Source organism: Mesorhizobium sp. WSM4849, from assembly GCF_055811385.1.
In genome coordinates, this window is the sequence record NZ_JBVVPW010000002.1 from 114,115 (window position 1) to 335,142 (window position 221,028).

The following is a 221,028-nucleotide window of genomic DNA, read 5'->3' on the forward strand; positions in this document are numbered from 1 at the left end:
ATCGATGTCGGCGCCAAGGCCGACGTCTTCCGCACCATGCGCAAACTGTCCCGCGACGGACTGGGCATACTTTTCGCCACCTCGGATCTCGACGAGGTGATGGCGCTGTCAGACCGGATCGCGGTGATGAGCAATGGAAAACTGACCGGCATGTTCGATCGCGCCGAGGCGACGGAGGCGGCACTCGTCGCCGCATCGGCGCTTGGTCACGGGCCGGTCCCGCACACGGAGAGCCACGCCCATGACTGATATCCCGGCCAAGGCTTCTGTTGCCTCCGCCTCGAACGGCTCCGTGCTGCTGACGCTGATGAAGGCGAGGACGTTCATCGCGCTGATCGCCGTCCTGATCTTCTTCTCGATCGCAGCGCCGAATTTCCTGTCGGCCGCCAATCTGATCCTGATGTCGAAGCACGTGGCGCTGAACGCCTTCCTGGCCATGGGCATGACCTTCGTCATCATCACCGGAGGCATCGACCTGTCGGTTGGTTCGATCGTCGGCCTGTGCGGTATGGTCGCCGGCTATCTCGTGCTCAACGGCATCGACCTGCAGATCGGCTACACGATCTATTTCAACGTCTTCGAGATCGCACTGATCACACTTGCGGTCGGCATACTGATCGGCGCCGTCAATGGATTGCTGATCACCAGGCTGAATGTCGCGCCGTTCATCGCCACGCTCGGCGTGCTCTACGTCGCGCGCGGCCTGGCGCTCCTCTCGTCCGATGGCCGCACCTTCCCGAACCTCGTCGGCAGGCCCGATCTGGGCACGACAGGATTCGGCTTTCTCGGCGCCGGCCGGCTGCTCGGCCTGCCGGTCTCGATATGGATTCTTGTCGTCGTAGCACTTGGGGCGGCTTATCTGGCCAAATACACCCCGCTCGGCCGCCACATCTTCGCCGTCGGCGGCAACGAACGGGCGGCGCGGATTTCGGGCGTCCGGGTCAACATGGTGAAGATGTTCGTCTACATGTTCTCCGGCTTTTGCGCGGCGATCGTCGGCCTGATCATCTCGTCCGAGCTGATGGCCTCGCATCCGGCGACCGGCGAAAGCTTCGAGCTCAACGCCATCGCAGCGGCGGTGCTCGGCGGCACCTCGATGTCGGGTGGCCGCGGCACGATCGGCGGCACCATCGTCGGCGCCTTCGTCATCGGCATTCTCTCCGACGGGCTGGTGATGATGGGCGTTAGCTCGTTCTGGCAGATGGTGATCAAGGGCCTCGTCATCATCGTCGCCGTCGTCGTCGACCAGGCGCAGCGCCGGCTGCAGAGCCGCGTGACGCTGATGCAGATGGCAAAGGCAGGCTGATGGTGGCGGAACTGCGTGGAGCGCTGATCGGCTGCGGCTTCTTTGCCGTCAACCAGATGCACGCCTGGCGCGACATCGCCGATGTCTCGATCGTCGCCGTCTGCGACCGTGACCCGGAACGGCTCACGGTTGTCGGCGACCAGTTCGGTATCGCGCGACGCTACACCGACGCGGCAGCACTTTTTGCCGGCGAAAGCCTGGATTTCGTCGATATCGCCACCACCGCGCCGAGCCACCGTTCGCTCGTCGAGATGGCAGCACGGCACGGCGTTCCGGCGATCTGCCAAAAACCATTCGCGCCGTCGCTTGCCGATGCCAAGGCCATGGTGAAGGCATGCACTGACGCCGGCGTGCCGTTGATGGTGCATGAGAATTTTCGCTGGCAGTCGCCGATCCAGGCGGTGCGTGCCGTGCTCGACAGCGGCGACATCGGCACGCCCTTCTTCGGACGGGTCTCGTTCCGCTCGGCCTATGACGTGTTTTCCGGCCAGCCCTATCTGGCGACGGGAAAGCGTTTCATTATCGAAGACCTCGGCATCCATAGTCTCGACATTGCCCGCTTTTTGCTGGGCGACGTGGCGACGATCACGACACGAACTGCTCGCATTAATCCCAACATTGCCGGCGAGGACGTCGCTACCATGCTGATGGACCACAAGAGCGGCGCAACGTCTGTGGTCGATTGCAGCTATGCGACCAAGCTCGCTACTGAGCCGTTCCCGCAGACGCTGGTCGAGATCGACGGCAGCGATGGCACGATCCGGCTTGCACAAGATTACCAGCTTACCGTCACCGGCAGAAACGGAACGATGGTCAGCGACGTCTCGCCGCCGCTGCTGCCCTGGGCATCGCGCCCATGGCACAACATCCAGGAAAGCGTCGTCGCCATTCAAAAGCACTGGGTCGACTGCCTGGCGAACGGGACCGAGCCGGCAACCTCGGGAGCGGACAATCTTAGGACTTTGGCGCTGGTGGAGGCCGCCTATGCGGGTGCTGCGAGCCGGGAACCGGTGCAGGTCGACGCTTTGCTGAGATGATCGCCGACGCCTTCCTCCTCTATGGCACGCATGCGGTCGAGGCCGAGCCGGTCGGGCTGCGCGCCGGCGCGCTCACCGCCGACTTCGTCAACGGCAATCTGCGCACCATCCGCCATGGCGGCATCGAAGTGCTGCGCGCCATAGCCTACATCGTCCGGGATCGCGACTGGGGCACCTACGAGCCGGCGCTCACGGATTTAGTCATCGACCAGGGCCCCGAGAGCTTCTCCGTCAGCTATTCGGCAAGTTGCGTCGGACCGGAGGGAATCCGGCTCGGCTTTCGCGCAACGATCGAGGGTTGCGCTGACGGCCAGCTGGTTTTCGACGTGAGCGCCCTCCCCGAAAGCGCTTTCGAGACCAATCGCTGCGGCTTCTGCATCCTGCATCCGATCGCCGGCCTGGCCGGCAGCCCTGTCACAGTCGAGCACACCGACGGCAGCGTGGTGGAAACAAAGCTTCCCGACCTGATCGACCCCTGGCAGCCTTTCAAGGATCTGCGGGCGATCACCCATGAGGTCCGGCCCGGCGTCATCGCCGAATGCCGGATGGAAGGCGATGCGTTCGAGATGGAGGACCAGCGCAATTGGTCGGATGCCTCCTACAAGACCTATGTCCGGCCGCTTGCGCTGCCATGGCCCTATGTGCTGCCTGCCGGCGAGACTGTGCGCCAGACGATCAGTCTGCGTGTGACCGGCGACGGGAAAGTGCCGGCTGCCGCAGCAACCGACGAACCTATCCGCGTCGTGCTCGGCGAAGCCGGACCGCTACTGCCGGACGTCGGCGTGATCATCTACCCGGGCGACGTCGATGCCGCGCTTGCGAACCTGCCGGCACTGTCCGCGCTTGGCCCGCAACAGCTGATGTTCCACTATGATCCGACGCGCGGACACGGCCTCGACGCCTTGCAGTCCTATGCCCGGCTCGCCGCAGCCTGCCCGGCCAATACGACGCTCGAATGCGTCGTTTCCTGTGAGGGTGACCTCGATGCCGAGCTTTCAGGCGTCGCCGACGCGGTGCGACAGGCCGGGCTGAAGCTCTCGGCCATCGCCGTTTCACCTTCGGTCGACCGGCAATCGACGCCGCCGGGCAGCGTCTGGCCTGAATGTCCGCCGCTTGAAAATGTCTATACAGCGGCGCGGCGGGCCTTCCCTGACATCCGCCTCGGCGGTGGCATGTTCAGCTATTTCACCGAACTCAACCGCAAGCGGGTTCCGGCCGACTTGATCGATTTCGTCACCCACTGCACCTGCCCGATCGTGCACGCCGCCGACGATCTCAGCGTCATGCAATCGCTGGAGGCGCTGCCGTTCATCACCGCATCGGTGCGGGCGATCTTCGAGCCAAAACCCTACCGGATCGGCCCGTCGACGATCGCCATGCGGCAGAACCCCTATGGCGGAGCGACCAAGGCCAACCCGCACAATCAGCGCATCGCCATGGCCGATCGGGATCCCCGCCATGCCGGCCTGTTCGCGGCAGCATGGACGATCGGCTATGCCGCGCGCGTCGCGCCGGCCGGACTGGAGATGCTCACGCTTTCCAGCTTCACCGGACCGTTCGGCGTGCTGGCTGAATCCGGGGACCCCGTCGGCGAAGGTGAACCCCGGCCGATTTTCCATGCCGTGAAAGGCCTTTGCGAACTGGCCGGCTTCAGGCAAGTGGCGGCGAGGACGAGCGATGAGACGCGGGTGCTCACGCTGGCCGCCCGTTCTGCCGCGGGCAAGACGGTCATGTGGCTAGCGAACCTGACGGCGAGCGACGTGACGGTTGATATTTCCGGGTTCGAACGACGCCACCTTGTGATGACGCCTTACGCGATCACCCGGATCGGGTGAATCAGCTGCCGGAATTCATCACATAGAGCGCGCGTGAGCGCTCGAGGTGCTTGATCATCGCCTTTTCGGCGCCGTCCGCATCCTTCTGCTCGATGCGCCCGATGATCTCTTCATGCTCGGTCAGCGTGAACTTTTCCTTGCCGGTCCAGATCAGCATCTCGGTGTGATATTCCTTCAGCCAGCCAAGCATCGCTTCGCTGACCGCGACATAAATCGGGTTGCCGGATATTGCCGCGATCTGGGTATGAAACTTCATATCGGCGGATATGAAGGCCTCGGAATCGCCGCGAAAGCTCCGCTGTTCGGCAACGGTCGCCCGCAGCCGCTGCACGTCCTCGGCGGTGGCCTTTTCGGCGGCCTCCCTGACCATGCCGCGCTCGAAGAAGATGCGGGCGTTCTTGAGGTGCTCCAGCGTGTCCTTCGATGACGACAGGATGATCTTGGCCGCGCCGTCGACCTGTTTGATGATCGACTTGGCGGTCAGCTGCAGCACTTTCGCCCGCTCGCCATGCGAGATCGCGACGAGACCCATATTGCTCAACGCCTGCATCGCCTCACGGATCGCCGGCCTGCCGACCTCGAAACGCTCCATCAGTTCGCGCTCCGACGGCATGTCATCGCCCGGCTGCAATTCGCCGCTGGTGATCAAGCGCTTCAGTCTCAAAAATACTTCGTCGGAAAGTTTGCGCCGGACGATCGGCTCCGAACGGTTCATCGTCGCGAATCACTCCCTTGACCGGTCTCTGTTTAGCATTGCCATCACGAATCCCAGAATGCCTGCCGAGCAGGATATCGCTTGCAATACTTATGTACTCATTATACCAGATTTCCAGGATCAGGGAATTTTTTTCGAACTATGATCACCCTCACCTACCGCATCGAAACCTCAGGCAGCATCGAGGCGCTGGCGGCAAAGATCGCCAGCGACCAGTCGACCGGAACCTTCGTCGCGTTGGCCGGCGAGACCGAAGAGCTCAAGGCGCGGGTGGCGGCGCGTGTTCTTGCGATTAGGCATCTGCCGGACGCCGATCGCCCGTCGCTTCCCGAAGCCGGGGACGGGCCCTTCAAGCGCGCGGATGTCGACATCGCGTTTCCGTTTGATGCCATCGGCACCGATCTTTCGGCATTGATGACCATCGCCATTGGCGGCGCCTTTTCGATCAAGGGCCTGTCCGGCATCCGAGTCGTCGACATGAAGTTGCCGGACGAATACCGGGGAGCGCATCCGGGCCCGCAATTCGGCGTCGCCGGCAGCCGCCGGCTGACCGGCGTCGAGGGCCGCCCGATCATCGGAACGATCGTCAAGCCGGCGCTGGGGCTTCGACCGCACGAAACGGCCGCAATTGTCGGTGAGCTGATCGCCGCCGGCGTCGATTTCATCAAGGACGACGAGAAGCTGATGAGCCCGGCCTATTCGCCGCTGTCGGAACGGGTCAAAGCAATCATGCCGCTCGTCCTCGACCGTGAGCAGAAGACCGGCAAAAAGGTGATGTATGCCTTTGGCATCTCGCATGCCGATCCGGACGAGATGATGCGCAACCACGATCTGGTGGCGAAGGCCGGCGGCAATTGCGCCGTGGTCAACATCAATTCCGTCGGCTTCGGCGGCATGGCCTTCCTGAGAAAGCGCTCCAGCCTGGTGCTGCATGCCCACCGCAACGGCTGGGACATTCTCACCCGTCACCCCGGCCTCGGGATGGATTTCAAGGTCTGGCAGCAGTTCTGGCGGCTGCTCGGCGTCGACCAGTTCCAGATCAACGGCATCGCCTCGAAATACTGGGAGCCGGACTGGTCCTTCATCAGTTCCTTCGAGGCGGTGACCACGCCGATCTTTTCGCCTGATGATTGCGCGCTGCCGGTCGCCGGCTCCGGTCAGTGGGGTGGACAAGCCCCCGAAACCTACCGGCGAACCGGCCGAACGGTCGATCTCCTCTATCTCTGCGGCGGCGGCATCGTCAGCCACCCTGACGGACTGGGTGCCGGCGTGCGCGCCGTGCAGCAAGCCTGGCAGGCGGCCGTCGATGGCATACCATTGGCGGACTTCGCCCTGAGCCACCCCGAACTGGCGCGGTCGATCGAGAAATTCGGCGACGGCAAAGCGGCATGACGCCATGCAAAACCTGCTTCTGAGCTACTATGGCGACGACCTCACCGGCTCGACCGACGTCATGGAGGCGCTCGAGCTCGGCGGCGTGCCGACCGCGCTGTTCATGCGTCAGCCGGACGAGGCTCTGCTTTCGCAGTTCAGCCATTGCCGTGCCATCGGCCTGGCCGGCACCAGCCGAAGCGAGACGCCGCAATGGATGGACACGCATCTGCGCGGCGCCTTCGCCTGGCTAAGGACGCTGAACGCCGAGATCTGCCACTACAAGGTCTGCTCGACCTTCGATTCCAGTCCAACGATCGGCAGCATCGGCCGGGCCATCGAGATCTGCCGCTCGGTGTTCAGCCAGGACAGCGTGCCGCTGGTGGTCGGCGCGCCGCAGCTCAAGCGCTATACCGCCTTCGGCCATCTGTTTGCGGCTTACCGCGAAAGATATTACCGCATTGATCGCCATCCCGTGATGAGCCGCCACCCGACCACGCCGATGGATGAATCCGATTTGCTGATCCATCTGTCGCGGCAGACGGATCTCGCCTCAGGGCTGATCGATCTCGCGACGCTGCAGTCGGCGTCCCGCTCGGCAGCGTTCGATCGCTTGCTCGCCGACGGCACCAACATCGTGCTCTTGGATATCGCCAGCCTGGAAACCCAGGCGCTTGCCGGCAAGGAGATATGGCGGGTTCGCGGGCCGGGCGGCACTTTCGTCGTCGGCTCTTCGGGCATCGAATATGCGCTGCTGGCCGAATGGGCCTCTAACGGGACCGTCCGTGTCAAGCCCGGCTTTTCGCCGCCGGGTGCGGCCGACCGGATCGCGGTGGTCTCGGGCAGCTGCTCGCCGACAACGGAACGACAGATCCGCCATGCTTTGACGGACGGTTTCGACGGGATCGAAGTCGACCCTGTCGAACTCGTTTCCGAGCTTTCTGATGAAGCGATCGCGCGTGCGGCAGCAAGCGGTCGCGCCAGCCTGGAAGCCGGGCGCAGCGTCGTCCTCTACACGGCGCTTGGACCAGCAGCCGACCGGGGCGCCGAAATCGACCGGCAGGAAGGTGCCCGCCACAAGCTTGGCCGCGGCCTCGGCGAACTTCTTCGCAAGCTGACGATCGAGCAGAAATTGCAGCGCGTTGTCATCGCCGGCGGCGACACGTCTAGCCATGCACTCGGCCAGATGGGCGTCGATGCGCTGACGGTCAGGATGCCGCTTCCCGCCTCGCCGGGCTCTCCGCTCTGCGTCGCCCACTCGCGCGTCAAGGCAATCGACGGGCTGGAAGTTGCGCTCAAGGGTGGCCAGGTCGGAACCGATCGCTATTTCTGCGCCATCCGCGATGGGCTCGGCGGCTGACAGAAGGCGCGCTGGATTTGCCTGATCTCACGACTTCTTGAACACGGAGCGGTTACCAACGCACGATGCCTGTCCCACATAAACCGCCGTATGCGTAGCGGCGGGGCGGCGCACAACGCTCAAGCCGGGGCTGGCGATGGCTCCGCGAGTGAACCAGCGGGATGCCGCGATGTCATTCAGACCGTTGCTTGGTAACGGACGGGTTCGGAGCCAGAAGGAGAAGTCGGAGCCCCTGCAAACCGCCTCATGGGGCAGCTCCTCGATCGTTTTCGACAATCGGCGGTGGGCGTGCCGGGAGGCGGAGCTCCGCTGGACAGCCCCTCATCATCTGATCGTGCTGACCGACGAAGGCGGAACGTCCCATACATCTATCCGGCACGAGGCAAGGTTCCTCTACGACGGAATGGATCGTCCCGGGGCCCTCACCTTCGTCCCCGCAGGCGCGGAGCGGCAGGGCTTCTATCGCGATGTAAACCTCTCCTACTCAGCCTTGTGGATCGATCCTGATATCAGGCTTCCCGGCTGCGAGCGCCTGAGAGACCTGCCGATCCTGGTGAACAAGAAAGACGTGGTCGTCGCCACACTGCTGAGTTCGCTTCGCGACGAGATGGCACTCGGCCACAAGCCGGACACTGCCTATGTCGAGCATCTGGTCGCCCTGGTCAGCCTCCGTGTGGCCAACCTGAACCGGGAGCAACAGCCGTCTGTACGTCACGGCCGTCTCAGCCGTCGGGCGCTTGGTCGGGTTCGGGCTTACATCGATGCCCATATGAATTCCGACGTTTCGCTAAGCGAGCTGGCAGCTGTCGCGGACATGGCCGTCGACAGTTTTGCACGCCGATTTAAGGCAACGACCGGGCTTGCACCCTATGCCTATGTGATCGAGGAACGCGTGCGGCGAGCGGAGACGCTGCTGCGCGAAACGGGTTTGTCGATCGGTAGCATTGCCTTTCGGCTCGGTTTTTCAAGCCAGAGCCACTTCACCACGACGTTCCGGCGTCTCAGGGGCATGACGCCTCGGGCCTATCGGGTGAATTCTTCTCCGGAATCCTGATATTGCCGCCGGTTTCCTGAAAGAAAGCCGCCGCGCGCGTTCCCACCTCCAGGGTCGATGAGTGACAGAACCCGACGGTACGCCATCGGGTTAAGTCGCCGTCTTCCGTTCTTGTCATTGCGACTGGGAGAATCATGCATGGCCGAAACAGACATCAGAAACGGGCCGACTCGTCGAACGGTGCTGGAGGGCGGGGTGGCGACCAGCGTGCTCCTGGCTACCGGTATACCAGTATACCCGGAGCCGGCCGGCGCCGTCACCGCGGCCGCCTCGCAGACGCCAGCGCCGACGATGCCGATATCCCTGCGGATCAACGCGAAGGATTTTGCCGTCGAGCTCGACCCGCGGACGACGCTGCTCGACGCGCTGCGCAACCATCTCGGCCTCACCGGCTCGAAGAAAGGCTGCGACCACGGCCAGTGCGGCGCATGCACGGTGCTGGTTGATGGGCGCCGGATCAATTCCTGCCTGACGCTTGCCGCAATGCATGAAGGCGACGAGATCACCACGGTCGAGGGCCTTGCCGAGGGCGACCGGCTGCATCCGGTGCAGGCCGCCTTCGTCACCCGCGATGGTTTCCAGTGCGGCTACTGCACGCCGGGCCAGATCTGCTCCGCCGTCGGTATGCTGGGCGAGGCCAGGGCCGGCTGGGCGAGCCATGCGAGCGCCGACGTGGCGGCGACTTCCGTCGCCCTCACCGATGCCGAGATCCGCGAGCGGATGAGCGGCAACATCTGCCGTTGTGCCGCTTATCCGAACATTGTCGCTGCAATCCGCGACGCGGCAGAGGGGGCGTGAGCAATGCAGTCCTTCACTTATGAACGTGCGGCAAGTGCTGAGCAGGCAGCTGCCGCGGTCGCGGCCCGGCCGGACGCCAAGTTCATCAGCGGCGGCACCAATCTGCTCGACCTGATGAAGCTCGAGATCGAGCGCCCAGCGCATCTCGTCGACATCAGCCGGCTGCCGCTCGATCGAATCGAGGAAACGGCGGCAGGCGGGCTTCGGGTCGGCGCCCAGGTCCGCAACAGTGATCTTGCCGCCGATCCGCGGGTGAGATCGCGCTATCCGATGCTCACTCAAGCGCTGCTGGCGGGAGCATCCGGCCAGATACGCAACAAGGCCTCGACCAGCGGCAATCTCCTGCAGCGCACGCGCTGCCCCTATTTCTACGACCGCAACATGCCTTGCAACAAGCGCGAGCAAGGTTCGGGCTGCGCGGCGCTGCAGGGCTTCAATCGCATGCACGCCGTACTCGGCGCGAGCGAAGCCTGCATCGCGGTCCATCCCTCCGACATGGCCGTCGCCATGGCCGGGCTCGACGCCAGGATTGAGACCATATCGCCCGGCGGCGAGACCCGCACGATCCCGATCGGCGATCTCCATCGATTGCCCGAGGCGACGCCGCATGTGGAGACCGCGCTCGGCCACGGCGAGATGATCGCCGCGGTCACCCTGCCGCCGCCGCCGCCCGGCCGGCAGGTTTACCGCAAGGTGCGCGACCGTGCTTCCTACGCCTTCGCGCTGCTGTCGGTGGCGGCAATCGTCGAGAAAAGCGGCGATCGTATCCGAAGCGCTCGGATCGCCATGGGCGGCGTGGCAGCGAAGCCATGGCGCGCAACGGAGGCGGAGCGGATGCTCGCAGGAGCCGCGGCGTCCGACGGCGCCTTTACCGATGCGGCCGAAGCCGCGCTCGCCGGAGCCGTCGGGCATGGCGGCAATGATTTCAAGATCCCGCTGGCGAAACGGACGATGCGGCACACGCTCGCTGCTGCCGTCGAAAGTGCGTGAGGTGAAACGATGACAGAGACGAAGACCAGCGAGAACCGTCCTTCCGAAACACGCAGCGGCGTGATCGGGCGCCCATTCGACCGCATCGACGGTCCGCTCAAGGTGACAGGCGGTGCCACCTACGCCTACGAGAATGCACTGGATGGTACAGCCTATGGCTATATTCTCGGCGCCGCCGTCGCCAAGGGGCGCATTGCCGAGATCGACACGGCCGAAGCCGAACGGGCGCCGGCAGTCCTGCTCGTCATGACGCACCGGAATGCGCCGGCCCAGCCGGATTTCGGCCCGGCGGTCACGCCGACCGTGCCGGAGGTCTTCACCCGCGCCCGGCCCGCGCTCAACAGCGAGCGGGTGCGGTATTATGACGAACCCGTCGCGCTGGTCGTTGCGGAGACGTTCGAGGCGGCACGCGCTGCCGCCGGCCTCATCAAAGTGCGTTACGACGAGGAGCCGGGCCTCTACGATTTTCCGGGACATATGGCCGACGCCTACGCACCAAAACGGACCAATGCCGGCTTCGAGACCGACAGCGTGGTCGGCGACTTCGAGAGCGCCTTTGCCGCGGCTCCGGTCAAGGTCGATGTTACTTACCGGACGCCCTTCGAACATCACAATCCGATGGAACCCCATGCGACGCTCGCCGCCTGGTCAGGCAACGAGCTGACGATCCATACATCGGCGCAGACCTTGGCGAATTTCCGGGCGGGGGTCGCCAGCACGCTTCGCATTCCGCCCGAGCGTGTGCGCATCATCAGCCCCTTCATCGGCGGAGGCTTCGGCTCCAAGCTGATTGCCCATTCCGATACAATCCTGGCCGCGCTTGCAGCGCAGGTCCTGCAGCGTCCCGTCAAGATCGCGCTGACGCGACAACAGATGTTTGCCAATGCCGGTCACCGCGCAGAGATGATCCAACAGGTACGTCTCGGTACGGACACCGACGGACGGCTCACCGGGATCGCGCACGACGTCTGGTCGGCAACGTCCAGCTTCGAGGAGTACTGCGAGCAAACGGCAGTTTTTGCCCGCTCGCTTTATGCGGCGCCGAACCGTGTCACCCGCCATCGCCTGGTTCCGCTGGATATCAACCGTGGCGAATGGATGCGCTCGCCCGGCGAAGCGCCCGGCATGCTGGCTTTCGAATGCGCCATGGATGAGCTCGCCGAGCGGCTCGGCCTGGACCCGATCGAACTCAGGATCCGTAACGAACCGGCACAGGATCCCGAGCGCGGCGTGCCGTTCTCCACCCGCAACCTCGTCGCCTGCATGGAGGAAGGCGCCCGCCGTTTCGGTTGGCAGCGGAGAAACCCGACGCCGGGCAGCACCCGAGAGGGCCGCAAGCTCATCGGCTACGGCATGGCGGCGGCGATCCGTCCGAACTACATCGGCGCGGCGACGGCGCGGGTTGCGATCGACCGGGACGGCAGGGTGACGGCGCGGCTCGACATGACCGATATCGGGACCGGCACTTATACGATCCTGACCCAGATCGCTGCGGACAGCCTCGGCCTGCCGATCTCGTCCATCAAAGTGGAGCTTGGCGACAGCCGCTTCCCGCGGACCGCCGGCTCCGGCGGGTCCTGGGGCGCCGCGAGCGCGGGGTCGGCGCTGCACAACGCCTGCAACGCCCTCAAGGAACGGATCCTGAAGGCGGCGCAGTCGAGCGAGGCCTCACCGTTGCGTGGTGCGAACGCCACCGAGGCAAGCTTTGCTAACAGCGAGGTGAGGGTCGGCCAGAGGTCGGCAAGTCTGGCCGATCTCATCCGGCGGGTCGCTCCCGACGGGTTCGAGGCCGAAGGCTCGATAGCCGCAGGCGCTACCACCCAGTCATACAAGGCTTACTCGCAGCATTCCTATGGCGCGCATTTCGCCGAGATCGCAGTCGATTGCGACACCGGTGAGATCCGCATGCGCCGGATGCTGGCGGTGATGGGCGCGGGCCGTATCCTCAACGCCAAGACTGCGCGCTCGCAAATCATCGGCGGCATGACCTGGGGGATCGGTGCGGCGCTGATGGAACAGACGGTGCTCGATCCGCGCTATGGCCACTTCGTCAATCACGACCTTGCCGAGTATCACGTCCCGATCAACGGCGACGTCCCCGAGATGGAGGTCGTCTTCCTCGAGGAGCATGACGACAAGGCCAATCCACTTGGCGCGAAGGGTCTCGGCGAACTCGGCGTCTGCGGTGCAGGGGCTGCAGTCGCCAACGCCATTTACAACGCAACCGGCGTGCGGGTGCGTGAATTTCCCATCACCTTGGACAAGCTGCTGCCTGCCTTGCCGGTGATCGCCATTTGACGGGGCAAGTTATCAGCTCTTCCCACCGCTTCTTCTTCGAGCACTTCAGGGGCAAAAGAGGCAGCCCACGCCTGCATGCAGATCCTGGCCGCGCGGGAACATATTGCCGCGTGAAATGTCCGTCCCTGGGTGGAAATTCCGGTAACACGCTGTACTATCTGCGAAAATACCGAAATCGGGAGGCTGCCGGTGCAGACCAAGAAGATCATCAACGACGGCAACCGCACTGTCGACGAGATGCTGGAGGGCATTCTGGCCGCGCATCCCCGCCATCTCAAAAGCATGGAGGGCAGCCCACGCTCGATTGTTGCCCGCGATGGACCTCGCCAGGGCAAGGTTGGCCTTGTCATCGGCGGCGGCTCCGGCCACGAGCCGACCTTCCTCGGTTTCGTCGGCAAGGGGCTGGCCGACGCGGCGGCGATCGGCAACGTCTTCGCGTCGCCGCCGCCGGATCCGATCCTCGAATGCGCCAAGGCGGCCAGCGGCGGCGCCGGCGTGCTGTTCATGTACGGCAACTACGCCGGCGACGTGATGAATTTCGACATGGCCGCAGAGATGGCGGCGATGGATGACATCGAGGTGCGCACCGTGTTGACCACTGACGACGTCGCCTCGGCGCCGCGAGACCAGAGGAACAGAAGGCGTGGTGTCGCCGGCAATTTCTTCATCTTCAAGGCCGCTGGTGCAGCCTGCGAGCGGATGCTGTCATTCGACGAATGCGAGCGTATCGCCCGGAAAGCCAACGATCACACCTTCACCATGGGCGTGGCGCTGTCGCCCTGTTCGCTGCCGCAGACCCGCCGGCCGAATTTCGAGATCGGACCGGACGAGATGGAGATCGGCATGGGCATTCATGGTGAGCCGGGCATTTCGCGCGGAAAACTGAAAACCGCCGACGAGATCACCGATGAGATGCTGGACAAGATCCTCGACGAAATGGCGCCGGCACGTGGCGACAAAGTCGCCGTACTCGTCAATTCGCTCGGCTCGACGCCGCTGATGGAGCTCTACATCATGAACCGGCGCGTCAAGCAGAGGCTCGATGACATCGGCATGTCAGTTCACGCGACCTGGGTCGGCAATTATTGCACCTCGCTCGAAATGGCCGGCGCCTCGGTGACGCTGATGCATCTCGACGCCGAATTGCAGACCATGCTCGACCATCCCTGCGACTGCGCCATGTTCCGCGCCGGCTGAAAGGTGCATCCATGACATCCATCGATGCAGCCGATCTGAAAAGAATGTTCGATGCGATCGCGGTGGCGATCGAAGCCGACAAGGACAGGCTCTGCCAGCTCGACGGCGTCATCGGCGACGCCGATCATGGCATCGCCATGGCGCTCGGTTTCAATGCTGCGCGCGATGCGCTGGCGCCGCTCGACCTTTCGGCGACCGAGCCGACAGCTCTCCTCAACACTGCGGCGAAGTCGTTCCTCAACGCCGTCGGCGCCTCGTCAGGCCCGCTTTACGCAACGGCCTTCATGCGAGGCGCGGCCGCCGTCAAGGGCAAGGCGACTTTGGCGGGCGCCGACATCGTCGCCCTGTTCCAGGCGATGGCGCAAGGCATCCAGGATCGCGGCAAGGCCGAGATTGGCGAAAAGACGATGATCGACGCCTGGCTGCCGGCTGCACAAGCCGCCACCGCCGCGCATGCCTCAGGCAAAACCGTGTCCGAAAGCCTCGCAGCCGCCCTTGAAGCAGCCGAACGGGGCGCCGAGGCGACCAAGGACATGATTGCCGCGAAGGGTCGCTCATCGCGGCTCGGCGAGCGGTCGCTCGGACACGTGGATCCTGGCGCCGCGTCGGCGGTCACCGTCATTGGCGCGATGCGGAAGAGCTTGGGTTAGCCCAGCTTCGCCGCGTCGAGTCTGTCGATCGCCTGGACATTGCCGGCCGATGGCCCCTTTTCGTCGAACTCCGATGCGAGCCAGGCATCGACGATCGACTTGGCCAGTTCCGGGCCGATGACGCGGGCGCCCATGGTGATGATCTGGGCATTGTTGGATTTGGCCGCGCGCTCCGCCGAATAGGTGTCGTGGGTGAGTGCGGCGCGAATGCCGGGCACCTTGTTGGCCGAGATGGAAACGCCGATGCCGGTGCCGCAAAACAGGATTCCGCGATCGTTCTCGCCGTCGAGGATGGTCTGGGCGAGCTTCTGCGACAGGTCGGCATAGTAGCCCACCTGGCTGAGGTCGCTGACGGCGAGGCCGGGTTTGGTGGCGAGATGCGCGGCAATGACGTCGAGCAGCGGTTTGCCGGCACTGTCGGCTCCAATGGCTATTTTCATTTTTTCTGTCCTTTCCTATTCGATAGATTCAGATCGCCGCCGAGGCGCGTTGAAGGATGTCGATGTAACCATCCGCCTGCCAGGCGGAGCGGCCAATGAACAGCCCGTCGATATGAGGCTGGCCGATCAGCTCGGCGGCATTTTGCGGATTGACGCTGCCGCCATAAAGCACTGGTGGTGCGGACGGCAGAAGATCGCCGGCGATCTTCTTGATCAGCGCCTGCTGCCTGTCGGCATAGTCGGCACTTGCCGGAATGCCCTTGTCGCCGATCGCCCAGACCGGCTCATAAGCAAACACGATCGTCGCCGCCTTTGCCTGGCCTTCGAGATATTGCAGCGCGCCATGCACCTGCAAGGCCAGCACCGCATCGGCCTGGCCGCTGTTGCGTTGCGCCAATGTCTCGCCGACGCAGATGAGCGGCACAAGCCCGTGCTTCACCGCCGCTGCGGTTTTAAGGCCGACCGCGTTGTCGGTCTCGCCGAAATGCTCGCGCCGTTCGCTATGGCCGAGCTCGACGAGGTCGAGCCCGCAATCCGTCAGCATCACCGGCGAGATCTCCCCGGTCCAGGCTCCGGCGTCGGCCCAATGCATGTTCTGGGCACCGACCTTGACCCGCGTCATCGCCAACGCCTTCTTGACCTCGCGAACCGCCGTGAAGGGTGGGATGACGAAGGGCTGGATACGGTCGTCGAAACCGGGAACGAATCCCGCCAGCGCCTTGGCGAATTCAGTCGCCTCGGCAAGCGTCTTGTTCATTTTCCAGCTTGTGCCGACCCAGTAGACCATGCGTCCTCCTTCTAGAGCCTGTTCCATCCCGCGAAGCGGGATGGAACTCTATCTCCTTCTTTGACCATGATCTTTTCCGAAAACCGGTTCCCACTTTTCGGGATCATGGTCTAGTCCTTCTCGACCAGCGTTAGCGAAACACCGGCGCCATCCAGCGCCTCGCGCATCTGGGTTTCCAGTTCGCGACCGGTGAAGACGGCCTCGAACGCCTTGAGATCGGTCAGGAAATGCAGGGCCGTGCGGCCGAATTTGCCGTGATCGACCAGCAGATATTTGCGGGCGGCCGCAGCCATCATCAGCCGCTTGGTATGGACCACTTCCTGGTCCTGGTGAAAGGCGGAAGCGCCGTGGATGGCCGACGACGACAGGAAGGCGACATCGGCGCGCAACGATCGCAGCGTGTCCTCGGCAAGCAGGCCGAAGAAACCGTGGAATTTCTTGCTGTACTGGCCGCCGAGCGCGATCAAGGTGATCCCGCCAACGCCTGCCAGATCCTGGATGACGGCTAGATTGTTGGAGATCACCGTCAGCGGGCGGAGATCCGCAAGGTGGCGCGCAATGCCGCCGGCCGTCGAGCCGTCGTCGATGATCACCGTCTGGCCCGGTTCGATCATCGCCACGGCAGCAGCGGCCAAACGCTGCTTCTCCTCACCGGCCTGCTTCTGACGGTAGCGGAAATCGCTCTCAAAAAGGCCGCTCGGCTGGATCGAAGCACCGCCGCGCACCTTGCGCAGGAAGCCGCTTTCCTCAAGCTCGTCGAGATCACGATGCACGGTCATCTTCGACACGCCGAAGCGCGTGGCAAGCTCATCGACACTGGCCGTGCCAGTGTCCATCAGAAAATCCATGATGCCTTGCCGCCGGCCGTCGCTCTTCATTGCCCAGCCTGTTTCCTGAATTCCGGTCCGCTGCGAATCCGCGGTGGCGGATACGGCGAGCGAAAGCTATTATAACAGAGGAAATCGCATAGGCATCTAAATTTTTGTGATGATGTTACATTTCTTTGGGATATTATTTGCTTTTGATTGCTGTCTTGTAACAAGAATTGCTCCCGGCGCCTTGGCCAACGGTTGCGGTTCTCCGGAAATCCGGCCAGAAGCATCAGTGGGCTGAACGACGACCGGACAGCTCACAACCATAGGCTTGAAACCAAATACGGGAGACTATTGGGTGGCTCGCATCACATTGAGACAATTGCTCGACCATGCCGCCGAACACGGCTATGGCGTGCCTGCGTTCAACATGAACAATATGGAACAGGGCCTCGCCATCATGGAGGCCGCCGAGGAGACCAAATCGCCAGTTATCCTGCAGGCGAGCCGCGGCGCTCGCGCCTATGCCAACGACGTCGTGCTGGCCAAGCTGATCGACGCGCTGGTCGAAATCCATCCCGATATCCCGGTCTGCATGCATCTCGACCACGGCAACAACGAAGCCACATGCGTGACCGCGATCCAGTATGGCTTCACCTCGGTGATGATGGACGGATCGCTGAAGGAAGACGGCAAGACGCCGGCCGATTACGATTATAATTCCGGCATCACGCGGCGCGTCGTCGATATGGCGCATTGGGGCGGCGTGTCGGTGGAAGGAGAGATCGGCGTTCTCGGCTCTCTGGAGATGGGCGGCGGCGAACAGGAAGACGGCCACGGCGTCGAAGGCGCCGTCAGCCACGACCAGTTGCTGACCGATCCGGAGCAGGCGGTGCAGTTCGTCAAGGACACGCATGTCGATGCGCTGGCTGTCGCCATGGGCACCAGCCACGGTGCCTACAAGTTTTCGCGCAAGCCGGACGGCGCGGTTCTCGCCATGAACGTGATCGAGGAGATCCATCGCCGCCTGCCGAACATGCACCTCGTCATGCACGGCTCGTCCTCGGTGCCGGAAGAGCTGCAGGAGATCATCAACAAATATGGCGGCCAGATGAAGCCGACATGGGGCGTGCCGGTCGAGGAGATCCAGCGCGGCATCAAGCACGGCGTGCGCAAGATCAACATCGACACCGATAACCGCATGGCGCTGACCGGCGCGATCCGCAAGGTGCTGACCGAAAACCCCAGCGAGTTCGACCCGCGCAAGTATCTGACGCCGGCAATGGCCGCGATGAGGAAGCTCTGCAAGGAGCGCTTCGAGCAGTTCGGCACCGCCGGCAACGCCCCCAAGATCAAGCCGCTGCCGGTCTCGGAAATGGCCAAGCGTTACAAGTCGGGCAGTCTCGACCCGAAATTCGGCTGAGTAAGGCTCCCCCTCATCCGGCCGCGGAGCCTGTCCTCGGGCTTGCCGGAGGCAAGACCCGTGGGCGGCCACCTTTTCCCCGCTGGGGAGAAGAGGCTGGCGGCAACGCTGGCGATCTCCTCTCCCCTCGGGGAGAGGTCGGATTGCCCCGAATTGCCCTTCGCAATTCGGTTGGCAATCCGGGTGAGGGGGATTCGTCCAATTGCCCCGCCGGTTCTACTCGGTTCGCGGCAAAATCGCCGCCCTGCCGGTCTCGATAAACGGCGCCCAGTAGTCGACCGACTCGCGGATCATGGCGACGACCTGGTGGTCGACCGGCTCGCGTTCGCGAAACGACAGTTCGAGGCAGATCTCGTTGTCGACGCCGCCGCCGCGGCGAACCGTCTCCAGAAGCTTTTCCGGCGTGATGCGGCCGTCCTTGTTGTAGGCGGCGATGAACGGCCAATGGCCGCCCTTGTTCATCGACGACTGTTTGATGTGGATGATCGGCGATACCCTGGGAAAGGCTTCGGCCCAGGCATAGGGATCGATGTCGGCCGGGTTGCTCGAGGTCACGTCGCCATGGTCAATATCGACCATCATCTCCATCGGGATGGCCATGCCGGCTGCTTCGATCTGGTTGTGCAGTGCCCAGCAACTCTCGATCGTATGGCCGAATTCGCGGCCGACCGACATCGGCTCCCAAAACAGATAGGTCAATCCGGCCGCCTTGGCGTGCTCGGCAACCTCGCGCCAGCATTCCAGTGCGATATCGAAAAGCCGCGCGCGACGGTCCGGATCGTCGAAATCCCTATGCGTGAAGATCGCGAATTGCGTGCCCATGCCGCTGGCGCCGAGTTCGGCCGAAATGTCGGCAAAGGTCTTGAACCAATCAACGTAGTAGCGGCGCACGTCGGCGTCCGGATGGCCGAAATGGTTGAGCCGCCCATAGGGACCGGTCATCCCCGATGTTACGCGCACAGCGGTGCGGTCGAGCGCGGTGCGGAACAGGCGGACGAATTTCGAGATCGTCGCCGCCGGCCAGCCGGGATTGACGAATTCGTGCGTGAGCTGCACGTCCCTGATGCCGATGTCATAGGCGATCGCGTCGATCAGATCGTCCGGTTCGGCGAAACGGTTGACCAGCGGATTGGTGTTGAGGGAAAGCGTAAACGCCATCAGCTTGCTTTCACCAGTCGGCTCGCGCACCAGTTCTCGAAGGCGGCTCTTTCTGCGGCGGACAGATGCAGGCCGTGCTTGGTGCGCCGTTCGAGAATATCGGCAGCGGTCAGCGCCCATTCATGCTCGAACAAATAATTGGCCTCGCGTTCGAAAAAATCCTTGCCGAAGCACCGCCCAAGATCGGTGAGCGACCTAGCCGCACCAATCAGAACGCGTGTCCTGGTGCCGTAGAGCCGGCCATAGTGCTTGACCAGCGATGCCGGCATCCAGGGATATTCGCGGCCGAGATCGCCGAGAAACTGCTCAAAGTCAGCATTGGCGATATCGCCGCCCGGCAGATAGCCTTTCGACGTCCATGGCTTGCCCATTTTCGGAAAGAACGGGGCGATCCGGTCCAGCGCGTGCTCGGCCAGTTTGCGGAAGGTGGTGATCTTGCCGCCGAAGACGGAGAGCAGCGGCGCCTGCCCGGCCGACGCGTCGAGCTCGAAAATATAGTCGCGCGTCACCGCGCTCGGATTGTCGGCGTTGTCGTCATAGAGCGGCCTGACGCCCGAGAACGAGTAGATGACATCGCTCCGCGCAAGCTCACGCTTAAAGTAGCGGTTGACCACCCTGATCAGATAGTCGACCTCGCTGGTATCAGCCTTCACATCTTCCGGCCGCCCGTCATAGGGAATGTCGGTGGTGCCGATCAGGGCCAGATCGTTCTGGTAGGGATTGATGAAGATCACGCGCTTATCGCTGTTCTGGACGAGATAGGCCTGCCGCCCTTCCCAGAATTTCGGCACGACGATGTGACTGCCCTTGACCAGGCGCACGTTCCGCTTGGAGTTCTGGCCGGCCACGCGGTTGATGATGTCGTTGACCCAGGGACCGGCAGCGTTGATCAGTGCCCGTGCCCGAACCGTGGTCCTGACGCCGGTTCGGCTGTCGCGCATCTCGACCGACCACAGGTCGTTTTCACGGTGGGCGGCAGTGCAGGCAGTCCGGGTGAAGATCCTTGCTCCCCGTTCCGCGGCGTCGAGCGCATTGATGACGACAAGACGAGCGTCGTCGACCCAGCAATCGGAATATTCGAAACCGCGCTTGAACGCATCCTTGATCGGGGCGCCTTCGGGCGCGGTGCGCAGGTTAAGCGTGCGGGTGGCCGGCAGCCGCTTGCGGCCGCCGAGATGGTCGTAGAGGAACAGGCCGAGCCGGACCAGCCAGGCAGGCCGGTCGTCCGGGCTGTGCGGCAGCACGAAGCGCATCGGCCAGATGATGTGCGGAGCCGATTCAAGCAGCACTTCGCGCTCGATCAGTGCCTCGCGCACCAGCCGGAACTCGTAATATTCGAGATAGCGCAGGCCGCCATGGACGAGCTTTCCCGATCGCGAACTGGTGCCTTCGGCCAGATCGTCTTTTTCGCACAGAATGACGGAAAGCCCGCGGCCAGCTGCGTCGCGCGCGATGCCAGCGCCGTTGACGCCGCCGCCGATGACGAAGAGATCGACGATTTCAGTGGCGCCGCTCATCTCGCCGGATCCTCAATGCCTGGACTGTGTTTCATGGCTGCCGCGACCTTCAGCATCGATTGACCGGTGGGAGCCCGGCGATAAAGCGGCGCACCTCTTCGGCCGCCTGCTCGGCCGCATAGGTCACCGTGCGCACCGACGCGCCGGCGATATGCGGCGTCAGCGTGACATTCGGCAGCTGCAGCAGCGGCCAGTCGGCAGGCACCGGCTCGACCGCAAACGTCTCCAGCATGGCGCTGCCGATATGGCCTGAGACCAGCGCATCGTAAAGCGCGTCGTAGTCGACCAGCGGCCCGCGCGCGGTGTTGACGAAGATCACCCCCGGCTTCATCCGAGCGATGGTGTCCTTGTTGATCAAGCCGCGGGTTTCCTCAGTCACCCGGGGATGAAGCGTGATCACATCGGAGCGGGACAGGAGATCGTCGAGCGCGACCAGTTCGACGCCGTCATTGCGGTCTTCGGCGCTCAGTTGCACATAGGGATCGGTGACCAGGATGCGGCAGCCGAACGCGCGCAGCAGGCGGACAACCTTGGTGCCGATGTTGCCGTAGCCGATGACGCCGACGGTCATTTCGTTGAGCTCGCGGCCGGTGCGGTCGGCGCGGTAGAGATCGCCGCGCCATTCCCCCTTGCGCAATGCTTCGTGCCCGACCCGGATCAGCCGCGTCTCGGCAAGGATGGCACCGATGGTGAACTCGGCCACAGCACTGGCATTGCGGCCGGGCACATTGACGACGGTGATGCCGTGGGCCTTGGCGGCAACCATGTCGATGTTGATCGGGCCGCCGCGCGAGACCGCAACCAGCTTCAGCGTAGGCAGACGCTGCATCATCGTCTCGGAGAGCGGCGCAAGCTGGGTGACGAAGATCTCGGCGTCGCCAATGAAATCGACCACCTCGTCCGGATCGCCAAAATACTCCTTCACCTTGTCGAGGCCGAGCGCCGCATTGCCGAATTCCATCGGCTCGTCGGGCCAGGCCGCCTCAAGCGTGCGAATGTCGAGATTACCGCCGCAGGCCTTCTCGATTTTCTCGCAAAAGACCTCGGGAAGCATGAAGCGGTCGCCAATGATTGCAATCTTCTTGCGCATGCTCGACTTCTCAGTTTGTCCTGGATGCGGCCATCGAACGCCAGACCGGCCGCAGCGCCTCATGCGCCAGTGTGTAGGACGGAACCGCCCGCTCATAGATCGCGGCAAGTTTTGGGTCGCTCGGCTCCGCCGCGCCAAGGAGCGGCGTGACCCATTCGCTGACGCACTCGTCCATCGACGCGTATTGGCCGACGCAGACCGCAGCGATCATGGCGGCGCCGGCAGCACCGGCTTCCTCGCGCTGGCTGGTGCGGATGGCGGCGCCGACGACAGCACCCAGGATCTTGCGCAGGGCTGGGCTTCGGGCGGCGCCGCCGGTTAACCGGATTTCGCTCGGTAGCGGCCCCATGGCCGCATAGCAATCGCGCGACGCGAATGCCAGTCCCTCAAAAACAGCGCGGACCATATCGGCATAACCGTGCCGCGACGAGATGCCGACGAAACCGGCCCTGGCATTGGCATCGACGAACGGCCCGCGCTCGCCGGCCTCCGACACATAGGGCTGATAGAGCAGCGAGGCCGGTTCAGATGACGATATCCATTCGTCGACCAGCGCGATCATCTCGCCATTGCTGCGGGTGATGCCTTGCGAGGCGAGAATGCCGGAGGCGAGACCCAGGACCCAATCGATGTTGAGTGTCGCCGCCATGTTCGACTGCATCTGCGCAAAGACGCCGGGGGCCGGCATCGTCATCGTATAGCCGGTCCTGGCCTCGTTGAGCAGCACCTCGTCCGGCGTCTGCGCAAGCCGCATATGCATGCCGGTGGAGCCGATGATAGAGCAGCCGGGCTTGCGCTCGCGGTCGAGCAGGCCGGCGCCGAGCGCGGTGCAGGCCACGTCGACATAGGCCAGCACCACCGGCGTACCGGAAAGCAGCCCGGTCACTTCGGCAGCCGCCGCCGACAGGCCGGCGCTATGCCTGGTGCCGTCGACGATCGGCGGCAGCAGATGCCTGAGATCGGCGACGCCGAGCACCTCAAGCACCTCGTCGCAATAGCCACGGGTGCGGAAGTCGCCAAAGGTGAAGGTGCCCTCGGACGGATCGGTGGCGCGTTCGCCGGTCAGCTTGAAATAGAGCCAGTCCTTGCAATGGAATGCCGTCGCGGCGCCGGCAAGCCCATCGGGCGCGCTGCGCTTCATGAAGGCAAGCTGCGGCCCCTGCTGACAGGCGGCGAGCCCGCTGCCGGTCTTTTCGAAACGAAGCCGGTCATCGGGCCGCGCACGGATCTCCTCGACGATCGCGGCAGCGCGCGCATCGAGCCACAGCCAGCCCTTCGCGACCGGCTCACCCTTCTTGTCGATCAGCCAGGTGCCATCGCCCTGCCCGGTCACGGCGATGGCAATGGTGCGGCTGGCGAGGTCCGGCACCTTGTCGGCAAGCTGGCGCAAGGTGGTCACAGTATCGGCCAAGGTGCGTGCCAGATCCTGCTCGGCGCCGCCGCCCGGCAAGGTCTCATACCGGTTCGGCACCGCCGCGGCCGCGAGCTGCCGGCCCGCCGTGTCGAAGGCGACGGATTTGATGACAGACGTGCCGGCGTCGATGCCGATCAGCACATCCCGCATCAGGCGAGCTCCATGCCGTGCGAAATGGCCATGCCGCTGGACTGATCGAAGACGTGCAGGTTTTTCGGATCGATGCTGATATTGATCGGCGCGCCAAGCTCCAGGCGGGTTCGGTCGTGTTCGACCAGGACCAGCGAACCGCCGGCGAAATCCGCGGCTATATGCGTCTGGTCGCCGAGCCATTGGTTGGCCGAAACCGTGGCCGGCACGCCGTCCTTCGAGCGGCGAACAGCATAGGGCCTGATGCCGATGACGACCCGCTGCCGTTTGAGCAATTCGTCGCGAACCGAGCCGCTGAACGCGTCCTTGTCATAATCGAGCGAAAGTCCGTCGGGCAGTCGCAGATTGATCTTGTCGGCGGCCGTGCCGACATAGGCTTCGAAGACATTCATCGGCGGCTCGCCGACAAAGGTGCCGGTGAACAGGTTGGCCGGCCGCTGCTTGAGCATGTCGGGCGTGTCGAACTGCTGCAACACGCCGCCTTCCATCACCGCGATCCGGTCGGCAAGCGCGTTGGCCTCGGTCTGGTCGTGGGTGACCAGGATCGCGGTCAGGCCGCGCTCCTTGATGAAGTGCTTGATACGGCCGCGCAGCACGGCGCGAAGCTGCGGTTCGAGCTGGCCCATCGGTTCGTCCAGCAGATGCAGGTCGGCCTCGCGGATCAGCGCCCGGCCGAGGCTGGCGCGCTGCTGCTGGCCGCCGGAGATGGAACTCGGATAGCGCTCAAGAACGTCCTCGATTTCGAGCAGCTTGGCGATGCTGGCAACTTTCGCATCGACGTCACTTTTCCGCAGCTTGGCCGCCTTCAGCGCAAACGCCATGTTCTCGCGCACGGTCAGCGGCGGATAGAGCGAATAGCCCTCGAACGCCATCGCCACATTGCGCTTGACCGGCGGCAGCGCATGCACCTTGCGGCCGGCGACCGAGATGGTGCCGCGCGAGACCTCCTCGAAGCCGGCGATCATGCGCAATGTCGAGGTCTTGCCGCAGCCGGACGAGCCGAGCAGTGCGACGATCTCGCCTTTGTCAATTTCGATCGTCAGGTTCTGGACGGCGTGCACGCCCCTGTCGATCGGGCCGTAGAACTTGTCGACGCCTGAGATGGCGAGTGCGCTCTGGCTCATGCCGCTTCTCCGCTGCGCAGATTGACCACGTTGCTGGCGCCGATGCGGTCGCCGCTGGCATGATCGAACAGCAGCGCACTTTTGCCGTCGACGGCAATGTGGGCTCTGCCCTCGGTTTGACCCGGTGTTCCGGCCGGCCGGGAGACGAGGATTTCGCGGCCGCGCACGGTGCGCACCAGTGTGACGATCTTTTCATTGAGCGGCGTCTCCGCCTCGACGGTCACCGGTATGGCAGCCGGCGCGCCTTCGTCGACGAAGCGCAGCGCTTCGGGCCGCAAGCCGATCACGCAATCGCGGCCGACCGTCGCGTCATAGGCGCCCGTCAGATGGACCTGAACATTCGACAGGCCGACATAGATGCCCTTGGCATCGCGCGACGGCTTGACGTCGAGCAGGTTGATCGTCGGATCGCCGAACAGCCGCGCGATCTCGATGTTGGCCGGCTCGCGATAGATCTGCTCGGGCGTGCCGAGCTGCTTGATGACACCTTGCGACATCACCGCGATGCGGTCGCCGAGCGCCATGGCCTCCTTGTAGTCCTGGGTGACGTAGACGACAGTCGCGCCACGGTCGGCCAGCAGCCTCGGTAGTTCGAGCCGCATCTCGAAGCGCAGCTTGGCATCGACGTTGCGCAAGGGGTCGTCGAGCAGGAGCACCGGCGGCGCGCCGACCAGAGCGCGGGCGAGTGCGGTGCGCTGCTTCTGGCCGTTGGACAGCGCCCGTGGCTTATGGCTGAGCACGTGGCCGATCTTCAGCAGCTTGGCAACGCTCTCGACGCCCGACTTCATCGCACTTTGCGACGATCGCTTGGCCTGAAGCGGTGTCGCAATGTTGTCGAAGGCGGTCATGTGCGGAAACAGCGCGAAATTCTGGAACGCCATGCCGACGCCGCGGAACTCGGCGTCAAGGTCGGTCATGTCCTCGCCGCCGATAAGTATCTTTCCTTCATCGGGGTCGATGACGCCGGCTATGAGCCGCAGCAGCACCGTCTTGCCGGCGCCGGACGGTCCGAACAGGACCAGGGTTTCGCCATCGGCGACGCTAAGCGACAGATTGTCGAGCACAGTCTGGCTCTTGTAGCGTTTGACGACATTTCGCAATTCAAGGCTGGCCATCGGAGCTATCCTTTCACCGCGCCGAGCGACAGGCCTTCGACGAGATAGCGCTGCGCGTAAAGCGCAAGCGCCAGCGTCGGGGTGATCGACAGCACGATCGCTGCCGAGATCTGGCCGTACTGGATGCCGGAGGAGGTGATGAAGGCGAGCGCGCCGACTGTCACCGGCTGCTTGTCGGCCGAGGCGAGCACGAGGGCGAAAACGAAATTGTTCCAGGCGAAGATGAAGGCGAGCAGGCCGGCCGCCGCAATGCCGGGGCCGGCGAGCGGTAGCGCGATCTTGCGGAAGGTGGCGAACCAGGAATGGCCGGCAATGCGATAGGCATATTCGATATCGGCCGGGATGTCCTCGAAATAGCCGCGCACGATCCACAGGATCAGCGGCAGGCAGATCAGCTGATAGACCCAGATCAGCCCGATATAGGTGTTGGCCAGTCCAAGTTTCTGGAAATAGAGGGTCAGCGGCAGCAGCACCAGCAGCGCCGGCGCGAACCGGAACGACAGCAGCGTGAAGGCAATGTCCTCCGAGCCGCGGAACTTGTGCCGGGCAAAGGCGTAAGCGGCGGGAACGCCGAGCAGCAGCGCGACGGCGACCGAGGTGACCGACAGGAACACCGAATTCCAGAGGTTGCGCATGAAGGCGATGTCGAGCGTGCCGGCTGCCGTCGTCAGCTTTCCGGTGATCAGTGCGGTGTAGTTGGCCAGCGTCGGCTTGAAGACAAGCTGCGGCGGAATCCGCAGGATGGTCTCGTTGGTCTGGAACGACATCATGAGGATCCAGACGATGGGGAACATGAAGAAGATCACGACCAGCGTCAGCGCTATGCCGCGCAGGATGCGTTCGAGAAGCGAGGTGTGTTCCATCTCAGCCTCCTATGCCTGGCCGCGAGCGCGTTCGCGCAGCCGCAGCCAGTTCTTGATGAAGATGTTCGAGAGGAAATAGGTGATCGCCCACAGGATGATCATCAGCGCCGCCGAGCGGCCGACATTGGTCGACTGGAAGAAGTTGAGGTAGGCCTCGACCTGGAAGACAGTCAGCGTATCGCCCGGACCGCCCTGGGTCATGGCATAGATGATGTCGAACTGCTGGATGGAATCCAGCAGACGGAACAGCGTCGCCGTCAGGATGTAGGGTGTCAGCATCGGCAAGGTGATGCGGAAGAACACGAAACTCCGCGGCACGCCGTCAAGTGCTGCCGCCTCGAAGGGCTGCGTCGGCAGGCTGCGCAGGCCGGCAAGCAGCAGGATCATGATGAAGGGCGTGTAGACCCAGATATCAACAAGGACCACCGTGAAAAGCGCGGTCGACGGCGACGAGGCCCAGCGGAAATCCTGCAGTCCGATCAGGCTGGCGAGATAGCTCAGCACGCCAAAGCCGGGATTGGTCATCAGCTTCCACATCAGCGCGGCAAGCGCCGGCGCCGTCATCAGCGGCATCAACAGCATGATCGAGATGAAGTTGTTTAGCGTCGAGCGCTTCTGCAGCAGCATGGCGATGCCGAGACCGAGAAGCAGTTCGAGCAGCACGGTGATGCCGGCATAGAGCAGCGATATCTCCAGCGTGTTCCAGAACCTCGGGTCCGTGAAAAACGAGATATAGTTGTCGCCCCAGTTGAACTGCCGCGCCCAGGGCTGGCTCAGCCGGTAGCGCTGGAACGAATAGACGACCGATGTGAAGAACGGGATCAGGATGCCGATGCAGACGAGCAAGGCCGGCAGGCTGAGGACATAGGGCAGCACTTTCTTGCTGATCCTGAAGCCGGAAGGCCTGTTTCTTTGCATTGTCGCCGCAGTCATCGTTGCTCACCCGTCATCTCTGTTGCTTCGCCCTGCCGGCCGCCCAGGGAGCTAGGCGGCCGGTTGGGCGAGTGGCGGCACCGCCAGTGTTTGAGCATCGGATTTTCCCAAAACCGGTCTCCACTTTTGGGTCTGATGCTCCAGGCGCCGCTTCGCAGTGGAATGGCCGGCTGGCCCGCAGAAGCGGGTCAGCCGGCCGCCAGGACTCAGCCGAGCCCGGCTTCCTTGAGCTGGCCGTCGACGCTGGTGGCCAGCATGTCGAGGCCTTCGTCGACCGGCACTTCCTTGGCCACCATCTTCTGCAGCGTCGCCGCCCATTCGGTGGTGAGATCGAAGAACAGCGGCTGCGGGGTGAACTTGATGCTGGCGCCGGGCGCCGAAACGTCGAACATCTCGACATAGCCCGGATAGCTCTTGTTCAGCCTCTCGCGGAACATCTGGTCGTTCCAGACCGACTGACGGACCGGATTGACGAAGTCCATCTTGGTCGCACCGAACAGTGCATGCTCGGGCCCGGATGCCCATTGCATGAAGTACCAGGTGGCGTCCTTGTCCTTCGAGAAATTGGACATCGACAGCGACCAGATCCAGATGTTGGGCGTCGGAGCCTTGGCGGCGGGATTGGCCTTGAAGGCCGAAAAGGCGAGCTTGCCGGCCATCTTGTTGTCGCCGCCATTCATGAAGTAGCCGAGGATGTCGGCGTCGTAGATCATCGCCGAGGCGCCGGCGCCGAGATCGGTGCCGACCTGATACCAGGTGTAGGTCGACCAGTCCTTGGGGCCGCTCTCCTGGATCATCTGGACCCACTGCTTGTGGAATGCCTTGGATTCGGCGGTGTTCATCGCGGCCGACAATTTGCCGTCGGCCGAGACATTCAGGTCCTTCTGGTCAAAATTGGCGTAGGCCGACAGGAAGCCGGGATGGATCGTCGCCCAGGAGCGCGAGCCGCGCACGCCGATGCCGTAGACGCCGCCACCGACATCCTTGGTGAGCTTGGCCGCCGTAGCGACCATCTCGTCCATATTGCCGGGAACGCTGACGCCGACCTTGTCGAACATACCTTTATTGTAGGTGATGTTGTTCTGTTCGAAGCCCCACGGAATGCACCACTGCTTGGCGTCGTCGGAACCGAGCGCTCCGCCCGGCTGGCCGTTCCAGGCGCAGGACTTCCAGACGCCGGGCAGGAAGTCGTCCCAGGCATAGTTCACGTTGGTCTTGGCCGGATCCTTGATCCATTCGTTGAGGTCGGTGATCCAGCCGGCCGGGCCGTAGGTCCAGGTCATGTAGGCGCCGGTCATGAAGGCATCGTATTCAGGCGAGCTGGCCGACAGCGCTGCGGTGACCTTGTCGAAATAGACGTCTTCCGGAAACACGTCGTAGACGACTTCCATGCCGGTCAACTTCTTGAAGTTTTCAAGGTTGGCGATCATCGCATCCGCGTAAGGATGCTTGTTGAGCAAGAGCTTGATGGTCTTGCCCTTGTGCGCCTGCCAGTCGAAGTCGGCCGCCAGCGCACGGGTCTGTCCCAGATTGAGCAGCGTGCCGGCCGTGCCAGCGGCAAGGCCCATCGCGCCAAGACCCTTGATCAGCCCACGACGATCAACTTGTCCGCGCAGGAACGCATCGATCAGGTCTTTTTCTTTCTCATGCATGTGTTTTCTCCTCCACAGGGTAGTTTCAATCGAATGGCTGCCGGCTACCCGACCGGCGTCTGCTCCACGAGTGATCGCGCCGTCCGCTCATCGGTGACCAGGCCCTTGAGATAGCGGCCCTCCAACACCGATTTGATGGCACGAACCTTCACCTTGCCGCCGGCGACGGCGACAATCCTGCGATTGCTGATGTCTTCGCGCGCCAGCGCCAGCGCCCGGTTGGAAAGGGTCGTCTCGACCGCCTTTCCAGCATCGTCGAAGAAATGGCCGAGCAGTTCGCCGACGCCGCCATTGCGGCGAATCTCTTCCATTTCGCCCTTTTCGATCATGCCGGTGGCGACCAGCGACGCCTCGCGCTCGGCGGTGCCGATGCCGGCAATGAGCAGGTCGGCGGCCTTGCCGAGATCGAAAACCTCACTGATGCCCTTCTGCCCGAGCAGCACGGTGCGATCCTCGACCGTGTTGGCGAACATCGGCACCGGCATCACATAGGCTTCCGCGCCGGTCCGTTCGGCCAGGCGGTGAATGACGTCGTGCGGATTGGCCGAGAACTTGCGCGTCAGGCCGCCAAGCAGTGAGACGAAGCGGGTCTTTTCGGCAGATATGCGCGGCAGATACTCCACGCAGGCGGCTAGCGTGCGGCCATGACCGACGCCAATCAGCGTGTCCTCGCCGCGTTCGATCTCACGCTTGAGGAACTGCGCGCCGGCAATGCCGAGCGCCTTGAGCGGCAGGTCTTCGCCATCGAAGTCAGGAACGACCTCGCAATAGTCGAGACCGTAGCGACTGGACAAATCGTCTTCAAGCGCGACGCATTCCGACACTTCGCCGTCGATATAGACTTTGACCAACCCCTCCTGATTGGCCTTGGTGATGAGGCGATGCGCCTTGAGGCTGGTCAGGCCAAGCCGCTTGGCGACCTCCGACTGGGTCAGGCCGCCAGCATAATGAAGCCAGGCGGCGCGCGTCGCCATACTGGTTTCATCGTCGCGCAGGAGGCCGTTTCCAAAACCAACCATTTCCGCCCTAAGATATTTTTATCAGTTGATGCAAAATTTTTCACAAGGTGTCGTCGGAGTCAAGCGCCACGTGGTTCAAATCACGCTAAGCGGGCCAAAAACAGGGTTCGGCCCGTTGTAGAGCCATCGACACCTCATTGGCTCGGCCGGGATTTAAAACGTTTGCAATCTGACCGAAACCCATTACAAACGCTTCAAACACTTTGTTCGGGAGGATCGGTGCCGGCCCGCGTCACCACGCTCAAGGAACTTGCCGCGCAGCTCGACCTGTCGATCACCACGGTGTCGCGGGCGCTTGCCGGCCATCAGCAGATCGCCTTGAAGACGCGCGAGCGCGTCACTGAAGCCGCGCGCCAGGCCGGTTACGTGCCCAACACGGCAGCCCGCACGCTGGTCTCAGGCCGCAGCGGCTTTGTCGGCATGGTGCTGCCGATCCGCGGCCCCAATCTGGTCGATTCCTTCCTTGGCGAATTCGTCACCGGGCTTGGCGAAGGGCTGGTTTCGCATGGCACCGACCTGATCCTCGCCGCCGCGGCGCAAGGCCAGTCGGAACTTTCCGTGCTTCGCCATGTTGTCGAATCCGGACGCGCCGATGGCGTCGTCGTCACCCGCATCGCCGAGGTCGACGAACGGCTCGCCTATCTGCGCCAGCGCAATTTCCCATTCGTCGCCCATGGCCGGCTGCTCGACACCGACTTCGCCTACAACTGGCTAGACACCGATGGCGCGCACGCCTTCGGTGAAGCCTTCGACATGCTCTACGATCTCGGGCACCGCCATTTCGGCCTGGTGACGATCGCCGAGCCGATGACGTTTCGCCATCTGCGGCAAGACGGGCTCGCCGCAGCGATCGCGCGCCGAGGCGATCCGTCGGCCAGGCTCGATGTAGCGACGGCGCCGCGCTTCGATCGCGGCGCCCGCATCCAGGCCATCAACCGGCTGCTGCATGCTGACGAGCGGCCGACGGCTATCGTCGCGCTGTTCGACGAGCTGGCGCTCAGCGTCATGGAAGAGGCCGCCCGCGCCGGCCTGGTCATCCCTCGCGACCTTTCCGTCATCGGCTTCGACAACATCGCCGCCTCGGCCTATGCGCCGCCGGGCCTCACCACATTCGATGCCTCGATCCGTCAATGCGCGCGCGAGATCGGCGAGATGCTGTTGACCGTCATCGGCGACAAGTCCGCCGCGCCGCTGACACGGCTGATCCGGCCGACATTGGTTTCGCGGGCAAGCCATGGCCCGGCACCCATAGGACAAAACTGACGCTGGGGCGGCGCATAACCAGGGAGGAAGACCACGATGAATGCGTTGAAGACACTGGCAGGCGCCGCACTCGCGCTGTCGATCGCGATCGGCGGCGCGCAGGCCCAGGTGCTGTTCTGGTCGACGCAGGCGCGGCCTGTGGAGGAGACGCAGAAAATGCGCAGCGAAGTGCTGAAGTCGTTTGACGGCCAGGTCGACTATCAAGTCGCCGAGGACGGGCCCTGGCTCACCCGCCTCCAGGCCGAGCTGCAGGCCGGCTCCGGCACCATCGGCGTGCTCGGCGGCCTGCACGGTGACTTCTCCACGGTCGGCGCGAACCTTGTCGATCTGTCCGGCGTCGATATCGGCGGCGTCAAGCTCAACGAGGCCTACAAGAAGCTCGGCATGCTCGGCACAGGCGACCAGAAATATCTGCCTTGGATGCAGGCCACCTTCCTGATGGCGGCCAACAAGCAGGCGCTGCAATATCTGCCGGCCGGCGTCGATCTCAACACCATCACCTATGACCAGCTGATCGAATGGTCGAAGAACATCGCCGAGAAGACCGGCTCGCCGAAATTCGGCTTCCCGGCCGGACCGAAGGGGCTGAAGCACCGTTTCTTCGAGGGTTTTCTCTATCCGTCCTACACCGGCTCGATGGTGACCAAGTTCCGCTCGGGGGAGGCCGAGACCGCGTGGAACAAGTTCAAGGAATTGTGGCAGTACACCAACCCGAATTCGACCAATTATGCCTTCATGCAGGAGCCACTGCTGACCGGCGAAGTGTGGGTGGCGTTCGACCACGTGGCGCGACTTGCCGATGCGTTCAACCAGAAGCCGGACGAGTTCGTCGCCTTCCCGGCGCCGGCCGGCCCTGCGGGTCGCGGCTACATGCCGGTGGTCGCCGGCGTCGCCATTCCGAAGACCTCGCCGGACATGGACAAGGCCAAGGCACTGGTTGCCTATATGCTGAAGCCGGAAACGCAGATCGCGACGCTCAAGGCCACCAACTTCTTCCCCGTGGTCGACGTAAATCTGCCCGACGACATGCCGGCCTCGGTGAAAGCCTTCGGCCCGGTGATCGCCACCATGACCGGCGCGCCGGATGCGCTGCCGGCATTGCTGCCGATGGGGCTCGGCGATCTCGGCGGCAAGTTCAACCAGGTCTATGTCGACAGTTTCGAGCGTATCGTGCTCGGTGGCCAGGATGTGCGTGGCGTGCTCGAGGAACAGGCGACGGCGCTCAAGGCCCTCATCGACCAGGCCAAGGCACCCTGCTGGGCACCCGACAAGCCGTCCGAAGGCGCCTGCCCGATCGACTAGAATCCTCCCGAGGGGCGTCCGGAACCTGTTGCGTTCCGGGCGCCAGCCGCACCACGCCAAAGGACATGCCATGCACGGCAAGGCCCTGCCCTATCTGCTGCTGATGCCGGCGACGCTGTTCCTTTGCGTCTTCTTCCTCTACCCGTTCGCGCTGGTCGCCTTTGAGGCTTTCACCCGTGACGGCGGCTTCACGCTCGACAATTTTCGCACCATGACCGGCAACTGGAAATTCCCGGTCGCCTTCTGGAACACCGTCCTGCTCGTAGCCATCGTCGTGCCGATCCAGCTGGTTATGGCGCTGTTGATGGCTACGGTCGTGTCCAGGCTCGAAACCGGGCGGGGTGCGGCGCTCTACATCTTCGCCATTCCGCTCGGCATCTCCGATCTCGCCGCCGGGCTGATCTGGCTCGCCATTTTCGACCAGTCCGGCTTCCTCAACACTCTGCTGTCGAACCTCGGCCTCGTCGACAGGCCCGTCATGTTCCTCGGCTACCAGAGCAAGCTGACCATCTTCGTCGCCGTGATACTGGCCGAGATCTGGCGCGCGACTGCGATCATGATGGTCATCCTGGTCGCTGGCATGGGGCTCATCCCCCGGGAGTATCACGAGGCGGCCGAGGTCTTTGGCGCGAGCCCGTGGAAGCGCTTCGTCAAGATCACGCTGCCCTTGCTGCGCCCCAGCCTGCAGACGGCGATCATCCTGCGCGTCATCCTCGCCTTCGAGGTTTTCGCCGTGGTGGCGGCGCTCGGCGGCACCAATTTGCCGGTATTGATGGGTGAGACCTACAACTGGCAGTTCTCGCTGCAGGACCGCAACGTTGCCGCCGCCTTCGCCCTGCTCATCCTCGCCATCTCGGTCGGGCTCACGCTGTTCTTCCTGCGGATGCTGCGGGTGCCGAAGGAAGCGCGCATATGAGCGCCGTCGCAGAGATGCCAATCGCCGCGCCCGCGACCCGCCAGGCCGGCAACTGGCTGCTGGTCGCCACCGTCATCCTGCTTTCGGTCTGGGTGCTGCTGCCGATCTATCTCCTGATAGTCAATGCCTTGTCGTCGCCGGAAGAGGTTACTGCCTTTCCGAAACGCTTCTTCCCTTCCTTCGATTTCGGCAGCCTGTCTTTCTTCATCAATTTCGCCGGCGTCGGCAGGGCGCTGTGGAACTCGGTCCTGGTAGCCACGCTGACGATGATCCTCTCGATCGGGTTCGGCGCGCCCGCCGGCTACGCGCTGTCGCGCTTCGATTTCCCGGGCAAGGGCACGTTCCGTTTCCTGGTGCTTATGACCCGCGCCTTTCCGCTGCCGCTGCTGGCGCTGCCGCTTGCGGTGATGTTCATTCGCACCGGCCTCGACGACACCGCCATCGGGCTGGCGCTGGTCCACACCACGCTGGCTCTGCCTTTCGCGGTGCTGATCACCTTCTCGCTGTTCTCAGGCATTCCGGTAGAACTCGAGGAAGCGGCGTGGACGCTCGGCTGCACCCGTTTGGAGGCGTTTCGCAAGGTCATCCTGCCGCTGGCACTGCCCGGCATCGCGGCCTCGGCGGTCTTTGCCTTCACCATCTCCTGGAACGAGGTGTTTGCCGCCGCCGTGCTGACCATAGAGAACCGGACGCTGACCGCCTTCCTGCTGCAGAGCCTCGGCGAGTCGCCGCTCTACCTCAAATTCGCCGGTGGGGCGGCACTGGTCATCCCGGCGCTGATCTTCATCTTCGCCGTCCGCAAATACCTGTTCGCCATGTGGGGGATCGCCAACCGATGACGCGCGATAGGGAGAAAGCCGATGGCTGAGATCGCCATAAAACAAGTGGCCAAACGCTTCGGCGGCTTCACCGCGCTGCATTCGATAGACCTCACCATCACCGACCAGGAGTTCATGGTGCTGCTCGGCGCCTCGGGCTGCGGCAAGACGACATTGCTCAGGATCGTCGCCGGATTGGAAACGCCGAGCCAGGGCGAGGTCTGGATCGGCGGCCGTCGCGTCGATCATCTGCCGCCGCGCGACCGCGGCATCGCCATGGTGTTCCAGAATTATGCGGTCTTTCCGCATTTGACAGTGTTCGAAAACATCGCTTTCGGCCTGCGCATGAAGAAATTGCCGCAGCAAGAGGTAGAACGCCGCGTCACCCGCACCGCCGAGCTCATGCATATCGAGCAATTGCTGAAACGCTATTCGGGCCAGCTTTCCGGCGGCCAGCGCCAGCGTGTGGCGGTGGCCCGCGCGCTCGCCATGGAGCCCGATGTCATCCTGATGGACGAGCCGCTGTCCAATCTCGACGCGCTGCTCAGGCTCGAAATGCGCGCCGAACTCAAGGGTGTGCTCGCCGCGTCCAAGACCACCACCATCTATGTCACGCACGATCAGGTCGAGGCGATGAGCCTCGCCGACCGCATTGCCGTCATGCATCAGGGCCATATCGTCCAGGCCGCCTCGCCGGTCGAGGTCTATCGCAACCCGGCCGCCCGCTTCGTCGGTTCCTTCATCGGCAATCCGCCGATGAATTTCATCCCCGCGACGAAGACTGCAAACGGAAGCTGGACCGTCGCCGGCCTGACGCTGCCCGGCCCCAAATCGGACAAGCACAAAATTGAATTCGCCATTCGCCCCGAAGATGTCGACGCAGGTGACGAGGGGCTGCATGCCACCGTGCGCGTCGTCGAGCCGCTCGGTCCGCACACGCTGGTCACCTGCGATGTCGAGGGTGGGCTGTTTCGCGCCATCCTCGAATCGAATGCCGCGATCGCCGTCGGCGACCACCTGCGACTTGCGCCCAAAGCCGATCGCATCCGCTGGTTCGATCCTGAAACCACCAACGCCCTTTGATCCCGCCAACGCCCTTCAATCGCGCCAACGCCCTTCAATCCTGAAAGTACGAACGCTTCAATGATCTCTCTTGCCGTCAACGAAACCATCGCCCGCGCCGTCGAGGTGCTCAGGGAAAACGACCACGGCGACTATACCATCCCGACCAAGGGCCTCTATCCGTTCCAGTGGAACTGGGATTCCTGCCTGACCGCGCTCGGTCTTGCCCACTATGACGAGGCGCGCGCCTGGACCGAGATCGAGACGCTGTTCGCCCATCAATGGCCGGACGGCATGGTGCCGCATATCGTCTTCCATGTCCTGAACGACAGCTATTTCCCCGGGCCGGAGGTCTGGAGAACCAACCGCCCGACTGCCACCTCCGGCATCACCCAGCCGGCGGTGGCGGGCTTTGCGGTTCGCCGCCTGTTCGACCGGGCCAGGGACAAGAAACTGGCCGCCGAGCGCGCCCGCGCGCTGCTGCCGAAGATCGACGCCTGGCATCGCTGGTTCTACGAAAACCGCGATCCAAGAGACGAAGGACTGGTCGCCATTATCCATCCATGGGAGTCCGGCCGCGACAATTCCATCGACTGGGACCATGCCTTCGAGCGCGTGCCGACCGAAGGCGTCGAGCCTTACACGCGCCGCGACACTTTGCATGCCGACCCAGCGCACCGGCCGACCAAGGCGCAATATGACCGCTACCTCTGGCTGCTGCAGCATTTTCGCGCACTTGGCTGGGACAATGCAAAGCTGCACGATGCCTCGCCCTTCCGGATCGTCGATCCCGGCTTCAACGCCATCCTGATCCGCTCAGCGGCCGACCTTGCCGATCTCGCCAAGACGCTTGGCGAAATGGGGATCGCCGACGCTAACCGCAGCCGCGCCCAAAAAGGGCTGTCGGCGATGGAGCGGCTGTGGAGCGATACCTACGGCCAATATCTCTGCCTCGACCGCGTCACCGGAACGCTCGTCGACAGCGCCTCCGTCGGAGGCATCCTGCCGGTCTTCTCGGCCATCCCGAAACCCCGTATCGCTGCAATCGCCGCCACCATCGAGCGTATCGCCGGCAAGGCAGGCTACATCGTCCCCTCGCACGATCTCGACGATCCCCGCTTCGACGCCAAGCGCTATTGGCGCGGGCCGGTCTGGCTGGTGGTCAACTACATGATCGCCGACGGCCTTGCTGCTGCCGGCTATGCTGATGTCGCCCGGCATATCACCCAGTCCAGCCTCGATCTCATCGCCGATAGCGGCTTTGCCGAATATTACGATCCGCTCAGCGGCGAACCGCTCGGCGGCGGCCGTTTCACCTGGACGGCGGCAATGGTGATCGAATTCCTGAAAGGCAGAGGCTGACGCCCCTCTTTGCTTCAGGCGACCTCAGTGGCATGGGCCGCCAAGGCCTGCTCCCGTCCACCTGAGCGCATAACTGGGCTGGCCGGCCCCAAAACGCCGCGCTTTGCTGGAAGTCCTCCGCCTGCCGAATGGCGGTGGACGTCGCTTGCGGATCAGGCGGATTCGGGCACATTAGGAGAATAGGGGCAGAGACGTCTCGATCTTCGCTTCACGAGAGCTACAATAATACTTCACAAACGGCTATCTATCCTGGCGACAGGCGTTTGGTTCGAGTCACGAGGGGCGCGGCTTGGAATTCGATTTGAAGACCATTGAGGCGCTTGCCCCCGATCAAGCGTCGCTGAGCGCTGCCTCCAAGCTGACCAAGCGATCGAACTGGCCGCGGCTGGAAAAGAATGAGCAGCAGGCGCTCATCTGGGGTGAATGTCAGGGCTCCGGTTCCAATCCTTATCGAGTGGTGGTCGACACTGGCGACCACGGCTACAAATGCACCTGCCCGTCGCGAAAATTCCCGTGCAAGCACACGCTGGCCCTGATGTGGATTGCCGCCACTGCGCCAGCCAGTTTTGCAGCCGCTGAATCGATACCGGAATGGGTGAATGACTGGCTTGGCCGGCGCAGGAAGACGACGCCAGCGCCAGGCCAACCGACATCCGGCGCGGCAGCCAAAAGCATCGATGAAGCCGCACGGACGGACGAGAGCGCCGCGGTCGAAGACGTAGCGTCGGTGGAGCGTCGCGAGGCAGCGCAGCGCAAGCGGGCGGGAGACACGCGAGAAGCAGTGTCGGCGGCGCTCGATGAGCTCGACCAATGGATCGCCGATCAGTTGCGGCTTGGACTTTCCGGGTTTGTCGACGGCAGCAGCGACCGTTGCCGCCGGATTGCCGCCCGGCTGGTCGACATGAAGGCAACCGCGCTTGCCGGTCGCATCGACGAGATCCCATCGCGGCTCATGGCGCTGCGCAGTGAGGAACGACCAGATGCTGCGATCCGCGAGCTTGGCAAGCTTGTGCTGCTGGCCAAGGCGTGGCGGTCGGCGCCCGACGATCCCGAGTTGAAGCGCCTTGTATCGACGTCTGAGACCCGCGAACAGGTTCTGGCCAATCCCGATGCAAGACAGGTCGAAAGCTTCTGGGAAGTTCTGGGCGAGAAGATCGAGAGCCGCCGCGACGGTCTCGTCAGCCATTCGACCTGGCTGCTCGATCTGAAGAGCACTACCCCGCAATTTGCCGTGCTGCTCGATTATTTTCCGGCTTCTGCCGGACGCCGGTCCAACGCTTTTGCTCCGGGTGATCGTTTCGATGCCCGGCTGGTCTTCTATCCAGCCCGCAAACCGCTGCGCGCACTGGTGGCGGAACGCATGGGTGAAGTGATGTCCGGCGCATGGCCTGATTTCAGCTTGAGCGCTACAAAGGACCCACTCGCCGGGCATGCTTCCTATCAGGATGCAGCGCCTTGGATTACCGATTGTCCTCTCTTGCTGCCGCCTGGTGCGATCCTGGTCGATGACCGCGGCACAGGCTGGTGGCAGGGTGCGGATGATCCGCAAGGGATAGCGTTGCCGATCGCTGGCGCTGTCAATCAAACATTGCTCGGCCTCGACCTTGCGGCCACGGCAGCGCTCTGGGATGGCGCCAGGCTTGACCTCCTGGCGGCGCAAAGCGGGTTCGGGAGGCTTGACCTGTCGTGAATGAGAGCGAGCAAACTGGCCTGGCGACAATGCGCGATTGCTGGATCACCGGCGGAGCCACCTTCGATCTGGCTCCGACCGCCTGGAAGACAATCGCCCGCGGTACAAGTCCCGACGAGCAGGAGCGCCGGCTCCTGGCAATCGCAGCACAGGCGCTCGACGTCGCCCTGCGGCCGGCGGCGCCGAAGACGCTCAAGCGCCGGCCGCCGCTGCCCAGACTTGCGCTCCCTATGCTGCCGGAGCGGTTGCGGCCGCTGTTGAGAGCCGCTCTGAAACACGCCGCCGACGCGAGACGCAAGACGCGCGTGGTGACGCTTGTCGCCAGCCGCGGCTTTGTCCTCCATCCGATGGACTGGATGCCCGTCGCGTCGGATCAGAACAGTCCGGACGTCTACGCTCCCTGGATCGACTGGCAAGCAAGCCTGGACGGGGAGAAACATGCCCCGCAAGAGAAACTGACGGCGAAAAATTGGGATGAGTTCTATCCTGCCGCGCGACGCATCGCGCTGGCAGACATGCGCCGCAGTGAACCGGCTTCGGCTCGAATACTGGTCGAGGCCAAGGCATCGGGCGAGCCCGCCGAGGTCAGGCTTGCGCTCATTGAGCTCATGCGCTTCGGCCTGAATCCTGAGGACGCGCCGTTCCTTAAAAGCCTCTCCGCCGACAGGTCCGGCAAGGTGCGTGAACTGGCTGGCCGGCTGCTGGCAAGGCTGGGGGAGCACGGCCGTTCAAACGATGGCGGACCGGATGATCCCGCAGCTGAACTCGCCGCTTTCATCAGCGAAGGCAAATCCGGCTTCATCCGCCGCCGCAGCATCTACACGCCGGCGAAGTTGAAATCGCCGGCGCAGGAAAAGCGTCGCGCCGAATTGTTCGAGACCTGCAATCTGGTCGACCTGGCCGCGCGGTTCAGTGCTACCGAACCTGAGTTCATAGGAGCCTGGCAATTCGGCGCCGACAACAACGCTGACATCCTGATCGCACGAATGGTCGCCGCTTCGGGGAGCGACGCCGCGGTGACGCATATGACGGACGCACTTGTCGCCGATGGCGGCAAGCCAGCGCTGTTCGTACTGCACCTCACGCCGCGCCTGGACAGTCGCAGAAAACGAGCCCTCGTCCGGCTGATCCTCAAGCAAACGAATTACCTCAACGCGATCAATCTGGCGGAAGGCATTGATGCTGGCTGGCTGGAATGGGACGATCTTTCGAATGGGTCGGCTCTTGCGGCGCTGCGTTCCGCCGTAGCGGGAAACGACGACGCCATGCGCCGGGGCGCCGACGATATACTGGAAACGATCGGCTTCCTTGCCACAGCGACCACAGCGGCAAAATTGATCGACGAGGTCGTCGCAGCCGGCATGCCGCCCGCAGCCCCATCACTCAGTGTCCTGCGTCTCAACGCGGCGCTGGCCGAACATCAATCTAAAACCGACACATGATCAATCCGGAGAATTCATATGAACGCTGCCATCCGTCTCCCGGTCGAGCAGGCCTATGCCTCTGAATTGCAGGCGCTAGCGCGCGGTGACGACAGGCAAAAGCCTGCCGGCTGGAGCCTCTCGCCACAAGCTGTGCTGACGTATCTGCTGGGCGGGAAGGCCGGTGACGGCACGCCGGTAACGCCAAAATATGTCGGTCGCCGCCGACTGATGGAGACCGCGGTGGCAACGCTCGCCACCGACCGCGCATTGTTGCTGCTCGGCGTTCCCGGAACAGCCAAATCCTGGGTGTCGGAACATCTGGCCGCCGCCATCATGGGCGACTCGACGCTGATCGTGCAGTGCACGGCCGGCACCGACGAGAACCAGATCCGCTATGGCTGGAACTATGCACAACTTCTGGCAAAGGGCCCGAGCCAGGAAGCATTGGTGCCGACGCCGCTCTACCGCGCCATGCAGACCGGCAAGCTCTGCCGACTCGAGGAACTGACGCGCATGGGCTCGGATGTGCAGGACACGCTGATCACCGTACTTTCCGAAAAGATGATGCCGATCCCGGAATTGAACACATCAATCTATGCCCAGCGCGGCTTCAACATCATCGCCACGGCAAACAACCGGGACAAAGGTGTGAATGAACTCTCCTCGGCACTCAAGCGTCGCTTCAATGTCGTGGTGCTGCCATTGCCGGAAGACATGGCTGAAGAGGTGGCGATCGTCTCCAAGCGAGTCGATGAGATGGCCGGCGGGCTCGACCTGCCGGTGCCGAAAAATGTCGGCGAGGAGATAGCCCGGGTATTGACCATCTTCCGTGAATTGCGGGCCGGTGCGACCGCCGACGGCAAGGTGACGCTGAAGACGCCCTCGGGCTCGCTGTCGACCGCCGAGGCGATCGCCACGATGGTTGGCGGGCTGAGCCAGGCGGCGTGGTTCGACAGCGGCAAGCTCTGCGCCGAAGGTCTCGCCGCCAGCCTTGTCGGCGCGATCGTGAAAGACCCGGTTCAGGACAAGGCAGTGCTTGAGGAATATCTGGAAACAGTGCTCAAGAAGCGGCCTGACTATGCCGGCTACTATGCGGCCTTGAACGCAGCGATCTGACGCGCCATGGGGCACAGCGACGTCGCCTATTTCGGCATACGCCATCACGGGCCGGGTTCCGCCGACAGCCTTGTGCAGGCATTGCAAGATTTGCAGCCGGTCGCCGTGCTGATCGAGGGGCCGATCGATGCCTCCGCGCTACTGCCGTTGCTGGCCCGCCCGGAGATGCAGCCGCCTGTAGCACTGCTTTGCTATCCGGAGGAGGAACCGGCTTCGACAAGCTTCTGGCCATTCGCCGAGTTCTCGCCGGAATATCAGGCGGTCCTTTGGGCCGTGGACAACAAGGCGGCGTTGCGCTTCATCGACCTGCCGTCGTCGGCGCGCTTCTCGGAAGCGGCGGTCGACGGCGCGGAAAAAGTCGATGCCGGCGAAGCGAAGGAATCAAGCGAGCGTGACGATGTGGATCCGCATCGGCGTGATCCGATAGGCACGCTGGCCCGCGCCGCCGGCTATGAGGATGGCGAAAGCTGGTGGTCGGACATCATCGAGCAGAATCCGGAACCAGGCCCGATATTCGCCGCCATCTCCGACGCGATGATGACGCTGAGGGATGGTGAAGCCTCGATCGCGCAGTTCGAGGCCCAGCGCGAAGCGCATATGCGGCTCGAAATCGCTGCGGCGCGCAAGGAATTCGACGGAACTATCGCCGTCGTCTGCGGGGCGTGGCATGTGCCGGCACTGCAGGCGACACACACGCAAAAAAACGATCAAGCCCTGCTTAAGGGGATTGCAAGGCGCAAGAGCACAATGACATGGGCGCCGTGGACGGGACCGCGTCTGGCGCTGGGTTACGGCTATGGCGCGGGCGTCGTCGCACCCGGCTGGTGCAAGCATCTCTGGCGCACGCGCGGCCGGCGCGATGCAGCAACCTTGTGGCTTGCAATGATTGCAGCGGTGCTGCGGGTGAAGGGTCACCTGGTCTCGACCGCTTCGCTGATCGAAGCGGAGCGGCTCGCCCGCACGCTCGCCGCGATTCGCGAGCGGCCGAAACCCGGGTTTGAGGAATTGCGCGACGCCGCAATTGCGGCTCTGTTCAATGGCGAAGCGTTGCTGTGGGCCCTGGTCGAGGCCGAGCTGCTTCTAGGTGCGGACGTCGGCGAAATTCCACCCGACACGCCGTTGGCGCCGTTGATCGAGGATCTGCAGCGCAACCAGAAGGCGGCGCGGCTGAAACCTGAAGCGCTGGAGCGGGAACTATCCGTCGACCTGCGAAGCGACAGCGGGCTGTTTCGTTCGACATTGCTGCATCGGCTGAACGTGCTTGGTGTGCATTGGGGCAAGTTGACGGACGCCGGTCGCAGCCGTGGCACCTTCCGCGAGCGGTGGACCCTGGCCTGGGAGCCGGAATATGCCGTTCGCCTGGTGGAGAACCTGATCTACGGGCCGACCATCGAAAAGGCTGCCAACGGCCGCCTGATCCAGATGATCAAAGCCGCAGCAACCCTCGATACTCTTGCGGCACTGGTCCAGGGCGCCATCACGGCAGGCCTGTCGGAAGCATCGACGGCCGGTCTCGCGGCCCTGGAGGCGCGCGCGGCGCGCAGCAGCGAATGCCTGGAGATTCTGGCCTCGGTGCCGCCGCTCGCCGACATCATCCGCTACGGCGAGGCCCGCAAAACGGAGACGAACCGGCTTTCCGGCCTCATGGAGCGGCTGATCATCGAAGGTGCGATCGCGCTTCCCTATGCGGCACGCGACCTGGATGAACAGGCCGCCGCGACGCTGGCTAGCGCGATGCGCAAGGCCGATGAGGCGATCAGGCTGGTCGAGCCAGAGGAAGACGTGCTGAACGGATGGCGCAACGGGCTGGCTGCCGTGCTGGAGGGGTCGCAGGCGACGGCGCTGCTGGCCGGATGCGCCGCGCACCTGCTCTACGAGGCCGGCCGCCTGTCCGCCGAAGCCGCAGCCGGGCTGCTCGGGCGACGCCTGTCGCCGGGCACGCCGGTCACTGAAGCGGCAGGGTTCTTCGAGGGCTTCTTCAGCACAGCCGGTCAACGGCTGATCTATGACGAAGGTCTGCGCGGCGCGGTCGATTCCTGGCTCAAATCTCTCGACGAAGATGCTTTCATCGCGCACCTGCCTTTGCTGCGCCGCGTCTTTTCCAATCTGGACAGTATGGAGCGCCGCCGGCTGATCGAGGCAGTTCTCGGCCGCGCCGCGCGCTTGCCTGCCGGCCTGACGCCGACGCCGGATGGCGGCGAGGCGTGGCGCCGACACTTGGAGCGGCTAGGACCATTGCTCATGGGAGGAAACAGCAGTGGATGAAGAAGGCGAAATGAACGAGCCCGTCCCATTCACTGCCGATGTCGGAAGGGAGCGCCGCTGGCGCCTGGCGATCGGTGCTGATGACGAGGCGTCGGTGGCACTTTCCAGCGACGACAAACGGCTTTCGGCGGCGCTCGACGCTCTCTACGGCGATGGCGACAGCGCTGCGGCCAGTGACCCGCGCAAGCGGCGCGGCGGGCTCGGCCGCTCGGCGCCGCGCGTTGCGCAATGGATGGGCGACATTCGCTCCTTCTTTCCCGCGCAGGTCGTTCAGATCGTCCAGAAGGACGCTTTTGAACGGCTGGACCTGAAGCAGATGCTGATGGAGCCGGAATTCCTCAAGGCGATCGAGGCCGACGTTAACCTCGTCGCCGACCTGATTTCGCTCCGCTCGGTCATGCCGGCCAAGACCAAGGACATCGCCCGCACGATCATCGCCGATATCGTCGCCAAGCTGATGCAAAGGCTGGAGCACAAGACAGCCGAGGCGATACGCGGCGCGCTCGACCGATCGAGGCGCACCAACCGCCCGCGTGCGCGCGATATCGACTGGCAGCGCACCATCTCGGCGAACCTTCGCCACTACCAGCCCGAGCACAAAACTATCGTGCCGGAGAAGCTGGTTGGTTTCATGCGCAAGCAGCGCCGGCTGGTCGATCTTGACGAAGTCGTTCTCTGCGTCGACCAGTCCGGCTCGATGGCAAGCTCGGTCGTCTACGCCTCGATCTTCGCGGCGGTGATGGCCTCGCTGCCGGTCGTGCGCACCAAGCTCGTCTGTTTCGACACGGCCATCGTCGACCTTACCGAAGAACTCAGCGATCCCGTCGAAGTGCTGTTCGGCGTGCAGCTTGGCGGTGGCACCGATATCAACCAGGCCGTCGCCTATTGCGCCGACCGTATCGAGCGGCCAACCAAGTCGCATCTGGTGCTGATCACCGACCTCTACGAAGGCGGCAATGGACAGGAGTTGCTGCGGCGGCTTGCGGCGCTGGTTCGATCCGGCGTCAATGTCGTCGTGCTTCTGGCACTGACCGACCAAGGCCGGCCCGGCTACGATCCGGCAATGGCAGGTTCGGTTGCCGCACTTGGCATTCCGGTCTTCGCCTGCACGCCGGATTTGTTTCCGGACATGATGGCGGCGGCATTGCGCCGGGAAGATATCGGCGCCTGGGCGGCGGGAGCCGACATCAAGCTGGTTCGCGCCGAGGCCGAAGCGCCTAGGGCGAACGAGTGAGCCCCATGTCACAGAAGGTTGCCGAGCTCCTGTCGCGGCTGGAAAAACGGCTGGACAGATCAGCGATCGTTTCGGCCGACGAGGCCGGACCGCGTTACAGGGAAGATCCCGACGGCAAGACCGGCGCACTGCCGGAGTTCGTGCTGCGTCCGCGCAAGACCGGCGAGGTGTCGGACATACTGCGCCTGTGCAACGAGGTGGGGCAGAGGCTTGTCGTCCAGGGTGGCCGAACCGGGCTTGCCGGTGCGGCTCGCATCCAGCCCGGCGAAGCGGTGCTGTCGCTGGAGCGCATGACGGCGATCGAGACCCCCGACCGCGAGGCGGCAACGATCGTCGCCGAGGCCGGCGCACCACTGCAGATGGTGCAGGACGCGGCCGATACGGCCGGCTTGCTGTTCGGCGTCGACATCGGCGCGCGCGGCACGGCCACGGTCGGCGGCAATGTCGCCACCAATGCCGGCGGTATCCGGGTGCTGCGCTACGGCATGTACCGCGCGCAGGTGCTCGGGCTGGAAGCGGTGCTTGCCGACGGCAGCATCCTGACGTCGCTCAAGGGCTTGCCCAAGGACAATTCCGGCTATGATCTCAACCAGCTCTTCATCGGCAGCGAAGGCACGCTCGGCGTCGTCACGCGCGCCTGCCTGCGGCTGCACCCGAAGCCGGCCACCGAGGTCAACGCCTTCTGCGCGCTTGCGTCGCTCGACGCCGCAATCGCGCTGCTCGGTCTGCTCAGGCAGAAGCTCGGACCCCTGCTCTCGGCCTATGAGGTCAATTTCGCACCGCTCTACGGCGCCATCATCGCCGGCATGGACGCGCCGGCGCCACTGCCCGTCGGCTCGCCCGTCTATGTGCTGGCCGAGATACAGGGCAGCGAGCCCGACCGCGACGGCGAACGTTTTGCCGATGTGCTGATGCAGGCGGTCGAGGACGGCGTGATCGACGACGTGGTGGTCTCGCAGTCGCCGCGCGAATTCCGCGCGCTGTGGGCGGTGCGAGAGGACGCCAATCGCTTCCTGTTTTCGATAAAAGGCCTGGTCGGCGTCGATGTCAGCGTCCCGCTGGCGCGGATGGGGACTTTCCTGCGGGAAACGGAAGCTGCGGTCCAGGCCGTTGACCGCAACGCCGACATCTACGTCTTCGGCCATCTCGGCGACGGCAATCTGCACTATCAGGTGCGCACCGTGGATCCGGCGGCGGCATATGACATCGTCTATCGCAGCGTGGCTGCGGCCGGCGGCGGCGTCTCGGCCGAGCATGGCATCGGCCTCGACAAGAAGGAATGGTTGCACCTCGTGCGCAGCGATGCCGAGATCGCGGCCATGCGGCGCTTGAAAGCGGCTTTCGATCCGAACAATATCCTCAATGCCGGGCGGGTCTTCGACCTCGCGCCGGCGGCTAGCATACGTGACGTGCCGCCCCAATGAGGCTGGAAATCGAAGGCCGGTAGCGCTGGCCGCGTGCTTGAGTCTATCTGCCCACGGGCTTCAATCCCGCATGCGCCACGGCAATACGGGCGGCAAGCGCGGCGTTGCTGCGGACCAGCGCGATATTGGCCTTCAGGCTGCGACCCTGCGAAAGCTCGTTGATGCGGGCGAGCAGGAACGGCGTCAGTTCCTTGCGTCCGATGCCGCGTTTCTCGGCCTCTGCCACCGCTGCCGTGATCGTGCCGTCGATGAAGGCCGGATCGAGCGCATCCACTTCCGGAATTGGATTGGCGACGAGGATGCCGGTGCCCGAGCCGATCTGCTCGTGCAGCAGCATGGCCTGCGCAATGTCCTCGGCCGTATCGAGGCGGTGATCGGCTTTCAATCCGCTGGAGCGCGTATAGAAGGCCGGAAAATCGTCGCTCTGATAGGCAATCACCGGCACGCGCTGGGTCTCCAGATATTCCAGGGTTTTTGCAATATCGAGGATCGATTTCACGCCGGCGCAGACGACGGTCGTGCCGGTCTGGCCGAGTTCGGTCAGGTCGGCCGAGATATCGAAAGTGGTCTCCGCGCCACGATGCACGCCGCCGACGCCGCCCGTCGCGAAAATGCCGATGCCGGCGAGTGCAGCGATCCGCATCGTCGCCGAGACCGTGGTTCCGGCCGAGCCGCCGCCCACCATGATGGCGGCGAGGTCGCGCCCGGAGGCCTTGACCACGTCTTTTGCCGCTGCCAGCTGCTCCAGCTCCCGGTCACCGAGCCCGACTTTGATCTTGCCGGCGACCACCGCGATCGTGGCGGGCACCGCACCATTCTCGCGCACCACGGTTTCGACGCCACGCGCAGTCTCCAGATTGGCAGGAAAAGGCATGCCATGGGTGATGATCGTCGATTCCAGCGCCACCACCGCGCGGCCTTCACGAAGTGCTGCCGCGACTTCGTCGTTCAGGTGGAGAAGGGAAGGTTTCATCGTCATTTCGCTTTCAGGGTTCGGCTCGCGTTCAGGCGGAAATGCGGTGCATGCCGGCGGTAAGGAAGCGCGGCGACAGATCAGGATGAACGCTGGATTCGCTCTCGGTGGTCAGTGTGGCGAGCAGCGCGCCGGTGCGCGCCGCGTCGAGCACGGGATCGCCCGAAAGCACCTTGTACATGGTGCCGGCAATCATTGCGTCGCCGGCGCCGGTGATGTCGACGGCGCGGGCCGGGACGGAACGCATCGTTGCCACCCCGCCTTCGGTCGCGACCGCAAATCCATGCGCGCCCATGGTCACGATCACCTCGCTGGCGCCGGCCGCGCGCAGCGCCGCGGCAGCCTCCTTCGGCTTAAGCCGCTTGTCGGCATCGGTGATGCCAAGCATCGTGTTGGCCTCGTCCCGATTGGTGAACAAAAGGTCGATGCCGGTCAGGTCCTTCGGCAGGCGTGCCGATTTCGGCGACGAGACCGTGTCGACGGCGAGCTTGAAGCGCGCGCCCTGCTTGCGTGACATCAGCGCTGCGATAGTCGCGGCCGGCAGGTTGCAGTCGATGAACACCCAAGTCGCCGAAGCCAGATGCGGCCAGAAGCGGTCGAGATAGGAGGGCGAAAACAGATCGAAGATCTCCATGTCGGCGATGCCGAGCACGAGATCGTTATCGAGGTCGAGGATCGCTGCATATTCCGCCGTTGGCCGCTCCATGGTGGTGATCACCTGGCTGACGTCGGCGCCGAGGTCGCGCAGATGCCGCACCAGCGAGCGGCCGGTCTCGTCGTCGCCGACAATCGAAACGAAGCTTACGTCGACGCCGAGGCGGACAAGGTTCTCGGCGACGTTGCGGGCGACGCCGCCGAAGCTGCGATAGCCGTCGACCGGGTTCGACGTCCCGAAGATCAGATCCTTCTTGGCGTGGTACTTGCGGTCCAGAACCGCGCCGCCGATGCAGATCATGCGCTTGGAGGCCGGCAACACATAGCCGCGACCAAGAATGTAGCCCTTGTTGACGAGCTGCACGATGTGGGCCGCGACGGTCGAGCGGGCAATGCCGAGCGCGGTCGCTATATCCTGCTGGCCGGCGAAAGGGTTCGCCGCGATGAGATCCAGCACTGCCTGTTCCTGTGCTCCAAGGTCGTCCATCGCCTCACCCGGCCCGCGCAATTCATGGCTGGACTTTGATCAACAACAGATGATGTTGTCAACATTTGTTTGGACCAAGAGAGGTCCGCCAGTGCCAGCCGCTGGTACTGGTCAACGCTTGGCGCCGCATCACATGACTTGTTGCCGATGGCAAGAAGTTTGAAAGTAGGCGGATGAATGAACAGGAGTTGATGTCGGAGCTGGAGCGGTTGGTTTCCGAGGATCGGAACCCGAGGACGATGGATATCGACCTGCTGCCGACCATCGAGATCCTGCGCGAGATCAATGACGAGGACAGCGGCGTTCCGGCCGCCGTCGAGAAGGTCATTCCGGAAATTGCTGCCGCGGTAGACCGGATCGTTAGTGCGTTTCAAAAAGGCGGGCGGCTTGTCTATATGGGCGCCGGCACGAGCGGCCGGTTGGGAGTTCTCGACGCCTCGGAGTGTCCGCCAACATTTGGCGTGCCCGAGGACATGGTGCTCGGCCTGATCGCGGGCGGCCCCAAAGCGCTGGTGCGGGCTGTGGAAGGCGCCGAGGATGATCCGCAACAAGGCATGAAGGCACTGCAGGACATCAAGTTGACCGCCGACGATGTGGTGGTCGGCATCGCGGTCAGCGGCCGCACACCCTACGTCATCGGCGGATTGACCTATGCAAGGCAGGTGGGAGCAACGACCGTGGCGCTTTCCTGCAATCCCAGGTCAGTCATTGCCGGCATTGCCGATATTGCCATCTCGCCGCTTGTCGGCCCCGAGGTTCTCGCCGGCTCGACCCGGTTGAAGTCGGGAACCGCGCAAAAGCTGGTTCTCAACATGCTGACGACAGCCAGCATGATCCGGATCGGCAAGAGCTATCAGAACCTAATGGTCGACCTTAATCCCAGCAACAAAAAGCTCGTCGCCAGGGCGGTTGGGATCGTGATGCAGACCACCGGCTGCACAGCGCAGCAGGCACGACGGGCGCTCGACCAGACCGGCAAGGACGTCAAGCTGGCGATACTGGTGACAATCACCGGGATGGGCATCAAAGATGCGCGCAAGGCGCTCGACAATGCGGGCGGGTTTCTGCGAAAGGCGATAGGCGAAAAGACACTGTGAAGCCGCCTGGATACCGGGATACTGGTATACAGGACGGATCGACTTCGACAAAGGCAAGGCATGGACCTTGCTCACCAACCGGATCCATCCGACACGTCAACAGCGGGATTATCGAGATTCGCCAGTCGGTCGGCGATCTCGTCAACGGAGCCTAACAAGTGATTGCGAAAAGTGGGGAACCAATCTGGGCCGTCGGCCTGATGACCGGCACCGTGCTGGACGGCAATATCGATGTTGCGCTGATCAAGACCGACGGCGAGCGGATCGCGGATTTCGGCACCTACACGCTGGCGCCCTACCCCAGATCAATCCAGACGCTGCTGGAGGAGACGCTGCGCCAGGCCAGGACCTGGAGTTTCACCGGGCCGGAGCCGGCAATCTTTCGCGAAGCCGAAGAAGCGCTGACGCGCGCCCAGTCGGCGGCCGTCAAGGATCTGGTCGAAAGCTACGGGCTGACGATGGCCGATATCGGGGTCGTCGGCTTCCATGGCCAGACCGTGCTGCATCGCGCCCCGCAAGTCGGCCGGCTCGGCCAGACCCGCCAGCTCGGCGATGGCGAGTTGATGCATTCTATTCTGGAAACCAAAGTGGCCTATGATTTCCGCTCGACCGACATGCGCGCCGGCGGGCAAGGCGCGCCGCTGTCGGCTGCCTATCACGCCGCGCTGCTGCGCGATGCCGATACCAGCGGCGACACGGCGGTTCTCAATCTCGGCGGCGTCGCCAACATCACCTGGTGGGACGGCAAGGACAATGTCGTCGCTTTCGACACCGGACCGGCCAATGCGCCGTTGAACGATTTCATCAAGTCGAAGGGTTTGGGTGAGATGGACCGCGACGGCGCGCTCGCGCGGACCGGCACCGTCGACGAAGCCAAGCTGGCCAAGCTCTTGCAGCATCCCTACCTGGCCAAGCCCTATCCAAAGTCGCTTGACCGGTTCGATTTCGGCGCAGCCATGGCGGATGGGATGAACGCTGAGGATGGCGCCGCACTGCTGACGGCCTTCACCGCCGCAGCCGTCGGCAAGGCGCTCGACCTCCTGCCGCACCGGCCGAAGCGGCTGGTGGTCAGCGGCGGCGGCCGCCACAACCCGACGATCATGGCCATGCTTGCCAGCCGCGCCGGCGTCGAAGCCGTGCCGGCAGAGGCGCTCGGCTGGAAGGGTGACGCGGTCGAGGCGGAGTGCTTTGCTTTCCTTGCGGTTCGCGTGCTCAGGGGCCTACCGATCAGCTTCCCGACCACCACCGGGGTGCCACAGCCGATGCGCGGCGGGCGCCTTGCCGGCTAGTCAAGCCAGCAATTTCTTCTGCAGGAAGACGCGGGCGCGGCCGACGGGAAAATCGGGAAGCACGCCGAACGGCCGATATCCCTGACGCTCATAGACCTTGGCCGCCTGGGGATTGAACGTGTCGATCAAGGCGCCATGACAGCCGCGTGCAACGGCTTCCTGTTCGGCTGCGTCCAGCATCCTGCCGGCCATGTGCCGGCCGCGCAGCCGCTCATCGACCCAGAGCCATTGCACATAGAGCCAGCCCCAGGCGGTATATCCCGAGATGCCGCCGACAACCGCACGGCGCTCATCGCGCACGAACACGGCGAGCGCCTGCCTGTTGGCCGTACCGACATCGCTGTCGTTGAACGCGCTGAGTCGCTCCCCGAGAAAAGCGAGCTCTTTCGGCGAAGGGTCGGCGGTGGTTTCAAGCGTCATGTTCATCGCATGTCCAGACAGGCTCACAACCGGATACCGGTATACAGCGTCGCGTCCTTCCGGATGCTATCGCACTTTCATTTGCATTTGTCGAAGGACAGGAGTGGAGCGCAAGCTCTGCCGCCGCGTGGCTCCGCGACTACACGGGCCGCGGCGAACGCCACGCCGCCGCCGAAGCGGCAACCAGCATGAGCAGCGCTGCGACCATTGCAGATGCCGCAAAACCAAAGCTGGAATAAAGCGGACCGAAGGCCGTGGTGCCGACAAACACCGCGAGATAGGTCACTGCGCTGTTCAGGCCCATGATCGTGCCGCGCCGCGCCGGATCGAGCGCCGAGAGGCGCATCACCAGGACGTTCAGCCCGAAATGATTGGCAAGGCCCCAGAGCGCGACCATCGCGATGGTCAGATGGAAACTACCGCCTGCCGCGGCGAGCGCGACATAGACGATCGCGACGAGCAGATAGGCGAACGGCATGACGCGTCGCGCGCCAAGCCGATCGATCACGCCGTCAAGAAGTGCCGCCATGCCGAAGCCGGCGCCATAGGCGAGCGCGGCCAAGCCGTTGGCGCTGACCGGCCGTCCCAGGCCGTTGTGAAGGTGATCGCCAAGATAGCCATAGACGCCGTAGAAGGCGGTCATGAAGGCGCCGCAGGCGACCAGAAGCGGCACTATGCCGGGAACGGCCAAGGCGCCGAGCGGCGTCGGCGCCGGGCCGCTTTTCCTGACATCGCTTAGCGACGTCAGCGTAAGACCGGTCAATGCAAGCGCCGCAAGCGCTGCGACCGCCGCGAAAACAGCGCGCCAGTGCAGCAGATCGGCCAGCACCGCCGACAGTGAGACGCCGGCGACCATGCTCAGGGTCCATCCGGTCAGCACGACGCCGATCGTCCCGCTTTCGCGGCCAGGCGGCGCGATCGCCGCGGCGCTGGCATAGATTGCCGGCATGGCGACGCCGGCGGCGATGCCTGCGACAAGCTGCGCCGCAACCAGCGCCGTTACCTTCGGCGCGGCGGCGCTGGCGAGGAGCGCTATCGCCAGCAGCAGCAACGCCCCTTGCAGCATGCGGCGAGCGCCAAGCCGATCGATATAGCGGGCCAGGAACAAGGCGCTTGCCGATGTCCCGAGACCGAACGCAGCGGACGCGATCATGACGGCCGGCACGCTTGTCGCAAACGACGCCGCCACCGCCGGTGCTATCGGACCGAGGACCAGCGAGTTCGAGCCGATCACGGCGATGCATCCGGTGAGCAGATAGGCGAGCGCCGGGATAGGCGGCCTTGCCGTCAATGTTGCGACTTGATCACTGTTCGTCATACGACGATAATCGCCGTATTAAATTCTGTATCAATAAGGAATTTCACCATGGATGAAGAAACAGATGGCATTCTGCAGAACAGGCCTGCTGCCCGCGATGTCGACGCAACCGACCGAAAAATATTAGGCGTTCTGGTCGACGACGCCACGATCAGCTATGCCGAGCTCGGTGATCGCGTCGGCCTGTCGCCGCCGGCAGCGCATGAACGGGTGAAGCGCCTTCGGCGCAGCGGCGCCATCCGCAACACCGCGGCAATCATCGATCCCAAGGCGGTGCGCAAGCCGTTGCTCGCCTTCGTGCACATCGACACCAAGGGCTGGGGAAAGACCCCCGAACTGATGGCGATCTCCGAGCACCCCGAAGTCGAGGAGATTCATTCGGTGGCCGGCGATACATGCATGCTGATCAAGGTCCGCACCGAGGATACTCGGGCGCTCGAAGGCCTGCTGTCGCGTCTCTACGAAACGCCCGGCGTCACCTCGACGCGAAGCTATGTGGTTCTGTCGACCTATCTGGAGCGGCCGGTGCAGCCCGGGATCACGACGGAATGGCCGGCGCCCCGGCACATGGCCAAACCGCTGTATTAGGCGGCCTGCGTCCAATCAACCAAGCTCCAGGGTCGTTATTGCAAAGACCCCGGATTGCGCTAACTGCGGCGCTTTTCCCTTGTACATTCGAGCTGTTTCGAAGCCCGGTTGAAGGCCGGCGGACGTCAGCCGAACTGCAAATTGCCCGCTGGTCTCGGGCACGTCGAGATGGACATTTCCGGGTCCGGAGATGCCGGCGAGCGCGGCGAAAAGGCGACTTGCCGCGTCCAGGCTGTTGGAAAAAAGCGGCCCGATCTTGCAACCGTCCCGGCAACGGCGCGCGACGCCATATCCCTCGATCGCGCCATCCCTAACGATCGCCAGCGCCATGTGCGGCGGGCGCAGCCAGTGCTCCAGGAAGGATCGCCTCGGAGCGGGAAAGAAGCGGCTGTCGTAGTCCAGGACATTGGGTATGAGTTCCGGGTCTATGGCGCGAATACCACTGTCGGCGGTTGCCGGAACATCCGGCGATCCGACGAACCGGATCGTCCGGTAGACCGGCGCAAAACCCATGCTGCGATAGTTGGCCTGCTGTTCGACGACGCCATCGAGGCCGATCGTGCGGTTGCCGAGCCGCGCCATGCCGGTGTCCCAGACTGCCTTGCCATGGCCCTCACCGCGCCGGTCCGGCCGACAGATGTAGAGGCCGATGAAACCGAAATCGTCGCCATAGGCCACAGCAGAAATACCGGCCACCATCTCGCCATCGACAAAGGCGCCGATGAAGCCCTCGGGATCCGCTGCCTGGAACGCCACGGCATCGCCAACACCGGGATTCCAGCCTTCCGCTGCCGCCCAGTCGACAAGGGTTTCCACTTCGTCAAGTGCGAGCGTTCTGATCGTTCGGCGCATTGCGGTCACTCGGCGGCAACAGATCCGGGGGCGAAGGATTTCAAGGCGCCACGATAAGGCTTTGCCAGTGGGCTTGCATAGGCGCCACGCTTGGAGGTCGACAGGCCAAGCGCGATCAAGGCCTCGGCCTGCTTGACCGCTGCGCCGACACCGTCGATGACCGGAACGCCGAATTCCCGCTGCAGCTCGGCTGCGAGATCGGCCATGCCGGCGCAGCCGAGCACGATGGCCTCGGCGCGATCCTCGTCGAGCGCGCGCGCGATCTCGCCCCGCAATTTCAGGAACGCGTCCGATGCCGGGTCTCCGAGAGCAAGAACCGGGATATCGGCGGCGCGCACGCGTGCCCGCCCCGCCATGCCATAGCGCTGCACCAGCCCTTCGACCGGTACGCGCGAGCGCTCGGTCGTGGTGACGACGGTGAAGCGCTGGGCGATGAACGAGGCCGTGCTGAGCGCTGCCTCGCAGATGCCGATGACCGGAATGTTGGCCATGGCGCGCGCGGCATCGAGGCCGGTATCGTCGAAACAAGCGATGATCGCGGCCTGCGCGCCCGAGCGCTCGCCGGCGGCGATCTCGACCAGCAGGCCCGGCACGGCAAGCGCCTCGTCATAGTAGCCTTCGATCGAAACCGGACCCATCGTCGAGGTCACGGCGACGATGTCCGTACCGGCGCCGGCGACCAACCGCGCCGCAGCTGCAATGGTTTCGGTCATGCTGGCGGTGGTGTTCGGATTGACAACGACGATTTGCACTGAAGGTCTCATGCACGCGCTCGGCGACGCCCGACATAGACGATTGCGCCAAGCGTCAGCAGGATCACCAGGAAGGAAAATACTGATGTCACGGTGCCCAGTGCATAGAGCACCGGCGTCGTCACATTCGTCGTCATGCCGTAAATTTCGAGCGGCAACGTGTTGAACGTGCCCGAGGTCATCAGCGTGCGGGCGAACTCGTCATAGGACAGGGTGAAACCGAACAGGCCGACGCCGATCAGGCTGGGCGCGATCATCGGCAGCACGACATGCGCGAAGGTCTGCCAGGAGGTCGCTCCGAGATCACGCGCGGCCTCCTCATAGGCCGGCGAAAACCGGTTGAAGACGGCGAACATGATCAGCACGCCGAAAGGCAAGGTCCACGTCAGATGCGCGCCGAAGGCAGACGTGTACCAGGCGGGGCGGAAGCCGATCTGCTGGAAGACGACGCCGATGCCGAGCGAGATGATGATCGACGGCACGACCAGGCTGGCGACCGCCAGATAGAATAGTGCGGTGGCGCCGCGAAATTTTTGCCGGAAGGCAAGACCGGCAAGCAGCGACACGCCGACGGTCACGATCATCACCATCAGGCCAAGGATGAAGGAGCGTTTGAAGCTGCCGCCGAAATCGCCGACCGCCTGGCGCTCGAACAGATTGGCGAACCAGTGCAGCGAAACGCCGTTCAATGGGAATGTCAGCCCGCCATTCTCGCCCTGGAAAGAGAGGATCAGGATCGCCGAGAGCGGGCCGTAGAGAAACAGCACGAAAAGGGCGAAGAAGGCCGCCAGCACGTAGAATTCGAGGGGGCGCTTGTCGTGGCTCATCGCCTCACAGCTCCTTGCGAATGTCGACGATGCGCAGGATGCCGGCGACCATCAGCAGCACCAGCACCAGGAGCACGACCGCATTGGCTGCGGCCGCCGGATATTGCAGCAGCGACATCTGGTTCTTCATCATCAGCGCGACGGAGGCGCTCTGTCCGCCGGACATCACCTGCACCGTCGAAAAGTCGGCCATCACCAGCGTCACGACGAAGATGGTGCCGATCGCCATGCCCGGCTTGGCAAGCGGAATGACGACGTTCCACAGGACCTGCCAGCCGGACGCGCCGGCATCGCGGGCGGCCTCGATCAGCGACTTGTCGATGCGCATCAGCGTGTTGAAGATCGGCGTCACCATGAACAGCGTGTAGAGATGCACCATGGCCAGCACCACGGCGAATTCGGAATAGAGCAGCCATTCGATCGGCTTCGGGATCAGCCCGATCTCAACCAGCGTCGAGTTGACCAGCCCGTTGCGGCCAAGCACCGGAATCCACGAGATCATGCGGATGATGTTGGAGGTCAGGAACGGCACCGTGCAGACCAGGAACAGCACCATTTGCATAGCTGTGGTCCTGATATGGAAGGCGAGGAAATAGGCGACCCAGAAGCCGATGAACAGCGTCAGCGCCCAGACGATGGCGGCGTATTTCAGCGTGTTCAGATAGGTTTTCCAGGTGACCCAGGAGCCGAGCGTGTCGGAATAGTTGGTGGTCAGGAAATCCGGGTACATCGCCGCGAAGTCGTAGTCCCAGAAGGAGACCACGGCGATCATCAGGATCGGCAGCAAAAGGAATGCGCCGAGGATCAGCGCCAGCGGTGTCGCCTGGAGGTAGGGGACGATCGCGCCGATCGAGAAACGGCCGCGCCTGGCAGGTTTGGCGGCGGCTAGAGGCTGGTCGAGAGCCACGGTCATCCGGAACAGCTCTGAAGTGTCGCGGAGGGCCGATAATGTGGCAAGCTGTGATCCTTCGCGCCCCCCTCTGTCCTGCCGGACATCTCCCCCTCAAGGGGGGAGATTGGCAGCTCCGCCGATTGGTCTCCCCTAGCAGCATTGGCAATTGGCGAAAGCAGAGATGGCGGCGCAATCTCCCCCCTTGAGGGGGAGATGTCCGGCAGGACAGAGGGGGGCGCGAAGGAATGCAACATCTCAGCTATTGCTGCCTTGCATCAAGCAGCGATGAACTCGTTCCAGCGCCTCACCATGTAGCGGTCCTCGTCCATGACCGAGTTCCAGCAGGCGACCTTGCCCATGCGCTCGACGAAGGAGCCGCCGTCGCGCACGGCGCCCGCCTTCTCCATGACCTTGCCGTCCGGCGCCATGATGTCGCCCTTGGCCGGCTTGCCGTCGACCCAGTAGCCCCATTCGTCCTCGGACATGAACTGCTTGGCCGTGTCCATGGCGGCCGAGTAATAGCCCTGGCGGTTGAGGTAGGCGCCGACCCAGCCGGACAGGTACCAGTTGATGTATTCGTAGGCGGCATCGAGTTGGGCACCCTTGAGATGCGCCGCCAGGCCAAGGCCGCCGCCCCACGAGCGATAGCCTTCCTTGAGCGGCTGGTACTTGCAGGCGATGCCCTTGGAGCGCACCGCCGCGACCGCCGGAGACCACATCGACTGGATGACCACTTCGCCTGAAGCCATCAAATTGACGCTCTCGTCGAACGATTTCCAGAACGCCCGGAACTGGCCGTCCTGCTTGGCCTTGATCAGGAAGTCGATCGTCTTGTCGATCTCCTCCTTGGTCATGTTGCCCTTGTCGGCATATTTGATGTTGCCCATGGCTTCCATGATCATCGCCGCATCCATGATGCCGATCGACGGGATGTTGAGAATGGCGGCCTTGCCCTTGAAGGCCGGATCCATGATGTCAGCCCAGGTGGTGATCTCGCGCCCGACAAGGTCGGGGCGGATGCCGAGCGTATCGGCATTGTAGATGGTCGGAACCATGGTCATCCACTGCGTCGGCTCCTTGGCGAAGGTCTTGGCGTCCTGCGCCTCGACGAAGCCGACCGTATGCGGCGCGGTGCCCTGGGCGATGACGCTGTCGGGCGTCAGCTTACCGGTGATGAACAGCGGTACGATCTTGTCGTAATATTTCAGCTTCTTGACATCCATCGGCTGCATCACGCCGGACGGATACACTTTCTTGGCGATCCAGTATTCGATGTCGGCGATGTCATAACTGTCCGGCTGGGTTACAGCACGCTGGGCGGCGGCGTCGGAATCGGTCGCCGTCATCTCCAGCGTGATGCCGAGATCAGCCTTGCACTTGTCGGCAATGGCGTTGAGGTTCGACACCCCGGTGCCGAACTGGCGCAGCGTGATCGGGTTCTGCGCCCAGATCGTCGGGAACCCTGATATGGCACCCGAGCCGGCGGCAAGACCGACGGCGGCAGCTCCGGTCTTGAGCAGCGAGCGGCGGGAAATTCCTGTCTTCTTGTCGGTGGTGTTGGTCATGTCAGTTCCCCTGTTTTGATTGGTGTTGGTTCAGGAATCGAGACGGCCAAGGACGATCGCGTCCTCGGCGTCCCAGGCGATCGGCACCGCGTCGCCGACGGCGACCGGCCTGGCGAAGAAGCTGGTGTCGTCGACGATCACCGTAAAATCCTCGATGCCGGCGCCATTGACCGAGAGCTTCACGGTCGAGCCTCGGTATTCGACGTTGGAGGCGATGCCGGTGAAGCCCAGCCCGGTGGCCGGCGGATCACCGATCCGCACGTGATCGGTGCGAATGGCGATATCGATCGGCTCGCCGATCGCCCTGCCCTGCCCGCTGGCCGCAAGCGAGGCGCCACCCGGCACATCGAAGACAACCATGCCGTCGCGGTTGCCGCTGACGCGGCCGGAGACGACGTTGTGATCGCCCATGAAACGGGCGACGAACGCGGTGGCCGGCCGCTCGAAGACGATGCGCGGATGCGCCGCCTGCTCGATGCGGCCGTCATTCATGACCACGATCAGGTCGGCGAGCGCCATCGCCTCCTCCTGGCTGTGGGTGACGTGGACGAAAGTGATGCCGAGCGAGGTCTGCAGCTTCTTCAGTTCCGCCCGCATGCGGATCTTCAGGAATGGATCGAGTGCCGATAGCGGCTCGTCGAGCAGCAGCGCTTCGGGGTCGGTGATCAGCGCGCGGGCCAGAGCGACGCGTTGCTGCTGTCCGCCCGAAAGCTGCGCCGGGCGGCGGCTGGCATAGCCCTCCATCTGCATCAGCTTCAGCATATCGAGCGCTTTGGCGCGGCGCTCCTCCTTGCCGACACCCTTCATCTTGAGGCTGAACGCAACATTGTCGACCAGGTCGAGATGCGGAAACAGCGCGTAGGACTGGAACATCATGGCGGTGCCGCGCCTGGCCGGCGGCAGGTCGGTGACCACTGTGTTGCCGAGACGCACGTCGCCGCTCGATATGCTCTCGTGCCCGGCAATCATGCGCAGCGTCGAGGTCTTGCCGCAGCCGGACGGCCCGAGCAGGCAGCAATAGGTTCCCGCGGGGATTTTCAAGCTGATGTCTTCGACGGCAGTCGTTGCGCCATAGATTTTCGAAACGGACACGATGTCGATTTCGGCGGCTTTGGACATCCGGCTTCCTCTCTAAATCAACTTAAGCAAAGCATCATGCATGCCAATTGCCCTACTTCGGCCGCAAGCGATTGAAACCTTGGGGAAATCGGGATTGCATCGGGCTGCCTGCCGAAACAGCATGCTTATGCAATGCACAAATTATAGGCGATAGCGGGCGATTCTCGCAAAAATCGTATGCAATCTTTTCTGACATCGTATTCACTTTGGCCCTCGTGCACGCGACCCGATTCAGGGTAGAAGAGGTGCAGGGACTACCATCATGAATATAGCCGACCAGACTTTCCCTGCTGTCGACAGTGCCAACGAGGATCGCGCCCAGGCAATCCGCGACCAGTTGCGAGACGCGATCGTCGATCGCCGGCTGGCGCCCGGAACCAAGCTGTCGGAAGGTGAGGTCGGCACTTTATTCGATGTCAGCCGCACCGTGGCGCGCGCAGCGCTGCAGATGCTCTCCTTCGAAGGCCTGGTGCGGACCGAGCGCAATCGTGGCGCCTTCGTCGCCAACCCGTCGCCGGAGGAAGCGCGTCAGGTCTTCGCTTCGCGCCGGCTGATCGAGCCCGGCATAGCGATTGCCGCAGCCGGGCGGATGACGCCGGCGCATGTCGCCGCCTTCAAGGCGCAGCTCGATGAAGAGGGCCGCTTCATTGCCGAACGCGGACCAAATGCAAGACGATCGGAGATCAAGGCTTCGGGCGATTTTCACCTGCTGCTGGCGTCGGTCGCCGGAAACATCATCCTCCAGCGCTTCATGGAAGAACTGGTCGCGCGTTCATCGCTGGTGATCGCGCTCTATGGCCGCTCGGGCGTCTCGAGCTGCGGCCATAGCGAGCACATGAATATCCTAGAGGCGCTGGAAAATGGCAATTCCGAACGCGCCAGCGCACTGATGCTGCACCACATCGACCATATCGAGGCCGACCTCGATCTGCGCATCAGGAGCGGTCCGGCGCTCAGGCAGGCGCTCGAGTTCTGACGCTCATTTCGACCGGAGGGACGCGATAACCGCGCCCTTCAAAGCCGCTCGGCACGGATCTTCAGGATCTGGTACAGCAAATCGCGGATGCGCCGCAGCCTCATCGACAATTTCTGGCTCATCTGCATTCCAGTTCTGTTTGCCGACTGCCTGCGCTTGATCGCCTCACTCAGAAACTTTGTGCCGCCATGGCCATTCCAACCAGCGAGGTGGCAAGCCCCGCGTTGCGGATCGTCGTCGGCCAACGAGCCAGCTTGACAGCGGACAGAATGCCGATCGCATGCAGCATCGACGAGCCGAGCATGAAACCAGCGGCGTAGGCGATGCCGCCGGCGCTCTCGGGAATCTCGAGGCCGTGGGCATTGCCGTGAAAGAGGCCGAACAGGGCGGTCAGCGCCGCGGCGGCGGCCAGCGGCAGCGGCCTGGCAAGACCGACCATGGCGCCGAAGACCACCAGCGACAGCGCGATGCCCGTTTCAAGCGAAGGCAGGCCGATGCCCGCCATGCCGAGCAAGGCTCCGGCGACCATGGCCGAGACAAAGACCAGCGGCACTAGCACAACACTGCGCCCGCCGGCGCGAGCGCCAATCATGCCGACCGTGACCATGGCCAGCAGATGATCCATGCCGAAGAGCGGGTGTTCGAGGCCGGCGAAAAAGCCGTGGACGTGAACGCCGCCGCTATGCGCAAACGCCAGCGACGGCGTGAGGGCAGCGAGAGCTGAAAGGGTGCCAAGTCTTGCTAATGTTTTCATGGTTGTACCTGTTCGATGAGAGTGACGGGTTCTGGTTTCAGTGCCCGGGAACGGCAAATTGCGAAGCGGCGGAACGGTCTGCAAGAGCGCGCGCCGCGGCGAAGCCGAGCGGCTTTTGCTCATTGCCATCGTGATAGATGAAAGCGATGCGGCGGCGGTGCGATGTCAGGCGCGCCGGCAACGGGTGATAGGCGACGCCGGTGCCGCCGACGAGCGGCATGACCGCGCCGACGTCGACCAGATCCTCGGTCTCGACGCGAAGCAGATGAAGCCGCACGCCGTCTGCCGTCTCGCCGACAAAGGGTATGCCGGCCAGGCGCAGAAAGCTGGATGGGTCCGGCGCCCGCGCAAAGCCTTCGAGGAAGGCGGTTTCAACAAGGTCGAGGTCGACCATCGCTGGATCGGCCGGCGGCTCGTGAGCCTGGTCCGGCAGATGCGGCGTCTGCCATTGCAGCGGCTTGCCCGCGGGCCCGTTGTGGCCGAGGACGTGCCGATGGTCGTGATGGCCGTTCGGCCCGTGATGATGATGGCCATCGCCATGATCGTGACTGTGGTGGTGATCATCGTGCATGGTTAAAAACTCGCCGGTTTGTCGATAATGGATTTGTGCTTGCCGAGATTACCGTGGGCGACCATCGAGCCGAGCGCCTCGACGACGACACGCACACCGAACAGCGCCGTGATGTCCGACGTGTCGTAAGGCGGCGAAACCTCGACCACTTCCAGTCCGCAAATGCCGGGTGCCGTCACCAATCCCAGAAGCTTGAGCGCCTCGCGCGGCAGGAAGCCGCCTGGCTCAGGCCAGCCCGTGCCGGGCACGAAGCCGCAATCGAGGCTGTCGACGTCGAAGGAGATGTAGACGGCGTCGGTGTCTTTCCATGCGAGTTCGAGCGCGATTTCCGCCGCCTTCTCGAGGCCCATCTGCTCGATGTCGGCAATGGTCAGCACGTTGGTGCCGCGTTTTCTCGCCTCGGCGACGCCGTAGCGGGGAACCTGCCAGCCGCCGATGCCGAGCTGCACGAGATTGGTCGCCGAGACGTTCGGCAGGTTGGTCGCCCAGTACCAGGGCGTGGTATGCATGCGCTCGTCGAGATCCTTTTCCTGGATGTCGATATGGCGATCGAAATGGATGATGCCGATGCGTTTCGAGGTCACGTCGGCGATGCCGCGCACGCAAGGGAAACCGATCGAATGGTCGCCGCCCAGCATGATCGGCAGCGCGCCGGACGAGGCGACATGGCTGACGCCCTTGGTGATCTGGTCGAAGCTCTTTTCGAGATTGGCGGGAATGGTGAAGACGTCGCCGGCGTCGCACAGCGTCATCTGCTCGCGCAAATCGACGCCGAGCTCGTAATTGTACGGCGTGTAGAGCGCCGAGATGCGACGAATGCCTTGCGGCCCGAAGCGGGTTCCCGGCCGGTAGGTGGTGCCGCTGTCGAAAGGGATGCCGATGACGGCAGCATCATATTTGCCGACATCGCGGACGTTCTCGACATAGGGCGCCTTGAGAAAGGTGTTGATGCCGGCGAAATGCGGCAGCTCGCCGCGCGCGAATGTCGGGATCGATTTGTCGACGATCGACTCCGACCCTGGCAGGCCCATGTCGAGCGCCCATTGCTGCTCCTTGCGCCAGCCGCTTTCCGGCAGCTTGCCCTCGGCCTCGATCGATTTCCAGCCCTGCGTGCCGCGCGCGTCGAAATCGGGGTGGTGAAAGCGTTCCCTGGCCCCCCGGGCGACGAGGCCTGCGCGGCGGTGATTGCGTTCGGGGATATTTCTGGACATTCACGGTCTCCGTTACGACGCCGTCGTCGCCATTGCTGTTTCCGGTCGGGTCGTCCCGACGATCGCGGCCACCTTGGCCAAGTGATGAGAGGAAGCCCGGGTCTTGCGATCGAGCTTCAGATCGTAGGTGATCGTCGCGCCGTAAGCCGACGGGAACTGCGGATCATGGCGCACCTTGTCGAAAACCAGCACGCGGGTGCCGAGCTTGAAGGCCTCACCGATATCGTGGGTGACCATCACCACCGTCATGCCGTGCTCGGTCCAGAGCTCGGTCAGCAGGTCGTGCATCTCGACACGGATGCCGGGATCGAGCGCCCCGAACGGTTCGTCGAGAAGCAGGATCTGCGGACGGCCGAGCAAGGTCTGCGCAATCGCCAGCCGCTGCTGCATGCCGCCGGAGAGCGATGCCGGATAAAGGTCGCGCGCATGGGCAAGGCCAACCCGCGCCAGCATGGCCTCGGCCTCTTGCCTGGCGCTTGCGCGCCTGGCGCCGAAGACGCGGCCAAACGGCCCGCCCGAGCGAAAGTCTTCGACCAGCAGCAGGTTCTGCATGGCGGTCAAATGCGGAAACACCGAATAGCGCTGAAAGACGATGCCGCGCTGCGGCGTCGGCTCGGGCACGATCGGGCCATCGCCGACGATGACGACGCCACTGCTCTGCTGCTCCTGGCCGAGCAGAATGCGCAGGAACGTCGATTTTCCGCAGCCGCTGGCGCCGACCAGCGACAGGAATTCGCCGGCCTCGGCGGTGACGTTGACCCGCTCGAGCACGCGGGCATCGCCATAACTCTTTTCCAGCCCGTGAACGACGATGCGGCTCATCTTGCCTCCACCGGGTGCGCCCAAGGGGAGGCCGCTTGGGAAAGCCGCACCAGCAGCCAATCGGTGATGACGGCAAGCAGCGTGATCCAGGCGACATAGGGCAGGATGACGTCCATCGAGAGATAGCGGCGGACGAGGAAGATGCGGTAACCCAGCCCTTCGGTCGAGGCGATGGCTTCGGCGGCGATCAGGAACAGCCAGGCCGGCCCGAGCGCCAGCCGCACGCAAGTGATGAGTCGCGGCATGACTTGCGGCAGCACCAGCCGCAAGATCATGGTCCAGCTGTTGCCGCCAAGTGTTTGTGCCTTGGCCACCAGTTCGGACGGCAATTCCAGCACCCGGTTGGCGATGTCGCGCACCATCACCGGCGCGACGCCAAGGGCGATCAGGGTGATCTTGGCCGTTTCGCCGAGGCCGAGCGCGATGAACAGGATCGGCAGCAGCGCCAGCGGTGGGATGACGCAGACGACGGTGACGAAGGGCAGCAGGAAGGCCCGCACCCTCGGGATAAAGCCGATGGCGATGCCAAGCGAAAGCGCGGCGAAGGTGGCAACGCCCACGCCCGCGAACAGCCTGAGGAGACTGGCATAGGTATCGACCCACAGGATAAGGTCGCCCGAGCGCTTGTCCGGAACCGTCGCCAGGTCAAGAAAGGCCGACCACATCTGTGCCGGCGAAGGCAGCAGCTTGTCGCTGGGGTTGACCGCCAGTCGTTGCGCCGAGGCGATCAGATAGGCGATCGCCACCAACAAGAACGGCAAGCCGCCGAGGAACAAGGCGCCGCCGCGCGAGACCTTCGCATTGATCATGCGAAGGCGCACCTTCGGCCGTGGCCGGGAAGGGCGCGTGGTGCCCTCCCCGCCCGTCTCGGAGGCTTCATCCCTGGCACTCATTCCCTTGGCCAGCATGTCGTGTCAGGGCGTTTCGGTTGCGGCCTCGGCCATGAAGGCTGGATCGAAACGCAGCTTGACGTTCTTGGCGTCGCCCAGCGTGGACCCGTCGGGAAAGCTCATGCCGACCATGTCGACACTCGTCGCGTTGGTCCCGAGAATGCCGTGGCTGAACAGGAAGTTGCGGACCAGATCCATCGTCTTCGGCAATTCGGTGCCGTTGGTGAACTCGACCGCCTTGGCGGGGTCGAAGAACATTGCCGTCGAAGCGAGCTGTGCGTCGAAGCCGGCGAGGTCGGTACCGGACGCCTTGGCCATCTCCTCCTTGGCTGCCTTGCCTTCCGGCGTGTCGGAGGTCATCAGGTCCATCGCTTCGTACCACGCGCCGACAAGCGCCTTGCCCAATGCAGGATTGTCCTTCAGGGTCTCGGTGTTGACGACCATCAAGTCGATGATCTCACCGGGAATCTGCGAGGAATCGAAAACCTTCTGCGCACCCGGCATGGCGACGATCTCGGAGACCAGCGGGTTCCAGGTAACGACCGAGGTGACGTCGCTGGTGCCGTAGGCGGCGACCATGTCGGCGTCGGACGTGTTGACGACGGTGATGTCCTTCTCGGCGAGCTTGACCGTGTCCAGTGCCCGCGCCAGCAGGTAATGCGAGACGGAGAGCTCGACGAGATTGACCTTCTGGCCGGCAATGTCGGCGAGCGCGGCCTTGTCCTTGAGGATCACGGCATCGTTGCCGTTGGAGAAGTCGCCGATGATCAAGGCGGTGGTGTCGACGCCGCCGCCTGCGGGGATCGACAGCGCGTCCATGTTGGTCATCGAACAGCCGTCGAAAGCGCCGGCCGTATACTGGTTGATGCTTTCGACATAGTCGTTGATGCGGGTGATCTCGACGTTGATGCCGTTTTTTTCAGCCCATTTCTTCATGATGCCGCTGTCGGAGAGATAGCCCCACGGCATCCAGCCGACATAGATCGACCAGCATATCTTGAAGTCTTTCTTGGGTGCCGCGTCGGCGGCGGAAATCATGGGAAGGCTGAGTGATGCGGCTAGGATGATTGCGGCCAGCTTGCGAAGCATTGCGTACCCCTGTTCGCGATCCGGATTGCGACCGGACCTTATGTTGGGGCTTGCGGAGCGCGCATCCGGGAGAGGTTCGCGCCAGCAAACCCATGCAGGGTTCTCCCGGGATTTTGGCCCGCCGTGTTCCGCCGGATGCCTCAGTGCATCCCTGGCGGTCGCATCTCTTGGACCAGCACCGCTTTGTTGCGGCCGGAACCCTAGACGCTCTGCACACCATCAACGAAGCAAGGAGCATGCCAAAGCCCAACTATGCCAAAAGGCCGGCATTTGTGGACCTGTGCGGCTTCGAGCGTTTCGCTTGAGTGACGCGAAAATCATCGCATCGCCGACGGATTGGGCAGTTTGCCTGATTGCTAGGAAGACATCCCGAACGAATCCGCCGCCGGTTTCATCGGGTCAACCGCAGCAAAGACGGCGCTCGCCTCGCTGACGATGGAAACGTGATCCTTGGCTGCATGTCCTGCGGCAGCGCTGTCGCCGCGCATGATTGCGGTAACGATGACGTCATGCTCCTGCCAGGATTTGGCCAGGCGGCCCGGCAGCATGAATTGCGCGCGCCGGAACGGCGCCAGCCGACTGCGTGTCATGACGGTCAGTTCATAGATGTGCTTGCTGTGCGCGCCGCGATAGAGCCGGGTGTGGAACTCGGTGTTGAAATACTCGTAGTCCTCCTCCGCACCCAGTTGCACAAGGCGCGCCGATGCCTGGTGCTCGATTTCGAGCGCGCGGCGTTCGGCGGCGGTCATGCGCTCGGCCGAGAACCGCGCGCAGATCGCTTCAAGCTCGGCCATGCTCTCGAACATCGACGCAAGATGCTCCTGCGTCACCACGGCGACGGTGGCGCCGCGGTTGGGCCGCCTTTCGACCAACCCCATGGCGCTCAGCCGGCCAAGCGCCTCCCTGACCGGGGTGCGCGACACATCGAAACGGGCAGCCAGCGAGGCCTCGTCGAGCTTTTCGCCGGGGCGCAGGAAGCCGGTGACGATCCGGTCGCCGATCGCCCTCACCATCTGATCGACGGTCGTGCCCGACCTGATCAAGCTGCGCTTCCCCGACAATTCTCCTCCGTCCAGTCTTTTGCAGAGTCGAGTGGCTCGCCGGAAGTTTCGACTCGGACGCGTCCTCTATGCCTCTATTTTAATCTACCTGTCAAACTGACTATTCGAACGGCAAAAAGTGTATGCAATTGCCTTTCACTTAAGCAGGGCTGGTCTGTGTATCGACTGATTTCATTTGATAAATTTTATCTTTTGAACTGGCACAGCGATTGCATGCACTTTTACAAGAAGGGAATCAATCGACCCGGAAAAGGGTCCAACAGGGAGCATTCACATGACCGAGAGATTCATGCTTAGCCGCCGCGAGTTGCTGAAGACCTCCGCCGTCGGAGCGGCGCTCGGTCTGGCCTCGGCGTCATTCCCGATCAGCAGGGCGTTCGCCGCTGCCGTCACCGTCGGCTTCATCTATGTCGGACCGAAGGACGACTACGGCTACAACCAGGCGCATGCCGAGGGTGCCGCCACATTGAAGGCCATCGAGGGCATCTCCGTGGTCGAGGAGGAGAACGTCCCCGAGACGGTCGATGTCCAGAAGACGATGGAATCGATGATCAACCTCGACGGCGCCTCGCTGATCTTCCCGACCTCGTTCGGCTATTTCGATCCGCACATGCTGGCCATGTGCGCGAAATTCCCCGACGTGCAGTTCCGCCATTGCGGCGGCATGTGGAACAAGGACAAGCATCCGATGAATGCCGGTTCCTATTTCGGCTATATTGGCATGGGCCAGTATCTCAACGGCGTCGCCGCCGGCCACGCCACCAAGACCAAGAAGATCGGCTTCGTCGCCGCAAAGCCCATTCCGCAGGTCCTGCTCAACATCAACTCCTTCCTGCTCGGCGCACGCTCGGTCGACCCGACCATCACCTGCCAGGTGATCTTCACCGGCGAATGGTCGCTGGCGGTCAAGGAGGCGGAAGCCACCAATGCACTGGTCGATCAGGGTGCCGACGTCATCACTTGCCATGTCGACAGCCCGAAAGTGGTGGTCGAAACGGCGGCGGGACGCGGCGCCTTCATCTGCGGCTACCATGCCAATCAGAGCCCGCTGGCGCCGGAAAAATATCTGACCGGCGCGGAATGGAACTGGGCGAAGGTCTACAAGATGTTCGTCGACGACCTCATGGCCGGCAAGCCGCTGCCCAATTTCACGCGCGGCGGACTGGCCGACGGCTTCGTCAAGATGAGCCCGCTCGGCCCCGCCGTCAGCGAGGCGGCGCGCGCCCAGTTCGACGGCACGCTCGCCGAAATGATGAAGGGCGGCTTTTCGGTAATCAAGGGGCCGTTGAAGAACAACAAGGGCGACGTCGTCGCAACCGAGGGCCAGACCTTCGTCGAAGCCGCGATCGAGTTGGAAAGCATGGACTATCTCGTCGAGGGTGTCGTCGGCTCGACCGCTTGAGCATGGATCGGAGACGGGGGCCATGGCAGACACCGTGAGCAGTGCGAGCGTGCCAGTGATGCTCGGCGCCCGGGGCTATCCCACGGCGCTCGAATGGATCGCCCGGCGGGCGGAGGCCTTCGTCATCCCGCTCGCGGCGCTGATCGTCGGCATGGCCCTGTTCAGCCTGTTCATCGCGCTGGTCGGCAAATCGCCGGCGCAGCTCTATGAAACGATGTGGCGCGGCGGCTTCGGCTCGTGGTTCTCGGTCCAGAACTCGCTGTCGCGGGCCGCACCCTTGCTGCTTGCGGCGCTCTGCGTGGCACTGCCGGCCCGGCTCGGCCTTGTCGTCATCGGCGGCGAAGGCGCGATCGTGCTGGGCGGCGTTGCCGCGGCCGCCATGGGCGTGGCCGCCAGCGGGACCCCCGCCTTTTTCGTTATTCTTGCCATGGGCGTGGCGGGCCTGGCCGCCGGCGGCATCTGGATCGGTGCCGTCGGCGCGCTACGCCACTACCGTGCCGTCAACGAAACCATATCGAGCCTTTTGATGGCCTATATCGCCATCGCCCTGATGAACCATCTGGTGGAAGGACCGCTGCGCGATCCCGCCTCGCTCAACAAACCGTCGACCGAGCCGCTGGCGGAGGTCTATCGCATCGGCAATATTCCGGGCATGGACGTGCATTGGGGCCTGGTCGTCGGCGTCATCGCCTGCGTTCTGTCCTGGCTGCTGATCGAAAAGACCCGGTGGGGCTTCGCCGCCCGCATCGCTGGCGGCAATGTCAGGGCAGCCCAGGTGCAGGGACTTGCCGTCGGGCCGCTGGTCGTCGGCTTCACCGCGCTGGCCGGCGGCTTCGCCGGCCTTGCCGGCATGCTGGAAGTCGCCGCCGTGCAAGGCAGCGCCAACGCCTCGCTCGCCGCCGGCTATGGGTATACCGGTATCCTGGTCGCCTTCCTCGCCCGCCACAATCCGCTCGCCATCATCCCGGTCGCCTTCCTGCTTGGCGGCATCGACGCCTCCGGCGGGCTGATCCAGCGCCGCATGGACCTGCCCGACGCCACCGTGCTGGTGCTGCAAGGCATGCTGTTCGTCGTCATCCTGTTCAGCGAAACCTTCTACGGCCGCTTCAAGGCCTTCAATCCCGATCTCTGGCAGAGAGGCGATCTCTTGAAGAAGCCCGATCTCCTGAAGGGAACTGCCTGATGGATGCAACCGCGATCGGCCTCTGGGGCGTTCCGCTCGCCATGCTCGGCGGCGCCATCCGCGTGTCGACGCCCTTCATCTTCGTGTCGCTGGGCGAAGCCATCACCGAGCGTTCGGGGCGCATCAATCTCGGTCTCGAAGGCACGCTAGTCTTCGGCGCGATGACCGCCTATGCCGTGGCGGTGATGACCGGCTCACCGTGGCTCGGCCTGCTGGCCGCCGCCGCTGCCGGTCTTTGTTTCGGCCTGTTCCACGGCTGGATCTGCAAATTCCGTGGGGTTAACGACATTGCCATCGGCATTGCGCTGATGCTGTTCGGCTCGGGTCTCGCCTTCTTCTTCGGCAAACCGTTCATCCAGCCCTCGGCGCCCGACCTGCCGGCCATCCCCTTTGGCGGCTGGTCCGACGTTCCGCAGGTGCAGGCGGCGCTCAACGTCAACGTGCTGTTCCTGATCGGCGCAGCATTTGCCGTATTCCTGTGGTGGGCTTTCCGCAACACCCGCGCCGGCCTGATCCTGCGCGTGGTCGGCGACAGTTCCGACGCCGCGCGCGCCATGGGCCTCAACCCGAATACGGTGCGCCTCATCGCCACCGGCATCGGCGGCGCGCTGGCCGGCATCGGCGGCGCCTATCTTTCGCTCTACTATCCCGGCAGCTGGACCGAAGGCATTTCGTCGGGACAGGGGCTGATGGCGGTGGCGCTGGTCATCTTCGCGCGCTGGAATCCGCTCGGCTGCTTTGCCGCCGCGCTGCTGTTCGGCGGCGCCGGCGCGCTCGGGCCGGCGCTGCAATCGGTCGGCGTCACGCAAGGCTACTATCTGTTCTACGCCGCACCCTACATCCTCACCCTCGTCATCATGATCGCCACCTCGTCGCCGAGCCGTTCGCTGGCCGGCGCGCCGGGCGAACTGTCGATCACCAAATGACGTTTCCAGACTGGAGTTTTTCTCAATGAACGCCAGAGCCGAGGTCACGCAGCGCTATATCGATGCCGATCCCTATCCATGGCCCTACAATGGCGAGCTTCGGCCCGACAACACGGCGCTGATCATCATCGACATGCAGACCGATTTCTGCGGGCCGGGCGGCTATGTCGACCATATGGGCTACGACCTGTCGCTGGTGCGGGCGCCGATCGAACCGATCAGATCGGTGCTGTCTGCCATGCGGGCGAAGGGCTACACCATCATTCATACGCGCGAGGGCCACCGGCCCGATCTCGCCGACCTGCCAGCCAACAAGCGCTGGCGCTCGCGCCGCATCAATGCCGGCATCGGCGACCCCGGACCCTGCGGGCGCATCCTGGTGCGCGGCGAGCCGGGCTGGGACATCATCCCCGACCTCTATCCGGCCGAAGGCGAGCCGATCATCGACAAGCCGGGAAAGGGCTCGTTCTGCGCCACCGACCTGGAGCTGATCCTCAACCAGCGCGGCATCGAAAACATCGTGCTGACCGGCATCACCACCGACGTCTGCGTGCACACGACGATGCGCGAAGCCAACGACCGCGGCTTCGAATGCGTGATGCTGGAGGATTGCTGCGGGGCGACCGACTACGGCAACCATCTCGCCGCGATCAAGATGATCAAGATGCAAGGCGGCGTGTTCGGCGCGGTGTCCAATTCGGCGTCCTTCGTCGCCCAGTTGCCATGACGGTGTCGTGATGCGTGAAAGCGGAAAGAAGGCCGTCGGCGTCGAGACGATCGGCATGAGCATGCGCTTCGGTGGCTTCACCGCGCTGGACGACGTCTCCATCAAGGTGCCGGCGGGATCGTTTCATGCGCTGCTTGGCGAAAACGGCGCGGGCAAATCGACGCTGGTCAAATGCATCATGGGCTTTTATCACCCGACCGCCGGCGACATTCTGGTCGACGGCCGCGAGGTCGGGATCGCCAGTCCGAAGGAGGCCTCGGCGCTCAGCCTCGGCATGGTCTACCAGCATTTTACCCTGGTCCCGTCGCTGACAGGTGCGGAAAACCTGGTCATTTCGCGCGAGAAGGTGCCGGGGATTATCGACTGGCGCAAGGAGCGCGCCGCACTTGCCCAATTCATGGAGCGGATGCCGTTCAAGCTGCCGCTCGACGTCAAAGTGGCCGAACTCGCCGCCGGCGAGAAACAGAAGCTCGAAATCATCAAGCAGCTTTATCTCGGCCGCAGCTTTCTGGTGCTGGACGAGCCGACGTCGGTGCTAACCCCCGGCGAGGCGCAGGAAGTGCTGGGCCTCGTGCGCGGCATGACCAAGGCGGGCGATCTCACCGTGCTGATGATCTCGCACAAGTTCCACGAGGTGACGGCGTTTGCCGACGACATCACGGTGCTGCGCAAGGGCAGACTGACAGGAACGGGGAAAGTACCGGAGCTGTCTCACAAGCAGATGGCGGCGATGATGATCGGTGACCAGCCGATCGCCGCGCTCGACAGCCGCGCTCCAGTGCCGGTCGGTGCCAGGCAAATCCTGACGGTGAAGGCACTGAAGGCGCCCGACCGCACCGGCCTGAAGACCATCAATATCGGCGAGCTCGATGTGAAATCCGGCGAGATCGTCGGCGTCGCCGGTATCTCCGGAAACGGCCAGAAGGAGTTTTTAGAAGTCCTGGCCGGGCAGCGCACGCGTGATGCCGGCGACGTCCTGGTGAAGGGATCGCCTTACCGCGCCAGCCGCGCCGAGGCCCGCACGCTCAATGTGCGTTTCATCCCGGAGGAACCGTTGCGCAATGCCTGCGCGCCGAGGATGACGGTTGCCGAAAACATGGCTTTCCGGACCTTCGACCTGAACGAGGCCGGCAAGCCGATCAACTGGATCCGGATGAGTGCCATCAGAGACTATGCGACGCGCCTGGTCGAGCAGTTCAAGGTCAAGACGGCCTCGCTCGCCTCGCCGATTTCATCGCTCTCCGGCGGCAACGTCCAGCGCGCTGTGCTCGCCCGCGAACTGACCGGCGAGGTCGATCTGCTGATTGTTTCGAATCCGTGCTTCGGCCTCGACTTCTCCGCCGTTGCCGAAATCCGCGCGCGCATCATGCGGGCACGCAACGCCGGTGCCGCCGTGCTCTTGATGTCGGAGGACCTCGACGAATTGCTGGAGCTCTCCGACCGCATCTTCGTCATGTCCGACGGCGCGCTGGTCTACGAGACGCCGATCGCCAAGGCGAGCGTGCAGACGATCGGCGAGCACATGGCCGGACAGCACTGATGGCGGCAATCGACGCGCTGCCGTTTCCGTTTGCCTTCAAGCCTGAGGCGATGGCGCTGGTCGTCATCGACATGCAGCGCGATTTCGCCGAGCCGGGCGGCTTCGGCGCCAGCCTCGGCAATGACGTCAGCCGGGTGGTGGCGATCGTGCCGACGGTAAAAAGGCTGATCGAGGGATTTCGCGCCGCCGGCCTGCCGGTGATCCACACGATGGAGTGCCACAGGTCAGACCTTTCGGACCTGCCGCCGGCCAAGCGCAATCGCGGCAATCCGTCGATCCGGATCGGCGATGTCGGTCCGATGGGCCGTGTGCTGATCATCGGCGAGCCGGGAACGGCGATCCTCGACGAGCTTGCCCCGCTGCCGGGCGAGATCGTCATCGAAAAGCCGGGCAAGGGCGCGTTCTACGCTACCAGCTTCGGCGAGGACCTGAAACGGCTCGGCGTGCAGCAGCTCGTCTTCGCCGGAGTTACGACGGAAGTCTGTGTGCAGACGACGATGCGCGAGGCCAACGACCGCGGCTATGAATGCCTGCTGGCCGAGGATGCGACGGAGAGTTATTTTCCGGAATTCAAGGCGGCCGCGCTGGCCATGATCAGGGCGCAGGGCGCGATCGTCGGCTGGACGGCGATGACGGACCAGGTGCTCAAGGGAATTGCCGATGCCTAACATTGCATACCCGACTCTCATCGATGGGGGCTGGCGTGATCTGGCATTCGAGCATTTTCGCGAAGGCATCACGGTGCATTGGCTGCTCAAGGGCGGACCGGCCGAACCGGCCGTCGCCATCCTGAACTATCGGCCCGGCGCCGGCGTGCCGCGCCATCGTCATGTCGGGCTCGAAACCATCGTCGTGCTGGAAGGCACCCAGAGCGACGAGAACGGCGACTATCTTGCCGGAAGCGTGATCCTGAACCCGGTCGGGACCGAGCATTCGGTGTGGACGAAAGACGGTTGCGTCGTGCTGATCCAGTGGAATCTGCCGGTGGCCATTCTGGACGAGGCGAAATGAGCGACATCCGTTTTGATATAGGGAGCCTGCACGCGGCGTATGCCTCCGGCATGTCGGTTGCGGCCGTCATCGAAACCGTGCTCCAGCGCATAGCGGAAGCGGACGATCCCGGCATCTTCATCCATCTGGCGAGCAAGGCGGAGATGCTCGCCGAAGCCGAAGCACTCGGCGGATTCGATCCCGTGGCAAAGCCGCTCTGGGGCATGCCGTTCGCGGTCAAGGACAACATCGATGTTGCCGGCATGCCGACCACGGCGGCCTGCGCCGAATATGCCTACTTGCCGGCAAAAGACGCCACCGTTGTCGCGCGTCTGAGGGCGGCCGGCGCGCTGGTCGTCGGAAAAACCAATCTCGACCAATTCGCCACCGGCCTCGTCGGCGTGCGCACACCTTATCCAATCCCGAGAAACGCGGTCGATCCGAAACTGGTGCCGGGCGGCTCCTCGTCCGGCTCGGCTGTGGCGACGGCGCACGGCTTCGTTTCTTTCGCACTCGGCACCGATACCGCCGGCTCCGGCCGCATTCCCGCCGGCCTCAACAATATCGTCGGGCTGAAGCCGACGGTCGGCGCGCTGTCGGCCGTCGGCGTGGTGCCGGCCTGCCGCACGCTCGACTGCGTCTCCGTCTTTGCGCTCACCGTCGATGACGCCTACAGCGTCTTCAGGGCCGCGGCGGCAAAGGATGATGCCGATCCCTATTCGCGCTTCACCGCGCCGCCGTCACTCGGTCCGCGTCCACCCGATCTGTCTGTCGGCGTTCCGGCAAAGACGGATCGGGAATTTTTTGGCGACGCGGCCATGCAAGCGGGATTCGAAGCGGCGCTGCGGACGCTGGAAAAACTTGGCTGCCGATTGATCGAAATCCCCTTCGGCGATTTCTACGCCACCGCCAACCTGCTCTACGAAGGCGCCTGGGTGGCCGAGCGCTATGCGGCGATCGCGGATTTCATGGACGTGAACGAGGCAGCCATGCATCCGGTGACGCGCCAGATCATAGGCGGGGCGCGAAAACTTTCCGCAGCGGATGCTTTCAAAGGCCTCTATGCGCTGCAGGCCTACAAGGCCAGGCTCGCGCCTGTTATCGCCTCGGTCGACCTTTTCTGCGTGCCAACCGCGCCGACGCACTATTCGCTGGAGACTGTTTTGGCCGATCCGATCATCACCAACAGCCGGCTCGGCACCTACACCAACTTCGTCAATCTGCTTGACATGTGCGGCATCGCCGTACCGACGGGCAAGCGCGACGACGGCTTGCCGATGAGCGTCACTTTGCTTGCCGCCGCCGGCAAGGACGCCCTGACGGCGTCGCTGGCCAGCGAGCTGCATGCAGCCAGCGGTCTCGGCCTTGGCGCGACAGGCTGGGCGATGCCAGCCTCCCCCGCCAAAACCTTGGACCCTGGTGACGAAATGATCGAGCTCGTGGTCGTCGGTGCGCATTTGTCGGGAATGCCGCTCAACGGCCAACTATGCGCGCTTGGCGCGCGATTGAGCAGAGCCGCCAGGACGGTTGCTTCCTATCAGCTCTACGCACTCGCCGGCCAATCCGTGCCGAAGCCCGGGCTCGTGCGTGTTGCCGACGGCAACGGGAAGTCGATCGACGTCGAGGTTTGGCGGCTTTCAGCAGACGCGTTCGGACGCTTCGTGGCCGCGATCCCGCCGCCGCTCGGCATAGGCACGATCGAGCTCGATGACGGGACATCGGCCAAGGGCTTCCTGGTCGAGACCGCCGGGTTGTCAGAGGCGATCGACATTTCGGCCTATGGCGGTTGGCGCAGCTTCATCGCAAAGGCCGGCGGAGAGCGACTGGAAAGCGTCCCGGCCGATTGAACGACCGGCCGTTCGCGCCGGCAATGTCAGCGCGACCTCAAATCATAGCAGTGATGCTCGGCGAGCCCGTCACGCCGAATGCCGTAAGCGATCCGTAAGCGCGCGTGTTCGAAAGTTGCACCGTGAGTGGCAGGCGTCACCAAGCGCTTGCGACTGGCGGAGACCTCGCGATGCGAACAGGCAGTGCAGTGGCCGCAACAGATTTCGTCGGGACTCATCAGACCCGGCGATGGTCCCTGCTGTCGGGTTTTTCTTCACGCCGGACGCGCTCGAAGGCAGCGGCGATATTTCTTAGCCTGCTGCCGGCTTCGGGTGTCGCTGGGGAGCAGACTCCCGATTGGCGCCTGAGCGCTCGCATGGTCGCGGTTGGGCTGCCCGACGTGGCCGGCGTGCGCGAGGTGGGCCGCTTTCATGTTGGCGGGCCGATACCTGGAAATCCGGAATTCCTTATGGCGACGCGTGAAGGGCGGGTGCTCGATCCGCTCAGGGTTCTCGTCGCCGTGGGCAGCAATTTCGGCGCACCTCCAGGCGATCCAGCATTTGAGGCCGGGACGATCCTGTCCATCGATCCGCGCGCGGACAAGTCCGGTGGCACCATTATCGTTCCGCAAGAGCTCGACAATGGAGATGGGAGGGTTCAGCTCTATACAGCACAGAGTGAACGGTTCCTCAACCAGCGGTACAATGCCGGGGCTCGAACCGCACGCCTCGCAGCCGCGTCCGGACCGCGATACATTTCGATCAACAACGCGTTCGGAAGGCCCTGGATCGCTAATGCCCCGAACGGGGTGGCTGGCGAGGGCAGCGTCACGGTCGTCGACCCCGACGGTGCGCCGCTCGCCAACGCGCCAAGCCGCGAGGCCGGCGGCGTGTTCGCCGGCCGGCATACCGATCGCGAACAGACGCCGAAAGCACAGCCCAGCGGCTGGCTTGGCAAGCTGCTGAACTATCAGGCAAGCGGCCAGCTGACACCGGGCGGAATGCAGACGGGCGCGCTCGGAACGGCGTTTCTCGGTCCGTCGCCGGACGGCAGCGGCTTTGCCGTGTTCGCCGCGGTCACCGCGGATGGCGGCGTGGTTCAAATCCATGTCCAGGATGGCGTCGACGGCTTGGCCGGGCCGGGCACGGTAAGCACCGGCCGGGGCACGGTAAGTACCGGCCGGGGCACGGTAAGCACCGGCCACGGCATCGGCGACGATCCCGGCGTCATCGGCATCGCCTTCAAGTGGAACCCGGACCGCGCTCTCTACATCGCCGATCCGGGCCGCGACCGGCTGGCGCTGCTTGAACTGGAAGACGACCGGCGGCATTTCACGGTCGCCAGGGCCCGCACGATCTCGCTGCCGGAATTCGACCGCCCGGTCGATGTCGCCGCCGCCATTCCCGAAATCGCCAATCCGCAGTTCTCGAGCCATACGACATTGGCCGGCGGGTCCGATCTGTTCGTCGCCAATCGCGGCGACGGTTCGCTGCTGCGCTTGAGCCAGGACGGCCGGCTTCTCGCCCGGGCGACGATCGACATCCCCGGTCTTGGCCCCCTCGGCCCCGATCGCCTTCGTGCGATCGCGACGTCGGCTGACGCACAGCGGATCTGGATAACGATAGGCGGCGACATTCCGGGATTTCCGGGTCGCGAAGGCGCACTCATCGAGATCCCTACCTTCGGCGAGCACGGCGCGTCGACGACGATGCGGGAGACGCAAGGCACACAAGCCGACGCCAATCTTGTGGCGCGCGGAAAACAGGTGTTTCAGACTGACTACACGCCGCAGACGGGCCTCGGCCCACTGTTCAATGCGGCGTCCTGCGTGGCCTGCCATCCCGGCCCCGGCGGCGCGAGCGTTGATGAAAGCCACTTTGCGCGCAGGATAGCCCATATGGATCCGGGGTCTGGGCGCACGGTTCCGATCGATCATCCCAACAGTCCGGTCGCCAGGCGCTATACACTCGACGGGGGCGCCGGCAATGCGACCGTGCCGGCGGCGATGCCGCGCCAGGCCAACGTGATTTCGCTGCGCATGCCGCTCGCTCTCTACGGGGTCGCTGGGATCGACGAGATTCCCGACAGCGTCATCGAAGCGCAGGCGGTCAGCAAGGGCGACGGCATCAAAGGCCGCGCGCATCATGTCGTCGACACCAAAGGCGCATCGCGGGTCGGCCGCTACGGCTGGAAGGCTGATATAGCCACCCTCGAAGACATGGTGGCGAACGCTTTTGCAAACGAACTCGGCATCACCACTGCGACTGTCAGCCGCGAGGCGGGCGCGCAGCCGATCGAAGACGATTCCGCACAGATCGATGCGGTCGCCTCCTATCTGCGAGCGCTCAGCCTGCCTGATGGGGCAAAACCATGAGCCACGCCCTGACGCTCTCCCATGCGCCGGAAAAAATGCGCCCGGTCTTGCCTGGCGTCATCGTTGCCGCGGCACTCGCCCTTGCGGCCGGCTGGATCGCCGGCGGACTGGGCGAGCCGCTGTCGCGCAACCCGGTCCTGGTCGCCATGCTCTTCGGGCTGCTGATCGGCAGCAGCTTCGCCTGTCCGGACGCCTTGCGCCCGGGGCTCGACTTCACCAAGCGCTATCTGTTGCGGCTCGCCGTGGTGCTGGTCGGCTTCCGGATCACGACGCGGCTGTTCCTGGATCTGGGGTTCATGCCGCTCGCGGTGGCGGCCATCGAGCTGATCCTGGTGCTGACGCTGCTCTACGCCATCGCGCGCAAGCTGTTCAGGCTCGACGCCGAGATCGCGCTGCTTGTCGCGGTCGGCAGCGCCGTCTGCGGCGCCGCGGCGATCCTCTCCATGGCCGCGCTCGTGCGTGCACGCGACCAGAGCGCCGGCATCGCCATCGCCTTGATCACGCTGAGCGGCACGGTGGCGTTGCTCGCCTATCCGGTCATGTTCCTGGGCGGTTGGCTGCCGCATCTCGACGACCGCCTCTATGGTGTGTTCGTCGGGGCGAGCATTTTCGAACTTGCGCAGGTCTACGGCGCCTCCTTCGCCATTTCCGATGGCGCGCTGAACACCGCCACGCTGGTCAAGCTCAGCAAAGTGCTGATGCTCGTCCCGCTTCTGCTGGCCGCCAGCCTGGTGTTTCGCAGCCGCAACAAGGCGCAAGAGGCCACGCCGATCCCGTTCCCGTGGTTCATCGTCGCGTTCATCGGCGTGGTGATGTTCAATTCGGAGATCACCCTCAATCCGCAACTGCGCCGCGTCATCCTCAGTGTCGACCAATTCCTGTTCCTCATGGTGATGATCGCGCTCGGCATCACCACCCGGCTCGGCCGGCTCGGAGAGGCCGGCGGCGCCTGCGCCTGATCGGCCTGGGGCTAGTCGGGGTGACTCTGTCGGCGGCCCTGGCCTACGGTGCGCTGATCCCGTTCTCGGCGACCTTCCGGGCCGCATCACCTTCATCGAGCCAAAGCGCGATGCTCGGCAGTCATGGCGGACGGCTTTTCGCCTCGACCGGTTGCGCCAAATGCCATGTGCCGGCGCTGGAGGGCATTAACGGCGAAGTCCAGCTCTACTCCGACCTTTTGCTGCACGACATGGGGCCGGCGCTCGACGACAAGATCGTCCAGGGCGACGCCATCGGCGCCGAATGGCGGACCACGCCGCTCGTCGGCATCCGCCTGCGCCAACGGTACCTGCACGACGGCCGCGCGATCACGCTGCGTAATGCCGTCTTCGCCCATGGCGGCACGGCGCAGATTGTGCGCGACCGCTTCTTCGACCTGGACGAGACCGACCGCCAGGCGATCCTCGATTTCGTGGCGAAGCTATGATGCGGCTTTATCACGCCACCACCGTTTTTGATCGGCCGAACTGCCATGTATGAAGCCGTCATCGCAGAGCTGAACTATCTCGACGGACCCGAGTTGCTGGCGCCGCTCGTCACCGACCTGTTTTGTGGAAACATAGCGCTCGTGTCCTCGTTCGGCGCGGAATCCGCGGTGCTGCTGCATATGGCGGCCTCGATCGACCGATCGCTTCCTGTCATCACGCTCGATACCGGAAAGCTGTTTTCGGAAACGATCGCCTATCGCGCGCAGCTGACGGCTCTGCTCGGCCTCACCGATCTGCGCGTCGTCACGCCTCAGGCGAATGTCTTGCGGGCGCTCGACGGCGCTGGATCGCTGCACCGCCGCGATCCGGACCGGTGCTGCCAGATCCGCAAGGTTCTGCCGCTCGAAAATAAGCTGACCGGCTTCAAGGCCTGGATTTCCGGTCGCAAGCGATATCATGGCGGGCTTCGCGCGGATGTTCCGACGCTCGAGGAAACTGACGGGCGTCTGAAGATCGATCCGCTTGCCCGCTTCACTCGCCAACAGATCGAGGCCTATCTCGATCACTATGATCTTCCGCGGCATCCGCTCCTCGAAAAAGGCTACCCCTCGATCGGCTGCGCGCCCTGCACGGTCCAGTGCGGCAGCGCGGACAATCCGCGCGCGGGCCGCTGGAGCGGACTGTCGAAGATGGAGTGCGGGATTCACCGGTCGCCCGCCGGCGCTGCCTCACACAATTCGATCTCCTCCGCGTCCTGATTTCGCGATCGCGCAGGCATCCAGTCGACGCCTAGAATCGGCCGTTGCCGCTTCATCTGTAAAGCCACTACGAATTGTCGCATGATTGCGCTACGCTGAGGTCAATCTGGGCGGCGGGACGGTCATGGCGGCACGACCGACGCTCGATGATTGGTCGAGCGGGAGCCCCCATGACCCCCCTAGACGCCGTTGAAGCCGATGCGAAGCGCCCGCACTCGGGCACAGGCCGGCTCGCCAAGCTGGCGGCGCCGCGCAGCGCCAGGATATTGAGGCGGATCCGCGTTCTCGAAGCGATCGGTCTGAAATCGCGATCGAGCGTATGCTGGGTGGCCGCGCCGGCCGGCTACGGCAAGACGACGGCGATCATCGACTATCTCGAAAGCGTCGAAGCACCGCATGTGTGGTTCCGCACCGACGAGGGCGACCAGGATATTGCGCACTTCTTTCAATATCTGGCGCAGTCACTCGCCTCGGCCGCGGACATGCCGGTGTTCGGCGTGGAATATGCCGAGCAGCCGAAGGAGTTCGCCAGGCGCTTCTTCAGAGCTTATTTCGCGCGGCTGAAACCCGGCACCATTCTGGTCCTCGACGATTTGCATGATGCCGACACGCCCGAATTCCGGGCGATGCTCTCTGTGATGTTCCGCGAGCTTCCCGACACGGTCCGATGCATCTGCGCCTCGAGAACACTGCCCCAGGAGGAATTGGGCGACCTCGTTCTCAAGGGCCAGATGGCCATCGTCGACCGATCGGCGCTCGAATTCTCGGCCGAGGAAGCACGCGATCTCGTGCAAATGCGTTCGAGGAACGCCGCCGTGTCATTCGATGTCGCGGCAGCGCGCGGCTGGGCGATTGGACTGGTTCTTCTCGCGGACCACGGCTCGGCGGTCGGACCTGACGACACGGTTTTCGGCGGACCGAATGCACTGTCGGATGTTCTCGGCCGCCATTTCTTCCTTTCCCTCCCTGCCGCCGACCAGGAAATGCTCCTGAAGCTGAACCTGCTGCCCGAAATCAGCACCGAGCTGGCGGACGTGATGATAGGGTCGGACGAAGCGGGCAAGCTGCTCGACAGGCTCTACAAGCGGCAGTTGCTGGTCACGCGCCTGGAAAACAGCCGCGACACCTTTTACCTGCACGACCTCTTGCGGGACTTTCTTGACCGGCGCTTCGCACAGCACGTGGTCATGGAAGAGCAGCGATCGCTTAGGCGAAAGGCGGCGAAGGTTCTTGCGGCGGCCGGTCGACCTGACGAAGCCATACACCTCGCCTTGCAGGCCGAGGACTGGGACCAAGCGAGCGAGCTGATACTGAGCCGCGCGGAGGCCGTGCTGGCGCAAGGAGGTCGGGCGACCTTCATCGAATGGTGCGGCCGGTTGCCGGAAACGTTCATGAACGGCTGGCATTTCTATTGGCTGGGCGTGGCCCACATGCCGGACGACGCTGCGGCGGAGCGCTGGCTGTCGAGAGCATGGCAAGCCTTTGGCGAGGCCGATGATCTGCGCGGTCTGTGTCTCACCGTGTCGCGCGCCGTCTTGGTCAAGACGGCCAGTTGGCGGACCTATGAAGGTCTTTCCATGTGGACCCGCCGGGCGTTCGAGCTGATCGAACGCGGCCTCCCGGAACTGCCTCCCGAGGAAGCGATGCTGGTGCGCATTGGCATGATGCGGGCGCTGAATTTCGCGGACGACTACTATGGCAACAGTCCGGCCGGGCAAGCGCTGGAAACGGAACTGCTGGAGCGGCTGACCAGGAATCCCGAGCGCGATCCAAGCGGATTGCGTCTGCTCGCGAGCGAAACGCTGATCGAGCATTCGGTATCGACCATGCGGGCAGATCTGTTCACGAAGGCCGTCGACAGCGTTGTCGAGGATTTGGGCGACAAAGATGTGCTGCCTTGGGTTCTCGGCATGTGGCTGGTCGCCTTCGGCGCCAAGAGCGGCCGTTATTTCCCTTACAGGAGAAAGGGCTTTCCCTATCCTTCGGCCGAAGCGGCGTTGCGGGAGGCGATCGCCATCGGTGAGCGCGAGTCGCTCAAGGGCGTGGAGTTCGGTGGCCTCTATCACCTTCAGATGCAAATGAAGTTCCGCAACGATTTTGCCGAATTCCACCAGGTGGTGGCTCGCTTGGCAGAGATCGCCGACAGCCGCTTCACCACGCAGGTGGCCGTAGTCGCCGATTGCAATGCCGCGCTTCATGCCAGGCAAGGCGATTTCGTGGCCGCCTACCAGGATTGCGAGCGCTTCATGGCGGCGATCGAAGCCGCCAACGAGCCCATGGTCGAGCGCTGGCCACACTACATCACGAAGTTCCAGGTGCTCCTCGCCGACAGGAAGTCACGCGAAGCCGCCGCGCTACTCAACGACCTGCTGCCGAGGCTGGAGGGCGGCGCACGCAAGCGTACGGATATATGCATTCTGGCAGCCGCCGCGCTGGAGAGCCTGTGGAACCGGGATCCACACTATGGCGACCGGCTGAAGCTCTTCATGGAGGCGCTCCGCGACGTCAGCTGGCCAATGGTGCTCGTCAACGTCCCGGAGTTGCTCGCCGAACTGCTTGGTGATGCGCTTGAGCGCGGCATCGAGCCCAAGCTTTGCCGGTCGTTGATCGCGGAACGCCGGCTGGACGCGCCGCAACGGCGGCCCGCGGCCTGGCCATGGCCGCTCAAGGTCCACGTTCTCGGAGGCTTTCGGCTCGAACTCGATGGAAACCCTCTTAATCTCGGCGCCAAGCCACCGACGAAGGCTCTCGACATACTGCGGGTGCTGGCGATCTCGAAAGACAACACCTCCTCGCTGGAGACCCTTCAGGACTGGCTGTGGCCCGACCTCGACGGCGATCAGGCGCGGGCGGCATGCGAGCAGGCGCTGCATCGGCTGCGCAAGCTGCTCGGGCGGACCGACCTGATCGTCCAGCGCGAAGGCAAGCTTCGCCTCGCATCTGACAAGGTCTGGATCGACCTCGCAGACTGGGATGCACAGCTCAAGTCCGTCACGACCGTCAATGGCGGAGCGGCGGGACTGCGCCCGGAAGCGGAGGCGCTCTTCCTCGCATTCCCCGGTCCGCTGTTTCTGCACGAGCGAGCCAGCTTCTGGTCGCTCGCCGTCGCTGAAAAAGTGCGTCGCGATCTGATCGATCTCGCATTGCGGATCGGCCAGCGGCTGGAGGCGACCAACGCCCATGAAGCGCGCTCGATTTATCTGAGGACGTTGGACCTCTATCCGGATGCCGGATCCGTCTGCAAGGCGCTGATCAAGGAGCGGCTGTCGCGCCATGATTTCGAAAGTGCGGTCGACGATTATGCACGCTACGAACGGGCGCTGCGTGCTGCCGGAGAAGCGGTGCCCGCTGCGGAAATACGCGCCCTGGTCGAACCCTATATTGTGCGGTACACGCGCTGAAGTCGATATGCCGCGCTGCCTCACGAAATCCTGGGCTATCGACGGTCTGGCGGTCATCACTCAAGTTCCGTTCAGGATGTTTGCGGCCAGGAGAATGGCTGCCAGGATCAGAACGAGACCGGCGATCGCGTCCATCCGCCTGCGGTAGATCGGGCGGTCGAAGTGGCGCGACAGGCTCACACCGGCCAGGCTCCAGCCATAGAACTTGATCGCGGAAGCAGTGAGGAACCCGGCTGCGAACCCCGCCTGTTCCTCGCTGCCGTAGCTGAACGAGAGAACGCCGACGAGAAACATCGCCTCAAGCCAAACCAGAGGATTGAGCCAGGTGACGGCAAGCATCGAACCGATCGCCCGAGATCGGGACTTGCCGCCTGTCATGGCAGCTGCCGTCCTGCGTTTCCGGCTGACGTTGAGCAAGGTGCGCGCGCGCCACCAGGCGAGGAATACGGCGCACACCGCCTGCAGGACACCGGAGATTGCGGGATGGTGCGTCAGCAGCGTTCCAAGCCCGCCGATTCCCATGGTCACCAAAGCGATTTCCGAGACGTAACCGGTGGAAGCGACCGCAAAGGGGTGGCTGCGCGTCAGTCCCGCCTGGATCAGCATGAGGTTCTGGGGGCCGAGGGAAAAGATAAGCCCGAGGCCGAACACGAAGCCGGACACCGCCGCCGGCGACAACAGGGCGTCGGCTGTCATGTGTCGCCACCTGGCTTTTTCGGTCCCGCACCCTTCTGCATCTGCCGCCTCCCACGCGACGCAGTGTGGAAGGCAGGCGCATATGGATCGCTTACGGCAAAGCCGGCAGTCTCAGTTCATGGTTCGACGACCACAGCTGATTTGCCGAAATCGCACGAAAAAAATGGCCGGGCTCGAATACGGCCCGGCCAAAAGAAGGTTACAACCTTCAGAGGGGAACGCCGTTCAGCGGAATGGGAGGAAACCGTCGAACGGTCTTACCTGTTTGAGCTTGTTTGGGCGTGTTGGCGACGAACAAAATTCCAAAAGCCGGCGGGATAACGAAAATTCCCGTTCTATTTGCTCAGGCGTCTTCAGACAGGTGACGCCCTCGTCTCAAGGAGATCGGCATAGTGCCGGCGCGCCACGTCAGGATGCGAGCGCAAGCGACTTTTCAGCACGTTGGTTCCGACATCGCGAAACAGCGGATTGTCCGGATCGCTCGCCGGTCCGCGAGCCTCGGCAGCCAGTTCTTCAGGCAGGGTGAGCAACGGGATCGTCGCATCGAGCCGGGCGCTGAAGAAGAACGGAACGGAAATCCGCTCGACACCGGCCGGCGGCGTGACGACACGGTGGACCGTCGCCCTGAGATAACCATTCGATGCCAGTTCGAGGAGCTCGCCGATGTTGACCACCAGCGTTCCGGGGATGGGATCCACATTCACCCAGCTTCCGTCATATTCGACCTGCAGCCCCTTATTGTCGTCCTGAAGCAGGAGCGTCAGGAAACCGCCGTCCTTGTGTGCGCCGACGCCCTGGTCGCCGCCGGTTGCACCGCGTCCGGGATAACGCACGATCTTCATGCGGTGGTTGGGCTCACCGCTATAGATCGGATCGAAAGCGTCCTCGGCCTGGTCGAGCGACAGCGCGAAAGCCTTCAGCAGGCGGATCGCCACCGCCGTCGCCCTGGTCTGCCATGCCAGCAATGCCGGCTTGAGTTCCGGCAGGACCGAAGGCCACTGGTTCGGCCCTTGCAGCCGCGTCCAGGCAGGAATGCCCGGCCCCTGTGGTATGGGTCGACGCTCGACGCCGATGTCGAGCTGTTCGCGCCAATCGGCCTTGCCCTTGGTCAGTTCACCACCGGTGCGCGTGTAGCCGCGGAATTGCGGGGACTTGACCATTTCGATGGCCAGCTTGTCGGCTTCCGGCAAGGCAAAGAACCGGCGCGAGGCGTCGAGCACCTCGTCGACCTCCACAGCCGAAATTCCGTGGCCGCTGAGATAGAAGAAGCCGACATCGCGGGCCGCCGTGCGCAGGTCGAACAGAAAGGTCCGACGCTCCGACGCGCCCTGTTCGAGACGGCTGAGATCGAGCACGGGTACAATCCTGGCCATGGTCAACCTCCTCCTGCCTCAGGCTTGGATCAGGCCTCTACGGTGACACGCAGGTCGTTGCGATCAAAGCAACGCTCGATCCAATCTCAATGCCAATGGAAGAAAGTCAGCGCTGCGTTTGGCGGCCGGCAGGCAAATAACGTCCGCACGGATGTTCCACGGCACGAAGGCGTCATGGCAAACACATGCACGAATTGCAGTCCGGCCGAGACTCAGAAATTTTCGACCCACGGCCTGAGTTCGAGCTCCCAAGTCCAGGCGCTGCGATGCTGCCGGTGGATTGCGAGATAGGTTACGGCGATCGCGTCCGGAGATAGCCGGCGATCCTGCCGGTCGGGTTCGCTGGCCTGTTCGGGCCTATTCTGTCCGGGCTCGTTCGGCGCGATCACACCGTCGATGATGAAATGCGCGACATGGATGTTTTTCGGCGCAAGTTCGCGGGCCATGGATTGGGCCAGTCCGCGCAGGCCGAACTTTGGCATGGCAAAGCCGGCCGAACCCGGAAACCCTTTGACGCTGGCGGTGGCGCCGGTGAACAGGATCGAGCCGGAGCCGCGGGAAAGCAACCGGCGCGCGGCCTGCTGGCCGACCAGGAACCCGCCATAGGCGCCGACCAGCAATGCCTGTCTGACCGCTTCGGGTTCGAGGTCGGCGATCGGACCGCGGGCGCGGCCGCTGGCGTTGAAAACCACAAGCGACAGAGGACCGGCCTTGTCGGCGACGTCAAACAGGTTTTCGACCGACGCGACATCGGCAACGTCCGTCTCGACCGCCAACGCTCCGGTCTTGTCGACCAGCGCGCTCAGCTTGCCGACGTCGCGGGCAGCCAGGACCACGCGGAAGCCCTCCTTGGCGAGAAGACGTGCAAGCGAGGCGCTCAGCCCCGGCCCTGCTCCAGCGATAATTGCCACGTCCGATGTCATGGAGCTTCTCCTTTACGGATTCTGGTATGGTACGGATTCTAGTGCGGCGATTCAGGTCCTACCACTCGTGTTTCCGAGGTAGACCGTCGCCAGATCGTAAAAAACGGATTTCGAGCCGACATAAAATATGTCCGCCGAGACGAGGGCCGGTCGGCCGATCAAGGGTCGACTTGCAGCCCGCCATTACGGCAAAGTTGCCGCTGGTGCGCGCACATTGAGCAATGCCAGGCGATCGGCTGAGCAAGCTCGCCTGCAATCTCGTAGCGCACGCCGCCGCAGAGACAACGTCCCGTCGCCATCCGGTCCTCCGTGATCCGCCGCAATCGAGTAGTGCGGTTGGATCGTTATGACATCGAGGGTTTCGGCGCCAGCACAGCCGCTGGTGTGGTGAATGGCCCCTGCGTAGCGAAAAGGACAATGCCCGCATCGCGCACGAGGTCGATGCGGACCGCTTCTTCAAACTGATGTCCGATCTGCTGCGGGATTAGGGCGAATTCGAACGGCACCCTCCTGATCTTGCGTGGATCGCAGAGGGGCGGCGCTACCGACTTGAAGGATCGGTGCGCGCACCCGCCGACGGCGCGCGATTTCGACGCCATCGGCGGCTTCCTGTGCCTCACCCCACTGCCCTCTTCCTTCGGATCAGGAAGGCGTGAATGATCTTGGGAAAGTCTTCCACGCTGCGAGCCCAACTCTATGCGTGCCGGCGGGTACGCAAATCGGTGCCATCACCCATTTTTGGGCGGCCGGTTTCCCAGTTTTCGCGGGCGTGTTCTTGCTTTTGCGGGAATTACCTACTTTTCGTGCGGTTCCAGGCGATAGGCGCCCGTCGGGAACGACGCGTTTTTGTATGCAGCGGTATCGCCATGCAGTCCGCGGTGGCTCCGATGCCCACGGCGCTTACGAAACCGAGCAGGATGATGGAAATGCAGCAAACAGCGTTGATCGCGAGCGCCGTCACCATCTGCTAGTCCCGCACCGCTACGAGGGTGTAGGCGACAATGGAAAGATGCGATGCGGCGAAAAGGCTCCAGGTCCAATAAGAGACCGCAGTCGCACCGAGCGGCCGCCCATTACCGGCTCACCGGTCGAGAGCATCCTGGATCGATGCTTGTTCCATCGGATCGGCCATCGGAGTGGCAGCGGGCTCGCTCACGAGAACCGTGGCGCCGTCTCGCATAATCTCGAAATCGAGAGATGGCTGGCCGACGGCTTGAGGCAAGGAGATCACCATGTTTTGCCCCGGTCCGAGCGTGGAGACGAACCGCATCGGCTGCGCATCGGCCCCTGAAGCCAGGGTCGCAATGACCCGGTAGCCGTCCTGCTCGACCGTGTAGTAGACGACGCCTTTGACGTGGCCGAAATGGATGCTGTGGCCGTTCCCCGGCGCAAGTTCCGAAGCCGCGGCCACGATCGTGGTGGCGAGCAAGACCGTCGCAAATGCGGTAGAATATCTGATCATTGCTATTCTCTCCGATTGGCGAGCTCATGGACTGCTTCGCAGTCTGTTCCAAACTCACAAGCGCAACCTATGCGCGGGGGCATTCGCGCACATCGGTACGGTCACCTAGTTTCCCGGCAGCTGATCTCCTAGTTTTTCACGGGCTTGCCTAGTTTTCACGGACTTGCAGCGCAACTGCCGACGGCAAAAGCCAGGGCTCGCCGCGAAGGCGGAGCAGAATTTCCATCCGGTTTGCTGCGTTGAATTTGCCGAGCACGGCGGAGACCTGGTGCTCGATTGTCCGCGGCGAGCGCGACAGACGCCGTGCCGCCTCCTTGTTGCCCAAACCTTGAGCGATCATTGTGAGTACCTGTTGTTCTTGCCTCGTCAGGCCCAGTGGATGCTGCCTAGCCACGGTGTACGGCCCCCGGCGCTGCTTCGGCAGCTGATTGGCAGCTCCGATGCGCTGCGCCAGCTTTCGCGCCAGCGCTGCCGCGGGGCGCGCTTCGACGCCCTCGAATGTAGCCACGGCGCGAGCCAGCGCCGCGCCGGCATCGGTTCCGCGGACCTGTATGAGGGCGAGCGCTGACTCATAGGGAAGACCCAGGCGGGACCATTCTGCCGAGGCCGCCGTCGGGTCGCCGCGGAGTTCCAATGCTTGCGGCAAAGGAATAATGCGGCCGGCCGGCACCGGCAGCGATCCCGCCATTCCGCAGCGCTGCCACCAGACTGCCAGTTCACCGACGTCCCAGGGACGGAAATTGTCGAGGTCCATTTCGGTGAGGGCCGTCAGCTGCTCGTGACCGGCGCCGGGCTCCTCGGCAAGCCAGGCGGCCTCGGCCAGCGCCAAGCGAACCGGTATGACGCGTTGAGCCTCGCCGGTCGTCAGACCCTCCTGGAGCGCCTGCTCCAGCAGGGCCGCGCCACTGGGTTCACCCAGCCGGATCCGCGCCCTGCCGAGTTCTGTCAGAGCCGGCAGGTGCATCACCATCGGCAGGCGTTCCAGATTCATGACGCCTTGGGCAATCGTCTCGGCCTCGCGAAAGCGGCCCTGCTCGGTACGAAGCTGTGCCTGCCGGCCGAGCAGGTATTGCGCAGCCGAATCGAGGTCGTGCCTGGCGCAATACGCAATCCCTTCCGCGAGCAGCCGTTCGGCCAAGGCGAAGTCCTTGGCCACTACCGCGCATTCGGCGAAGTTCGTATAGGCTCGCGACGCATGGTCGTGAAACCCGTGATCGAGCGCCAGGGTAAGGCTTTCCTCCAACCGCTCACGCCCGCCCGGGCGGTCGGCGAACATCAGCGCTGTGCCGACATTGTTCAGGGCGTGGACGCGTGTCTCGACCTCACCCAACCGGTCCGCCAGGCTGATCGCGCGCTCGCCCCATTCGATCGCCTCGTTGAAGCGATAATGCAGCATGTGTAGCTGCGAGCGCGTGCTGTAGGCCATCGCCAGTTCCGGCCCAGGCGGCAGGTTCTCCACTTCACGCACTGCCTGATCCGCGTAGTCTTCCGCCTCCTGACCCTCTCCGCGGCGCCAGTGGAGACGCGACAGCCAGCGCAGATTGGCCCCGACCTTGTCGATGCGCCCAAGCTCCCGCCAGATCGCAATGGCGCGATGCCGCGCCTCGATGATTTCATCGTAGACGAACAGTGACAGGCCCGCCTCGTAGGCCCAGTCTTCACAAAGCTGGGCAGCCAGCGGCGACGGAGCCTCTGAAACGTATCGGAGTGCGGTCGCCAGATGTGAAGCCGCCTCTCCATGCGCGCCCAGACGCGCGGCCTGCTCGGCGGCCTGCGGCGCGAGCTCCAGGACGCGTTCGCCGTTGTCGGCGCCGCCGGCATGGTGTACCCGTCGCGACAGTAGAGCGCTTGCCTGCGCCGCCGGAAGTTCGGAGAGTGCCGCTTCGACTTTCGCATGCAGCGACCGTTGGAGAGACGGAGCGAGGCGGTCGAGCGTCGCTTCCCTGGCAAGCTCGTGGCGAAACGTCAGCGCGCCTTGAACATCCCGCCGCAGCAATCCCCGTCCCACGCACTGATCCACGAGAACTTCGGTCTCGTCCCCGAGAAGTGCCCGGATCAGCCACGGCTCAACGCTGCCCGGCATGATGCTCATGACCTCCAGCACCTCGCGCTCTCCTGGGGTCAGGCGCGACAAGCGCGACCAGACCGCATCGCGTATGGAATCGGGCACGCGCCCCGATTCGATCTCACTGCTAGACAGGAGTTCGGTGACGAAGAAGGGATTGCCCTCGGTAATGCGATAAAGCCCGTCGGCGGAGCGGCCGGCCCGCTCGGCCAGCACCGTCACCGCCTGGGAAGACAGCGGTTCCAGGGTCACGCGGCTCACCGAGGCGGACGGAAGGTCGCCGAGCACGTGGGTCAGAGGATGATCGGCACTTATCTCGTCTCTGCGCATGCTGAGCACCAGCATCGTGCGAAGCAGGGAGACGCGGCGACCGAGGTATCTTACCAGGTCAAGTGTCGCATTGTCGGCCCATTGCATGTCCTCGAAGACGAGCACGGTCGTGCTCTTGGTGTGCTGAAGCGCATTCAACAACGCCGGAAAAAGCCGCTCCGGCGCCGCGGTCTCCTCGAGCAGCTCCGCCACGCGGGGGTCTAGCAGGTGCGCCATGTCCTGAAGAGGACCGAGCGGGCGCGGTGTGAAGAGCGCCTCGCACCAGCCCCACAGCATCCGGTAATTCCTGTCCGCGTTTTCCGCGAATTCGCGCAGGAGGGAAGTCTTCCCGACGCCCGCTTCGCCGTCCACCAGCACGGTCCCGCCGTGTCCGGCCGCAGCTCTCTCGGCGCTAGCCAACAAAGTTCCAAGCGGCCCCTCTCGCTCAAGCAGCATAAAAGCTCACGCCTCCTTAACCTTGAAGGTACAGCAGTAAGCCTCGAGTGCAACAACGTCATTTCACGCGGATTGATTGGAATGACGGCTTTCGTCTATTTCGTCTTCGATCGCATCGTGGATGGCTGCCGACGGCGCGAACGCCGTCGGCTAGGCAGATAGTGTAGAAAGACCTGCTGCCGATGAAGATGACATCCTCGACCCGTCCCACCGCCGATTGCGTGGTGTCGTTGTCCCGGTTGAAGCGGAAGGATTCCGGTCGGATTGAGACGATCACCTTGCCGCCTATTCGCCTGTCGGAACGATGCTGCTGTGAAAGCGGCGCCCCGATCCGGTGCCACGACGCATCAGACATGGAGTTCCCTCGAGATCGCCGGGCCGACCGAAAAATCACTGAATGTGACTTCGAAACCTTCACGTTGCGGCGAACAGCACATCATGCCGATATCGACTGTCTTCGAGGGCGGGAAGTAGGCGAGCCGCACCGGCTTCCAGTGATGGTCGGAGGCATCAAGATACTGAACACGGATGGTCCCGGCATGGCGGGTCAGCCGGATCCTGACGCCGTCCGGACCAGCCGGGATGCTGACCAACGACCAGTCGGAAGCATCATTGGTGACGACGACGGAAAAATATGCCAGCCCGTCGGTGAACTCGATGCCGGCCTTGACCCAGTGCGTCTCGCTCAGCCGGACCATCAAACCGGCCTGATCATAGAGCACCTTGTAGTCCCCCTTGACGGTGACCTCGGCGCTGAAGTCGCCCTCGACCTGCCGGTAGAGGAAGTGGCCATTGTCGCGCCAGAAGCCATAAAACGTCTCGCGCCAGAAATCGGTCTCCTTGCCGGTCCGCACATGCACGGAGCTGTCGCCGAAAGCATGATGCGGTGGCGGGTTGAGCCAGGTCAGTTCTGCATTCTGAGATGTCATCGACTTGCTCGTCTCTCCAGTTCGCCTTGCCTTGTCCGTCGCTCATGCGAAGAGGCGGCTACGATCTCATCCAGATCATTTGTACCCGGCTTCAACCGTTTCATTTCGGCGCTTGGTAAAGCTCGGACGCGGCCTCTCTCAGCGCGCGCCGGCTGTCTGGCCTGAAATACATCATGTGGCCGCCTTCCAGCAGGTCGACGCGGATGGGCTTTGCGCCGGGAAGCGAAGGAACCTGGCCGACCAGGTAGCGTGACACCAGATAGGGTGTCACCAGGTCGGTGTAGCCGTTGACGATCAAAATGCCGAGGCCGGGATTTAGCACGCGAGCCTGCTGAAGGTCATCCATCACGCCGACATAGCCCTGTCGCGTCGGGCTCGTCCCGTAATCCCAATTGCCGCTGACTTCACGGTTGAGAAGCCGGTAGGTTAGATCGGTGCGGAATTTCAGTTCCTCCCTGATATAGCTGACAAAGGCGGATGTGAGCGCCGGCACACTTCGGTCGAGCACCGGATCAGGGCCGCGAGGCCTTGGGCTTTCCGGAGCGATGTCTGCGGTTTCGATCGTGCCGTCATAGGCGCTGAGAACATTGCCCCTTGCCCGCGCAAACTCCTTGGCGAAGAGGGCGGTGGGAATGCGCGCAAAGTTTCGTTTGACGAGTTCGAGCGGCAGGCCGGTGATTTCGGCAACGCGCGGGCTCGCCAGGCGCCCACCTTGTTCGAGCCCGCTGGCAAGCGCGACGAGGTAGTCGCCAAGCGCATAGCGTTCGACATCGGCCAACCGCTCCTGCAGTTCGGAACCGGTGACGCCTTCGCTGCGCAGGCGCACCGCCGCCAGCGACGGCAGCTCAAGCGCCCAGTGGAGCGGCTGGAACTCGTCGGGCCGCACGAGTGTGAATTCGAGCGCCGGCGAGATGAGCACGATGCCGCGAGGACTGATGCCGATATCATCCTGAAGCGTCTTGGCAAGCAGTGCCGCCCGAAACCCACCATAGCTTTCGCCGGCCAGAAACACTGGCGACGCCATGCGGCCCGCCTGCGCCAGATAGAGCCGGATGAAGGCGCCCATCGCGGCGGCGTCCTGGTTGACGCCCCAGAAGCTGCGCGCCTCGGTTCCGGGTGCTTCGCGGCTGTAACCCGTTCCGACCGGGTCGACAAAGACCAGGTCGGTCATGCCGAGCCATGTGTTCGGGTTGTCCAAAAGCCTCTGCGGCGATGGGAGAAAACTTCCATTAGCCGCCGTCGCCATCACGCGCGGACCGAGCGCGCCGAGATGCAGATAGGCGGAAGCTGCTCCGGGACCACCGTTGAATACGAACGTGATCGGGCGCTGGGGATCAGGTTCCCGGCTTGGCTCGGGACGCAGCGTATAGGCGACATGAAAGATTTCCGCGGTGACGTCGCCCTTGCCCGCTAGCAACGACAGCGTGCCGGCCCTTGCCTGATAGTTGAGCGTACGTCCCGCGATGACGATCGACTGATCAGAGACCTGGGGCGGCGGAAGCAGCGACAGAACGCCGCCCGAAGGCGACGGCCGCTCGGCCAGTTCCGCATGGCCGGCTGGAAGACCGCCAACCAGCAGCAGCATAGCAAGGGTGATTTCTAGCAGCTTGGTACGCATGACGACTCCGTAGCGGAACGACTGGAAGCTACCACGCTGATGGGTCAGCCGAAATCACAGGACCGTGCACGCCCTCGCTGCTGGAAGGAAACAGCGTGACTTTCAACGCACGATCTTCACGCACATCGGCGTTCCGACATCGATGGATCGCCCGGTGTCGGCCAGCCGCCCCGTGGCCGCGTCGCGCGCGAAAATCGAGATGCGGTCGGCGTTCTGGTTGGCCGAGAAGAGATGGCCGCCCGAGGGCGTCAGTGCCAGATTGCGCGGCGTGGCGCCCCCGCACGGCGCATAGTCGACGAGCGCGAGCGTGCCAGTCTGCTGGTCGACAGAAAACACCGCAACGCTGTCATGGCCGCGGTTGGAACCGTAGAGGAAGCGGCCATCGGGCGAGATCTGGATGTCGGCGCAATGATTGCCGCCGCGCGCCTGCTCCGGGACCGCCGGCTTCGTGTCGATGACCGAGAGCCTTCCTGTCGTATCGTCGAGCGCAAGCGACGCCACCGTTGAATCCAGTTCGTTCATCACGAATACGAAGCGCCCGCCTGGGTGCAGCGCCACGTGACGTGGGCCGGCGCCGGGCGCAAGCACCGACTCCGCCAGCCTGGTCAGGCTGCCGTCACGCCCGATGCGGTACGAGACAAGCCGATCGATGCCGAGATCGGCGACGATCGCCACGCCGCCGGCAATCGTCTCGGTGACGCTGTGAGCATGGGAGCGTTCCTGACGAGCTGTATCGGGGCCTGTTCCGGCATGGGTAACGCTCGACAACGGCGCGGTCAGACCACCGTCCTCGCGCAGCCCATAGACGACGACCGAGCGATCGGGACCGCCTTCGCCGATGCCGTAATTGGCGACCAGCAGCTTCGTTCCGTCGCGCGTGATGGTGTTGTGCGCGGTGATGCTGCCAAGCGTCGGCTGCTTGTTGATGTAGGAAAGCGCGGCGGTTTGCCTGTCGAAGCGGTAGGCCGAGACCACGCCTTCGCGCCAGGTGAGCACCTCGGAATTGGCATAGACGTGGGAGCCGTCCGGCGTCACCGACAGAAAGGTCGGATTGTCGATGTCACCCGTCTCAGTCAGTTTCCTCGTCTCCAGCGTCTCTTCGTCGAAGCTGTAGACGCCGAGCCCGACGCCGCGCGCGCCCTGAAAATAAGGCGCCTCGCGGTTGAGACTGCCGACAAAGACCAGACAGGCATTCCGCATAAATCCTCCCTTGTTCCGCGGCGTTGGCCGCCGCGGATTCGCGCGAAATTTCGCCTGTTCACGCTTGCAAGGCAATCCCATATGTGAAAAGTTTATTCACAAAAGAAGACTGACGGGAGGATAGATCATGCAATTCGCTGTTCCACGGTTCGTCGGCACCGGTGATCGCGAAGGAGAGCTCGTGCTTTACTGCGAGCACCTGCAGACGGTGAAGTACCACAATCCGGCCGATTTCGCCGGCAAGACGGAGAAATAGGCGATGGCTGCCATTGCCGAATTGCCGCTGACCGGGCTCGTCGTCGTCGACATGAGCCAGTTCCTGTCCGGGCCCTACTGCTCGCTGAGACTGCTCGATCTCGGCGCCCGCGTCATCAAGATCGAACGCCCGGATGGCGGTGACCTGTCGCGCAGGCTTTATCTCAGCGACACCGAGATCGGCGGCGACTCTACAATCTTCCACGCCATCAACCGCGCCAAGGAAAGCTTTGCCATCGACCTCAAGGACGAGGCCGACCTTGCGGCGCTGCGCGGCCTGCTGGCCAAGGCCGACGTGCTGATCCAGAATTTCCGGCCCGGCGTCATCGAGCGCCTGGGTCTCGACTACGAGGCGGTGCGCAAGATCAATCCGCGCCTGGTCTATGCCTCGATCAGCGGCTATGGCGAGGAAGGCCCCTGGGTCAAGCGGCCTGGGCAGGATCTGCTGGCGCAAGCCCGCTCCGGCGTGATGTGGCTGAACGGCGACGAGGACCAGGGGCCGGTGCCTTTCGGCCTGGCGATTGCCGACATGCTGGCGGGCTCCGCCGCCGCGCAAGGTATCCTTGCCGCACTGGTGCGGCGCGGCGTGACCGGTACGGGCAGCCATGTCGAGACCAGCCTGCTCGAAGCGCTGGTCGATTTCCAGTTCGAGGTGCTGACCACGCATCTCAATGACGGCCGCCGCCTGCCGCGGCGATCGGGGTTCCGCAGCGCCCATGCCTATCTGTCGGCGCCTTACGGCGTCTATCCGGCCAAGGACGGCTATCTCGCGATCGCGATGACGCCGATCCCGAAGCTGGCCGATCTTTTGGAGCTCGAAGCGCTTGCGCCCTATCGCGATCAGCCGTCGACCTGGTTCACCGCCCGCGACGAGATCAAGGCGATCATCGCGCAAAAAACCGCGACGAAGACGGTCGACGAATGGCTTGTCATCCTCGAGCCTGCCGACATCTGGTGCGCCAAGGTGCTGACCTGGCCGGAGATGATGGCCAGCGAGGGCTTCCAGGTGCTCGACATGCTGCAGACTGTGACGCGCGAGGATGACGTCTCGATCCTCACCACGCGCTCGCCGCTCAGGGTCGATGGTGTGCGCGCCAAAGTCGAGCGGGCCGCGCCGCGGATCGGCGAGCACAGCGCAATGATCCGCAAGGAATTCGGACTGTGAGCGAGGTGACGCTCAAAGGCATGACCTGGAGCCATCCACGCGGCTACGACCCGATGGTCGCTTGTTCGGGACTGTGGAAGCAACGGACCGGCGTCACCATCGAATGGGACAAGCGCTCACTGCAGGATTTCGAATCCTTCCCGGTCGAGGAACTGGCCCGTGCCTATGATTTGATCGTCATCGATCATCCGCATGTCGGCCAGATCACCGCCGAGAATTGTTTGGCGCCGCTCGATGTAGTTGGCCGCGAAGCGGAGCGCGCGGCGCTGGCGGCGGGCAGCGTCGGCCGGTCCTATCCGAGCTACAACTGGCAGGGCCGGCAGTGGGCGTTTCCGATCGACACGGCGAGCCAGGTGCAGGCGTGGCGGCCGGACATGCTTCCCGCCGCCCCGGCGAACTGGGCCGATGTGCTCGATCTGGCACGGCAAGGCCGCGTGCTGTTGCCGATGAGGCCGCCGCATTCGCTGATGGTGTTCTACACGCTTGCCGGCAATCTCGGCCGGCCCGCCGTCGAAGAGCCTGGCGCCCACGTAAATCCTGACACGGGCAGCCGCGGTTTCGAGATGATGCGCGAGGTCGCGGCTCTCGTCGATCCGGCCTGCCTCAGCATGGACCCGATCGACGTCCTGGAGCAAATGGCCAGCTCCGGCTCACGGATCGCCTGCGCGCCGCTGATCTATGGCTATGTCTCCTATGCCATCGCCGGCTTTCGGAGCAGCCACCTTGCCTTCGCGGACATTCCGGCTGCGGGCAATGCCGGTCCGGTCGGCTCGGCGCTCGGCGGAACCGGCATTGCCGTGTCGGCCTTTTCGAAGGCGAAGCAGGCGGCAATCGACTTCGCCTACTGGATCGCCAGCGGCGAGGTGCAGCGCGGCCCCTATGCGTCGGCCGGCGGCCAGCCCGGCCATGCCGCAGCTTGGGACGATGCAGCCGTCAACGCAGCCGCCGGTAATTTCTACATCAATACCCGCGCCACAGTCGAGGGTGCCTGGGTCAGGCCACGCCATGATGGCTACATGGCATTCCAGCAGGCTGCGTCCGATCGCATCAATCTCGGCCTGACCGAGAAGCACGATGCTGGCCGCGTCGTTGCCGATCTCAATCGCCTGTTTGTGGAGAGTTTCCCGGCACCCGGCGCTGCCGGTGGAGGATCCTGAAACCAACTAAATGGAGGAGAACATGAACAGTCTGATCCGCGGCAACCCACGCTGCTGATCGGCCTCGGCTTCCGGCTGTCGACCGCAGGCGGCAATCGAGCGCGGTGATCGTGCTACTGGTTTCGCTCCACGGCCGCGAGCGGGACGTGCGACGACGATCTGAGGCGGCTTACAAGCTCCACAGCCGCTTCGCGTTGGCGGACAGCAGCTTTGTCCGTTCGTCGACGCTTGCACCGGCAAGCAGCGCGTGCGTCGCCGCCACCCAGGTCGCAAGCCCGCCGCCAAGCGTGCAGACCGGCCAGTCGCTGCCCCACACGACGCGGTCCCAGCCGAAGCATTCGATGGTGTGCTCCACATAGGAACGCAGCGTTTCGATAGTCCACGATCCAGTGTCCGCATAGGCGACCACACCGGAAATTTTGCCGACGACGTTCGGGCGGCGCGCAATCTCCGCCATATGCTCGCGCCAGGGATGCTCACTGCTGCCCTTGATGTCGGGCACGCCGCAATGGTCGAGCACGAACTGCACGTCCGGCGCGAGATCGGCGAGTGCAATCGCCTTGGGGATTTGGTGCGGCAGGACGACGAGATCGTAGGTCAATTGCGTGCCGGCAAGCCGTTTGATGTTTTCGCGAAACAGCACGCCTTCCGAAAGCTCGTCCGGCATTACGTGGAGCACACGGCGAAAACCCTTGACGAAGGGATCGGCGCGCTGGCGCTCGAGATAGGCGGCAAAGCCCGGCTCTTCCGGACGACAGGAGGCGATCGCCCCGCGCAGCAAACTGTCCTTCTGATGTGACAGCGCTTTCACATGGCTGGTTTCGGCCTCGATATCGGCCGGATCGACATCGACTTCCATATGCAACGCGCCCTCTATGCCGGCACGCCGGGCCTGGATTGCATATTCGTCGTAGGAAAAATCGCGGTTGAGCGCCGGCACGCCGGAGAGCCAGGGATAGCGCAGTGCCGACTGATCGATCAGGTGCAGATGGGTATCGAAGATCATGACGGCGCTCTCCTCCTTCGGCGTTTCAAATCATCTCACGTAGAAATTGGTCACTCAGACAAGAATCTATTTCGCCTGTTTGGCCGCGGCTCCCGCCAGTTGCGATAGCTTTTCGGTTGCTGCCAGCAGCAATTCTATCGTCCTGGTGACATCGGGCGCCTTGGGTGCGTTGATCAGAGTTATGTAGGGGATCGACAGCGCGGCGATCGCCCTGCTGTCGGAGCCAAGCACAGGCGCCGATAGGTTGAATACACCGGCGGTCTGCATCGATGCCATCATTTCATAGCCGCGTTGCCGGATTTGCTCGAGACGGGCAAAGAATTCCGGCGATTGAGGCGGCTTGTGGGTGCTGCGCAGATGTTCGGAGATCATCATCTGCCGCTCTTCCAGCGAGCGGAACGCCAGCAGCACATGGCCGGAGCCGGTGTCGAAAAGGCTGACATGCGCGCCAACGCGAATCGAAATGCCCCAATAGTCCGGCGCCTCCTGCTGCGCGATCACCACGGCAGAGCCACGGTCGAAGACGACAAGCTGGTTTGCCTGCTGCGAGGTTTCGGCAAGTTCACGCATCAGCGGCGTCGCATAGGAGACCAGCCGCCGCACCGGCGCGTGCAACTGCGCCAGGCCAAACAGCTTGAGCGTCAGCGAATAACGATCACCGTCGGACCGCGTGACGTAGCCGCGTCGCACCAGCCGGTCCAGCATACGGTAGAACTCGTTGGGGCTGCGGTCGAGCTTTTTGGCGATTTCCGCCTGCGTCAGGCCGCCGTCGACGCCGGCCAGAAGCTCGAGGATGTCGAGCCCCTTGTCGAGCGCCGGGGCGCGATAACGGTCCTCGTCCTCGTCCTCCACCATAGCACTCCCCAGTGAATTTTGACCTTCATATACGCACAATGGACTGCATCCAGAAAGGGCTTTCAAACTTGACGACGCCGTAAATGTTTTGTTTGTATATGAATTAAGCGCTGCAAATCAGGTCGGAGCGACGGGAACCGCTTAAGGCCAGGCGAACCGGGTGAAAATGAGCCTGGACCTGTCGCAGGCCCATCTGTTTTCTGCCGATACCGGCAAGACATTGCGAGGTTAACGTCATGGCAAAGATCGAAAAAGTCGAACTGCGCATGGTCGACCTGGTGCCGAAGGTCAAGCGCACCGATGCGATCCAGAGTTTCGTCAGCCAGGAGACACCGATCGTCACCCTCACCGACGCCGACGGCGCGGTCGGCACCGGCTACAGCTACACGATCGGCACCGGCGGCTCCTCGGTGATGCGGCTCCTGGCCGATCACCTCGCGCCACGGCTGATCGGCCGCGACGCCGATATGATCGAGGCGATCTGGCACGAGCTCGAATTCGCGACCCACGCCACGACGATCGGCGCGATCACGGCAATCACGCTCGCGGCCATCGATACCGCGCTGTGGGATCTCAGGGCGAAGAAGCAAAACCTGCCGCTGTGGAAGCTGGCCGGCGGCGCCAAGGACCGCTGTCCGCTCTACACGACCGAAGGCGGCTGGCTGCACATCGAGACCGAGGCGCTGGTCGAGGACGCGCTGGCCGCCAAGGCCAAGGGTTTTCGCGGCTCGAAGGTCAAGATCGGCAAGCCGCACGTCTCCGAGGATCTCGCCCGGCTGACCGCGGTGCGCCAGGCGGTCGGCTCATCCTACGAGATCATGACCGACTGTAACCAGGGCTTTTCGGTCGACGAGGCGATCCGCCGGGCGGAGCGGCTGCGCGATCTCGACCTCGCCTGGATCGAGGAACCGCTGCCGGCCGACGACATAGACGGCCATGTGCGGCTGTCGAATGCGACGTCGACGCCGATCGCCATTGGCGAGTCGCTCTACTCGATCCGGCATTTCCGCGAATACATGCAAAAAGGCGGCTGCTCGATCGTGCAGGTCGATGTCGGCCGCATCGGCGGCATCACGCCATGGCTGAAGGTCGCGCATGCGGCCGAGGCACTCGACATCCCGGTCTGCCCGCATTTCCTGATGGAATTGCATGTCAGCCTGACCTGCGCCATTCAGAACGGCAGATATGTCGAGTATATTCCCCAGCTTGACGAACTGACCGGCAACAAGATGCGCATCGAAGACGGGCACGCGCTGGCGCCGGACGAGCCCGGCATCGGCATCGACTGGGACTGGGATGCCGTCAAGACGAAGAGCATCGCGGAATTCACAACCTATATAACAAAATAGGAGCCGGACATGCAGCGGATGGGAATGGTGCTCGGCCTCAAGCCTGAAAAGGTCGCCGAGTATGTGCGGCTTCACGCCGCCGTCTGGCCTGAAGTCCTTGCGATGATTTCGGCCTGCAACATCAGGAATTATTCGATCTATCTCAAGGAGCCGGAGCACCTTTTGTTCAGCACTTTCGAGTACCACGGCACCGACTATGCCGCCGACATGGCGAAGATGGCCGCCGATCCCAAGACGCAGGAATGGTGGGCACTGTGCATGCCCTGCCAGGAGCCGCTGCCGACCCGCGGGGAAGGCGAGTGGTGGGCATCGATGGACGAAGTCTTCCATCATGACTGACGGTGTTTTCGATCCTGCCTCGCTCTCCCAGGCGTGGGCACAGCCGTCAAAGCCCAAGCCGATTGTGATTTTCGGCGCCGGGTCGATCGTCGGCGATGCGCATTTCCCGGCCTATGGGAAAGCCGGATTCCCCGTCGCCGGGGTTTTCGATCCCGACCATGCCAAGGCGGAAAGACTGGCGCAGAAATGGGGTGTCACCGCTTACCGGTCGGCCGAGGAGGCCGCGGCGATCAAGGACGCGGTCTTCGATCTGGCGACGCCGCCGGCTCATCATGCCGGCGTGCTCAGGGCGTTGCCCGATGGTGCGGTGGCGCTGATCCAGAAGCCGATGGGCAGCGATCTCACCGAGGCGACCGAGATCCTCGAAATCTGCCGCTCCAAAAACCTGAAGGCGGCGGTGAATTTCCAACTCCGCTTTGCGCCGATGATGCTGGCGCTGAAGGATGCGATCGCCAAGGGCTGGCTGGGCGACGTGGTCGATTTCGACGCTTGGCTGGCGCTTGCCACTCCCTGGCAACTCTGGGAGTTCCTGCTGAAGGCGCCGCGCGTCGAGATCGCCATGCATTCGATCCATTATCTCGACCTGATCCGGCAATTGCTCGGCGATCCCGGAGGCGTTCACGCCAAGACGCTCGGTCATCCCGGCCACAAGGTTGCGCAAACGCGCACCAGCGCGATCCTCGACTATGGCGACACGGTACGCTGTGCGCTGTCGATCAATCACGATCATAAATTTGGCCGAAAACACCAGGCTTGCGAGTTCCGCATCTGCGGAACCGAGGGCGCCGCCTACCTCAAACTGGGACTCAATCTCGACTATCCGCGCGGCGAGCCGGATATCCTTGAAATCTATCCGAAGGGCGGCTCCGACTGGATTACGGTGCCGCTCGTCGGCGAATGGTTTCCGGACGCCTTTGTCGGCCGCATGGCCAATGTTCAGCGCTACGCGTCAGGCGAGGATGCCGAACTTGTCAGTTCCGTCGAGGACGCCTGGAACACCATGGCGCTGGTTGAAGCCGCCTACCAATCGAGCGCGGCGCCGGCAACACTGATCGCGGCGAGGCCCTGACATGGAGCAGACTGTCTATTTCGAAGACTACAAGATCGGCTCGTCGCGCACGACCAGCGGGCGCACCATTACCGAGACCGACTTCGTCGTTCACGCCGGCCATACCGGCGATTTTTTTCCTCACCACATGGACGCCGAGTTCATGAAGACGACGCCGTTCGGCCAGCGCATCGCCCATGGCACGCTGGTCTTCTCGGTCGGCGTCGGGCTGACGGCAAGCGTCATCAACCCGGTCGCCTTTTCCTACGGCTATGACAGGTTGCGCTTCATCAAGCCGGTGTTCATCGGCGATACGATCAAGACCCGCACCACCATCTCGGCTAGGGAAGACGACCCCAAGCGGCCGGATTCGGGCCGGGTCATCGAACGCTGCGAGGTGATCAACCAGCATGGCGATGTGGTCCTAGTGGCCGACCACATCTACATCGTCGAGCGCCGTGATAAGCCCAACAGCGCTTCGAACTCAGTTTGACAAAACGCGCTTTTTTAGCCAGGCCTCAAGTTCCCGGAAGTGGCTGACGGTTAGGCCAGCCTCGATCTCGCGGGCCAGTGAAAGATGGCGCCGAAACCCCGAGACAAAAACCCGCCTTGGCGGCGGCCGTCACCTGTCAAGTTGAAACTACCTACAGTTGCAATTCCATCGCTTCAGGTTTGCGCTGTCCCTTTTCCGTGCGGTCCAATCGGTTCGTCAAAGGGGAAAGCGCGCCCGCGAGCGCCGCTTCGGTTACTTGCTCGTGGAGGCCTGCCTCGGCCGGCGGATGGCTCTCACCTTGCCGCTGTTTCCACCGCCGCAGAAGAACTGATCGCCACCATCGGACTCGAGCCCCGACACGCCTGTTCCAGGCGGCATATCGAGCTTCTCCAGAACCTTTCCGGTTTCAGGATCTATCCGCCTGACGTCGCTCTCGTCACCTTCCCAGGTGCCGTGCCAGAGTTCGCCGTCGATCCAGGTGACCCCTGTGACGATACGGTTGGAATCGATTGTGCGAAGAACTGCCCCTGTCTGGGGATCGATCTGATGGATTTTGCGACCGCGATTCTGCCCAACCCAAAGTGTCCCTTCGGCCCAGGCGAGCCCGGAATCGCCGCCGCCACCAGGGGCCGGGATCGTGGCCAGCACTCGGCCAGTCTTCGGATCGATCTTCTGGATGCGATCTTCGGCGATCTGGAACAGGTGCTGACCGTCGAAGGCCGTTCCTGCGTGGGCGGCGACATCGATCGAGCGCACCGTCTCACCGCTCGCGGGATCGAAGGCGTTCAGTCTGTCTCCCGACGCAAACCAGACGTGCTGACCGTCGAACGTAACACCAGCCACCTGGTCGGCACCAGGAAAGGGGCCATATTCGCGGAGGATTTCGGCTGCAGATCGTTTCATGCTTCTATCCTAATAACCCGACAGTGAACCGGGGAGTAACAAGATTGTCGGGAATCCCGGCACCGGTGGGGTCATCCAACGGCGCGCTCGCCCCCGACCGAACGACTGCACCTTGCCTGCTGCCGCAAGCTGCTCGAGCGATCGCTGAACGGTGCGCGAGCTGGCTCCGAGCGCAATCGCCAGCGCCGAGCTCGACCACGACTCGCCGTCGGCAAGGAAGGCGAGCATCCCCGCATGCTGCTCTTCGACGGGCGGCGCCAACACGACGATCTCGGGCGCGCGGCGCGGCCTAAGTGCAAAGCCTCGCTTGGTCGCGCTCAAATCCGCCAGCGACCGCAGCTCCACGCGAAGCCGCCCGATTTCGACCCGCAAGCGGGCGCGATGCGATTCATCGGCGTGTTTGCCGCCGAAGGCGCGGGCGACGAGCGTGCTCCTCGGCACGTCTTGGGGCCATGCTTCACCCAGCGTTCGCGCAAGCGCGAACAAGACCGGGCGCGTCGCGAGCGAGACGATCATGCCGGCGCCCCGCACGACATTGCGGCACGCGTCCACGACGAGCGCCTCCGACGCCAGCAGCGCTTCGACCTCCTCAAGCAGGAGCGGGCGCTCCTCGCCACGCGCGATCAGGCGCGCCGCGGGTGTGTTCATCACGAGGGATGCGCCTTCGACCTCTGCCGTCAGCGCCGGGATGTCCGCCTCGCGCGCGGCATGCTCGGCGCGAGCCAGCGCAGCGCGCGCCGCCTTTGTCCGGAGGCGTCGGATCGCTATTCCCGCAACCACCATCTCGTGGGCGGCCCTCGACGCGGGCGGGAGCGGTGTGGGGTCGAACCCGGTGAGCCTGCGCTCGGCCTCGTCGAGCCGTCCGATCAGGAGCAGGCGCCGGACCTCGAGATTGAGCGCATGCGAGGCATTGACGTGGTCGCCGTGCTTTTCAAGCGTCGACCGCGCGGCGTCGAGTGCCTTTGCCGGCCAGCCGAGGTCGCGCGAAACGAGTGCGATCTCGGCTTCGGCGACGACGCACCTCGCCCGGGCCACGGCCTCTTTCGGACCGAAGGCGCGCGCAGCACTTTTGAGGAGAGCCTTTGCTCGAACGAAATCGCCGAGCTGCGCCATCGCGATGCCGCGCAGCGCGAGCGCAGGCGCATCGTCACGCAGGGCGACCCGCTTCAATGCGCCAAGGGGATCACCCGTCGCGAGGGCGCGCGCCGCAGCGGTGATCAGCGAGTCCATCGGAATCCCGTCACACTTGTAACTCTCACCATTCGATATCCGGTCGTAATCTATCTCAAGACCAACAGCCAGCGCGCCGCATGGAAAACGGTGCGAACGACGCAGGATACAGAGGAGAAGAACGATGCCGACACACACGACCGGAACACGTGAGCAGTGGCTGGCAGCGCGGCTTGATCTGCTCAAGGCGGAGAAAGAGCTGACGCGACAAAGCGATGAGCTGGCGCAGAAGCGGCAAGAGCTGCCGTGGGTCCGGATCGACAAGGATTACCGATTCGAGACCGATGAAGGGAGCGCGTCACTGGCGGACCTTTTCAGAGGACGCTCGCAGCTCCTCGTCTACCACTTCATGTTTGGGCCCGATTACTCGGCGGGGTGCCCGGCCTGCTCGGCAATCGCGGACGGGTTCGACGGCTTCGTCGTCCACCTGGCCAACCACGACGTCACGCTTTCGGCGATATCGCGGGCACCGCTGGCAAAGCTGCAGGCGTACAAGCGGCGGATGGGATGGACGTTCCCCTGGGCGTCCTCACACGGCAGCGACTTCAATTTCGACTTCGACGTCTCGTTCACCGAAGAAGAGCAGCGCGAGGAGGGTATCGAATACAACTACGTGCGCCAGGCGCCTCTCGCCGAGATACCCTCGCGTACGACTGCCGACGGCTCCACGACGTTCGCTGCGATGAGCGGGACAGACATGGCCACATACACGCGCGAGAGACCGGGCATGAGCACGTTCGTGCTCGAGGACGGCGTCGTCTACCACGCCTATTCCACCTATGCGCGCGGATTGGACGGCCTCTGGGGCATGTATCAGTGGCTCGACCGCGCGCCCCGAGGGCGTAACGAGAAGGGCGTCTGGTGGCGCCGCCACGACGAGTACGGCCAGGGCTGACGTCTCGATGACACTCCAGTCCAACCACGCGCACAAGACGCCGCCCGCGGGCAGCGGATCTGCCGGTTTCCCAAGCGACAATGTCGCCGCCCGCGGCGCGGCCGACTGGCTGTCTCTGGCGGCTGCGCCAACCTTCGCAATCATGGCGCTGCTGGCGGCCGTTACCGGTGATGCGGACATGATCTGCTCGGCTGCGGAAGATGCGTCGCCGCTGAGCGGCATGGCCATGATGTACTCGCTGATGAGCGCCTTCCATCTGGCGCCTTGGCTAAAGCTGCTTGCCAGCCGGGGAAGCGCTGCCCGCCGGCCGTGATCCGGCGTTCGCCGGATCAAACGGTAACCGGCGCGCCACCTCGCCTAGCCCTACATGGCGATGTTGGCCTCGCCTGCATGACGCATCATGCGGCGAAAGCTCATTGAGATGTGAGCTCGCCTTATGTGCCCGATGGACTCCCAGTCGCCGATCTCGGCGGCGGCAAGCACCTCTTCCATTTCGCGGCGGAACGCAGTGAATTCCTCTACAAGGCCCAATTGCGGCATCATCTTCAGGACGACGCGCGCGACCTGAAAATACAGGCGCTCGCTGATCTCGCGCAGCGGCTGGTTACCGGTCATCGCCGTGAGCTCGTAGAAAAAATCCATGTTGAGGCGCAGGAAAGCGCGCTGGTCGGGATTGAGCACATCGGAATCGCAGCGCGCGATGAGTGCCCTTATCCGATCGAGGTCGTCCGCCGTGCGCGGGATCGGCGAAAGCTTGCCGACGAGGAGCGCCAGCTCCAGGCGCAAATGATAGACCTGCTGCAATTCCTCGATGTCGACGTCGGTGACGATCGTGCCGACGCCATGGACGGATTGAACCAGACCCTCGGATTCGAGGCGCGCCAGGACACGCCGAACCGGCGTGCGGCTGATCTGGAATTCCTGGGCAAGTTCTTCCTCAGAGAGACGGCTACCCGGCGCGTAGTCGAGCAGGCAGATGCGGTCGCGCAGTATCCGGTAGATACGCTCGAACCGCTCCCGCGCCGAGAGCGGGCGCGGCGGCGCGGCGGTCACGACTATGGGCGTGGCATCTCTCTCAAGCGTCATCCAGCCTCCAGGACAGCGTGCAGGAACTGCCGCGTCCGCTCGTTCTTGGGGGCGCCGAACAGCTCGTTTGGCGGTCCTTGTTCACAGATCTTGCCGGCATGGAAAAAGCAGACGCGATCGGAGAATTCCTTGGCAAACCCCATCTGGTGGGTGACCATCAGCATGGTCAGGTCATGTTCCCTACCGAGTTTTCGGATGACTTCAAGCACTTCGCCGACGAGTTCGGGGTCGAGTGCCGATGTCACCTCGTCGAACAGCATGATCTTGGGCCGCATGGCGCAAGCGCGGGCGATGGCGACGCGCTGCTGCTGGCCGCCGGAGAGCTGCGAAGGGTAGTGGTCCTTCTTCTCGGACAAGCCGACCATGTCGAGCAGATCGGCCGCACGCGCCTCGGCATCGGCCCGCTTCATGCCGAGCACCGTTATCGGGGCCTCGATGCAGTTCTGCATCGCCGTCATGTGCGGAAACAGGTTGAACGACTGGAACACCATGCCGATCTTGGCGCGGATCTTGCGGATGTGTGCGAGATCGGCCGGCACCAGCGTGCCGTTGCGCTTCATATGCGTCAGGGGCTCTCCCTCAACCCAGATGACACCGTCATTGATCGTCTCCAGCGTCATCAGCATGCGCAGCACCGTGGTCTTGCCGGAACCTGATGGGCCGATGATGGAGACCTTTTCGCCGCGTGCTATTTCCAGATTGAGCCCGTCGAGCACGGTCAGCGCGCCGTAGCGTTTCGAGACATTGTCAAAGCGGACCATCGGTTGTTCCGTCATCGCATGGTCCTCCGGTTGAGCAGGCGTTCGAGGGAGCGAATGAGCGCGGCAGAAACAAGGCTCATGGCAAGGAAGAATAGGCCGACCAGCGTCATCGGCTCGGTGTAGCGGAAAGTTTCGGAGCCAATGATCTTGGCCGTCTGCATCAGCTCCAGCACGGCGATCGCGGAAAGCAATGGCGTCTCCTTGAACAAGGCAACCAGATAGTTCCCGAGCGCCGGAACGATCGGCGGAATCGCCTGCGGGATGATGATGTCGCGAAATGTCGTCCAGGACGACAGATTGAGCGCGATCGAGGCTTCCCACTGGCCGCGATGGATGTTGTCGAAACCGGCGCGATAAACCTCGGAACAATAGGCAGCATAGTGGATACCGATGGCAAGCACCCCGGCGGTGAAGGCGTCGAGCACGACGCCGAATTTCGGAAAGACGAAATAGAGAAAGAATATCTGGATCAGCAGCGGGGTCGAACGGATCAGCTCGACCAGCACCGAAATCGTCCAGCCGGTCCAAGGGACGGCAATGCGGACGACCGCCAGCACCAGGCCGAGCGAGGCGGCAAGCGCAAAGCCGATCAGCGTTGCCTCGATGGAGACGATGGCGGCGCGGGCGAGGATCGGCAGGATTTCGAAAGCAAATGCCCAATCCCAGATCATGCTGCCCTCCCCCGCGCCAGCCCGAGCGAAGCCCGCCTTTCGAGAAGCCGCATGCCGATGGTGAGAACCAGCGACATTGCCAGGTACATCAGCAGGACGAGGGTGAAGATCGGAATGGTCTTGAACGTGTTCTGGTTCATCTGCTGCGCTTTGAAGGCGAGGTCCGAAAGCGTGATCAGCGAGACCAGTGCTGTCGATTTCAAAAGCTCGATGAGCAGATTGCCCCAGGGTGGGATCATGGCGACGAAAGCCTGCGGCAGGATGATCCGGCGCAACATCTGGGGGCGGCTCATGTTCAATGCGGTACACGCCTCCCACTGGCCGCGGGCGACGGACTGGATCGCACCGCGCACGACTTCCGATCCGTAAGCACCAACGTTCAGGCCGAGCGCCAGGACAGCGACCAGGAACGCGTTGAGCGTGACGCCGAATTGCGGCAGCACGAAAAACAGCCAGAACAATTGCACCAGCGCCGAGGTGCCGCGGAAGATCTCGACATAGACCGTGGCCAGCCATCTCAGCGGCGCCGGGCCATACATCCTTGCCAATGCTGCAAGCACGCCCATGACAATTGCCAGCAGGCTCCCGAGAACGGCGATCTCGACCGTCAGGACCGCGCCTTGCAGCAGCCCCGGCATAAACAGGCTATAGGCTTCCTGCGTTGCCAGGACGGCGATCACGCCAAGCGCGACGACCAGCAGGGTGACAAGCGTACGGATTCCCATGCGATTCCCCTAGAAAAAAAGCGGCGCTTTCGCGCCGCCAGCAGTTGGGAACCTATTTGCCCGCGCAAAGCTCCGCGGTGGTCTTGTTGGGCAGATAGTCCTTGCCGAAGCCGAGCGGCTCGACCAGAGCGATGTGCTCCGGTGAACCGAGGAACGTCTTCAGCTCGGCGTTGAACGCCTCCAGCAGATCGGTATCTTCCTTGCGGAAACCGAAGCCGCCATGGCCCTTCACCGACTTGCCGGCAACCTCGCCGAACGGCTTGGTCGATTCGACGCCGTCGGCCTTCTTGGCCATGTCGGCGATCGAAAGGGCGGTCAGCGCGGCAGCATCGGCGCGGCCCGACTGAACGGCGGCGACCAAGCTGGACTGGTCAGGCAAGGAGACGATCTGCCCTTCGGCGACGCCCGCGTCCTTGGCGAAGCCGCCTTCGACGGCGCCGGCCATCACGGCAAGCTTGAGATCCGGGTTGTCCTTGATGCTGGAAAAGTCCTTCAAGCCTTTCGGGTTGCCTTTTGCCACCAGCAAAGCCTCGCCGATGCCGTAGGAAGGTTCGGAGTAGTTGATCTCGGCGCAGCGCTTCGGAGTGATGAACATGCCGGCGGCGATGATGTCGAAGCGGCCGGCCTTGAGACCCGGAATGAGCGAGCCGAATTCGGTCAGCACACCATCGACCTGCGAGATGCCCAACTTGGCGAGCACCGCCTTGGCGACTTCCGGCGCTTCGCCGGTCAGCTTGCCGTCAGGCGTGGCGTAACCGAACGGCGCCTCGTTGGCGAAGCCGACGCGGATGTAGCCGTCCTTCTTGGCCCGTTCGAGGGTGGTTTCCGCATGAGCGGGCAGTGACGTCAATGATGTCGCGGCGAGCGCGATGCAGGCAGCCGCTTTGACGACCATGCGGCGCGATATCGATGATTTGAACATGCTTTTCTCCCATTGAACAACTGATGAACGGTTCCCGGGATGCGGCCTTCTTCGAGATCGACACCCGCTTGATTAGACGTATACAACTAGCCTAGACATTCTGCAAGCTAGGATGTAAAAACCTTTGATATTCCGCTGGAATTCGTAGTTGCACGGCAAATTATTGCCTAGTTGTGCACAATTTAGGCCCAGCGTACCCATAAAGGCAGGATTTCGGTGGCGAGCGCGAGCGGTTTCGGGACATTCACGCAAGCGGAATATGCGCAGCGCCTGGCCGGCGTGAAGAGACGCATGGAGAAGGCCGGCTTCGACCTCATCGTCTGTCAGGATCCCGCCAATATGTGCTGGCTGACCGGTTATGACGGATGGTCGTTCTACGTTCCGCAGTGCGTCCTCGTCGATCTGGAAGAGGACCGGCCGATCTGGTTCGGCAGGGCGCAAGACGCCAGGAGCGCACGCCTGACCACCGGCCTGCCGGAGAAAAACATCGTGCCGTTCTCGGAACGGCTGGTGCAGCAGCCCGTCGAACACCCGTATGACGAACTCGCTCAGCTGATCCGTTCGCGTGGCTGGGGAAAGGCCCGCATCGGCGTCGAGATGGACGCGCATTATTACACCGCGCGCTGCCACGCCCATCTCGTCCAGGGCCTGCCTGACGCGCACTTCGCCAACAACCACGATCTCGTCAACTGGGCGCGGCTGGTCAAATCCGAAGCCGAGCTGGTGCTGATCCGCGAGGCCGGCGCGATCTGCACGCATGCCATGAACCGCGCCGTCGAAAAAATGCGGCCTGGCGTGCCGCAGAACCACGTCATAGCCGAAATCTATCACGCGCAGATCATGGGCGTGCCTGGAGCTGGCGGCGACTATGCCGCGATCTGTCCGCTGATGCCCGTCGGCGAGGGCACCAGCACGCCGCATTTGACCTGGTCCGACGCGCCGCTGCCGGACAGCGGCCTCGCCATTCTGGAGATCGCCGGGGTGCGGCGGCGCTATCATGCGGCGCTGACGCGGACCGTGCATTTCGGCAAGCCACCGCAAGCCATCCTCGACATGGCCAAGGCGATCGTCGAGGGCGTCGACGCCGGCCTTGAGAAGGCGCGCCCCGGCTACACCGCGGAAGAGGTGGAAGCCGCCTGGCAGGCAGTCCTGCGGAGGAACGGGCTGAAGAAGGAAAGCCGCGTCGGCTATCCGGTCGGGCTCGCCTACCCGCCCGATTGGGGCGAACGCACTGCAAGTCTTCGCCCCGGCGACACCACTCAGATGCAGTCCGGGATGTGCTTCCATTTCATGGCCGGCGTTTGGCTCGACGATTTCGGCATCGCCATCTCGGAATCCTTCGTCGTCACGGATCGCGGCGGCGAACGCCTCTGCGACGTGGCGCGCGAACTCATCGTCATCGATTGACCATGAGGACGGGAAGCCGGAACTGACGAAAGATCATGCCGGTAACGAAACCGGCAACCAGCATGAGGGCGCCTGATGGACCGTAATCCGTTTTCCGAAGCCGAAATCGCCGGCCGCCTTATCAGGGTGCGCACGGCGCTGGCCGAGCGCCAGCTCGACGCGGCGGTGTTTGCTTCGCCGGAGAACGTCTTCTACCTCACCGGGCTCGATCACTGGGGATATTTTGCCCCTCACCTGCTGATCGTCCCGCTCGAAGCAAAACCTGTCCTGGTCACCCGTTCGATGGAGAAGGTGACGATCGAGAAGCAGGTCACGGCAGCGGAATTCCGCGGCCATTCCGACAGCGAAACGGCGGCCGACCTTGCCGCGCGTGTGCTTGCGGAACTCAGTCTGTCCGGCAAGCGGATCGGCCTCGAATACTGGACGGCTGGCCTCAGCCATGGGCTTGCCGTCGCGCTCCAGACGCAGGCCGAAGCCAGATGGAGCGATGTTTCCGGTCTGGTCGACAAGATGCGGCGGGTGAAGAGCGCCGAGGAACAGGCGCTGATGCGTCGAGCGGCACAAGTGACTGACGCCGCCGCCGGCGCCGCGATCGCGGCGATCACGGACGGCGCCTCCGAACAGGAGGTCGCCGCCCAATGCGTTGCCGCGATGATCCGCGCCGGCGGTCATGCTCCGGGCTTCGGACCGTTCATCCGCCCGGCTGCGCGCCTGGGCGAAGAGCACACGACCTGGGGCGACGGGATCTACCGCAAGGGCGAGCCGGTCTTCGTCGAACTGTCCGGCTGCATCTCGCGTTATCACGCGCCACTCGGCCGGCTCGTTCGCATCGGCCACATCAGCGACGAAGATGCCGCGATGGCTGAAGTGACCGCCAAGGCGTTCAACGCGGTCGTCGAGGCGCTGCGACCCGGCGCCAGGGCGCGCGACGTCTACGCCGCCTGGCAGGCCGTCGCCGACGATGCCGGTCTTTCTCACTATCGCCGCCATCACTGCGGCTACCTGGTCGGCGCCGGACAGCCGCCATCATGGACCGGCGGCAATTCGGTGACGGGCTTGAGGCACGATTCCGACCTCGAGATCGAGACCGGGATGAGCTTCCACATCCTGTCGTGGCTGATGGGCACCGGTCGCGGCGATGACTTCGTCTCCAACACCGTGCTGTTGACCGATGCGGGCGCTGAAGTGCTCACCCGCACGCCGGCCGGCCCGATCGTTCGATAGGCCCGCACACATGGCGCGCTATTCGGCATTTTCGATTTTCCGCAACGCGCTGTCTGGCCAAAAGAACTGGCAGCGCGCCTGGCGGGCGGCGGAGCCAAAACCGTCCTACGACGTGATCGTCATCGGTGGCGGCGGGCACGGCCTCGCTACCGCCTTCTACCTCGCCGAGAACCACGGCATCCGCAATGTCGCGGTGCTCGAAAAAGGCTATATCGGCGGCGGCAATGTCGGCCGCAACACCACCGTCATCCGCTCCAACTACCTGCTCGACGGCAACACCCAGTTCTACGAATTCTCGATGAAACTCTGGGAGGGCATGTCGCGGGCGTTGAATTTCAACGTCATGTTCTCGCAGCGCGGCCAGCTCGTCACGGCACATTCGGCCGATCAGCTCGACGGCTTCAGCCACCGCGCCAACATCATGCGGCTGAACGGCATCGATGCCGATATCCTCGACCGCGAAGACGTGCGCCGTCTCGTGCCCTATCTCGATTTCTCCGACACGGCCCGCTTTCCGATCCACGGCGCCATCTTCCAGGGGCGCGCGGGCACGGCACGCCACGACGCCGTCGCCTGGGGCTATGCGCGCGCCGCCGACGGCCATGGCGTCGACATCATCCAGAACTGCGAAGTGACCGGCTTCCTCCGCGACGGCGACGGTATCGTCGGCGTCGAAACGACGAAAGGCCGGATCGGCGCCGGCAAGGTCGGCCTCGCTGTCGCCGGTCATACATCCGTGCTCGGCGCCAAGGCCGGCCTAGAACTGCCGATCGAAAGCCACGTCCTGCAGGCCTTTGTCACCGAACCGCTGAAGCCGTTGGTAGACCAGGTCGTCGCCTATGGCGCCGACCATTTCTACGTCAGCCAGTCTGACAAGGGCGGGCTGGTCTTCGGCGGCAATCTCGACGGCTACAATTCCTACGCCCAACGCGGCAATCTCGGCGTCGTGCGCGAAGTGGCGGAGGCGGCGATTGCGCTGATGCCATGCATTTCGCGCGTCCGTCTGCTGCGCCATTGGGGCGGCGTCATGGACATGACACCCGATGCCAGCCCGATCATCTGCCCGACGCCGATCGAGGGTCTCTATCTCAACGGCGGCTGGTGCTATGGCGGTTTCAAGGCGACGCCGGCTTCCGGCTGGTGCTTCGCGCACACGATCGCCACCGGCAAGCCGCACCCCTTGATCGCAGCGTACGGGCTCGATCGTTTCCGCACCGGCCACACGCTCGATGAGGCCGGCGCCGGCCCTTCCGCCTGGCTGCAATAGGAGGCGGAAGACAATGCTGCGCATCGAATGCCCCTGCTGCGGTCTGCGCGACCATGACGAGTTCCGCTATGGCGGCGATGCTTCCGTCACGCGTCCGGCTCACGACGATCCCGACCCGGAGGCGTGGTACCGTTACGTTTATATCAGGACAAACCCGGCGGGCCTGCACCGCGAATTCTGGCAGCATGTGATCGGTTGCCGCCAATGGCTGGTGGTCGAACGCGACACACGCAACCACGTCATCGCATCCGTCGATCTCGCCCGGAAATTGTCGGCCAGGAAATTACCCGCCAGGAAATCACCGGCCAGGAAATCACCAGCATGAGTTCGAACCACAAGCGGCTGGCGATGGGTGGCCGTATCGATCGCGACCAGCCGGTCGAGTTTATCTTCGACGGCCGCAAGCTGGCTGGATATCGCGGCGACACGCTCGCGTCCGCGCTGCTCGCCAACGGTGTCACCCTGGTCGGGCGCAGCTTCAAATATCATCGTCCGCGCGGAATTTTTTCCGCCGGACCCGAGGAGCCGAATGCGCTGGTTACGCTCGGAATCGCAGGCAGGCGCCAGCCGAACCTGCCGGCGACGACGCTGGAACTCGCAGACGGCATGGTCGTAGAAAGCCAGAACCGCTGGCCGTCGCTTGCCTTTGACGTGCAGAGCATCAACAGTCTGCTCGCGCCGTTCCTTTCGGCCGGCTTCTACTACAAGACCTTCATGGGCCCGACGCGCCGCGCTTGGATGTTCTACGAGCACTTTATCCGCAAGGCGGCCGGGCTGGGCAGAGCCGGCACCGACCCTGATCCCGACCGCTACGACATCCGTCATGCCTTTGCCGATGTCGCAATCATCGGCGGCGGCCCAGCGGGATTGTCGGCGGCGCGTGCTGCCGCAGCGGCCGGCGCGCGGGTCGCGCTGATCGAGCAGGATTTCCTGCTCGGCGGCCAGCTTCTGGCGGAACCGTCCGACAGCGCAGCGGCCGCATGGCTGGGACAGGCCGAGGCCGAGCTGGAGGGTTTCGAAACCGTCACCCCGATGAAGCGGACAACTGCTTTCGGCACCTATGACGGCAATGTCATCGGACTGGTCGAGCAACGCGACCCAAACAATCGCCAGCCGGCCGGCGAGGCGCGGCAGACGTTGACCATGCTTCGCGCCCGCTCGATCGTTTTCGCCACCGGCGCCATCGAGCGACCAATGGTATTCTCGAACAACGACCGGCCCGGCGTCATGCTTGCCTCGGCCGCCCGGACCTATCTCAACCGCTTCGCCGTTCTGCCCGGTAAAAAAATCATCGTCGCCACCACCAATGACGGCGCCTGGCGCACCGCCTTCGACTATGCCGCAGCCGGCGCGGAGGTGACGGTTGCCGATTTGCGCGCAGCGCCGCCCGCCGCACTTGCCGCAGAAGCCGCACGGCTCGGCGTGGTGGTGCGGCCCGCAACGCGCATTGTCGACCTGCACGGCGGCCATGCCGTCAGGCGTGCAACGCTCAATGGACCGGACGGCCAATCCGAGGCCGCCTGCGACCTGGTCTGCGTGTCCGGTGGCTGGTCGCCAACCGTGCATCTCACCTCGCATCTCGGCGTCAAACCTCAATATCGCGACGACATTGGCGGCTTCGTGCCGGGCGCGTTTCCGGCGGACCGGTTCGGTGCCGGCGCGATGATGGGAACTTATTCGACCACCGACGCCATCGAGGACGGTCATCGCGCCGGCACCCAGGCGGCATCGTTCTGCGGTAAGCATGCAGCGGTGCTTGCTCCGTCGAAACTCGATCTGGGCGAGACTGCGACGGCCCCGCTTCGTGAACCCCCCTCCACCGGACGTGGAAAAGCCTTCGTCGATTTCCAGATGGACGTGACAACAGGGGATATCGAGCTCGCCCATCGCGAAGGCTATGAATCGGTCGAGCACCTGAAGCGCTACACCACGCTCGGCATGGGCACCGATCAGGGCAAGACCAGCAATTTCCCGGCGCTTGCCGCGATGGCCACCCTGCGCAACGCAACGATCCCCGAGACCGGCGCCACGACCTTTCGCCCGCCCTACACGCCGGTTGCCATCGGTGCGCTTGCCGGACGCGCCATTGGCCATCATTTCAAGCAGATCCGCCGCACGCCGATGCACGACTGGCACATGGCGAACGGCGCCGAGATGCTGGAGGTCGGGCTCTGGATGCGGCCCTATTTCTACAGGCAATCCGGTCGCGACGTGAACGAAGCCTATGTCGCAGAAATGCGGAATGTGCGCCAGGCCGCGGGCCTGATGGACATTTCCACCCTCGGCAAGATCGATGTCCAGGGCCCGGATGCGGCAGTTTTCCTCAACCGTGTCTACGCCAACGGCTTTACCAAACTGCCGGTCGGCCGTGCCCGCTACGGCGTCATGCTGCGCGACGACGGCATCGTCTTCGACGACGGCACCACGACGCGGCTAGCGGAGACCCGGTTCTTCATGACCACTTCGACCGCCAAGGCCGCCGACGTGCTGTCGCGCCTCGAATTCCTGCTCGATACGGCCTGGCCGGATTTGCGTGTAGCCGTGACCTCGGTGAGCGATGAATGGGCGGCGATGTCGGTTGCCGGACCGAAAAGCCGCGCAATTCTGAGTGCCGCGTTTCCCGCTCTCGATGTTTGCGACGCGGCACTTGCGCATATGGGATTGCTCGAAAGCGAATGGCAGGGCCGTGCGCTCCGCATCCTGCGCCTCAGTTATTCCGGCGAGCGCGCCTACGAAATCTATGTCGGCGCAACTGCCGGTGAACAGCTTTGGAGCCGCCTGCTCGAAGCAGGCAGGCCGCTCGACCTGAAACCTTACGGGGTCGAGGCGCTCGGCGCGCTGCGCGTCGAAAAGGGCCATGTCGCCGGACCTGAAATCGATGGGCGCACGACGCTCGACGATCTTGGCCTCGGCCGCATGGCCGGCAAGCGTACCGGCTTCGTCGGCGACGTGCTGCGACGGCGCCCCGCCTTCCAGGCGCCCGACCGCCAGCGCCTGGTCGGACTGGAATGCATCGAGGAGGGAAAACGCCTTCGCGGTGGCGCCATCCTGTTTCTGCCGGGCGAGAAACGTTACGGCCACGGGCGCGGCCGCGTGACTTCCGTCACCTTCAGCCCCGAACGCGGCCACTATGTCGGGCTGGCCTTGCTTGCCGGCGATATCGCTAGCGAAGGAAGCGAGGTCGTGGCCGTCTATCCGATGAAAGCCGAAACGGTGCGTGCCCGCATCGTCTCGCCGGTATTCCTCGATCCGCAGGGGGAGCGGCTGCATGGCTAGCCCGGATTTCAGCCTGTCCATGGCCGATTGTCCGCTCATCCAGGTTGAGGGTTGGGACGGGACGCTGGGCCAATTCGAAACGAGCCTCTCGGCGTCGCTCGGCACCAAGCTTCCCGTCTCGGTCGGAGAGACCGTTGATCACAAGGGTTTTCTCGTGATCCGCGTTGCACCTCGTCGTCTCTGGCTGGCTCTCGACGACGGCGCGCAAGCGCCTTCGCTTGCCGTCGACCCGGATCTCGGTTGTTCGGTCTCTCTCGACGAAGGTCGTGTGCGTTTCAGAATGGCTGGGGCCGACGTCGCGCGGGTCCTCTCCAAATGCATCACTGTCGACTGGCGCGCGCCGGCGGCCGCCCCGGGCCGCGCCGTGCTGACATCCTTGCACCATGTGCCCGTGCTTTTCCTGCGCACCGGCGATACCGTGTGCGAACTCATCGTGCCGCGAAGTTTTTCGCAAAGCCTCTCGGACTGGATTGCTGACGCCGCGGGGTAGGGAAAGGACCAGGCGCGAACGCTCCCCTCAGGAGCCACTCCACGGTCTCGCTCCTTGGATGATCTCTTGAGCACGTGCGGCAAAGCGACCGGCGAGAGGCCACTTGCCGGCGGCATCGGCCGACGCCGCGCTGCCTGCCCGCGCCCGGTCGGCGATGCCAACGAAGATCACGGCGAAACGAAACAGCGAAAAAACCAGGTGGAAGCGTTCCAGGGGCGCAGTGGGTACGGCATGCGCGAAATAATGGTCGAGGAATTCGCGCTGGCTGGGGATGCCGAGGGCGGCATGATCGAGGCCGAGGATGCCGCCATATTCGTCTGGGGTCGAATGCCAGGTCATCGAGCAAAAGCCGAGATCGGCGAGCGGATGGCCGATCGTCGACAGCTCCCAATCGAGAATGCCGATCACCTCGGGCTTGCCGGGATGGAACAGCAGATTTCCGAGGCGGAAGTCGCCATGGGCGATCGACACGCGCCCATCGTCGGCTGGCATATGCTGCGGCAACCAGTCGGCGACCGCTTCGAGTGCCGGAATTCTGTCGCTCGGCGATTGCCTGAGCTGCTTGGTCCAGCGGCCGATCTGGCGTTCGAAATAGTTGCCGGGCCGGCCGTAGTCGCCGAGGCCGACCTCGTCGGGACGGACAGCATGCAATTTGGCCATCGCTTCGGCCATGCCGAAATAGATGCCGCGTCGCTCCGCCGGGGCAAGGCCAGGCAGCGAACAGTCATGGAAGACGCGACCGTCCAGCCGCTCCATCAGGTAGAACGGCGTGCCGAGCGGCTCGATACCGTCGTGATAGAGCACCGGCCCGGGCACCGGTACATCGGTCGGTGCGAGCGCTTCAAGCACGCGGAATTCGCGGTCGACCGCATGCGCCCCACGCAGGATCGGCCCGGCCGGCTTCTTGCGCAGCACCATGCGATGCGCACCATAGTCGACGAAGTAGGTCGGGTTGGACTGCCCGCCGCCGATCCGCTCGAGCGTCATTGCTGCATCGCCGAAGCGGTTCGCGAGAAAGCCCTTCAACGCCGCAGGGTCGAAATCCGCATTCAACGGCATCTTCTCCTCCTGAGATGCCACCCCGCGTCGCTTATGCCTGGCCTTCGACAGTCCAGCGCCAGAAGCCCCTCTCTTCTTCGTCGAGGAAACGGTTCAGCACCATCTTGTGGACCTCATCGGCGCCGTCGACCAGCCGCGCCTGGCGCGCATAGCGGTAGATCCATTCGAGCACCGTGTCCTTAGAATAGCCACGCGCGCCATTGATCTGGATCGCCACATCGGCCGCGTCATGCAGCACATTGGCGACCTGGACCTTGGCCATCGACACGTCCTTGCGGGCAAAGCCGCCGCGGTCCAGCTCCCACGCAGCCTTCATCACCAGGATGCGGCCGATCTCGATGCGCATGGCAAGGTCGCCGAGCTTCAGCTGGACACTTTCGCGGTCGGCGAGGCGCTGGCCAAAACCATGGCGCTCGGCAGCGTAGGCGCGCGCGATCTCGACGCAGCGCTTGGACAATCCGAGCCAGCGCATGCAGTGGGTTAGCCGCGCCGGGCCGAGCCGCACCTGCGTCACCTTCATGCCCCTACCCTCGCCGGCCAGCATGTCTTCGACAGGGATTTCCAGCCCGTCAAATTCCAGCTCGCAATGCCCGCCATGCTCCTCCGGGCCCATGATCTCGATACGGCGCATGATGCGCCAGCCCGGCTGGTCCTTGTGGAACATCAGGGCCGACAGACCATGGCGCGGATCGTCCGAAGTTCGCGCGATCAGGATGAAATGACTGGCCTCCTCCGCGCCGGTGATGAACCATTTGCGCCCGGTCACGACATATTTGTCGCCGCGCCGCTCCGCACGCGTCATAATCATCGAAGGGTCTGAGCCGCCGCCGGGGTGCGGTTCGGTCATGGCAAAGGCCGAGCGCACCTTGCCCTCGACGATCGGCTTCAGCCATTTTTCCTTCTGCGCTGGTGTGCCGAGCGCCTCCAGAACCATCATGTTGCCATCGTCGGGCGCTGCCGAATTGAACACCACGGGTCCGAAGATCGACCGGTTCATCTCCTCATAGCAGACCGCCATGTCGATCTTGCCGAGACCGGCGCCGCCGGATTCGGGCTTGAGTTGCAGGCACCACAGGCCCGCCATTCGCGCCTTGGCGCGAAGCGTCTCCAGCAGCGGCAGGGCGATATTTCCATGCGCGTCATAGGACATCTTGTCGGCTTCGAGCGGCAGGATCTCACGCTCGACGAAGTCGGCAATGCGGATGCGGTAATCTTCGGTGCGGGCGGGAATGTCGAAATTCATGGACAAACTCTCAGCGAAGCGAGGTGGGCCGCCATCGTCTAGAAATCGAGCGAGCGCTCGTTTTCCTTATTCGCCTCTATCCCCTTTTGCAGCCGCCGTCATCCGGCGAAGCGTGGTTCCGCCACGCCCCTTGATGCCAAGGCCGGCTATTGCGAACAGGCGATTGGCGAACCGCCTCACCGTGCGGCGATAGGCGAGCCGCCTCAGAACGCGACCTTGTCGCCGCCCTTCAATGACAGGATTTCGCGCGCCTCGTCGGGCGTCGCCACTTCCATGCCGAGCCCCTCGATGATCTTGCGGGCAAGCACCACCTGCTCGGCGTTCGATTTCGCAAGCTTGCCCTTGCCGGCCCACAGACTGTCTTCGAGCCCGACCCGGATGTTGCCGCCAAGCGCTGCCGACTGCGCGGCAATGCGCAACTGGCTGGCTCCGGCGCCGAGCACCGACCAGCGGAACTGGTCGCCGAACAGCCGGTCGGCGGTGCGCTTCATATGGGCGACGTCTTCGGGATGCGTGCCAATGCCGCCAAGCAGACCGAACACCGACTGCACGAAGAACGGCGGCTTGACCAGGCCGCGGTCGGCGAAGTGCGAGAGATTGTAGAGATGGGCGATGTCGTAGCACTCGAACTCGAAGCGCGTGCCGTTGTCGTAGCAGGTCGCAAGAATGTATTCGATGTCTTTGAACGAGTTGCGAAAGACAAGGTCGCGCGTCGCTTCCAGATGCGGCTTTTCCCAGTCGAACTTGAAAGTCTCGTATTTGTCGACGAGGTGATAGAGCCCGAAATTGATCGAGCCCATGTTGAGCGAGGCGACCTCAGGCTTGAACTCGGCGGCCGGGCGCACGCGTTCCTCGACCTTCATGTAGGGACTGCCGCCAGTGGTGATGTTGATGGCGGCATTGGTGGCCTGCTTGATGCGCGGCAGGAAGCGGGCGAAGGCCGCCGGCGTCTGGTCAGGCTTGCCGGTCTCGGGGTCGCGGGCATGCAGGTGCAGGATCGCCGCACCTGCCTCCGCTGCCGCGATCGCCTCGGCGGCGATCTGGTCCGGCGTGATCGGCAGATAGGGCGACATGGTCGGCGTGTGGATCGCCCCGGTCACCGCGCAGGTGATGATAACTTTGCCTTTGCTCTGCTGGGCGCCGGGCTTGCGGCTTGTTTCCGTCATCTTCCAAACTCCTGATCCGATTTTTTCTTGTGCGCCGCCAGCGCCATCAGCCGGCGGTCGCGCCACACCTGCCGTTCACCGAGTTCTTCCCACGGCAGCCGCTTGCGGCGGTCGGCCTCTACCGTCTCGATGACCTCGCCGGCCCAGTCGACGCGGCGCAGCGTCTGCGGAAAAATGTTGGCATAGATCGACTGATAGCGCTCGACATAGTCGCGCACGCCGCCCGGCGCATTGAGGTCGATCGTTTCGAACGGACCCATGAACGACCAGCGCAGCGCCAGCCCGTCGCGAATGCCGATGTCGACGTCCTCGATGCTGGCATAGCCGTCGGCGACGAGCCGGAAAGCCTCCTCCAGCAGCGCGCCCTGCAGGCGGTTCATGATGAAGCCGTCGAGCTCGTGCTTCATCACCAACGGCGTATGGCCTGCGGCGACAAGGAAGGCGCGGGTCCTTTCGACCGTTTCGGGGGAGGTCCATGGCGCCGGTACGACTTCCGCGGCCGGGATGAGATAGGGCGGATTGATCGGATGCACGACCAGGCAGCGGTGCCGCCCTTGCAGATGGTCGGTGAACTTCGACGGCAACAGCGCCGAGGTGGAACTGGCGATCACCGCTTGCGGAGCGGCAATTGCATCGATCCGAGAGAACACCTCGCGTTTCACATCGAGGCTTTCGGGCGTGTTCTCCTGGATATGGACTGCATCGGCCAGCGCTTCTTCCAGCTCAGCAACGACGGCGATGCGACCAAGCACGGTGTCGATTGCCTGTCCCCGCAGCAGATCGTTCGCCGCGAGGTCGCCGAGCACGCCGGCGATGTAATCATGCGCGCCGGTAGTCGCGGCCGGCGACTGGTCCCACATCCGCACATCGTGGCCGGCGCGGGCAAAACTGATCGCCCACGCCCGCCCGATGAACCCGCTGCCGATAATTGCTACCTTCGTCATGGTCGGTCCCTCAAAGCGTTTCGACATTGCCGTCGACGCCGAGCGACTGGCCGGAAATGTTGATCCCCGCATCTGACAGCAGGAAGGCGATCATCGCGGCGACGTCATAGGGGCTGGTCATGCGGCGCAGCGAGATGTTCTGGAGATAGCGCTGCGTCATCTCCTCGTTCGAAACACCGAGCTGCCTGGCTCGGTCGGCGATGACCTTGTCGATGCGTGGTCCCTCGATGATGCCGGGCAGGATGGCGTTGACCCTTATGCCGTGCGGCCCGAGTTCCTTGGCGAGGCTCTGCGTGAAACCGATGACGCCGAACTTGGCCGCCGAATAGGGGGTGCGGAAAGCGTAGCCGTGGCGGCCGGCGGCGGACGACATCGAGACGATCGAGCCGCCGCCCGCCGCCTTGATCAGCGGCACGGCACGCCGGGCGCAGAGGAACTGGCCGGTCAGGCAGACGTCGATGCAGCGCCGCCAGTCCGCCGGATCGATTTCGTCGACACCGCCGGTCGGCCCGGCAATGCCGGCATTGTTGATTAGCGCGTCGAGGCCGCCGAGCTTTTCGTTGACGGTCTCGAACAGCCGGTCGACGTCGTCTTCGCGCGAGACATCGGCCTTGACCGCGGCGACGAGGGCGATCTTGTCCGGAGCAGCAGTCAGCGCCTCGTCGGAAACGTCGCAGACGATGATGCGCGCGCCGAGACGCGACAGCGTGTCGGCAATGGCCAAGCCGATGCCGCCGGCGCCTGCCGTCACCAGCACGCGCTGCCCCTTCAGCCCGGTGAGAAAATCGTCCGCCGATGTCGGCGCCCCTTTACTCATAACCTTGACGCTCATCGTCCCTGTCCTTCCTCATTGCAGCCGCCGTTCGCGCAGCGCCATGACGGCGCCCAGAACGACCAGGCCGTACAGAATTGCCCTTGTGGCATAGGGCAGCGTGGTGCCGGCCAGCAGCATCTGCAATGCCGTTAGCAGCAGCACACCGCTAGACGGTCTCCACAATCTGAGTTCCATCAGTGTCCTGAAATACGAAAATTTCCGGAGACGATATGACTGTATCATCTGTAGAAATCGATATCCATGAGTCTCCTCCAAAAGTTAACAAAACTCCATTTTGCTCGTCAGTAACGTCGGTGACAATATCTGGAATAAGTTTAATCCTCATGTATGCTTTGATGGCCGTGTATACAGTAATTGAACTTCCATCCGAGAACATTATTGAACATGTATCCAGTGACTTTACCATGCTGCTAAAAATCTTTCCAACCAGCCTATCGCGTAGTACTTTCATCTGAAGACCTCCTTGGTCTAGTTAGAAATGTGCGCAAGCGGATCGTCCCTGGAGATGGGGCTTTCCTGTATAAGGGTTGCCAGTTTGGGGGCCACCAATCGGCTGAGGCGCAGAGTACGTTGAATATCCATTTGGGTGCCATCGTGCGCCATGTTGACGATCCAGCCGCTGGTAAATGAGCGCTTTTGCTTCGGGACAAACCGCGTCCAGACATCTCGCAGCTCACGGAGCCACCAGTCGAAAAAGTCCAGAAATTGTGCGTTGAAAGTCACCATGATCAGCCAGCCACCGCCTCGGCTGATTCTCAGTCGAGGTCCCGGGCCGAGACTACAATTGCTCGCGTGACGCGGATATCAGGAACGGGGAAGGTTCGCTTAGCCCCTAAGGTCGTCCTGGGGGCTGCTCCTGCGGAAATTTGTTTTCGTCGATGATTGCCACGGCCTGCTCGACGCTGTCTCTCACCTCGAAACCGATCCAGTGTCCGTCCATCAGATGCGTTTGCCTCGCACAGGCGAGGAAATAGCTCCCGGCCTGCTGCGCAACAAAGTTGAGTTGCCTCCGCTCATTGATTTTGATTCCCTCTGGCGGATCGGTGTACACCCCCCAGATCGCATCTTCGGCCGTCAACTTCACCGGCATCCCTGATTGAGCGTAGACCCTAGTGACCATCAGGCTGTGCCGGAAAGACGAGGAGCCATTGATGAACTCGATCTTTACCGACCATTCTGCTGGCACGACTATGGTGAGATTGCCGCCCCAGTAACCGTTGAAGTCAATAATGTCGGTCCGGATATTGTCCCTGCGGTACCGCTCGACTTGGTTCCAATCGGCAACAATCTCTATGGCCACTGTCTTGGCTTCAGGATCGTTCTTGATCCAGCTCGGAACGAAAGGCTCCCCAGCCAGTGCAATTCCAGGCATCAATCCCGAGGCGACGGCGAGAAGGGCAAGGTGAGCAAAGCGCGCCATCGCAATCAGAGGCTCCTCCCGAGCGGGCGGCCGAGCGCAAGCGACCGTCAATCGAGATCGACCTGGCTTGTTCCGCAACGAAAAGAATACGCTCGAAATAGCATCCACACCAGCAAACCCAGAGTGCGCTATCGTCAGCAGCCAGAAACAGCGCCATTGCTGCGATATCATCGGGTTGGATGCGCGTTGGAGTTGCCTGCAGTGCGTCAATGCAAGGGCGACGGGCGATTCCGTAATGTGGCCGTTTCTGCTTCAGCTATCGCGAAGGGTCTGTTGCGCAATTCGCCAGGCCTGCTCCACATGCCGGCGGGCCGCGGCTTCGGCCTCATCGCCGTTGCGCGACTTGATCGCGTTCATGATATCGGTCATTTCGGCAATTGCGGCGTCGCGCCGATTCTCCGAGGCGATGGTCATGGAACGCAGCTGGTTGATGCGGACGTTCAGGCCCTGGACGATCTCCCAGGCGATGCGCTTGTCGGCGGCATCGAAAAGCACTTCATAGAATTTTGTCGTCGCCCGCATCACCTCGATCGGATTGGCTGAGGCCCACGCCGTAAGCAGCACATCCAATGCGCGCTCAAGCGCGGCGATCTGGTCCTCAGTCGCGGTCAGCGCGCAGGCGCGCGCCGCGATGCCCTCCATCAGAGCGCGCAGTTCATAAATCTCATCGGTGCGGCTGAGATCCGGCCTGGCCACCGCGGGTCCGTGGCCCGGTATCATCTGGACAAGGCCCTCAGTCTCCAACTGCCGCAGAACTTCGCGCACCACCGAACGACTGACGCCGAGCTGATCGCAAAGCGGCCGCTCGACCAACCGTTCGCCGGGCTGGAAGTGAAACCCCATGATTGCGTCGCGCATGCGCTCCAGCGCCAGCGTTCTCAGCGTCTTGGCGGATCGTTCGATCCTCAGTGTGTCGTCGGCCAATTCATCTACTCCCAGCATCCGCAAACAAACAGTTTCGAAGGCCCGTTGACAAGAGATTTGGTCTTCAATAGTATGGTATACCATAAGACTGAGGCTAAAGGGAACTCTCCGAATGCCTCAGACGACCCGCACACCGAGGATTCGATGAAGCCGGCCATCCGAAAGATCGTCACCTATATCGAGAACACGCTGATTGAAGGCGGCAAGGTGGCCCCGCGGCCGCTGCGCCTGATCGGCGTGGCGGCAGTGCTCGACAATCCGTGGGCCGGACGCGTTTTCACCGAGGACCTTTCTCCCGAGATCCGCGCCTATGCGCCGGTTTTAGGGGAGATGCTGACCCATGAAATCCTCGCAGTCGCCGGATCCGGCGAAGCGATCGAAGGCTACGGCAAGGCCGCAATCTGCGGCACATCGGGCGAGATCGAGCATGCCTCGGCGCTCATCCACACGCTGCATTTCGGCAACCACTATCGGCGTGCCGTCGGCGCCAAGACCTATCTTGCCTTCACCAATCTGCGCGGCGGGCCGAACACGCCGATCATGATCCCGCTCATGGACAAGAACGATGAAGGCCGACGTTCGCACTACCTGACGGTGCATTTCCAGATCGGCGACGCGCCGGCGCCAGACGAGTTGGTGGTGGCGCTTGGCGCCTCGATCGGCGGGCGACCGCATCACCGCATCGGCGACCGCTACCAGGATCTCAAGGAGGTCGGCGACCTGCATGGCTGAGCTGACGGAGCCTGGCTGGCATCGCGGAACGGCGCCTGACGGCACCGGCTTCATCCGTGCCGGATCCGGCGCGCCGGTCCTCCTCATTCACGGCGTCGGCATGAATGCGGCGATCTGGAAGCCCCAGATCGCGCTGATGAAGGACAGATGGGATGTGATCGCGATCGACATGCTGGGACACGGCCTGTCGCCGCTGCCGACCGAGGATGCCAGCCTTGCCGACTATGCCGGACAGGCAATCCGGCTTCTTGATCACCTTGGCCTGGAAACCGTCTCGATCGTTGGCCATTCAATGGGGGCGCTGGTCGGGCAGGAAATCGCTCTCAATGCACCCGAACGGGTCCGCAGCATCGTCTCGCTCAACGTAGTTTTTCGCCGCCCGGCGGAGCTTGCGCAGGCGGTGCGCGAGCGCGCCGCAGAATTGAATGGTGCAGAAAATCCGTCGGGGACGGACGCAACGATCGCGCGCTGGTTCGGCAACCCAGTCCCCGACCGCCTGGCAGAGGCTGCAAGGACGACGCGCGCGGCACTGCAAAGCGTCAACCCGGACGGCTATGCGCGCACCTATCGCCTTTTCGCCCATGCGGATGCGGCGCATGGCGATCGTCTTCCTGGCCTCGCGGTGCCGGCCCTGTTCATGACCGGCTCCGACGATAAGAATTCCTCACCTGCGATGTCGGCGGCGATGGCGCGCCTCGCGCCGCGCGGTCGCTGCGTCGTCCTGAAGGGTGAACGACATATGATGGCCGTAGCCTCGCCCGACGGGGTCACACGGCGCATTGCCGATTTTCTCGAGAGCAACGACGGTGCAAGCACATCCGAGCGACCGGCGATGGACACGGCCTTCGACGCGGGCGAATTCAGGCGGGCGCTCGGTTCCTTCCTGACCGGCGTTACCATTGTCACCGCGATCGGGCCGGAAGGAGAGCCTAGAGGCTTCACCGCCAATTCGTTTACATCCGTTTCGCTCGATCCGCCGCTTGTGCTGGTCTGCGTCGCCAAGAAAGCGCTGGGTCATCCGGTATTTTCGACCTCGAAGTGCTTTGCCATCAACGTGCTCTCGGAGGAACAGCGAGCCGCATCCGGCGTCTTCGCTTCGAAATCGCAGGACAAGTTCTCGGCTGTCGAATGGCGCTTCGGCCCGACCGGCAGCCCGCTGCTCGCTGGATCGGTGGCGACGTTTGACTGTGACATGGAGCAGTTGGTCGACGCGGGCGACCATTCGATCCTCATCGGCCGCGTTCGCGAATTCTCCCACAATTCATCGCAGCCGCTCGGCTATTGCCGTGGGGCGTATGTCTCGCCCGGTCTCAGCCAGGAAGCGCTGGCGGCCGCGCCTCCGGACATGGAGGTCGGCGCCATCCTCGAAGATGAAGGCCGCGTGCTGTTCTTCGAAACCGCCGACGGCTTTTTCGAACTGCCGGCGGGCCGAGGACTGGGCTCGCCCGGCGACACGCGAAGCCTTAGGGGACGCCTCGCTGCGAAAGCCATCGAGGCGCATCTCGGCTTCCTGTTTGCGGTCTGGGATGACGCCGCAAGCCCATCGCGAACGCATGTCTACTACCGCGGCACGGTAGACGCGCCCCACTCCAGCGACGGCAAGGTCCGGCTCGTCGACATCGACAGGATTGCCGGACTGAACATCGCCGACGCTGCTGTGCGCTCGATGCTCGCCCGCTATGTTCGCGAATGTCGGGAGGATGCGTTTGGAGTCTATGTCGGCAACGAGGTCGAAGGTGAAGTCCGTCCGCTCGCCAAGCCGGCAGCCATGAACACTTCGGGGTGAACAGATATGAAGTTCTCGCTCTTCGTCCATATGGAACGCTCGGACCCGGCAAAGCCGCATGCCGAGCTCACCGACGAGCTTGAGGAACTGGTCGTGATGGCCGAGGCGGCAGGCTTCGAGTCGGCCTGGATCGGCGAGCACCACGGCATGGAGTTCACCATCTCGCCAAACCCGTTCATCAACATCGCCTATCTCGGCGCCAGGACGAAGCGCATCCGGCTTGGCACAGGAACCGTCATCGCGCCGTTCTGGCATCCGATCAAGCTCGCCGGCGAGGCAGCAATGACCGATGTCGTCACCGGTGGCCGGCTCGACATCGGCATCGCGCGCGGCGCCTACAGCTACGAATACCAGCGCCTGTTCCCGGGGCTCGACGCCTGGGGTGCGGGCCAGCGCATGCGCGAGATTATCCCGGCCATCAAGGGCCTCTGGGAGGGCGACTTCGAGATGTCCGGGGAGTTCTGGTCGTTTCCCTCAACCACCTCGTCGCCCAAGCCGGTGCAGAAACCGCACCCGCCGATCTGGGTGGCGGCGCGCGATCCGAACTCGCACGACTTCGCCGTCTCCAACGGCTGCAACGTCCAGGTGACGCCGCTCGCCTCGGGCGATGACGAGGTAACCAACCTGATGGAGCGCTTCGACGCGGCGTGCGCAGCGCATCCGGACATGGCCCGCCCCGAGATCATGCTGCTGATGCACACATTCGTTGCCGAAGACACCGCCGATGCGGAGCAGCTGACCAAGGACCTTTCGCTGTTCTACTGCCAGTTCGGCGCCTGGTTCCAGAACAAGAAGCCGGTTCGCCAAGGCATATTGGAAGCGCTCTCCGACGACGAGATCGCGGCGATGCCGCAATACGCGCCGGACAAGATCCGACAGAACCTGGTGATCGGCGAAGCCGAAGAGGTGATCGCCCGGCTGAAGGCATATGAGGCGCTTGGCTACGACCAGTATTCGATCTGGATCGACAGCGGCCTGCCACACGAGCGCAAGAAGAAGTCGCTGCAGCTGTTCGTCGACAAGGTGATGCCGGCCTTCGGACATGGGAGGCCGCAATGACCCTAGTGGCCTTCAGCAACTTCATAGATGGGGCGTTCGATACGCCGAAAAACACCTTCGAAAGCATCGATCCGTCCACCGGAGCGCCCTGGGCGACGATGCCCGCCGCAACCGAGGCCGAGGTCGACCGCGCCGTCGAGGCGGCGCAGCGGACGCTGCACTCGGCCGCGTGGGCTTCTCTGACGGCGACGGCGCGCGGCAAGCTGCTGGTGCGCCTCGGCGAGTTGGTCGCCGCCAATGCGGGGCGGCTGGCGGAGCTGGAGACGCGCGACACCGGCAAGATCATCCGCGAGACCCGCGCCCAGATCGCCTATGTCGGGGATTATTACCGCTACTATGGCGGGCTTGCCGACAAGCATGAAGGCTCGCATGTGCCGATCGACAAGGCCGATATGGACGTCACCATCCGGCGCGAGCCGATCGGCGTCGTCGCTGCCGTCGTGCCGTGGAACTCGCAGCTCTTCCTTTCGGCGGTCAAGCTCGGCCCGGCACTGGCCGCCGGCTGCACGGTCGTCCTGAAAGCCTCTGAGGACGGTCCAGCGCCGCTGCTGGCCTTCGCCGAACTCGTTCATGAGGCCGGATTTCCCGCCGGGAGCGTCAACATACTGACCGGGTTCGGGCAAGATTGCGGCCGACGCCTGACAAGTCACCCGCTGGTTTCACGCGTGGCCTTCACCGGCGGGCCTTCGACCGCTCGTGCGATCGTCCGCAACACGGCGGAAAATCTCGCCTATACGACGCTGGAGCTGGGCGGGAAAAGCCCGGTTGTGGTTTTCGCCGACGCCGACCTGGACAGTGCTGCCAACGCGGTCGTCGCCGGAATTTTTGCGGCGTCTGGACAAAGCTGTGTCGCCGGCTCCCGGCTGCTTGTCGAGCGTTCGATAAAGGGCGAGTTCCTGGACAGGCTGAAGCACAAGGCCGAGGCCATCAGGATAGGCGATCCGAAGGATCCGGCCACCGAAATGGGGCCGCTGGCAACGCCACGCCAGCGCGAATGGATCGAGAAGATCGTTGCCGAGAGCCTCGCCAGTGGCGGGACGCTGGTCACCGGCGGAAAAAGGCCCGACGATCATCCGGACGGCTTCTACTACGCACCGACCATCATCGATGCCGAGGACACAGGACTGCCTTGCGTGCGCGAGGAATTGTTCGGTCCGGTGCTCAGTGTCCTCACCTTCGACACAGAAGCCGAAGCCCTGGCGCTTGCCAACGATACGCCGTTCGGCCTCGCCTCGGGCGTGTTCACCACCAATCTCGCCAAGGCGCACCGCATGGCGCGCGACATCCATGCCGGCGTCGTCTGGGTCAACACCTACCGCGCCGTTTCGCCGCTCGTGCCGTTCGGCGGCTATGGTCAGTCCGGGCTCGGCCGCGAGGGCGGGCTCGACGCCATCCGCGATTACACGCGCTCGAAATCCGTCTGGATACGGATATCCGACGAGCCGATCCCGGACCCGTTCGTCATGCGATGAGGCGCGCAATTTCACAACAACAAGAAACAAAAACAACCAACAGAGGAGAATGACATGAAACTGATTTTGACCGGCATTTTGGCCGGACTAATAGCCGGACTCTTGGCAGACACTGCCGCGCAGGCCGATGAAATGGTGTTCACCAGCTGGGGCGGGACCACCCAGGAGGCGCAGACCAAATCCTGGGCTGCTCCGTTCGAAGCGAGTTCCGGCATCAAGGTCCTGCAGGACGGGCCGACCGACTACGGCAAGCTGAAGGCCATGGTGGAAGGCGGCAGCGTCGCCTGGGATGTCGTCGATGTCGAAATGGATTTCGCCATCAAGGCGGCCAAGGACGGCCTGCTCGAGCCGATCGATTTCAACGTCGTGCCGAAGGCCGATCTCGATCCTCGCTTCACCACCGAGCATGCGGTCGGCAGCTTCTACTACTCCTTCGTTCTTGCCTGGAACAAAGGGGCGGTGTCGGGCGAACCGGCGGGCTGGGCCGACATGTTCGACCTGACGAAATTTCCCGGCAAGCGCACCTTCTATAAATGGTCGGCGCCGGGCGTCATCGAGATTGCGCTATTGGCCGACGGCGTGCCTGCAAACAAGCTCTATCCGCTCGACCTCGACCGGGCGTTCAAGAAACTCGACACCATCAAATCGGAAATCGTCTGGTGGGACAGCGGCGCGCAGTCACAACAACTGATCGCTTCCGGTGAAGCAGCCTTCGGTCAGCTCTGGAACGGACGTGTCTTCGCTCTCGAGCAGGAAGGCGCCGATGTCGGCGCATCCTGGAATCAGAACCTGACCGCCGCCGACGTGCTCGTCATCCCCAAGGGTTCGAAGAACAAGGCGAGCGCCATGAAATTCCTGGCCGCTGCGACAAGCCCGAAAAGCCAGGCGATGTTTGCTGAAGCAAGCGGCTACGCGCCGATCAACGCGGCAGCCAAGGCCGAAATGCCGGCCGATGTCGTCAAGTCGTTGCCGGACGCCTATGGCGACGGGCAGATCAACCTCGACATGAACTACTGGGCTGAAAACCGCGACGCGATCGCGGAGCGTTGGTACGCCTGGCAGGCCAAATAGCCGCCGACCTCACCCATGAACCGGCGGGGCGTCGCTAGGCGTCCCGCCTGAACTGCCGGGATCATCGCCATGTCGGGCAATTTGCTTCATCGACAGCCAATCCGCCGAAGGCCAGATGGCGTCGGCGGCGCCTTGCCGGCGCTGACCCTCATCACCCTGTTCTTCGTGGTGCCGGTCGTCGCGTTGCTGTTGCGCAGCGTAACCGAACCCGTACCGGGCCTGCAGAACTATGCCACCCTGTTTGGCGACGGCACCTATGCGCGGGTCTTCTTCAACACCTTTCTGGTCGCCACCGTCGTCACCGCCGTCACCGTCATCGTGGCGTTTCCGGTCGCCTGGATGCTGGCGATCATGCCGCCTGCCCTCGGCTCGATTGTCTTCGGCATCATCATCCTGTCGATGTGGACCAATCTGCTCACCCGCACCTATGCCTGGATGGTGCTGCTTCAACGCACCGGCGTCATCAACCGGACGCTGATGGACATCGGCCTGATCAGCGAACCGCTGCCGCTGATCAACAACCTGACCGGCGTCACCATCGGCATGGTCTACATCATGCTGCCGTTCATGATACTGCCACTGGTCGGAACCCTGCGCGCCATCGATCCGATGACGCTGCGTGCCGCGGCGCTGTGCGGTGCGAGCCCCTTCGACGCCTTCCGCCGCATTCTGCTGCCATTGTCGCTTCCCGGAATCGCTGCAGGCGGCCTGATGGTTTTCGTCATGTCGCTCGGCTATTTCGTGACGCCGACGCTGCTCGGCGGCACCTCCAACATGATGCTCGCCGCAATGATTGCCCAGATGATCCAGTCCTTGCTCAACTGGGGGCTCGGAAGCGCGGCGGCTTTCATCCTGCTTGTGGTCACCATGGCACTCTACGCGCTGCAACTGCGCCTCGTCGGCGCCAAGCGCATGACAGGAGGCATCTGAGATGCTGCTCGACTACGACCGGCTCGGCTGGCTGCGTGCAGCACTTCTGGGTTTCACCGGCCTAGTTGCCGCGTTTCTGCTGCTGCCGGTGGTTTTCATCGTGCTTTTGTCGTTCGGGTCGTCGCGGTGGCTGGCTTTTCCGCCACCAAGCTGGACGCTGAAATGGTATGAGGAGCTGTTCGCCGATCCGGCCTGGCTCGAAGCGGCGCTGACCAGCGCGCGCATTGCCACAATGGCCGCGATTCTCGCCGTCGTCATCGGGCTCCTGGCTTCTTTCGCCCTGGTCAGGGGACAGTTTCGCGGGCGCAACACGCTTCGCGGCCTGCTGCTGACGCCAATGGTGCTGCCGGTCGTCGTCTTCGCCATCGCCATCTATGCGTTCTTCCTGCGGATCGGGCTCGGCGGCACCACGGCAGGCTTCGTCATCGCCCACACGGTCCTGGCACTGCCCTTCGCCATCATCCCGATCACCGCGGCACTCGAAGGTTTCGACAAATCCATCGAGGATGCGGCGATCGTCTGCGGCGCAAGCCCATTCGAGGCAAAACTCCGGGTCACCTTGCCGGCGATCAAGATCGGGATTTTTTCGGCGGCGATCTTCGCCTTCCTCGCCTCATGGGACGAGGTGGTGGTCGCGATCTTCATGGCCAGCCCCACCTTGCAGACCCTGCCGGTCAAGATCTGGGGCAGCCTGCGCCAGGATCTCAGCCCGGTCATCGCCGCGGCATCCAGCCTTCTCGTTCTCCTGACGCTGAGCCTGATGATCGTAACCGCACTCATTCGGCGGAAATTGTCGAAATGATCGAACCGTTCCTCTCCATTCGCGACCTGCGCAAGACATTCGGCAGCTTCGTCGCCGTGCACGATGTCACGATCGATATACCCAAGGGCGAGTTCCTGACCTTTCTCGGTCCTTCAGGCTCTGGCAAGTCGACGACGCTCTACGCGGTCGCCGGCTTTCAGCAGCCGACATCCGGCAACGTTCTTCTCGAGGGCAGGTCGCTGCTGTTGGTGCCGTCGCACAAGCGCAACATCGGCATGGTGTTCCAGCGCTACACGCTGTTCCAGCATCTCACCGTCGCCGAGAACGTTGCCTTTCCGTTGCGCGTGCGCCGCCGGCCGGACGCCGAGGTGAAACGAAAAGTCGCCGAGATGCTGTCCCTGGTGCGGCTGGAGAGTTTCGGCGGCCGGTATCCTGGTGCGCTTTCCGGCGGGCAGCAGCAGCGCGTGGCGCTTGCCCGGGCACTGGCCTACGATCCACCGATCCTTCTGATGGACGAGCCGCTTTCGGCGCTCGACAAGAAGCTGCGCGAGGAAATCCAGGCCGAGATACGACGCATCCACCGCGAAACCGGCGTAACGATTCTTTACGTCACCCACGATCAGGACGAGGCGCTGCATCTTTCGGATCGCATCGCCCTGTTTCGGGACGGGCGCATCGAGCAGATCGGCACCGGTGAGGACCTCTATCTGAGACCTGCGAGCGAATTCGTGGCCAGCTTTATCGGAAATTCCAATTTCCTGCCGGCCGAGCACCTTGAAACCGTCAACGGCTCCGCCACGATCCGCCTGGCCGATGGCTCGGTTGTCTCTGGCGTCAGGATCGATCAGGACTTCAGCCATGGCCAGAAGACCAGGCTGATGGTGCGGCCGGAAGCGTTTCGGCTGAGACCCGGCCCGGCCACTGCCGGGCTTGCGGTTGAGTTCATCGACACCGCCTTCTTCGGCGAACGGCGGCGCGTCATCGCGCGCACGGCCGCCGGCCAGGAGATCGACGTCAGGCCGACATCCGATGTGGCAGAAGCACATGAAGGCACCGTCTCGAGCAGACAGCAGATTTTCTTCGATCCCGCCGCCGCATTTCTGTTTCCAGCCTGACAGACGACAGTTTGCCTTCAGCGTGGCGGATCAGCCGGCGGCTCGATGGTGACTCCGTATTTGGCGGCGATGGCCACGAGCTTTCCCATTTCCGGCATGCCGGCGGTAGTCGCGGCGTCCAATTCTGCAAACATCTGATCAAGGCCGCAACTCGGCGCGCAAAGGACGAGCACGCGGGCCGGCTTGTCGCCGACATTGCGGATGGCATGGCGCCGGCCGCGTGCACCGAAGAAGAAGCCGCCGGGCGCAACGCGATGGGGCGCGGAGTCGCCCTCGAATTCGATGACGAGTTCGCCGCTCAGCACATAGAAGGCTTCATCCTCATGGGCATGGGTGTGCGGCGGAACTCCCGCACCCGGCGGAACCACGGACTCCCAGAGCGAGAAGGATCCCGCGGTCTCGGCGCCGGTGGCTTTGTAGATATGGGTGATGCCCAGAACGTTGAGCGTCGAGCCGGCCGCCGGCTCGCGAACGAACGCTTCGGCTGCTGTTGCTTTGGCATCCATCGTCGATCTCCTTCGTGGTTCGGGTCGCTCACCAAGAGATAGGCCGTTCTCGTCCGTCGATTAGCCGGAATTCTATGGACATGCCGTCCGGATTTCAGGACAATCCGATGATGGACCCGCTCGATGGCATCGCGGCATTCGCTCGCGTCGTGGACAGCGGCAGTTTCTCGGCTGCGGCTCACCGGCTCGGACTCTCCAAATCCGCCGTCAGCGCCCATGTGCAGCGGCTCGAACAGCGCCTGGGCATTCGCCTCCTCAACCGCACCACGCGTCGGCTCTCGATGACCGAAGCGGGCGCAGCCTACTACCGCCACTGCACCCGGATTCTCGCCGAAGCTGAAGCGGCGGAACAAGAAGCGAGCGCGCTGCAGCGCGAACCGCGCGGCACGATTCGCATATCAGCGCCCGACAGCTTCGGCTGGATGCATGTGGCGCCGGCCGTCCCGGAGTTCCTGAGGCGCTATCCGGAACTTTCCGTCGATATTGCTTTCAGCCCGGCGCATGTGAGTCTGGTCGATGAGGGGCTCGATCTGGCGATCCGCATCGGCGTGCTCCAGGATTCGCCGCTTGTCGTGCGCAAGCTCGCGCCATCCCGGCTCGTCGCCTGTGCTGCGCCCACCTATCTCGACAAGCATGGAATGCCGCGCGAGCCGGGCGACCTTGCCAAGCACAACTGCCTCTGCACAAGCCTCCTGCCTTGGGGCGATGAATGGCGCCTTGCCGGCAAAATTGGCGAGGTGCGGGTGGCCGTGGGCGGCAACTTTCGCAGCAATAATGCGGAGATGCTGCGCGTTGCGGCGCTCGACGGCATCGGCATCGCCCTACTGCCCACATGGGCGGTGGCGGAGCCGCTGCGCACCGGCGCGCTGCGACGCGTGCTGGATGGCTGGGAGCCTCCAGCCAGCACGATTTATGCCGTCTATCCCAGTAACAGGCTCATGTCGATGAAGGTCCGTGCCTTCGTCGACCACCTTGCGCGATGCATAGGGCGCACGCCGTATTGGGACGAAGGCCTTTGAGAGGAGCGCCCGTTCTGGATCGTTTCGAGCTACGGCAATCCATTTGATCCGGCCGCGCAACTTTCTGCCTGAATGCCGTCAACGACCGTCTCCCGTCGGTCAGAAAACTTGCGATCTTGACCTCAACAGGGAATTTCGGCGTTGGCTTGAAATTTCCTCGGTTTCGCCCAGGTACTGAGATTACGCCGGCTGCGAGGTGAGTTTTTTGGCTGCAAAAGCGTCGCTTACAGGGCCATCAAACCGGCAGCCTCGCAGCGCTCGGTAGCTGAGACCGCCGGCGTTCGCCGGTTCTCACTCGCGATAGCTGGAGCATCTGATGCCGACCCGCCCCTATGCCATCCTTGAAGCGCCGTCTTCACTGGGTCTGGCGACCGACGGCGTGGAGGGCTTGCCCGGTCGGCTGCTGGAACTAGGCCTCGCCGAACGCATCCATGCGCGCCGCGCCGGGCGGCTGGCGGTCCCGCCGAAGGACCCGAAGCCCGACCCTGCCACCCTGACGCTAAACGCCAACGCGATCGCGGCGTGGTCGCCCAAGCTCGCCGACGCCGTGGAGGAGGTGCTGGACGCGGGCGAATTCCCGGTGGTGCTGGGCGGCGACTGCACGATCTTGCTGGGTCCCATGTTGGCGCTGCGCCGGCGCGGTCGCTACGGCCTGTTCTTCATCGACGGCCACGCCGACTTCTTCCAGCCGGAAGCGGAGCCCAACAGCGAAGGCGCCTCGATGGATCTGGCCTTCGTCACCGGCCACGGGCCGGCGCTGCTGGCCGACCTGGAGGGCCGCCGACCGTTGGTTCGCTCCGAGGACGCTGTCGCCTTCGCGTTTCGCGACCACCAGGACCAGGCCAAATTCGGCAGCCAGCCTTTGCCAGCGGAGATCATGGCCTACGATCTCCACGCCATCCGCCGCCTGGGCGTCGAAGCCGCCGCCCGGGCCGCCGTTGGCCACCTGACGCGAGCGGAACTCGACGGCTTTTTCATCCATCTCGACGCCGATTGTCTCGACGATGCGATCATGCCGGCGGTCGATTTCCGCGTACCGGACGGGCTGTCCTGGGACGAGCTGTCGGCGGCGCTCCGCATCATCCTGGCGAGCGGAAAGGCGGTCGGGATCGAGGTCACCATCTACAATCCGCGCCTCGACGAGGACGGCAGCGCCGGACGTGGCCTCGCCGACGTCCTGGCCGCAGCGCTCGGCACAGCCGCGCCCGCTTAAGGCGGACGGGAGCAAGCGGCTATCGGGTGGCGTTGAAGCGTCACATGCAACCACCTGTCCGCCGAACGAGAACCCCGCGCCTTATCCGCCGCCTGGATGACGGCAAGCAACCAGGCGACCGTTCGAGCCGGAGCATTGAGGCTCTCCACCTGAGGGCCAGCGCCCCCTGACAGGGCAACCTATTAATAGTGCTAGCTGTAAATGCGCCGGGTCGCTTAGTACCGTCGGCCACAACAAGGCTTGGGAGGGTCCGTCACTTTGGTTCCTGCCGCGCCATGACACGGAGCTTGGAACTGTGACGGCACATGCGACCACCGAAGGATTTAGCGACTACAGGGATTACCGTACCTGGTATCGCGTAACCGGAGATCTCAACTCGGGCAAGCTGCCTTTGGTCGTCGCTCACGGCGGGCCGGGCTGCACCCACGACTATGTCGATTCTTTCAAGGAGCTTGCCGATACCGGGCGGGCCGTCATCCACTACGATCAGATCGGCAACGGCAAATCGACCCATCTGCCCGACAAGGGCGGCGACTTCTGGACCGTCGATTTCTTTTTGGGCGAACTCGATGCGCTGCTCGCTCGCATTGGCATTACCGAGCGCTACGCCCTACTCGGCCAGTCCTGGGGCGGCATCCTCTCGGCCGAACATGCGGTGCGACGCCCTGCCGGGCTCAAGGCATTGATCCTGGCCAATTCGCTGGCCTCAATGGCGCTATGGGTGGAAGGCGCGCTGCAATTGCGCGCCGGGCTGCCCGCCGATGTGCAAAACGCGCTTGACCGGCACGAGGCAGCCGGGACCACCGATCACCCGGATTATGTTGCGGCTACCAAGGCGTTCTATGACCGCCACGTCTGCCGTGTCCTTCCAACCCCGCCGGAAGTAGCCCGGACATTCGCGGCAATCGAGGAGGATCCGACGGTTTATCACACCATGAACGGACCCAATGAATTTCACGTCATCGGCACCATGCGGAACTGGACCATCGTCGACCGCCTGCATCTGATCGAGGCGCCGACCCTGGCGTTCCGCGGATTCTACGACGAAGCGACCGAGGCCTGTGTCCAGCCCTTTCTCGATCATATTCCCGATGTCGAAGGCATTGTCTTTCCGAATTCCAGCCACATGCCGCATGTCGAGGAGAAGGACGATTGCCTCGCCGCCGTCGAACGCTTTGTGGCCAAATACGATTGAGGTCCGCGCCCCACAGCAGCCTGTCTTTGCACAAGCTTATCGTGCAGGGCCTGGCCATTGCATTCATCCTGATGCGTTCCGTCGTTCCTTGAGCGCCTGGGCCAGGAAATCCTTGACCGGATCGAGAACCGCGTCCCGTTCGTGGGCTACCCCGGGCAGCAAATCAAAGCGCACCCGCACACCCGCTTCCTCGAAAGATCGACACAACGTCCCGAGGCGTTCCGGCCGCGTCCGTCCGGCATCGTTGGCGCCCGGCATCCAATGGGTGCTGCCCTCGATATGCGTGATTTCCCAAGTCTCCAGGTCGGCATCGCCGACGATCATCTGGACCGGCACTTTTGCCAGCGCTGGGGCATCGAAGGTGATGCCGAACTTCTCCGGCAGGTCGCGAATGCCCACCCACCAATCCCGCGCGGGATCGAGCAAGGTCACAGAGCCCGGCGCGCCGATCGACGCCGCCCATAGCCTATCGGGATGGAGGATGGCGAAGCGGTGGGTGAATTGCCCGCCGCCGGAAAATCCGAACATGGCGAAGCGGGTCCAGTCCTGACGGTATTTCGCCACGACTTCCTCTATTATGGCGAGCAGCACCTGATCGTAGCGGATGTCGCCCTCGATCATGTATTTGTATCCGCTGCGGGCGTCGTCGCCGAGAACGCCCATTGGAAACACCGGGCACAAGATGGCGCAGTCGTTCCAGCGTCCGAACTCGGCGAACGCGTCGCGGAAACCCAGGAACGAGGTGCGGCCAGTGCCGTGGACGGCCACCAGCAGGTCGACTTGGGCGCCTTCCCTAACCGCGGGCGGTACATACAGACAATAATGGAAGCGTGGGTCTGATTTGGAAGCAAAGATGGCGGTCGCGCCAAGATCGTATGTAGCGCGACCGCGATCCGCAACGGACCCCGTGGTGATGTTCGTCAACTCTACACCTCCTCAGACAGTTTTGGCATTCATGGCTAGCGTATACTGGTCGGCCCGCGTCGTGAACTGGAAGGTCCTTTCAGGCAGGCAGCCACGATGAGGACCTCGCATCGGAATCAGGGCGACGTCGTTGAAGACGATCTCGCTAAGTTCCGAGAGCATCTTTTCGCGCTTGCCATCGTCCAGCGTCAGCTTAGCCACAGCCAGTTCGCATCGAGATCGGGATTGGAGTAGCATCCCGAACTAGCGATACCCATACCAGCATCCGGGTTCTGCGTCGCGGCCAGCGCTGTCATCGGGTTAGGGTTTCGCCCGTGGTGACGCCCGAGGAGTCCAGATTGGTGCTGAAGTCATGGGCCTCCGCTTATCGGCATAAACCGACCAGCAAAAGCGAACTGGGCGGCAGGTAGCCCAGACAGCCCATCGTATTTCCGCCGCCCTTGGCTTTCGCTCGCCGGCTGCCACTGGGTTAGCGAGCTGAACCGGTGCCAAGCATCACACGACCTCGCCAGATTGCGACGAGGGGTGTATCTCCGGAACGGTGAAAACCGGCACCTCGCCCTTGAAGCCTTGGAGTTCAAAGGCGCCCGCCTGGACAACCGGCATCGATGCTCCTTGGGCAAATCCGGGACCAAGCACCAGGGGGATGCTCAGCTTTTTGGTCGTTGACTCGAGCCGTGCCGCGCGGTTCACCGGCGAGCCGATCGCGGTGTAATCGAAGCGCCGTTCGGAGCCGAAATTCCCTACGGAGCAGATGCCAGTCTCGATGGCGACGCCGATTTCGATAGGGGGGTGCCTGCGCGCGGTGAACGCGGCGTTTTCGCGCTTCACCCGTTCGATCAGGGCGAGCCCCGCTTCGAGCGCGCGCTCGCGATGATCTGGCTGATCAAGCGGCGCGTTCCAGAAAGCTAGCACGGCATCGCCCATGAACTTATCGATAGTCCCATCGCGCTTGAGTATCTCATCGGTCGCAAGGCCGAGGAAGTGGTTGACCACCTTTCCGATTTCTTGGGCATCGAGTTGTTCGCTCATCGTCGTGAAGCCGCGTATATCACTTAGCAGGATTGTGATCTCGCGCTTCTCTCCGGACAGGATCGCTTCGGTATCCGAATTTGCCAGGCGCTGCACCACGGAGGGCGACAGAAATTGCGAAAACTGCCGGGCCAGGGTGGACCGGCGCTGCTCGCTGCGCCTGTAGAGGGCATAGCCTTCGAAGCCAGCTACGAGGATCGTCGCAAGCGCCGGCTGCAGTGGATCGTAGAGCACACCCTGCAGGCTGTATTCGAGAGCGCCAAACACGAAGGGCGTGGCTGCCAGGAGCGCCAGAGCGAATGCGCCAAGCACGACCCGCTCGGCGAGCACTCCAGAAAGCCCGATGAAAACGATGCCACTGAGGACAAACCAGAGCCGCTCGAGCATTCGCGCTTGCGCAGGCTCTACTAGATAGCGCCCGGCAAGCATCTGGCCGATTGCATCTGCGTGGATGTCGACGCCTGGTCGCGCCGGACGCGTCGGGCTGGGCAAATACTGGGTCAATCCCACGGCCGACAGGTCAATAATCGCGATGGCATTCCGCAGCAGAGGATCGCCGTGGCCCGAAAGGACATTGCTGGCAGATATGCGCGGCGTATTGGTGTCGGTTTCCCAGAGGCGGATGCTACCCTGCGGCTCGAGCGGCACAATGCTGCCGGACATCCTGAGTGCGTCAAACCCGGCGGCATTCATTCGGGCTACGAAGCTGTTCTCTCCGGCGTAGAGGCGTAGGAGTTCCACTGCGAAAGAAGGCCAAAGCTGCACGCCTTGATCCGTATTTCGAAGCCAGAGCAGCGGCACATGGCGCAATACGCCGTCGGGATCGGTCAAAGTGCGAATTACCCCAAGGCCTGCAGCGGCGCTCGAGAAATCCGCAAGCGAGCCCGTCAGACCGGTGAAGCCAGGAAGCGTCTCGGGTACTTGCCCTACGATCGACCAGCCGGCTTTGGGCTCTGCTTCTGAAACCGTTGCCTCATTGCCCAGGCTGACGGCGAGCATGGTTCGATGTTTCGCCAGTGCCCGGGCGAGGCGCATGTCTCCAGCGATGCCATCAGGAGAGGTGTCAGCCTCGGGCAGCACCAGCGCAAGCCCGATCACGGCGGCACCAGACTCGGTGATACCATCGACCAGATCGGCCAAAAGGCCACGATTCCAAGGCCATCGCCCATATGCCTTAAGGCTCGCGTCGTCTATCGAGACAATTACAACAGGATTGCTCGTCGCCTGGCGCGGGGCGAGGGACTGGTAGAGGTCGTACGTGCGCTCGCGCAGACGCGACAGCGGCCCATCGAAAGCAAAATGGCAAGCGAGCAGCAAGAGTACGACCGCAAGACCAGGTATTTTCCGCCTGGCAGCCCGCCGCCAATCAGCCAAGGGGCTCATGCCGGTCGGCCGGCCTTACCGGCAGTCGGGAAAGCAGTCATCATCCTCATCCACCCCGCTGCCTACAGGGGGCGTTGGGCTGTCAGGGAAGTCCATGACCAATCCTGGCAATGAGCCGTCGGCGGACTTGCAGGCTTTGAGCGAGCTGCCGAGTGCTGACGCACAAATCGCGCTTACGTTCAGCCCCGGACCCGGCTCGCCAGGAAGGCCGGTGCCGGCTATCCGATCGATGCTGTCCAATATCGGGAAGGCGTCGATACCACCATAGCCGGTCAGCAGTTTGCCATTGTTCGACGTGCAGGCGTGGCCCGGGTTTGTGATCACGAGCCTTTGGCCATTCATCATGCAGGTCATGCGGCCAGCGCGCAGTATGCCGACGGTCTGACCAGCCATCACAAGCACTTCGATGATGCCGCCTCTGGCCCCGAGCACCATGTGCGGCGTCGCAACCTGCATGTCCCCGCCTTTCGAAACCTGGCCGCCGTAGAAACGCGCCAGGCCGCTGTTCATCCCGATGCCGATCTTTCCTGACCGGGAGCCCGGATTGTAGACGAATTCATCGATCGTCAGCCTGGTGTTCGGACCAATCTTGGCGCTCGACTCGTCCTGGAACACGAGCATTCCGAGACCGGTGGTATTGCTGCGCAGCTGGTCGCCGAGTGCGACGCCAGCGCCGACGTACATCGCCTCGCCGCCATTGCGGAAGATGTTGGTCTGATAGGCCGTCATGGACCCGACCGTTTCAGCGGCAGATGGTGCCGCAAAGGCAAGGCAGGCGATACAAGTGGCGATCTGACGATATAGGGTCCTCATCGCGACCTCCTTCAGTTGAGCGTCAACGTGTAGCTCACGAGCAATTCGAACGAATTTCGGTCGCGACCAGCGATATCGAAGTCGGTTTCGCGATAGGCGAGGTCGGCACTGATCTTCTGCCACTCCGTGAGCTGAAAATCGCTTTCTGAGGCAATGAGCCAGAAGTCGCTGTCTATGTTCGTGCCGATACCGATGGACAAGTCGGGCGTGTCGCTGTGACCGGCCGAGAAGGCGACCTGGTGAGACCATACGAGAAGGTCCGGTACTTCCATCACTATGCCGCCGTAGCGGACCTCTCCCATGTAGCCGCGGCCGATTTCGCCAACTCCGGAGGCGAAGTCATTCGAGCCGACCAGGCGCAGTCCGAGCGCCTGGCCATTGCGGAAGCGGTAGCTGCCGCCTGCCTCATAGAAAACCCCGCTATCGGCGAAGATGCCTTTCGAGGCGCTTAGATCGATGTAGCCGCCACCCGCGAAAAGCGTCGTCTCGACCGTGGGGCGCACGAGCAAGCGTCCACTGAGACCGACGCCGGTCTCGTGGATATCGCTGTCGAAGCGATCTGTGACGGCGAACGCGGAAAGCAGCAGCCGTAGCGAATCGATGCCACTGTTGGGCAGTCCCTTGTCCAAGGTAATCGCCGCGTCGCCTTGGATAAAAGTCTCCTCATCTCCGGGAACCGAGAGGTTTTCGGTGAAAAAGCGATCTGTCGCCGCCAACGAGCCCGACAGGACAAGCGCGTCAGCACTTGGCGTGCCGAGGTCCCATCGGACAAAGCCTTCCGCCCGCCCATAGGGCGAGACGAAGGTGCGGTCGTCTTCGGCCCCGCCCGGCTCAAAATCGGTGGATGCGCTGAACATGCCGCCAGTCAGAGCGATCTCCCAGGTGACGCCACGTAACGCCAGCTCGATGCGGGCGAGCAGGCGAACGGCTTCCTGCTGCTCATCTGCGGACAGGTCCCCGATCTCGACGCCGTACTGCACCTGCCGTCGGGCCAATTCATAGGAGCCGACATTGTAGTACAACCGGCCGGCCGCGAGGCGGGCGCGCGCATCGCGAGGATATCTGATGAGATACTGCTCGATTGACGAAATCGCCTGATCGTACTGCCCTGCATTGACGGCGACCGTGACGAATTGGGCTAGCGTCGCGTTGTCAGTCGGGTTGGCAATGCGGGCCGAAAACGCATCGTCATAGGCCGGATAGAGACCTTGTGCGCCGGCCGGCAATATGCCGGTACAAAGCAGCGCCGCGGCGAAGCCGAGGATCATTGAAAACGAGGAATGCATGCCGAGAACCCACCCAAACCCGACTAGTGCAGCGGATCTAGCACGCCGCCACGAAAAAAAGCGACAGAACTGTCGCGGGACCTTGCGAGTCTTCAGCAGCTGTTGCAGCTGCGCAACAAACTATCGGATTCATTCGCATTTCTCCTACGCTGGTTGGCCAAACATCTTTTCAGCGTTGCTGGACCAGAGAAAGTATTCGCTACAAACGGCAACTAAGACAAATCATAATCAGCCGTGGATTGCGCAGCCCACAAGATCAATATTGTTTGCGCGATTCTGCACGTATCTGGCCAACGCCTGACGCATCAGGGTCAAATGTGGCTCATCCGAAGGTCTTCGGTACAGTCGGTCCGCCCGATCGCCAGCACGGCACAGCACGGCGCCCGGCGCTCAAGCGGCGCGACGGACTACAGCACCAACATAGTGGCCAGCCCCAGCATCAGGCCCATGCCGACGATATCGGTCACGGTGGTTAGGAAGATCGCCGAAGCCACGGCCGGATCGGCGCCGACCCGCCGCAGGCCCAACGGGATCAGCACGCCGGAGATTCCGGACATAAGGCATGAACCGCACATGGCCAGCAGGATCACAAGTGCCAGCATGGGCGCCTGGGATGCCGAGTCCGGCTGCCGTGAAGCGTAGAACCACATGGCCGCAGCCGCCACCAGACCGACGAGCAAGCCGTTGGCGATACCGAGCGCCCCCTCCCTCAGCACAAGGTGCAGCTTTGGTCGTTTGTCCACATCCCCTAAGGCGAGGCCACGCAGCGTAATAGCCAGCGCCTGGCAGCCGGTGTTTCCGCTCTGTCCGGCCAACACCGGGAGGAACGCCGCCAACGCGACGATCTTCTCGATCGTGCCTGCGAACGAGCCGACCACGAAAGCGGCTATGAAGGCCGTCAGCAGGTTGAGCTGCAGCCACGGATGACGGTTCAAGAAGGCTGAAAACAGCGGCGTGAAAGAACGCTCCTCCTTCTGGACACCCACCATCTGGCCAGGCTGGGCAGAAATCTCGATGATTTGCTGCTCGAACAGCCGCCAGCCGCGAACCTGCCCGAGCAGCCGGTTCTCCACGTCCACCACGGGATAGACGGGGTAGTGACGGCGTACCGCCGCCTTGCAGGCTTCGCCCAAAGGCACATTGACGTGAAGGGCGAACGGTTTCGGCAGCATGATCTGATCTACCGTGGCGGCCGGTTCGCTCAGCATCAGATCGCGCAGAACCACCAGGCCAACGAGTTTGTCGCCCTCGTCCGTGATGTAGAGGTAAGTCAACTCGGTCGGCACCTGGGCTCGTCTGACGGCCTCCACCGCGGCGGCTACCGTCGTCCCGACATGAACGCTGGCGGGGATCGGGTCCATCAACTCGACGACGGATCCGCGGACCGCGATATCCTTGCCGTCGCTATGAGGCTTGATAGGCCTCATATCCGGAGGCAAATGCTCCGCCACCTTCCGGGCGTGCGTATCCGGCAACAACTTTAATACGTCTCGGATGAACTCGGGAGATTCTCGGGCAAGCAATTCAGCCGCGTCGTCAGGTGCTCGAGCACGCAACGTGCGCACCGACTTCTCGAAGTCGTTCTCTTGCCTCATCTGTTCCCCCAATCTTTAATATTGCGCCTCTGAACGTGTAGACAGGAGCGGTTCGCTCTGGCGCGCGCAGTGGCCCAGTGCCTCGATCCGGAAATCTCGCCTTCTCAGCGCGCAGAGTAGACCGACCCCGACAAATCTGAGCCATTGCGTGGGTGCATACAGGCGGGCTGTAACGTCAGCGTGTCGCCAAGAGAATTGACGTGTTGCAGAACTTCACAGTCGATTCCTGGGCTCTGCGAGCACGTCGCAACCCCATCAACGAAGTAAGTTCGGCAATGGGCCGTCGTGGCCTGCTCATTGGGGTGCGCTCAGCCCGACAGTTCGCGGTGTGAACGGCCGCGATTTAACCTGGGAAGATGGTGAAACCGCCGTCGACGCGAATGACCTGCCCGTTGATGAAACGCGCGCGCGGACCGGCGAGGAAGGCCACCGCTTCGGCGATCTCTTCAGGCTCGGCATAGCGGTTCAGCGATTTCTTGCTCGAATCCATGCGCTCCGGATCGACCACGCGGCTCGCCTGGAACCGTGCCGTCTTGGTGGCGCCCGGGCTCACCGCGTTGATGCGCACGCCGTCGTCGATCAATTCCTTGGCAAGGCAGCGCGTATAATGGACGACGGCCGCTTTAAGCGTGGAGTAGACCACCTCCGGCGAGCATCCGATATGCGCTGCCGCCGAGGCAATGTTGATTACCGAGCCTGAGCCGCGCTTGACCATAGGCGGAATGAACGCCTGGCAGACCAGCATCGTGCCGATGAGATTGTTGTCGGTCAGCACCTTGATGTCTTCATAGTCGATGTCGAGCGCGTTGTTGGGACTGGGCTTAACCCCTTTGGCGCCAATGTCCCCGCCGGCGCAGTTGACCAGAACATGCACATCGCCGAGCTCCGCCTCGATCTTCCTCTTCATTTCGGCAACGGCTTGCCTGTCACCGATGTTGCCCGTAACCGCGGTTACCCGTGTCCCATGTTTTTCCAGGCCTCTGGCGGATTCGCCGAGGTCTGCGAATTCGCCATACTGTGATGGCCGAGTCCAATCGAGATCATGGATCGCGACGTTTGCGCCAAGTTCGGCCAGGCGGTCGGCCATGACGCGGCCGAGGCCACGTCCCGAGCCGGTCACGAAGGCAGTCAGGCCGCTGAGTTCTCGGGCAGTCATGCTGATTTCTCCATTGCAATGAAGTCGAACTTCTTCATGTTAGCGGCGCTGCGCCGGATCATGTCGAGCTCATACGAAACGAGCGCACCGTCATCGTCGCGCTCCCATGGCGTCCGGTAGTCGGCGTCGTCCGCAAGGCGGTTTACGCGCGCAGCACTCAGGCAGGCCGCGAACTCGCGCGCAGTCTTGGGCGCATATCCGTTCCACCAGTCGTCGGTCAGACAGCGAACGTGGCGTGCCTCCAGTGCGCCCGGCTCGAGCGCAGCCGTCAGCGTGTCGTGGTGCTCGGCGAGGATCGCTGCCAGTTCGGCGAATGGCACGGCGCCGTCGCCGATCGCGCAGCGGACCAGACGATAGCCCTCATCCGTGAACTGCACGCGATAGTCCTTGAGGTGGACATGGCGGACATAGGGCGCGATCCGCCGCGTGAAGGCAAGCGGTGCCTCGCCGACGGGAAACGTGTTGCCCGTATCGTAGGTGATGCCGGCACCGGGCCCGCCGAGTTCGCAGAATGCGACCAGTTCGTCGCTGCCGAAGTCCTGATGGTTCTCGATGCCGAGCACCCGGCCCTCAGCCGCCGCACGCGGCCCCCATTCCGTCAGGGCAGCGCGGATCGTCGCGTTGAACTCGTTCCATTTCCCACCCCAGACGTTGCGGTCACCGCACAGGACGGGGGTCAGTGCGATACGGATCGTTGTCGCCTCGAGCAGGCGCGCAGCCCGAAACGCGTTGTCCAACGGACCGGCCACGATAAGACCGCCGCTGACCACCGGGACGAGGTCGAGCGCGGCCAGACGCCTGCGCAGCTCGACGACCTCGGCGTCCGGCAAGTCGGTCAGCCATGGTTCGTAGATCTCGAGCGTGCGTGCGCCGAGTTCCTGCGCAAGCGCTATGAAGCCTTCCAGCCCCGCCCCATCCGGATTGTGCCGCGGCGTACCGCGCCCCTGCAAGCCGAGATGGTAGGTCAGTCCGTAAGGGTTGAGACCGAGGCGAAGCATCAGTTTGGCAGTCCCGTTGAAAGATGTGGAAGCGATCGCATCAGCGCAGACCGGCATCGACGGTGATGGACTGCTTCGTGATCATGCGGCTGTCATCGGCTGCAAGGAAGAGCACGGTCCGTGCAATCTCCTCGCCCAGGAGGACGCGGCGGATAAATTGCCGCTGCACCGTCTGGTCGATTGCGTCCTGCGTCTTGAACCACAGCTCGCGCTGCCGCTCGGTGATGACGGCACCGGGTTCGACTGCATTGACGCGGATGTTGTCGGATCCGAACGACCGCGCCAATGCGCGCGTCAGCGCCACCACAGCCCCCTTGGCAGTGGCATAAGCTACCATCTGGTCCGCGCCGAAACGCCAGGCGATGGAAGAGAAGTTTATGATCGAGCCGAAGCCGAGTTCCTTCATATGCGGATGTACCGCCTGCGCAGCGAAGAAGTGATGCCGGAGATTGACGTCGAAGCTGCGGTCCCAATATTCGGCCGTCACCGCGTCAACGGGATGGCGCTGATCATCGGCAGCGTTGTTCACCAGGACGGCGACCGGACCAAGCCGCGCGCACACGCCTTCAACCGACGCCTGCAGCGCAGCGACGTCGGTCACATCGCAATGGAGGTACAGGGGAGCTCGCCCGCCGGCACCGCTGAGCTCACGGACCAGCGCCTCTGCGGGCCCATCCTGCACATCGAGAAAGGCCACACGGGCGCCATTCGAGGCAAAGGCGCGGACCATATCGGCCCCGATCCCGGAGGCGCCGCCGGAGATCAGCACGACGCGATCGGTCAAGCTCGGGTAAGTCGCAAATTGCATGGACATCAGATCACAGAAGCGCCTTGGTTGTTGGATCGAACAGACAGGCGCGCGACATGTCGATGCCAAGCGTTATCGTCTCGCCCATGACGGGAGCGTCATCCGGCTCGAATCGGCCGGTGATCTCCAGGTCCCCTAGCCTGAGGACGGCAAGCGTCTCGGCCCCGGTCGGCTCGACCAGTTCGACCGGCGCCTTCATGGACTCGACAGCAGGTTTGCGCGACTTCAGGTCCGCCGTGAAACGGTAGATATGTTCCGGCCGAACACCGAGCACCACGTCCTGTGGCGCACCGGCGGGCAAAGGCGCGGCAAGGGCAAGAGTAGCGTCGCTGCCGTCAGCGGCGCGTACCGAGATGCTGGTTGAGCCCGTAAGCCGGGCGGGGATGAAATTCATCGCCGGCGATCCCATGAAACCGGCCACGAACATGTTGGTCGGCCGGTCATAGATCCGCTTCGGCGTATCGAACTGCTGCACCGAGCCCTGGTTCATCACCGCAATGCGGGACGCGAGCGTCATCGCTTCGACCTGATCATGGGTAACGTACACCGTCGTCTTGCCGACGCGGTGGTGCAGCTTCTTGATTTCGGTGCGCATGTCCACGCGCAGCTTGGCGTCGAGATTGGACAGCGGCTCATCGAACAGAAACAGCTTCGGGTCGCGTACAAGGGCGCGCCCCATCGCAACGCGCTGCCGCTGCCCACCCGACAGCTGCCCAGGCTTGCGTTTGAGCAACTGCTCGATCTGCAGGAGTGCGGCAACCCGCTTTACGGCTTCCGCTTGCTCCGCTTTGGGCACGCCTCGGCTTCCCATGCCGAAGGTGATGTTCTGGCGCACCGTCATCGTGGGATAGAGGGCGTATGACTGAAACACCATCGCTATGTCGCGGTCCTTGGGCTGCACGGAATTCACCAGCCGGTCGCCAATCCAGATCTCGCCCGACGTGACGGTTTCCAGGCCAGCGATCATGGCGAGCAAGGTTGACTTGCCGCAGCCGGAGGGACCGACAAGGGCGATGAATTCCCCGGTCCGCGCCTCGAGATTGATGCCGGCCAGAATCTCGAGCCCGCCATAGCTCTTGTGAAGGTCGCGGATCATCAGCGCGGACATGGGCGATGCCTCATTTGATGGCGCCCTGTGTCAGGCCGCGCACGAAGTACTTTCCACCGAACAGGTAGATCAGCAACGGCGGCAGCGCGCCGATCAGCACGGCTGCGCTCATCACATCGTAAGCGCGGGCGGTCGTGCCGCCGGCAGTGAGGGCGACCAATGCCGCCGTAATCGGCTGCCGCTGGCCGGATGTGAAGACGACGCCGAACAGATACTCGTTCCAGATACCTGTGAATTGCCAGATGACGGTGACAATCAAAATCGGCGGCGACAGGGGCAGGATGATCTTGCGAAAAATCCGCCAGAAGCCGGCGCCGTCGATGCGTGCCGCCTTGATAAGGTCGTCCGGTATGCTGACGTAGAAGTTGCGGCAGAACAGGGTCGTGAACGAGATGCCCTGGACGACGTGTATCAGTACCAGCCCATACGTCGAATTGGTCAACCCGAGTTTGCCGAGCAGGAACGCCCACGGCATCAGCGAGATCTGGCCGGGCATGAAGACGCCGAGCAGCATCAGATTGAACAGAATTTCCGAGCCCTTGAAGCGCCATTTCGACAGCACGTAGCCGTTCATCGCCCCGAGGAGCGTGGAGATAACCGTCGCGGGGATCGTCATCCAGAGCGAGTTGAAGAAATTGCGCTTCATGCCTTCGCAGGTGCCGCTGACGCAATAAGTGCCCCAAGCCTCCCTCCACGCGTCGAGGCGGAAGCTGCGCGGCAGGGAGATGAGGCCGTTGCGGGCAATCTCGGACTGCTCCCGCAACGAGTTGAAGACCACGACCAGCAGCGGTGCAAGGTAGATGACAGCAAATAGCGTCAGCACCGCATAGATAAGAAAGCGACTCCAGAAATATCGCCGCGTAGCGGCGGCCGCTTCGGGATCATGCCGGGCGTTGAGGGCAATGTCAGCCATTGCGGCCCTCCGCCCGCCTGCGCCAAACGATCCACACGGAATAAGGCACCAGCACAACCGCAAGGGCGGCGAGCATCATCATCGCCGCAGCGGCACCCTCGCCGATCTGCCCGCGCTGGAACATCAGGTCGTAGACGTAGATCGCCGGGTCGACACACCTGGCCCACCCCGCGTCAACGCCGCCACCAGGTCGAACGTCTTGATGGCGAACTGGATCTGAATGACCGCCACCGCCAGAAAAATCGGGGCGATCGTCGGCAGGATGACCTTCCGATAGGTTCGGGAAACCGAGGCGCCGTCGATCTGCGCTGCTTTGATGAGATCCGGATCGACCGACCGCAGGCCAGCCAGGAAAAGCGCCATTGCGAAGCCAGACGACTGCCAGATACCGGTTATGATCACCGCATAGATTGCGGTGTTGCGGTTGGCCGTCAGGGCGAAGCTGAAGTCGGTCCAGCCGAGCCCCCGCACGAAGGCCTGGATGCCGTCGACGGGATTATAGAGCCAGCTCCACACCGTACCGGTGACGATGAAGGAGACTGCCAGCGGATAGAGGAAGATGGTGCGCCAAACCGCCTCGCCGCGAACGCGCTGGTCGATCAGGATCGCCAGAAGCAGTCCAATGGCCATCGAGCCGACAATATAGAAGCCGCTGAACAGGAAGAGGTTCGTATAGGCGATGTTCCAGCGCCGGTTCGCCCAGAGCGAAGCATAATTGTCCAGACCGACGAACCCATAGGTCGGCATCAGCGACGAATTGGAGAGCGAGAGATACAGCGTCCAAATCGTGAAGACGAAGACATAGATGAAACTCGCTGCAAGCGACGGCGCCAGCACCAGAATGGGCACCATCGTGCCCAGGCGCTCCCGCCACGGGGCTGCGGGAGGCACAACCGGTACAGTCAGGTCATGCGTGGACATCGGCTGCTCCGGCGAAGTCAGGCCGGGCGTGCCGCGCCGGGCCAATCATCGGCAGCTTCTTCACATCTGCGCTTCGGCCGCATCAGCCATCGCACTAGCTGCGTCCTGCGCGGTCATGTCCGGCGTCGCCACGAATTCGGTGACGGTATCCATGATCGCGCCGCGCACCTTCTGCGGGATCGTCATGTTATGCGCCATCGAACGGACAAGCGTGCCGCCATCGATCGACGCCTGCAGGTCCTTCTGGGAAAGCTGCTGGCAAGGATTGAAGCCGTTCGAAAGATCGACGTCGAGACGGGCCGGGATCGAGCCCTTGGTCTGATTGAAAATCGTCTGGAACTCAGGCGACAGGATCGTGCTGGCGAGCAGTTTCTGCCCCTCGACGTAGTCCGGATCCTTCTGCTGGAAGAACACGACCGAGTCGGAATTCAGGATGAAGCCCGGCTTGCCCCAGTCAGTCGGCGCCTGGGCGCAGACATAGTCGGTGCCCTCCTTGAAGCCGCCGGCCGTGAGCAGGCCGAGCGTCCAGTCGCCCATGATGTGGAAGGCGGCCTCGCCGCGGCCGACCAGATGCGACATGGTATCCCAGTCGCGCCCGTTCATGCCGGGGTCCATATATTTCGTCGTCATGGTGCGGAACTGTTCGAAGGCCTTGACCATGCCGTCGCTGCGCATCGCCTCGACGTCACCTTCGACGAAGGCCTTCTTGAAGAGATCGAGATCCATTCCGTAGACCACGACCTCGAACACCGTCGAATCGGTCCAGTCGGCAGTCGAGTGCGAGATGCAGATTTTGCCTGACGCCACGATCTTGTCGCAGGCGGCGTTGAAGTCCGCCCACGTCTTCGGCACCTCGGCGACGCCTGCTTCCTGCATGACCTTCGGCGATGCCCACAGCCAGTTGATGCGATGGATGTTCATCGGCGCCGCCACCCAGCTTCCGGTCGGCTTCATCACCGGCAGCAATTCGGGAGCGACGACCTTCTCCCAATTTTCCGCTGTCGCCAGTTCGTCGAGATTGGCTGTCATGCCGGTCTCGTTCCATTCGGCGATCTCGGGTCCCTTGAGCTGCACCGCGGGGGGTGCATTGCCGGCGATAACGTCGGCGCGCAGTTTCGCCAGCGTGTTGGCCGTGTGGCCCGCGATGGAGGTCTGCTGCCAGGTGCCACCCTTAGCGGTAAACATCTCGCCGAGCTTGGCGATAGCCTGGGCGTCCGATCCGGTCGCCCATTGATGCAACAGGTTGGTCTTGGGCTCTGCGAGCGCAGCTCCCGCAACAAAGGTGTACGCCGCAGCGGCCGTCCTCAGGTATTCCATCGTTTCACTCCCATATGTGATGTACGGTTCGTATCGACCGCTTGTGGACGCAATTTGAGCTCGCCGCAGACGGAGATGCGTATCTCCGTTCTTTCCAAGATGACATATTTGAGCTATCAGTCAACGTGATTTGTGCTCATCATGAACAAACCTTCGCTTAGAAATTGGCTGATCGACAGGCCCTCCGCGTCACCGGAGAGCCTGATCGTGCGATGCCTGCGTGAGCGCGGCGTGCTTTCTGCGTCGCAAATCACGCATATCACCGGATTGGCGAGATCGACGGTTTCAACCGCGCTCAATGGCTTGAGAAAGTCCGGAATGGTGATCGAATCCTCGGCCCACCATGACGGGGCCAGGGGCATTGGCAGGCCTGCCGCGACCTTGACGCTCAATCCCGCTGCGGGCACCTGCGTCGGAATCCACCTAGGCCTCGATGAGATGCGGTGCGTCGTCGCCGACGTGTCGCATTCTGTCATTACCGAACAAACTATCCCCATGGGTCTGGACTACCAACCGCAACAGGCGGCCCGGCTCGCCAAATCAGCAATTGCCCAATGCTACGAAGAGAACGGTCTGCCGATGGCGGGGCTCCTGGGGGTTGGGGTTTCCGTCTCGGGCCCTGTCAGCCGCGAAGGAGTGGTGCAGCGTGCGAGTATTGTTCCGACCTGGGCTGGGGTCAACATCCGCGATGTGTTCGGGCCGGTTCTCGAACAGCCGATTTTCGCCGACAACGAGAGCAACTGCTCCGCCATTGCCGAGCTGATGTGGGGCGCGGCCGTCGGCCAAGACGATTTCGTGCTGTTCAAGATCGATCTCGGCGTCGGCGGGGCCATAGTCCAGCATGGCCGGCTGGTGACGGGCATCGCCGGCGGCGCTGGCGAATTCGGGCATATCAGCCTCGATCCCGGCGGCGATCTTTGCCGGTGCGGCAATCGCGGATGCCTGGAGCTCTATGCGAGTTTTGCCCGGCCGCTCGAGCAGATTTCGCGCATCGTGCGGCGGCCGGTCACGATGGACGAGGTGATCATGATGGCTGAACAGGGCGACGTCGGGGCGCTGCGGATGATCGAGGACACCGCGGACTTCGCCGGCCGTGGTCTTGGTCTGATCGGCTCGGTGATCAATCCGCCACTCATCGTCATCGGTGGCCGCATGGCGTTGGCAGGCGACATTCTCCTGGCACCGCTGATCGCGTCATATGAACGCCACACGCTCATCAAGTCCCGCGATCTCGCGCCCGCCCTGCGCACGCGGATAATTGTCGGCAAGCACACAGAGAACGACGCATTGCTCGGCGCAGTCGGCCTGGTGCTGCGACACAACAGCCGGCTGCAATGATCTAGCTTTGCGCCGAGTGGCGCCCCGGGTCAGAACGTGACGCATGAAAACCCCTCACTGGAAGTGTTAAGCGCAATACGCTATATGACCATCTACATAGTCAGGAACGTGACATGAGTGTGATCAACCTGGCAGATGCCAAAGCCCATCTGAGCGAGCTAGTGGATCGGGTCGAGGCAGGAGATTCGATCGACATCACCCGGCGGGGTAAACCGGTCGCACGGCTCACCGCCGTGGCGAGACCGCGGCAGCGGATCGACGCGACCCTCCTGCAATCCTTGACCACGACCATGCCGCCTCAGGCCGAGAGTTCTGCCGATCTGGTACGGTCGATGCGCGATGGCGACCGCTACTGATGCACTATCTCGACACGTCGCTGATCGTTGCCGCCCTCTCAAATGAAGCGATGACGCCGCGCGTTCAGAGCTGGCTGGCGGAGCAGGATCCGGCGCAGCTTCTGATCAGCGACTGGACCATCACCGAGATGTCGTCTGCCATGGCGATCAAGCTGCGAACCGGGCAGATCAACCTGGAGCAGCGTGCAGCAGCGCTCGCGATGTTCCACAAGCTGGTCGCCGAGAGCTTCACCGTGCTGCCGGTCACGGGCGGGCATTTCCGCACGGCGGCAAAGTTAGTCGATCAGCATAGTCTCGGGCTTCGCGCTGGTGACGCGCTGCATCTCGCCACGGCATCGGAGCATGGCGCTACGGTGCATACGCTCGACCAAAAGCTCGCCGAGGCTGGACCGGTTCTCGGCGTGCCGACGCAGTTTCTGGCATGATGCGAGCCCCTCTCCTCCCTCGCCAATCCTGCTGGGAACGCCGTTCGACGCCGCCCCCGTGACCGATCCAAAACAGCACGATGTCACGCACGTCCGCAGACTAGAACGCCTTTCTCTCAGTCGGCCACGACCTGCCAGGTATCGTCCGGGTTGAAGCGGTCGATGTATTTGACGATCTGCTCGGTGGTTGGGCCGAGGTCGGTCTCGTAGACGACGCCGTGCTGGTTGACGGCGAAGGTTTTCACGCCGGTTTCGCCGTATTTGGCAGGCCAGGCGATGAGGCCGAAGCCGGCGATCATGTTGCCGTTTATGACGTAGTCGTAGGCGCCTCCGGCGATATGGTCGCCCTGGCCGGTCAGAATCTTGTACTTGTAGCCGAAATAGCCTTCGCCCTTGGCCGCGTCCTCGAGCTCGGCCTCACTAACGGCGTCACCGGCCGGACTCTCGCCGTTGATGTCGTCGGTCGGCCAGTAGAGCCCGTCGGTCGCGCCTTCCGAGCTTATCAGTTTCTGCGCGAACTCCTCCACGCCATCCTCGTCGCGGTCCTGCGATGCATAGTCCTCCTGCGCGTCGACATAGGCGCGCACCGTCTCGATCGCGGTGAGCTCGTTCTCGCCGACATACCGGTTCACGATCTCTTCGAGCCCGGCATAAGTGTCGAAAGCCCATTTGCCGTCCTCGCCCTTGACGATCGGAAAAGGCAGCGGCCACAGCTTGTCGCCGATCTGCAGCGTGCGGCGGTCGCCCTCGCCATCGACGACAAGCTGCTTGGCCACCCCCTCCTTGATCGCCGCCAGCGTCTCGTCCGAGTTCTCGTCGGCCTTCAGCTTTTCCGCATCGAGGCCGAGAAGGGCCGCAACCGCACCGTTGCCGGCGTCATTGAGGGCCTGCTTAAATGCTTCGACCGCTGCCTCGGGCGTATCGAAGACGGGCGGCTCGGCGGCGGCCGCAAAGGCGGTGATCTCCGGCGCCTCCGGCGCATCCTGTGCGGCGGCTGGCTGCGAGACAGCGATGATGCCCACTGCAAGCGCCACGGCGCAGACAGAGCGGAGAAGGATTGTATGCAAAAGTCCCGTGTGACGGGTGGTGCTGAACATCTGTATCATGATCCTGTCCTCCCGTTCCGTTAACGCCGGCGTCCGCCACTGGAGCGCTTGATCTGCTTGTGGCCGCCACCGCCGCGCTGGCCACCACCCATCGATTGGTGGCCGCGGTTGGAGCTGACCTTGGTCGCCTTGCCGCGATCGACGTTGCCAAGCCCCGACGGTTTCTTCGGCCGGTTGTCGACCCTTGCCGCAGGTTTTGGCTTGCCGGCCGGGCGGCTCACCTTGGCCGGCTTCGCCGCCGGGCGATTGGCGGTAGGCTTGGCCGCAGGTTTCTGGATGTTGGCGGGCTTGGCGGGGCGGGTCACGTTGGCGGGCTTGGCCTTCAGCCCGTCCAGCGTGCTCTTGCGGATGTCTCTCGTTGCAGCCGTCTTGCCCGGCACCCTGTTGGCGAGTTTGTCGTTCTTCTTGATGTCGCGTGCGCGGTCGCGGATGGCGTTGTCGCCGTCCTTCTCGATGCGGTTCTTGATATTGTTCTGGTCGAACTTGTTGAACTGGTTGCGATTGATGTTGATCTTGTCGCGGTCGATGTTCTTCCAGTCGACGTCGTTGAAGTTGATCTTGCCGTTGAAGTCGCGATTGTTGAAGCAATTGTTGCAGTCGATATCGATGTCGTTGCCGTCCCAGCGACCGCCCCATACACCCCAGTCGTCCCAGTCGACGGCGGCGGCCCAGATGGCGCCGGTCACAGCCCCGGCGAAAAAGGTCGCTCCCGGATACCAATAGTAGGGGTAAGGATCGGGATAATAGCGGATCGGTTCCCACACGTAATCCGGCTCATAAAACATCTGCGGCGGATATTGCGGGACGTAGATCACGTCAGGGCTTGCCGACTTGATGACGAAATTGTCGTTCTCCTTGACCACCTGGATCTTATCGTCGGTCTTGATGACGCCCTTGGCGACCGCCTCGTCGCGCAGCTGCTGGATGGCAACCAGCACGTCCTTCTGCTGGTAGGCAATGGCGTCGCCGAGCGCCTGCGTCCATTCGAGGTCGTCGCTCATCATCTTTACAATGTCCGGATAGTTGAGCAGCGACACCACCGAGCCGTCCCAGCTGTCCTTGGGCTTCAGGCCCTTGTCCTTCTCGTACCGCTCAAGGAACCGCGCCGCCTCGACGATCTGCAGCGGATAGAGTGCAGCAGCCGTGATCACCGCGATCAGTTCGTCCGGATAGAGCGCGATGCGCGCCACCAGCACCTCCATCTCGTCCGCGCTCAACGGCTCCGGCGAGGCCGCCGCATCGCTGGATGCGTCAGCCGCCGCGACCTGTTCTTGTGCAAAGACAGAATGCGCCGAGCCAGGCCCGGCAAGCAGCAGCGCCAGCGCCGCAGCGCCGACCTTCAACAAGTCATTGCCCGTCATGCTTCGATCCTCCCTGTCTGTCTCTGTCTCGGCAAGCCTAACGCCGGGCCCTCATTTGGGAAAGAGGAACGTCACCGCACCGCGGAAGCCTAGCCCGTCGGGCCGCTGTCGGGGCTTTCGGTCCAATAGCGCACCCGGCGGTGAAGCTCACTGGCTGATGGCCAAACTTGGTAAGCTTAGCCACAGTGAAGTTCACTGGAACCGACCAGTCCTCGGTTTCCCAATTGTATGTGCTTTCCGTGTTGACGCCGAACGTCCACGCGTCGGCAGTCGTGTAGGAGACGAAGGGCTGCAGGAAGGTGGAGCTGATATCCGCCCGGTCGCCCTCGCCGGCAAAGGACCAGATGTGGTCCCCCAGCGCGCCGAACGTCCAGCCGTCGATCTGCTTGAGGACGACAGCGGTCGGACCGGCGCCCCATTTGCCGCCGCCTAGCAGATCCTCGGTCGCGGTCGGGATGAGAAACGCCGGACCTACGCCCCAGACAATGCCCGACGGCCCCGGGTTCTTGGGCGAGAAGAAGCTTTGGGTGATATCGCCAAGGCCGGACTGCTCGCCCGAAGGTCCGGCGATGTCGTTCTGCCAGATAACAGGCAAGATGGTGCGCGAAATCATGTTCCAGTCGTCGTTAAGCGAGACGGGGATAACCGGCTGGATGTTGAGCACGGCCTTCTCGCCGTCATTCGGGCCGAAGCCTTCGTCGTAGTTGAACTGGAGAGGAACACTGATCAGCGAGGCGATCGGATTGGAAAGCTTCTTGGCAAGATCCTGGCTGTCGTCCTGGGCTGCAGCGAAATCGCAAAAGACAGATACGACGGCAAAGGCGATGCCCGTAGGAATGGTTTGGATTGCTTTCATGCAAACGCCTCCCGGCAGCGCGAAGTCACTTATTCGTTAGACAATCCCAACAAGGCGTCATCGATAGCAGACAGCAAAAAAGTGGCTGCGAAAGGCTTGCGAAGAAAGGCCACGCAGCCCGCGTCGCGCGCCTCCGCTTCAAGCGGTTCGTCGTCAACGGCGGTGATGAAGATAATCGGCAAGCTAGAGCCCAAATCGCGAAGCCAGCGCCGCAGCTGGATTCCGGACATGTTGGCGAGGTGAATGTCGAGCACCAGGCAGCCGATCGAGCCGGCAAAATCGGATTCAAGAAACGTCTCCGCCGACGCGTATCCATGCGTTTGGTGACCGTGCGCGTTTAACAACCGTTCGATGCTTCTCCGCATGCTCGGATCGTCTTCCACGACGGCCACTGTTCGTGGCGGGCTTTCCACATTTGGCTCCTCGAAGGGGCGACGCGTGCGAGTATCAACGGAGAGATTGTGGGCCGAGTTAACGTCACTGGATATTGGCCTTTGGGGAAGCACCGAATGTTGGATTTGAGCCTGTTTGCGCTGCCCGAACGGCCCCCAGCCTCTCCGCGATCGATACCATCTCGGCGAGGGACGTAACGCCCAACTTTTCCATGACGCTGTGCCGATGCGCCTTGACCGTGCGCTCGGAGGTGTTCAGGTCGTATGCAACCTGCTTGTTACGCCTGCCGCGAACGACCAGATCGAAAACCTGGATTTCGCGTGGCGTTAGGCTGAACACTTTGGTCTGGAGCGCCTGAATCTGATCGTGTCCGGCGCGCCGTTTTTCATTCTTGGCGAGCGCGCGCTCGATCGCCTCACGTAAGATTTGGGACGAAATGGGTTTCTCCAGAAAATCATCGGCACCTGCCTTCATTGCCTGAACACTCGCGGCAATCGTGCCTTGGCCCGTCAAGAAGACGATGGGTAGCAGCGGGACCGCCAGTACGAGCCTTTCCTGCAGCTCCGGACCGCTGAGCCCTGGCATGCGCAGATCAAGAAGGATGCAGCCGGCTTCCGATTCCGGCAGCCGCGCCAGGAAATCCTCGCCCGACTGGTAGCCGCTAACCCGAAAACCATAGGTTTCGACGAGACGTCCGAGCGCCGTTCGAAACGATGCGTCGTCATCGATAATGTGAATGAATGGTTCCATAGGCGTTCAAGTGGCCTCCGCGAGCGGCAGGACGAAGCGGAACACCGCGCCGCCGCCGACGCGATTGTCCGCCCAGATCTTTCCACCGTAAGTTTCCACGATCGCGCGAGCGATGGAGAGCCCCAGCCCGGTTCCGGTTGGCTTTGTCGTGTAGAATGCTGCGAAGATACTATCGAGATGGTCTTTTGGGATGCCCCTGCCGGTGTCTGAAATCGACATCTCGACCCTGGCATCGCCCTGTAACGCCGTCTGAAACACAAGCTTGCGGTTCGCTGTTACCGATTCGACCATCGCGTCCATTGCATTGGTCGCGAGATTCAGGATGACCTGCTGCAGATGAACCTTGTCGGCGCGAACCGGCAGTCTGCCCGTGGATTGCTCGGCGCTTACGGCCACCTGTTTCTTCGCGGCTTCAGCGCGCAAGATACAAATGGCGCCGTCGACGACCTCATTGAGGTCAAACTCCTGCCAGTCGATCGCACTCCTTTTCTTCAGCATACCCCGAAGGCGAAGAATAATATCGCCTGCTCGCTGGTCGTCGTCCCTGATGTCAGCCAAAATCTGCTGGATGAGATCCAGATCAGGCGTCTTTCCCTTGAGTATCATCTCCGCTGCCTCGGCATTGCTGAGAATGGCGCCCAGCGGCTGGTTGAGTTCGTGAGCGATCGATGCCGACAATGCGCCTGCGGTTGCAGACTGATTCATGTGGACCAGCTCAAGGAGACGCTGGCTGGATTCACCTTCGGCGGCGAAACGCCGGCGTCGCTCGAAGAGCAGCCCAGTGATGATCAGGGCCTGTAAGGCGACCAGGGCAATGGCTCCCGCGACCAAATCGCCATGCTGCTCCCAAAGCATAGGTTCTCTGAAACTCAACGCGGTCTCTGCAGGAAGCGCGCTTTCCGACAGGCCCCATCGCTTTAGCTGCCTTGCGTCGGCAAAGAATGTTTGCGGCACTTCGATGTCTGTGATCGGCTTTCCCGCGAGTGCATCCAAAGCCAAGCCGGCGACCGCGTTTCCCAAGGACTCGAAGGTTACCGAGTTTCCGCCTACGACACCTTGACCAAGGTAGGTGTCATAGGGGCCATAAATCGGCGCACTGGCCTTCGCCGCCACTATTGCTAAAGCGTCTTTGGGCAGGAAGTTGCGGCCTGTACTATCGGCAAGAATGGTGAGGAACAGGACAATACTGTCCGGTGGAAAGTGGGAGGCACGCTCCACGAATTCATCGATCGAATAACCTTCCAGGTAGGTGGTTGCGTAATCTTTTGAAGCGACTGCGAGGTCGGTTCTAGCGCTGTCAAGCCAAGTGCGATCGAAAGCTGCCGAACCGCCAATGATGAAAAGATTTTCGGCGTCGGGCTGGAGGGCGCGGGCCAATTCGAGCGTCTTGGCAATATCGAATTCGCTGAAAGCCCCGACGACATCTGCCGGCAAGTTGAGTTTCGAAGCACTGTCACGCCCGAAGCCGCAGAACACGATCTTTGCGTCGGGCGCGATCGCCTCACGGTTATTGACGATGAAACGGGTTGCCGATTCGCCGAGCGCGATCACGACGTCCGGGCGATGACCGACGTATTTCTCGGACATATACCGCGCCATGCGGTCGATATGGGCTTCCTCGGGAAACCTCGAGAGGTCCAGGAACTCCGAGAAGAGATCGACATTGCCGGACGTCGCCTCGATAAGCCGATTTCTGGCGTTCTCCCCGGCAATCGAGCTTGCGGGCAGTCGCTCGTCATACGGATGGAGGATGAGCACACGCGGAGACCGGCCGACGACCTCAGCTGCTGCAGAGCCGCCGTCCAGAAAAATCGCAATCAAAATTGCAACAAGGAACCTGACCGCGTTCTGGGCGCGTCGGCGCGACCGAACAGGCGGATCGCACAGCATGATGGATACCCCCTCACAAGCCAAGCTTTTAGCTGGGAAAGTAGATCGGGCAGCGTTACCGCATCTGCACCTGAACAACTTCCCCAAAGGACAATATCACCATGTGTTAGCTAGGGCTACCGTAGCGTGATCTTGAGCGCTCCGACTGGTGACGGGAGGTCGTTCAGGCTCGAAATCGTGCCGTGGGCGGTGGCGAGGCATCTATCCGTAAGCAACCAGAGGAGAGGGAAATGAGTCGTAGAATCCTTGACTGCAGCATTGGGATACTGACCGCTGCGACGGTCCTTTGGGGCGCGCATGCGCCGGCACAGGCCCAGGATGCGCAAAAGCCCAACATCCTGTTCATCATGGGCGATGATATCGGCTGGATGCAGCCCAGCATCTATCATCAGGGCCTGATGGTCGGCGAAACGCCCAACATCGATCGCATCGGCCAGGGAGGTGCGAAATTCATGACCTACTATGCCGAGCAGAGCTGCACTGCCGGGCGTACCGCCTTCATCACCGGCATGCAGCCGGTGCGCGTCGGCATGGTCCTGCCGGAGATTCCCGGAAGCCCGTCCTACCTGCGGGCCGGCACGCCCCACCTCGCCAGGTTCCTGAATGATCTCGGCTACTCGACAGGTGAGTTCGGCAAGAACCATCTCGGAGATACCACCGAATCCCTGCCGACCGCACACGGGTTCCAGGAATTTTGGGGCTACCTCTATCACCTCGACGCCATGCAGGGCGTGAGCTTCCCTGACATCAACAAGAGCCCAACCGAGCAGGGGATCGCGCCGCCCTGCATGAATACACCGATCCCCGGCCTGGCCGAGGTTCCGGGCGCTGTCGATCCGAAGACCACAACCTGCCTGACGCCACCGCGTCCAATGCTCGCGTGCACATCCTCCGACGGATCCCCGGCAAATCAGTCCTGCAAGGACGAGGGCCCGCTGACGCTGGAGCGGTCAAAGACCATCGACGAGGAAATCTCCGCCAAGGTCGTCGACTTCCTCGACCGAAACGACCCGAAGACGACCAACAAGCCGTTCTTCGTCTGGTACAACCCGGCCCGCATGCACATCACGACGGTGTTGCCGGACAAGTATCTCAATATGATCGGCGAGCCCGGCGGCAAGGACTGGGGCATGAACGAAGCCGGCATGAAGCAGATGGACGACAATATCGGCGTCGTCCTGAAGAAGCTGGAAGACATGGGCCAGCTCGACAACACCATCGTCGTCTTCACCACCGACAACGGAGCCGAGACGATCACCTTCCCGGATGGCGGCACCACCCCGTTCAAGGGTGGCAAGCTCAGCACCTGGGAAGGCGGCATGCGGGCACCACTGGTCGTTCGCTGGCCGGGGCATATCGAGCCCGGCACCGTCAAGAACGACATGTTCTCGGCGCTCGACTGGCTGCCGACGTTGGTGAACATCGCCGGCGGCCCCAAGGGCGACGAGCTGAAGAAACAGATCGAGGCAGGCACGTATCCGAATGTCGTCAAGACCACACTCGATGGGATCGATCAGCGTGACTTCCTGGAAGGCAAGGCGCCGTCTGCGCGCGACTCTTTCTTGTACTATTCCGGCAAGGAGCCGTCGGCGGTCCGCTACAAGAACTGGAAGATGTACTTCGCGATGGTTTCGGATGACCCAGCCGGGTTCATAAACGGAGTAATGCCCTTTGCCTGGACCCAGGTCGTCAACATCAAGCGCGATCCGTTCGAGACCTCGGTCGGACAGCAGATCAAGACACTTTTCGGTATGGGCGGCTCCATCGCGTCACCGTCCACCGCCTACGTCTATGACTGGAACATCCTGCCCATCGGCCAGCAGTTGTGGCTGAAGCATCTCGAGACCTACATCGCCTTCCCGCCGCTCCAGGACCCTGCAAGCTACAATCTGGAGCAAGTGATGGCGCAAGTCCGGAGCATGAAGACAGGTCACGACTGACGCACCCGCCAATGCCGGACGCCCCAGGGCGTCCGGTCGTGCGTGAGCCCGGCTGCGCGCCACCCAACAGGCGCACGGTCCGATCGACTTCCCCAAAGGACAATATCATCAAGCGTTGCTCGGATTTACCGTCGCGTCAGCCTTGTGTGCTGACTGATCAAGCGAGGGGCGCACGGGCGCGGAATCGTTCCAATTCGGGCGGTTGGCGAGATTTCCAGCAGGAGGAGCTGAACATGAGACCTGGAATTCCGAGTTACGGCATCGCAACCTGGGTGACCGCAATTGCGCTTTGCGGCGGTATGGCATCGGTTGCCTATGCGCAGGACGCGCAAAAACCGAACATCGTCGTCATCATGGGCGACGACATCGGCATGTGGAACATCGGCGCCTATCACCGCGGCGTGATGGCGGGCCGCACGCCCAACCTCGACAAGATCGCCGCCGAGGGCATGCTCTTCACCGACTATTACGCCGAGGCGAGCTGCACGGCTGGCCGGGCGAACTTTATCACCGGCGAGCTTCCGATTCGCACCGGCATGACCACCGTCGGGCAGGCCGGCGCCACCACCGGTCTGCCGGCCGAAGCGATCACTCTCGCGACTGCCCTGAAAGACATGGGCTACACCACCGGCCAGTTCGGAAAGAACCACCTTGGCGACTTGAACGAGTTCCTGCCGACCGTCCACGGCTTCGACGAGTTCTTCGGTTACCTCTATCACCTCGACGCCATGGAAGACCCTGCACACCCGAACTACCCGCAGGACCTGCTGGACAAGGTGGGGCCGCGCAACATGCTCCACACTTGGGCGACCGAAACTGACGACCCGACCGTCGACCCACGCTGGGGCAAGGTCGGCAAGCAGAAGATCGAAGACGCCGGCACTCTCTATCCCGAACGCATGGAAACAGTGGACGACGAAATCCGCGACAACGCCTTGAAGTTCGTGGAGAAGGCCAAGGCTGACAACAAGCCTTTCTTCTTGTGGCTCAACCCCACACGCATGCACGTCATCACCCATCTTTCGCCCAAATACGAGGCCTTGCGCAACTCGGAGAACGGCTGGTCGCTGCAGGAAGCCGGTATGGCTCAGCTCGACGATGACGTCGGCCTGGTGATGCAGAAGCTCAAGGACCTTGGCGTTGATGACAACACCATCGTCATGTTCACCACCGACAATGGCACCGAGACCTTCACATGGCCTGATGGCGGCAACACGCCGTACCGGGGGCAGAAGGGCACGATCTACGAAGGCGGCTTCCGCGTACCGGCCTTCATTCGCTGGCCGGGCAAGATCGCAGCAGGCAAGGTGGAGAACGGCATCATGTCCGGGCTCGACTGGCTGCCGACCTTCGTGGCCGCCGCAGGCAACCCCAACATCAAGGCCGAACTGCTGGCGGGAAAGCAGATCGGCGACCGCACCTACAAGAACTATCTCGACGGCTACAACCAAATGGACCTCATCACCGGCAAGGGACCATCGGCTCGGCATGAGATCTTCTATTTTGGAGAAAGCACACTCGGCGCCGTACGCATAGATGACTACAAATACCGCTTCATCGAGCAACCGAACGGTTGGCTCGGAGCCAAGGAGCACGTCGACGCACCGTCGATCACGAACCTTCGCCTCGATCCGTTCGAACGCCTGGGCACGCCGGCAAACGGAACGCTCGACGGCGCACAAGGGTACTTCAACGAGTGGTTTATGTACCAGTTCTGGCGCTTCGTGTTTGTCCAACAGCAAGTGGGGAAGCTGGCCGAGACCGCGATCGAATTCCCGCCGATGCAGAAGGGCGCGAGCTTCAATCTCGACGCTGTCAAGGCACAGATCGAGGCGGCTAGAGCAGCGATGGCCAAGTAACGGGAGGGCTTATGGCGGGCGGCTTTCCCGGGCCGCCCGCCATGGTGGCTACACGCTTGATGTCCACCACCGACCGTGGCCCCGCCAGCCACTTACGCATGAGGAGACAGCCGCCATGAGTAACATCTCGGTTCATTCAGCCGAAAAACGACGCGGATATTCGAAACGCTTGGCAGTGCTTGTAGCTTGTTTCGGATTGATGCTTGGCTCCGGGACAGCACAGGAAAATCCCGTCACGGCCATCGACATCGCGCTGGAACCGGACGCAACGATGATCCAGCACGCGGAGGCTGCTAATGCCAACCTGCGCAAGGTTTTCCCGCAGGGCTACCCATTAGATGCAACGCACAGCCCGCACATCACAATGCTACAGCGGTTCGTCCGGACGGACGCCCTCGACAAAGTCTACGCTGCCGTCGGCGATGTAGTGGCCGGGGAGAAGCCAGCCGGATGGACGCTAAAGGCGTTCAAATATGACTATGTCGTCTGGGATAAGGCCGGTGTGACCGTGATTTTGATCGAGCCGACCGACCAACTCATCCAGTTCCAACAGGAACTGATTGACGCAGTTGCCCCCTTTATCGTCGATACAGGGACATCTGCTGCGTTCTTCACCACGCCGGAAGACCCCGACATCAACCAGCCAACGATTGACTATGTGACTCGCTATGTGCCGGACTCAAGCGGCAAAAAACTCGTGCCCCACGTCACCGTAGGCCTGGCCCCCCCGGATTATCTTAGGAAGATGGTCGCCGAACCGTTCGATGCTTTCACGTTCTCGCCGGCGGCGGTGTCGGTTTATCAGCTTGGCAACTTCGGAACGGCAGCCAAGCAACTCGCTAGCTTCTGAGGAGATGGCTATGAAAGCTCTGCTTTTCATAATTGGCTTACTGACTCCGGCCGTTGCGCTTGCCCAGTCCGACCCGCTGCCGTCTTGGAACGACACCGCGCCGAAGGCTGCGATCGTCGAGTTCGTCGAGAAGGTGAGCAAGGAGGGTTCGCCCGACTTCGTGCCGGAGCCCGAACGCATCGCGGTGTTCGACAATGACGGCACGCTGTGGGTCGAACATCCGATGTATGTGCAACTCGCCTTCGCGCTCGACCGTGTAAAAGCCGAGGCGCCAAGTCATCCCGAATGGGCGACCACCCAGCCGTTTCAGGCCGTGCTCGAAGGCGACATGAAGGCGCTCGCAGCAGCCGGTGAAAAGGGCCTGGTGGAACTCATCATGGCGACCCACGCCGGCATGACCGTCACGCAATTCCAGACAATCGTGACCGACTGGATCGCCAACGCGCGCGATCCACGCTTCAAGAAGCCTTATACCGAGTTGGTCTACCAGCCGATGCTCGAACTTCTCGCCTATCTGCGGGCCAACGGGTTCAAAACCTTCATCGTGTCTGGCGGCGGCATCGAGTTCATGCGCCCCTGGACGGAAAAGGTTTACGGCGTTCCGCCGGAACAGGTGGTCGGCTCTTCGATCAAGACGAAGTTCGCGATGAAAGACGGCGCGCCGACGCTGTTTCGGCTGCCTGAGGTCAACTTCATCGACGACAAGACCGGCAAGCCGGTTGGCATCCAGCAGCATATCGGCCGCAGGCCAATCGCGGCTTTCGGCAACTCGGACGGTGACCTCGAAATGCTGCAATGGACGACGCTTACCGACGGCGCACGCTTCGGCTTGATCGTTCATCACACCGACGCAGAGCGCGAATATGCCTACGACCGGAAAAGCGAGTTCGGCCATCTCGACCTGGCTCTCGACGCCGCCGCCATCAACAAATGGACGATCGTGGACATGAAGGCCGACTGGAAGCAGATCTTTCCGGGAAACTAGAGCCAGCGTGTGAACGCTTGGATTCCGCCACTTAGACGAGAGGATAATTCTATGAACGTCAATCGCATCATGACCACGATAGCCCTCGCAGGCGGCCTGGCTTTGGCAACTGCCGGCGCAATGGCACAGGATTCCGCAGGGAAGCCGCACGTGCCACTGCAAAAGACCATCGGCCAGGCTACTCCGACCGGTCCGATTCCGTCGCTCGCCGTCATCAATGCGCAGGGCGCCACGCTCGACGGCGGCAAGCTCGTCCTGACCGGCGTTTCGAAAAACTCAATCGTCTTTGCCGATCGGCCGGTGCGGGCCGCCGGTCATGTTGCGACCGAGCAGTTCATTATGCAGTGGGATGAGGGCAAGGACAGCTTCGCCGTCGACCCGCCGAACGCAACGGTCTCAGTTCTTGGGGGAGACGGCTCGGAGGTGGATGATGCCGTGGTTACGCTCAAAGCGCCGAAACTTGAGGGGAACACGCTGACGTTCGACGTTGTCGTTCTGGAAGGCAGTCTCAACAATGCGAGCGGGCCTGCGGCACTTTTCATTGACGCCTTCGCGTTTCGCGGACCGGGCGGTGGCGGATTCGCCCATGTGGGCGGCTACGGCGGCGCGGTCTGGCATGGTGGCGGATACGGTTATCACGGTGGCGCATACTGGCATGCTCCTGTCTATCGTGGAGCTTGGTATGGTGCTGGCGCTGTGGCGGGGGCCGCAGTTGCCGGAGCCGCTGTTGGCGCCGCTGTCGGGGCCGCCGCCCCATACGCATATCCGCCGTACTGCGGATATTATCCTTACCCCCCGTGCTATTGAGACAATCTGCAACAAGGACGCTGAGCACGGTTTACAAAATGATTTTCAGCGGTCTGATCCTGATGGCCTCCTTTGCGCTCGCCGGCCCTGGGCGAGCGCAAACGATCAGCTATGGCGACGCCATCACGGTATTTGCCAAAGACTGCGGCGCAGACATCAAGAAATATTGCAGGGGCCTCAATCTCGGCAACAACGAGATCCGCAATTGCGGTGAACAGGCGTGTGCAGCTCATCAATTTGGGCGTGGCAAACTGAGTGCGAGCCTAACGTGAACCAACATGCTCGAATGCGCGTCCCGCTTGTCGTTGAGCATCCTCGGGAGGCGAGAACTATCAGGATTTTGACGGTGCTGGCAGTGTTGGGCGCAACATCCGACGCGATGGCAGAAAGTACGTCCCTGGGAATATCGGTGACGTCCGACCGGCAGGAACAGGACCTTAGCGTTCCGCAAAGCACCAAGGTCGATGTCAGCGCGTCGCACACGTTTGATGTCGGCGTCATTCTGGGTGCCTCGGTCCAATATTCCGACACTGCCTTCAGCAATTCCGCGACCGCAAACCTCGAAACTACGGCAGGCTATCGAGTTCATTTCAACGATATAGTCTCTGTCATGGGCAGCGTCGGGGTTGGCGCACGGATGCAGGTATCGGGGGACGGCGACGACATTGCATACTATGTGCTGCGCACAGAGGCTGATATAAAGCTCAACAACACAGTGGCCTGGAATGCCATTGCGTTTCGATACCGCGATGCATTCGATGTCGATGACGACTACCTAACGCCGCAGCTTGCGACCGGCTTCACTTTTAAACTGGACGAGCACAATTCAGTTTCGAGCAAGGTCCAGTATAACTGGAAGGACTGGAACCCGGACACGATAGGCTTCGAACTAAGCTATGCCCATTCTTTCTAGACGCTCGTTCGAGCGCCTGCCCCATCACCCGTCCTAGCTGGTGATTGGCATTACAGCGTGCTCATGCCAACCGAGCGAAGCCCGTCATGAATGACCGTAACTTGCCTGGCCGAGCCGCTGCTAGTCTGGCAATAGCAGCGCTGGGCTCCTTGCTTGTGATAACTACGCCCAGGGCCGGTCTGGCTGCAGAAATAAGTGGTTCCACATCTGATCCACAGATCTCCATTCACGACGGGTTCGTCGACGAAAAAAGATGCGTCTCATGCCATGCGGACCAGGCAGCGGCCTTCGCCAAATCGAACCATGCCAAGGCTATGGCTGTCGCAGACGACAGCACGGTGCGCGCGAACTTCGATGGTGCTCGCTACGAGCATGACGGCGTCCTGACGACCTTCTTCAAACGGGGAAGCCAGTTTTTCGTTCGGACCGAGGGACCGGACGGCAGGCAGGGCGAGTTTCAAGTCAAATACACCTTCGCTTACGAACCGCTGCAGCAGTACCTCGTCGACATAGGCGGCGGCAGGCTGCAAGCGCTCGATATCGCCTGGGACACGATCAGACGGGAATGGCTCTGGCTCGGCACAGGCAAGCCCGCAAAACCCGGCACGACTTACCACTGGACCGGACCCTTCTATCGCTGGAACCGGACTTGCATCGACTGTCACTCCACCGATCCTCAGGCGAATTTTCAGCCGGAGACCGACGAGTACAAATCGACCTATGTCGCGACGAGCATCGGCTGCCAGTCATGCCACGGTGGCGGCGCGAAACATGTGGACTGGGCCGAGGCGGGCACTTCCCAATCGCTCGCCAACTTCGGCCTCGCCCCGGTTGACCAGGATGTGTGCTTGGGCTGTCATTCTCGACGGACGAAGCTTCTCGGCGGTCACGGGCCAGGAAAGGCTTTTCTCGATCATTTCTCACCGAGCCTGCTGCGCCCGGACCTATACTTTCCAGATGGCCAAATCCTGGACGAGGTGTTCGAATACGGCTCGTTCCAGCACAGCAAGATGGCGAGAGCCGGCGTCGTCTGCCTCGACTGCCACAGACAACACGAGGCGACCCTGAAAGCGGAGGGCAACTCCGTATGCACCCAATGCCATACCGAGACAAAGCCGGAGCGATTTACGGACTTCGACCCGAGCGGGGATTTTGACACGCCCGCGCATACACATCACCCAGCAGGTTCCGCGGGCGCCCTCTGTGCAAACTGCCATATGCCCGAGCGCACCTATATGAAGGTCGACCCGCGGCGCGACCATTCATTCGTCATTCCACGGCCCGACCTGTCGATAGCCTACGGCACTCCGAACGCCTGCACGACTTGTCATGCAACTCAGACGAACGAGTGGGCGGCGGAAGCGATGGACAAATGGTATGGCGCAGCCTGGCGCGAGCGCCCGACCATCGCCCATGCCTTCGCAGGTGCTGCCCAAAACGATCCGGTAGCTATCGAAGCTTTGCGTGCGCTCGTCGCCGACCGGGAACAGGCGGCCATCGTCAAAGGCAGCGCGATCGTGGAGATGGGACGCCTCGGCGGCGATGCCGTTTTTGCAGATGTGGCTGCCGCGGCAGCAAGCCCCGATCCGCTCGTCCGGCTCGGTGCGGCACAGGCTGCCGGCAGCCTGCCGCCTGAACTGCGGCTCAATGCCATCGGCAAGCTGCTTGCCGACGAGACGCGCGCCGTTCGGGTAGCCGCTGTGACGGCTCTCGGCGATGCGCCGACGAATGATCTGCTCGGTGACCAGCGCCGCAGCTTCGACGTCGCGCTGGAGGATTTGCGCGCCTATGTGCAAGCCAATGCGGACATGGCTGAAGCACAGAACGCGTACGGTCTCTTCCTGATGGGTCAGCGTCAAGCGGATAACGCGGAGGCTGCGCTGCGTCGCGCGATCTCGCTCGACAGCAGCCTCGCCGGAGCGCACGCCAATCTGGCCGAAGTTTACAGGGCGACCGGCCAGAACGAGAAGTCGGAAAGTACCTACGCTGAGGCCATTAGGGTTTCGCCCGAAGATCCGCTGCTCCGATACGGTCACGCCCTGTCGCTGGTTCGCGCGAAAAACATGACTGGCGCAATAAGCGAGTTGGAGGCTTCGGTGCGGCTTGCTCCAGCCAATGTTCAATACAGGACCACGCTAGCGATAGCTCTCGACTCGGTCGATCGCACAGGCGATGCATTCCAAATGCTTGGCGAATCGGTCACCAACGGCTCCGCCGATCCGAACCTGCTCGGCACCGCCATTCAATTTGGGCTTAAGTTGCGGCGCTACCCCGAAACGCTGAGACTGGCTGAAGAACTTGCCCGGCAGCAACCGGACAACGCGCAACTTGCCGACTTGATCGTGCAATTGCGCGCTAGCCGATGAGTGGGAACGCTTGCAGATATTCAGCCAGCGGCAGCTATTGGCCTAACTTTCCTGTTCAATGAGCATAAGCTCCGCCTTTTCTGCCGTCAGCCGCGACCTGTTCTTGTGCGAAGACAGGATGCGCCGAGCCAAACCCGGCAAACAGCAGCGCCAGCGCCGCAGCGCCGACCTTCAAAATATCATTGCCCGTCATGCTTCGATCCTCCCTGTCTGTCTCTGTCTCGGCAAGCCTTAGGCCGGGCCTTTCTTGCAGTATTTGTCACGTTCTGCGTGCAATGCAGCGGAAACCTAAATGGCACGTCGACATATCGATCGGCTGCGCCATCCGCGCGGCCGGGGGGTAGCGCCGGCAATAGTTGGGCGCGCAAAGATGCGATCCGCCTTTCATCACCTTGCGCGGGATTCTGATCTGCGGCTGCCGTGGATCGAGGCTGTCCTCCCGTTTGGCACCGCGGGGGTTGTCAACCGTGCAGCACGGGCTGTCGATCTTGCGAAGCTGATCGGCGTTCTGCGCGGTGGCAGAGGCAGCGACCCCCAATAACAGGAAGATGGACAACAGGTAGCGCTTCGCGGCGCAAGCAAGATTCGGCTTTCCTCAATGAGCCAAGGAAGAACTCTTCGTTCTGCGCACGGGCAACCGCAACGAGACCACTGCTGCGTGTTCTTCACCAAATCCGGCTTTTTTTCGAGCCAGGCGCGTTCACACTGAGCGATCCGTGCGTGAACATCTTGGTCCGCCAGAGTCGCACATTTACAAGAGTCAACAGATCAACCGACGTCCTTGCTTCAACCATTGCTTCTCGACGCGACTCGATGATCGCCGCTTTCTATTCACCCTGTACAGGCTGGGCTGCTTTTTGCTGGGCAAGCGATATCACATTAGCCGCAGCCATGGCCGCCTGCTTCTCATCGGTTCCCACCTGGACCGTGGGCTGGGCAAAATGGATGCCGTTCTCTGCGAACGCCTGCTGGATCATGGTGTAGGCCTTGCGCCTGACGCCGAATTGGTGACCGGGCTTGGTCATGAAGGCGAAGCTCAGCTCGATGCCGAAGTCGCCGAACTGCTCGACGCCCTTCATCTTCACCGTCTCGATGATCTCCGGCGCCAGTTCAGGATCAGCAAGCAATTCCGCACCGATACCCTTCAAGAGCTTCTTCACCTTCCTGATGTCGGTGTCGAACGACACCCGGATCCTGAACTTGTCGATCACCCAGTCGCGGCTCATGTTCTGCACCGCGCCAAGGTCGCCGAACGGAACCGTGAACACCGGGCCGCGATGATGGCGCAGCTTCACCGAGCGTAGGCTGAAGGACTCGACGGTTCCCTTGTAGCTGCCGCTCTCGATGTACTCACCGACCCGGAAGGCATCGTCGAGCATGTAGAAGACGCCGCTGAGCACATCCTTGACCAGGGTCTGCGAGCCGAAGCCGATGGCAACCCCGAAGATACCCGCGCCGGCGATCAACGGAGCGATCTGCACGCCGAGCCCCGAAAGCACCATGAGAACGGCCACAGTAGCAAGCAGCACAGCCAGCATGTTGCGGAAGATCGGCAGCAAGGTCCTGAGCCGGCTCCGGCGTGCCGCCTCAGCCGGCGTGTTTGTGTCGTCGACCGCGGCCAGTTCCAGCGTCCGGCCGATATAGGCTTTCGCCAGTTGCCAGATGAGATCGGCAACCAGCAAGATCAGGACACCGTGGAACAGGCCGCGCACGATGCGGTTTATCGTGGTATTACCTTCTGCCATTGCACCTGGGTCCAGGCGCCAGACCAGGCTCAGCCACAGCACCGCGAGCAGGATCACCAGCGCGCGAACGCCTCGGTTGATCAGCACTGTGCGAACGGAATTCGCCGAGGTGGCATTGTCCGGCCGGACCACCAGCGCCTCTGCCACATGGCCAGCGATGGTCAACGCCTTTGACAATAGCAAGGCATAGATGCCGAGCCATAGCGCGCCGTTGAGATCGGCGACCCAGAGCCCCCAGAGGAGAACCAGGTAGATGGTAAGGAGCCATTCCCTCGTGCTTATGCGCTGTGTGGTCGCTGGGCCGCCTGGACGCCGCCAGACCATCTCGACGGCGAGGACCAGAAGCCCGATGCCCAGCAGATAGGCGATCAAACGCGTTGCATCCGGCGAAAAGCCCAGGTGCGGAAGCAGGCTGACGGTCGCCCATCCGGCCATCAGATAGCCGGTGAAAACGGCCAGCCGGCGATACCAGAAATGGGCTTCGGCATCGCTCGCCGGAACAAGCCGGACCGGTTTCTCCTGTCCCGCCGGAATGGCGCTGCCATTCGGTGCAAGCAGGATACTGCCGATGGCCATCACCACCCGCGCGACGATGAATGCGACCAGATAGGTCAGGATGACAACGCGCAGCAAGGCGGGCCAATCGAAGGCCAGGAAAACCCCAGCGCTTACGAGGGAAAACACGACGAGCGGCGCCAGTTCCGCGAGTAATCGGGCGGCACGATTGGCCTCGCGTGCGGCGCTTGCATCGGCTGCCTGGCCCGAGCCAGGCTGCTTCACTCCGCTCACCGCACGCTTGAATAGCCACTCCGCTCCGAAGCCAAGCGCCAGCAAGGCTGCGAAGAGAACAAGTATGGTGGCGAATCCACGGTTGTTGATTTCTGACCTCACAATTCGGACGGCGTTTGCGGCCTCGCCCGGGATGCGCGGAACCGCGTTACGCAACGCAACGAGATGGCTGCGAATGAGGCTGTCCCAGACCGCCATCTGCGAGGCGGCTGGCGCACCTGGTTTGTCCGCAGGGGGCACTGCCATGGCGTCCAGCCGCGCGCGGATGTCGGGATCATCAAGCATCTTGATGAACGCCTGAAATTTTTCATCCGCCACCGGCATGGTCGAAGTTTGCTGCGCCTGCGCCATCGAGGCGCTGCCCATTGCCGCCAACCACACCAATGCCAGCACGGCCATGACGCACACCGCCAAAAATGGCGACTTTTGCCGGGATATCTCGATCGCTCTCATGCTGCCCTCCGCGAAAATCCGATCTCGACTGATCTACCCAGTCACCGAGCAGGCTCCCAAATAACAACCAATCCTTCGAGCCACATTATCACCAAAGCTCCACTTTCTTTCATGCTTTGAGGCATGCTTGGCGAGCTGGATTTCGCGATTTCGTCCCTCGAGTATCCCGCTGGCCTCCCCGTCAGTCAGCTCGGCCGCCTAGCATGCGGGTCGAGTTCATCCGCCAAGCGGATGGAAGGGTCTATGTCCTTGGCGGCGTTCTCCTTTGCCCGATCATAGTCGCCTTTTGCGTAGTAAGCGATGGCGATGACCGCATAGGCCTGATGCAGCTTCGCCAGCAACAGTCCGACTACGTAACTTACATACTGATACTGGCACCATCAAAAAGACTGTGCGCATTCTAGCGCATAAGGGATGAGGCATTCCGCGACAGTAGGAGCTGCTCTACGGGAGGCTGAAGCATCGGAAAATCGGCCGCCGCGGTGATGGCGGCAGGTCACATCGGAAGGAGAAGGCATTGATTGTTTTCGGTCTTCTACTCCGCTGTCGGGCAACATTTCGGCGGCCCAGGATGACACAAGAGAACTAGCCAAGAATTGTCAAATCCGATCGCCTCAAACTTTACGGTCGACGATTGTAGCCAACCGATCGGTTTGACGGCGGGCGTTCGCTATCAGGCTGAAGCGAACCCGGATCACGCTCCTGTTTCCGAATAAAAATCGCCGAACACTGGACGAACACTGGATTGGAGATGAAACATGAACCAAGCAGTCTTGAAATCCCGCTGTAGATCGCGGCCGCGATCTATCGCAATAGCGGCAATCTCAATCGGGCTAGCGCTTTCCGTTTCGCCGTCGTGGAGTCAGAACGTCATCGACGCCGATGCTGACGGTATTCTTATGGCCATGACGAACCAACTCAAAAGCCTGCAGGCGTTCACGGTCGACTATGACACCGATCATGAGATCGTCGACCTGGCCGGCCAGAAGTTGCAATACAGCGCTTCCGGCTCCGTCCAGGCGTCCCGCGGCGGCGGCTTCCGCATGACCCGCAAAGGCCCTTTTGCCGATGTAGAACTCACCTTCGATGGCAAGGTAATCTCGCTCTACGGCAAGGGCATGAACGTCTATGCGCAGTTGGACAGCCCTGGGGCATCGATTGATGAGGCGGTCGAGGAATTCAGGGTGTCGACCGGACTTGACGTTGCGGGCGCCGACTTTTTAGTCACCGATCCTTATGCCGTTTTGACCGAAGGCACCACGTCGGGGAGACTGGTCGGCGATGCCTTTGTCGGCGGCGTTGAATGCGATCAACTGGCTTTTCGCAATGACGACGTGGACTGGCAGATCTGGATCAGCAAAGGCGCCCAGAGACTGCCTGTCAAATATGTGATCACCACCAAATGGGTGACGGGCGCACCGCAATATTCGTTGCGATTCAGCAACTGGAAAGCCGGTAAGGTCGACGCCAAGCTGTTTTCGTTCAAGCCTCCGGCCAACGCGAAAAAGCTGGAACGGATAGACTCCGACGAGGTCGGCGAACTTGTGCTGGAGGGCAGCAAATGAACGCGCAGCGCATGTTCCGCAATCATCTCTTGGTCGCCGCTGTTATGACGGCGTTTCTTGTAACCGATGGCCTGATGGGCGGTTACTTCATTCCGGCAGGTTCGATCGTCTCCAGCGCGGAAGCGCGCGTCGGCAGGCCGCTTACGCCCGGCAGCGTCGCCGGCGTTGCGCGGCGCACAACGCGCCGGGTGGTTCGCCGCTCGACGATATACGTGGCGGCGCTCCCCCCTGCCTGCGTTAGAACCAACATCAACGGTGCTACGGTTTGGCAGTGCGGCGGGACATACTACCAGCCCTATGGCGGCCGTTACGTCGTCGTCTACGTGAACTGATCGTAGCCGCCCAAACGACCAGAGGGTCTCCAATGGTCAAGGTTCTGGTGCCGCTGCCAGCGGTTTCGATGACGACGCTGACTGGCCCGCCCTTTGCTGTCTCATCGATCATCGGGTACCGGGCACTGGGCGTCGAAGATTCCGATGGATTTTGACTACGCCTTTCGCTTGCAGCCACTCTCCCCGGAGACGTAGCATGCAGCCAGAACACCATAAAAGGGCGAGGAGCCAATATGTGCAGCTGCGGCATTCAAAACTCGAGGCGCTCATGAAGAACAAGCTACGGCTCGGGTTCTTGCCAGTTGTCGTCGTGCTCTTGCTAGCGCTCTTGCAGGGAACTTCGCTCGCTCAACAGCCTTCCCCCGACCTTCCGCCCGAAAAGGCAAAGCAGTTCCTCGAGCTTTTGTCCGATCCGGAACTAAAGGCATGGCTCGAGGGAAAGGTTCCAGCGGCCACGGGCGAGCCCGGCCTGTCCATTTCCGAGGACATCTTGAGCCTGGAGGCGGGTATTCGTGCCCGTATCGGTGCGCTCGGCGCCGCGATCCCGCGCCTGCCGGAAGAACTGTCGCGCGCCGCCGACGTTGTCTCGCATGACGTGAACTCCGGCAGGCCAGGGCTGGTTATGGGCATCCTGGCGGTCTTGATCGCGGTCGGTTTCGGAGCCGAGTGGGCGGTCCGACGAGCGCTCGCCAGGACGAGGAGCGCGATTGCTCAGGAAGACGCAGGACAAGCGATCCTCTTCGACACTGTCGCCCTGCTGACTTTTGCGCTCGCCAGCGCCGGTTCGTTCTTGGCATTCGGATGGCCACCCTTACTCCGCAGGATCATTCTGACCCTGCTTCTTGCGTTCATCGCGTTCCGTGTCGTTCGCGCGGCCGCCCGATTGCTGTTTGCGTTCGGCGGTGCGACGAGCGACCCCTCGGACAGGCCGACTCCGCTTTTCGAAAGCGAAGCTTCGACCCGTTTCTGGCGTTGGCGAGTCAGCCTTGTGGCCGGGTTCCTGTTGTTCGGCTGGGCGATCGCCAGCCTCATGCCTGGCCTGGGCTTCTCTCGAGAGGTTGCAGAGCTCGCCGCCTTCCTGTTCGGGCTTGGCATTCTGGCGACCGCAATCGACGTCGTCTGGCAACGGCCCGACGGGCGAGGCTCTCTGGTCAAGCAATCGTTTCTCACCTTGTTCCTGATCGTGCTCTGGGGGGCTTGGGTCGCCGGCCTGCTCGGCGTCCTGTGGCTTGGGATTTTCGCCCTGGTGCTGCCGACAGCCTTGCGCGGCGTCGGCGCCGCGGCACAGGCCTTCGCCGGCAGGTGGAAGCGCAGCGGCGCGATGGGCGTCGTACTCAACGTGCTCATTGTCAGGGGCGCCAGGGCGGCGGTCATTGCCGCGGCGGTCGCATGGCTCGCCTATATCTGGCGGCTCAGGGCCGCAACTTTCGCCGGCAGCGAGACCGGCGGCTTCCTGATAGCCGGGCTGTTCAACGGCATCATCATTTTGCTGATCGCCGACATGCTCTGGCAACTGTCGAAGGCATTGATCGAATATCACATGAACCTCGCGCCGGCGGATGGGAGCAGCGCCGATGAACTGGCTCGCAGCGGCCGGCTTCGCACGCTGTTGCCGATTTTTCGCAACGCCCTTGCCGTGTTCATAGTCGCCGTCACCATTCTGACCATCCTCGCTGGGCTCGGCGTGCAGATTGCGCCGCTGATTGCGGGTGCCGGAATTTTCGGCGTCGCCATCGGCTTCGGCTCGCAGACCCTGGTCAAAGATGTGCTGAGCGGCGTCTTCTTCATGATGGACGACGCCTTCCGGGTCGGTGAATACATCCAGAGCGGCAGCTACAAAGGCACGGTCGAATCCTTCAGCCTGCGTTCGGTGCGTCTGCGACATCATCGCGGCCCCGTCTACACCGTCCCATTCGGTGAGCTCGGGGCGGTCCAGAACATGAGCAGGGATTGGGTGCTCGACAAGATGATGATCAACGTTACCTACGATTCCGACGTGGATCTGGCGCGCAAGCTCATCAAGAAGATCGGCCAGGAACTGGCAGCCGATCCTGAATTTGCGGCCGACACGATCGAACCGCTCAAGATGCAGGGCATCGACAGTTTCGGGGACTATGCGATCGTTCTCAGGATGAAGTTGATGACGAAGCCCGGGACCCAATTCGGCATCAAGCGGCGCGCACTCATGATGATCAAGGCGGCATTCGCGGAAAACGGTATCAAGATCGCGGTTCCCACCGTTCACGTCGAGGGTGGCGGGGAGACTGCGGCCGCTGCTCATCAGGCAAACCAAACCCTGAAAAAGAGCAAGGCCCCCTTGGAGGCGGTGAGGGACACGCCATAGAGCTGCGCGGTCCTGTCCACGTCATCCGAACTCGGCCTGACCTCTCTGAGAAAGGCATCGATGTTGACCGTGTACGTGGCTCAGATTTCAGGACGTGGGATTGTCGCCTCGACGCGGCGAACGAAAACGAGGCTAGAGCGCGGCTGGCAGACAGGACAATTCGGCCTGCCCATCTGGCGGAGGCTTCGGCATCCTCATAGGCGACATGGACCACCGAATGGTCCATTAGCTTGCCGATCGAACTCGCCGGCCCGCGCGGACGGCTCCAGTTGGCTCCCGTCACATAGGCCCACCAGTTGTAGTGGTTGCTCATGTCCACACCGGCCCGGCCGGCTTGTTGAACTTGGTCGAGTACGGAACGAGCATCTCGGGTCTGGCGCCGGGATAGTCGTCCGGATTGGCCGGCCGCTCGGCCAGCGTCACGTAACTAGTCGTGGTGACGAAGCGATCGAAGTCGCGATTGGTTACGGCCGATACCTCCATCCAGAAGCCGCCGACACACACGCGGTGCGCCGGCGCTTCCTCTGGATAGTGGCTGTCCGACCCATCAGGAACGCCCCGCCGGGTATCCAGACCATGCCCGGAAATGGAGAGTGACTTGCCAAGGCTGGCTACTTTCCGGCGCCGCGGGAACCCTGCTCCAGCGCCGCCAGCGCCTTGTCGACGCCGAAGTTCGAGGGAGGCGAGCTCGGCGGGTATTCCTTGAACGACTCGAGGAACTGGCCGACGATCGTGGTCGCGGGAAGGAAGGTCCACATCTTCTCGCCCCACCATTTGCCGTACAGCATCGATTCGGACTGGTAGCGCTCCCACGGATCCTGCCGCAGATTGGTGACAAGCGGCGCGTTCGTGCTTGCCTCGTGGCCGTTGAAAAGGTTGCCTTCAACCGTCTTGAAGCTGACCTTCCAGTCATCGTAGCGCAGGGCGTTGAGCTCTCCGCCGTCGGTGAAATAGAAGAACTCGTGGCGTGGCGACGTGGCAACCTCACCCTTGAAGTAAGGCAGGAAGTTATAGCCATCGAGGTGGTTCTTGAAGGTCTTGCCGCCCACCTCCATGCCCTTCAGCAGCTTTTCCTTCACGCCCGGATCGCCGGCAGCGGCGACAAGCGTCGGCATCCAGTCCTCATGTGCCATGATGTCGTTAACGATCGTGCCCGGCTTGATGGCGCCTGGCCAGCGCACCACGAGCGGCACGCGGAAGCCGCCTTCGAAGGTGGTGCCTTTCTCGCCCCTGAACGGCTGGTTGCCGCCGTCCGGCCAGGTGAACACCTCGGGCCCGTTGTCGCTGGTGAAGAGCACGATCGTGTTGTCGGCGACGTTGAGTTCGTCGAGCTTCTTGAGCAGCTCGCCGACCTCCCAGTCGAGTTCCATCATGCCGTCCGCATACAGGCCATGACCGCTCTTTCCGTCCCATTGGTCGGAAAGGTGCGTCCACACGTGCATGCGTGTGCTGTTGTGCCAGAGAAAGAACGGCTTATTGTCTTTCACCGAGCGGTCGATGAAGTCGAGCGAGCGGCGCACCAACTCGGGTTCGACGGTTTCCATGCTGACCTTGGCGGCAGGGTCCATTCCGGGATGCGGCGGCAGCGGACCGCTGTCGACGATCGTCTGCTTGCCGACCTTGCCCCAGCGCGGATCGACAGTGGCATCATCCTGGTCCGTCGCCTTGCTGTCCAAGATGTTGCGCGGGCCGAACTATGCGCGGAAGGCAGCGTCCTTGGGGTAGTCGTTTTCGAATGGCTCCTCCATGGCGTTCAGGTGGTAGAGTATGCCGTAAAACTCGTCGAAGCCGTGCACCGTGGGCAAGAACTCATTGCGGTCGCCGAGGTGGTTCTTCCCGATCTGTCCGGTCGCATAGCCCAAGGGCTTCAGCAGCTCGGCGATCGTCGGATCCTTGTCCTGTAGACCCTGCTTGGCGGCCGGCAGGCCGACCTTGAGCAGGCCCGTTCGAAACGGCGTCTGCCCGAGGATGAACGCGGCCCGGCCCGCGGTGCAGGATTGCTGAGCGTAATAGTCCGTAAAAAGCGCGCCTTCCTTCGCAATGCGGTCGAGATTGGGCGTGCTGCCGCCCATCATCCCGCGGTGATAGGCGCTGAGATTCCAGGTGCCCACGTCATCGCCCATGATGACGAGGATGTTGGGCTGGCCAGACTGCGCATGGGCCAGCGTTGCCGATACCGCCAAGGCGGCGCCAGCAAGCAGCGATGAGACGTAACGTTTCATGAGTCCTCCTACAATCGTCGCTGAAGGCAAATAGTCGTCCGCTGGCATTGGCGCCGATGGCCCGTCACTATCTTTGATGCTTGGCGGCCAATGGAAACAACAGCGTCTGTTGGGTTCAACAGGCGCTGATATTCCCTGCTTGCCCTGTCGGCGTGCTACCTCCCAGACGATCCAAGTTTGACCGTCAGCCTGTCGATCTTGCCGGTGAACGGGAACGGCACCTGGTAGTCAGCGTCGTCCACCGGCGTGCCGGTGTCGATGCCGACGTTGAACGTCTCGTCCCAGGCAGTGGAGATCGGCAGGCTCTTCGGCATGGGGTGGCTGTCGACCACCACGCCGTCCACCTTCAGCGTGCCCGTGCCGCCTTTGCCGAGGCCCGGGCCGTCGTACTTCCAGTCGAACTCAACCGTGTGCTTGCCGGCTGCGAGCGCCTCCTTGCTCTGCCACTTCACCCGTTCGAGATCGATCAGGTTCCATGTGAACACAGGCACGCCCTTCAGTACATAGAAGCCGTAGCCGGCGAACCGGCCGCCGTCGGTCATAAGCACGCCTTCGGCGCCACCCTTGGAAACCTCGATCTCCGCAGTGACCGTGTAGGACCGGTTGAGCAGGCTCGGCGCGGTCCCGGTATCCGGGAACGGAACGTTCATGATGGTCCCCGAATAGGTGAACTCGGTACGGCTGGGCGAGTAGCTAGGCTTCTCGGAGATAAATCTCTGAAGGCGCCTGTCGTCGAGCGGGAAGACGCGGTACTTGGCCGCCTCCATGATGAAGAGCTGCTGCATGTCACGAAGCTTGTCCGGCATCTCGGCGGCCAGGTCGTGCGCCTGCGTCCAGTCCTTGTTGGTGTCATAGAGCTCCCACGTGAAGCCGTTCATGACATCCGCCGGTGGCGCATCGAGAGTCAGGATCCATGGCGCGCCGGTAGGCGGGGCCGAAGCGATCCAGCCGTCGTGATAAATGGCCCGGGAGCCGAACATCTCGAAATACTGCGTCGTCCGCCGGTCTGGCGCGTTGGCGTTGTCGAAGGTGTAGGCCATGCTGACGCCTTCGATTGGTCGCTGCGCGACGCCGTTGACCGAAACCGGCTGCGGCAAGCCGGCCGCCTCCAGGATGGTCGGCACGACGTCGATCACATGATGGAACTGGTTGCGGATGCCGCCTGCGTCCTTGATGCGCGCGGGCCAGGATATCGCCATGCCGTTGCGCGTGCCGCCGAAATGGGAGGCGACCTCCTTGGTCCATTGGTACGGAGTATCCCAGGCCAAGGCCCAGCCCACCGCGTAGTGCGGGTAGGTCTGGTCGGTGCCCCACTCGTCGTAGAATTTCATGTTCTGTTCGACCGTCGGGTTCACGGCATTCGCAACGGCGAACTCGTTGAACAGCCCGTTGAGCGTGCCTTCCGGGCTCGAGCCGTTGTCGCCGCTGATGTAGATGATCAGCGTATTGTCGAGCTTGCCGGCATCCTCGACCGCCTGGATCACGCGACCGATCTCGTGGTCGGTGTAGGCGAGGTAGGCCGCGTAGATCTCGGCCTGGCGGATAAAAAGCTTTTTCTCGTCGGCGGAGAGCGAATCCCACTCTGGGATGGTGCCCGGCCAGGCGGTGAGTTCGGCGCTCTCAGGTATCACGCCAAGCTTCTTCTGGTAGGCGAAGATCGTGTCCCGGAGCTTGTTCCACCCATCGTCAAACAGGTGCCTATCCCTGATCTTGTCCACCCATTCCGGTGTCGGATGGTGCGGCGCATGGGTTCCGCCGGGCGCGTAGTAGATCATGAACGGCCGGTCGGGCTGCACTTCGTTCAGCATCTTGATCCGCCCGATCGCCTCGTCGGCCATAGCGGTGATCAAGTTCCAGCCGGAATTGCCGAGATAGGGCTCGATCGGCGTGGTGTTGCGAAACAGGTTGTTCGGCTGCCAGTGGCTGGTGTCGTCGCCGATGAAGCCGTAGTAGTAGTCAAATCCCTTGACGGCTCCGGTCGGCCAGTTGTGGAAGGGGCCGGCCTGGCTGCCTTCCCACTGCGGCACGTTGTGATCCTTGCCGTACCACGATGTGTCGTAGCCGTTCTGCCGGAGGATCTCGCCGATGGCCACGGCGTCGCGCGGTATGACGCTGTCGTAGCCCGGATAGCCGGTCGCCTGGTCGACGACGACGCCGGTCGCCACCGAGTGGTGATTGCGCCCGGTAAGTAGCGCTGCTCGCGTCGGCGAGCAGAGCGCGGTGGTGTGCATCCTAGTGTAGCGGAGGCCTTCGTTGGCGATGCGGTCGAGGGCCGGCGTCGGGATCACGCCGCCAAAGGTTGACGGCGCCGAGAAGCCCACGTCGTCGGTCATGATCAGGAGGATGTTCGGCGCACCCTCCGGCGGGACGATGCGCGCCGGCCAGGAGGGCTTCGACTGTGCGGCATTGGTCTGGATGTCGCCCTCGAACGCCGGTAGCGGATTCGGCAGGTATCTGCCATCGATGGTCGTGGTAGCCTCGGGCGAGCCGGGCGTTCCGGTGACCTGCTGGGCCGATGCCGCAGTCGCGCTGACAGCAAAGACAGCACCGAGCGCGGTCGCGAGCAAGAAATGCTTATGGTTAGACCTAGACATCGAACCTCCTCCTCTTCGAGTCGTAGCGGGCGTATGCGACTCGGCACAAAGATGGCGCCCTGCGCTCCGTTGCTGACGCTGGCTAGTACAACACTGCCCGCCTGAAGGAGCGCCTCGCAACGCCGGCATAGGACAGCGGTGTCAGCGGCATGCCGATGACATCGATGAACACCGACACCTCGGACCCCTTGTCGGGCATCTCACCATCGATCACCTGGACCGCGTAGGAAAGGTTATTGCCGTCCAGCGCAGGATTCTTCAGGACGACCACGACCTGCTTGAGTTGGTCTCCCTCGAGGATCGACAAGTCGGCGTTCGGCGGATCGGAGAGAAAGCTGTCCTTGCCCTTGCTCCAGAACGGGATGAAGGCCGCGGTCTTCATGTTCCCGGCAACGCGCTCGGGGCGATCCGAAAAGAACAAGGTGGAGCCGGCAACATCCACCAGCGTCAGCTTGTTCGTTGCCTTGTCATAGGTCATCGCATCGGCGGTCTGGACGAACAGGAAATCTGCCATGTCGTCGGCCGCTTGCGCCAGCCTTGGCCTTGTCGATCCCACAGCCACAGCGATGGCGGACGAGGCCAGAACAAAGTTTCGTCTGGTGGTCATCTTACTCACGGCGCACTCCTTTATTACGGCTGCGAACACGCGCAGCATTTGCTGCTTAAGACGATAGTCAATGACTTCGTTGTGGCCCGAACGATGCACGCCATCGCCAAATGGGACTACTCACGGAGTGCATTGCTAGGCCCTGGAATGCAAAAATCATCGACAATAGTCTTTCGACTATACTGAATCTTCTGGGTACGAGCCGCCGAGCGACCGTGCCGCTCGCAGCCAGGCTGTGGCGGCTACCGCCCGCTGCGGCGGCCAGGACCTGACACTGACTCCTTCTTTGCGCAGGACTGCGCCGAGCCACGCCGCCTGTCGATTCAGGTGCTGATCGTGGACGATTGCGGCGCGCTTCACTGACCGGGCGGCCTTGCCCCACGCCGCCAGCGTCTTGGGCTGCGGGGCTGTGAACGCCCAACGCTCGATACCGAGCCAGTCAAGGCGGAGCAGCCCGGCACCATGGGGCGCGGAATGGGAGACGGTTGCGGCAAGATCGGTGAACTCGCGTTCCGTCATCGTGCCGTAATGGCGAAATGCGACGATTTCGTCGCCAAAGTTGGGATCGACCTCGATCATGTCGATCGATGCATTACCTCTCGGGATCGAATTGGGACGCGTAGTACTCTCTTTGACTGAACTGCCGGATGTACAGTTCACCAGCGGGCAATGCTGCGCTACTCTGGCAGCGCAGCTTTCGGCCAAAAAATGCGCAGAAGCCGAAAATATTCGGGTGAGGGGTGGCCATGGATATCGTTAGGAAAGATCCGTTGAGCCGGTTTCCGGCCGCCAGGACTCAGGACGTCGGCGAACTGCGCCAGCGCCTGTCCGGCCTGTTTTCCGTGCGGTCAATCGACATCGAGCGGGGGGCGCAGCGAGATTTTGACGGGCACCTCAACCATTGCGAACTCCCAAATGTTGGGCTGAGCTACGCCCGGTATGGGGCCGCGGTCACGGTGTCGCTTGCCCACACGGATGTCTTTCTTCAAGGTTTCCCACTCCGAGGCGGCGGCAGCCTTGTTGTCGACGGCTCGGAGGCGCTGATATCGCGCGGCCACGGCGCGGTGGGCGGACCGGGTGCGGAGGTGCAACTCAAATACTCACCAGACTTCGAGAATCTCATCGTCAGGATCAAGCCGCAGGCATTGACCAGGAAGCTTAGTGCGTTGCTCGGCCGACCAGTCGACCCGCCGTTGCGAATTGCGACCGACCTCGGCCCCGATCCGGCGGCTGCTGCGGCACAGTTCCGTCTTCTCGAGTTCGTCGTGGGAGAGCTCGACCGCAACGACGCCGCGCTTCCGCCGCTGGTCCTTGCCGAACTCGAGCAAGCATTGATCGTCGCGTTTCTCTGCAGCAACCGCCACAACTACAGCCATCTGCTCGGCGGCGAGCCGCTTCCTTCGGCGCCAAGGCAGGTGCGTCGGGTCGAGGAATACGTCGAGCAGAATTGGGACCATCCGATAACGATCGAGGCGCTCGCCCTCGTTGCAAATACCAGCGTGCGCAGTCTCTTCTATTCCTTCAAGAAGAGTCGCGACGTCTCGCCGATGACGTTCGTCAAGCAGGTTCGCATGCGCCACGCCAGGACGATGCTGGCCAATGCCGATCCCGCCACAAGCGTGACCTCGGTCGCATTCGCATGTGGATTCAGCAATCTCGGGCATTTCGCGAAATACTACTACAGCATCTATGGCGAGCGTCCTTCGGACACGCTCAGGACGGCCGTTCGTGACGCAGGCGAGTGATCGCAGCGAGCTTGCGGAGCGTGAGAGCAAGCGGCACGAGAACGAGAAGCTGCACGACAAAGAAGACCGCGGCGAAGGCTGCAAACTCGGTGCGGCCAGCGACCTGAACGGCCAGGAGCGTTGCAAACCCCAGGTTTCGTGCAGGGAAGCCAGCCAAGGCAGCGACCATCTCGGGGAACCTGGTTGCGAACAGGCGAACCGTCAGAGCTCCGGCAATTGTGAGTATGATCGTGAAGAGCAGCGCGAATTGAACCAACGCAATCAAAATCGCGGTCGGCATCGAGAGTACCTGCGTGGCGAAAATCAGGCCAACGACCAACACGACGACAATCAGACTCAATCACTGCAGCCAGGCGCTCCACCTGGCGACCCATTCGCTCGCGTGAAAGCGGATCGCGATCCCTGCTGCGAGCGGCAGCACGAGGGTGAGAAGGGATTGCAGCAGTACGCCCCCCGCGGGAATTTCAACGCCAAGGGCATGCTCCGGAAGCAAGCTGGAGAGAAGCACCAGGGACATCGGTGCGGCGGCAAGCGCAAGCACGCTCGACAAGGCGGTCAAAGCAACGGCCAAGCCGAGATTGCCTCGTGCAAGCATGACGTAGAAATTGGACAACGAAGCAATCGGGCTCACCGCAACCAACGCCATGCCGACAGCGACAACTGGCGGCGGCGACATCCACAATATGAGCGCGACTGTGACCAGGGGAAGCATCAACCATTGGCTCGCAAGGGCGGCGGCTATGAGGGAGAGAGCGCCGACTGCGCGCTTGAGGTCCGCTAACGTCAGCTGACTGCCGACGACCATCATGATGAATACCAGGCCGACCGGCACGAGTATGTTGACAAGCGACGTCAAAGCCATGGTAGCGGGCCACCCTTACTCCCCGAGACGCGCAATAGCGCGGACAGAGGGCCACTGCTAGCGCGCTTCGGTTACGGAAACTTGGTCCGGCCAACAACCAGAAAAAGCAGCGTCATGCCGAATCCCGCCGTGACACTGCCAAGGCGCTTCGGCTGTTCCGGGATACGCTGCGCGCCCTGGTCGCTGCCAACGAAACCGGAAAGGACGCGATTGACGTTCTCGATCGGGATGTCGGCTGGTATAAGCTGTTGCAGGCCAAGCCGATGATCGAAGCCATGGTCAAGGACGCCGATCCCGATCCCCTGATCCTGGCGGCGGAACGCTATACCAATGTGCGCAGGTATGCCGTCCGCTTCCTGCGGACTTTCATCTTTCGCTCATCGCGACGGCACGATCCACTGCTCGCCGCCGAATTGGCGCTCAAGCTGTTCAATCAGATCGGTGAGGAAATCGCGGGGGACCCGGAGCTTGCCCCGATCTATCGGAGCCCTTCAAGAGCAAAGGTATTGCCGATCTCGAGGACGGTACCCTTGTCATTCGGGCAAAGTTCACGGCGAAACCGGGCAAGCAATCCGCGATCCGCCGGGCGGCACTGAAGGCGGTCCACAACGCATTCCGAGAGAACGGAATTCGGGCCGTGCCAAAACCGACATCCGACCAAAGGGCAATGGCTATCGCATGATAGTCGTTCGCCGGCTATCTCTCAGGAACGGCCGCAACGGGGTCAAACCGGACATCATGCCCTCGTTGCCGACGTTCTGACGAACATAGTCGGATGGCAAGAGATTAAGCGGCGTTCTATGCGTGCCAACCGAATTTGTCGATGGCGTCAAGGACCGAACGGTCCGCAGGCGCTGGCCAGTATTAGCCCGTAGGTTACAGTTATTTACGTTCCCTGACGTGAGCCGATCGGCCAAGGTCACTCACAGCGCGTAATATCGCCTCGCCCCGCAAAGAGGACAGCAGCCTCTGAGCAATCGAAATGGGGCGCCTTTAGCCAGAAACAATCCTGCACACAAGGGGAATATCAATGCGAAAATTCATGACACTCATCGCGGCAACGTCAGTAGCACTGTCGTCTGCGATGGCAGCCTACGCACAAGATCAAAACCCCCTTCCCAAGGCCAGCGATGTGCTTGTCCGATACGGGGACGACGTCGAGGGCTGGACCGTCTATGCCAATCAAACCCGCGGAGATTGCTTGATCGTGCACTCGGATGGCCCAAGTTCGGTGCAAATGGGCGTTACCGAAAATCAGGAGGTCGGGTATCTTGGCGTGTTCACGAAGGAGGATATCGGCCTTCAGAACGGGAACAAGTCGGAAATCTTCGTCTCCATCGGCGGCCATCTCTACGAGGGTGTGGCCACCAGCACGAGCGGCGAACTCAAGGGCGGATATTCTGGCGGCTACATCTTGACCGACGACCCGAATTTCAAGCGCGACGTGGCGAAGAAATATGAAATGACCGTGTTTCCGGAAACCGAGGGGGCCTTTGTCGTCGATCTGAAGGGGACTTTCAAGGCAATGGCAATGGGCCGCAAGTGCCTCAAGCAATGAGACCGCCGCTCTGACCTTTCATTTGCCTTTCATGGGTCCGGAACGCGAGGTTGGCGTTTGAAACAGAATTGGCAATTCTGTTTCACCCGACGCCTAGTTGGGCACCGGGCGCGGGTGTATTTCTTGGGTGGCGCGGAGCACCGTGGTCCGGCGGGCGCGGTCGCGGCAAGCGTCCTACTTGACTTAGTCGCGGACTTTTCAGCAAATACCATTGGCATCGCAGCGATATCACGCGATATGCCACAAGCAACGTGACGTTGTCCTTTTTCAAGGACCCCCTCAGTTGTCACCGACTTGTCGGCGGAGTTCGCTCGGAACGCCACGTAGAAGCGGACAACTCCAGACGGCAAGAAGCGCGTGAAATCCAGCCGCGGACCAAAGCATGACGCCGGTCATCTTTAGGACTGCACCCGCGTAGACGAGGAGAATTGATACGGCCGTGTTGTAAATCAGAATGCCAACAAGCGCTCCATCCATGAGGACGCGCGGGACATGGCCAGAGAGGCTCGGGAGTGTCCAGTATGGGCGTTTTAGCGGAAGTTTGGGGGGTCGATCTGAAAGCGTCGTTTAGTTAGCCGCAATGTCACCCGAATGAACGCCCCCGCCAGTATTCTCATGAGCGCTGACGGAAAAGGTCCGGTCACGGAAAAATGGCAGGCAACGCTGCCCGCCATCTCCGACTTCACCAAACCGGCAGCGTTTACTGGTGGCCAACCATCGTGCAGAAGTCGCCATGCGACTGGTCATCACTGGGTATGTCGCCGCATTCCTGCTTTATCGCGGCGCGATCCTCGTCTTTCAACCCCTCCCAAGCGGCCTTGAAGTCGTCTTCCGATTTTAAGGTCTTCATGTCGGCAGCGGTGTAGAAGGGCGCCATTTTCGTCGGCTCGTCGAGGGCGCCGCCGTGCTCGGCAAGTGCGGCGCCGGTCATCATCGAAAGCGCCATCGCGCCCGTGCAAAGCATCTTGAGGTTCATGATCATTTCTCCTGGTTGCTCTTAATTTCGTCCAAGCAGCGATCCATGCAGGAACGCGTCACCTTGGCCGATTGCTTTGCTTTAGGGAACGTAACTAACTGTATCCTACAGGTGGAATTGCAGGCGGGACCGAGACAGTCAGCCTTTGATGGCAGTACCGATCCATGCAGGAGCGCGCCGTTAGGGGCGGGTTTACTTAGCTTCGGTCACTTGAGCTGCTTGATCTGGAATCAGAACCACCCGGTAGGTCACGCCCTCGCACTTGAGCAGGTAGACAGTGTGATTGGGGGCGGACTCCGCTTCGATACGCTCAGCCGAGCTTGGATTGTCGCAAGGAAAGGCCTGGCTTCGCACCTGGTCGCCAACGATCCTTACGTCAGCGCTCTGGTCTTGGGCTGTGGCGGTCGCAATAGGACCTCCGAGACCAACCGATAAGAGAACGCGTGTGGCGAGGGATCGAATCCACAACGATCTTGGACGGCTATTCATTGCGCTCTCCTTGGCACGCGGCACGCAGTTTCCGAAGCGCCGCTGCTCCATGCCCCCAAACTGTTTCAAAAGGCGGCGAAAGCCTAAACTGGCGCACTGCAGCCGAGAACCGCTCTTCGTCTATCAGGCGGTTCGCCTTCCATCCTCATGGCGCAATTCGTGTTTTCCCAGGCAGTAGCCTAATCGTATGGAGGCGGTAGCGGAATGTAAGTTACGTGGGTGACGGGGTATTTGCTGAACATCCCGCAGCGAGCGCGGTCGGCATGAACGCCCATAAAAGGCGCACAAGGCAGGGTACACGGCGTTCGGCAAGGCAATCCACGAAATGGACGGCAGTAACCGCGACCACGACGGAGCCAGCCGGACTGAGGAAATGGCGCTGCTGGCTGTATGCGCTATCCTGCGGTCAGGGAAGGTGATCGCCGGGCCAAGGCCCGATATCTTCTGAAGATCGGAGGCGCGCGGTGAGCACGATCTAGCAGAGCATATGCAGGCTCTTCTCCGTTCGCCTGGCGTCGCCGCAATGGTAAAAACCGCATGGCACAAGTGATCTTATAGGAAACGTATCGCCGGCCCTTTCCAGAAGCATCATGAGGCCCCATTGGTCTTCACCTGTGAAGGGCAGCGCCAATTTTCAACACTATGCACCCGTTGCCGACCTTTACATGGTCAGGTTGCATCCTCCTGAGAGGACGATTGCTGCCGTTCGGACTACAGTTGCCCACGTAAGTTACACCCCCGCGACTTGCCCTGTGGAGTATGGGCTGCCCTACTCTACGCCAACAACGGTTGGCTAGCACTCAGGGCGGCGGAGCCCCGGTCCAGCAGTTGAATTTAATATCTGCGCAGCATGGCAAGCACCGGGCGTTCGGTGACACCCGATGTCAGTTCGCACCGATATGGAGGGGGCAATGGATCTTCGATCTACCACTCGGGTTCGGCTAGTTGCAGCCTGGCTGTTTCCGGCGTTGTTCAGCGGCGCGGCATCTGCTCAGGACGACACGCAGGAACTCGCCAAGAAGCTGTCGAACCCGATCGCCTCGCTGATCAGCGTGCCGTTTCAGTTCAACTACGACAGCGGCTACGGCCCGAACGACGGCGAGAAAGCCTATGTCAACATCCAGCCGGTCATCCCCGTCTCGCTGAATGCCGACTGGAACATGATCTCGCGCACGATCGCGCCGGTGATCTGGCAAAACGACATAGCCGGCCCGTCGGGCGAGCAATCCGGCCTCGGCGACATCACGCAGAGTCTGTTCTTCTCGCCGTCAAAACCGACCGAATCCGGCATCGTCTGGGGCGTCGGCCCGGTGTTTCTGCTTCCTACCGCGACCGACGACCTGCTCGGCGGCGGCAAATGGGGCGCAGGCCCGACCGCCGTCGTGCTGAAGCAGAGCCACGGATGGACGGTCGGCGCATTGGCGAACCACGTCTGGTCGTTCGCGGGCGACAGCGATCGCGGCGACATCAGTTCGACGTTCCTGCAGCCCTTCGTCTCCTACACGACCAAGGACGCCTGGACGTTCACGCTGAACACGGAGAGCACCTACAACTGGGAGGCGGAGGAATGGTCCGTTCCCGTCAACTTCCAGGTCGCGAAGCTTGTCGTCGTCGACAAGCAGCCCATCAGCCTCTTCGCCGGCGTCCGCTACTGGGCTGAAAGCCCCGACAGCGGCCCGGACGGGTGGGGCTTTCGCACCGGGATTACGCTTCTGTTCCCGAAGAAATGAGAACACCGGCCCGCCTGCCGGCGCGGCGCGAACTGACGAAAAGAATTGTGAAACACACGAATTCGATAACTCATCGAATGATAAAGGAGTACGGCAAATGTTGACAAAGCGAGATCTACTTCGCTCAGCCGCGGCGATTGCGGCTGGCGCCGCGATTGCGAAGCCAAACCTGCTGATGGCGCAGAGCTACCCCGGCATCATCGAGGCCAAGGACATCGCCGAGGAAGGCTTCATCTACGGCCTGCCGCTCGTGATGAACTATGCCGTGATGAATGAATTCGCCGTCGACCCGAAGTCCAGCCAGTTCAAGGCGCCATTCAACAAGATCGACAACATGAACCATGTGGCGACCTACGAAGACACGGCAATCATCACGCCGAACAGCGACACGCCATACTCAATACTGTGGCTGGATCTGCGTGCCGAGCCGATGGTGATCTCCGTGCCGGCCGTGGAGAAGGAGCGCTACTATTCGGTGCAACTGATCGACGGCAATACCTACAATTTTGGCTACATCGGCACGCGCGCCACCGGGCCCGAGTCGGGCGACTATCTGGTGGTCGGACCCGACTGGAAAGGCGAGAAGCCCACCGGCATCAAGCAGGTCTTTTCCTCGACCACCCCGTTCGTGTTCGCCAACTTCCGGACCCAGCTTATCAACGTCGAAGATATGCCGAACGTGGAAAAGGTGCAGGCCGGCTACAACGTGCAGCCGCTGTCGGCCTTCCTGAAGCAGCCGGCGCCTCCTGCCGCGCCGAAGATCGACTTCCTGCCGGCCACAACGCAGGGCATCAAAGAGAATTTCTTCGACTATCTCGATGCCGCCCTCGAGTTCGTGCCGCCCACGCAAGAGGATGAGGCCATTCGTGCCAAGCTCGCACGTATTGGCGTTGGCCCGGGTAAATCATTCGATTTCAAGGACCTTCCAATCGCTCACAAGCTGGAGATCGGCCTTGGCATGAAGGATGGCGATGAGAAGGTCGCCAAGTTTGCGGCGAGCGGAAACAAAATCATCAACGGCTGGAGCGTCGGTTCATTCTTTGGCGACCGAAACTTCTACAAGGGTGATTGGCTAAAACGCGCCGCCGGTGCCAAGGCGGGTCTCTACGGGAACGACGCCGTGGAAGCCATGTATCCCTTTACCCGCACGAATACGGCAGGCGAAACACTCGACGCCAGCAAGCACAACTACACCATCACCTTTCCCGCCGGGCAACTCCCGCCGGTGAACTCCTTCTGGTCGGTGACGATGTATGACGGCAAGAGCCAACTGCTGATCAAGAACCCGATCAGTCGCTACCTCATCAACTCGCCGATGTTGCCGGGTATGAAGAAGAACGAGGATGGCTCGCTCACCCTCTATATCCAGAAAGACAGCCCCGGCGCGGACAAGGAGGCAAATTGGCTGCCTGCGCCCAACGACACAGTCTATCTCGTCATGCGGTTGTACTGGCCGAAGAGCGAAGCGCCTTCGATCCTGCCGGTCGGCGAAGGCACCTGGCAGCCGCCCGGTATCACCGTGGCGCAATAATTATCCCGACCATGAATTATCCCGACCAGGCTGACGCGTGGCGTCGGATGTCGATGAGGAGAGAGCAATGATACGCACGACGAGATTGATTTGCGCCACCGCTGCGGTGGTACTCTTAAGCCTGGGCACCGCGTCCGCCCAGACGGCGCCGAAGATGAAAATGACGACGCCGATACCGGATTCGATCGTCACGCCGGAGAGTCTAGACACCAGGCTTGGCAAGCTGAACTTTTTCGATGGCTTCCCGGACGACGCCACTTCGGAGAAACTCTACGACAATCTCGATTTCATGCGCGGCGTCGATGCTTTTCTCAACGCCATGCCCGGTGCATCCGTCGAAGCTATGCGGGTTGGCCTCGCCAGCCAGGGCGCCGACAACAACCAGACTATCCTGATCTTTGAAAACCTCATGGACTCGCATTCGTTGTTCCTGACCGGCAACACCGAAAGCATTTACAATCTCATGTGGCTGGACACCAAGGCCGGTCCGCTGGTCATCGAAACACCACCCAACATCCTGGGCATGATCGACAACCACTGGTTCGAGTATGTCGGCGATGTCGGCAATGCCGGTCCGGACAAGGGCAAGGGTGGAAAATACCTGCTCTTACCGCCGGGCTACGAGGGCGAGGTCCCCGAAGGTTATTTCGTGTTTCGAACCTCAACTTACGGAAACCTGTTCTTCTGGCGCGGCTTCCTCGAAAATGGCAGCACTGCAACCGCGATCGAAAACACCAAGAAGTTCGCCAAGGTGTATCCTCTTTCGGACGCCGGCAACCCGCCGCCGATGAAGATCATCAATACCTCTGGCAAGGAGTACAACACCATCCATGCCAATGACTTTCATTTCTACGAGGAAGTGAACAACATCGTCCAATACGAGCCGAACGAGGCCTACCACCCGGAAGTGCTGGGACAGCTCGCCGCCATCGGCATCGAAAAGGGCAAACCCTTCGCACCCGACGAGCGGATGAAGAAGATCCTCACTGAAGCCGTCGCCGTCGGCAATGCGACGGCGCGCACCATCACCTTCAAGACCCGCATGAAGGACGCCTACTATTATCCGGACAGTGCCTGGTTCACCGGCTTTGTCGGCGGCAGCTACGAGTTTCTTCTGCAGCCCGGCGTTCGCTATCTGGATGCCCGTGTTCTGTTCCACTACTATGCGACGGGCATCACGCCGGCCATGGCGATAAAGCGCGTCGGCATCGGTTCGCAATACGCCGGTGCCACGACCGACAAGGACCGCAAGCCGTTCGACGGCGGCAAGACTTATAAGGTGCACCTGCCGCCAAACATTCCGGCAAAGGAATTCTGGTCGTTCGTTGTGTATGACAATCAGACGCGTTCGATGCTGCAGACGGACCAGCAATTTCCCAGCATCGGCAGCGACAAGAAAGACATTGTGATCAACGCGGACTCCTCCGTCGATGTCTGGTTCGGCCCGACAGCGCCGGAAGGCCATGAGGCCAATTGGGTCCAGACAGTTCCCGGCAAGGGCTGGAACGTTCTTCTTCGCCTCTATGGCCCGCTTGAGTCATGGTTCGACAAGACCTGGAAGCCAAGCGAGATCGAGCTGGTGCAATAGGGGAAAACAGTCGAATCGAGCGGATGGTTCTCCGTCCGCTCGCTCGATCTTCAGGCGAAGGCTCAATGACTGCGGTAAGCGATTGCCGCTCAAAATCGGCATAATTCAGATGAGGAAGTTTCACTGCGCAGTTGGACTGGACGTACCGGATTGCTGGCCTCGACGGCTTTCTTGCTGATCCAAGCGTCGGCACATTCTCAAGAGCGGCAAGCATATTTCGGCGAGACGCACGTCCAATGCGGTCGACCAGGGTCCGCAATATAGCATCCAGTTCAGCCACTGGAAGACCGGTTCTGATGTTCCCGCGGACGATTTTCGCCTTCAAGGCCCCGGCCGATGCCAAGCAGATCGACCTCAAGGATCTCGTCGATATCGATGAACTACCAGCACAGTTCTTGCCGAAAGGTGCCCAATAACCATGGCCAAGAGACTGAGAATGATCCTGCTCGCCGGAGCCGTTGGATTAATCGGACTCGGAGCCTCGGAGCAGCTTACGCTTCCCGGCTTTGGCGGTCTTGTGTCGCCCGCCGAAGCCAGGATCGGGCGGCCGCTCACGCCGTTCAGCGTGGCTGGCGTAGCGCGGCGCATGGTACGGCGCTGCGCGGTTGGTATGTACTATTGCTAGGTAGAAGCGCGGGTGGGCGGAATTCTGGCGTGCGCTCGCCTCGCCCTTGCGGAAAGACTGCAATTCTGCCCGTAGCATACAGTTAGTTACGTTCCGTCGGGTCAAGTAATGGGCCAACGTTCATTGGGAATGCGCCAACCGGCGCCGTGATCTGGCGACTGCGGTGGGGCGAAGTTTTTGAACGACATCAGCCAAGGGATGGAGTGACGCATGGCCAATAGACTGAGCGTTCTTAGCGGGACGGTCCTGATTGCCGTTCTTGTCCAAACCGGGGTCGGGCAGACGCAAACCATCAGCTATGCCGACGCCGCAACATTGCTTGCCAAGGAGTGCGGCGCCGACGTCAAGAAATTCTGCAAAGGCCTCAATCTCGGCAATGGGCGAATCCAGAACTGCCTTGCGCAGCATCAGGCGAAGGTCTCACCGGCCTGCACCTCGACCATGGCCGGCGTGATCGCCTCGATCCAGCAACGGCTGGCGGCGCAGGAAAGCGTCAACAAGATATGTGCGCGTGACGCAGCCAGGGCGTGCAGAGGCGTGGTGCCGGGCAAGGCGCACATTCTTGGATGTCTCCTGAAGGCGACGCGTATCGTCGGCGCGAAATGCAGTCAGGCCATCACCGATGCTGGATGGCGGTGACCCATGTTGAGACCGGGAGAAAAGAAAATGTCTATTCGTCGATTTCGCAATACCTTGGCGCTGACCGTTCTACTGGCCGCTGCCGGCGACGCCGGGGCTCAGCAGTTGAGTGAACATCAACTCGTCAACACGTTAGGACAGGTCGCCGAAGCCGCATCAGCCGTCGACGTGGCGATGCTTGCGCAAGAATTGGCTGCCAATCCGGGCAAGGGGATTGCCAGTCTGCCCCACTGGAGCCAGTTGGCGACCCTCCCGCAGTTCTTTGTCGAGATCAACTTCGAGAACAACTCCGTCGCAATCGAACCCGGGTCTTATAGGACGCTTGGCTTGATCGCCGACGCGCTCCACCATCCGCTGCTGCTCCGCTACAAATTTCTCGTCGTTGGGCACACCAATGCCACCGGCGATGCCAAGCGCAACCTTGACCTCAGCGCACGGCGCGCTGAAGCCATTGCGGAAGCGCTGGGGACGACCTTTTCGGTGGCACCGAATCGCTTGTTCTCAATCGGAGTGGGATCAGAGATGCCGGTCGACCCCGCCAATCCGAAGGCAGCGGACAACCGTCGGGTTCAATTGCTCAATATTGGGTTGGTCAAGTAGCTGCGCTCGGGATCGGGAGGTGCTGTGCAGCTACTCTCGTTCATACTGGGCGTTGGCGTCCAGTGTAGTGACATCAGGTCCGCCGAATGCGGCTAACATCTGAGGAGATTTGCCATGACATTCAATCACGCCGCACGTCTGATGCTCTTTGTCGGAGGCCTGGGGTTGGCAACCACCGGAGCCGTCGCCCAGGATACAACCAAGAAGCCGCATGTCCCGCTGGAGAAGACCATCGGCCAGGCTACGGCGACAGGACCGATTCCGTCGCTCGCCGTCATCAATGCGCAGGGCGCCACGCTCGACGGCGGCAAGCTCGTCCTGACCGGCGTTTCGAAAAACTCAATCGTCTTTGCCGATCGGCCGGTGCGGGCCGCCGGTCATGTTGCGACCGAGCAGTTCATTATGCAGTGGGATGAGGGCAAGGACAGCTTCGCCGTCGACCCGCCGAACGCAACGGTCTCAGTTCTTGGGGGAGACGGCTCGGAGGTGGATGATGCCGTGGTTACGCTCAAAGCGCCGAAACTTGAGGGGAACACGCTGACGTTCGACGTTGTCGTTCTGGAAGGCAGTCTCAACAATGCGAGCGGGCCTGCGGCACTTTTCATTGACGCCTTCGCGTTTCGCGGACCGGGCGGTGGCGGATTCGCCCATGTGGGCGGCTACGGCGGCGCGGTCTGGCATGGTGGCGGATACGGTTATCACGGTGGCGCATACTGGCATGCTCCTGTCTATCGTGGAGCTTGGTATGGTGCTGGCGCTGTGGCGGGGGCCGCAGTTGCCGGAGCCGCTCTTGGCGCTGCCGTCGGGGCCGCCGCCCCATACGCATATCCGCCCTACTGTGGTTATTACCCTTACCCCCCGTGCTATTGAGGGCGAGCGCGGCCGTCTCGCAATCCGATGCAGCCGAACCGGTCGCGCGACACCCCCGACATGGCATCCGTCTGGTTCGTCTCGCGGGTTGCCGGATTCATCGAATTACGGAGAATGCAAGTTTCTGGTTCGACACACGTAAAGGTCCGGGTGATGGCGCCTTCTAAGTCAGGCCGACGACATGCAACCGAACCGCAGACAGGAGGTGGAGCCTGATGCAGCCGGCTCGCACTCCCGATTGTGCTGGCCGCACTGGCAACTACGGCCAAATCCCCACGAGAGTGCTTCCTTCAAACAATCGAACTCGCATTCATTAGGCTAGAAAGACAACTCGATGGACGAAGGGGCATCTCCCAGGCCGGTTTTGGAAATTGTTTTCGGCACGTTGATAATGATTGTCATTATTTTCGTCCACGGCGCGGGAATTCGGACAATCCATCAGCGCTTCAGCGAGTCTTGGGTTCAGGTGAATGAAACCACGGCATATTGGCGCCTCAACCTGTTGCTCGCCATCACGATAGGGTCTCTGGCAGCATTGCATTTCGCCGAAACGCTCCTCTGGGCCATCCCTATATTTTTGGCCGGATCAATTCCGTCAATGCGTGACAGCTACTACTACGTCCTGGAGAGCTATACGACGCTCGGCGAGGGCAGCATTAGTTTGCCTGATCGATGGCGTTTGGTCGGGCCGATCATAGCGATGTCGGGGTTGTTCACATTCGGTTGGACGGGGAGCGCCCTGGTAAGCATCATGACCGATTTTGGCAAACTCGACAAAGTGCGGGCCAAGGATTTGAGGGATCGCGGGCCTCCTGAAGGGACTGAGCCAGAACCATGACTACAGGTCAGTGGGCGCAGCGCCGCCCTCTCCGTGACCGGCAGCGTAGGAATTGGCGAGGTGCTGCCGCACCACCGCAGCCCGGAGCAAAATAGAGGATAGAATGCCCATGTGGCGTCGAACCAATATACGGCCTGCCACCACCGTTGTACTTGGTGTAGCGATCGTCTATTTGCTCATCGCCTATTTCGTCGTGCCGGAAATCTGGGTGTTTCGAGATGCCTCACGGGTATCGGACTTCGGCAGCATGCTCACGCATACCGAGCAGGATATCCCGGGCGATCCGATCAACGTCGGGCTCGTCGGAACAAAGGAAGAGGTCATTCGTGCATTCGTGGCAGCTGACTGGGACCCTGCCGACCCCATCACGCTCCGTTCTTCCATCGATATCGGTCTCAGCGTCGTGCTCCACCGACCCGATCTGGATGCTCCTGTCAGCGCCTTGCTTTTTGAGGGAAGGAAGCAAGACCTGGCTTTTGAAAAACCGGTCGGAGACAGTGCGGACCAGCGCAATCATGTCCGTTTCTGGCTGACCAAGAAATTGGGCAGCGATGGCCGTCCGCTTTGGCTGGGTTCGGCCAGTTTCGATCGCGGCGTCGGACTTAGCCATGACACCGGCCAAATCACCCACCACATAGGCCCCGATGTCGACGCCGAACGCGATCTGGTCATCAGCGACCTGACGGCAGCCGGACAGCTTTCCTCCAGTTACGAGATTCCCGGAATGGGTGCCACCAAAGACGGCCGCAACGGCGGTGGGGATCCGTATTATACGGACGGGAAGGCTCTCGTTGGTATGCTGAAAGGACGTTCGCCTATTTAGACTCGATCGGATTGAGGTCCGGCGAGTAGGGCGGAAGATAGCGTAGGCATGCGCCGGCCGCCTCGATGATCTCGCGAACGCCGGCCACCTTGTGAGCTTGCGCATTTAGGGCGGAGACGGTACGCCAACACGGATCAATCTCGAAAAATCCGGCGACAGGCCTGACTTTCGTGCGCGCTCGTCTATGTGGGCTAACGCTCTTAAGTCTGACAATGGCAAGCGGGTGTCGAGTGCACCCTGTGCATACGCATATTCGGGAAGGTAGCCGTTAACGATGAGGCGCCAGTCAAGGGGGACCACGTCACCGACCGCTCGCATCATCTTGACGATCGTGGTCGTGCAGTTCGTCGTGACGGAATTATAGAATTCTGGAGTCGTGGAAAGTGCATTTGCGTCCAACACGTATTCCAGCAAGAGCGCCCGGGCCGCTTCCGGTGACGTTTTTAGCCGATAGATTTGGACATCTTCTCCCCGAACGTTTGACCTGACGCCGACGACGTCTCGCTCGTCAGCCGCAATAATGACCAAGGGATTGCTCTTGAACAGGTCTGCCATGGGAGAAAACTTGCCGCCTCCATGGCGTCGCACCTCAATCGACCAGGCAAGATAGTCACCTCCTGCAAAGCCGAAGCTTATGATGACATGGGCGATTTTGGTCCCGGACCAATAAGACATGAAGAGGTCGACCGTCTGAAGGTTGGAGAGGTCGTAGGTCCGCGTTGTCCAGCGTTCGGTGAAATCAGTAGCGCTACGCCATTCGAAGTCGCGCACATCGGTCAGCGTCAACAGCTTCCCGTCGCGGGTGCCGGTCACCTGACGGGCGACGTCGGGCGCCCAGTCCGCGTGATCAAAAGGCCTGATAGTGCTCCACCAAACCAGAACCACAGCAAACGCCGCTGCAAACAGGACGAACGCCCTGATGCGAAACCGGCTGAACAGCGCGATGATAGTGGCGAGGCCGAACAAGGTGAAAAGGCCGCCGACCACAGCCCGTCCAAACTCAGCCACGGGCAGGCGATACCACATGGCAAGCCCGGCCCAGGCAGTCAGGATTGCGACGGCTAGCGAAAGGATAATGGCAAGCGATATCCGAGCGATGCGACGCATTCATCCCCCCTTTTCAGCCCAGACGGGACCGCGGCAACGTTCCTGCGGATGCGGTTGACTCTCCCCGTCATCGCTTCAGTGCTGCCGCTTTGGCTTCGACGAATGATTATTTCTTGCAGTCATTCCTAGTCGGAGAGGAAGCAGCGCAATCCTTACTGCTAGGGTTCGATTTCTGGCTGGTCTGGGAACCCGTCAAGGCGCTGATGTGATTGCCAAGATTTTCCCTGCTGTTTTGATCGACCGCCGCAACAGGTGCCGCAATCACCAGCCCTGCCGCGCTGCCGGCCGCTGCCGCCGCACCGGTCGTTGCGTGGATGATCGTGTCGCCGAGGCCTATCCTGTTGTCGGTCAACGTCTGGCCGCCGGCCATACGCGCCCCGATCAGTTGCACGATCTGCGGTGACTCCGCGAACTTGCCGTGATGCAAAGGATCTCCGGATTTGACTTTGGTCAGATCGATGACGGTTATGTTGTTGGTGGCGAGTTCTTCCTTGTATGGAGCTTGTTCCGGATCAATCGATCCGAGCCGGGGGATATCGCCCCAGACCCGTCGCGAAACTTTCAGCGCGCGATCGTCCTGCGAGACAAAGAGGGTGAACTGCGGGTGCTGTTTGCCCATGTCGGCAATCTGAGTGCGAAACACGTCGACATCGACGTCAGGCGCGGCCAGCATGACGTTTTTGAACTTCGCCGGAAGGCCGCCATTGCGGATGGCCATCTGGCGCAAGCCTTCCAACGCAAGCCAGTTGCCCATCGAATGGGCGAGGACCGAAACTTCCTTTACTTCAGAATCGCGTGCAAGATATTGGAACAGCAGCTCAAGCGCATTTCGCGTGTAGTTGGTGCTTTCACGATCGTAGCCATAGGCCAGCGCACTGCCTCGGGAGGGCCATGTGACCAGGATCGGAACGCTCTGCGTGCCGGTGTCCTTTGCGATCTGCGCAAAACGATAGACCGAGTCTTCAAAGCGATTGTTGAATCCGTGAATGAAGACGAGGACGCTGTGATCCGGGCTCTTCCTGACGGAGGCGCTAAGCCACCCCTTCGCTGTCTGGAGCGTCAATTCTTGGGCCTGCACGACTGCGAAATCAGTCGCCGGGTTTGATGGCAGCTTCTTGGGCCATGCGACCTCTCCAACCTTGCGGACCGATGCCGGAGGGATCGACACCGTAATCTCCGCGAACGAGGGGGCCAGTCCGCGCTCGCCCGTATACATTTGTGCCGGATTGGAGGAACGACTGCGTGTCGTTGTGACCAGCATCTCCACCTTGCTTGAGGAAGGAGAGGTATCGGCCACGGGCAGCAGCACATTCGTCGGACGGGACGCGCACCCCCACAGCAGGCCAACCAACGCCGACGCCAACAAAACGTTGCTGATACGTCTGACTGTGGACAGACCCACGAAACAGTTTCCCAAACTCTTCTCCCGTTCGAAGTCGTCCCAAAGCGACCTCGGGTCGCGAAAGCCGCCCCCGCAACCGGGAGTGAAAACGATCAGCACTGCACTGCTAGCGCGAACCTCAGACACGCGACCGTGATCTATTTAAAAATCGCCGGCGCAGATCCGATCAGAACCGAAATCTGGCGCCGATGATTGGTCCCTGCATTGCTATGTCAAACACAAATCCGTCGTCCTCGTAGTCTACGGCAAGGTAGCGATAGCCCGCTTCCAGCGTGACCGAATCACTGTACCGGTATTGAAGCGTGCCCTGCACTTGCCAATCGATTTCGGCGCCAAGGCCGAAGCCACCGACATCCGCCTCGCCATGGAGTCCGAAACCGTTACCGAGAGCAACATCGCCGGCCACACCAATCACGGGGTCGACCCAGGTCTTGCTGCCGCTGGCCTCCCTCGTGGCGAGAGGGCCAGTAACGGTCAAATCCGCATCTAGGTACCAGAGCCGTCCGCCGGCCAGAACGTCCAAGGTCGCGGTGCCATTGTCGACGACCCGATAGGAGCCGCCGAAGGTCCACACCACCGTGTTTATGTTCGCTTCGGCTGAAAAAAGAGCCAACGGGCCGGGCGACGTGCCATCGGCCTCGAGTCCCAGGTATATGAAGTCAGTGAAAAGAGCGTAGCGGCCATTGCGCGCCTCACCGGCAAGCATGACCGGCGGGGGAGACCAATCGATGTGGTCGAAAATCTCGCTGAAATCGACGTCGATATCTACCGGCGACAGGCCCCTGACGCCGACCCTGCCCTTCATGCCTGCCATCCAGAAATAGGGCTCTGCGGTGAAGGTCCAGACCGGCGCGGCTTCAGCAGGCGCGGGCGCGGCTTCAGGAAGTTGCGTCGCAGCGTCCGCAGCGATCGCCGGCACCGCAAACAGCGCTGCCACTGTTCCCGCCGAAGCCAACACGAGAGCTCGGATGATTCCCATATTGTAGTCCCCTCTAAGTCTGTCTTTTACTTCTGTCCGATGCGATCGTCTTAAGCCGGCAGTGACAACATATCTGTATTCGCGCTGGGCTGCTAATGGATTTCGGATTCCGATCGTTTTTCATGTCGACAGCGGTTCATTTGTTCGTGCCTGTCACGGACGGACAGTGCCGGGCCTACTTCGGGAACAGCAGGGTAATTCCCGTGCGCAATCCAAGCCCGTCGGGTCCGCTATCGGGGCTTACCGTGACGACAAGCAGGGCCGGGAGCATGGCTGCTATAGTTTGTGGAGATCGCTTGCCAGACGGAAATTCCAAGCCAGCCTCCGCTTAGTTCTGGCGTGGCGGCCAAGGAATGACATGCGGTTTCCGGATGGAGTCCGCGTGCAACACGGCTCCGACTTCCCCAACCAACTGATCCACCAGTTCCTGCCATTCGGCCCGTCTAGACTCGCGCAATGCCGGCGGGACCTTGTCGATCCTCGACAGTGCGAGCTCCGCTTCTGCAAGTTCCTCGCACATATCCTGAAAACTCTCACTTCGGTCCATCAGCCGATGGATCGCCAATTCAAACTGCGGGAATCGACGCACCGCCGCCGAGACCGCTCTTTGTCTATCAGCCGGTTCGTCGTCCATCCTCATGGCGCAATTCGTATCCCGAGACCACCGTAGCCTAGCGCATGGAGGCGGCTGCGGAATGTAAGTTACGTGGGCTACAGGGTAATTTCTGAACATCCATAGCGAGCTCGGTGGGCGCCAAGCCAATAAAATTGCAAATTCAAATTGCGCTTGCCGGTGAGGCCGCCTAACTGTTGATCCGTTGTCGTCCGCCGCTTCATTGCACGAACCGTCGCCGTCGTCCCAGCGTTATCCGTTCAGAATACTGGGAGTATTGCAAGAACAGGCTCGCGGATGTAAATTACGCAGCGAGGGTAACCGGCGAAAAATGAAATATAACTGGGAGTAGTCACCCCAGAACGTCAGGTGAGGGAACCAAGGTGATCCAGGCGGACACAGCCGCGGGGAGCGGGCATCAGCTCACCCCAGAGGTCGTGCCCACCTTGCCCTGATCTTCACCAGTACGGGGTTGCCTGGGTTACTGTCCGCATGACGCAGACGGCTGCTAATATTGGCTGGGGTGGGCTGGCAGAGGAGCGTTTCCGCATGGTGCGCACGATGCTGGCTCTATCCTGCTTGGCCTTGCCGTCGCACGCCCGCTCCTTGTTTCCTCTCGTGATCGCATTCTTTGCCTCACAAACCTGCAACCCGCCGGGGATCCTCAGGCTGACCGTACGAGCAATCCGCTGCTTAGGTCGACTTGCGTCGGCGGTCTCCAAAACGGCCCTTATCAGAAGTTACAACGGACGATCGACCCGAAACGTCCTGTCAGCGGCCGCCATTCTTGCGTTTCAAGCGAGCCTGACCATTGCGACTGCGAGCGCCGACCCGGCCGTCCACCGTATTTTGATCCTGCACCAGGATAGCAGCACGATGACATCCGCCATCGAGATCGCCGACGGACTGGCAAAGGGCCTCGGAAAGCTGGCGACGACGAAGCTGGAGATCTATACGGAATTCCTGGATAGCGGCCGTTTTTCTACACCGGACCATCTGCGACGTTTGCCTGATGGTTTGCACGCAAAATTCGAAAGCATTCCTCTTCACGTGGTTGTCGCGGTCGGCCCTGAAGCTTTGCGCTTCATATTGGATCATCGTAGCCCCATTGCCCCGACCGCCGCCATCATCTTTGGAGACCTGAGCGAGAGGTCGCTGAAGCGACTTTCTCCCCGGCCGGACATGAAAGGGGTGGTCAGCGCTTACGACATCGCGAAGACGACCGATCTCGCAATCGGCCCGCAGCCCGACGCTCGACGGATCGTGGTGGTGTCTGGATCGGCTGAATTCGATCGATCCTGGCAGGACAATGCCCGGCAGATCCTAGGCGACAGATATCACGATCTGCCCGTTGAGTATCTCCGGCCTCACGCTCGAATCGATGATGGCCGAAACAGAGAAGTTGACGGCACAGACCATCCTGCTCATCCTTACGATTTTCGAGGATGCCAGCGGCACGAAGTATCGCCCCCGCGATGCCGCCGCGAAAATCGCGGCGGTTTCCGGTGCGCCGAGCTACAGTCTGCTGAGTTCGTATGTCGGCCTGGGAGTAGTGGGCGGCAACATGGGGACGTATCGGTCCATCGGCGAAGACATTGCGGCCAAGGTCATTGAACGTATTTCCGGTGACGAATCCGCTCCGCAGATTGTCTATGCGACCAACTTTCCGGTCCTCGACTGGCGTCAACTAGAACGCTGGGGTTTGGACAAGGCCAGCCTCCGGGACGACGCCAATATCCTTCACTATACGCCGACGCTTTGGGAGACGTATCGATGGCAGATCACCCTCGTCGGCTTGGCCTTGCTGGCGCAGAGCCTGGCGATCCTCGGACTGTTCTACGAGCGTCGCCGCCGGCATGCAGCTGAAATCCAGTCGCGTCATCGCCTGCTTGAGGTCGTCCATCTCAACCAGTCCGCAACGGCGGGCGCCCTGTCCGCGTCGATCGCGCATGAACTCAACCAGCCGCTCGGCGCGATACGCAGCAACGCGGAAGCGGCCGAGATACTGCTTCAGAGCGATCAGCCCGACCTCAAGCTCATCCAACAGATCATCGCCGACATAAAGGACGATGACCAGCGCGCGGGAGACATCATTCAGCGCCTGCGCAAAATGCTCAAGAAGCGGGGTGAGATCGATTGGCAGGATTTCGACCTCAACGAGGTTCTCGACAGTTCAATCAACATCCTGCACGCCGAAGCCGAACGCCAGAAAGTATCCGTCCGTTCGGTTCGGGGGGCCAGGCACCTGCCCGTGCGCGCCGACAGGGTTCACATCCAGCAGGTCATCATCAATCTCGCGATGAATGCGATGGATGCGATGGATGAGAAGGCTTCGCCAGAGCGGAGACTCGAATTCCAGACCGTCATTACCAACAACTCCACGGTCGAGCTCTCGATTTCGGATACGGGCGTCGGCATCCCCAATGAGCGGCTTGCCGCAGTCTTCGATCCCTTCTACACCACCAAGCCGGCAGGCACCGGACTGGGCCTGTCCATCGCGCGGACGATCATCGAGACGTATGGCGGCAGGATCTGGGCCGCCAACCGCCCGGAGGGCGGCACCGTCTTTCGCTTCGACCTGCCGCTGGCGCAGAGCATCCAATGACACCGGTCATCCACATTGTCGACGACGACGCGTCGTTTCGAACGGCTCTCGGCCGGCTGGTCGAGGCATCCGGGTTTCGAGTAGCTTCCTACGGTTCGGGTGAAGAGATCCTTTCGCGCCTGCCGACAGCGGAACCAGGCTGCATACTGCTCGACCTGCAGATGCCCGGCCTGAGCGGCGCGGATCTGCAGGACCGCCTTTCACAGGAGGCGCCGCTTTTGCCGACCGTCTTCCTCACCGGGCACGGCGATATCGCCACGACTGTTCGCGCCATCAAGGCGGGTGCCGAGGATTTTCTGGAGAAGCCCGTCTCGGCCAAGGACCTGCTGGAGGCCATCAATCGTGCGCTGCTGCAGAACGAGAAACGCTGCGCCGAGCATCATAGAATCGACAAGCTTCATGCACTCGCAGCCGGCCTGACGCCGCGCGAGTTTCAGGTCTTCGACATGGTCGTGCGCGGTAAGCGCAACAAGCAGGTGGCTTTCGAACTTGGCACGTCCGAAAGGACGGTGAAGGCCCACAGGCACGCGATCATGGAGAAGCTTGAAGTGAATTCGCTGGCCGAGATGGTGTCGATCGCCGAGCGACTGGGACTCCTGAACGCCCCAAAAAGAGGCGGTTCTGCCCCTTAGGCCAGTATCATACGCGCCCGGTTATGCCTACCGTCCGGATGTGGTTACCCAGATGCCAAGACGGGAAAGGGGCGCGCCTTGGAAAGCCTGCCAGGCAGGATAGCCGTCGTAGAGGACGATCCCAGCATGCGGAGGAGTGTCGAGCGCCTGCTCAACGCCCATGGATTTCCGACTGAGGGTTATGGATCGGCTGAAACCTTTCTCGGTCGCGACCCGGCAAGCTCGATCTTGTGCGTCGTGCTCGATATCCAGCTCGGTGGGATTTCCGGACTGGAGCTCAGGCGGCGCTTGCAGAGCTCCGATCCTTGGCTGCCTGTCATTTTCATTACCGCCGTCGATGACGGTGCCATCGAGGTGGAAGCCGTTCGCTTGGGCTGCGGCGCCTATCTCCAAAAACCCTTCCCTGCCGCCTTGCTGATCCGTGCGATCCAGGCGGCGCTCGCGTCGTCCTCAGGCAACTTAAACTAAAACTAGTTTCCCGGCCTTTCGGGCGATCTCATTTTGGGCTGCAATAGGTTTCTGCCTCCTTCCCAAAGATCAATTAGCGCGGCCAGTCTTCCTGGATGCCTTCCCGATCGTGAGGCGAACCAAGGGACATCCAATGGATCCGCAGGGCGGGAGTCGATCCGGCCAGGCGGCACCGCGCTACCTCGACCTGGCGCTGATCGCAGCGGGCGTTCCAGTGCCTTGCCCTTGGACAGATGCACCCGCTAGGGCTGCGGTTCCCCAAAGGCCAATAGCGGTATCTGCTCAACTCGCTAGACTTTAGTCATACCTCGATCGGGAAGCGTTCTTTTTACAGGGAGGCTCGCGTGGCCGTAATAAGAGCGACTTGCGGCACGGGAACTCGGCCGCTGCGGCTGGGCATTGGGTTTTGCGTCGGGCTGGCGCGTGCGGACTCGGCCGCCTGGGGACAAACCGTCATCGAGCCGGAAGCCGATTCCCATCTTGTGGGCCGTCGCCGACCAGCTGAAGGCCCTAGATGCATTCAGCCTCGACTACCAGGCGGATCACGGACTCATCGATTTGCAAGGCCAGAAATTCCAGTACAGTGGCTCCGGCAAGGTCATGTGAGGGGACCAAGGTGATCCGGGCGGAAATAGCTGCAGGGAATGGGCATAGGCTCGCCCCAGAGGATTGTCGTGCCCAGCTTGCCCTGATCCTCAACAGCGCGGACTTCGATGCAACCGGTCGCGAGCGCCGCTTCCTCAGCCATGTGGTGGAGGAGACGTTGGCGGGTCGCGGTGATCGTATCAAGGCCTATTCGATCGCAGTCGAAGTGTTCGGCCGCGATATGTCCTTCGACCCACAGACGGATCCGATTGTCCGCATCGAGGCTGGCCACCTCCGGCGCGGGCTCGAGCGTTACTACCTGACTGCCGGACACGACGATCCAATTCTCATCACGATCCCGAAGGGCGGTTACGTTCCAACGTTCTCGGTGCGATCGCCCCCCGAGACCATTGAGCCGGCCTTGCCGATTAACTGGGCAGAGAAAGTCCCGACCCCTCCTCGATGGATGAAGGCATCATGGCTGTCAGTGGCTCTTGCGGCTACCGTCGCGGCATTGGCTGTTCTGGCGGTGGGATTGACGAGCGGCGGCGTCCGCCCGACTTCGCCTGAGATTCCTCGACTGCTGGTCGAGACGTTTGACGATCTTTCAGGAACAGAAGCCTCCAGGGCGATTGCGAGCGGACTGACACAGGAAATTGTCGGGCAACTCTCTAAGTTCAAGGACGTCATCGTCGTCCAGTCTTCCGAAAACTCGGTCGCGCCGTCGCGCTTTGTTCTTGCGGGAAGCGTCCACCTGTCGGCCGATGCCTTCCGGCTTCGGATCAGGTTTATCAACCGCGCCGACGGCTCCGTCCTGTGGGCGGACAGTTATGATGGAGCGATAAAAGTCGCGGCGCTTCTCGAGAACGAGGCCAATATCGCACAGAAAGTGGCGACGAGCCTGGCCCAGACATACGGCGTGATCTATCAGGCGGACGCCTCGCTCAACGTTTCGAATCCTCCCGACGATTGGGCTGCCTATTCCTGCACGCTTTCCTTCTACGCATACCGGGCAAAGCTCGATCAAAGGGCACTTCCAGCGGTGCGTGCGTGCCTGGAGAAGGCCGTTGAGCGCTTCCCGGGCTACGCCACGGCCTGGGGTCTGCTGTCGCAGGCTTACATCGACGAGATTCGATTCCTCTATCCTTCCAACGAAGCCGCGACGTCGGCCTCGATCGTTCGCGCTCTTGCCGCGGCCAGGCGGGCTGTGGAACTGGACCCGCTCAATATCCGCGGCCTGCAGGCGGAAATGTTCGCGCTCTATTTCAGCAAAGAGATCGAGGCGGCGCTGCTAGTGGGCAAACGTGCCTTGACCATCAACCCCAACGATACCGAACTGATGGGCGAATACGGATATCGGCTGGCGCTTTCAGGAGGCTGGGACGACGGCTGTCCGCTGGTCGAGGAAGCTCGCACACGCAATCCGGGTCCCTTAGCCTATTACGAGACCGCGCTTGCCCTTTGCGCCTATTTTCGTGGCGATTATCCGCAGGCGGCCATGTGGATCAGGAAAGCGACGGTTCCCGGCAACGCGAACTATCACACCATCGCGGCCGCGATTTTCGGCGAGGGCGGATATGAAGCGGACGCCCGGCGCGAGCGTGTCTGGCTTGAAGAAAACGCGCCAGGCTTGATCAAGAACCTCCGGCAGGAGGTCGCAATGCGGATCATTAGACCAGAGGACGTCGATTTCTTCCTCGGTTCGCTCAAAAAGGCCGGGCTCGCATTCAAGGACTTAGGCGGGCAGACGTAAAACTCTGCCCGTAAGACACGGCAACGCGCCGCCTGATGCCGCAACGCAAGCCCACCCGTAGCGCCAGTGGAGGGCATCATGAACATTTCGCGGCGCAACCGTATCGATCGGCACTGAAAGCTGGCACCGTGCTATTGCATTACGATCATAATTTCTATAATTGAGTGTAATGCAATAGTGGGCCGCTGGTGGAAGCTCCAGAGTTTTGGAGGCAGCGGTGAACTTAAATTCCAAAAAAACGGCTCTCGTAACGAGAGCCTCGTCCGGCATTGGTCACGCGAGTGCCGAAGCCTTAGTACGAGCCGGCTTCACAGTCTTCGGCACTAGCCGCAAGGCGAGTGGCAAGAGCCCGAGCCAGGTCTCGATGCTGGCTTGTAACGTGACTGATGAAGCCTCTGTGGCTTCACTCGTTTCGACGGTACTCTCAAGCACCGGGCGTATCGACGTTCTCGTCAACAATGCCGGCTTGGGCCTGTTTGGGGTGCCGAAGAGTCCTCGGTCGCTCGGTCTATATGCATCAGGAATTTAGCTGATGACTTTTCGCCCATCGCGTGATCGCATCTCGGGATGTAGGGGCGGGTCCAAAGAAGTGTTCTTGCTTCGAAATATTCGAAACATAGACGCCCTTCTTGAAGAACAGGAACATCTGAATCAGATCATACCCAAGCTCGGAAAACAGCTTTACCGGGCGTGCGAGCAAGCGGAAAACCAGCCACGGCACAACCCGCACCTTGAGGCGTTTCTTTATAACCTCGGAGACAAGATCGGCGACCTCTTGCTGGCTCTTGGGCCCATCGCGCCAGCCGACATCGATCGTTTGGTTGTTGATTTCACTACCAGGAAACGTCGCGGCTTTTGCAAGATATGAGGCCAGATCATCTGTCAAAACATAGGACCATTTTGTAGTCTTATCGCCCATCGCCAGGAACCGGCCAGCTTTCACACCCTTCGCGATATAGTCTGAGCTTTGATCGAGAAATGTAGGGGCGCGGACAAATACATATGGCACACCAGAGGCCTTAATCAGATCCTCGGCCACTTTCTTGGCGTGGAAATGTGGCACTGCTGACGCCGCCTCGCAGCTAACGATGCTGAGAAAAACAAATCGGCCAACATTGGCTCTTGCTGCGGCCTCGATAAGATTCTTGTTGCCCTCAAAGTCCGTGTCGAGGCTTCCCTTCATGTAACTGTTAGCCGAACTGACTACGACGTCCACACCCTGCAAAGCACGATCCAATGACGCTGGATCCATCATATCGCCGCGCACCCATTCGACGTCGGCGCTCTCATTTGAGGGCGCGCCCTTTCGCGACATCGCAACGACGGCAACGCTCGCATCAAGCGCCAAGTTGCGGAGAATCTTGGCTCCGAGGAATCCTGTGGCGCCGACGAGCAGGACCTTTTTTGTCCCCGTCGCGCTTGCGGTCTCGGCAAGTGCCTTCTTATCCGAGGGAGTCGAGGGATGCGGTGATTGAGTCAATCTAATCTCCTGTCATGAACTGGTATCGGTCCGTGGCTCCCCCAGCCCTGCTCTGATCGATCATCCGTTCAGGGCTTCGATTTTGGCACCGGCTTCCGCCGCCTGATCTGATAGTCAATCTTGCGCCCAGGTCTCGATGATGGGCGGCGCTGCCTCAACGAGAGACATGGCATTGACGAGCCAATGCTGAGCGGCGACGGACACTGGAGCTCGACAACGGGTATGGCCGCGTACCCTAGGCGCTCAGGACGGGGTAATCGATGTAGCCCTGTGCGGTGCCGCCGAAGAAGGTGTCGTGGTCTGCCTCGTTCATCGCTGCATTGCCCTTCAGCCGCACGATGAAGTCCGGATTGGCCAGAACCATCTGGCCATAGGCTTCCAGATCGGCCAGTCCCGAAGCCACGTCGGCGCCGATCTGGTCGCGCGGACGCCCCGGCCGGTTGAGGATCAGCGATTGGTGCCAGAGCTTGCGAATATCGGCCAGCAACGGCTCGTCGCCCTGGTGCATGAGGTGCAGATAGGCGAGCCCGAGCTTATCAAGTTCGGCCACGAGGTGCCGGTAGAGATCCGGCCCCTCGGCGCCTTCGTCGATCCCCCACATGATCGTGCCGGGGGACAGGCGGATCGCGGTGCGGTCCGCGCCGATCTCCTCGGCGATCGCCGTGGCGACCTCGATCGCGAAGCGGGCGCGGTTCTCGATGGAGCCGCCATATTCGTCCGTGCGCCTGTTGGCGCTCGGCGCGAAGAACTGCTGGACGAGGTAGGCGTTCGCGCCGTGAATCTCGACGCCGTCGGCACCGGCCTCGATCGCCGAACGCGCCGCATGGCGGAAGTCGGCGACGGTCTGGCGCACCTCTTCGGTCGTCAGCGCGCGCGGCGTGGGAATGTCCTGCATCCCGGTCGCCGTGAACATGCCGGTCCCCGGCGCGATCGCGGACGGCGCGACACCCTGGCGGTGATGCGGCGTGTTGTCGGAATGCGACATGCGTCCGGCGTGCATCAGCTGGATGAAGATGTGGCCGCCTTTGTCGTGCACGGCGGAGGTGATCTTCCGCCAGCCGGCGATGTGTGCGGGCGTGTAGATGCCGGGGGTGGTGAGATAGCCCTGGCCGTCATCCGAGGGCTGGGTGCCTTCGGTGACGATCAAGCCGACGCCGGCGCGCTGGGCATAATATTCGGCGGCCAGCGCGCCAGGCGTACCGTCGAAGCCGGCGCGGCTGCGGGTCATCGGGGCCATGACGAGGCGGTTGGAAAGCATGTAGCGGCCAATGCGGGCCGGGGTGAACAGTGGATTCATCGGGTTCTCCATTCGTCGGAGTCCTTGTGCACCATTCCGATCTCGGGATAAATCCGGCAGAATTGAAATCATCTTTCCATCTATGGAGCAATCGGTTGAACAATTTGAACGACATGGCGCTGTTCGTGGAGGTGGCCAGAGCCAGGAGCTTTCGGAAGGCGGCGGAGGCCCTCGGCATGCCGAATTCCACCCTGTCGCGACGTATCAGCGAGCTGGAGAAGGCGATCGGCCTGAGACTGCTGCATCGCACGACGCGCAAGATCGAGCTCACCGAGGCCGGCCAGCTCTATTATGAGCGAAGCAGGCGAATCGTCGACGAGGCACGGCTGGCGCACGAACAGCTCGGCGCGATGCTTGAGCAGCCGAGCGGCGTCCTACGGGTTTCGCTCCCGGTCGACCTCGCCACGCTTTACCTCACGCCGATCATCGGCGATTTCGCGCGGCACTATCCCGGCATCACGTTTGAATTCGACCTGACCCCCCGCCGCGTCGATCTGGTCGCCGAGCCGTTCGATGTGGCGATCCGCATCGGCAAACTGGAAGATTCCAGCCTGATCGCTCGCCTGATCGGGCGGCATTCGCGCCACCTCTATGCGTCTCCTGGCTATATCGAAGCGGCGGGCGAGCCCGCGACACCGGCGGACCTGGCGGAGCATGAATGCATCTGCATGCCGCGGAGCCCGACCTGGACTTTGCACCAGGAGATGAACAAGGTCGATGTCGGCGTTCGCGGCCGCTTCACGCTCAACAGCGTCGGGATGATCCGCGCCCTGGCGGTCAACCACCAGGGCATCGCCCTGCTTGCCGAGAAGATCGTCGCCGAAGACTTGGCCTCTGGCCGGCTCCGACGCATCCTGCCCGAATGGCAGGGGTCGTCGGTCAGCATTTACGCCGTCACCGAAACTCGCCTTATTCCAGCCAAGACCCAGCGGTTCATCGAATTCCTGTCCTCCACGCTGATGGAAGCTTGAGGCTATTGCCGCCGTTTGCCCGCTACTCCCACTCGATTGTGCCCGGCGGCTGCTGGCGAAACATCTCCACCACGCCTGATGCCTGGTCCTTGCGCATCAGCCCGTGGTCGGCGGCGGAGAATCTCATCTTGCTCAGTCGCAATGGCAAGTGAGCGACCTACAGTGACTAATTCGCGGGAACAGCATGCTCACCATTTGGACATACCACCGGGTGCCCGGCGGCGAAAATGGCCCCAGTGGCTTTGTGCGTGATCTCCGGCTGAGATGGGCCTGCGAGGAAGCGGCACTCGACTACGCGCTGAAGAGTACTGCGCGATTGAAGCGATCATGCGTTCAGCCACTGCTCGTCATGCAATCTTCCCCCGCAAGCTGTCGGCGAGTGCAGAAAGCGTATCGGCAAGTTGTCTCGTGGCTTCCGGTGGCGGCAGCGGCATTTTGAGGCTTTGCGCGCCGGTGGCGGGATTGCGCTCAATCCATGGATGCGCCGGAGCACCGGGATCGTTGGCGGACGCCAGCGCGGCGACAAACTGGGCGCCGACCTGCAGCAAGGCGCGCCAGGGATCGGCACCTGTATCGCTCGGTGGTGCTCCGGCCGCATCAGTTCGGGCGATCGCCAACTCGCCCGCTCCAGTGTCTACATCCCCATTTATATCTTCCGCGGAACCGGCCGCATCTGCAGCGGCGATGTTCCTCACTTCCTCGGCCGGTGTTACGGCCTCGCCCTCACCCATGCTCCCGGTGACATTTTCCACGTCCTTCATGAAGCGGTTGAGACGCGAACCGCCGAGCGAAATCTCGCCGCTGGCACCATCGAGAATTCCCGCCGACAAAGAGCGTTTGAACGCCAGCACCGAAAGCATGCCTTCCTCGATGGTGCCCTTGGCCACGAAATTGATGACCCGCACCGGCCGTTTCTGACCCATGCGATGAATGCGCGCGATGCGCTGTTCGAGGATCGCCGGGTTCCACGGCAAGTCCATGTTCACCAGGGTCGAAGCATGCTGCAGATTGAGCCCCGTGCTGCCGGCATCGGTGGACAGAAACACGCGGCAGGCGGGGTCGTCGCGAAACCGCTCGACCAATGCCGGCCGCTTCTCGGACGGGACGCCGCCGTGGAAGCTGACGTAGCCCAGCTTACGCGCTTCGAGGCGGCGGATGACGATGTCGTGGGTCCGCGTCCACTGCGAAAACACCACCGCCTTGGCGTCGGGCTCGGCGAACAAATCCTCGAACAGCGCCGCCAGTTCGTCGGCCTTAACGCCATGATCGGTTTCCTGGTCCAGCAGATAGGTGCTGTTGCACGACATGCGCATGTTCTGTAGCGCACAGGCCAGCCGGCGCTGATCCTTGTCCGACAGAAACCTGGTCTTGCGCCAGCGCTGGACGATTTTCGCCACCACGTCAGCGCTTTCCTGATGATAGAGCATTTGCATCTCGGTCATCGGCATCAGCAGATTCTGGTCGGTCCGGCTGGGCAGTTGCCGCAGCACCTCGGATTTGCGCCGGCGGATCATGACCGGCGCCAGCGTTTGGCTGACCTTCTCCAGCCCGGTATAGCCGGTAACACGCCCGGTATCGTCCTTGACCTGATGTTCGTGCAGCAGCTTCCAGGTCGGTCCCAGCCGGTGCTGATCGACAAACTGGACGATGGACACCAGTTCCTCCAGCTTGTTTTCCAACGGCGTCCCGGTAAGCACGATCGCATAGGAGCTATCGATGCGCTTCAATGCGCGCGCGGCAATTGTGTTCCAGTTCTTGACCCGTTGCGCTTCATCGACGATGACCAGTTCGGGTCCCCATGCGGCGATCAGGTCGAGATCGGGCTTGAGTTTCTCATAATTTGTGATCTTGCAGAAATCGTCAAAGGCGTAGTCCATCTGCCGCTGCGCCCGACCGCCGTTGATCACGCGTGCCGCATTTTCACCTTCCCGCCCCGAGAAACGCATAATCTCGCTTTGCCACTGGTATTTGAGCGAGGTCGGGCAGACCACCAGCACTTTCGAGACGCCAAAGTGTCGCGCCAGTATTTCAGATGCGGCAATTGCCTGTATGGTCTTGCCCAATCCCATATCGTCGGCGATCAATGCCCGGCCGGTTCGCACCGCAAACAGCGCGCCTTCGGCCTGATAGGGATAGAGCGGTACCTTCAGAAGTGCCAGCAGCTTGGGATCGGCGGCACCGCGCTGGAACAATTGTTCGAGCTTTGCTGTGCGCCGGTCCGCATCGCGCCTTCCCGCGATAAAATCGAGCGCATCGTCATAGGCCCGCATCTCATGGCCGCACTTCGACACCAAGGTCATGAAGCGCTCCAACTCGCCAAACCGCTCGTCCGGCAGCATCCCGTTGTGTTCGGCATCGAACAACCCGTCGGCGGCCTCGGCCACCGCCGGCGGGCAGTCCGTTCCGGCGCGAAAATACACGCAGCGCTTGCCTTCATTGCGTAAATACAGCTCAGAAAATGCCGGCTGGTAACCGCGCGCAAACGCTGTCCTGGCGCCGCGCTTTTTCTTCAGCCGGGCAAGTGTGAATTCGAGGTGCTTGCAGGTTCCCAATTCGCTGGTGGCATAATCGGGGCATGAACAGAAATTGCCACCCGGCCCCAAGCCTCGGATCGCCACACGGTAGCTGGACTTCGAAACAGGATTGCTGACCCGAAATTCGGAGAAAAACGGTTCGCTGGTCAGATTCTCAAGTCCGAAGTCCTGCTCGCGTCCGAACTGGCGGCGCAAGCCGCGTTGCCAGTCCACCGGCGAAAGATCGGCAGGCGCGTGGGCGCGCGAGAGCTTAGGCTCCCGGTTCGGCTTGATCGTGGAATTCAGGCTTTGGCGCTTGGGTTTCATCGAACCGTAATCCGTTCAGAAAAATTTCTCCCCAGACGTCAATCATAGATGCGGGCGCCCCCCTATTCCCACTCGATTGTTCTCAGCTTTCGTAACATGCTGACTTTTCAGAAACTTTTTCTGTGGATAGCCAAGAACCGTCTCCCCCATCCGTCAGAAATTCGCGCTGTTGATTTCAAAGGCGAATTTCGGTGATTCGCGACTTGCTCGGTTCAACCACCATCGGCATCGATCGATCGATTTTCGACCTTCTTTAGACGCGCCTTCAACGATCAGCGTCGTCGCAAAAAGACCGTCACGGCCAGTCGTTGGACAGACTCTGCTGGTTCGGTTGCCCGGTCGTGGCCCACCCATCCACAACCGCGAACGCATCAACCTCGATGAGATAACCGGGAGAAAGGGCAGTGACCCCTACAAGCACGTCGGCCGGCCTGTGATCGCCGAACAGCACCACTCGAGCTTCTTCGATGATCGCCAGATGGCGATCGCGCTCGTAATCAACAACGTAGATCGTAATCTTTGCCACTTGTTCGGGAAAGGCGCCGGCGGCTGCAAGGGCTCGACCAAGATTGGCGAACACCTGGCGTGCTTGAACCGCTAGATCACCGGGGCCTACAAGCTTCCCGTCGATGTCTTCCGGTTCCTGACCAGCGACGAATATGAGCTTGGTCCCCCTTGCGACAACGACTTGAGTATAGGTCGTTGGGGTCGGTAGGTCGCGCGGATTGATACACTCTAGCGTCATCTTTTTCGCTACCCCTTTGGTTGCTTCGTCGTTCCGCTGTTCGGGTCCATCGGGACGTCTCCTTTGCCAGAGGCGCCGATTCCGTATCGCGGAGCCGTTCGAGCCCTATAGATTACAATGGCCGCATAGCAGTTTCCCTAGCTATCCTCTTCTACTCTATTCTACTGCGCGCCACTCTCCTCTCATTCCCACTCAATCATCAATTAGACTATCATCTCATTGATTTTCCTGATGAAATCATATAATCTGATTTCACATACCGTCAATAATACCGTCAGATTCCTACGCTGTTGAAAAGACTGAAACAATGTGGTCGACGCCGCGGTATGCACACTTTTGACTGCATTATTTACGGGCTGTCATTCGGCGAGGCAAAGCTGGAGTTCTCCGACCATAAGGCAAGGACGGGCTTTGCTCATGCTCGACAGCTCACGCGCATGCTGGACCACACTGCTCGACGCGTCGATCTAAATTCATAATGGCTTACGAGTTTCCCTGCCGCCGGCTCTGTCGGCCATGCGACGGGTGGTAGAGAGCCGACGGGCGGTAGAAAGCATAGCCAGTTGTCCTGCGACGGCGTTGTTGGGGGTAAGACATGCGCCCTTCCCTGCCCCACAATGCTGCGGCGAATTCGCGCCTCCTCACCTTTTGCCGAACCTGCTGAACGCCGGAGATATCGGCAATCGCCGCTCGCTGCCGACAGGTTTGCACGGGTGCGGCTGACTGGTGAGTGCCGGCGCGTCAGTGCCTGAACCGCTTGTGTAACGTAGGGCCAGCCGCTCCGGCAATAAAGCTAGAGTGCGACCAGCTCGGCGAGCTTGGCCGCCACGTCTGCCATCGGCTCTTCTGCGGTGCTCAGGCCGCTTCGCGAGCCCAACAGGGGGCTGACGTTGCGGAGAGCTTCGTACGTCGTGTTGTGGACGATAGGAACGAGCTGTTCACGCGCTAGAAGTGCCGAAAGCTCCTTGTCGGCGATGCCCTCTGCCGGGAGGCGGCGCAGCAGCGCGGGAGTAACCAGCACGATCCCGACTCGCGACTTCACCAGTCCCTTGTCGATTTCGCGAAGCAACGGCGTGCCGAGGGCAACGTCCTTTTCGCTGAACCAGACCGAGACACCGAGTGATTCGAGCAGATCGTGCAGCTCCTTGGCAGCCCCCTGCCGGTCGTCCCACGCGTGACATAGGAAGACATCTCGAAGGTCAGGTAGTTCCGCTCGGCTCTCGACAGTGTGGCGGATAGGCGTGAGTGCCCGCACTTCTGTAGGCGTGTACAACACGGACGAGCCAGCTTTCGACCAACTTGCTTTTATGCGGCCGGACCCGCCGCCGCTGCTCCGGCCGCCCCCGCTGCCCCCCGACGAGGAATAGTAGGACAGGGCCGGGGACGAGTACGACCCGCTGCTATATCCACCGTAGCGCCCGTAGCGGTGACGGCACGCAGGGCAGTTCGCCGCAGCGCTCGCTGAGCGGTGGCCCTCTCTTGGCGCTGTGCATCTAGCCATGTGAACGTCCCCCAATGTCTTTCTCTAACAAGCTCCCGCTTGGGAGCTCAAATTCGTCAAGTGCTATATCGCTTTAGTCGGCGTTATTGATAGTCTACTGTTGCAAAATTCACGATTCTTGCATCGGGCGAAAAAGTACACCAACTAGTACTCTGACAAGATGCAAAATCTGATGGAGGTGGATTTCACTGAAGACGGGGGAGTTCGCGCCGATCAACGGACGTCCGCTTTGGAGCAACGGAATTGTCGCCCGGAACGGCCGAACTGGGAGCGCGTCGCGCCTCAATGAGAAGTTTATCGAACTTTCATTGAAGAAGTGCGTGTCGTTCCACGGCATCGTGGATAGATAGGTAGTCGAGTACGTCTGATCCTGAGTCGGGCGACCGGCATTGACCGGGAATTCGTTGCCGAGCGTACCGTACCCACGCAGGATCTTGTTGAGTATCTCCTCGCGGTCGATGGCAAGCTTTAGCGCCATCCTCAGATCGTTGTTGTCAAATGGCGCGGTGTCGCAGAATGACCTCAGGTGGGTAAGCGCCTGATCATATCCACGACCTTGATATAACCGTCGAGGACGTCGCCGGATCGAGACTGTCGGCTGCCCCAGCACCACTAAGGCCGCCCCCGATGACACCGCCGCGGACCGGCCCCTCAGCCCCTGATTTCTGAGTGACCTGCGCCATGTGGCCCAGCGGGGTCAGTACAGGTTTCTCGTAAACGCGCTTAACTGGAACAGTACGCATAGATGCGCGCGCGCCGCTGGCGAGGATCGAATTTGCGAACGTGGCTGAAACGCCGAGCGCCGTCGCATGTCCGAGAAATTCACGTCGGCTCAGCCGACCCGCAGCTAAACGGCGGCTGAGATAGTCGAGTTCCTGCGACATTGAGATGCTCCTCACTCGGATTGGTGTTCGCTGTGGCCTTTATCGAAGCCCTATTTCGACAATATCAACTCATTGGAGCGCTTTACGGTCAAAATCCTGCTATTAACGCAGGAAATTGGCGTTCTTTCCTTTCCTCGTGCACAGTTCGTTTCATCGAAAACGGTGCTGGGACCACCGGAGTCGGTACGCGCGAGATAGGGCGTCATTTGTCTCGCCCCGCGGCTGGTGCTTCCCGCGATCATGCAGCCGACATGGTCGAGGACAAGGAGCTTCGCCTTGTCAACTACTGCTGCCGGCAGTTCGTCGTATGTGAGGCTGGCGACCGTATTGGCAACGTCTAGTGTCAGCGACATAGTTTCAAACCGCAATGAGGAACCTGCGCTATTACCGGGGCCGCAGACACTGCTAGCGAGACTGCCGCGAGTCCACAAAGGCAAATTATGAGGTTGGCTTTCACTTCTTTCCTCTTCTTTGGATTTCTCCACTCTAAGCGATGTCATTCTCCGGAGCATTTGCGGATAGTTATGATCGTGCGTATTTCGTTATTCGACTGCGATAAAGAGAGCGTGCTCCCGGGCGCGCGCCTGCGTCACTTCGATCGTGCAAGGGGCGGGCACCGCTTCGAGCATCCGTGAGTTTTCGCCGGACGGCTTCAATGCCAAGCCAAGGTCCGCAACAGCCGGCCCGGACTGGATGGTGCGCGAGGCCGAGATTTCAGCCTGACCGACGACTGATGTCATCGCGTTGCGCCTGAAAACATCAAAATGCCCGAAGAGGCGATGTCACGTTGTCTGCACATACACGCGTTGAGACCTGCGGCCGCTGATGTCAGCTTACCATGGCCACGGCTTTCCATTCCGCCATGGCCTGCAGGCGGTGAATATATATAGCGAGAGCGGAGCGTTTTGAGCGGGGCGGGACGAAGAGATTGCGCAGAGCCGAGAAGATCGAAACGAAGCGTTGCAGTGCTCCTGGTGATCGGAAGCCTTGCATCATCCGCTCCCGTTTTCGCAGCGGCACATGTGCATCCTCCGCCCGGTTGTTCAATCCTTATTCGACCGATGCTCGACGCCCGGCATCACCTGTCGCCTGGTTGCTCCATAGGGACGCAACTTGTCGGTGATCATGCGCTTCGGCGAGACGCCTTGCTTCTTCAGCAGCCGCGTCAGCAAGCGGTTGGCCGCTTTGGTCTTGCGGCGGTTCGGGACGATCTCGTCGAGCACATAGCCATCCTGGTCGACGGCGCGCCACAAACAGTGTTTCGTAAGACCGTATGTCCGCTTCTGCCGGTGAGGTAGCTCGCCCTACACTGCGCGTCCGAGGGTTGCTCGGGCGGTCCGAGCCGATCCTCATCACAGGAGGACGAGCCGTGGCAGATTATAGGGAAGCATTTGTCGGAATCGATGTCGCCAAGCTGAGGAATGCCATCGCGATTGCGGAAGCCGGCCGGGAAGGAGAGGTTCGGTTCTTCGGCGAGGTCGACGCATCGGATACGAGCATGCGCCGCGTTATCCAACGGATCGCCGCCAAGTTCGATCGCATCCACCTCTGCTACGAGGCGGGCCCAACCGGCTATGGCCTTTACCGGCTGATCCGTTCCCTTGGCCATGAATGCACCGTGGTCGCGCCATCGCTGATTCCAAGGAAGCCTGGCGATCGGGTGAAGACGAACCGCCGGGATGCTCTTTCATTGGCAAGGCTGCTGCGCGCCGGCGAACTGACGGCGGTATGGGTTCCCGATGAAGATCACGAAGCCATGCGAGATCTCGTTCGCGCCCGGGCAGCCGCGGTCGAGACGCTGCGGGTCCATCGCCAGCAGGTGGGTGCTTTCATGCTCAAGCATGGTCGTACCTATCCGCGCACAAAGAGCTGGACCATGCGCTACCTGCGCTGGTTGCAGGAGCAGCGGTTCGATTATCCCGCACATCAGATCGCGCTCCAGGAGATGGTCGAAGCGGTGCGCGTGTCGAACGAGCGGGTGGAACGGCTTGAGCGCGTGATCGAAGAGTTCATTCCGAACTGGTCGCTGGCGCCGATCGTACGAGCGCTCCAGACATTGCGTGGGGTCGATCTGATTGTCGCCGTGACGTTCGCCACCGAGGTCGGCGACGTAAGCCGTTTTGAGAGCCCTCGCCAGCTCATGGGCTATCTGGGCCTCGTTCCCGGCGAGCGGTCGACTGGAGAGACAATCAGGCGTGGCGGCATCACCAAGGCAGGCAATGGCCGCGTTCGCCACATGCTAGTCGAGAGCGCCTGGACCTATCGACATCCACCGCGGATCGGCAAGGCGAAGCTGTACCGGTTGGAGCAGGCACCGCCGAAAGTCCGCGAGATCGCATGGAAGGCTCAGGCCCGCCTGACGACCCGGTATCGAAAGCTGGTTGCGCGAGGCAAGCGAACGACGGTGGTCTGCACGGCGATCGCCCGCGAACTAGTCGGCTTCATGTGGGCCGTCGCCAGGGAGGCACGCTCCACCTGATCGCTCGCCGCGGCAGTGTACACCTCGCGCATGGGCGCGGAGGCGGGACCACGGCCAGGGGAATGCCCGTCCGCGCCCTTGCGGAAGTCCACTGGCTTCGTCGCCACCATGACCTTGACCGCACCCGTCGGCCCGATCACGTCGTTGCCTTAAGCGCGCGGATTATAGCAGCCACCGTCTTGGTGTCGGCGCCGCGGCCAACGCGCATGGCGACACCGCCGATCTCAAGCTCGATCACTCCGGCGTCGCGGACCGCCTTCTGCTTCCGTGGTCGTCCTGGGCGCTGCGCCACCGGTTCCGGCAAAGACGCTGCAACCACCGCAGGAACGAACAGGGATTCTGATGCCGTCGCCTCTGCCGATGGCTGACGCGCGGCACGGCGCCAGGCAAACAATTGCTGCGGGGAAAGCGCATATCGGCGAGCTACAGCACAAACCGTCACGCCAGCCTCGTAGCTCTCCGCAACGATCCGCGCCTTCTCCTCTGGAGGCCACTCGCGTCGCCGGCCGGAGCCCGTGAACACCTCGAACCGGCGCACCGGCTCCAAATCGTTCGACTTAAGCGTTAGCTCTGAAATCGTCATATGTCGAAGCCCTCAAAGGCTCCGAACATCGTCCTTCATGCCGATCTCCGAAAGGTGCCGTCGGAACACCGCTTACGTTTCATCTCGGTTTATGGTCAAATCGGCGTGGGGCCCACGAGGGTGGGTAAAACCGGCGTAGGGCCCCTGAGGGTGCGAGCCGCAGATTATCGCGGCGAACCTGTCAGTTCCCTCCGGAGATGCCGCAGAGCAATGGAAGGGCCGAACGAAGCTCTTAACACTTGGCCAACGTCTCAGTGCTCGATTGGTCTTGTGAACTCCGAGGCCACAACCGTAACGCAAACTGTGACGCCGATGGAAAATCTCGGTCTTCCGATCGCAATGACGTCAAGGCCCGCGTGACCACCTACAACATCGCAGCACACGCCAGTACCCGGCATGATCGTCACGGCTTTCCGGTGCCGTTGCGGCTCAACGCGCTGCGTTCACGGCGGAATTCGTGCAGGGAGAGTTTCTCGCGGAAGGCGCACTGGACGGGTTCAACGAGGAGGCGCGCCATCCTGTCTATCTAATCGCCGACATGGGACTCAGGCTCTCTGAAGCGGCAAACCTCACCACTGAAACAATCCACCTCGATCATGAAATCCCAAACATCGTCCTCAAAACGAGCATTCCGCTCGACCCGCTGATCGGAACCTACCGAACAAGCAAATTGCGAGCGCGCTTTAGGATTGCCAGGCGCTTCGGCAGGCATTTGCAGACCATCGATTGCGATAAGCGCTCCTTTTGGCGATGCCACTTAGGTTATGATGAATTGCAAAAAGCTCAAGACTGTTTGGCTGACCATCGATTCCGGCCGACTGCTCGGCCATTAATTTCACATAATTTCACATTCCAAACAGAGACGAAAGTTGGCCCAGCGCTTACGGCCGAAACGCTCGCTTAGGCAGTTGGATGCACCGTAACGGACGCGAGGCTTCCGCGCCGATTCCAAATCCTTTGCTCTTCGGCCGTCCCCTCGTCCGTCTTGACTAGTACGAGCCCACAGCCTATTTCAGCGCCACGTTAGCACTCTCCACTGGCGAGTGCTAACCACGCTCCGGCAACGGAGAACCTTTCAACCTCCGCACCAGGGATATCCAAAATGGCAAAGTCGAATTTCCGGCCGCTGCATGACCGCGTGGTCGTTCGTCGGGTCGAATCCGAATCCAAGACCTCCGGCGGCATCATCATCCCCGATACGGCTAAGGAAAAGCCGCAGGAAGGCGACATCATCGCCGTTGGTTCCGGCGCCCGTGACGAAGCCGGCAAGCTCGTCCCGCTGGACGTCAAGGCCGGCGATCGCATCCTGTTCGGCAAGTGGTCGGGCACCGAAGTCAAGCTCAATGGCGAAGACCTTCTGATCATGAAGGAATCCGA

At 62.3% G+C, this 221,028-nt stretch carries 206 protein-coding genes, 12 pseudogenes and 1 riboswitch (1 of these 219 only partly in view); of the genes and pseudogenes, 107 read left to right on the forward strand and 111 right to left on the reverse strand.

Annotation, left to right across the window (positions count from 1 at the left end; genetic code table 11):
* The 4 genes in view from AC0L3L_RS02385 to apnL are tightly spaced (at most 2 nt apart) and all read left to right on the forward strand, a layout consistent with a single transcriptional unit that may run on beyond the window.
* Positions 1-249: the 3' end of a sugar ABC transporter ATP-binding protein gene (locus tag AC0L3L_RS02385; protein WP_473527418.1), read on the forward strand. 1,308 nt of this gene lie to the left of the window's left edge; only the last 249 of its 1,557 coding nucleotides appear in the window; the start codon falls outside the window, past its left edge; its stop codon occupies positions 247-249.
* Positions 242-1,306, forward strand: a complete 1,065-nt coding sequence (locus AC0L3L_RS02390; RefSeq protein ID WP_473527419.1) for an ABC transporter permease — start codon at positions 242-244, stop codon at positions 1,304-1,306. The genes AC0L3L_RS02385 and AC0L3L_RS02390 overlap by 8 nt, the downstream gene beginning before the upstream one ends.
* Before the next feature lie 2 nt (positions 1,307-1,308).
* Positions 1,309-2,343, forward strand: coding sequence for a Gfo/Idh/MocA family protein (locus AC0L3L_RS02395; protein ID WP_473636561.1), 1,035 nt, complete (start codon positions 1,309-1,311; stop codon positions 2,341-2,343).
* A complete protein-coding gene (apnL, locus tag AC0L3L_RS02400) occupies positions 2,340-4,178 on the forward strand; it encodes a D-apionate lactonase (RefSeq protein ID WP_473636410.1) in 1,839 nt (612 codons plus the stop codon). The genes AC0L3L_RS02395 and apnL overlap by 4 nt, the downstream gene beginning before the upstream one ends.
* Before the next feature lies 1 nt (position 4,179).
* On the opposite strand, the gene AC0L3L_RS02405 is transcribed toward apnL, so the two are convergent.
* A complete protein-coding gene (locus tag AC0L3L_RS02405) occupies positions 4,180-4,893 on the reverse strand; it encodes a transcriptional regulator NanR (protein ID WP_123146913.1) in 714 nt (237 codons plus the stop codon).
* A gap of 141 nt (positions 4,894-5,034) precedes the next feature.
* Between AC0L3L_RS02405 and oiaX the strand changes: the two genes are divergently transcribed.
* From oiaX to dhaL, 8 genes are all read left to right on the forward strand, one after another.
* Positions 5,035-6,285 (forward strand): 3-oxo-isoapionate-4-phosphate decarboxylase OiaX, encoded by a 1,251-nt coding sequence (oiaX, locus tag AC0L3L_RS02410; protein WP_473636411.1) that lies wholly within the window; start codon positions 5,035-5,037, stop codon positions 6,283-6,285.
* Positions 6,286-6,289: 4 nt separating this feature from the next.
* Positions 6,290-7,624 (forward strand): four-carbon acid sugar kinase family protein, encoded by a 1,335-nt coding sequence (locus tag AC0L3L_RS02415; RefSeq protein WP_473636412.1) that lies wholly within the window; start codon positions 6,290-6,292, stop codon positions 7,622-7,624.
* A 169-nt stretch (positions 7,625-7,793) separates the two neighbouring features.
* Entirely contained in the window at positions 7,794-8,678 is an 885-nt protein-coding gene (locus AC0L3L_RS02420; RefSeq protein ID WP_473636413.1) for a helix-turn-helix domain-containing protein, read from the forward strand.
* Between the two features lie 138 nt (positions 8,679-8,816).
* On the forward strand, positions 8,817-9,476 hold the full coding sequence (locus AC0L3L_RS02425; protein WP_473636414.1) for a 2Fe-2S iron-sulfur cluster-binding protein: 660 nt from the start codon (positions 8,817-8,819) through the stop codon (positions 9,474-9,476).
* A gap of 3 nt (positions 9,477-9,479) precedes the next feature.
* On the forward strand, positions 9,480-10,466 hold the full coding sequence (locus AC0L3L_RS02430; protein ID WP_123146909.1) for an FAD binding domain-containing protein: 987 nt from the start codon (positions 9,480-9,482) through the stop codon (positions 10,464-10,466).
* 9 nt (positions 10,467-10,475) lie between these two features.
* Positions 10,476-12,764 carry a xanthine dehydrogenase family protein molybdopterin-binding subunit gene (locus tag AC0L3L_RS02435; protein ID WP_473636415.1) on the forward strand — a complete coding sequence of 763 codons (2,289 nt, stop codon included), beginning with the start codon at positions 10,476-10,478 and terminating at the stop codon, positions 12,762-12,764.
* A gap of 189 nt (positions 12,765-12,953) precedes the next feature.
* Positions 12,954-13,961, forward strand: coding sequence for a dihydroxyacetone kinase subunit DhaK (locus tag AC0L3L_RS02440; RefSeq protein WP_473636416.1), 1,008 nt, complete (start codon positions 12,954-12,956; stop codon positions 13,959-13,961).
* Positions 13,962-13,972: 11 nt separating this feature from the next.
* Positions 13,973-14,611 carry a dihydroxyacetone kinase subunit DhaL gene (dhaL, locus tag AC0L3L_RS02445; RefSeq protein WP_473636417.1) on the forward strand — a complete coding sequence of 213 codons (639 nt, stop codon included), beginning with the start codon at positions 13,973-13,975 and terminating at the stop codon, positions 14,609-14,611.
* Here the strand turns inward: dhaL and derI are convergent.
* The 3 genes from derI to AC0L3L_RS02460 form a co-directional block, all read right to left on the reverse strand.
* Positions 14,608-15,051 (reverse strand): D-erythrulose-4-phosphate isomerase, encoded by a 444-nt coding sequence (gene derI / locus AC0L3L_RS02450; protein ID WP_473636418.1) that lies wholly within the window; start codon positions 15,049-15,051, stop codon positions 14,608-14,610. The genes dhaL and derI overlap by 4 nt on opposite strands.
* A gap of 28 nt (positions 15,052-15,079) precedes the next feature.
* Positions 15,080-15,838, reverse strand: coding sequence for a triose-phosphate isomerase (locus tag AC0L3L_RS02455; RefSeq protein WP_473636419.1), 759 nt, complete (start codon positions 15,836-15,838; stop codon positions 15,080-15,082).
* A gap of 110 nt (positions 15,839-15,948) precedes the next feature.
* Positions 15,949-16,716 carry a DeoR/GlpR family DNA-binding transcription regulator gene (locus tag AC0L3L_RS02460; protein ID WP_473636420.1) on the reverse strand — a complete coding sequence of 256 codons (768 nt, stop codon included), beginning with the start codon at positions 16,714-16,716 and terminating at the stop codon, positions 15,949-15,951.
* Between the two features lie 292 nt (positions 16,717-17,008).
* Here AC0L3L_RS02460 and fba point away from each other — a divergent pair, with 292 nt between their 5' ends.
* Positions 17,009-18,073, forward strand: coding sequence for a class II fructose-bisphosphate aldolase (gene fba, locus AC0L3L_RS02465; RefSeq protein ID WP_095483847.1), 1,065 nt, complete (start codon positions 17,009-17,011; stop codon positions 18,071-18,073).
* 216 nt (positions 18,074-18,289) lie between these two features.
* Here the strand turns inward: fba and AC0L3L_RS02470 are convergent, their stop codons facing one another.
* From AC0L3L_RS02470 to AC0L3L_RS02515, 10 genes are all read right to left on the reverse strand, one after another.
* Positions 18,290-19,231 (reverse strand): sugar phosphate isomerase/epimerase family protein, encoded by a 942-nt coding sequence (locus AC0L3L_RS02470; protein ID WP_473486202.1) that lies wholly within the window; start codon positions 19,229-19,231, stop codon positions 18,290-18,292.
* Positions 19,231-20,748 (reverse strand): glycerol-3-phosphate dehydrogenase, encoded by a 1,518-nt coding sequence (locus tag AC0L3L_RS02475; RefSeq protein WP_473486052.1) that lies wholly within the window; start codon positions 20,746-20,748, stop codon positions 19,231-19,233. Before AC0L3L_RS02475 ends, AC0L3L_RS02470 begins: the two co-directional genes overlap by 1 nt.
* Before the next feature lie 49 nt (positions 20,749-20,797).
* Positions 20,798-21,838 carry a 2-hydroxyacid dehydrogenase gene (locus tag AC0L3L_RS02480; RefSeq protein ID WP_473636421.1) on the reverse strand — a complete coding sequence of 347 codons (1,041 nt, stop codon included), beginning with the start codon at positions 21,836-21,838 and terminating at the stop codon, positions 20,798-20,800.
* A gap of 10 nt (positions 21,839-21,848) precedes the next feature.
* Positions 21,849-23,402, reverse strand: a complete 1,554-nt coding sequence (locus AC0L3L_RS02485; RefSeq protein ID WP_473636422.1) for an FGGY family carbohydrate kinase — start codon at positions 23,400-23,402, stop codon at positions 21,849-21,851.
* On the reverse strand, positions 23,402-24,526 hold the full coding sequence (locus AC0L3L_RS02490; RefSeq protein ID WP_473527436.1) for an ABC transporter ATP-binding protein: 1,125 nt from the start codon (positions 24,524-24,526) through the stop codon (positions 23,402-23,404). The genes AC0L3L_RS02485 and AC0L3L_RS02490 overlap by 1 nt, the downstream gene beginning before the upstream one ends.
* On the reverse strand, positions 24,523-25,641 hold the full coding sequence (locus AC0L3L_RS02495) for an ABC transporter ATP-binding protein (protein ID WP_473636423.1): 1,119 nt from the start codon (positions 25,639-25,641) through the stop codon (positions 24,523-24,525). The genes AC0L3L_RS02490 and AC0L3L_RS02495 overlap by 4 nt, the downstream gene beginning before the upstream one ends.
* Before the next feature lie 5 nt (positions 25,642-25,646).
* Positions 25,647-26,504 carry a carbohydrate ABC transporter permease gene (locus AC0L3L_RS02500; protein WP_095518160.1) on the reverse strand — a complete coding sequence of 286 codons (858 nt, stop codon included), beginning with the start codon at positions 26,502-26,504 and terminating at the stop codon, positions 25,647-25,649.
* Positions 26,505-26,513: 9 nt separating this feature from the next.
* Positions 26,514-27,437, reverse strand: coding sequence for a carbohydrate ABC transporter permease (locus AC0L3L_RS02505; RefSeq protein ID WP_077381507.1), 924 nt, complete (start codon positions 27,435-27,437; stop codon positions 26,514-26,516).
* Positions 27,438-27,643: 206 nt separating this feature from the next.
* Positions 27,644-29,089: an ABC transporter substrate-binding protein gene (locus AC0L3L_RS02510; protein WP_473636424.1), complete on the reverse strand. Its 1,446-nt coding sequence runs from the start codon at positions 29,087-29,089 to the stop codon at positions 27,644-27,646.
* Positions 29,090-29,133: 44 nt separating this feature from the next.
* On the reverse strand, positions 29,134-30,108 hold the full coding sequence (locus tag AC0L3L_RS02515; protein ID WP_473636425.1) for a sugar-binding transcriptional regulator: 975 nt from the start codon (positions 30,106-30,108) through the stop codon (positions 29,134-29,136).
* A 219-nt stretch (positions 30,109-30,327) separates the two neighbouring features.
* On the opposite strand from AC0L3L_RS02515, the gene AC0L3L_RS02520 reads away from it, so the two are divergent.
* The 12 genes from AC0L3L_RS02520 to AC0L3L_RS02575 all read left to right on the forward strand — a co-directional run bounded on the left by AC0L3L_RS02520 (position 30,328) and on the right by AC0L3L_RS02575 (position 45,984).
* A complete protein-coding gene (locus tag AC0L3L_RS02520) occupies positions 30,328-31,371 on the forward strand; it encodes a substrate-binding domain-containing protein (protein ID WP_473636426.1) in 1,044 nt (347 codons plus the stop codon).
* 36 nt (positions 31,372-31,407) lie between these two features.
* Positions 31,408-32,673, forward strand: a complete 1,266-nt coding sequence (locus AC0L3L_RS02525; RefSeq protein WP_473636427.1) for an ABC transporter substrate-binding protein — start codon at positions 31,408-31,410, stop codon at positions 32,671-32,673.
* A gap of 70 nt (positions 32,674-32,743) precedes the next feature.
* A complete protein-coding gene (locus tag AC0L3L_RS02530) occupies positions 32,744-33,589 on the forward strand; it encodes a carbohydrate ABC transporter permease (protein ID WP_473636428.1) in 846 nt (281 codons plus the stop codon).
* On the forward strand, positions 33,586-34,428 hold the full coding sequence (locus AC0L3L_RS02535) for a carbohydrate ABC transporter permease (RefSeq protein ID WP_473636429.1): 843 nt from the start codon (positions 33,586-33,588) through the stop codon (positions 34,426-34,428). The genes AC0L3L_RS02530 and AC0L3L_RS02535 overlap by 4 nt, the downstream gene beginning before the upstream one ends.
* A gap of 21 nt (positions 34,429-34,449) precedes the next feature.
* Positions 34,450-35,490, forward strand: a complete 1,041-nt coding sequence (locus tag AC0L3L_RS02540) for an ABC transporter ATP-binding protein (protein ID WP_473636430.1) — start codon at positions 34,450-34,452, stop codon at positions 35,488-35,490.
* A 60-nt stretch (positions 35,491-35,550) separates the two neighbouring features.
* Positions 35,551-36,831 carry an amylo-alpha-1,6-glucosidase gene (locus tag AC0L3L_RS02545; protein ID WP_473636431.1) on the forward strand — a complete coding sequence of 427 codons (1,281 nt, stop codon included), beginning with the start codon at positions 35,551-35,553 and terminating at the stop codon, positions 36,829-36,831.
* A 301-nt stretch (positions 36,832-37,132) separates the two neighbouring features.
* Positions 37,133-38,521 carry an SWIM zinc finger family protein gene (locus AC0L3L_RS02550; RefSeq protein ID WP_473636432.1) on the forward strand — a complete coding sequence of 463 codons (1,389 nt, stop codon included), beginning with the start codon at positions 37,133-37,135 and terminating at the stop codon, positions 38,519-38,521.
* Entirely contained in the window at positions 38,518-39,963 is a 1,446-nt protein-coding gene (locus tag AC0L3L_RS02555) for a DUF5691 domain-containing protein (RefSeq protein WP_473636433.1), read from the forward strand. Before AC0L3L_RS02550 ends, AC0L3L_RS02555 begins: the two co-directional genes overlap by 4 nt.
* Positions 39,964-39,981: 18 nt before the next feature.
* On the forward strand, positions 39,982-41,061 hold the full coding sequence (locus AC0L3L_RS02560) for an ATP-binding protein (protein ID WP_473527444.1): 1,080 nt from the start codon (positions 39,982-39,984) through the stop codon (positions 41,059-41,061).
* Positions 41,062-41,067: 6 nt separating this feature from the next.
* Positions 41,068-43,326, forward strand: coding sequence for a DUF5682 family protein (locus AC0L3L_RS02565; RefSeq protein ID WP_473636434.1), 2,259 nt, complete (start codon positions 41,068-41,070; stop codon positions 43,324-43,326).
* A gap of 10 nt (positions 43,327-43,336) precedes the next feature.
* Positions 43,337-44,560 carry a VWA domain-containing protein gene (locus AC0L3L_RS02570; RefSeq protein ID WP_473636435.1) on the forward strand — a complete coding sequence of 408 codons (1,224 nt, stop codon included), beginning with the start codon at positions 43,337-43,339 and terminating at the stop codon, positions 44,558-44,560.
* Positions 44,561-44,565: 5 nt separating this feature from the next.
* A complete protein-coding gene (locus AC0L3L_RS02575) occupies positions 44,566-45,984 on the forward strand; it encodes an FAD-binding oxidoreductase (RefSeq protein WP_473636436.1) in 1,419 nt (472 codons plus the stop codon).
* A 43-nt stretch (positions 45,985-46,027) separates the two neighbouring features.
* On the opposite strand, the gene AC0L3L_RS02580 is transcribed toward AC0L3L_RS02575, so the two are convergent.
* Together AC0L3L_RS02580 and AC0L3L_RS02585 are read right to left on the reverse strand one after the other, a co-directional pair.
* Positions 46,028-46,957: a pseudouridine-5'-phosphate glycosidase gene (locus AC0L3L_RS02580; RefSeq protein WP_473636437.1), complete on the reverse strand. Its 930-nt coding sequence runs from the start codon at positions 46,955-46,957 to the stop codon at positions 46,028-46,030.
* A 31-nt stretch (positions 46,958-46,988) separates the two neighbouring features.
* Positions 46,989-48,098, reverse strand: coding sequence for a carbohydrate kinase (locus AC0L3L_RS02585; RefSeq protein WP_473636438.1), 1,110 nt, complete (start codon positions 48,096-48,098; stop codon positions 46,989-46,991).
* Between the two features lie 173 nt (positions 48,099-48,271).
* Here AC0L3L_RS02585 and murQ point away from each other — a divergent pair, with 173 nt between their 5' ends.
* The 3 genes and pseudogenes from murQ to AC0L3L_RS02600 all read left to right on the forward strand — a co-directional run bounded on the left by murQ (position 48,272) and on the right by AC0L3L_RS02600 (position 50,484).
* The gene (murQ, locus tag AC0L3L_RS02590; protein ID WP_473636439.1) at positions 48,272-49,195 is read left to right on the forward strand and encodes an N-acetylmuramic acid 6-phosphate etherase; all 924 of its coding nucleotides are present in this window, start codon (positions 48,272-48,274) and stop codon (positions 49,193-49,195) included.
* Between the two features lie 37 nt (positions 49,196-49,232).
* Positions 49,233-49,350, forward strand: a pseudogene (locus tag AC0L3L_RS02595) (esterase); the annotation flags it as partial.
* A gap of 6 nt (positions 49,351-49,356) precedes the next feature.
* Complete coding sequence (locus tag AC0L3L_RS02600; protein ID WP_473636562.1) at positions 49,357-50,484, forward strand: anhydro-N-acetylmuramic acid kinase; 1,128 nt, start codon at positions 49,357-49,359, stop codon at positions 50,482-50,484.
* On the opposite strand, the gene AC0L3L_RS02605 is transcribed toward AC0L3L_RS02600, so the two are convergent.
* Positions 50,485-50,910 (reverse strand): GNAT family N-acetyltransferase, encoded by a 426-nt coding sequence (locus AC0L3L_RS02605; protein WP_473486074.1) that lies wholly within the window; start codon positions 50,908-50,910, stop codon positions 50,485-50,487.
* 133 nt (positions 50,911-51,043) lie between these two features.
* Positions 51,044-52,222: an MFS transporter gene (locus AC0L3L_RS02610; protein ID WP_473636440.1), complete on the reverse strand. Its 1,179-nt coding sequence runs from the start codon at positions 52,220-52,222 to the stop codon at positions 51,044-51,046.
* Positions 52,223-52,270: 48 nt separating this feature from the next.
* Here AC0L3L_RS02610 and AC0L3L_RS02615 point away from each other — a divergent pair, with 48 nt between their 5' ends.
* Positions 52,271-52,810: an Lrp/AsnC family transcriptional regulator gene (locus AC0L3L_RS02615; RefSeq protein WP_473636441.1), complete on the forward strand. Its 540-nt coding sequence runs from the start codon at positions 52,271-52,273 to the stop codon at positions 52,808-52,810.
* A gap of 15 nt (positions 52,811-52,825) precedes the next feature.
* Here the strand turns inward: AC0L3L_RS02615 and AC0L3L_RS02620 are convergent, their stop codons facing one another.
* From AC0L3L_RS02620 to AC0L3L_RS02645, 6 genes are all read right to left on the reverse strand, one after another.
* On the reverse strand, positions 52,826-53,662 hold the full coding sequence (locus tag AC0L3L_RS02620; protein WP_473636442.1) for a GNAT family N-acetyltransferase: 837 nt from the start codon (positions 53,660-53,662) through the stop codon (positions 52,826-52,828).
* 5 nt (positions 53,663-53,667) lie between these two features.
* The gene (locus tag AC0L3L_RS02625; RefSeq protein ID WP_473636443.1) at positions 53,668-54,414 is read right to left on the reverse strand and encodes an aspartate/glutamate racemase family protein; all 747 of its coding nucleotides are present in this window, start codon (positions 54,412-54,414) and stop codon (positions 53,668-53,670) included.
* A gap of 8 nt (positions 54,415-54,422) precedes the next feature.
* Positions 54,423-55,241, reverse strand: a complete 819-nt coding sequence (locus AC0L3L_RS02630) for an ABC transporter permease (protein ID WP_473486078.1) — start codon at positions 55,239-55,241, stop codon at positions 54,423-54,425.
* A gap of 4 nt (positions 55,242-55,245) precedes the next feature.
* The gene (locus AC0L3L_RS02635; RefSeq protein ID WP_473486079.1) at positions 55,246-56,154 is read right to left on the reverse strand and encodes an ABC transporter permease; all 909 of its coding nucleotides are present in this window, start codon (positions 56,152-56,154) and stop codon (positions 55,246-55,248) included.
* Between the two features lie 254 nt (positions 56,155-56,408).
* A complete protein-coding gene (locus tag AC0L3L_RS02640; RefSeq protein WP_473636444.1) occupies positions 56,409-57,698 on the reverse strand; it encodes an ABC transporter substrate-binding protein in 1,290 nt (429 codons plus the stop codon).
* Between the two features lie 30 nt (positions 57,699-57,728).
* Complete coding sequence (locus tag AC0L3L_RS02645) at positions 57,729-58,817, reverse strand: ABC transporter ATP-binding protein (protein WP_473486081.1); 1,089 nt, start codon at positions 58,815-58,817, stop codon at positions 57,729-57,731.
* A 262-nt stretch (positions 58,818-59,079) separates the two neighbouring features.
* On the opposite strand from AC0L3L_RS02645, the gene AC0L3L_RS02650 reads away from it, so the two are divergent.
* Entirely contained in the window at positions 59,080-59,793 is a 714-nt protein-coding gene (locus AC0L3L_RS02650; protein ID WP_473486082.1) for a GntR family transcriptional regulator, read from the forward strand.
* Between the two features lie 169 nt (positions 59,794-59,962).
* Here the strand turns inward: AC0L3L_RS02650 and AC0L3L_RS02655 are convergent, their stop codons facing one another.
* Entirely contained in the window at positions 59,963-60,547 is a 585-nt protein-coding gene (locus AC0L3L_RS02655) for a HupE/UreJ family protein (RefSeq protein WP_473636445.1), read from the reverse strand.
* A gap of 115 nt (positions 60,548-60,662) precedes the next feature.
* On the opposite strand from AC0L3L_RS02655, the gene AC0L3L_RS02660 reads away from it, so the two are divergent.
* Positions 60,663-61,124, forward strand: a complete 462-nt coding sequence (locus AC0L3L_RS02660; protein WP_473636446.1) for a hypothetical protein — start codon at positions 60,663-60,665, stop codon at positions 61,122-61,124.
* On the opposite strand, the gene AC0L3L_RS02665 is transcribed toward AC0L3L_RS02660, so the two are convergent.
* The 5 genes from AC0L3L_RS02665 to AC0L3L_RS02685 all read right to left on the reverse strand — a co-directional run bounded on the left by AC0L3L_RS02665 (position 61,121) and on the right by AC0L3L_RS02685 (position 66,173).
* Positions 61,121-62,329, reverse strand: coding sequence for an agmatinase family protein (locus AC0L3L_RS02665; RefSeq protein ID WP_473636447.1), 1,209 nt, complete (start codon positions 62,327-62,329; stop codon positions 61,121-61,123). The genes AC0L3L_RS02660 and AC0L3L_RS02665 overlap by 4 nt on opposite strands.
* A gap of 12 nt (positions 62,330-62,341) precedes the next feature.
* Positions 62,342-63,151: an ABC transporter ATP-binding protein gene (locus AC0L3L_RS02670; protein WP_473636448.1), complete on the reverse strand. Its 810-nt coding sequence runs from the start codon at positions 63,149-63,151 to the stop codon at positions 62,342-62,344.
* Positions 63,148-63,960 carry an ABC transporter permease gene (locus tag AC0L3L_RS02675; protein ID WP_473636449.1) on the reverse strand — a complete coding sequence of 271 codons (813 nt, stop codon included), beginning with the start codon at positions 63,958-63,960 and terminating at the stop codon, positions 63,148-63,150. Before AC0L3L_RS02675 ends, AC0L3L_RS02670 begins: the two co-directional genes overlap by 4 nt.
* 105 nt (positions 63,961-64,065) lie before the next feature.
* Complete coding sequence (locus tag AC0L3L_RS02680; RefSeq protein ID WP_473636450.1) at positions 64,066-65,130, reverse strand: putative urea ABC transporter substrate-binding protein; 1,065 nt, start codon at positions 65,128-65,130, stop codon at positions 64,066-64,068.
* A 100-nt stretch (positions 65,131-65,230) separates the two neighbouring features.
* Positions 65,231-65,345: riboswitch (guanidine-I (ykkC/yxkD leader) on the reverse strand.
* A 141-nt stretch (positions 65,346-65,486) separates the two neighbouring features.
* Positions 65,487-66,173: a GntR family transcriptional regulator gene (locus AC0L3L_RS02685; protein WP_473636451.1), complete on the reverse strand. Its 687-nt coding sequence runs from the start codon at positions 66,171-66,173 to the stop codon at positions 65,487-65,489.
* A 292-nt stretch (positions 66,174-66,465) separates the two neighbouring features.
* On the opposite strand from AC0L3L_RS02685, the gene AC0L3L_RS02690 reads away from it, so the two are divergent.
* The 13 genes from AC0L3L_RS02690 (at position 66,466) to AC0L3L_RS02750 (ending at position 82,746) form a co-directional block, all read left to right on the forward strand.
* Positions 66,466-67,593: a BMP family ABC transporter substrate-binding protein gene (locus tag AC0L3L_RS02690; RefSeq protein WP_473636452.1), complete on the forward strand. Its 1,128-nt coding sequence runs from the start codon at positions 66,466-66,468 to the stop codon at positions 67,591-67,593.
* 58 nt (positions 67,594-67,651) lie between these two features.
* Positions 67,652-68,776 (forward strand): ABC transporter permease, encoded by a 1,125-nt coding sequence (locus tag AC0L3L_RS02695; protein ID WP_473636563.1) that lies wholly within the window; start codon positions 67,652-67,654, stop codon positions 68,774-68,776.
* On the forward strand, positions 68,776-69,702 hold the full coding sequence (locus AC0L3L_RS02700; RefSeq protein WP_473636453.1) for an ABC transporter permease: 927 nt from the start codon (positions 68,776-68,778) through the stop codon (positions 69,700-69,702). The genes AC0L3L_RS02695 and AC0L3L_RS02700 overlap by 1 nt, the downstream gene beginning before the upstream one ends.
* 25 nt (positions 69,703-69,727) lie before the next feature.
* On the forward strand, positions 69,728-70,429 hold the full coding sequence (biuH, locus tag AC0L3L_RS02705) for a biuret amidohydrolase (RefSeq protein ID WP_123146849.1): 702 nt from the start codon (positions 69,728-69,730) through the stop codon (positions 70,427-70,429).
* Positions 70,430-70,439: 10 nt separating this feature from the next.
* Positions 70,440-71,969, forward strand: a complete 1,530-nt coding sequence (locus tag AC0L3L_RS02710; RefSeq protein WP_473636454.1) for an ABC transporter ATP-binding protein — start codon at positions 70,440-70,442, stop codon at positions 71,967-71,969.
* On the forward strand, positions 71,969-72,637 hold the full coding sequence (locus AC0L3L_RS02715) for a cysteine hydrolase family protein (RefSeq protein ID WP_473636455.1): 669 nt from the start codon (positions 71,969-71,971) through the stop codon (positions 72,635-72,637). The genes AC0L3L_RS02710 and AC0L3L_RS02715 overlap by 1 nt, the downstream gene beginning before the upstream one ends.
* Positions 72,630-72,980, forward strand: a complete 351-nt coding sequence (locus AC0L3L_RS02720; RefSeq protein ID WP_473636456.1) for a cupin domain-containing protein — start codon at positions 72,630-72,632, stop codon at positions 72,978-72,980. Before AC0L3L_RS02715 ends, AC0L3L_RS02720 begins: the two co-directional genes overlap by 8 nt.
* The gene (gene atzF / locus AC0L3L_RS02725; RefSeq protein ID WP_473636457.1) at positions 72,977-74,806 is read left to right on the forward strand and encodes an allophanate hydrolase; all 1,830 of its coding nucleotides are present in this window, start codon (positions 72,977-72,979) and stop codon (positions 74,804-74,806) included. The genes AC0L3L_RS02720 and atzF overlap by 4 nt, the downstream gene beginning before the upstream one ends.
* A 356-nt stretch (positions 74,807-75,162) precedes the next feature.
* A complete protein-coding gene (locus tag AC0L3L_RS02730) occupies positions 75,163-77,160 on the forward strand; it encodes a hypothetical protein (protein ID WP_473636458.1) in 1,998 nt (665 codons plus the stop codon).
* On the forward strand, positions 77,157-78,119 hold the full coding sequence (locus tag AC0L3L_RS02735; protein ID WP_473636459.1) for a YeiH family protein: 963 nt from the start codon (positions 77,157-77,159) through the stop codon (positions 78,117-78,119). The genes AC0L3L_RS02730 and AC0L3L_RS02735 overlap by 4 nt, the downstream gene beginning before the upstream one ends.
* A 20-nt stretch (positions 78,120-78,139) precedes the next feature.
* Positions 78,140-78,586 carry a di-heme oxidoredictase family protein gene (locus AC0L3L_RS02740; protein ID WP_473636460.1) on the forward strand — a complete coding sequence of 149 codons (447 nt, stop codon included), beginning with the start codon at positions 78,140-78,142 and terminating at the stop codon, positions 78,584-78,586.
* A gap of 45 nt (positions 78,587-78,631) precedes the next feature.
* A complete protein-coding gene (locus AC0L3L_RS02745) occupies positions 78,632-79,345 on the forward strand; it encodes a phosphoadenylyl-sulfate reductase (protein WP_473636461.1) in 714 nt (237 codons plus the stop codon).
* Positions 79,346-79,515: 170 nt separating this feature from the next.
* Positions 79,516-82,746, forward strand: coding sequence for a winged helix-turn-helix domain-containing protein (locus AC0L3L_RS02750; RefSeq protein WP_473636462.1), 3,231 nt, complete (start codon positions 79,516-79,518; stop codon positions 82,744-82,746).
* A 60-nt stretch (positions 82,747-82,806) separates the two neighbouring features.
* Here AC0L3L_RS02750 and AC0L3L_RS02755 read toward each other — a convergent pair whose 3' ends face one another.
* The 11 genes from AC0L3L_RS02755 to AC0L3L_RS02805 form a co-directional block, all read right to left on the reverse strand.
* On the reverse strand, positions 82,807-83,442 hold the full coding sequence (locus AC0L3L_RS02755) for a LysE/ArgO family amino acid transporter (RefSeq protein WP_473636463.1): 636 nt from the start codon (positions 83,440-83,442) through the stop codon (positions 82,807-82,809).
* Positions 83,443-83,795: 353 nt separating this feature from the next.
* Positions 83,796-84,815: an isopenicillin N synthase family dioxygenase gene (locus AC0L3L_RS02760; protein ID WP_473636464.1), complete on the reverse strand. Its 1,020-nt coding sequence runs from the start codon at positions 84,813-84,815 to the stop codon at positions 83,796-83,798.
* A gap of 212 nt (positions 84,816-85,027) precedes the next feature.
* On the reverse strand, positions 85,028-85,738 hold the full coding sequence (locus AC0L3L_RS02765) for an SDR family NAD(P)-dependent oxidoreductase (protein ID WP_473636465.1): 711 nt from the start codon (positions 85,736-85,738) through the stop codon (positions 85,028-85,030).
* A 158-nt stretch (positions 85,739-85,896) separates the two neighbouring features.
* Positions 85,897-86,037 (reverse strand): GFA family protein, encoded by a 141-nt coding sequence (locus AC0L3L_RS02770; protein ID WP_473486115.1) that lies wholly within the window; start codon positions 86,035-86,037, stop codon positions 85,897-85,899.
* Between the two features lie 45 nt (positions 86,038-86,082).
* Complete coding sequence (locus AC0L3L_RS02775) at positions 86,083-86,337, reverse strand: hypothetical protein (protein WP_473486116.1); 255 nt, start codon at positions 86,335-86,337, stop codon at positions 86,083-86,085.
* Between the two features lie 482 nt (positions 86,338-86,819).
* Positions 86,820-87,200: a hypothetical protein gene (locus AC0L3L_RS02780; protein WP_473486117.1), complete on the reverse strand. Its 381-nt coding sequence runs from the start codon at positions 87,198-87,200 to the stop codon at positions 86,820-86,822.
* 148 nt (positions 87,201-87,348) lie between these two features.
* Complete coding sequence (locus tag AC0L3L_RS02785) at positions 87,349-90,030, reverse strand: ATP-binding protein (protein ID WP_473636466.1); 2,682 nt, start codon at positions 90,028-90,030, stop codon at positions 87,349-87,351.
* Between the two features lie 58 nt (positions 90,031-90,088).
* The gene (locus tag AC0L3L_RS02790; RefSeq protein WP_244602647.1) at positions 90,089-90,385 is read right to left on the reverse strand and encodes a TOBE domain-containing protein; all 297 of its coding nucleotides are present in this window, start codon (positions 90,383-90,385) and stop codon (positions 90,089-90,091) included.
* On the reverse strand, positions 90,378-90,959 hold the full coding sequence (locus tag AC0L3L_RS02795; protein ID WP_473636467.1) for a DUF1349 domain-containing protein: 582 nt from the start codon (positions 90,957-90,959) through the stop codon (positions 90,378-90,380). Before AC0L3L_RS02795 ends, AC0L3L_RS02790 begins: the two co-directional genes overlap by 8 nt.
* A gap of 100 nt (positions 90,960-91,059) precedes the next feature.
* The gene (locus AC0L3L_RS02800; RefSeq protein WP_473636468.1) at positions 91,060-92,577 is read right to left on the reverse strand and encodes a S10 family peptidase; all 1,518 of its coding nucleotides are present in this window, start codon (positions 92,575-92,577) and stop codon (positions 91,060-91,062) included.
* 102 nt (positions 92,578-92,679) lie between these two features.
* The gene (locus AC0L3L_RS02805) at positions 92,680-93,777 is read right to left on the reverse strand and encodes a lactonase family protein (RefSeq protein ID WP_473636469.1); all 1,098 of its coding nucleotides are present in this window, start codon (positions 93,775-93,777) and stop codon (positions 92,680-92,682) included.
* A gap of 169 nt (positions 93,778-93,946) precedes the next feature.
* Between AC0L3L_RS02805 and AC0L3L_RS02810 the strand changes: the two are divergent.
* From AC0L3L_RS02810 to AC0L3L_RS02820, 3 genes and pseudogenes are all read left to right on the forward strand, one after another.
* Positions 93,947-94,033 (forward strand): annotated as a pseudogene (locus AC0L3L_RS02810) (amine oxidase); the annotation flags it as partial.
* A 3-nt stretch (positions 94,034-94,036) separates the two neighbouring features.
* Positions 94,037-95,197 (forward strand): CaiB/BaiF CoA transferase family protein, encoded by a 1,161-nt coding sequence (locus AC0L3L_RS02815; protein WP_473636470.1) that lies wholly within the window; start codon positions 94,037-94,039, stop codon positions 95,195-95,197.
* A 20-nt stretch (positions 95,198-95,217) separates the two neighbouring features.
* The gene (locus tag AC0L3L_RS02820; RefSeq protein ID WP_473636564.1) at positions 95,218-96,354 is read left to right on the forward strand and encodes an extracellular solute-binding protein; all 1,137 of its coding nucleotides are present in this window, start codon (positions 95,218-95,220) and stop codon (positions 96,352-96,354) included.
* Between the two features lie 169 nt (positions 96,355-96,523).
* On the opposite strand, the gene AC0L3L_RS02825 is transcribed toward AC0L3L_RS02820, so the two are convergent.
* Together AC0L3L_RS02825 and AC0L3L_RS02830 are read right to left on the reverse strand one after the other, a co-directional pair.
* The gene (locus tag AC0L3L_RS02825; protein ID WP_473636471.1) at positions 96,524-97,360 is read right to left on the reverse strand and encodes an amidohydrolase family protein; all 837 of its coding nucleotides are present in this window, start codon (positions 97,358-97,360) and stop codon (positions 96,524-96,526) included.
* Positions 97,361-97,426: 66 nt separating this feature from the next.
* Positions 97,427-98,215 (reverse strand): IclR family transcriptional regulator, encoded by a 789-nt coding sequence (locus tag AC0L3L_RS02830; RefSeq protein ID WP_473636472.1) that lies wholly within the window; start codon positions 98,213-98,215, stop codon positions 97,427-97,429.
* A 236-nt stretch (positions 98,216-98,451) separates the two neighbouring features.
* Between AC0L3L_RS02830 and AC0L3L_RS02835 the strand changes: the two genes are divergently transcribed.
* From AC0L3L_RS02835 to AC0L3L_RS02850, 4 genes are read left to right on the forward strand one after another with little or no spacing between them, the layout of a single operon-like run.
* Positions 98,452-99,564 carry a mandelate racemase/muconate lactonizing enzyme family protein gene (locus AC0L3L_RS02835; protein ID WP_473636473.1) on the forward strand — a complete coding sequence of 371 codons (1,113 nt, stop codon included), beginning with the start codon at positions 98,452-98,454 and terminating at the stop codon, positions 99,562-99,564.
* A gap of 9 nt (positions 99,565-99,573) precedes the next feature.
* Positions 99,574-99,903: an L-rhamnose mutarotase gene (locus tag AC0L3L_RS02840; RefSeq protein ID WP_473486128.1), complete on the forward strand. Its 330-nt coding sequence runs from the start codon at positions 99,574-99,576 to the stop codon at positions 99,901-99,903.
* On the forward strand, positions 99,896-100,972 hold the full coding sequence (locus AC0L3L_RS02845) for a Gfo/Idh/MocA family protein (protein WP_473486129.1): 1,077 nt from the start codon (positions 99,896-99,898) through the stop codon (positions 100,970-100,972). The genes AC0L3L_RS02840 and AC0L3L_RS02845 overlap by 8 nt, the downstream gene beginning before the upstream one ends.
* A gap of 1 nt (position 100,973) precedes the next feature.
* Positions 100,974-101,444 carry a MaoC/PaaZ C-terminal domain-containing protein gene (locus AC0L3L_RS02850; RefSeq protein WP_473486130.1) on the forward strand — a complete coding sequence of 157 codons (471 nt, stop codon included), beginning with the start codon at positions 100,974-100,976 and terminating at the stop codon, positions 101,442-101,444.
* A 252-nt stretch (positions 101,445-101,696) separates the two neighbouring features.
* Here AC0L3L_RS02850 and AC0L3L_RS02855 read toward each other — a convergent pair whose 3' ends face one another.
* On the reverse strand, positions 101,697-102,347 hold the full coding sequence (locus tag AC0L3L_RS02855) for a Vgb family protein (protein WP_473636474.1): 651 nt from the start codon (positions 102,345-102,347) through the stop codon (positions 101,697-101,699).
* Positions 102,348-102,356: 9 nt separating this feature from the next.
* Positions 102,357-103,577, reverse strand: a complete 1,221-nt coding sequence (locus tag AC0L3L_RS02860) for a helix-turn-helix domain-containing protein (RefSeq protein WP_473636475.1) — start codon at positions 103,575-103,577, stop codon at positions 102,357-102,359.
* A 124-nt stretch (positions 103,578-103,701) separates the two neighbouring features.
* Between AC0L3L_RS02860 and AC0L3L_RS02865 the strand changes: the two genes are divergently transcribed.
* Together AC0L3L_RS02865 and AC0L3L_RS02870 are read left to right on the forward strand one after the other, a co-directional pair.
* Positions 103,702-104,472 carry a DUF899 domain-containing protein gene (locus AC0L3L_RS02865; protein ID WP_473636476.1) on the forward strand — a complete coding sequence of 257 codons (771 nt, stop codon included), beginning with the start codon at positions 103,702-103,704 and terminating at the stop codon, positions 104,470-104,472.
* Positions 104,473-104,479: 7 nt separating this feature from the next.
* Entirely contained in the window at positions 104,480-104,785 is a 306-nt protein-coding gene (locus tag AC0L3L_RS02870) for a hypothetical protein (protein WP_473636477.1), read from the forward strand.
* Between the two features lie 50 nt (positions 104,786-104,835).
* Here AC0L3L_RS02870 and AC0L3L_RS02875 read toward each other — a convergent pair whose 3' ends face one another.
* The 5 genes from AC0L3L_RS02875 to ehuB are packed head-to-tail and all read right to left on the reverse strand — an operon-like array spanning position 104,836 to position 108,637.
* The gene (locus AC0L3L_RS02875) at positions 104,836-105,558 is read right to left on the reverse strand and encodes a GntR family transcriptional regulator (protein ID WP_473636478.1); all 723 of its coding nucleotides are present in this window, start codon (positions 105,556-105,558) and stop codon (positions 104,836-104,838) included.
* Positions 105,555-106,334, reverse strand: a complete 780-nt coding sequence (gene ehuA / locus AC0L3L_RS02880; protein WP_473636479.1) for an ectoine/hydroxyectoine ABC transporter ATP-binding protein EhuA — start codon at positions 106,332-106,334, stop codon at positions 105,555-105,557. The genes AC0L3L_RS02875 and ehuA overlap by 4 nt, the downstream gene beginning before the upstream one ends.
* Complete coding sequence (gene ehuD / locus AC0L3L_RS02885; protein WP_473636480.1) at positions 106,331-106,990, reverse strand: ectoine/hydroxyectoine ABC transporter permease subunit EhuD; 660 nt, start codon at positions 106,988-106,990, stop codon at positions 106,331-106,333. Before ehuD ends, ehuA begins: the two co-directional genes overlap by 4 nt.
* The gene (gene ehuC / locus AC0L3L_RS02890) at positions 106,987-107,715 is read right to left on the reverse strand and encodes an ectoine/hydroxyectoine ABC transporter permease subunit EhuC (protein ID WP_473636481.1); all 729 of its coding nucleotides are present in this window, start codon (positions 107,713-107,715) and stop codon (positions 106,987-106,989) included. Before ehuC ends, ehuD begins: the two co-directional genes overlap by 4 nt.
* A gap of 52 nt (positions 107,716-107,767) precedes the next feature.
* Complete coding sequence (gene ehuB / locus AC0L3L_RS02895) at positions 107,768-108,637, reverse strand: ectoine/hydroxyectoine ABC transporter substrate-binding protein EhuB (protein WP_473636482.1); 870 nt, start codon at positions 108,635-108,637, stop codon at positions 107,768-107,770.
* Positions 108,638-108,853: 216 nt separating this feature from the next.
* Between ehuB and AC0L3L_RS02900 the strand changes: the two genes are divergently transcribed.
* The 6 genes from AC0L3L_RS02900 (at position 108,854) to AC0L3L_RS02925 (ending at position 116,301) form a co-directional block, all read left to right on the forward strand.
* On the forward strand, positions 108,854-110,044 hold the full coding sequence (locus tag AC0L3L_RS02900; RefSeq protein WP_473636483.1) for a M24 family metallopeptidase: 1,191 nt from the start codon (positions 108,854-108,856) through the stop codon (positions 110,042-110,044).
* A 75-nt stretch (positions 110,045-110,119) separates the two neighbouring features.
* The gene (locus tag AC0L3L_RS02905) at positions 110,120-111,268 is read left to right on the forward strand and encodes a M24 family metallopeptidase (protein WP_473636484.1); all 1,149 of its coding nucleotides are present in this window, start codon (positions 110,120-110,122) and stop codon (positions 111,266-111,268) included.
* Positions 111,269-111,278: 10 nt separating this feature from the next.
* On the forward strand, positions 111,279-112,535 hold the full coding sequence (locus AC0L3L_RS02910) for a sarcosine oxidase subunit beta family protein (RefSeq protein WP_473636485.1): 1,257 nt from the start codon (positions 111,279-111,281) through the stop codon (positions 112,533-112,535).
* Positions 112,536-112,548: 13 nt separating this feature from the next.
* Complete coding sequence (locus AC0L3L_RS02915) at positions 112,549-112,860, forward strand: sarcosine oxidase subunit delta (RefSeq protein WP_473636486.1); 312 nt, start codon at positions 112,549-112,551, stop codon at positions 112,858-112,860.
* Positions 112,857-115,811: a sarcosine oxidase subunit alpha family protein gene (locus tag AC0L3L_RS02920; protein WP_473636487.1), complete on the forward strand. Its 2,955-nt coding sequence runs from the start codon at positions 112,857-112,859 to the stop codon at positions 115,809-115,811. Before AC0L3L_RS02915 ends, AC0L3L_RS02920 begins: the two co-directional genes overlap by 4 nt.
* Positions 115,804-116,301 carry a sarcosine oxidase subunit gamma family protein gene (locus tag AC0L3L_RS02925; RefSeq protein ID WP_473486147.1) on the forward strand — a complete coding sequence of 166 codons (498 nt, stop codon included), beginning with the start codon at positions 115,804-115,806 and terminating at the stop codon, positions 116,299-116,301. Before AC0L3L_RS02920 ends, AC0L3L_RS02925 begins: the two co-directional genes overlap by 8 nt.
* A gap of 27 nt (positions 116,302-116,328) precedes the next feature.
* Here AC0L3L_RS02925 and AC0L3L_RS02930 read toward each other — a convergent pair whose 3' ends face one another.
* The 10 genes from AC0L3L_RS02930 to AC0L3L_RS02975 all read right to left on the reverse strand — a co-directional run bounded on the left by AC0L3L_RS02930 (position 116,329) and on the right by AC0L3L_RS02975 (position 123,892).
* The gene (locus AC0L3L_RS02930) at positions 116,329-117,360 is read right to left on the reverse strand and encodes a phosphotransferase family protein (RefSeq protein ID WP_473486148.1); all 1,032 of its coding nucleotides are present in this window, start codon (positions 117,358-117,360) and stop codon (positions 116,329-116,331) included.
* A 31-nt stretch (positions 117,361-117,391) separates the two neighbouring features.
* The gene (locus AC0L3L_RS02935) at positions 117,392-118,603 is read right to left on the reverse strand and encodes an acyl-CoA dehydrogenase family protein (protein ID WP_473636488.1); all 1,212 of its coding nucleotides are present in this window, start codon (positions 118,601-118,603) and stop codon (positions 117,392-117,394) included.
* Positions 118,604-118,806: 203 nt separating this feature from the next.
* Positions 118,807-119,769: a 3,5-dioxohexanoate:acetyl-CoA acetone transferase gene (kce, locus tag AC0L3L_RS02940; RefSeq protein WP_292208615.1), complete on the reverse strand. Its 963-nt coding sequence runs from the start codon at positions 119,767-119,769 to the stop codon at positions 118,807-118,809.
* Entirely contained in the window at positions 119,766-120,713 is a 948-nt protein-coding gene (locus AC0L3L_RS02945) for a 3-hydroxyacyl-CoA dehydrogenase (RefSeq protein WP_473636489.1), read from the reverse strand. The genes kce and AC0L3L_RS02945 overlap by 4 nt, the downstream gene beginning before the upstream one ends.
* A 10-nt stretch (positions 120,714-120,723) precedes the next feature.
* Positions 120,724-121,530, reverse strand: a complete 807-nt coding sequence (locus tag AC0L3L_RS02950; RefSeq protein WP_473636565.1) for an SDR family oxidoreductase — start codon at positions 121,528-121,530, stop codon at positions 120,724-120,726.
* 30 nt (positions 121,531-121,560) lie between these two features.
* A complete protein-coding gene (locus AC0L3L_RS02955) occupies positions 121,561-121,689 on the reverse strand; it encodes a hypothetical protein (RefSeq protein ID WP_473636490.1) in 129 nt (42 codons plus the stop codon).
* Between the two features lie 4 nt (positions 121,690-121,693).
* Positions 121,694-121,999 (reverse strand): hypothetical protein, encoded by a 306-nt coding sequence (locus AC0L3L_RS02960; protein ID WP_473636491.1) that lies wholly within the window; start codon positions 121,997-121,999, stop codon positions 121,694-121,696.
* A 17-nt stretch (positions 122,000-122,016) separates the two neighbouring features.
* Positions 122,017-122,274: a hypothetical protein gene (locus AC0L3L_RS02965; protein ID WP_473636492.1), complete on the reverse strand. Its 258-nt coding sequence runs from the start codon at positions 122,272-122,274 to the stop codon at positions 122,017-122,019.
* A 106-nt stretch (positions 122,275-122,380) separates the two neighbouring features.
* Complete coding sequence (locus AC0L3L_RS02970) at positions 122,381-122,968, reverse strand: sulfocyanin-like copper-binding protein (protein ID WP_473636493.1); 588 nt, start codon at positions 122,966-122,968, stop codon at positions 122,381-122,383.
* 252 nt (positions 122,969-123,220) lie between these two features.
* Positions 123,221-123,892, reverse strand: a complete 672-nt coding sequence (locus AC0L3L_RS02975) for a GntR family transcriptional regulator (protein ID WP_473636494.1) — start codon at positions 123,890-123,892, stop codon at positions 123,221-123,223.
* Positions 123,893-124,036: 144 nt separating this feature from the next.
* On the opposite strand from AC0L3L_RS02975, the gene AC0L3L_RS02980 reads away from it, so the two are divergent.
* The 8 genes from AC0L3L_RS02980 (at position 124,037) to AC0L3L_RS03015 (ending at position 132,820) form a co-directional block, all read left to right on the forward strand.
* Positions 124,037-124,624, forward strand: coding sequence for an amino acid synthesis family protein (locus AC0L3L_RS02980; RefSeq protein ID WP_473636495.1), 588 nt, complete (start codon positions 124,037-124,039; stop codon positions 124,622-124,624).
* Positions 124,617-126,410 carry an alpha/beta fold hydrolase gene (locus tag AC0L3L_RS02985; protein WP_473636496.1) on the forward strand — a complete coding sequence of 598 codons (1,794 nt, stop codon included), beginning with the start codon at positions 124,617-124,619 and terminating at the stop codon, positions 126,408-126,410. Before AC0L3L_RS02980 ends, AC0L3L_RS02985 begins: the two co-directional genes overlap by 8 nt.
* A gap of 6 nt (positions 126,411-126,416) precedes the next feature.
* The gene (locus AC0L3L_RS02990) at positions 126,417-127,469 is read left to right on the forward strand and encodes an LLM class flavin-dependent oxidoreductase (RefSeq protein WP_473486158.1); all 1,053 of its coding nucleotides are present in this window, start codon (positions 126,417-126,419) and stop codon (positions 127,467-127,469) included.
* Positions 127,466-128,941, forward strand: a complete 1,476-nt coding sequence (locus AC0L3L_RS02995) for an aldehyde dehydrogenase (RefSeq protein ID WP_473636497.1) — start codon at positions 127,466-127,468, stop codon at positions 128,939-128,941. Before AC0L3L_RS02990 ends, AC0L3L_RS02995 begins: the two co-directional genes overlap by 4 nt.
* Positions 128,942-128,995: 54 nt before the next feature.
* Positions 128,996-130,012, forward strand: a complete 1,017-nt coding sequence (locus AC0L3L_RS03000) for an ABC transporter substrate-binding protein (protein ID WP_473636498.1) — start codon at positions 128,996-128,998, stop codon at positions 130,010-130,012.
* 69 nt (positions 130,013-130,081) lie between these two features.
* The gene (locus AC0L3L_RS03005) at positions 130,082-130,942 is read left to right on the forward strand and encodes an ABC transporter permease (protein WP_473636499.1); all 861 of its coding nucleotides are present in this window, start codon (positions 130,082-130,084) and stop codon (positions 130,940-130,942) included.
* Position 130,943: 1 nt separating this feature from the next.
* Positions 130,944-131,744 carry an ABC transporter permease gene (locus AC0L3L_RS03010; protein ID WP_091597346.1) on the forward strand — a complete coding sequence of 267 codons (801 nt, stop codon included), beginning with the start codon at positions 130,944-130,946 and terminating at the stop codon, positions 131,742-131,744.
* A complete protein-coding gene (locus AC0L3L_RS03015) occupies positions 131,741-132,820 on the forward strand; it encodes an ABC transporter ATP-binding protein (RefSeq protein WP_473636500.1) in 1,080 nt (359 codons plus the stop codon). The genes AC0L3L_RS03010 and AC0L3L_RS03015 overlap by 4 nt, the downstream gene beginning before the upstream one ends.
* A 17-nt stretch (positions 132,821-132,837) precedes the next feature.
* Here the strand turns inward: AC0L3L_RS03015 and AC0L3L_RS03020 are convergent, their stop codons facing one another.
* Positions 132,838-133,326 carry a cupin domain-containing protein gene (locus AC0L3L_RS03020; RefSeq protein WP_473636501.1) on the reverse strand — a complete coding sequence of 163 codons (489 nt, stop codon included), beginning with the start codon at positions 133,324-133,326 and terminating at the stop codon, positions 132,838-132,840.
* An 80-nt stretch (positions 133,327-133,406) separates the two neighbouring features.
* On the opposite strand from AC0L3L_RS03020, the gene AC0L3L_RS03025 reads away from it, so the two are divergent.
* The 3 genes from AC0L3L_RS03025 (at position 133,407) to AC0L3L_RS03035 (ending at position 136,753) form a co-directional block, all read left to right on the forward strand.
* Entirely contained in the window at positions 133,407-134,345 is a 939-nt protein-coding gene (locus AC0L3L_RS03025; protein ID WP_473636502.1) for a LysR family transcriptional regulator, read from the forward strand.
* Positions 134,346-134,661: 316 nt separating this feature from the next.
* Entirely contained in the window at positions 134,662-135,558 is an 897-nt protein-coding gene (locus AC0L3L_RS03030) for an arginase family protein (RefSeq protein WP_473636503.1), read from the forward strand.
* A 295-nt stretch (positions 135,559-135,853) separates the two neighbouring features.
* Positions 135,854-136,753 (forward strand): proline iminopeptidase-family hydrolase, encoded by a 900-nt coding sequence (locus tag AC0L3L_RS03035; RefSeq protein WP_473636504.1) that lies wholly within the window; start codon positions 135,854-135,856, stop codon positions 136,751-136,753.
* A gap of 63 nt (positions 136,754-136,816) precedes the next feature.
* Here the strand turns inward: AC0L3L_RS03035 and AC0L3L_RS03040 are convergent, their stop codons facing one another.
* The 13 genes and pseudogenes from AC0L3L_RS03040 to AC0L3L_RS03100 form a co-directional block, all read right to left on the reverse strand.
* Positions 136,817-137,677 carry an alpha/beta hydrolase gene (locus tag AC0L3L_RS03040; protein WP_473636505.1) on the reverse strand — a complete coding sequence of 287 codons (861 nt, stop codon included), beginning with the start codon at positions 137,675-137,677 and terminating at the stop codon, positions 136,817-136,819.
* A gap of 12 nt (positions 137,678-137,689) precedes the next feature.
* On the reverse strand, positions 137,690-137,878 hold the full coding sequence (locus tag AC0L3L_RS03045) for a hypothetical protein (RefSeq protein WP_473486170.1): 189 nt from the start codon (positions 137,876-137,878) through the stop codon (positions 137,690-137,692).
* Positions 137,879-138,172: 294 nt separating this feature from the next.
* Complete coding sequence (locus AC0L3L_RS03050) at positions 138,173-140,026, reverse strand: CHASE2 domain-containing protein (protein ID WP_473636506.1); 1,854 nt, start codon at positions 140,024-140,026, stop codon at positions 138,173-138,175.
* Positions 140,027-140,107: 81 nt separating this feature from the next.
* Positions 140,108-140,905, reverse strand: a complete 798-nt coding sequence (locus AC0L3L_RS03055) for a FecR family protein (protein ID WP_473636507.1) — start codon at positions 140,903-140,905, stop codon at positions 140,108-140,110.
* A gap of 11 nt (positions 140,906-140,916) precedes the next feature.
* Positions 140,917-142,191 (reverse strand): tetratricopeptide repeat protein, encoded by a 1,275-nt coding sequence (locus tag AC0L3L_RS03060; RefSeq protein ID WP_473636508.1) that lies wholly within the window; start codon positions 142,189-142,191, stop codon positions 140,917-140,919.
* Positions 142,192-142,598: 407 nt separating this feature from the next.
* Entirely contained in the window at positions 142,599-143,786 is a 1,188-nt protein-coding gene (locus AC0L3L_RS03065; protein WP_473636509.1) for a magnesium transporter, read from the reverse strand.
* A 343-nt stretch (positions 143,787-144,129) separates the two neighbouring features.
* Positions 144,130-144,942: an SDR family NAD(P)-dependent oxidoreductase gene (locus AC0L3L_RS03070; protein WP_473486176.1), complete on the reverse strand. Its 813-nt coding sequence runs from the start codon at positions 144,940-144,942 to the stop codon at positions 144,130-144,132.
* Entirely contained in the window at positions 144,939-145,940 is a 1,002-nt protein-coding gene (locus tag AC0L3L_RS03075) for a sugar phosphate isomerase/epimerase family protein (RefSeq protein ID WP_473636510.1), read from the reverse strand. Before AC0L3L_RS03075 ends, AC0L3L_RS03070 begins: the two co-directional genes overlap by 4 nt.
* A gap of 40 nt (positions 145,941-145,980) precedes the next feature.
* A complete protein-coding gene (locus AC0L3L_RS03080; protein ID WP_473527534.1) occupies positions 145,981-146,748 on the reverse strand; it encodes an SDR family NAD(P)-dependent oxidoreductase in 768 nt (255 codons plus the stop codon).
* A 10-nt stretch (positions 146,749-146,758) separates the two neighbouring features.
* On the reverse strand, positions 146,759-147,856 hold the full coding sequence (locus tag AC0L3L_RS03085) for an ABC transporter ATP-binding protein (protein ID WP_473636511.1): 1,098 nt from the start codon (positions 147,854-147,856) through the stop codon (positions 146,759-146,761).
* 10 nt (positions 147,857-147,866) lie between these two features.
* On the reverse strand, positions 147,867-148,769 hold the full coding sequence (locus tag AC0L3L_RS03090) for a carbohydrate ABC transporter permease (RefSeq protein ID WP_473636512.1): 903 nt from the start codon (positions 148,767-148,769) through the stop codon (positions 147,867-147,869).
* Positions 148,762-149,690, reverse strand: a pseudogene (locus AC0L3L_RS03095) (carbohydrate ABC transporter permease). Before AC0L3L_RS03095 ends, AC0L3L_RS03090 begins: the two are co-directional and overlap by 8 nt.
* A 60-nt stretch (positions 149,691-149,750) precedes the next feature.
* Positions 149,751-151,007 carry an ABC transporter substrate-binding protein gene (locus AC0L3L_RS03100; protein WP_473636513.1) on the reverse strand — a complete coding sequence of 419 codons (1,257 nt, stop codon included), beginning with the start codon at positions 151,005-151,007 and terminating at the stop codon, positions 149,751-149,753.
* Between the two features lie 141 nt (positions 151,008-151,148).
* Here AC0L3L_RS03100 and AC0L3L_RS03105 point away from each other — a divergent pair.
* The 4 genes and pseudogenes from AC0L3L_RS03105 to AC0L3L_RS03120 all read left to right on the forward strand — a co-directional run.
* Positions 151,149-151,277, forward strand: a pseudogene (locus AC0L3L_RS03105) (hypothetical protein); the annotation flags it as partial.
* Between the two features lie 111 nt (positions 151,278-151,388).
* Complete coding sequence (locus AC0L3L_RS03110) at positions 151,389-152,345, forward strand: ROK family protein (RefSeq protein ID WP_473636566.1); 957 nt, start codon at positions 151,389-151,391, stop codon at positions 152,343-152,345.
* Positions 152,346-152,458: 113 nt separating this feature from the next.
* On the forward strand, positions 152,459-152,701 hold the full coding sequence (locus AC0L3L_RS03115; RefSeq protein ID WP_473636514.1) for a type II toxin-antitoxin system Phd/YefM family antitoxin: 243 nt from the start codon (positions 152,459-152,461) through the stop codon (positions 152,699-152,701).
* Positions 152,701-153,126 (forward strand): type II toxin-antitoxin system VapC family toxin, encoded by a 426-nt coding sequence (locus tag AC0L3L_RS03120; protein WP_473636515.1) that lies wholly within the window; start codon positions 152,701-152,703, stop codon positions 153,124-153,126. The genes AC0L3L_RS03115 and AC0L3L_RS03120 overlap by 1 nt, the downstream gene beginning before the upstream one ends.
* 116 nt (positions 153,127-153,242) lie before the next feature.
* Here AC0L3L_RS03120 and AC0L3L_RS03125 read toward each other — a convergent pair whose 3' ends face one another.
* The 6 genes and pseudogenes from AC0L3L_RS03125 to AC0L3L_RS03150 form a co-directional block, all read right to left on the reverse strand.
* Positions 153,243-154,232 carry a DUF2950 domain-containing protein gene (locus AC0L3L_RS03125; protein ID WP_473636516.1) on the reverse strand — a complete coding sequence of 330 codons (990 nt, stop codon included), beginning with the start codon at positions 154,230-154,232 and terminating at the stop codon, positions 153,243-153,245.
* Positions 154,233-154,252: 20 nt separating this feature from the next.
* On the reverse strand, positions 154,253-155,593 hold the full coding sequence (locus AC0L3L_RS03130) for a DUF3300 domain-containing protein (protein ID WP_473636517.1): 1,341 nt from the start codon (positions 155,591-155,593) through the stop codon (positions 154,253-154,255).
* A 51-nt stretch (positions 155,594-155,644) separates the two neighbouring features.
* A pseudogene (locus tag AC0L3L_RS03135) lies at positions 155,645-156,449 on the reverse strand (transporter).
* Positions 156,450-156,478: 29 nt separating this feature from the next.
* Positions 156,479-156,862, reverse strand: coding sequence for a response regulator transcription factor (locus AC0L3L_RS03140; RefSeq protein WP_473636518.1), 384 nt, complete (start codon positions 156,860-156,862; stop codon positions 156,479-156,481).
* Between the two features lie 64 nt (positions 156,863-156,926).
* Positions 156,927-157,592 carry a response regulator transcription factor gene (locus AC0L3L_RS03145; protein WP_473636519.1) on the reverse strand — a complete coding sequence of 222 codons (666 nt, stop codon included), beginning with the start codon at positions 157,590-157,592 and terminating at the stop codon, positions 156,927-156,929.
* Positions 157,593-157,598: 6 nt separating this feature from the next.
* Positions 157,599-159,482 (reverse strand): sensor histidine kinase, encoded by a 1,884-nt coding sequence (locus AC0L3L_RS03150; protein ID WP_473636520.1) that lies wholly within the window; start codon positions 159,480-159,482, stop codon positions 157,599-157,601.
* Positions 159,483-159,712: 230 nt separating this feature from the next.
* Here AC0L3L_RS03150 and AC0L3L_RS03155 point away from each other — a divergent pair, with 230 nt between their 5' ends.
* From AC0L3L_RS03155 to AC0L3L_RS03190, 8 genes are all read left to right on the forward strand, one after another.
* Positions 159,713-161,422, forward strand: coding sequence for an arylsulfatase (locus AC0L3L_RS03155; RefSeq protein ID WP_473636521.1), 1,710 nt, complete (start codon positions 159,713-159,715; stop codon positions 161,420-161,422).
* Between the two features lie 299 nt (positions 161,423-161,721).
* Complete coding sequence (locus AC0L3L_RS03160) at positions 161,722-163,281, forward strand: arylsulfatase (protein WP_473636567.1); 1,560 nt, start codon at positions 161,722-161,724, stop codon at positions 163,279-163,281.
* Positions 163,282-163,396: 115 nt separating this feature from the next.
* Positions 163,397-164,131, forward strand: a complete 735-nt coding sequence (locus AC0L3L_RS03165; protein ID WP_473636522.1) for a 2'-5' RNA ligase family protein — start codon at positions 163,397-163,399, stop codon at positions 164,129-164,131.
* A 4-nt stretch (positions 164,132-164,135) separates the two neighbouring features.
* Positions 164,136-165,116: an HAD family hydrolase gene (locus AC0L3L_RS03170; protein WP_473636523.1), complete on the forward strand. Its 981-nt coding sequence runs from the start codon at positions 164,136-164,138 to the stop codon at positions 165,114-165,116.
* Between the two features lie 51 nt (positions 165,117-165,167).
* Complete coding sequence (locus AC0L3L_RS03175; protein WP_473636524.1) at positions 165,168-165,923, forward strand: hypothetical protein; 756 nt, start codon at positions 165,168-165,170, stop codon at positions 165,921-165,923.
* A 38-nt stretch (positions 165,924-165,961) separates the two neighbouring features.
* Positions 165,962-166,195, forward strand: a complete 234-nt coding sequence (locus tag AC0L3L_RS03180) for a hypothetical protein (RefSeq protein WP_473636525.1) — start codon at positions 165,962-165,964, stop codon at positions 166,193-166,195.
* A 74-nt stretch (positions 166,196-166,269) separates the two neighbouring features.
* On the forward strand, positions 166,270-166,836 hold the full coding sequence (locus AC0L3L_RS03185) for a hypothetical protein (RefSeq protein WP_473636526.1): 567 nt from the start codon (positions 166,270-166,272) through the stop codon (positions 166,834-166,836).
* Positions 166,837-166,922: 86 nt separating this feature from the next.
* Positions 166,923-169,202 carry a tetratricopeptide repeat protein gene (locus AC0L3L_RS03190; RefSeq protein WP_473636527.1) on the forward strand — a complete coding sequence of 760 codons (2,280 nt, stop codon included), beginning with the start codon at positions 166,923-166,925 and terminating at the stop codon, positions 169,200-169,202.
* A gap of 55 nt (positions 169,203-169,257) precedes the next feature.
* Here AC0L3L_RS03190 and AC0L3L_RS03195 read toward each other — a convergent pair whose 3' ends face one another.
* From AC0L3L_RS03195 to AC0L3L_RS03215, 5 genes and pseudogenes are all read right to left on the reverse strand, one after another.
* The gene (locus tag AC0L3L_RS03195) at positions 169,258-169,395 is read right to left on the reverse strand and encodes a hypothetical protein (RefSeq protein ID WP_473636528.1); all 138 of its coding nucleotides are present in this window, start codon (positions 169,393-169,395) and stop codon (positions 169,258-169,260) included.
* A 66-nt stretch (positions 169,396-169,461) separates the two neighbouring features.
* A pseudogene (locus tag AC0L3L_RS03200) lies at positions 169,462-169,689 on the reverse strand (SUMF1/EgtB/PvdO family nonheme iron enzyme); the annotation flags it as partial.
* A gap of 340 nt (positions 169,690-170,029) precedes the next feature.
* A complete protein-coding gene (locus AC0L3L_RS03205; RefSeq protein WP_473636529.1) occupies positions 170,030-172,189 on the reverse strand; it encodes a mechanosensitive ion channel family protein in 2,160 nt (719 codons plus the stop codon).
* Positions 172,190-172,374: 185 nt separating this feature from the next.
* Positions 172,375-172,530 carry a hypothetical protein gene (locus AC0L3L_RS03210; protein ID WP_473636530.1) on the reverse strand — a complete coding sequence of 52 codons (156 nt, stop codon included), beginning with the start codon at positions 172,528-172,530 and terminating at the stop codon, positions 172,375-172,377.
* 492 nt (positions 172,531-173,022) lie between these two features.
* The gene (locus AC0L3L_RS03215) at positions 173,023-173,184 is read right to left on the reverse strand and encodes a hypothetical protein (protein ID WP_473636572.1); all 162 of its coding nucleotides are present in this window, start codon (positions 173,182-173,184) and stop codon (positions 173,023-173,025) included.
* Between AC0L3L_RS03215 and AC0L3L_RS03220 the strand changes: the two genes are divergently transcribed.
* The 4 genes from AC0L3L_RS03220 to AC0L3L_RS03235 all read left to right on the forward strand — a co-directional run bounded on the left by AC0L3L_RS03220 (position 173,116) and on the right by AC0L3L_RS03235 (position 176,430).
* On the forward strand, positions 173,116-173,754 hold the full coding sequence (locus AC0L3L_RS03220; RefSeq protein ID WP_473636568.1) for a DUF2092 domain-containing protein: 639 nt from the start codon (positions 173,116-173,118) through the stop codon (positions 173,752-173,754). The genes AC0L3L_RS03215 and AC0L3L_RS03220 overlap by 69 nt on opposite strands.
* Positions 173,751-174,086, forward strand: coding sequence for a hypothetical protein (locus AC0L3L_RS03225; RefSeq protein ID WP_473636531.1), 336 nt, complete (start codon positions 173,751-173,753; stop codon positions 174,084-174,086). Before AC0L3L_RS03220 ends, AC0L3L_RS03225 begins: the two co-directional genes overlap by 4 nt.
* Positions 174,087-174,118: 32 nt before the next feature.
* Positions 174,119-174,241 (forward strand): hypothetical protein, encoded by a 123-nt coding sequence (locus tag AC0L3L_RS03230; protein ID WP_473636532.1) that lies wholly within the window; start codon positions 174,119-174,121, stop codon positions 174,239-174,241.
* 113 nt (positions 174,242-174,354) lie between these two features.
* A complete protein-coding gene (locus AC0L3L_RS03235; protein ID WP_473636533.1) occupies positions 174,355-176,430 on the forward strand; it encodes a mechanosensitive ion channel family protein in 2,076 nt (691 codons plus the stop codon).
* A 199-nt stretch (positions 176,431-176,629) separates the two neighbouring features.
* Here the strand turns inward: AC0L3L_RS03235 and AC0L3L_RS03240 are convergent.
* The 6 genes and pseudogenes from AC0L3L_RS03240 to AC0L3L_RS03265 all read right to left on the reverse strand — a co-directional run.
* Positions 176,630-176,743, reverse strand: a pseudogene (locus AC0L3L_RS03240) (formylglycine-generating enzyme family protein); the annotation flags it as partial.
* Positions 176,740-176,913 carry a hypothetical protein gene (locus tag AC0L3L_RS03245; protein WP_473636534.1) on the reverse strand — a complete coding sequence of 58 codons (174 nt, stop codon included), beginning with the start codon at positions 176,911-176,913 and terminating at the stop codon, positions 176,740-176,742. The gene AC0L3L_RS03245 and the pseudogene AC0L3L_RS03240, both read right to left, overlap by 4 nt.
* A 128-nt stretch (positions 176,914-177,041) precedes the next feature.
* Positions 177,042-178,652 (reverse strand): annotated as a pseudogene (locus AC0L3L_RS03250) (arylsulfatase).
* A 155-nt stretch (positions 178,653-178,807) separates the two neighbouring features.
* Positions 178,808-181,246, reverse strand: a complete 2,439-nt coding sequence (locus tag AC0L3L_RS03255) for an arylsulfatase (RefSeq protein WP_473636535.1) — start codon at positions 181,244-181,246, stop codon at positions 178,808-178,810.
* Positions 181,247-181,328: 82 nt separating this feature from the next.
* A complete protein-coding gene (locus AC0L3L_RS03260) occupies positions 181,329-181,853 on the reverse strand; it encodes a hypothetical protein (RefSeq protein WP_473636569.1) in 525 nt (174 codons plus the stop codon).
* A gap of 177 nt (positions 181,854-182,030) precedes the next feature.
* On the reverse strand, positions 182,031-182,432 hold the full coding sequence (locus AC0L3L_RS03265; RefSeq protein WP_473636536.1) for an STAS/SEC14 domain-containing protein: 402 nt from the start codon (positions 182,430-182,432) through the stop codon (positions 182,031-182,033).
* Between the two features lie 191 nt (positions 182,433-182,623).
* Here AC0L3L_RS03265 and AC0L3L_RS03270 point away from each other — a divergent pair, with 191 nt between their 5' ends.
* The gene (locus tag AC0L3L_RS03270) at positions 182,624-183,598 is read left to right on the forward strand and encodes an AraC family transcriptional regulator (protein ID WP_473636537.1); all 975 of its coding nucleotides are present in this window, start codon (positions 182,624-182,626) and stop codon (positions 183,596-183,598) included.
* Here AC0L3L_RS03270 and AC0L3L_RS03275 read toward each other — a convergent pair.
* Positions 183,567-183,938: a hypothetical protein gene (locus AC0L3L_RS03275; RefSeq protein ID WP_473636538.1), complete on the reverse strand. Its 372-nt coding sequence runs from the start codon at positions 183,936-183,938 to the stop codon at positions 183,567-183,569. The two genes, AC0L3L_RS03270 and AC0L3L_RS03275, sit on opposite strands and share 32 nt — an antisense overlap.
* Positions 183,939-184,460, reverse strand: a complete 522-nt coding sequence (locus AC0L3L_RS03280; RefSeq protein ID WP_473636539.1) for a hypothetical protein — start codon at positions 184,458-184,460, stop codon at positions 183,939-183,941.
* Positions 184,461-184,735: 275 nt separating this feature from the next.
* Here AC0L3L_RS03280 and AC0L3L_RS03285 point away from each other — a divergent pair, with 275 nt between their 5' ends.
* Both AC0L3L_RS03285 and AC0L3L_RS03290 read left to right on the forward strand, forming a co-directional pair.
* The gene (locus AC0L3L_RS03285) at positions 184,736-185,056 is read left to right on the forward strand and encodes a hypothetical protein (RefSeq protein WP_473636540.1); all 321 of its coding nucleotides are present in this window, start codon (positions 184,736-184,738) and stop codon (positions 185,054-185,056) included.
* A 434-nt stretch (positions 185,057-185,490) separates the two neighbouring features.
* On the forward strand, positions 185,491-186,018 hold the full coding sequence (locus tag AC0L3L_RS03290) for a hypothetical protein (RefSeq protein ID WP_473636541.1): 528 nt from the start codon (positions 185,491-185,493) through the stop codon (positions 186,016-186,018).
* 700 nt (positions 186,019-186,718) lie between these two features.
* On the opposite strand, the gene AC0L3L_RS03295 is transcribed toward AC0L3L_RS03290, so the two are convergent.
* A complete protein-coding gene (locus AC0L3L_RS03295; RefSeq protein ID WP_473636542.1) occupies positions 186,719-186,994 on the reverse strand; it encodes a hypothetical protein in 276 nt (91 codons plus the stop codon).
* A 1,400-nt stretch (positions 186,995-188,394) separates the two neighbouring features.
* Between AC0L3L_RS03295 and AC0L3L_RS03300 the strand changes: the two genes are divergently transcribed.
* The 9 genes from AC0L3L_RS03300 (at position 188,395) to AC0L3L_RS03340 (ending at position 196,727) form a co-directional block, all read left to right on the forward strand.
* On the forward strand, positions 188,395-189,213 hold the full coding sequence (locus AC0L3L_RS03300) for a transporter (protein ID WP_473489619.1): 819 nt from the start codon (positions 188,395-188,397) through the stop codon (positions 189,211-189,213).
* A gap of 97 nt (positions 189,214-189,310) precedes the next feature.
* Positions 189,311-190,744, forward strand: a complete 1,434-nt coding sequence (locus AC0L3L_RS03305; protein ID WP_473489628.1) for a DUF1254 domain-containing protein — start codon at positions 189,311-189,313, stop codon at positions 190,742-190,744.
* Positions 190,745-190,811: 67 nt separating this feature from the next.
* Positions 190,812-192,332 (forward strand): DUF1254 domain-containing protein, encoded by a 1,521-nt coding sequence (locus AC0L3L_RS03310; RefSeq protein ID WP_473636543.1) that lies wholly within the window; start codon positions 190,812-190,814, stop codon positions 192,330-192,332.
* A 412-nt stretch (positions 192,333-192,744) separates the two neighbouring features.
* On the forward strand, positions 192,745-192,957 hold the full coding sequence (locus AC0L3L_RS03315; protein WP_473636570.1) for a hypothetical protein: 213 nt from the start codon (positions 192,745-192,747) through the stop codon (positions 192,955-192,957).
* Between the two features lie 210 nt (positions 192,958-193,167).
* Complete coding sequence (locus AC0L3L_RS03320; RefSeq protein ID WP_473636544.1) at positions 193,168-193,596, forward strand: hypothetical protein; 429 nt, start codon at positions 193,168-193,170, stop codon at positions 193,594-193,596.
* A gap of 27 nt (positions 193,597-193,623) precedes the next feature.
* Entirely contained in the window at positions 193,624-194,196 is a 573-nt protein-coding gene (locus AC0L3L_RS03325; protein ID WP_473529615.1) for an OmpA family protein, read from the forward strand.
* 114 nt (positions 194,197-194,310) lie between these two features.
* Positions 194,311-195,066, forward strand: a complete 756-nt coding sequence (locus AC0L3L_RS03330) for a hypothetical protein (RefSeq protein WP_473636545.1) — start codon at positions 194,311-194,313, stop codon at positions 195,064-195,066.
* 334 nt (positions 195,067-195,400) lie between these two features.
* Positions 195,401-195,904 carry a two pore domain potassium channel family protein gene (locus tag AC0L3L_RS03335; RefSeq protein WP_473489615.1) on the forward strand — a complete coding sequence of 168 codons (504 nt, stop codon included), beginning with the start codon at positions 195,401-195,403 and terminating at the stop codon, positions 195,902-195,904.
* A 109-nt stretch (positions 195,905-196,013) separates the two neighbouring features.
* A complete protein-coding gene (locus AC0L3L_RS03340; protein WP_473636546.1) occupies positions 196,014-196,727 on the forward strand; it encodes an LssY C-terminal domain-containing protein in 714 nt (237 codons plus the stop codon).
* A 1-nt stretch (position 196,728) separates the two neighbouring features.
* Here AC0L3L_RS03340 and AC0L3L_RS03345 read toward each other — a convergent pair.
* From AC0L3L_RS03345 to AC0L3L_RS03370, 6 genes and pseudogenes are all read right to left on the reverse strand, one after another.
* Positions 196,729-196,833, reverse strand: a pseudogene (locus tag AC0L3L_RS03345) (transposase); the annotation flags it as partial.
* The gene (locus tag AC0L3L_RS03350; RefSeq protein WP_473636547.1) at positions 196,833-197,834 is read right to left on the reverse strand and encodes an Lnb N-terminal periplasmic domain-containing protein; all 1,002 of its coding nucleotides are present in this window, start codon (positions 197,832-197,834) and stop codon (positions 196,833-196,835) included. The pseudogene AC0L3L_RS03345 and the gene AC0L3L_RS03350, both read right to left, overlap by 1 nt.
* A gap of 106 nt (positions 197,835-197,940) precedes the next feature.
* Positions 197,941-199,230 (reverse strand): alpha/beta hydrolase, encoded by a 1,290-nt coding sequence (locus AC0L3L_RS03355; protein WP_473636571.1) that lies wholly within the window; start codon positions 199,228-199,230, stop codon positions 197,941-197,943.
* 172 nt (positions 199,231-199,402) lie between these two features.
* Complete coding sequence (locus AC0L3L_RS03360; protein ID WP_473636548.1) at positions 199,403-200,173, reverse strand: porin family protein; 771 nt, start codon at positions 200,171-200,173, stop codon at positions 199,403-199,405.
* Between the two features lie 370 nt (positions 200,174-200,543).
* Positions 200,544-200,855, reverse strand: coding sequence for a hypothetical protein (locus AC0L3L_RS03365; RefSeq protein ID WP_473489610.1), 312 nt, complete (start codon positions 200,853-200,855; stop codon positions 200,544-200,546).
* A gap of 744 nt (positions 200,856-201,599) precedes the next feature.
* Positions 201,600-201,926 carry a hypothetical protein gene (locus AC0L3L_RS03370; protein WP_473636549.1) on the reverse strand — a complete coding sequence of 109 codons (327 nt, stop codon included), beginning with the start codon at positions 201,924-201,926 and terminating at the stop codon, positions 201,600-201,602.
* 304 nt (positions 201,927-202,230) lie between these two features.
* On the opposite strand from AC0L3L_RS03370, the gene AC0L3L_RS03375 reads away from it, so the two are divergent.
* The 5 genes and pseudogenes from AC0L3L_RS03375 to AC0L3L_RS03395 form a co-directional block, all read left to right on the forward strand.
* Complete coding sequence (locus AC0L3L_RS03375; RefSeq protein WP_473636550.1) at positions 202,231-203,433, forward strand: sensor histidine kinase; 1,203 nt, start codon at positions 202,231-202,233, stop codon at positions 203,431-203,433.
* On the forward strand, positions 203,430-204,065 hold the full coding sequence (locus tag AC0L3L_RS03380; RefSeq protein ID WP_473489608.1) for a response regulator transcription factor: 636 nt from the start codon (positions 203,430-203,432) through the stop codon (positions 204,063-204,065). The genes AC0L3L_RS03375 and AC0L3L_RS03380 overlap by 4 nt, the downstream gene beginning before the upstream one ends.
* A 78-nt stretch (positions 204,066-204,143) precedes the next feature.
* On the forward strand, positions 204,144-204,533 hold the full coding sequence (locus AC0L3L_RS03385) for a response regulator transcription factor (protein ID WP_473636551.1): 390 nt from the start codon (positions 204,144-204,146) through the stop codon (positions 204,531-204,533).
* 616 nt (positions 204,534-205,149) lie between these two features.
* Complete coding sequence (locus AC0L3L_RS03390) at positions 205,150-206,871, forward strand: hypothetical protein (RefSeq protein WP_473636552.1); 1,722 nt, start codon at positions 205,150-205,152, stop codon at positions 206,869-206,871.
* A gap of 217 nt (positions 206,872-207,088) precedes the next feature.
* Positions 207,089-207,381 (forward strand): annotated as a pseudogene (locus AC0L3L_RS03395) (SDR family NAD(P)-dependent oxidoreductase); the annotation flags it as partial.
* A 7-nt stretch (positions 207,382-207,388) separates the two neighbouring features.
* Here the strand turns inward: AC0L3L_RS03395 and AC0L3L_RS03400 are convergent.
* Positions 207,389-208,351 carry an SDR family oxidoreductase gene (locus AC0L3L_RS03400; protein WP_473636553.1) on the reverse strand — a complete coding sequence of 321 codons (963 nt, stop codon included), beginning with the start codon at positions 208,349-208,351 and terminating at the stop codon, positions 207,389-207,391.
* A gap of 235 nt (positions 208,352-208,586) precedes the next feature.
* Positions 208,587-209,660, reverse strand: coding sequence for an alkene reductase (locus AC0L3L_RS03405; protein WP_473636554.1), 1,074 nt, complete (start codon positions 209,658-209,660; stop codon positions 208,587-208,589).
* Between the two features lie 83 nt (positions 209,661-209,743).
* Between AC0L3L_RS03405 and AC0L3L_RS03410 the strand changes: the two genes are divergently transcribed.
* Positions 209,744-210,619: a LysR family transcriptional regulator gene (locus tag AC0L3L_RS03410; protein WP_473636555.1), complete on the forward strand. Its 876-nt coding sequence runs from the start codon at positions 209,744-209,746 to the stop codon at positions 210,617-210,619.
* 347 nt (positions 210,620-210,966) lie between these two features.
* Here the strand turns inward: AC0L3L_RS03410 and AC0L3L_RS03415 are convergent, their stop codons facing one another.
* The 8 genes and pseudogenes from AC0L3L_RS03415 to AC0L3L_RS03450 all read right to left on the reverse strand — a co-directional run.
* Positions 210,967-213,459 carry a DEAD/DEAH box helicase gene (locus AC0L3L_RS03415; protein ID WP_473636556.1) on the reverse strand — a complete coding sequence of 831 codons (2,493 nt, stop codon included), beginning with the start codon at positions 213,457-213,459 and terminating at the stop codon, positions 210,967-210,969.
* 295 nt (positions 213,460-213,754) lie between these two features.
* Positions 213,755-214,204: a RidA family protein gene (locus AC0L3L_RS03420; RefSeq protein WP_473636557.1), complete on the reverse strand. Its 450-nt coding sequence runs from the start codon at positions 214,202-214,204 to the stop codon at positions 213,755-213,757.
* A 793-nt stretch (positions 214,205-214,997) separates the two neighbouring features.
* On the reverse strand, positions 214,998-215,705 hold the full coding sequence (locus tag AC0L3L_RS03425; protein WP_473621477.1) for a toll/interleukin-1 receptor domain-containing protein: 708 nt from the start codon (positions 215,703-215,705) through the stop codon (positions 214,998-215,000).
* A 376-nt stretch (positions 215,706-216,081) separates the two neighbouring features.
* Positions 216,082-216,303 (reverse strand): annotated as a pseudogene (locus AC0L3L_RS03430) (ABC transporter substrate-binding protein); the annotation flags it as partial.
* The gene (locus tag AC0L3L_RS03435) at positions 216,248-216,589 is read right to left on the reverse strand and encodes a twin-arginine translocation signal domain-containing protein (protein WP_473489941.1); all 342 of its coding nucleotides are present in this window, start codon (positions 216,587-216,589) and stop codon (positions 216,248-216,250) included. The pseudogene AC0L3L_RS03430 and the gene AC0L3L_RS03435, both read right to left, overlap by 56 nt.
* Before the next feature lie 50 nt (positions 216,590-216,639).
* Positions 216,640-217,101 carry an MmgE/PrpD family protein gene (locus tag AC0L3L_RS03440; protein WP_473489942.1) on the reverse strand — a complete coding sequence of 154 codons (462 nt, stop codon included), beginning with the start codon at positions 217,099-217,101 and terminating at the stop codon, positions 216,640-216,642.
* Positions 217,102-217,131: 30 nt separating this feature from the next.
* Positions 217,132-217,329 carry a hypothetical protein gene (locus AC0L3L_RS03445; RefSeq protein WP_473489943.1) on the reverse strand — a complete coding sequence of 66 codons (198 nt, stop codon included), beginning with the start codon at positions 217,327-217,329 and terminating at the stop codon, positions 217,132-217,134.
* Positions 217,330-217,417: 88 nt separating this feature from the next.
* Positions 217,418-217,860, reverse strand: a pseudogene (locus AC0L3L_RS03450) (IS6 family transposase); the annotation flags it as partial.
* A gap of 98 nt (positions 217,861-217,958) precedes the next feature.
* Here AC0L3L_RS03450 and AC0L3L_RS03455 point away from each other — a divergent pair.
* Positions 217,959-219,068 (forward strand): IS110 family RNA-guided transposase, encoded by a 1,110-nt coding sequence (locus tag AC0L3L_RS03455; protein ID WP_473636558.1) that lies wholly within the window; start codon positions 217,959-217,961, stop codon positions 219,066-219,068.
* Positions 219,069-219,204: 136 nt separating this feature from the next.
* Here the strand turns inward: AC0L3L_RS03455 and tnpA are convergent, their stop codons facing one another.
* Complete coding sequence (gene tnpA, locus AC0L3L_RS03460; RefSeq protein WP_254022669.1) at positions 219,205-219,651, reverse strand: IS66-like element accessory protein TnpA; 447 nt, start codon at positions 219,649-219,651, stop codon at positions 219,205-219,207.
* A 457-nt stretch (positions 219,652-220,108) separates the two neighbouring features.
* Between tnpA and AC0L3L_RS03465 the strand changes: the two genes are divergently transcribed.
* Both AC0L3L_RS03465 and AC0L3L_RS03470 read left to right on the forward strand, forming a co-directional pair.
* The gene (locus AC0L3L_RS03465) at positions 220,109-220,555 is read left to right on the forward strand and encodes a hypothetical protein (protein WP_473489945.1); all 447 of its coding nucleotides are present in this window, start codon (positions 220,109-220,111) and stop codon (positions 220,553-220,555) included.
* Between the two features lie 198 nt (positions 220,556-220,753).
* Positions 220,754-221,028: co-chaperone GroES (locus tag AC0L3L_RS03470; protein ID WP_473489946.1), on the forward strand; the 275-nt coding region annotated here is incomplete at its 3' end.

Bases quoted from the DNA above. Each gene is read 5' to 3' on its own strand.
- AC0L3L_RS02390 (WP_473527419.1), top strand. From the start codon at position 242: ATGACTGATATCCCGGCCAAGGCTTCTGTTGCCTCCGCCTCGAACGGC.
- apnL (WP_473636410.1), top strand. From the start codon at position 2,340: ATGATCGCCGACGCCTTCCTCCTCTATGGCACGCATGCGGTCGAGGCC.
- AC0L3L_RS02405 (WP_123146913.1), bottom strand. From the start codon at position 4,893: ATGAACCGTTCGGAGCCGATCGTCCGGCGCAAACTTTCCGACGAAGTA.
- oiaX (WP_473636411.1), top strand. From the start codon at position 5,035: ATGATCACCCTCACCTACCGCATCGAAACCTCAGGCAGCATCGAGGCG.
- AC0L3L_RS02415 (WP_473636412.1), top strand. From the start codon at position 6,290: ATGCAAAACCTGCTTCTGAGCTACTATGGCGACGACCTCACCGGCTCG.
- AC0L3L_RS02420 (WP_473636413.1), top strand. From the start codon at position 7,794: ATGTCATTCAGACCGTTGCTTGGTAACGGACGGGTTCGGAGCCAGAAG.
- AC0L3L_RS02425 (WP_473636414.1), top strand. From the start codon at position 8,817: ATGGCCGAAACAGACATCAGAAACGGGCCGACTCGTCGAACGGTGCTG.
- AC0L3L_RS02430 (WP_123146909.1), top strand. From the start codon at position 9,480: ATGCAGTCCTTCACTTATGAACGTGCGGCAAGTGCTGAGCAGGCAGCT.
- AC0L3L_RS02435 (WP_473636415.1), top strand. From the start codon at position 10,476: ATGACAGAGACGAAGACCAGCGAGAACCGTCCTTCCGAAACACGCAGC.
- dhaL (WP_473636417.1), top strand. From the start codon at position 13,973: ATGACATCCATCGATGCAGCCGATCTGAAAAGAATGTTCGATGCGATC.
- derI (WP_473636418.1), bottom strand. From the start codon at position 15,051: ATGAAAATAGCCATTGGAGCCGACAGTGCCGGCAAACCGCTGCTCGAC.
- AC0L3L_RS02455 (WP_473636419.1), bottom strand. From the start codon at position 15,838: ATGGTCTACTGGGTCGGCACAAGCTGGAAAATGAACAAGACGCTTGCC.
- AC0L3L_RS02460 (WP_473636420.1), bottom strand. From the start codon at position 16,716: ATGAAGAGCGACGGCCGGCGGCAAGGCATCATGGATTTTCTGATGGAC.
- AC0L3L_RS02470 (WP_473486202.1), bottom strand. From the start codon at position 19,231: ATGGCGTTTACGCTTTCCCTCAACACCAATCCGCTGGTCAACCGTTTC.
- AC0L3L_RS02475 (WP_473486052.1), bottom strand. From the start codon at position 20,748: ATGAGCGGCGCCACTGAAATCGTCGATCTCTTCGTCATCGGCGGCGGC.
- AC0L3L_RS02480 (WP_473636421.1), bottom strand. From the start codon at position 21,838: ATGCGCAAGAAGATTGCAATCATTGGCGACCGCTTCATGCTTCCCGAG.
- AC0L3L_RS02485 (WP_473636422.1), bottom strand. From the start codon at position 23,402: ATGCGGGATGTGCTGATCGGCATCGACGCCGGCACGTCTGTCATCAAA.
- AC0L3L_RS02490 (WP_473527436.1), bottom strand. From the start codon at position 24,526: ATGAGCCAGAGCGCACTCGCCATCTCAGGCGTCGACAAGTTCTACGGC.
- AC0L3L_RS02495 (WP_473636423.1), bottom strand. From the start codon at position 25,641: ATGGCCAGCCTTGAATTGCGAAATGTCGTCAAACGCTACAAGAGCCAG.
- AC0L3L_RS02500 (WP_095518160.1), bottom strand. From the start codon at position 26,504: ATGGAACACACCTCGCTTCTCGAACGCATCCTGCGCGGCATAGCGCTG.
- AC0L3L_RS02505 (WP_077381507.1), bottom strand. From the start codon at position 27,437: ATGACTGCGGCGACAATGCAAAGAAACAGGCCTTCCGGCTTCAGGATC.
- AC0L3L_RS02510 (WP_473636424.1), bottom strand. From the start codon at position 29,089: ATGCATGAGAAAGAAAAAGACCTGATCGATGCGTTCCTGCGCGGACAA.
- AC0L3L_RS02515 (WP_473636425.1), bottom strand. From the start codon at position 30,108: ATGGTTGGTTTTGGAAACGGCCTCCTGCGCGACGATGAAACCAGTATG.
- AC0L3L_RS02525 (WP_473636427.1), top strand. From the start codon at position 31,408: ATGAATGCGTTGAAGACACTGGCAGGCGCCGCACTCGCGCTGTCGATC.
- AC0L3L_RS02530 (WP_473636428.1), top strand. From the start codon at position 32,744: ATGCACGGCAAGGCCCTGCCCTATCTGCTGCTGATGCCGGCGACGCTG.
- AC0L3L_RS02535 (WP_473636429.1), top strand. From the start codon at position 33,586: ATGAGCGCCGTCGCAGAGATGCCAATCGCCGCGCCCGCGACCCGCCAG.
- AC0L3L_RS02540 (WP_473636430.1), top strand. From the start codon at position 34,450: ATGGCTGAGATCGCCATAAAACAAGTGGCCAAACGCTTCGGCGGCTTC.
- AC0L3L_RS02545 (WP_473636431.1), top strand. From the start codon at position 35,551: ATGATCTCTCTTGCCGTCAACGAAACCATCGCCCGCGCCGTCGAGGTG.
- AC0L3L_RS02560 (WP_473527444.1), top strand. From the start codon at position 39,982: ATGAACGCTGCCATCCGTCTCCCGGTCGAGCAGGCCTATGCCTCTGAA.
- AC0L3L_RS02565 (WP_473636434.1), top strand. From the start codon at position 41,068: ATGGGGCACAGCGACGTCGCCTATTTCGGCATACGCCATCACGGGCCG.
- AC0L3L_RS02570 (WP_473636435.1), top strand. From the start codon at position 43,337: ATGAACGAGCCCGTCCCATTCACTGCCGATGTCGGAAGGGAGCGCCGC.
- AC0L3L_RS02575 (WP_473636436.1), top strand. From the start codon at position 44,566: ATGTCACAGAAGGTTGCCGAGCTCCTGTCGCGGCTGGAAAAACGGCTG.
- AC0L3L_RS02580 (WP_473636437.1), bottom strand. From the start codon at position 46,957: ATGAAACCTTCCCTTCTCCACCTGAACGACGAAGTCGCGGCAGCACTT.
- AC0L3L_RS02585 (WP_473636438.1), bottom strand. From the start codon at position 48,098: ATGGACGACCTTGGAGCACAGGAACAGGCAGTGCTGGATCTCATCGCG.
- murQ (WP_473636439.1), top strand. From the start codon at position 48,272: ATGAATGAACAGGAGTTGATGTCGGAGCTGGAGCGGTTGGTTTCCGAG.
- AC0L3L_RS02605 (WP_473486074.1), bottom strand. From the start codon at position 50,910: ATGAACATGACGCTTGAAACCACCGCCGACCCTTCGCCGAAAGAGCTC.
- AC0L3L_RS02610 (WP_473636440.1), bottom strand. From the start codon at position 52,222: ATGACGAACAGTGATCAAGTCGCAACATTGACGGCAAGGCCGCCTATC.
- AC0L3L_RS02615 (WP_473636441.1), top strand. From the start codon at position 52,271: ATGGATGAAGAAACAGATGGCATTCTGCAGAACAGGCCTGCTGCCCGC.
- AC0L3L_RS02620 (WP_473636442.1), bottom strand. From the start codon at position 53,662: ATGCGCCGAACGATCAGAACGCTCGCACTTGACGAAGTGGAAACCCTT.
- AC0L3L_RS02630 (WP_473486078.1), bottom strand. From the start codon at position 55,241: ATGAGCCACGACAAGCGCCCCCTCGAATTCTACGTGCTGGCGGCCTTC.
- AC0L3L_RS02635 (WP_473486079.1), bottom strand. From the start codon at position 56,154: ATGACCGTGGCTCTCGACCAGCCTCTAGCCGCCGCCAAACCTGCCAGG.
- AC0L3L_RS02640 (WP_473636444.1), bottom strand. From the start codon at position 57,698: ATGACCAACACCACCGACAAGAAGACAGGAATTTCCCGCCGCTCGCTG.
- AC0L3L_RS02645 (WP_473486081.1), bottom strand. From the start codon at position 58,817: ATGTCCAAAGCCGCCGAAATCGACATCGTGTCCGTTTCGAAAATCTAT.
- AC0L3L_RS02650 (WP_473486082.1), top strand. From the start codon at position 59,080: ATGAATATAGCCGACCAGACTTTCCCTGCTGTCGACAGTGCCAACGAG.
- AC0L3L_RS02655 (WP_473636445.1), bottom strand. From the start codon at position 60,547: ATGAAAACATTAGCAAGACTTGGCACCCTTTCAGCTCTCGCTGCCCTC.
- AC0L3L_RS02665 (WP_473636447.1), bottom strand. From the start codon at position 62,329: ATGTCCAGAAATATCCCCGAACGCAATCACCGCCGCGCAGGCCTCGTC.
- AC0L3L_RS02670 (WP_473636448.1), bottom strand. From the start codon at position 63,151: ATGAGCCGCATCGTCGTTCACGGGCTGGAAAAGAGTTATGGCGATGCC.
- AC0L3L_RS02675 (WP_473636449.1), bottom strand. From the start codon at position 63,960: ATGATCAATGCGAAGGTCTCGCGCGGCGGCGCCTTGTTCCTCGGCGGC.
- AC0L3L_RS02680 (WP_473636450.1), bottom strand. From the start codon at position 65,130: ATGCTTCGCAAGCTGGCCGCAATCATCCTAGCCGCATCACTCAGCCTT.
- AC0L3L_RS02690 (WP_473636452.1), top strand. From the start codon at position 66,466: ATGACCGAGAGATTCATGCTTAGCCGCCGCGAGTTGCTGAAGACCTCC.
- AC0L3L_RS02695 (WP_473636563.1), top strand. From the start codon at position 67,652: ATGCTCGGCGCCCGGGGCTATCCCACGGCGCTCGAATGGATCGCCCGG.
- AC0L3L_RS02700 (WP_473636453.1), top strand. From the start codon at position 68,776: ATGGATGCAACCGCGATCGGCCTCTGGGGCGTTCCGCTCGCCATGCTC.
- biuH (WP_123146849.1), top strand. From the start codon at position 69,728: ATGAACGCCAGAGCCGAGGTCACGCAGCGCTATATCGATGCCGATCCC.
- AC0L3L_RS02710 (WP_473636454.1), top strand. From the start codon at position 70,440: ATGCGTGAAAGCGGAAAGAAGGCCGTCGGCGTCGAGACGATCGGCATG.
- AC0L3L_RS02715 (WP_473636455.1), top strand. From the start codon at position 71,969: ATGGCGGCAATCGACGCGCTGCCGTTTCCGTTTGCCTTCAAGCCTGAG.
- AC0L3L_RS02720 (WP_473636456.1), top strand. From the start codon at position 72,630: ATGCCTAACATTGCATACCCGACTCTCATCGATGGGGGCTGGCGTGAT.
- atzF (WP_473636457.1), top strand. From the start codon at position 72,977: ATGAGCGACATCCGTTTTGATATAGGGAGCCTGCACGCGGCGTATGCC.
- AC0L3L_RS02730 (WP_473636458.1), top strand. From the start codon at position 75,163: ATGGTCGCGGTTGGGCTGCCCGACGTGGCCGGCGTGCGCGAGGTGGGC.
- AC0L3L_RS02735 (WP_473636459.1), top strand. From the start codon at position 77,157: ATGAGCCACGCCCTGACGCTCTCCCATGCGCCGGAAAAAATGCGCCCG.
- AC0L3L_RS02745 (WP_473636461.1), top strand. From the start codon at position 78,632: ATGTATGAAGCCGTCATCGCAGAGCTGAACTATCTCGACGGACCCGAG.
- AC0L3L_RS02750 (WP_473636462.1), top strand. From the start codon at position 79,516: ATGACCCCCCTAGACGCCGTTGAAGCCGATGCGAAGCGCCCGCACTCG.
- AC0L3L_RS02755 (WP_473636463.1), bottom strand. From the start codon at position 83,442: ATGACAGCCGACGCCCTGTTGTCGCCGGCGGCGGTGTCCGGCTTCGTG.
- AC0L3L_RS02760 (WP_473636464.1), bottom strand. From the start codon at position 84,815: ATGGCCAGGATTGTACCCGTGCTCGATCTCAGCCGTCTCGAACAGGGC.
- AC0L3L_RS02765 (WP_473636465.1), bottom strand. From the start codon at position 85,738: ATGACATCGGACGTGGCAATTATCGCTGGAGCAGGGCCGGGGCTGAGC.
- AC0L3L_RS02770 (WP_473486115.1), bottom strand. From the start codon at position 86,037: ATGGCGACGGGACGTTGTCTCTGCGGCGGCGTGCGCTACGAGATTGCA.
- AC0L3L_RS02775 (WP_473486116.1), bottom strand. From the start codon at position 86,337: ATGGCGTCGAAATCGCGCGCCGTCGGCGGGTGCGCGCACCGATCCTTC.
- AC0L3L_RS02780 (WP_473486117.1), bottom strand. From the start codon at position 87,200: ATGATCAGATATTCTACCGCATTTGCGACGGTCTTGCTCGCCACCACG.
- AC0L3L_RS02785 (WP_473636466.1), bottom strand. From the start codon at position 90,030: ATGCTGCTTGAGCGAGAGGGGCCGCTTGGAACTTTGTTGGCTAGCGCC.
- AC0L3L_RS02790 (WP_244602647.1), bottom strand. From the start codon at position 90,385: ATGTCTGATGCGTCGTGGCACCGGATCGGGGCGCCGCTTTCACAGCAG.
- AC0L3L_RS02795 (WP_473636467.1), bottom strand. From the start codon at position 90,959: ATGACATCTCAGAATGCAGAACTGACCTGGCTCAACCCGCCACCGCAT.
- AC0L3L_RS02800 (WP_473636468.1), bottom strand. From the start codon at position 92,577: ATGCGTACCAAGCTGCTAGAAATCACCCTTGCTATGCTGCTGCTGGTT.
- AC0L3L_RS02805 (WP_473636469.1), bottom strand. From the start codon at position 93,777: ATGCGGAATGCCTGTCTGGTCTTTGTCGGCAGTCTCAACCGCGAGGCG.
- AC0L3L_RS02815 (WP_473636470.1), top strand. From the start codon at position 94,037: ATGGCTGCCATTGCCGAATTGCCGCTGACCGGGCTCGTCGTCGTCGAC.
- AC0L3L_RS02820 (WP_473636564.1), top strand. From the start codon at position 95,218: ATGACCTGGAGCCATCCACGCGGCTACGACCCGATGGTCGCTTGTTCG.
- AC0L3L_RS02825 (WP_473636471.1), bottom strand. From the start codon at position 97,360: ATGATCTTCGATACCCATCTGCACCTGATCGATCAGTCGGCACTGCGC.
- AC0L3L_RS02830 (WP_473636472.1), bottom strand. From the start codon at position 98,215: ATGGTGGAGGACGAGGACGAGGACCGTTATCGCGCCCCGGCGCTCGAC.
- AC0L3L_RS02835 (WP_473636473.1), top strand. From the start codon at position 98,452: ATGGCAAAGATCGAAAAAGTCGAACTGCGCATGGTCGACCTGGTGCCG.
- AC0L3L_RS02840 (WP_473486128.1), top strand. From the start codon at position 99,574: ATGCAGCGGATGGGAATGGTGCTCGGCCTCAAGCCTGAAAAGGTCGCC.
- AC0L3L_RS02845 (WP_473486129.1), top strand. From the start codon at position 99,896: ATGACTGACGGTGTTTTCGATCCTGCCTCGCTCTCCCAGGCGTGGGCA.
- AC0L3L_RS02850 (WP_473486130.1), top strand. From the start codon at position 100,974: ATGGAGCAGACTGTCTATTTCGAAGACTACAAGATCGGCTCGTCGCGC.
- AC0L3L_RS02855 (WP_473636474.1), bottom strand. From the start codon at position 102,347: ATGAAACGATCTGCAGCCGAAATCCTCCGCGAATATGGCCCCTTTCCT.
- AC0L3L_RS02860 (WP_473636475.1), bottom strand. From the start codon at position 103,577: ATGGACTCGCTGATCACCGCTGCGGCGCGCGCCCTCGCGACGGGTGAT.
- AC0L3L_RS02865 (WP_473636476.1), top strand. From the start codon at position 103,702: ATGCCGACACACACGACCGGAACACGTGAGCAGTGGCTGGCAGCGCGG.
- AC0L3L_RS02870 (WP_473636477.1), top strand. From the start codon at position 104,480: ATGACACTCCAGTCCAACCACGCGCACAAGACGCCGCCCGCGGGCAGC.
- AC0L3L_RS02875 (WP_473636478.1), bottom strand. From the start codon at position 105,558: ATGACGCTTGAGAGAGATGCCACGCCCATAGTCGTGACCGCCGCGCCG.
- ehuA (WP_473636479.1), bottom strand. From the start codon at position 106,334: ATGACGGAACAACCGATGGTCCGCTTTGACAATGTCTCGAAACGCTAC.
- ehuD (WP_473636480.1), bottom strand. From the start codon at position 106,990: ATGATCTGGGATTGGGCATTTGCTTTCGAAATCCTGCCGATCCTCGCC.
- ehuC (WP_473636481.1), bottom strand. From the start codon at position 107,715: ATGGGAATCCGTACGCTTGTCACCCTGCTGGTCGTCGCGCTTGGCGTG.
- ehuB (WP_473636482.1), bottom strand. From the start codon at position 108,637: ATGTTCAAATCATCGATATCGCGCCGCATGGTCGTCAAAGCGGCTGCC.
- AC0L3L_RS02905 (WP_473636484.1), top strand. From the start codon at position 110,120: ATGGACCGTAATCCGTTTTCCGAAGCCGAAATCGCCGGCCGCCTTATC.
- AC0L3L_RS02910 (WP_473636485.1), top strand. From the start codon at position 111,279: ATGGCGCGCTATTCGGCATTTTCGATTTTCCGCAACGCGCTGTCTGGC.
- AC0L3L_RS02915 (WP_473636486.1), top strand. From the start codon at position 112,549: ATGCTGCGCATCGAATGCCCCTGCTGCGGTCTGCGCGACCATGACGAG.
- AC0L3L_RS02920 (WP_473636487.1), top strand. From the start codon at position 112,857: ATGAGTTCGAACCACAAGCGGCTGGCGATGGGTGGCCGTATCGATCGC.
- AC0L3L_RS02925 (WP_473486147.1), top strand. From the start codon at position 115,804: ATGGCTAGCCCGGATTTCAGCCTGTCCATGGCCGATTGTCCGCTCATC.
- AC0L3L_RS02930 (WP_473486148.1), bottom strand. From the start codon at position 117,360: ATGCCGTTGAATGCGGATTTCGACCCTGCGGCGTTGAAGGGCTTTCTC.
- AC0L3L_RS02935 (WP_473636488.1), bottom strand. From the start codon at position 118,603: ATGAATTTCGACATTCCCGCCCGCACCGAAGATTACCGCATCCGCATT.
- kce (WP_292208615.1), bottom strand. From the start codon at position 119,769: ATGACGGAAACAAGCCGCAAGCCCGGCGCCCAGCAGAGCAAAGGCAAA.
- AC0L3L_RS02945 (WP_473636489.1), bottom strand. From the start codon at position 120,713: ATGACGAAGGTAGCAATTATCGGCAGCGGGTTCATCGGGCGGGCGTGG.
- AC0L3L_RS02950 (WP_473636565.1), bottom strand. From the start codon at position 121,530: ATGAGTAAAGGGGCGCCGACATCGGCGGACGATTTTCTCACCGGGCTG.
- AC0L3L_RS02960 (WP_473636491.1), bottom strand. From the start codon at position 121,999: ATGAAAGTACTACGCGATAGGCTGGTTGGAAAGATTTTTAGCAGCATG.
- AC0L3L_RS02965 (WP_473636492.1), bottom strand. From the start codon at position 122,274: ATGGTGACTTTCAACGCACAATTTCTGGACTTTTTCGACTGGTGGCTC.
- AC0L3L_RS02970 (WP_473636493.1), bottom strand. From the start codon at position 122,968: ATGGCGCGCTTTGCTCACCTTGCCCTTCTCGCCGTCGCCTCGGGATTG.
- AC0L3L_RS02980 (WP_473636495.1), top strand. From the start codon at position 124,037: ATGAAGCCGGCCATCCGAAAGATCGTCACCTATATCGAGAACACGCTG.
- AC0L3L_RS02985 (WP_473636496.1), top strand. From the start codon at position 124,617: ATGGCTGAGCTGACGGAGCCTGGCTGGCATCGCGGAACGGCGCCTGAC.
- AC0L3L_RS02990 (WP_473486158.1), top strand. From the start codon at position 126,417: ATGAAGTTCTCGCTCTTCGTCCATATGGAACGCTCGGACCCGGCAAAG.
- AC0L3L_RS02995 (WP_473636497.1), top strand. From the start codon at position 127,466: ATGACCCTAGTGGCCTTCAGCAACTTCATAGATGGGGCGTTCGATACG.
- AC0L3L_RS03000 (WP_473636498.1), top strand. From the start codon at position 128,996: ATGAAACTGATTTTGACCGGCATTTTGGCCGGACTAATAGCCGGACTC.
- AC0L3L_RS03005 (WP_473636499.1), top strand. From the start codon at position 130,082: ATGTCGGGCAATTTGCTTCATCGACAGCCAATCCGCCGAAGGCCAGAT.
- AC0L3L_RS03010 (WP_091597346.1), top strand. From the start codon at position 130,944: ATGCTGCTCGACTACGACCGGCTCGGCTGGCTGCGTGCAGCACTTCTG.
- AC0L3L_RS03015 (WP_473636500.1), top strand. From the start codon at position 131,741: ATGATCGAACCGTTCCTCTCCATTCGCGACCTGCGCAAGACATTCGGC.
- AC0L3L_RS03020 (WP_473636501.1), bottom strand. From the start codon at position 133,326: ATGGATGCCAAAGCAACAGCAGCCGAAGCGTTCGTTCGCGAGCCGGCG.
- AC0L3L_RS03025 (WP_473636502.1), top strand. From the start codon at position 133,407: ATGCCGTCCGGATTTCAGGACAATCCGATGATGGACCCGCTCGATGGC.
- AC0L3L_RS03030 (WP_473636503.1), top strand. From the start codon at position 134,662: ATGCCGACCCGCCCCTATGCCATCCTTGAAGCGCCGTCTTCACTGGGT.
- AC0L3L_RS03055 (WP_473636507.1), bottom strand. From the start codon at position 140,905: ATGAGGACCCTATATCGTCAGATCGCCACTTGTATCGCCTGCCTTGCC.
- AC0L3L_RS03060 (WP_473636508.1), bottom strand. From the start codon at position 142,191: ATGCATTCCTCGTTTTCAATGATCCTCGGCTTCGCCGCGGCGCTGCTT.
- AC0L3L_RS03065 (WP_473636509.1), bottom strand. From the start codon at position 143,786: ATGAGGCAAGAGAACGACTTCGAGAAGTCGGTGCGCACGTTGCGTGCT.
- AC0L3L_RS03070 (WP_473486176.1), bottom strand. From the start codon at position 144,942: ATGACTGCCCGAGAACTCAGCGGCCTGACTGCCTTCGTGACCGGCTCG.
- AC0L3L_RS03075 (WP_473636510.1), bottom strand. From the start codon at position 145,940: ATGCTTCGCCTCGGTCTCAACCCTTACGGACTGACCTACCATCTCGGC.
- AC0L3L_RS03080 (WP_473527534.1), bottom strand. From the start codon at position 146,748: ATGCAATTTGCGACTTACCCGAGCTTGACCGATCGCGTCGTGCTGATC.
- AC0L3L_RS03085 (WP_473636511.1), bottom strand. From the start codon at position 147,856: ATGTCCGCGCTGATGATCCGCGACCTTCACAAGAGCTATGGCGGGCTC.
- AC0L3L_RS03090 (WP_473636512.1), bottom strand. From the start codon at position 148,769: ATGGCTGACATTGCCCTCAACGCCCGGCATGATCCCGAAGCGGCCGCC.
- AC0L3L_RS03100 (WP_473636513.1), bottom strand. From the start codon at position 151,007: ATGGAATACCTGAGGACGGCCGCTGCGGCGTACACCTTTGTTGCGGGA.
- AC0L3L_RS03115 (WP_473636514.1), top strand. From the start codon at position 152,459: ATGAGTGTGATCAACCTGGCAGATGCCAAAGCCCATCTGAGCGAGCTA.
- AC0L3L_RS03120 (WP_473636515.1), top strand. From the start codon at position 152,701: ATGCACTATCTCGACACGTCGCTGATCGTTGCCGCCCTCTCAAATGAA.
- AC0L3L_RS03125 (WP_473636516.1), bottom strand. From the start codon at position 154,232: ATGATACAGATGTTCAGCACCACCCGTCACACGGGACTTTTGCATACA.
- AC0L3L_RS03130 (WP_473636517.1), bottom strand. From the start codon at position 155,593: ATGACGGGCAATGACTTGTTGAAGGTCGGCGCTGCGGCGCTGGCGCTG.
- AC0L3L_RS03145 (WP_473636519.1), bottom strand. From the start codon at position 157,592: ATGGAACCATTCATTCACATTATCGATGACGACGCATCGTTTCGAACG.
- AC0L3L_RS03150 (WP_473636520.1), bottom strand. From the start codon at position 159,482: ATGCTGTGCGATCCGCCTGTTCGGTCGCGCCGACGCGCCCAGAACGCG.
- AC0L3L_RS03155 (WP_473636521.1), top strand. From the start codon at position 159,713: ATGAGTCGTAGAATCCTTGACTGCAGCATTGGGATACTGACCGCTGCG.
- AC0L3L_RS03160 (WP_473636567.1), top strand. From the start codon at position 161,722: ATGGCATCGGTTGCCTATGCGCAGGACGCGCAAAAACCGAACATCGTC.
- AC0L3L_RS03165 (WP_473636522.1), top strand. From the start codon at position 163,397: ATGAGTAACATCTCGGTTCATTCAGCCGAAAAACGACGCGGATATTCG.
- AC0L3L_RS03170 (WP_473636523.1), top strand. From the start codon at position 164,136: ATGGCTATGAAAGCTCTGCTTTTCATAATTGGCTTACTGACTCCGGCC.
- AC0L3L_RS03175 (WP_473636524.1), top strand. From the start codon at position 165,168: ATGAACGTCAATCGCATCATGACCACGATAGCCCTCGCAGGCGGCCTG.
- AC0L3L_RS03180 (WP_473636525.1), top strand. From the start codon at position 165,962: ATGATTTTCAGCGGTCTGATCCTGATGGCCTCCTTTGCGCTCGCCGGC.
- AC0L3L_RS03190 (WP_473636527.1), top strand. From the start codon at position 166,923: ATGAATGACCGTAACTTGCCTGGCCGAGCCGCTGCTAGTCTGGCAATA.
- AC0L3L_RS03195 (WP_473636528.1), bottom strand. From the start codon at position 169,395: ATGACGGGCAATGATATTTTGAAGGTCGGCGCTGCGGCGCTGGCGCTG.
- AC0L3L_RS03205 (WP_473636529.1), bottom strand. From the start codon at position 172,189: ATGAGAGCGATCGAGATATCCCGGCAAAAGTCGCCATTTTTGGCGGTG.
- AC0L3L_RS03225 (WP_473636531.1), top strand. From the start codon at position 173,751: ATGAACGCGCAGCGCATGTTCCGCAATCATCTCTTGGTCGCCGCTGTT.
- AC0L3L_RS03230 (WP_473636532.1), top strand. From the start codon at position 174,119: ATGGTCAAGGTTCTGGTGCCGCTGCCAGCGGTTTCGATGACGACGCTG.
- AC0L3L_RS03235 (WP_473636533.1), top strand. From the start codon at position 174,355: ATGAAGAACAAGCTACGGCTCGGGTTCTTGCCAGTTGTCGTCGTGCTC.
- AC0L3L_RS03245 (WP_473636534.1), bottom strand. From the start codon at position 176,913: ATGGAGGTATCGGCCGTAACCAATCGCGACTTCGATCGCTTCGTCACC.
- AC0L3L_RS03255 (WP_473636535.1), bottom strand. From the start codon at position 181,246: ATGTCTAGGTCTAACCATAAGCATTTCTTGCTCGCGACCGCGCTCGGT.
- AC0L3L_RS03260 (WP_473636569.1), bottom strand. From the start codon at position 181,853: ATGACCACCAGACGAAACTTTGTTCTGGCCTCGTCCGCCATCGCTGTG.
- AC0L3L_RS03265 (WP_473636536.1), bottom strand. From the start codon at position 182,432: ATGATCGAGGTCGATCCCAACTTTGGCGACGAAATCGTCGCATTTCGC.
- AC0L3L_RS03280 (WP_473636539.1), bottom strand. From the start codon at position 184,460: ATGGCTTTGACGTCGCTTGTCAACATACTCGTGCCGGTCGGCCTGGTA.
- AC0L3L_RS03285 (WP_473636540.1), top strand. From the start codon at position 184,736: ATGGTCAAGGACGCCGATCCCGATCCCCTGATCCTGGCGGCGGAACGC.
- AC0L3L_RS03290 (WP_473636541.1), top strand. From the start codon at position 185,491: ATGCGAAAATTCATGACACTCATCGCGGCAACGTCAGTAGCACTGTCG.
- AC0L3L_RS03295 (WP_473636542.1), bottom strand. From the start codon at position 186,994: ATGAACCTCAAGATGCTTTGCACGGGCGCGATGGCGCTTTCGATGATG.
- AC0L3L_RS03300 (WP_473489619.1), top strand. From the start codon at position 188,395: ATGGATCTTCGATCTACCACTCGGGTTCGGCTAGTTGCAGCCTGGCTG.
- AC0L3L_RS03305 (WP_473489628.1), top strand. From the start codon at position 189,311: ATGTTGACAAAGCGAGATCTACTTCGCTCAGCCGCGGCGATTGCGGCT.
- AC0L3L_RS03310 (WP_473636543.1), top strand. From the start codon at position 190,812: ATGATACGCACGACGAGATTGATTTGCGCCACCGCTGCGGTGGTACTC.
- AC0L3L_RS03320 (WP_473636544.1), top strand. From the start codon at position 193,168: ATGGCCAATAGACTGAGCGTTCTTAGCGGGACGGTCCTGATTGCCGTT.
- AC0L3L_RS03325 (WP_473529615.1), top strand. From the start codon at position 193,624: ATGTCTATTCGTCGATTTCGCAATACCTTGGCGCTGACCGTTCTACTG.
- AC0L3L_RS03330 (WP_473636545.1), top strand. From the start codon at position 194,311: ATGACATTCAATCACGCCGCACGTCTGATGCTCTTTGTCGGAGGCCTG.
- AC0L3L_RS03335 (WP_473489615.1), top strand. From the start codon at position 195,401: ATGGACGAAGGGGCATCTCCCAGGCCGGTTTTGGAAATTGTTTTCGGC.
- AC0L3L_RS03340 (WP_473636546.1), top strand. From the start codon at position 196,014: ATGTGGCGTCGAACCAATATACGGCCTGCCACCACCGTTGTACTTGGT.
- AC0L3L_RS03350 (WP_473636547.1), bottom strand. From the start codon at position 197,834: ATGCGTCGCATCGCTCGGATATCGCTTGCCATTATCCTTTCGCTAGCC.
- AC0L3L_RS03365 (WP_473489610.1), bottom strand. From the start codon at position 200,855: ATGAGGATGGACGACGAACCGGCTGATAGACAAAGAGCGGTCTCGGCG.
- AC0L3L_RS03370 (WP_473636549.1), bottom strand. From the start codon at position 201,926: ATGATCCAATATGAAGCGCAAAGCTTCAGGGCCGACCGCGACAACCAC.
- AC0L3L_RS03380 (WP_473489608.1), top strand. From the start codon at position 203,430: ATGACACCGGTCATCCACATTGTCGACGACGACGCGTCGTTTCGAACG.
- AC0L3L_RS03405 (WP_473636554.1), bottom strand. From the start codon at position 209,660: ATGGAGAACCCGATGAATCCACTGTTCACCCCGGCCCGCATTGGCCGC.
- AC0L3L_RS03415 (WP_473636556.1), bottom strand. From the start codon at position 213,459: ATGAAACCCAAGCGCCAAAGCCTGAATTCCACGATCAAGCCGAACCGG.
- AC0L3L_RS03420 (WP_473636557.1), bottom strand. From the start codon at position 214,204: ATGACGCTAGAGTGTATCAATCCGCGCGACCTACCGACCCCAACGACC.
- AC0L3L_RS03425 (WP_473621477.1), bottom strand. From the start codon at position 215,705: ATGGCTAGATGCACAGCGCCAAGAGAGGGCCACCGCTCAGCGAGCGCT.
- AC0L3L_RS03435 (WP_473489941.1), bottom strand. From the start codon at position 216,589: ATGTCGCAGGAACTCGACTATCTCAGCCGCCGTTTAGCTGCGGGTCGG.
- AC0L3L_RS03440 (WP_473489942.1), bottom strand. From the start codon at position 217,101: ATGCTCCGGAGAATGACATCGCTTAGAGTGGAGAAATCCAAAGAAGAG.
- AC0L3L_RS03445 (WP_473489943.1), bottom strand. From the start codon at position 217,329: ATGACATCAGTCGTCGGTCAGGCTGAAATCTCGGCCTCGCGCACCATC.
- tnpA (WP_254022669.1), bottom strand. From the start codon at position 219,651: ATGACGATTTCAGAGCTAACGCTTAAGTCGAACGATTTGGAGCCGGTG.